This is a genomic window from Comamonas sp. lk, from assembly GCF_900564145.1.
In the GTDB taxonomy this organism is placed as follows: Bacteria; Pseudomonadota; Gammaproteobacteria; order Burkholderiales; family Burkholderiaceae_C; genus Comamonas.
Genome location: NZ_UOOB01000001.1, coordinates 794,514 through 1,025,199, shown reverse-complemented (window position 1 = coordinate 1,025,199; position 230,686 = coordinate 794,514). Strand labels below are relative to the sequence as shown.

General features: G+C 61.7%; 186 protein-coding genes, 1 pseudogene and 1 riboswitch (2 of these 188 only partly in view). Of the genes and pseudogenes, 70 read left to right on the top strand and 117 right to left on the bottom strand.

What is annotated here, in order from left to right; all coding sequences use genetic code 11:
- Window positions 1-1,307, top strand: the 3' portion of a protein-coding gene (gene pelG, locus EAO39_RS04545; RefSeq protein WP_120966358.1) for an exopolysaccharide Pel transporter PelG. It extends 67 nt beyond the left edge of the window; only the last 1,307 of its 1,374 coding nucleotides appear in the window; its start codon lies beyond the left edge, outside the window; its stop codon occupies window positions 1,305-1,307.
- 75 nt (window positions 1,308-1,382) lie between these two features.
- Here the strand turns inward: pelG and EAO39_RS04540 are convergent, their stop codons facing one another.
- The 23 genes from EAO39_RS04540 to EAO39_RS04430 form a co-directional block, all read right to left on the bottom strand.
- Window positions 1,383-2,246: a D-hexose-6-phosphate mutarotase gene (locus tag EAO39_RS04540; RefSeq protein ID WP_120966357.1), complete on the bottom strand. Its 864-nt coding sequence runs from the start codon at window positions 2,244-2,246 to the stop codon at window positions 1,383-1,385.
- A gap of 22 nt (window positions 2,247-2,268) precedes the next feature.
- The gene (hisA, locus tag EAO39_RS04535) at window positions 2,269-3,012 is read right to left on the bottom strand and encodes a 1-(5-phosphoribosyl)-5-[(5-phosphoribosylamino)methylideneamino]imidazole-4-carboxamide isomerase (protein ID WP_120966356.1); all 744 of its coding nucleotides are present in this window, start codon (window positions 3,010-3,012) and stop codon (window positions 2,269-2,271) included.
- Between the two features lie 59 nt (window positions 3,013-3,071).
- Window positions 3,072-3,740 (bottom strand): imidazole glycerol phosphate synthase subunit HisH, encoded by a 669-nt coding sequence (gene hisH, locus EAO39_RS04530; protein ID WP_120966355.1) that lies wholly within the window; start codon window positions 3,738-3,740, stop codon window positions 3,072-3,074.
- Between the two features lie 50 nt (window positions 3,741-3,790).
- On the bottom strand, window positions 3,791-4,414 hold the full coding sequence (gene hisB / locus EAO39_RS04525) for an imidazoleglycerol-phosphate dehydratase HisB (RefSeq protein WP_120966354.1): 624 nt from the start codon (window positions 4,412-4,414) through the stop codon (window positions 3,791-3,793).
- Window positions 4,411-5,529, bottom strand: coding sequence for a histidinol-phosphate transaminase (gene hisC, locus EAO39_RS04520; RefSeq protein WP_120966353.1), 1,119 nt, complete (start codon window positions 5,527-5,529; stop codon window positions 4,411-4,413). The genes hisB and hisC overlap by 4 nt, the downstream gene beginning before the upstream one ends.
- Before the next feature lie 47 nt (window positions 5,530-5,576).
- The gene (locus EAO39_RS04515; protein ID WP_240466895.1) at window positions 5,577-6,026 is read right to left on the bottom strand and encodes a PIN domain-containing protein; all 450 of its coding nucleotides are present in this window, start codon (window positions 6,024-6,026) and stop codon (window positions 5,577-5,579) included.
- Window positions 6,023-6,304, bottom strand: coding sequence for a hypothetical protein (locus EAO39_RS04510; protein WP_120966352.1), 282 nt, complete (start codon window positions 6,302-6,304; stop codon window positions 6,023-6,025). Before EAO39_RS04510 ends, EAO39_RS04515 begins: the two co-directional genes overlap by 4 nt.
- Window positions 6,305-6,450: 146 nt before the next feature.
- Window positions 6,451-7,326, bottom strand: a complete 876-nt coding sequence (locus EAO39_RS04505) for a hypothetical protein (RefSeq protein WP_120966351.1) — start codon at window positions 7,324-7,326, stop codon at window positions 6,451-6,453.
- A gap of 179 nt (window positions 7,327-7,505) precedes the next feature.
- Entirely contained in the window at window positions 7,506-8,822 is a 1,317-nt protein-coding gene (hisD, locus tag EAO39_RS04500; protein ID WP_120966350.1) for a histidinol dehydrogenase, read from the bottom strand.
- A 29-nt stretch (window positions 8,823-8,851) separates the two neighbouring features.
- Window positions 8,852-9,505: an ATP phosphoribosyltransferase gene (gene hisG / locus EAO39_RS04495; RefSeq protein ID WP_120966349.1), complete on the bottom strand. Its 654-nt coding sequence runs from the start codon at window positions 9,503-9,505 to the stop codon at window positions 8,852-8,854.
- A complete protein-coding gene (murA, locus tag EAO39_RS04490; RefSeq protein WP_120966348.1) occupies window positions 9,502-10,773 on the bottom strand; it encodes a UDP-N-acetylglucosamine 1-carboxyvinyltransferase in 1,272 nt (423 codons plus the stop codon). The genes hisG and murA overlap by 4 nt, the downstream gene beginning before the upstream one ends.
- Window positions 10,774-10,868: 95 nt before the next feature.
- On the bottom strand, window positions 10,869-11,111 hold the full coding sequence (locus tag EAO39_RS04485) for a BolA family protein (protein ID WP_120966347.1): 243 nt from the start codon (window positions 11,109-11,111) through the stop codon (window positions 10,869-10,871).
- A 76-nt stretch (window positions 11,112-11,187) separates the two neighbouring features.
- The gene (locus EAO39_RS04480) at window positions 11,188-11,943 is read right to left on the bottom strand and encodes an ABC transporter permease (RefSeq protein ID WP_120966346.1); all 756 of its coding nucleotides are present in this window, start codon (window positions 11,941-11,943) and stop codon (window positions 11,188-11,190) included.
- Complete coding sequence (locus EAO39_RS04475) at window positions 11,940-12,863, bottom strand: ABC transporter ATP-binding protein (RefSeq protein WP_120966345.1); 924 nt, start codon at window positions 12,861-12,863, stop codon at window positions 11,940-11,942. The genes EAO39_RS04480 and EAO39_RS04475 overlap by 4 nt, the downstream gene beginning before the upstream one ends.
- Before the next feature lie 110 nt (window positions 12,864-12,973).
- Complete coding sequence (locus EAO39_RS04470; RefSeq protein ID WP_120966344.1) at window positions 12,974-13,303, bottom strand: STAS domain-containing protein; 330 nt, start codon at window positions 13,301-13,303, stop codon at window positions 12,974-12,976.
- Window positions 13,304-13,320: 17 nt separating this feature from the next.
- The gene (locus EAO39_RS04465) at window positions 13,321-13,950 is read right to left on the bottom strand and encodes an ABC transporter substrate-binding protein (protein ID WP_120966343.1); all 630 of its coding nucleotides are present in this window, start codon (window positions 13,948-13,950) and stop codon (window positions 13,321-13,323) included.
- A gap of 66 nt (window positions 13,951-14,016) precedes the next feature.
- Window positions 14,017-14,796, bottom strand: coding sequence for a VacJ family lipoprotein (locus EAO39_RS04460; protein WP_120966342.1), 780 nt, complete (start codon window positions 14,794-14,796; stop codon window positions 14,017-14,019).
- 26 nt (window positions 14,797-14,822) lie between these two features.
- Complete coding sequence (gene mlaD / locus EAO39_RS04455; RefSeq protein WP_120966341.1) at window positions 14,823-15,335, bottom strand: outer membrane lipid asymmetry maintenance protein MlaD; 513 nt, start codon at window positions 15,333-15,335, stop codon at window positions 14,823-14,825.
- Between the two features lie 28 nt (window positions 15,336-15,363).
- The gene (gene mlaE / locus EAO39_RS04450; RefSeq protein WP_120966340.1) at window positions 15,364-16,146 is read right to left on the bottom strand and encodes a lipid asymmetry maintenance ABC transporter permease subunit MlaE; all 783 of its coding nucleotides are present in this window, start codon (window positions 16,144-16,146) and stop codon (window positions 15,364-15,366) included.
- Window positions 16,143-16,967: an ABC transporter ATP-binding protein gene (locus EAO39_RS04445; protein WP_120966339.1), complete on the bottom strand. Its 825-nt coding sequence runs from the start codon at window positions 16,965-16,967 to the stop codon at window positions 16,143-16,145. The genes mlaE and EAO39_RS04445 overlap by 4 nt, the downstream gene beginning before the upstream one ends.
- 223 nt (window positions 16,968-17,190) lie before the next feature.
- Window positions 17,191-17,943 (bottom strand): amino acid ABC transporter ATP-binding protein, encoded by a 753-nt coding sequence (locus EAO39_RS04440; RefSeq protein ID WP_120966338.1) that lies wholly within the window; start codon window positions 17,941-17,943, stop codon window positions 17,191-17,193.
- Window positions 17,944-18,090: 147 nt separating this feature from the next.
- A complete protein-coding gene (locus tag EAO39_RS04435; protein ID WP_120966337.1) occupies window positions 18,091-18,744 on the bottom strand; it encodes an amino acid ABC transporter permease in 654 nt (217 codons plus the stop codon).
- A gap of 162 nt (window positions 18,745-18,906) precedes the next feature.
- Complete coding sequence (locus EAO39_RS04430; protein WP_120966336.1) at window positions 18,907-19,713, bottom strand: amino acid ABC transporter substrate-binding protein; 807 nt, start codon at window positions 19,711-19,713, stop codon at window positions 18,907-18,909.
- A 186-nt stretch (window positions 19,714-19,899) separates the two neighbouring features.
- Between EAO39_RS04430 and EAO39_RS04425 the strand changes: the two genes are divergently transcribed.
- Window positions 19,900-20,340, top strand: a complete 441-nt coding sequence (locus EAO39_RS04425; protein ID WP_120966335.1) for a DUF3293 domain-containing protein — start codon at window positions 19,900-19,902, stop codon at window positions 20,338-20,340.
- A 113-nt stretch (window positions 20,341-20,453) separates the two neighbouring features.
- On the opposite strand, the gene EAO39_RS04420 is transcribed toward EAO39_RS04425, so the two are convergent.
- The 4 genes from EAO39_RS04420 to EAO39_RS04405 form a co-directional block, all read right to left on the bottom strand.
- Window positions 20,454-21,929 (bottom strand): glutamate synthase subunit beta, encoded by a 1,476-nt coding sequence (locus EAO39_RS04420; protein WP_120966334.1) that lies wholly within the window; start codon window positions 21,927-21,929, stop codon window positions 20,454-20,456.
- Between the two features lie 73 nt (window positions 21,930-22,002).
- Window positions 22,003-26,739 carry a glutamate synthase-related protein gene (locus EAO39_RS04415; RefSeq protein WP_120966333.1) on the bottom strand — a complete coding sequence of 1,579 codons (4,737 nt, stop codon included), beginning with the start codon at window positions 26,737-26,739 and terminating at the stop codon, window positions 22,003-22,005.
- Window positions 26,740-26,929: 190 nt separating this feature from the next.
- The gene (locus EAO39_RS04410) at window positions 26,930-27,631 is read right to left on the bottom strand and encodes a transposase (RefSeq protein ID WP_120966332.1); all 702 of its coding nucleotides are present in this window, start codon (window positions 27,629-27,631) and stop codon (window positions 26,930-26,932) included.
- Between the two features lie 120 nt (window positions 27,632-27,751).
- A complete protein-coding gene (locus EAO39_RS04405; RefSeq protein WP_120966331.1) occupies window positions 27,752-28,648 on the bottom strand; it encodes an IclR family transcriptional regulator C-terminal domain-containing protein in 897 nt (298 codons plus the stop codon).
- A gap of 90 nt (window positions 28,649-28,738) precedes the next feature.
- Between EAO39_RS04405 and EAO39_RS04400 the strand changes: the two genes are divergently transcribed.
- From EAO39_RS04400 to EAO39_RS04355, 10 genes are all read left to right on the top strand, one after another.
- Complete coding sequence (locus tag EAO39_RS04400) at window positions 28,739-29,440, top strand: 3-oxoacid CoA-transferase subunit A (protein WP_120970680.1); 702 nt, start codon at window positions 28,739-28,741, stop codon at window positions 29,438-29,440.
- Window positions 29,437-30,120, top strand: a complete 684-nt coding sequence (locus EAO39_RS04395; RefSeq protein ID WP_120966330.1) for a 3-oxoacid CoA-transferase subunit B — start codon at window positions 29,437-29,439, stop codon at window positions 30,118-30,120. The genes EAO39_RS04400 and EAO39_RS04395 overlap by 4 nt, the downstream gene beginning before the upstream one ends.
- Window positions 30,121-30,216: 96 nt before the next feature.
- Entirely contained in the window at window positions 30,217-31,428 is a 1,212-nt protein-coding gene (pcaF, locus tag EAO39_RS04390) for a 3-oxoadipyl-CoA thiolase (RefSeq protein ID WP_120966329.1), read from the top strand.
- 20 nt (window positions 31,429-31,448) lie between these two features.
- Window positions 31,449-32,246 (top strand): 3-oxoadipate enol-lactonase, encoded by a 798-nt coding sequence (gene pcaD, locus EAO39_RS04385; protein ID WP_120966328.1) that lies wholly within the window; start codon window positions 31,449-31,451, stop codon window positions 32,244-32,246.
- Window positions 32,247-32,321: 75 nt separating this feature from the next.
- Window positions 32,322-33,383 (top strand): cyclase family protein, encoded by a 1,062-nt coding sequence (locus EAO39_RS04380; RefSeq protein WP_120966327.1) that lies wholly within the window; start codon window positions 32,322-32,324, stop codon window positions 33,381-33,383.
- Between the two features lie 38 nt (window positions 33,384-33,421).
- Window positions 33,422-33,718 (top strand): YciI family protein, encoded by a 297-nt coding sequence (locus tag EAO39_RS04375; protein WP_120966326.1) that lies wholly within the window; start codon window positions 33,422-33,424, stop codon window positions 33,716-33,718.
- Window positions 33,719-33,740: 22 nt separating this feature from the next.
- Entirely contained in the window at window positions 33,741-34,484 is a 744-nt protein-coding gene (locus tag EAO39_RS04370) for an SDR family oxidoreductase (protein ID WP_120966325.1), read from the top strand.
- 86 nt (window positions 34,485-34,570) lie between these two features.
- Window positions 34,571-35,911: a TIGR00366 family protein gene (locus tag EAO39_RS04365; protein ID WP_120966324.1), complete on the top strand. Its 1,341-nt coding sequence runs from the start codon at window positions 34,571-34,573 to the stop codon at window positions 35,909-35,911.
- A gap of 47 nt (window positions 35,912-35,958) precedes the next feature.
- On the top strand, window positions 35,959-36,243 hold the full coding sequence (gene catC / locus EAO39_RS04360) for a muconolactone Delta-isomerase (protein WP_120966323.1): 285 nt from the start codon (window positions 35,959-35,961) through the stop codon (window positions 36,241-36,243).
- A 164-nt stretch (window positions 36,244-36,407) separates the two neighbouring features.
- The gene (locus EAO39_RS04355) at window positions 36,408-37,409 is read left to right on the top strand and encodes a tripartite tricarboxylate transporter substrate binding protein (protein ID WP_120966322.1); all 1,002 of its coding nucleotides are present in this window, start codon (window positions 36,408-36,410) and stop codon (window positions 37,407-37,409) included.
- A 145-nt stretch (window positions 37,410-37,554) separates the two neighbouring features.
- Here the strand turns inward: EAO39_RS04355 and EAO39_RS04350 are convergent, their stop codons facing one another.
- The 10 genes from EAO39_RS04350 to EAO39_RS04305 all read right to left on the bottom strand — a co-directional run bounded on the left by EAO39_RS04350 (window position 37,555) and on the right by EAO39_RS04305 (window position 47,365).
- A complete protein-coding gene (locus tag EAO39_RS04350) occupies window positions 37,555-38,493 on the bottom strand; it encodes an SAM-dependent methyltransferase (protein ID WP_240467070.1) in 939 nt (312 codons plus the stop codon).
- Between the two features lie 8 nt (window positions 38,494-38,501).
- On the bottom strand, window positions 38,502-39,122 hold the full coding sequence (locus EAO39_RS04345) for a DUF1415 domain-containing protein (protein ID WP_120966320.1): 621 nt from the start codon (window positions 39,120-39,122) through the stop codon (window positions 38,502-38,504).
- A 152-nt stretch (window positions 39,123-39,274) separates the two neighbouring features.
- Window positions 39,275-40,450, bottom strand: coding sequence for a deoxyguanosinetriphosphate triphosphohydrolase (locus tag EAO39_RS04340; protein WP_120966319.1), 1,176 nt, complete (start codon window positions 40,448-40,450; stop codon window positions 39,275-39,277).
- Window positions 40,451-40,530: 80 nt separating this feature from the next.
- Window positions 40,531-41,628 (bottom strand): 3-dehydroquinate synthase, encoded by a 1,098-nt coding sequence (aroB, locus tag EAO39_RS04335; protein ID WP_120966318.1) that lies wholly within the window; start codon window positions 41,626-41,628, stop codon window positions 40,531-40,533.
- A gap of 73 nt (window positions 41,629-41,701) precedes the next feature.
- Window positions 41,702-42,238 (bottom strand): shikimate kinase, encoded by a 537-nt coding sequence (locus EAO39_RS04330; RefSeq protein ID WP_120966317.1) that lies wholly within the window; start codon window positions 42,236-42,238, stop codon window positions 41,702-41,704.
- Between the two features lie 124 nt (window positions 42,239-42,362).
- Window positions 42,363-44,465: a type IV pilus secretin PilQ gene (locus EAO39_RS04325; protein ID WP_120966316.1), complete on the bottom strand. Its 2,103-nt coding sequence runs from the start codon at window positions 44,463-44,465 to the stop codon at window positions 42,363-42,365.
- Window positions 44,462-45,001, bottom strand: coding sequence for a pilus assembly protein PilP (locus EAO39_RS04320; protein ID WP_120966315.1), 540 nt, complete (start codon window positions 44,999-45,001; stop codon window positions 44,462-44,464). Before EAO39_RS04320 ends, EAO39_RS04325 begins: the two co-directional genes overlap by 4 nt.
- Window positions 44,998-45,678 carry a type 4a pilus biogenesis protein PilO gene (locus tag EAO39_RS04315; RefSeq protein WP_120966314.1) on the bottom strand — a complete coding sequence of 227 codons (681 nt, stop codon included), beginning with the start codon at window positions 45,676-45,678 and terminating at the stop codon, window positions 44,998-45,000. The genes EAO39_RS04320 and EAO39_RS04315 overlap by 4 nt, the downstream gene beginning before the upstream one ends.
- Window positions 45,678-46,289, bottom strand: coding sequence for a PilN domain-containing protein (locus EAO39_RS04310; protein WP_120966313.1), 612 nt, complete (start codon window positions 46,287-46,289; stop codon window positions 45,678-45,680). The genes EAO39_RS04315 and EAO39_RS04310 overlap by 1 nt, the downstream gene beginning before the upstream one ends.
- A complete protein-coding gene (locus EAO39_RS04305) occupies window positions 46,286-47,365 on the bottom strand; it encodes a pilus assembly protein PilM (RefSeq protein ID WP_120970678.1) in 1,080 nt (359 codons plus the stop codon). The genes EAO39_RS04310 and EAO39_RS04305 overlap by 4 nt, the downstream gene beginning before the upstream one ends.
- Window positions 47,366-47,728: 363 nt before the next feature.
- Here EAO39_RS04305 and EAO39_RS04300 point away from each other — a divergent pair, with 363 nt between their 5' ends.
- Window positions 47,729-50,059 (top strand): penicillin-binding protein 1A, encoded by a 2,331-nt coding sequence (locus EAO39_RS04300; RefSeq protein ID WP_120966312.1) that lies wholly within the window; start codon window positions 47,729-47,731, stop codon window positions 50,057-50,059.
- 400 nt (window positions 50,060-50,459) lie between these two features.
- Here EAO39_RS04300 and groL read toward each other — a convergent pair whose 3' ends face one another.
- Both groL and groES read right to left on the bottom strand, forming a co-directional pair.
- Window positions 50,460-52,103 (bottom strand): chaperonin GroEL, encoded by a 1,644-nt coding sequence (gene groL / locus EAO39_RS04295; RefSeq protein WP_120966311.1) that lies wholly within the window; start codon window positions 52,101-52,103, stop codon window positions 50,460-50,462.
- Between the two features lie 94 nt (window positions 52,104-52,197).
- Window positions 52,198-52,488 (bottom strand): co-chaperone GroES, encoded by a 291-nt coding sequence (gene groES, locus EAO39_RS04290; protein ID WP_120966310.1) that lies wholly within the window; start codon window positions 52,486-52,488, stop codon window positions 52,198-52,200.
- Between the two features lie 393 nt (window positions 52,489-52,881).
- Between groES and EAO39_RS04285 the strand changes: the two genes are divergently transcribed.
- The gene (locus EAO39_RS04285) at window positions 52,882-53,814 is read left to right on the top strand and encodes a peptidylprolyl isomerase (RefSeq protein ID WP_240466894.1); all 933 of its coding nucleotides are present in this window, start codon (window positions 52,882-52,884) and stop codon (window positions 53,812-53,814) included.
- A 99-nt stretch (window positions 53,815-53,913) separates the two neighbouring features.
- On the opposite strand, the gene EAO39_RS04280 is transcribed toward EAO39_RS04285, so the two are convergent.
- The 6 genes from EAO39_RS04280 to EAO39_RS04255 all read right to left on the bottom strand — a co-directional run bounded on the left by EAO39_RS04280 (window position 53,914) and on the right by EAO39_RS04255 (window position 80,055).
- Window positions 53,914-54,675, bottom strand: a complete 762-nt coding sequence (locus EAO39_RS04280) for a SapC family protein (RefSeq protein ID WP_120966309.1) — start codon at window positions 54,673-54,675, stop codon at window positions 53,914-53,916.
- A gap of 83 nt (window positions 54,676-54,758) precedes the next feature.
- A complete protein-coding gene (locus EAO39_RS04275; protein WP_120966308.1) occupies window positions 54,759-57,347 on the bottom strand; it encodes a hypothetical protein in 2,589 nt (862 codons plus the stop codon).
- Window positions 57,348-57,542: 195 nt separating this feature from the next.
- A complete protein-coding gene (gene istB, locus EAO39_RS04270) occupies window positions 57,543-58,340 on the bottom strand; it encodes an IS21-like element helper ATPase IstB (RefSeq protein ID WP_120966137.1) in 798 nt (265 codons plus the stop codon).
- Entirely contained in the window at window positions 58,330-59,856 is a 1,527-nt protein-coding gene (gene istA, locus EAO39_RS04265; RefSeq protein ID WP_120966307.1) for an IS21 family transposase, read from the bottom strand. The genes istB and istA overlap by 11 nt, the downstream gene beginning before the upstream one ends.
- A gap of 102 nt (window positions 59,857-59,958) precedes the next feature.
- Window positions 59,959-78,375: a filamentous hemagglutinin N-terminal domain-containing protein gene (locus tag EAO39_RS04260; RefSeq protein ID WP_120966306.1), complete on the bottom strand. Its 18,417-nt coding sequence runs from the start codon at window positions 78,373-78,375 to the stop codon at window positions 59,959-59,961.
- A gap of 24 nt (window positions 78,376-78,399) precedes the next feature.
- Window positions 78,400-80,055, bottom strand: a complete 1,656-nt coding sequence (locus EAO39_RS04255) for a ShlB/FhaC/HecB family hemolysin secretion/activation protein (RefSeq protein WP_120970674.1) — start codon at window positions 80,053-80,055, stop codon at window positions 78,400-78,402.
- 397 nt (window positions 80,056-80,452) lie between these two features.
- On the opposite strand from EAO39_RS04255, the gene EAO39_RS04250 reads away from it, so the two are divergent.
- A complete protein-coding gene (locus EAO39_RS04250; protein WP_120970672.1) occupies window positions 80,453-83,032 on the top strand; it encodes a chemotaxis protein CheW in 2,580 nt (859 codons plus the stop codon).
- 52 nt (window positions 83,033-83,084) lie between these two features.
- Here the strand turns inward: EAO39_RS04250 and EAO39_RS04245 are convergent, their stop codons facing one another.
- From EAO39_RS04245 to EAO39_RS04220, 6 genes are all read right to left on the bottom strand, one after another.
- Window positions 83,085-83,372: an H-NS histone family protein gene (locus tag EAO39_RS04245; protein WP_120966305.1), complete on the bottom strand. Its 288-nt coding sequence runs from the start codon at window positions 83,370-83,372 to the stop codon at window positions 83,085-83,087.
- 174 nt (window positions 83,373-83,546) lie between these two features.
- Window positions 83,547-84,047, bottom strand: coding sequence for a GNAT family N-acetyltransferase (locus EAO39_RS04240; RefSeq protein ID WP_120966304.1), 501 nt, complete (start codon window positions 84,045-84,047; stop codon window positions 83,547-83,549).
- 65 nt (window positions 84,048-84,112) lie between these two features.
- Window positions 84,113-85,276 (bottom strand): bifunctional nicotinamide-nucleotide adenylyltransferase/Nudix hydroxylase, encoded by a 1,164-nt coding sequence (locus EAO39_RS04235; protein ID WP_120966303.1) that lies wholly within the window; start codon window positions 85,274-85,276, stop codon window positions 84,113-84,115.
- Between the two features lie 171 nt (window positions 85,277-85,447).
- The gene (locus EAO39_RS04230) at window positions 85,448-87,151 is read right to left on the bottom strand and encodes an NAD+ synthase (protein WP_120970670.1); all 1,704 of its coding nucleotides are present in this window, start codon (window positions 87,149-87,151) and stop codon (window positions 85,448-85,450) included.
- 17 nt (window positions 87,152-87,168) lie between these two features.
- Window positions 87,169-88,407, bottom strand: a complete 1,239-nt coding sequence (pncB, locus tag EAO39_RS04225; RefSeq protein WP_120966302.1) for a nicotinate phosphoribosyltransferase — start codon at window positions 88,405-88,407, stop codon at window positions 87,169-87,171.
- 66 nt (window positions 88,408-88,473) lie between these two features.
- Window positions 88,474-89,328 (bottom strand): cysteine hydrolase, encoded by an 855-nt coding sequence (locus tag EAO39_RS04220; RefSeq protein ID WP_120966301.1) that lies wholly within the window; start codon window positions 89,326-89,328, stop codon window positions 88,474-88,476.
- 123 nt (window positions 89,329-89,451) lie between these two features.
- Here EAO39_RS04220 and EAO39_RS04215 point away from each other — a divergent pair, with 123 nt between their 5' ends.
- A complete protein-coding gene (locus EAO39_RS04215) occupies window positions 89,452-90,135 on the top strand; it encodes an NUDIX domain-containing protein (protein ID WP_120966300.1) in 684 nt (227 codons plus the stop codon).
- 53 nt (window positions 90,136-90,188) lie between these two features.
- Here EAO39_RS04215 and EAO39_RS04210 read toward each other — a convergent pair whose 3' ends face one another.
- Together EAO39_RS04210 and metK are read right to left on the bottom strand one after the other, a co-directional pair.
- Window positions 90,189-90,362 carry a DUF1328 family protein gene (locus EAO39_RS04210; protein ID WP_120966299.1) on the bottom strand — a complete coding sequence of 58 codons (174 nt, stop codon included), beginning with the start codon at window positions 90,360-90,362 and terminating at the stop codon, window positions 90,189-90,191.
- Window positions 90,363-90,634: 272 nt separating this feature from the next.
- On the bottom strand, window positions 90,635-91,822 hold the full coding sequence (metK, locus tag EAO39_RS04205; protein WP_120966298.1) for a methionine adenosyltransferase: 1,188 nt from the start codon (window positions 91,820-91,822) through the stop codon (window positions 90,635-90,637).
- 126 nt (window positions 91,823-91,948) lie between these two features.
- Between metK and EAO39_RS04200 the strand changes: the two genes are divergently transcribed.
- On the top strand, window positions 91,949-92,806 hold the full coding sequence (locus EAO39_RS04200) for a lysophospholipid acyltransferase family protein (RefSeq protein WP_120966297.1): 858 nt from the start codon (window positions 91,949-91,951) through the stop codon (window positions 92,804-92,806).
- Window positions 92,803-93,681: a lipid A biosynthesis acyltransferase gene (locus EAO39_RS04195; protein WP_120966296.1), complete on the top strand. Its 879-nt coding sequence runs from the start codon at window positions 92,803-92,805 to the stop codon at window positions 93,679-93,681. Before EAO39_RS04200 ends, EAO39_RS04195 begins: the two co-directional genes overlap by 4 nt.
- Before the next feature lie 44 nt (window positions 93,682-93,725).
- Here EAO39_RS04195 and EAO39_RS04190 read toward each other — a convergent pair whose 3' ends face one another.
- A complete protein-coding gene (locus EAO39_RS04190) occupies window positions 93,726-94,643 on the bottom strand; it encodes an alpha/beta fold hydrolase (protein ID WP_120966295.1) in 918 nt (305 codons plus the stop codon).
- A 50-nt stretch (window positions 94,644-94,693) separates the two neighbouring features.
- A complete protein-coding gene (gene yihA / locus EAO39_RS04185) occupies window positions 94,694-95,440 on the bottom strand; it encodes a ribosome biogenesis GTP-binding protein YihA/YsxC (protein WP_162989480.1) in 747 nt (248 codons plus the stop codon).
- 77 nt (window positions 95,441-95,517) lie between these two features.
- Here yihA and EAO39_RS04180 point away from each other — a divergent pair, with 77 nt between their 5' ends.
- The 5 genes from EAO39_RS04180 to EAO39_RS04160 all read left to right on the top strand — a co-directional run bounded on the left by EAO39_RS04180 (window position 95,518) and on the right by EAO39_RS04160 (window position 101,675).
- Window positions 95,518-96,147 carry a c-type cytochrome gene (locus EAO39_RS04180; RefSeq protein WP_120966294.1) on the top strand — a complete coding sequence of 210 codons (630 nt, stop codon included), beginning with the start codon at window positions 95,518-95,520 and terminating at the stop codon, window positions 96,145-96,147.
- A gap of 135 nt (window positions 96,148-96,282) precedes the next feature.
- Entirely contained in the window at window positions 96,283-98,457 is a 2,175-nt protein-coding gene (locus EAO39_RS04175) for a cytochrome c biogenesis protein ResB (RefSeq protein WP_120966293.1), read from the top strand.
- Window positions 98,454-99,788 (top strand): c-type cytochrome biogenesis protein CcsB, encoded by a 1,335-nt coding sequence (gene ccsB / locus EAO39_RS04170; RefSeq protein ID WP_120966292.1) that lies wholly within the window; start codon window positions 98,454-98,456, stop codon window positions 99,786-99,788. The genes EAO39_RS04175 and ccsB overlap by 4 nt, the downstream gene beginning before the upstream one ends.
- Before the next feature lie 211 nt (window positions 99,789-99,999).
- Window positions 100,000-100,995, top strand: coding sequence for a protein-methionine-sulfoxide reductase catalytic subunit MsrP (gene msrP, locus EAO39_RS04165; RefSeq protein WP_120966291.1), 996 nt, complete (start codon window positions 100,000-100,002; stop codon window positions 100,993-100,995).
- Window positions 100,996-101,078: 83 nt separating this feature from the next.
- Complete coding sequence (locus tag EAO39_RS04160; RefSeq protein ID WP_120970666.1) at window positions 101,079-101,675, top strand: protein-methionine-sulfoxide reductase heme-binding subunit MsrQ; 597 nt, start codon at window positions 101,079-101,081, stop codon at window positions 101,673-101,675.
- 6 nt (window positions 101,676-101,681) lie between these two features.
- Here EAO39_RS04160 and EAO39_RS04155 read toward each other — a convergent pair whose 3' ends face one another.
- Both EAO39_RS04155 and EAO39_RS04150 read right to left on the bottom strand, forming a co-directional pair.
- A complete protein-coding gene (locus EAO39_RS04155) occupies window positions 101,682-102,512 on the bottom strand; it encodes an MBL fold metallo-hydrolase (protein ID WP_120970664.1) in 831 nt (276 codons plus the stop codon).
- A 68-nt stretch (window positions 102,513-102,580) separates the two neighbouring features.
- Window positions 102,581-102,859, bottom strand: coding sequence for a lipoprotein (locus EAO39_RS04150; RefSeq protein WP_120966290.1), 279 nt, complete (start codon window positions 102,857-102,859; stop codon window positions 102,581-102,583).
- Window positions 102,860-102,871: 12 nt separating this feature from the next.
- Here EAO39_RS04150 and cyaY point away from each other — a divergent pair, with 12 nt between their 5' ends.
- Complete coding sequence (gene cyaY / locus EAO39_RS04145) at window positions 102,872-103,210, top strand: iron donor protein CyaY (protein ID WP_120966289.1); 339 nt, start codon at window positions 102,872-102,874, stop codon at window positions 103,208-103,210.
- 22 nt (window positions 103,211-103,232) lie between these two features.
- Here cyaY and pgi read toward each other — a convergent pair whose 3' ends face one another.
- Window positions 103,233-104,840 carry a glucose-6-phosphate isomerase gene (pgi, locus tag EAO39_RS04140; RefSeq protein ID WP_120966288.1) on the bottom strand — a complete coding sequence of 536 codons (1,608 nt, stop codon included), beginning with the start codon at window positions 104,838-104,840 and terminating at the stop codon, window positions 103,233-103,235.
- Window positions 104,841-104,851: 11 nt separating this feature from the next.
- Window positions 104,852-105,814, bottom strand: a complete 963-nt coding sequence (tal, locus tag EAO39_RS04135; RefSeq protein WP_120966287.1) for a transaldolase — start codon at window positions 105,812-105,814, stop codon at window positions 104,852-104,854.
- A 276-nt stretch (window positions 105,815-106,090) separates the two neighbouring features.
- On the opposite strand from tal, the gene EAO39_RS04130 reads away from it, so the two are divergent.
- Complete coding sequence (locus tag EAO39_RS04130; RefSeq protein ID WP_120966286.1) at window positions 106,091-106,936, top strand: SIS domain-containing protein; 846 nt, start codon at window positions 106,091-106,093, stop codon at window positions 106,934-106,936.
- A gap of 56 nt (window positions 106,937-106,992) precedes the next feature.
- Here EAO39_RS04130 and EAO39_RS04125 read toward each other — a convergent pair whose 3' ends face one another.
- Together EAO39_RS04125 and EAO39_RS04120 are read right to left on the bottom strand one after the other, a co-directional pair.
- Complete coding sequence (locus EAO39_RS04125) at window positions 106,993-108,144, bottom strand: porin (protein ID WP_120970662.1); 1,152 nt, start codon at window positions 108,142-108,144, stop codon at window positions 106,993-106,995.
- Between the two features lie 221 nt (window positions 108,145-108,365).
- Window positions 108,366-109,445 carry a porin gene (locus EAO39_RS04120; protein WP_120966285.1) on the bottom strand — a complete coding sequence of 360 codons (1,080 nt, stop codon included), beginning with the start codon at window positions 109,443-109,445 and terminating at the stop codon, window positions 108,366-108,368.
- Between the two features lie 343 nt (window positions 109,446-109,788).
- On the opposite strand from EAO39_RS04120, the gene coq7 reads away from it, so the two are divergent.
- Complete coding sequence (coq7, locus tag EAO39_RS04115) at window positions 109,789-110,406, top strand: 2-polyprenyl-3-methyl-6-methoxy-1,4-benzoquinone monooxygenase (RefSeq protein ID WP_120970660.1); 618 nt, start codon at window positions 109,789-109,791, stop codon at window positions 110,404-110,406.
- Between the two features lie 68 nt (window positions 110,407-110,474).
- Here the strand turns inward: coq7 and EAO39_RS04110 are convergent, their stop codons facing one another.
- The gene (locus EAO39_RS04110; protein WP_120966284.1) at window positions 110,475-110,927 is read right to left on the bottom strand and encodes an OsmC family protein; all 453 of its coding nucleotides are present in this window, start codon (window positions 110,925-110,927) and stop codon (window positions 110,475-110,477) included.
- Window positions 110,928-111,304: 377 nt separating this feature from the next.
- Here EAO39_RS04110 and ilvA point away from each other — a divergent pair, with 377 nt between their 5' ends.
- From ilvA to EAO39_RS04095, 3 genes are all read left to right on the top strand, one after another.
- Window positions 111,305-112,858 carry a threonine ammonia-lyase, biosynthetic gene (gene ilvA / locus EAO39_RS04105; RefSeq protein ID WP_120966283.1) on the top strand — a complete coding sequence of 518 codons (1,554 nt, stop codon included), beginning with the start codon at window positions 111,305-111,307 and terminating at the stop codon, window positions 112,856-112,858.
- A gap of 67 nt (window positions 112,859-112,925) precedes the next feature.
- Window positions 112,926-113,753 (top strand): adenosylcobinamide-GDP ribazoletransferase, encoded by an 828-nt coding sequence (locus EAO39_RS04100; protein WP_120966282.1) that lies wholly within the window; start codon window positions 112,926-112,928, stop codon window positions 113,751-113,753.
- Window positions 113,750-114,310 carry a histidine phosphatase family protein gene (locus EAO39_RS04095; RefSeq protein WP_120970658.1) on the top strand — a complete coding sequence of 187 codons (561 nt, stop codon included), beginning with the start codon at window positions 113,750-113,752 and terminating at the stop codon, window positions 114,308-114,310. The genes EAO39_RS04100 and EAO39_RS04095 overlap by 4 nt, the downstream gene beginning before the upstream one ends.
- A gap of 7 nt (window positions 114,311-114,317) precedes the next feature.
- On the opposite strand, the gene EAO39_RS04090 is transcribed toward EAO39_RS04095, so the two are convergent.
- Window positions 114,318-114,788 carry a general secretion pathway protein C gene (locus tag EAO39_RS04090; RefSeq protein ID WP_120966281.1) on the bottom strand — a complete coding sequence of 157 codons (471 nt, stop codon included), beginning with the start codon at window positions 114,786-114,788 and terminating at the stop codon, window positions 114,318-114,320.
- A gap of 46 nt (window positions 114,789-114,834) precedes the next feature.
- Between EAO39_RS04090 and gspG the strand changes: the two genes are divergently transcribed.
- The 10 genes from gspG to EAO39_RS04040 are packed head-to-tail and all read left to right on the top strand — an operon-like array spanning window position 114,835 to window position 124,239.
- Entirely contained in the window at window positions 114,835-115,287 is a 453-nt protein-coding gene (gspG, locus tag EAO39_RS04085; RefSeq protein WP_120966280.1) for a type II secretion system major pseudopilin GspG, read from the top strand.
- 56 nt (window positions 115,288-115,343) lie between these two features.
- On the top strand, window positions 115,344-115,784 hold the full coding sequence (locus EAO39_RS04080; RefSeq protein WP_120966279.1) for a prepilin-type N-terminal cleavage/methylation domain-containing protein: 441 nt from the start codon (window positions 115,344-115,346) through the stop codon (window positions 115,782-115,784).
- Entirely contained in the window at window positions 115,781-116,164 is a 384-nt protein-coding gene (gspI, locus tag EAO39_RS04075; protein ID WP_120966278.1) for a type II secretion system minor pseudopilin GspI, read from the top strand. The genes EAO39_RS04080 and gspI overlap by 4 nt, the downstream gene beginning before the upstream one ends.
- Window positions 116,165-116,185: 21 nt before the next feature.
- Window positions 116,186-116,857: a prepilin-type N-terminal cleavage/methylation domain-containing protein gene (locus tag EAO39_RS04070; RefSeq protein WP_120970656.1), complete on the top strand. Its 672-nt coding sequence runs from the start codon at window positions 116,186-116,188 to the stop codon at window positions 116,855-116,857.
- Complete coding sequence (gspK, locus tag EAO39_RS04065; RefSeq protein ID WP_120966277.1) at window positions 116,854-117,858, top strand: type II secretion system minor pseudopilin GspK; 1,005 nt, start codon at window positions 116,854-116,856, stop codon at window positions 117,856-117,858. The genes EAO39_RS04070 and gspK overlap by 4 nt, the downstream gene beginning before the upstream one ends.
- 43 nt (window positions 117,859-117,901) lie before the next feature.
- On the top strand, window positions 117,902-119,131 hold the full coding sequence (gene gspL, locus EAO39_RS04060) for a type II secretion system protein GspL (RefSeq protein ID WP_120966276.1): 1,230 nt from the start codon (window positions 117,902-117,904) through the stop codon (window positions 119,129-119,131).
- Window positions 119,128-119,673 (top strand): type II secretion system protein GspM, encoded by a 546-nt coding sequence (gene gspM / locus EAO39_RS04055; RefSeq protein ID WP_120966275.1) that lies wholly within the window; start codon window positions 119,128-119,130, stop codon window positions 119,671-119,673. Before gspL ends, gspM begins: the two co-directional genes overlap by 4 nt.
- Window positions 119,674-119,688: 15 nt before the next feature.
- The gene (gene gspN / locus EAO39_RS04050; protein ID WP_120970654.1) at window positions 119,689-120,513 is read left to right on the top strand and encodes a type II secretion system protein N; all 825 of its coding nucleotides are present in this window, start codon (window positions 119,689-119,691) and stop codon (window positions 120,511-120,513) included.
- 3 nt (window positions 120,514-120,516) lie between these two features.
- On the top strand, window positions 120,517-122,865 hold the full coding sequence (gspD, locus tag EAO39_RS04045; protein WP_120966274.1) for a type II secretion system secretin GspD: 2,349 nt from the start codon (window positions 120,517-120,519) through the stop codon (window positions 122,863-122,865).
- A gap of 12 nt (window positions 122,866-122,877) precedes the next feature.
- Window positions 122,878-124,239 carry an ATPase, T2SS/T4P/T4SS family gene (locus tag EAO39_RS04040; RefSeq protein ID WP_120966273.1) on the top strand — a complete coding sequence of 454 codons (1,362 nt, stop codon included), beginning with the start codon at window positions 122,878-122,880 and terminating at the stop codon, window positions 124,237-124,239.
- Here EAO39_RS04040 and EAO39_RS04035 read toward each other — a convergent pair.
- Window positions 124,226-125,434 (bottom strand): helix-turn-helix transcriptional regulator, encoded by a 1,209-nt coding sequence (locus tag EAO39_RS04035; RefSeq protein WP_120966272.1) that lies wholly within the window; start codon window positions 125,432-125,434, stop codon window positions 124,226-124,228. The two genes, EAO39_RS04040 and EAO39_RS04035, sit on opposite strands and share 14 nt — an antisense overlap.
- 206 nt (window positions 125,435-125,640) lie before the next feature.
- Between EAO39_RS04035 and EAO39_RS04030 the strand changes: the two genes are divergently transcribed.
- From EAO39_RS04030 to EAO39_RS03990, 9 genes are all read left to right on the top strand, one after another.
- Window positions 125,641-127,626, top strand: coding sequence for a hypothetical protein (locus EAO39_RS04030; protein WP_240467122.1), 1,986 nt, complete (start codon window positions 125,641-125,643; stop codon window positions 127,624-127,626).
- Between the two features lie 105 nt (window positions 127,627-127,731).
- Entirely contained in the window at window positions 127,732-128,016 is a 285-nt protein-coding gene (locus EAO39_RS04025; protein WP_120966270.1) for a hypothetical protein, read from the top strand.
- Between the two features lie 45 nt (window positions 128,017-128,061).
- Window positions 128,062-129,060 (top strand): LLM class flavin-dependent oxidoreductase, encoded by a 999-nt coding sequence (locus EAO39_RS04020; RefSeq protein ID WP_120966269.1) that lies wholly within the window; start codon window positions 128,062-128,064, stop codon window positions 129,058-129,060.
- 10 nt (window positions 129,061-129,070) lie between these two features.
- A complete protein-coding gene (locus EAO39_RS04015; RefSeq protein WP_120966268.1) occupies window positions 129,071-129,760 on the top strand; it encodes a YafY family protein in 690 nt (229 codons plus the stop codon).
- Between the two features lie 87 nt (window positions 129,761-129,847).
- On the top strand, window positions 129,848-130,489 hold the full coding sequence (locus tag EAO39_RS04010) for a glutathione S-transferase family protein (RefSeq protein ID WP_120966267.1): 642 nt from the start codon (window positions 129,848-129,850) through the stop codon (window positions 130,487-130,489).
- 67 nt (window positions 130,490-130,556) lie between these two features.
- A complete protein-coding gene (gspF, locus tag EAO39_RS04005) occupies window positions 130,557-131,777 on the top strand; it encodes a type II secretion system inner membrane protein GspF (RefSeq protein WP_120966266.1) in 1,221 nt (406 codons plus the stop codon).
- Between the two features lie 137 nt (window positions 131,778-131,914).
- Window positions 131,915-133,117 carry an ammonium transporter gene (locus EAO39_RS04000; RefSeq protein WP_120966265.1) on the top strand — a complete coding sequence of 401 codons (1,203 nt, stop codon included), beginning with the start codon at window positions 131,915-131,917 and terminating at the stop codon, window positions 133,115-133,117.
- A 76-nt stretch (window positions 133,118-133,193) separates the two neighbouring features.
- Window positions 133,194-134,099 (top strand): 5'-nucleotidase, encoded by a 906-nt coding sequence (locus EAO39_RS03995; RefSeq protein ID WP_120966264.1) that lies wholly within the window; start codon window positions 133,194-133,196, stop codon window positions 134,097-134,099.
- Window positions 134,100-134,203: 104 nt separating this feature from the next.
- The gene (locus EAO39_RS03990; RefSeq protein ID WP_120966263.1) at window positions 134,204-134,686 is read left to right on the top strand and encodes an EF-hand domain-containing protein; all 483 of its coding nucleotides are present in this window, start codon (window positions 134,204-134,206) and stop codon (window positions 134,684-134,686) included.
- A 70-nt stretch (window positions 134,687-134,756) separates the two neighbouring features.
- Here EAO39_RS03990 and EAO39_RS03985 read toward each other — a convergent pair whose 3' ends face one another.
- From EAO39_RS03985 to EAO39_RS03975, 3 genes are all read right to left on the bottom strand, one after another.
- Window positions 134,757-135,197 carry a hypothetical protein gene (locus EAO39_RS03985; protein WP_120966262.1) on the bottom strand — a complete coding sequence of 147 codons (441 nt, stop codon included), beginning with the start codon at window positions 135,195-135,197 and terminating at the stop codon, window positions 134,757-134,759.
- 216 nt (window positions 135,198-135,413) lie between these two features.
- Window positions 135,414-135,905 (bottom strand): DUF1854 domain-containing protein, encoded by a 492-nt coding sequence (locus EAO39_RS03980; protein WP_120966261.1) that lies wholly within the window; start codon window positions 135,903-135,905, stop codon window positions 135,414-135,416.
- A gap of 3 nt (window positions 135,906-135,908) precedes the next feature.
- Window positions 135,909-138,212 carry an ABC transporter ATP-binding protein gene (locus EAO39_RS03975; RefSeq protein WP_120966260.1) on the bottom strand — a complete coding sequence of 768 codons (2,304 nt, stop codon included), beginning with the start codon at window positions 138,210-138,212 and terminating at the stop codon, window positions 135,909-135,911.
- Window positions 138,213-138,433: 221 nt separating this feature from the next.
- Between EAO39_RS03975 and cphA (EAO39_RS03970) the strand changes: the two genes are divergently transcribed.
- Window positions 138,434-140,614: a cyanophycin synthetase gene (gene cphA / locus EAO39_RS03970; RefSeq protein ID WP_120966259.1), complete on the top strand. Its 2,181-nt coding sequence runs from the start codon at window positions 138,434-138,436 to the stop codon at window positions 140,612-140,614.
- Window positions 140,615-140,695: 81 nt separating this feature from the next.
- Window positions 140,696-143,281: a cyanophycin synthetase gene (gene cphA / locus EAO39_RS03965; RefSeq protein WP_120966258.1), complete on the top strand. Its 2,586-nt coding sequence runs from the start codon at window positions 140,696-140,698 to the stop codon at window positions 143,279-143,281.
- Between the two features lie 116 nt (window positions 143,282-143,397).
- Here cphA (EAO39_RS03965) and EAO39_RS03960 read toward each other — a convergent pair whose 3' ends face one another.
- Window positions 143,398-144,606, bottom strand: a complete 1,209-nt coding sequence (locus EAO39_RS03960) for an MFS transporter (protein WP_120966257.1) — start codon at window positions 144,604-144,606, stop codon at window positions 143,398-143,400.
- Between the two features lie 345 nt (window positions 144,607-144,951).
- Between EAO39_RS03960 and EAO39_RS03955 the strand changes: the two genes are divergently transcribed.
- The gene (locus EAO39_RS03955) at window positions 144,952-145,455 is read left to right on the top strand and encodes a CreA family protein (protein WP_120966256.1); all 504 of its coding nucleotides are present in this window, start codon (window positions 144,952-144,954) and stop codon (window positions 145,453-145,455) included.
- 101 nt (window positions 145,456-145,556) lie between these two features.
- Here the strand turns inward: EAO39_RS03955 and EAO39_RS03950 are convergent, their stop codons facing one another.
- Both EAO39_RS03950 and EAO39_RS03945 read right to left on the bottom strand, forming a co-directional pair.
- The gene (locus EAO39_RS03950) at window positions 145,557-145,778 is read right to left on the bottom strand and encodes a hypothetical protein (RefSeq protein WP_120966255.1); all 222 of its coding nucleotides are present in this window, start codon (window positions 145,776-145,778) and stop codon (window positions 145,557-145,559) included.
- A gap of 158 nt (window positions 145,779-145,936) precedes the next feature.
- Window positions 145,937-146,851, bottom strand: coding sequence for a LysR family transcriptional regulator (locus EAO39_RS03945; protein WP_120966254.1), 915 nt, complete (start codon window positions 146,849-146,851; stop codon window positions 145,937-145,939).
- Between the two features lie 237 nt (window positions 146,852-147,088).
- Here EAO39_RS03945 and EAO39_RS03940 point away from each other — a divergent pair, with 237 nt between their 5' ends.
- The 3 genes from EAO39_RS03940 (at window position 147,089) to EAO39_RS03930 (ending at window position 150,826) form a co-directional block, all read left to right on the top strand.
- Complete coding sequence (locus EAO39_RS03940; protein WP_205589343.1) at window positions 147,089-148,180, top strand: YeiH family protein; 1,092 nt, start codon at window positions 147,089-147,091, stop codon at window positions 148,178-148,180.
- Window positions 148,181-148,337: 157 nt separating this feature from the next.
- The gene (locus EAO39_RS03935) at window positions 148,338-148,835 is read left to right on the top strand and encodes a MarR family transcriptional regulator (RefSeq protein WP_120966253.1); all 498 of its coding nucleotides are present in this window, start codon (window positions 148,338-148,340) and stop codon (window positions 148,833-148,835) included.
- The gene (locus EAO39_RS03930) at window positions 148,832-150,826 is read left to right on the top strand and encodes an FUSC family protein (RefSeq protein WP_120966252.1); all 1,995 of its coding nucleotides are present in this window, start codon (window positions 148,832-148,834) and stop codon (window positions 150,824-150,826) included. Before EAO39_RS03935 ends, EAO39_RS03930 begins: the two co-directional genes overlap by 4 nt.
- A 179-nt stretch (window positions 150,827-151,005) precedes the next feature.
- Here EAO39_RS03930 and EAO39_RS03925 read toward each other — a convergent pair whose 3' ends face one another.
- The 9 genes and pseudogenes from EAO39_RS03925 to EAO39_RS03885 form a co-directional block, all read right to left on the bottom strand.
- Window positions 151,006-152,448, bottom strand: a complete 1,443-nt coding sequence (locus EAO39_RS03925) for an NAD-dependent succinate-semialdehyde dehydrogenase (protein WP_120966251.1) — start codon at window positions 152,446-152,448, stop codon at window positions 151,006-151,008.
- 261 nt (window positions 152,449-152,709) lie between these two features.
- Window positions 152,710-153,180, bottom strand: a pseudogene (locus tag EAO39_RS03920) (SAM-dependent methyltransferase); the annotation flags it as partial.
- 23 nt (window positions 153,181-153,203) lie between these two features.
- Window positions 153,204-156,041 (bottom strand): nitrate reductase, encoded by a 2,838-nt coding sequence (locus EAO39_RS03915; protein ID WP_120966249.1) that lies wholly within the window; start codon window positions 156,039-156,041, stop codon window positions 153,204-153,206.
- A gap of 79 nt (window positions 156,042-156,120) precedes the next feature.
- Window positions 156,121-156,519 carry a nitrite reductase small subunit NirD gene (gene nirD / locus EAO39_RS03910; RefSeq protein ID WP_120966248.1) on the bottom strand — a complete coding sequence of 133 codons (399 nt, stop codon included), beginning with the start codon at window positions 156,517-156,519 and terminating at the stop codon, window positions 156,121-156,123.
- A 23-nt stretch (window positions 156,520-156,542) separates the two neighbouring features.
- Window positions 156,543-159,017 (bottom strand): nitrite reductase large subunit NirB, encoded by a 2,475-nt coding sequence (gene nirB / locus EAO39_RS03905; RefSeq protein WP_120966247.1) that lies wholly within the window; start codon window positions 159,015-159,017, stop codon window positions 156,543-156,545.
- A 349-nt stretch (window positions 159,018-159,366) separates the two neighbouring features.
- Window positions 159,367-160,191 (bottom strand): ABC transporter ATP-binding protein, encoded by an 825-nt coding sequence (locus tag EAO39_RS03900; RefSeq protein ID WP_120966246.1) that lies wholly within the window; start codon window positions 160,189-160,191, stop codon window positions 159,367-159,369.
- Complete coding sequence (gene ntrB / locus EAO39_RS03895; RefSeq protein WP_120966245.1) at window positions 160,188-161,144, bottom strand: nitrate ABC transporter permease; 957 nt, start codon at window positions 161,142-161,144, stop codon at window positions 160,188-160,190. Before ntrB ends, EAO39_RS03900 begins: the two co-directional genes overlap by 4 nt.
- Before the next feature lie 32 nt (window positions 161,145-161,176).
- Complete coding sequence (locus EAO39_RS03890; protein WP_120966244.1) at window positions 161,177-162,460, bottom strand: CmpA/NrtA family ABC transporter substrate-binding protein; 1,284 nt, start codon at window positions 162,458-162,460, stop codon at window positions 161,177-161,179.
- Window positions 162,461-162,730: 270 nt separating this feature from the next.
- Window positions 162,731-164,023: a nitrate regulatory protein gene (locus tag EAO39_RS03885; protein ID WP_120966243.1), complete on the bottom strand. Its 1,293-nt coding sequence runs from the start codon at window positions 164,021-164,023 to the stop codon at window positions 162,731-162,733.
- Between the two features lie 205 nt (window positions 164,024-164,228).
- On the opposite strand from EAO39_RS03885, the gene EAO39_RS03880 reads away from it, so the two are divergent.
- A complete protein-coding gene (locus EAO39_RS03880) occupies window positions 164,229-164,846 on the top strand; it encodes a glutathione S-transferase family protein (RefSeq protein WP_205589342.1) in 618 nt (205 codons plus the stop codon).
- A gap of 164 nt (window positions 164,847-165,010) precedes the next feature.
- Here the strand turns inward: EAO39_RS03880 and EAO39_RS03875 are convergent, their stop codons facing one another.
- From EAO39_RS03875 to EAO39_RS03850, 6 genes are all read right to left on the bottom strand, one after another.
- Window positions 165,011-165,388 carry a PH domain-containing protein gene (locus tag EAO39_RS03875; protein WP_120966241.1) on the bottom strand — a complete coding sequence of 126 codons (378 nt, stop codon included), beginning with the start codon at window positions 165,386-165,388 and terminating at the stop codon, window positions 165,011-165,013.
- Between the two features lie 87 nt (window positions 165,389-165,475).
- The gene (locus tag EAO39_RS03870) at window positions 165,476-165,850 is read right to left on the bottom strand and encodes a DUF2809 domain-containing protein (RefSeq protein WP_240466893.1); all 375 of its coding nucleotides are present in this window, start codon (window positions 165,848-165,850) and stop codon (window positions 165,476-165,478) included.
- Window positions 165,851-165,897: 47 nt separating this feature from the next.
- The gene (locus tag EAO39_RS22445) at window positions 165,898-166,779 is read right to left on the bottom strand and encodes a DUF5677 domain-containing protein (protein WP_162989479.1); all 882 of its coding nucleotides are present in this window, start codon (window positions 166,777-166,779) and stop codon (window positions 165,898-165,900) included.
- A gap of 15 nt (window positions 166,780-166,794) precedes the next feature.
- Entirely contained in the window at window positions 166,795-169,698 is a 2,904-nt protein-coding gene (locus EAO39_RS03860; RefSeq protein WP_120966238.1) for an Hsp70 family protein, read from the bottom strand.
- A 367-nt stretch (window positions 169,699-170,065) separates the two neighbouring features.
- On the bottom strand, window positions 170,066-172,048 hold the full coding sequence (locus tag EAO39_RS03855; RefSeq protein ID WP_120966237.1) for an Hsp70 family protein: 1,983 nt from the start codon (window positions 172,046-172,048) through the stop codon (window positions 170,066-170,068).
- A 2-nt stretch (window positions 172,049-172,050) separates the two neighbouring features.
- A complete protein-coding gene (locus tag EAO39_RS03850; protein ID WP_120966236.1) occupies window positions 172,051-172,716 on the bottom strand; it encodes a DUF2760 domain-containing protein in 666 nt (221 codons plus the stop codon).
- A gap of 474 nt (window positions 172,717-173,190) precedes the next feature.
- Between EAO39_RS03850 and EAO39_RS03845 the strand changes: the two genes are divergently transcribed.
- On the top strand, window positions 173,191-174,093 hold the full coding sequence (locus EAO39_RS03845; RefSeq protein ID WP_120966235.1) for a transporter substrate-binding domain-containing protein: 903 nt from the start codon (window positions 173,191-173,193) through the stop codon (window positions 174,091-174,093).
- A 176-nt stretch (window positions 174,094-174,269) separates the two neighbouring features.
- Complete coding sequence (locus EAO39_RS03840) at window positions 174,270-175,235, top strand: tripartite tricarboxylate transporter substrate binding protein (protein WP_120966234.1); 966 nt, start codon at window positions 174,270-174,272, stop codon at window positions 175,233-175,235.
- An 88-nt stretch (window positions 175,236-175,323) separates the two neighbouring features.
- Here the strand turns inward: EAO39_RS03840 and EAO39_RS03835 are convergent, their stop codons facing one another.
- Window positions 175,324-176,244: a LysR family transcriptional regulator gene (locus EAO39_RS03835; protein ID WP_120966233.1), complete on the bottom strand. Its 921-nt coding sequence runs from the start codon at window positions 176,242-176,244 to the stop codon at window positions 175,324-175,326.
- Between the two features lie 169 nt (window positions 176,245-176,413).
- Here EAO39_RS03835 and EAO39_RS03830 point away from each other — a divergent pair, with 169 nt between their 5' ends.
- The 5 genes from EAO39_RS03830 (at window position 176,414) to EAO39_RS03810 (ending at window position 181,168) form a co-directional block, all read left to right on the top strand.
- A complete protein-coding gene (locus EAO39_RS03830) occupies window positions 176,414-177,823 on the top strand; it encodes a VOC family protein (protein WP_120966232.1) in 1,410 nt (469 codons plus the stop codon).
- On the top strand, window positions 177,820-179,058 hold the full coding sequence (locus EAO39_RS03825) for a PLP-dependent aminotransferase family protein (protein ID WP_120966231.1): 1,239 nt from the start codon (window positions 177,820-177,822) through the stop codon (window positions 179,056-179,058). The genes EAO39_RS03830 and EAO39_RS03825 overlap by 4 nt, the downstream gene beginning before the upstream one ends.
- 80 nt (window positions 179,059-179,138) lie before the next feature.
- Window positions 179,139-179,360, top strand: coding sequence for a hypothetical protein (locus EAO39_RS03820; protein WP_240466892.1), 222 nt, complete (start codon window positions 179,139-179,141; stop codon window positions 179,358-179,360).
- Window positions 179,361-179,498: 138 nt separating this feature from the next.
- Window positions 179,499-180,368, top strand: coding sequence for a hypothetical protein (locus EAO39_RS03815; RefSeq protein ID WP_240466891.1), 870 nt, complete (start codon window positions 179,499-179,501; stop codon window positions 180,366-180,368).
- A gap of 95 nt (window positions 180,369-180,463) precedes the next feature.
- Entirely contained in the window at window positions 180,464-181,168 is a 705-nt protein-coding gene (locus tag EAO39_RS03810; protein WP_120966228.1) for a riboflavin synthase subunit alpha, read from the top strand.
- A gap of 146 nt (window positions 181,169-181,314) precedes the next feature.
- Here the strand turns inward: EAO39_RS03810 and EAO39_RS03805 are convergent, their stop codons facing one another.
- The 4 genes from EAO39_RS03805 to EAO39_RS03790 all read right to left on the bottom strand — a co-directional run bounded on the left by EAO39_RS03805 (window position 181,315) and on the right by EAO39_RS03790 (window position 186,567).
- A complete protein-coding gene (locus EAO39_RS03805; RefSeq protein WP_120966227.1) occupies window positions 181,315-183,798 on the bottom strand; it encodes a heavy metal translocating P-type ATPase in 2,484 nt (827 codons plus the stop codon).
- A 104-nt stretch (window positions 183,799-183,902) separates the two neighbouring features.
- The gene (locus EAO39_RS03800; RefSeq protein ID WP_120966226.1) at window positions 183,903-184,841 is read right to left on the bottom strand and encodes a 2-hydroxyacid dehydrogenase; all 939 of its coding nucleotides are present in this window, start codon (window positions 184,839-184,841) and stop codon (window positions 183,903-183,905) included.
- Window positions 184,842-184,933: 92 nt separating this feature from the next.
- Complete coding sequence (locus EAO39_RS03795) at window positions 184,934-185,704, bottom strand: class II aldolase/adducin family protein (protein ID WP_120966225.1); 771 nt, start codon at window positions 185,702-185,704, stop codon at window positions 184,934-184,936.
- A complete protein-coding gene (locus EAO39_RS03790) occupies window positions 185,686-186,567 on the bottom strand; it encodes a TauD/TfdA family dioxygenase (protein WP_120966224.1) in 882 nt (293 codons plus the stop codon). The genes EAO39_RS03795 and EAO39_RS03790 overlap by 19 nt, the downstream gene beginning before the upstream one ends.
- A 241-nt stretch (window positions 186,568-186,808) precedes the next feature.
- On the opposite strand from EAO39_RS03790, the gene EAO39_RS03785 reads away from it, so the two are divergent.
- Window positions 186,809-187,480 carry a TetR/AcrR family transcriptional regulator gene (locus EAO39_RS03785; RefSeq protein ID WP_120970649.1) on the top strand — a complete coding sequence of 224 codons (672 nt, stop codon included), beginning with the start codon at window positions 186,809-186,811 and terminating at the stop codon, window positions 187,478-187,480.
- 18 nt (window positions 187,481-187,498) lie between these two features.
- On the opposite strand, the gene EAO39_RS03780 is transcribed toward EAO39_RS03785, so the two are convergent.
- The 6 genes from EAO39_RS03780 to EAO39_RS03755 are packed head-to-tail and all read right to left on the bottom strand — an operon-like array spanning window position 187,499 to window position 193,985.
- Window positions 187,499-189,226 carry a biotin carboxylase N-terminal domain-containing protein gene (locus EAO39_RS03780; protein WP_120966223.1) on the bottom strand — a complete coding sequence of 576 codons (1,728 nt, stop codon included), beginning with the start codon at window positions 189,224-189,226 and terminating at the stop codon, window positions 187,499-187,501.
- Between the two features lie 10 nt (window positions 189,227-189,236).
- Window positions 189,237-190,856, bottom strand: coding sequence for an urea amidolyase family protein (locus EAO39_RS03775; protein WP_120970647.1), 1,620 nt, complete (start codon window positions 190,854-190,856; stop codon window positions 189,237-189,239).
- A gap of 5 nt (window positions 190,857-190,861) precedes the next feature.
- A complete protein-coding gene (locus EAO39_RS03770; protein ID WP_120966222.1) occupies window positions 190,862-191,620 on the bottom strand; it encodes a 5-oxoprolinase subunit PxpA in 759 nt (252 codons plus the stop codon).
- 19 nt (window positions 191,621-191,639) lie between these two features.
- The gene (gene pcp / locus EAO39_RS03765) at window positions 191,640-192,305 is read right to left on the bottom strand and encodes a pyroglutamyl-peptidase I (protein ID WP_120966221.1); all 666 of its coding nucleotides are present in this window, start codon (window positions 192,303-192,305) and stop codon (window positions 191,640-191,642) included.
- 10 nt (window positions 192,306-192,315) lie between these two features.
- The gene (locus tag EAO39_RS03760; protein ID WP_120966220.1) at window positions 192,316-193,269 is read right to left on the bottom strand and encodes a DUF979 domain-containing protein; all 954 of its coding nucleotides are present in this window, start codon (window positions 193,267-193,269) and stop codon (window positions 192,316-192,318) included.
- Window positions 193,266-193,985 (bottom strand): DUF969 domain-containing protein, encoded by a 720-nt coding sequence (locus tag EAO39_RS03755; protein ID WP_120966219.1) that lies wholly within the window; start codon window positions 193,983-193,985, stop codon window positions 193,266-193,268. Before EAO39_RS03755 ends, EAO39_RS03760 begins: the two co-directional genes overlap by 4 nt.
- Before the next feature lie 304 nt (window positions 193,986-194,289).
- Here EAO39_RS03755 and EAO39_RS03750 point away from each other — a divergent pair, with 304 nt between their 5' ends.
- Window positions 194,290-194,967, top strand: coding sequence for a GntR family transcriptional regulator (locus EAO39_RS03750; RefSeq protein WP_120966218.1), 678 nt, complete (start codon window positions 194,290-194,292; stop codon window positions 194,965-194,967).
- Between the two features lie 334 nt (window positions 194,968-195,301).
- Here the strand turns inward: EAO39_RS03750 and glmS are convergent, their stop codons facing one another.
- On the bottom strand, window positions 195,302-197,218 hold the full coding sequence (glmS, locus tag EAO39_RS03745) for a glutamine--fructose-6-phosphate transaminase (isomerizing) (protein WP_120966217.1): 1,917 nt from the start codon (window positions 197,216-197,218) through the stop codon (window positions 195,302-195,304).
- A gap of 135 nt (window positions 197,219-197,353) precedes the next feature.
- Between glmS and EAO39_RS03740 the strand changes: the two genes are divergently transcribed.
- The gene (locus EAO39_RS03740; protein ID WP_120966216.1) at window positions 197,354-197,845 is read left to right on the top strand and encodes an Lrp/AsnC family transcriptional regulator; all 492 of its coding nucleotides are present in this window, start codon (window positions 197,354-197,356) and stop codon (window positions 197,843-197,845) included.
- 161 nt (window positions 197,846-198,006) lie between these two features.
- Entirely contained in the window at window positions 198,007-199,170 is a 1,164-nt protein-coding gene (locus tag EAO39_RS03735; protein ID WP_120966215.1) for a sensor domain-containing diguanylate cyclase, read from the top strand.
- Here the strand turns inward: EAO39_RS03735 and EAO39_RS03730 are convergent.
- Complete coding sequence (locus tag EAO39_RS03730; RefSeq protein ID WP_240466890.1) at window positions 199,167-199,922, bottom strand: ATP-binding protein; 756 nt, start codon at window positions 199,920-199,922, stop codon at window positions 199,167-199,169. The genes EAO39_RS03735 and EAO39_RS03730 overlap by 4 nt on opposite strands.
- 89 nt (window positions 199,923-200,011) lie before the next feature.
- A complete protein-coding gene (glmU, locus tag EAO39_RS03725) occupies window positions 200,012-201,442 on the bottom strand; it encodes a bifunctional UDP-N-acetylglucosamine diphosphorylase/glucosamine-1-phosphate N-acetyltransferase GlmU (RefSeq protein WP_120966213.1) in 1,431 nt (476 codons plus the stop codon).
- A gap of 107 nt (window positions 201,443-201,549) precedes the next feature.
- On the opposite strand from glmU, the gene EAO39_RS03720 reads away from it, so the two are divergent.
- Window positions 201,550-202,524, top strand: coding sequence for a LysR substrate-binding domain-containing protein (locus tag EAO39_RS03720; RefSeq protein ID WP_120970645.1), 975 nt, complete (start codon window positions 201,550-201,552; stop codon window positions 202,522-202,524).
- Between the two features lie 56 nt (window positions 202,525-202,580).
- Here the strand turns inward: EAO39_RS03720 and tyrS are convergent, their stop codons facing one another.
- Window positions 202,581-203,813, bottom strand: a complete 1,233-nt coding sequence (gene tyrS, locus EAO39_RS03715; protein ID WP_120966212.1) for a tyrosine--tRNA ligase — start codon at window positions 203,811-203,813, stop codon at window positions 202,581-202,583.
- A 196-nt stretch (window positions 203,814-204,009) separates the two neighbouring features.
- On the opposite strand from tyrS, the gene EAO39_RS03710 reads away from it, so the two are divergent.
- Together EAO39_RS03710 and EAO39_RS03705 are read left to right on the top strand one after the other, a co-directional pair.
- Window positions 204,010-205,368, top strand: coding sequence for a M23 family metallopeptidase (locus EAO39_RS03710; RefSeq protein WP_120970643.1), 1,359 nt, complete (start codon window positions 204,010-204,012; stop codon window positions 205,366-205,368).
- Between the two features lie 137 nt (window positions 205,369-205,505).
- The gene (locus tag EAO39_RS03705) at window positions 205,506-206,645 is read left to right on the top strand and encodes an anhydro-N-acetylmuramic acid kinase (protein ID WP_120966211.1); all 1,140 of its coding nucleotides are present in this window, start codon (window positions 205,506-205,508) and stop codon (window positions 206,643-206,645) included.
- A gap of 67 nt (window positions 206,646-206,712) precedes the next feature.
- Here the strand turns inward: EAO39_RS03705 and EAO39_RS03700 are convergent, their stop codons facing one another.
- The 7 genes from EAO39_RS03700 to rplM all read right to left on the bottom strand — a co-directional run bounded on the left by EAO39_RS03700 (window position 206,713) and on the right by rplM (window position 215,563).
- Complete coding sequence (locus EAO39_RS03700) at window positions 206,713-208,014, bottom strand: NCS2 family permease (RefSeq protein ID WP_120966210.1); 1,302 nt, start codon at window positions 208,012-208,014, stop codon at window positions 206,713-206,715.
- 162 nt (window positions 208,015-208,176) lie between these two features.
- Window positions 208,177-210,612 (bottom strand): xanthine dehydrogenase molybdopterin binding subunit, encoded by a 2,436-nt coding sequence (gene xdhB / locus EAO39_RS03695; RefSeq protein WP_120966209.1) that lies wholly within the window; start codon window positions 210,610-210,612, stop codon window positions 208,177-208,179.
- Window position 210,613: 1 nt separating this feature from the next.
- Window positions 210,614-212,239, bottom strand: a complete 1,626-nt coding sequence (gene xdhA, locus EAO39_RS03690; protein WP_120966208.1) for a xanthine dehydrogenase small subunit — start codon at window positions 212,237-212,239, stop codon at window positions 210,614-210,616.
- A 364-nt stretch (window positions 212,240-212,603) separates the two neighbouring features.
- Window positions 212,604-214,025, bottom strand: coding sequence for a multidrug transporter subunit MdtD (gene mdtD, locus EAO39_RS03685; protein WP_120966207.1), 1,422 nt, complete (start codon window positions 214,023-214,025; stop codon window positions 212,604-212,606).
- Window positions 214,026-214,140: 115 nt separating this feature from the next.
- The gene (gene erpA / locus EAO39_RS03680; protein ID WP_120966206.1) at window positions 214,141-214,506 is read right to left on the bottom strand and encodes an iron-sulfur cluster insertion protein ErpA; all 366 of its coding nucleotides are present in this window, start codon (window positions 214,504-214,506) and stop codon (window positions 214,141-214,143) included.
- A 224-nt stretch (window positions 214,507-214,730) separates the two neighbouring features.
- The gene (rpsI, locus tag EAO39_RS03675; protein ID WP_120966205.1) at window positions 214,731-215,123 is read right to left on the bottom strand and encodes a 30S ribosomal protein S9; all 393 of its coding nucleotides are present in this window, start codon (window positions 215,121-215,123) and stop codon (window positions 214,731-214,733) included.
- A gap of 11 nt (window positions 215,124-215,134) precedes the next feature.
- Entirely contained in the window at window positions 215,135-215,563 is a 429-nt protein-coding gene (rplM, locus tag EAO39_RS03670; RefSeq protein WP_120966204.1) for a 50S ribosomal protein L13, read from the bottom strand.
- 353 nt (window positions 215,564-215,916) lie between these two features.
- Here rplM and rlmJ point away from each other — a divergent pair, with 353 nt between their 5' ends.
- Window positions 215,917-216,783, top strand: a complete 867-nt coding sequence (gene rlmJ / locus EAO39_RS03665; protein WP_120966203.1) for a 23S rRNA (adenine(2030)-N(6))-methyltransferase RlmJ — start codon at window positions 215,917-215,919, stop codon at window positions 216,781-216,783.
- An 89-nt stretch (window positions 216,784-216,872) separates the two neighbouring features.
- On the opposite strand, the gene EAO39_RS03660 is transcribed toward rlmJ, so the two are convergent.
- From EAO39_RS03660 to kdpA, 10 genes are all read right to left on the bottom strand, one after another.
- Window positions 216,873-217,658, bottom strand: coding sequence for a septal ring lytic transglycosylase RlpA family protein (locus tag EAO39_RS03660; RefSeq protein ID WP_240466889.1), 786 nt, complete (start codon window positions 217,656-217,658; stop codon window positions 216,873-216,875).
- 73 nt (window positions 217,659-217,731) lie between these two features.
- A complete protein-coding gene (gene metF / locus EAO39_RS03655) occupies window positions 217,732-218,559 on the bottom strand; it encodes a methylenetetrahydrofolate reductase [NAD(P)H] (protein ID WP_120966202.1) in 828 nt (275 codons plus the stop codon).
- Window positions 218,560-218,627: 68 nt separating this feature from the next.
- Entirely contained in the window at window positions 218,628-219,812 is a 1,185-nt protein-coding gene (locus EAO39_RS03650; protein WP_120966201.1) for a TlyA family RNA methyltransferase, read from the bottom strand.
- A gap of 212 nt (window positions 219,813-220,024) precedes the next feature.
- Window positions 220,025-221,455: an adenosylhomocysteinase gene (gene ahcY, locus EAO39_RS03645; protein ID WP_120966200.1), complete on the bottom strand. Its 1,431-nt coding sequence runs from the start codon at window positions 221,453-221,455 to the stop codon at window positions 220,025-220,027.
- Between the two features lie 75 nt (window positions 221,456-221,530).
- Window positions 221,531-221,639: riboswitch (S-adenosyl-L-homocysteine riboswitch) on the bottom strand.
- Between the two features lie 308 nt (window positions 221,640-221,947).
- The gene (locus tag EAO39_RS03640) at window positions 221,948-222,649 is read right to left on the bottom strand and encodes a response regulator (RefSeq protein ID WP_120966199.1); all 702 of its coding nucleotides are present in this window, start codon (window positions 222,647-222,649) and stop codon (window positions 221,948-221,950) included.
- A gap of 35 nt (window positions 222,650-222,684) precedes the next feature.
- On the bottom strand, window positions 222,685-225,375 hold the full coding sequence (locus EAO39_RS03635; protein ID WP_120966198.1) for a sensor histidine kinase KdpD: 2,691 nt from the start codon (window positions 225,373-225,375) through the stop codon (window positions 222,685-222,687).
- 30 nt (window positions 225,376-225,405) lie between these two features.
- Complete coding sequence (locus tag EAO39_RS03630) at window positions 225,406-226,200, bottom strand: TorF family putative porin (RefSeq protein ID WP_240466888.1); 795 nt, start codon at window positions 226,198-226,200, stop codon at window positions 225,406-225,408.
- Between the two features lie 203 nt (window positions 226,201-226,403).
- Complete coding sequence (gene kdpB, locus EAO39_RS03625) at window positions 226,404-228,494, bottom strand: potassium-transporting ATPase subunit KdpB (RefSeq protein WP_120966196.1); 2,091 nt, start codon at window positions 228,492-228,494, stop codon at window positions 226,404-226,406.
- 3 nt (window positions 228,495-228,497) lie between these two features.
- Window positions 228,498-229,214, bottom strand: a complete 717-nt coding sequence (kdpC, locus tag EAO39_RS03620) for a K(+)-transporting ATPase subunit C (protein WP_120966195.1) — start codon at window positions 229,212-229,214, stop codon at window positions 228,498-228,500.
- 51 nt (window positions 229,215-229,265) lie between these two features.
- Window positions 229,266-230,686 carry the 3' portion of a potassium-transporting ATPase subunit KdpA gene (gene kdpA, locus EAO39_RS03615; protein WP_120966194.1) on the bottom strand. It continues 286 nt past the right edge of the window, so the window shows 1,421 of its 1,707 coding nt (coding positions 287-1,707); its start codon lies beyond the right edge, outside the window — the gene reads right to left on this strand; its stop codon occupies window positions 229,266-229,268.

The following is a 230,686-nucleotide window of genomic DNA, read 5'->3' as shown; positions in this document are numbered from 1 at the left end:
CATACGCTTATGCTGGCGTCATTGGCTCTGGTCCCTGGGTTTTCTCCATCATCGGCATCTTGCTGGTCGGTGTTTTCAGCATAGGCGTGGTAAATCCACCGTTGCTGATCACGCAATTCCAGACATCGGTCACCTATCTGGTTGCCTTCAGCCTGATTTTGACGGGTACCGCCCAGTTGGCCTTCACACGCTTTGTCTCGGACCGTATCTTTCTCAAACAGCACGACGTCGTACTACCCAACCTCCACGGCTTGCTACTGATCATGGTGGCTTTGGCATCCGTACTCGGGTGCATCACTTTGTTCGCCATGCTGCCCGGTCAAAGCCTGATCTACCGCATCCTGATGCTGGCAGGTTTTGTACTCATGTGTATTGTTTGGATCATGGCCGTGCTGCTGTCCGGCCTCAAGCAGTACCGCGCCATCACCGCGCTGTTTGGTATCAGCTATGCCTTGATCGTGGTTCTGGCCCTGCCCCTACGCCACTGGGGTCTGGAAGGTTTGCTCGCCAGCTTTGTGACCGGACACATCCTGCTGGTCGCGGGCATGTGGTCGCTGGTACTGAACAGCTTTCCTCTGGGTGAACGCTGGATCGCTTTTGACTTCACCAAACGCTCCATGATTTTCTCTTCACTGATTGCCGTAGGCTTGTTCTACAACATGGCAATCTGGGCCGACAAGATCATGTTCTGGTACTTCATACCCACCTCCCAGCAAATCATTGGCGGCTTGCGTGCCTCGCTGATTTACGACATCCCTGTGTTCCTTTCCTACCTGTCGATCATTCCGGGAATGGCCGTATTTCTGGTGCGTATCGAAACCGACTTTGTCGAGTACTACGATAAGTTCTTCAATGCCGTACGCGGAGGCGGCTCCCTGGAATACATAGAATCCATGCGCGACGAAATGGTCTACGCCATCCAAGCAGGCCTGGGCGAAATTGCCAAGGTGCAGACCATTGCCATCCTGATCACCTTTGTGGCCGGACCTTTGGTGCTGCAACTGCTGGGTATTTCTCAGCTCTATCTGCCGCTGCTGCATGTGCAAGTGGTTGGAGCAGGTCTGCAAGTGGCAGTGATGGCAGTACTCAACATCTTTTTCTACCTCAATGAGCGCCGCATCGTGCTCATGCTGTGCACCCTGATGCTGGTGCTCAACATCACCTTTACCGCCCTATCTCTGGCACTGGGCGCTGCCTTCTATGGCTACGGTTTCTGTATCGCCATGCTGGTCACCCTCTGCGTAGGTCTGGTGTGCCTGACACGCTCCATGGACCGGCTGGAATACAAGACCTTCATGCTGCAGTAATCCCAGCCGGCTCATGTCGACTGGCACAAACAACAAAGCACCAGAGATGGTGCTTTGTTGTTATGGATAGTAGTGTCAAAGGCAACTGAGTCTCTGCGCAGCCTGCCAGCGCTGGCCCGGTGCCAGCACCACGGGCGCATCAATGGCCGCAGCCTCTACGCACAACATCTGCCGGTAGCCCTCGGGCTCCATATCGGCCAGCTGGGCACACAAGTCGGGGCCTGGGTTCCAAACCACGGTTTCGCTCCAGTCGGCCTCCTGACCTATCTCCAGCCAGGGCGCCCCCGCCGTGCTCTGCAATTGCAGAGTCTGTGCCGGGCGTGAGTAGACTCGGTCGGTTTCCACGCCAAAGCCCAGTGGGCCTTGCTGCACAGGATGGGTGTCTGCCACCGCATCCCAGAATTTCAGTCCGTCCAGCCCTTTCAGCTGCATCTGCTCCACCGGCAAAGGCATTTGCAGATAGCTGTGCAAGGCGGCCGTGAACGGCAACTCCTGCCGGCCCAGGTTGTGCACCTTCAGCTGCACCGTCAACGCAGCGGGACGCAGTTGCACGCACAGCTGCGCTTCAAACGCATGGGGCCAGACGGCGCGGGTGGCTTCGCTGTCCTGCAGCGTCAGCACCAGCTCCATTGCGCCATCGGCCAGCACCTTGGCGTTCTGTGCATCCGCGCTCCAGGCCATGCTGCGCGCAAAGCCATGCTTGACCAGCGGGCCGCGCTGGTTGAACTGGGGAAAGCAGACCGGAATGCCGCCGCGAATAGGCGTGTGCCCATCGTGCGCGGCCAGGGGGCTCAAAAACAGGCGCTGCTGGCCAGAGGCGACCCAGGACAGCACTTGCGCGCCCTGCAGCGCAATCAATGCGCTGTCGCCACCCGGCAATTGCAGCGCAATCGCGGGCAGCCCCTGCCAGGTGGTTGCAGTCGCAGTGGCGGCAGCCATTGCCACCGCCTGAACAGCCGAATCAGACACCGGAGAGCTCGTCCGCGCGCTCCTGGCCTGTCGCAAAGTCCAGATCGCCGGTATAGATGGCACGACCGCAGATCACGCCTTCAACGCCTTCGTCTTCCACCTTGCACAGCGCTTCGATGTCGGCGATGCCGGCCAGACCACCGGAGGCGATGACGGGAATCTTCAGCGCCTGGGCCAGCTTGACGGTGGCATCCACATTGATGCCGGTCAGCATGCCATCACGGCCGATGTCGGTGTAGATGATGGATTCCACGCCCCAGCCTTCAAAGCGCTTGGCGGTCTCGATCACGTCCTGGCCGGTGAGCTTGCTCCAGCCGTCGATGGCGACCTTGCCGTCCTTGGCATCCAGGCCCACGATGATGTGGCCGGGAAAGGCGCTGCAGGCGTCCTGCAGAAAGCCGGGGTTCTTCACCGCCGCCGTGCCGATGATCAGGTATTCGATACCCAGATCGATGTAGCGCTCAATGGTGTCCAGATCACGGATGCCTCCGCCCAGTTGCACGGGGATTTCGCCGTTCACTGCCTTGAGGATGCTCTTGATGGCGCCCAGATTCTTGGGCTGGCCCGCAAAAGCGCCGTTGAGATCCACCAGGTGCAATCGGCGTGCACCAGCATCCAGCCACTTGGTGGCCATGGCTGCGGGGTCTTCCCCGAAAGTGGTGGACTGATCCATATCACCCTGGATGAGGCGTACGCAGTGGCCGTCCTTGAGGTCGATGGCGGGAATAAGCAACATGATGGTGATGGGCTAGCAAAAAAGGCCTGGATAAACGGCCCGTGCACTGAGAAAAAACTTCAGGGCTTCCAGCCCAGGAAGTTGCGGAACAACGCCAGTCCCTGGTCCGAGCTTTTCTCGGGGTGGAACTGGGTTGCGAAAATATTATCGCGTGCGACGGCACATGCAAACAGGCCGCCGTAGTCAGTCTGCGCCGCGCAATGCTGTGGCTGTTGCACCTGCGCATAAAAGCTGTGCACGAAATAGTAGAAGCTGTTGTCGGGAATCCCGCTCCACAACGCATGGGGCTTGCCGCCCTGGGGCGTCTGCAGTACCTGATTCCAGCCCATTTGCGGTACTTTGAAGCGGCTGCCGTCGGCCTGGATGCGGCCTTGCAGATCGAATTTGCGCACCCGGCCGGGGATCAGGCCCAGGCCCGGTACATCGCCTTCGTCGCTGTGATCGAGCAGCATCTGCATGCCCACGCAGACACCGAACAGCGGCTTGTTGGCCGCCGCATCCAGCACCGCTTCCTGCAGCCCGGATTCGCGCAGCTCGCGCATGCAATCGGGCATCGCGCCCTGTCCCGGCAGCACCACGCGATTGGCGGCAAACACGACTTCGGGATCGGCGGTGACCACCACCTCCCAGCCCGACGCGGCAGCGGCCGTGCGCACGGCCTGGGAGACGGAACGCAGATTGCCCATGCCGTAATCGACCACGGCCACGGTGTTGTTCTTCAAACTCATAGCAGCTACCGCTTATGGATGTTGGACTTGAAGGCTAAAACACTCAAAAATCAAAGCGCACCCTTGGTGGAGGGAATCACGCCGGCCATGCGCTCGTCACGCTCCAGCGCAAAGCGCAGAGCACGGGCAAAAGCCTTGAAGATGGTCTCGCACTGGTGGTGGGCGTTGAAGCCTTTGAGATTATCGATATGCAGCGTGACACCCGCATGGTTCGAAAAGCCCTGGAAGAACTCGTACACCAGCTGCGTATCGAGCTGACCCAAGCGGCCCGAGGTGAACTTCACATCCATATGCAGGCCGGGGCGACCCGAAAAATCAATCACCACCCGGCTCAAGGCTTCGTCCAGCGGCACATAGGCGTGGCCGTAGCGGCGAATGCCTTTTTTATCGCCCACGGCCTTGGCAAAGGCCTGGCCCAGTGTGATACCGATGTCTTCCACCGTGTGGTGGCCGTCGATGTGCAGATCGCCCGCACATTCGATGTCCATGTCGATCAGGCCGTGCCGGGCAATCTGATCGAGCATGTGATCCAGAAAGCCAATGCCCGAGTTCAGCTGTGCCTTGCCGCTGCCGTCAAGGTTGATGCGCACGGCCACGCGGGTTTCGGCCGTGTTGCGCGTCACTTCTGCGGTGCGCGGCAAGTCATGCGGGATCGAGGGGACGATGTTATTCATAGGGATTCCTTCAACGCCGCCAGCATCTGGGCGTTTTCTTCGCGAGTGCCCACGGTCAGGCGCAGGCAGTTGACCAGCAGCGGATGCATGGCCGAGACATTCTTCACCAGCACGCCGCGCGCCTTCATGGCGACCTGGGCCTGGCCTGCATCTTTGACGCGCAGCAACACCATATTGGCTTCGGAGGGCCAGACTTTTTCCACACCATTAATGGCCTTCAAGGCATCCACCAGAGGCTGACGCTCGGCACGGATGGCAGCTGCCTGCTCGGCATAAAGCGACTCATGCTCGAGCGCAAAAATCGCAGTCTCGCAGTTGAGCACGCTGATGTTGTAAGGCGGGCGCACCTTGTCGATTTCGTTGACGATGGCGGCCGGGCCGATCAGATAGCCCAGGCGTGCACCGGCCAGACCGAACTTACTCAGGGTGCGCATCAGCAGCACATGGGCATTGCGCGCCGGCTCGGCCTGCATGCGGGTGATCCAGCTGCGGCTGGCAAAAGGCTGGTAGGCCTCATCCATCACCACCAGACCGCCCACATCGGCCACGGCGTCAATGATGGCCTGCACCTTGTCCTCGGCCCACAGCGTAGCCGTCGGATTGTTGGGATAGGCGATATAGGTGATGGCCGGCTTTTGCGCGGCGATGGCGGCCTTCATGGCCGGCACGTCGAGGTCGAAGTCGGCCGTCAGATTGACGCCCACAAAGTCCAGCCCCTGTAGCTTGGCGCTCAAGGGATACATCACAAAGCCCGGCATGGGCGCCAGCATCTTGGCGCGGCCACCTTCCGTGGGCTGGGCCGTGGCCAGCGCCAGCAAGGTGATGATTTCGTCCGAGCCATTGCCCAGCAGCACGGCCGTGCCCGCCGGTGCGCCGGCATAGTTGGCCAGCATCTGCTTGAGCACTTCCAGGCGTTCGCCGGGGTAGCGGTTGATCTCCAGACCGCCCAGATGCGCACCCAGCTTTTGCTGCAGCGCCACGGGCAGACGGTAGGGGTTCTCCATGGTGTCCATCTTGAGCAGGCCTTGAGAAGCCTGCACATGGTAGGCCTGCATGGCGCGCACATCGGCGCGAATGCGTTGCAGAGCCTTGGATTGGGGGTCTTGAGAAGTCATGGATTTCACTCTTTCACGCGGGGCGGGAGTCGGCCTTTGTCGGTCACTCAGGTCTCATTGTCTGCGGAAGCTGCCTGCTGCAGCGGATGCACCATCGTCACGCCGCCAAACTCGGCCCCATGGGGCAGATGCAGACTCAGCATATGGCTGCAGCCGCTGTGCTGGGCACAGGCCACGGCCAGGCAATCGCCAAAAGCCAGCTGGTGGCGGGCCTGCACGGCCCAGGCGGTCTCCAGCGTGGCGGCATCGGTCTTCCACGGCGTCCAGGTCTGGTAGCGGCGGATGGCGGCGCGCGCATCGCCCTGAGGCATGGGGGCAGTGGCGGTAGTCACCTGGTCGTAGAACTCCACCAACGCCTGGTTGCCGGTGCGGCCGCTGCGCGTGCGCCACAGCGCATCCAGCCAGCCCAGGCTGGCCTCATACAGCGCACCTGCAGCCACGTCCTCGGCGGCGATCAGCACCGAGGTATCGACAAACACCATGCTCATGGCCGTCATGCCAACACTCCAGACTTTGGCTGCTTCGGGTCTGCAGCCCTTTGAACACTTGCGCTACGCGCTACGGAACTGGGAGCAGCAGCTGGTGCTGCCGACGCCTTCCAGCTGCGCTCATCCGTGCGCCAGGCCAGATAGGCGCGCTCGTAGGAATCCTCGCGGCGCTGCATCTCGGCCATGAAGTCACCCAGCATGCGCGAAACACTGGTGCCGCGCCGCGCCGCTTCGACCCGTGCCCATTCGAGCACGCTGTCTTCCACAGTGATGGTGACGTTTTTCATGTCTTGCATGGTACACGAAATTCGTGTAACACGAAATTCGTGTCGCTTGATAAATCACCAAAATCTGCGTCAGATTCCGGACTTTGCCGCCAACAAACCCATGCAAAAAGGCCCGGATGTTCCGGGCCTTGGGTCGTCTTGACGGTTTAGCGACGGTATTGCGGCGCAGGGGCAAAAGAGCCGGAATCGGCCGGGAAAGCCCGCGGGTCACGCGACTCCACCTCGGGCGCACGGCGGCGCGGCGGCAGATCGGGGTCGCGTTCATCCAGGCGTACCTCGAACAGTGCCGTGCCGATCACCCCCACATTGCGGGCATCGCCAGCCGGCGTGTTGTTGGCATAGGCCCGGCCCTTGGCCGAGAAGCGAAAGGCCGCCACTTCCCTGTCGTTCTTGCGAAAACCGTCGATCACCAGCCTCTCGCCGGGGCGCAGCAGATAGCCGTCATTTTTCACGCTACCCGGCTTGCCGGAGAGCACGTCCAGGCCATCAACCGTGGCCACCACCTCGTAATAGCGCGTGCTGCGGTTGTGATAGACCAGCTCATAGCGCTCGCCGCTGCGCCCGGCCACCTGGTAATTGCTGCCGCCACGTGTGCTGAAAATCGGCAGGGCCGGACCGCTGCCGCTGGAGACCATCCACTCCACATCGCCATCGGCCAGCAGCACATTGGTCTGGCGATCGGCTGTACGCCCCAGCGCCCGGCGGATGCTGTCTTCATCGCTGTAGCGCATCTGGGCCACGGCCCGCGCATGGTCGGGTGTGAGCCGCGATGCCTGCACAACCTTGGTGGCGGATTCGCGCCCCTCGCCCCATTGCGTACCCAGCGTGGATTGCGCTTTGGCAGCCGGTGGAACGACCATGCCCGCCGCCACGGGTGGAGCCGGAGCCGCATCCATGACTGCCGCCGCCGGCGAAGCTGCCATGGGCGGCTGCGTGGTACAGGCGGCCAGGCCGGCCGCCACCAGCAAGCCCAGCAAAAAAGACCCGTAACGCGTGCGCCAGTATGCAGCCGCAAAATTCATGGATTGACTCCTCAAAACAGGGGATGGCTGCCAGTGTGTCGAAAAACATGCGGACACACGAGCACAAAAACATCTTGAAAGCATTCTTTGCAGTCACGCCCGGCAAGACAAGAAAAAAGCCGCGCTTGAATGGCGCGGCTTTTTTTGAGGGGCGGGGTGAGCAAAGTGCTTTTGCAGCTTTACTTCAAACGCATCTCTGCTGCACGGGCGTGGCCCTGCAAACCTTCGCCATGGGCCAGCACCGAAGCGATCTGCCCCAGTGTCTGGGCACCGGCTTCGCTGACTTCGATCAGGCTGGAGCGCTTCTGGAAGTCATAGACACCCAGCGGCGAGGAAAAGCGCGCCGTGCCGCTGGTGGGCAGCACGTGGTTGGGGCCGGCGCAGTAGTCGCCCAGGCTTTCCGATGTGTACGCACCCAGGAAGATGGCGCCAGCGTGCTTGAGCAGCGGCTCCCAGCGGTGCGGGTCGCGGCTTGAGACTTCCAGGTGCTCGGGCGCAATGCGGTTGCTGATGGCACAGGCTTCTTCCATATCGCGCGTCAGAATCAGCGCACCGCGGTCGGACAGGCTTTTGGCGATGATGGCCTTGCGCGGCATCTCGGGCAGCAGACGGTCGATTTCGCGCTGCACGGCAGCGATGTAGTCGGCATCGGGGCACAACAAGATGGACTGGGCCAGCTCGTCGTGCTCGGCCTGGCTGAACAGGTCCATGGCCACCCAGTCGGGCGGCGTCGTACCGTCGGCCAGCACCAGAATTTCGCTGGGGCCGGCAATCATGTCGATGCCCACGAGACCAAACACGCGCTTTTTGGCGCTGGCCACATAGGCATTGCCGGGGCCGGTGATCTTGTCCACTTTGGGCACGGTGGCCGTGCCGTAGGCCAGAGCCGCCACGGCCTGGGCGCCGCCAATGGTGAAAGCACGTGTCACGCCGGCCACATAGGCCGCAGCCAGCACCAGCGCGTTCTTCTCGCCCTTGGGCGTGGGCACGACCATGATGATCTCGGGCACGCCGGCCACATGGGCGGGAATGGCGTTCATCAGCACGCTACTGGGATAGGCGGCCTTGCCGCCGGGCACGTAAATGCCCACGCGGTCCAGCGGCGTGACCTTCTGGCCCAGCAAGCTGCCGTCTTCGTCACGGTAGCTCCAGCTTTCGCCATTGGCCTTCTTCTGGGCTTCGTGGTAGCTCTTGACGCGGCGGGCCGCCGATTCCAGCGCCTGGCGCTGTTCGTCGGGCAGGCTGTCGAAAGCGGCTTTGAGTTCGGCCTGGGTCAGTTCCAGCGCCGCCATGCTCTCGGCGCTCAAGCCGTCAAAGCGGGCCGTGTATTCGAGCACTGCCGCATCGCCACGCGCCTGTACGTCGGCCAGGATGTCGGCCACGCGCTGCTCGATGGCGGCGTCCGTGTCGGCCGACCAATGCAGACGCTGCGCAAAATCATGCTCGAATGTAGCATCAGCGGTTGACAGACGGGCGGGAGCAGCTACGAATTCCATAGTAATTACCGGCAGAGAGATCAGAGGGTTTAACTTTGATTCTTGGCAGCAACAGCCGCCGCAAACGAGTCAATGATGTGGCGCAGCGGCTCTTGCTTGAGCTTGAGCGAAGCCTGGTTGACGACCAGGCGCGAGCTGATGTCCATGATGGGCTCGACCTCGACCAGATCATTGGCCTTGAGCGTGTTGCCCGTGGAGACCAGATCGACGATGGCGTCGGCCATGCCGGTCAGCGGCGCCAGCTCCATGGAGCCGTAAAGCTTGACCATGTCCACGTGCACGCCCTTGCGCGCGAAGAAATCGCGGGCAATTTCAGGGTACTTGGTGGCAATGCGCAGACGCGCGCCCTGCTTGACCGCATGTGCATAGTCGAAGCCGTTGCGCACCGCCACGCTGACGCGGCACTTGGCGATCTGCAGATCCAGCGGCTGGTACAGGCCCTGGCCGCCATGCTCGATCAACGAATCCAGGCCGGATACGCCCAGATCGGCGCCGCCGTACTGCACGTACACCGGCACATCGGAGGCGCGCACCAGCACCACGCGCACATGGCTTTGGGTGGTTTCGAAAATCAGCTTGCGCGATTTTTCTATGTCTTCCGTCACCTCGATGCCGGCAGCGGCCAGCAGGGGCACGGTTTCTTCGTAGATGCGGCCCTTGGAGAGGGCGATAGTGATGCTCATGCCGAAACTCTCTCGATATCTGCACCCAGGGTGCGCAGCTTTTCTTCCATGCGATCGTAGCCACGGTCCAGGTGATAAATGCGATCCACCAGGGTTTCGCCTTCGGCCACCAGACCGGCGATGACCAGACTGGCCGAAGCGCGCAGATCGGTGGCCATCACGGTAGCGCCCGTCAGACGCTTGCCGCCCTCGATGCTGGCCACGCGGCCGTCGGTGGTGATGGCCGCGCCCAGACGCAGCATCTCGTTGACGTGCATGAAGCGGTTTTCAAAAATCGTCTCGGTCACCACGCTGGTGCCTTCGGCCACCAGATTCAGCGCCATGAACTGGGCCTGCATATCGGTGGGGAAGCCGGGGTACTCGGTGGTTCTGAAGCTTTGGGCCTTGAGCTTGCCAGCCGAGCGCACGCGGATGCCACCGGCCGAGCTTTCGCACACCACACCTGCGTCCTTGAGCTTGTCCAGCACGGCGCCCAGATGCTCGGCACGTGCATGGTGCAGCATGGCCTCGCCGCCGGTGGCTGCCACGGCGCACAAAAAGGTGCCGGCTTCGATACGATCGGCCACCACCTGGTGTTCACAGCCGTGCAGCTTGTCCACACCCTGGATCACGATGCGGCTGGTGCCGTGACCGCTAATCTTGGCGCCCATCTTGATCAGCATTTCGGCCAGATCGGGAATCTCGGGCTCCATGGCGGCGTTTTCCAGCACGGTCTCGCCATCCGCCAGAGCCGCAGCCATGAGGAAGTTCTCCGTGCCGGTCACCGTCACCATGTCGGTGGTGATGCGGGCGCCCTTCAGGCGCGTCCAGCCTTCGGGCAGGCTGGCATGCATATAACCGTTTGCCACGGTGATGATGGCACCCATGGCCTGCAGGCCCTTGATGTGCTGATCCACCGGGCGCGAGCCAATCGCGCAGCCGCCGGGCAGAGAGACCTTGGCGCGGCCGAAGCGGGCCAGCAGCGGGCCCAGGGCCAGCACCGAGGCGCGCATGGTCTTGACCAGCTCGTAAGGCGCTTCGGGCGTCAGACTGTCGGGAGCGACAAAGCTGATGCCGCCACGCTCGCCATGGCTTTCGGTGACAACACCCATGTTGTCCAGCAGGCGGCGCATGGTGGCCACGTCGTGCAGACGGGGCATGTTGTGCAGATGCACGGGCTCATTGGTGAGCAGGGCGGCGCACATCTCGGGCAAAGCGGCATTTTTGGCGCCAGAGATGATCACTTCGCCATGCAGGCTGCGTCCACCGCGAATCAGGAGTTTGTCCATGGCATCAAGCCTTGAATCCGTTATATAGATAAAACTGGCCGCCAGCCCTTTTACATAAAGCGCTGGCAGCTATGAAATTTGCTGCGAGCAGGCCCTCAGGCCTGCGCGGCTGCCCATTCTGCTGGCGTATAGGTTTTCATGGACAGCGCATGGACTTCATCGGTGGCCATGCGGTTGCCCAGCGTGGCATACACCAGACGCTGGCGACCCAGCAGGCGCTGGCCGTCGAACTGGGCCGACACAATGGTGGCATACCAATGCCGGCCATCGCCTTCCAGCGCAATGTGCTCGCACGGCAGGCCGGCGGTGATCAGGTCTTTGAGTTGGTCTGCAGTCATGGGTCAAAATGCCTAAAACGCAAAAGCTTGCGAAACCGTCCATTGTCTCGCAAGCCGTGGTGTATGAGTATTGAAATCAGTTACGGATCTTGTAGCCGGTGCGCAGCAGGTGCACGGCCAGCGCACTGACCAGCAACCACGCCAGGCCCACGATGCCCAAGCTTACCCAGGGGGACACATCGCTTTGGCCGAAGAATCCGTAGCGAAAACCGTCAATCATGTAGAAAAACGGGTTGATATGGCTGACAGCCTGCCAAAAAGAGGGCAAGGAGTTCACGGAATAGAACACGCCGGACAGAAAGGTCAGCGGCATGATCAAAAAGTTCTGAAATGCGGCCATCTGGTCGAACTTTTCGGCCCACAGCCCGGCAATCACGCCCAGCGTGCCCATCAAGGCACAGCCCAGGAAGGCAAACACCACAATCCACAGCGGCGCGGAGAAATCGGGCACGGCAAAGAACAGGGTAACGATGAACACCCCCGCGCCCACCAGCAGGCCGCGCAGCACCGAGGCTCCGACATAGGCCGTGAACCAAGCCCAGTGCGACAGCGGTGTCAGCAGCACAAAAATCATATTGCCCATGATCTTGCTCTGCACCAGGCTGGAGGAGCTGTTGGCAAAGGCGTTCTGCAACATGCTCATCATCACCAGACCGGGAATCAGAAACGCGGTATAGGGAATGCTGTCGTAGACCTTGACCCGGCCTTCGAGCACATGGCCGAAAACCAGCAGATAGAGCACGGCCGTAAGCACGGGTGCGGCAATGGTCTGAAAGCTCACCTTCCAGAAGCGCAGAACTTCCTTCTTGAGCAGGGTTTGCCAGCCGTTCATGCCGCACCTCCTGCGCCTTGGGCTTGATTCATGACGCTGATGAACACATCTTCCAGATCGGCACGGCGGATCTCCACGTCTTCGGGCGTCACGCCGGCTTCGCGCAGCGTGGCCAGCAGTTGTTCCACATCGGTGGCGTTCTGGGCGGGAATCTGCACGATGCGGCCGGTAATACGGGCACGTTCGGCCACAGACAAGGGCAAGGCGCTATCTGTTTTGAATTGCAGCACATTGCTGGAAGCGGATTTGAGCAGCTCGCTCATGGACGAGAGCTTGATGATCTCGCCGTGCTTGAGCATGGCTACGCGGCTGCACAAAGCCTCGGCCTCTTCCAGGTAGTGGGTGGTCAGCAAGACGGTATGGCCTTGCTTGTTGAGCTTGGCGATGAAATGCCACAGCGTCTGGCGCAGCTCCACATCCACACCGGCGGTGGGTTCGTCGAGCACGATGATGGGTGGTTTGTGCACCAGGGCCTGAGCCACCAGCACGCGGCGCTTCATGCCGCCCGAGAGCTGGCGCATATTGTGGTGGGCCTTGTCGCTCAGGCCCAGGCTCTCCAGCAGCTCGTCGATCCAGTCGTCGTTGTTCTTGACGCCGAAATAGCCCGATTGAAAGCGCAGCGCTTCGCGCACATTGAAGAAGGGGTCGAACACCAGCTCCTGGGGCACGATACCCAGCTTGCGGCGTGCGTCGGCATAGTTGGCCTGCACATCGCTGCCCTGAACCAGCACGCGGCCGCTGCTCGCCCTGGACAGGCCGGCCAGAATGCTGATGAGCGTGGTCTTGCCTGCGCCATTGGGGCCGAGCAAACCAAAGAATTCGCCTTCCTCAATATCCAGGCTGACCGATTGAAGGGCCTGAAACTCCCCCTTGGGGGTGCGGTAGGTCTTGGAGACGGATTGGAATGAGACTGCTGACATGCGAGGCAGATTCTAGGCCCACGGCGCCAAACTTGCTGTCGACCCGGGAACTGCACGACCGCAGCCGCCCAGACAGGGCCAAAAGCCCCCGTGCCCGGACTTAAGCGGTCTTAGTCCGCATTGCTGCTGCGCTTGAGGTCGCTGTCGTCCTCTACCGGCAGCAGCAGTTCCTGCACACCATAGAGCGCGGCCATGGAGCGCAATCCCTTGGGCAGACCTGTGATTTGCAGCTGCTTGCCCGCCGCCAGTGCGGCGCGGCGGCAGGCCAGCAGCACGGCCAGCGCCGAAGAATCGAACACCTTGACCGCGCTGGCATCCACAGGCACCTGCTGGCCGGCGTACTCGACCACCAGCGGGCGCAGGCTCAGCAGGCACTCACGCGCCTGGCGGTAGGTAAGCTCCCGAGGCAGCTGCAGTGTGGATGACTTGGCTTTTGGCATGACAGGCGCGACGGGGTTTACTGCGCCTTGGCAGGCATGGAGCTGCGCGAAGCCAGGGTCTTGATCAGACCGTCAATGCCGTTGGCATTGATTTCCTGTGCAAACTGGTTGCGGTAGGTTTCCACCAGCCACACGCCCAGCACGTTGAAGTTGTAGAGCTTCCAGCCATCGGCCTGCTTTTCCAGACGGAAATCCAGCTGCACGGGCTCGCCACGGCCGTTGACCTGGGTGCGCACCAGCACATCGGTATCGCCCGCCGCCATGCGCAAGGGCTTGACGGAAATGGTCTGATCGCCCACTTGCGACAGAGCGCCCGCATAGGTGCGGATCAACAAGGACTTGAACTCGTCTTGCAGACGCTGACGCTGGTCGGGCGTGGCCTTGCGCCAGGCCGGGCCGACGGCGGCCGAGGTCATGCGGCGAAAGTCCACATAAGGCATGACCTTGTCGTTGACCAGCGCATTGAGCCTGGTAGTGTCGCCTGTGCGCAGCGTGGCGTCTTTCTTGATGGTTTCCAGCACGTCCGTGGATACGCGCTTGACCAGGACATCCGGGCCCTCGTCAGCGGCATGTACGGCGGCGGGCAGGCCCAGATTCAAAGCCAGCAAGGCGCCAGCTGCCATGCTCCACATCCTACGATTCATCATAAATTTCTCCATTCACCGGCCGGTATCAGGTCCCGACCTTGCTGATTGACTGTTGGCGGTTGCGGCTTACTTGCCGCCATCGGGGGGCAGCTTACCAGCGTCGTCGTCATCATAGTTTTCCAGCTTGCCATCCCCGCCGGACACCGCGCCACCGATGCGTGAGCGCAGATACACATCGCGCGTCAGGCTGTATTTGTCCAGGGCCACGGAATCGAGCAGCTCGCCGGCCTGCAGATAGTTGGCACGGGTGTTGACCATGCGCAGCCCGAACAGGCTGTTGCGCAGGCGCACGTCGTCAATCGTGTTGGGCGGATAACCATAGGCATCCACCACCAGGCCTGCCGCATCACGCACCGTGGAAGGCCCCCACAAAGGGATCATCACGTAAGGGCCGGTGGGCACGCCCCAGCGCCCCAGGGTCTGGCCGAAATCCTGCTTGTAGCGCTCGATGCCGGCTTCGCTGGCCACGTCGAACAGGCCGCCAATGCCAAACACGCTGTTGACGGTAAAGCGCACCATGGAGTTGTAAGCCCCCTGGCCCTGACCTTGCAGCACATTGTTCACAAATGACCAGACGTCGCCCAGGTTGTCGAAGACATTGGTCACACCCTGGCGCGCCACACGCGGAGTCACGTTCTGGTAGGCCGTGGCCACGGGCTTGAAGACGGCGTCGTCCACGCTTTCGTTGAAAGAGTAGATGCTGCGGTTCAGAGACTCCAGCGGATCGGCCGGATTGGCCGCACCTGTCGTGGTTGCGCAGCCCGTGAGCAAGGCCGCTACCGAAATGCTAGCTACCAGCGCAACACGTTGAATGGCTTGGGCTTTGTTTTGCTTGAATTCTTGCATTGCTACAGTCTGTGGGCGTGTCGTCATCATTGCTTGCCTCCGGCATTTGCCGCGCCATTGCCTGCGCCCGCATCGCTGCTGCCGCCCTGCTCTGCCTTGCTGTAGAGGAACTGACCAATCAGGTTCTCCAGCACCACGGCAGACTGGGTGGCCGTCACGCGATCACCGGCCTTGAGGTTGTCCTCGCTGGCGCCCGCTTCAATTCCAATGTACTGGTCGCCCAGCAGGCCGCTTGTCAGAATTTTGAGCGAACTGTCCTTGGGAAAGGCATAGCGGGTATCCATGCTCATGGCCACATCGGCCTGGAAGGTCTGGTCGTTGAAGCCAATGGACTCCACACGCCCCACCACCACACCGGCGCTCTTGACGGCCGCCTTGGGCTTGAGTCCGCCAATATTGTCAAACCGGGCCGTCACGGCATAAGTCTTGTTGAAATTGAGACTCAGCAGATTGGCGGACTGCAAGGCCAGGAACACCAGAGCCAGCGCGCCGATCAGCACAAACAGACCTACCCAGACATCACTTTTGTTTTGCTGCATGATTTTTTCCTCTTGTACTTCTCTGGGCTCAGATGCTGAACATGGTTGCCGTCAGCAGGAAATCCAGCCCCAGCACGGTGAGCGAAGCCACCACCACGGTACGTGTCGTGGCACGCGAAACCCCTTCGGGCGTGGGTTTGGCCGTATAGCCTTCCAGCAGGGCAATGAAGGTGACGGCAATGCCGAACACCATGCTCTTGAGCACGCCATTGCCCAGGTCGTTGAGCCAGTCCACGCCTTGCTGCATCTGGCCCCAGAAGGCACCGCCATCCACCCCGATCATCACCACACCCACCAGCCAGCCGCCCATCACGCCCACGGCGCTGAACACGGCGGTCAGCAGCGGCAACGTGATCAGACCGGCCCAGAAACGCGGCACCAGAATGCGTTTGACGGGGTCAACCGCCATCATTTCCATGGCCGACAGCTGTTCACCGGCCTTCATCAGCCCGATTTCTGCCGTCAAAGCCGTACCGGCACGGCCGGCAAACAGCAAAGCCGTGACCACGGGACCGAGTTCGCGCAACAGGCTCAGGGCCACCATCAGGCCCACGGCCTCGGCCGAGCCATAGCGCTGCAAGATGTAATAGCCCTGCAGGCCCAGCACAAAGCCCACGAAAAGCCCGGAGACGCCAATGATGGCCAGCGAGTAATTACCCAGAAAGTGAATCTGGTCGCCAATCAGCCGCGGGCGTTTGAGCGCCGGCCCCATCAGGGCCAGCAGGCGCAAGAACAGCCGCACGCCCATGCCGATATTGCTCAACTGCTTGCGCAAGGCCGCGCCTATGCACGCGGGATGCAGGGGATTCATGCGCGGCGGCGGCTTTCTGATGCAGCGCCAAAATCTTCTTGGGCGCTGACACCGGGATAGTGAAACGGCACGGGGCCTGTAGGTCGGGCATTGATGAACTGCTGCACCAGCGGATCGCTGCTGGCACGCACCTCTTCGGGCGTACCCTGGGCGGCCACACCGCCACTGCCCAGAATCACCACATGATCGGCAACGCGAAAGGTTTCCTCCAGATCGTGGGAAACCAAAATCGATGTCAGCCCCATGGCGTCATTGAGCTGGCGAATCAGCTGGGCCGAGGTGCCCAGGGAAATCGGGTCCAGCCCGGCGAAAGGTTCGTCATACATGATGAGTTCGGGGTCCAGCACAATGGCCCGCGCCAGTGCCACGCGCCGGGCCATGCCGCCGGAAATCTCGCTGGGCATGAGCTTGCGCGCACCGCGCAGGCCCACCGCATGCAGTTTCATGAGCACGATGTCGCGAATCAGCTCTTCGGGCAGATCGGTGTGCTCGCGCAAGGGGAAAGCCACGTTGTCGAACACGTTCATGTCGGTGAACAAGGCACCGAACTGGAACAGCATGCCCATGCGGCGACGCGCAGCATACAGATCGGCGGCGCCCATCTGAGTCACGTCCCGCCCGTCAAATAGCACCTGGCCGGTTTGCGCATGGTTTTGCCCGCCGATCAGGCGCAGCACCGTGGTCTTGCCGCCGCCCGAAGCGCCCATCAGGGCCGTGACTTTGCCACGCGGCACCTGCAAAGACAGGTCGCGCAGGATGATGCGTTCACCATAGGCAAAGGTGACGTTGCGCAATTCCACAAAAGAGGCGTTGGATGACATGCGTTGAAAGCGGTACGAAAAACAGGCCGAAGGCGTATTGTGCCGAGAAGATGACCGCAAAGCTCGGGTTCACCCTAGATATACATACGCGAATGTATGTTTCTATAGCTTTTCCTATTGCAAGCAAAGGCAGAACTCCTGTTTCAGGAGCTTAAAATTTATACCTTGCCTGAAGATTCTGCAGATTTACTTCAAAGCAAGCAAATCTGCAGTACCTGCTTTTTTACAACATATTGTGCAAGAACGCCTTGGTGCGCTCGTGCCGGGGTGCGGCAAAAAACACTTCGGACGGGCCCTGCTCCACCACATGGCCGCCATCCATGAAGATCACACGGCTGGCAACTTCGCGCGCAAAGCCCATCTCATGGGTCACCACCAGCATGGTCATATGCTCTTCGGCCAGCTCGCGCATGGTGCGCAGCACTTCGCCGGTCAACTCGGGGTCCAGCGCCGAAGTCGGCTCGTCAAACAACAGGATGTCCGGCTCCATGGCCAGAGCACGGGCAATGGCCACGCGCTGCTTTTGCCCGCCCGAAAGATGGTTGGGATAGGCATCGCGCTTGGCAGACAGGCCGACCTTGGCCAGCAGCACCTCGGCCTTTGGGACGATATCCGAGCGCTTCAAGCCCTTGACGATCATGGGCGCCTCAATGATGTTCTCCAGCACCGTGAGGTGGGGAAACAGATTGAAGGACTGGAACACCATGCCCATCTTGCGACCGATCTTGCGGATTTCGGCATCGCCCACGTACTGGGCCTTGGCCTCGCCTTCGGAGCGCGCCAGCACCTCGCCTTCGATGACGATGGTGCCCCGGTCAATGGTCTCCAGGTGATTGAGACAGCGCAAGAACGTGCTCTTGCCCGAGCCCGAGGGGCCGATGATGGCCACCACCTCGCCGCGCGCCAGCTCCAGCGACACGCCACGCAACACGGACACGCTGCCAAAGCTCTTGTGGATGCTTTGGGCCGAAATCATTACGTCAGATGCAGACGTCATTACAAACTCTCCATCGCGCTCAGCGCTGAAAACTGGCACGCACCAAGACAGAGACGGCCAGCGAGGGCCGCCCCGACGCAAAGGCTGTCGTCCCCCTTGGGGGAAGCGGCAAAGCCGCTCAGGGGGTCACGCGTCATACTTCGCATGGCGGTTTTCAAGGTATTGGAAGATCCAGGTCAGCACCAACGTCATCACCAGATAGAAGCAGCCGGCCACGATGAACGGGGTGAAGGTGAAATCACGCTGCACCACGCCACGCGCCACGCGCAGCAAATCATTCAAGGCCAGCACATAGATCAGGGAGGTGTCCTTGACCAGGGTGATGGTCTCATTGCTGACAGGCGGCAAGATGCGTGCCCACATCTGGGGCAGCACGATGCGGCGCATGGTCTGGCCGTAGCTCATGCCCAGCACCTTGGCGCCTTCATACTGGCCGCGGTCTATGGACTTGATGCCGGCACGGAAGATTTCCGCAAAATAGGCCGCGTAATTGAGCGCAAAAGCCACCACGGCTGCCGGAAAGTCCGGCAGACGCACGCCGATCACCGGCACAAACGGCAAGGCGAAATACACGAACAGCAGCTGCAGCATCAGCGGCGTGCCGCGCATCAGCCAGATATAGGCGCCTACCGCCGAGCTCAGCGCCTTGATGCGGGAGATGCGCATCAGCGCCAGCGCTAGCCCCATGGGGATGGACAGCGCCAGGGTGATGAAAAACAGCTTGAGAGTTACAAGAGCCCCAGCTGACATGGGCCCCAAGAGCGAGATTACATATTCCATCGAATGGCCTTCAGTGTGGCACCACGGCTTTCAAAAGCCCGCCACAGGCTCGGGCGCGCAAAAGTGGGAAGTGTTTGCCAGCTTCCACCAGCACGCATTGTCGTTGCAAAGCAAAAAAAACCGGCAATGCCAGGCATTGCCGGTCAGCACTCATCCAGAAGATCAGTGCTTGATGACGTCGGCGCCAAACCACTTGTTGGCGATTTCAGCAGCCTTGCCGTCCTTCTTCATTTCGGCCAGCACGTCGTTGACCTTGTTGCGGGTGGCTTCGTCATCCTTGCGGAAGCCCACGCCATAGTCTTCGGTGCCGAAGTCGTCCGCCAGCACGGTGTAGTTCTCGGGCTTCTTGTTCACGTAGTAACGGCCCACCACTTCGTCGACCACCACGGTGTCCAGACGGCCGGCTTCCAGATCCATCAGCGCGGCGATGTTGTCACCATAGAGCTTGGTGGCCTTGAACTTGGCGTGCAGCTCGGCATCCTTTTCCATGGCCGTCACGGCGCTGGAGCCTTCCTGGGCACCCACGGTCTTGCCGGCCATGTCAGCCTTGGACTTGATGTCCGAACCGGCCTTCACGATGATGATCTGCTTGTTCACCATGTAGGGATCGGAGAACAGAATCTTTTCCTTGCGGGCTTCGAGGATGGTCAGGCCATTCCACAGCGCATCCACGCGCTTGCCCAGCAACTCGGCTTCCTTGGCATTCCAGTCGATTGGCTTGAATTCCACTTCGATGCCCGAGCGCTTGGACACTTCCTTGGCCATGTCGATGTCAAAACCCACCAACTCGTTCTTGTCGTCACGGAAACCCATGGGCGGGAAGTTGTCGTCCAGACCCACCACCAGCTTGGTGGCTGCAACCGCTGCGGGTGCAGGCGCTGCAGCAGTATTGGATGCAGGCTCGTTCTTGCCGCAGGCTGCCAGGATTGCAGTCAGGGCCACCGTGGCCAACAGGGTACGTTTTTTCATGGCGTCAAAGCTTGAAGTGGAAAAAAGCGAAAGGTCAGCCAGTGGGAACTGCCCGGCCGCAAAAGACCGAACGCCGCTGGCGCCGAATCCGCTATTGTCGCGCAGACAGAGGCCATCGTCACCCGCCCCGCTGCAAAACCATGCACCCGTTTAGAGCATGGCAGATAGCTCACCCCATGCACCGCCATGCCGCTCACCCCAACATCGCTACCTGCCGAACTTCAGCAAGCCTATGAAAATGCGCTTTATCGGGTGTTTGATCCCGCAGGAGCCCTCGTCCACACCTTGCGCGTGGGCCAGCGCGATGCATGGCTGCAGCAGGCCTATCTGGCACATCAAAGCACCAGCGCCTGCTACCTCACGGCCTGCAATCCGCTGGGTCAGCGCCTGAGCGATGCGGAGAACACACAGCGCATGCAGCAACTGCGTACCGCGCTACAGCGGCAAGGCTGGCGGTTTGAATCGGGCCAGGGGCAAGACCCCGCAGCCCTGTGGCCGGGCGAGGACAGCCTGCTGATCTGGGACATGGACCAGGCCACGGCCATGGCCTGGGGCCGGCAGTGGCAGCAGAACGCTCTGCTGTTTTGCGGTGCCGATGTGGTGCCAAGGCTGCTGTGGTTGCGTTAAAAACAGATGGAAAAGCCTTCAAGCCCATTATTTATAAGCACATAGAGCTATAAAAACAAAAGCACCCGGCCATGCGGGTGCTTTTGAGGCCGAAAGCCCGGAGCTTTTGAGAATCAGCGTGGCAGCTCGGAAGCGCCCATCAGGAACTCATCCACTGCGCGAGCAGCTTGACGACCTTCGCGGATTGCCCAGACCACCAGGGACTGGCCACGGCGAATGTCGCCGGCGGCAAACACCTTGCTCACATTGGTGGCATAGCCGCCAATGAATTCGGTGCCGGCCTTGGCATTGCCGCGAGCGTCCTTGTCCACGCCAAAAGCGTCGAGCACGGTAGCCACGGGATGCACAAAGCCCATGGCCAGCAGCACCATATCGGCTTCCCAGGTCTTTTCGGTACCGGGCACTTCGGTCAGCTTGCCGTTCTTGAACTCGACTTGCACCGTGGTCAGGCTCTTGACCTTGCCTTTTTCGCCGTTGAAGCTCTTGGTCGAGATGGCGAACTCGCGCACGCAACCTTCGTCATGGCTGGACGAGGTACGCAGCTTGATCGGCCAGTAAGGCCAGACCAGGGGCTTGTTCTCCTCTTCGGGCGGCATGGGCATGACTTCAAACTGGGTCACGCTCTTGGCGCCATGGCGGTTGGAGGTGCCCACGCAGTCGGAGCCGGTATCGCCGCCACCGATCACGATGACATGCTTGCCATCGGCGCGCAGTTGGTTCTTGAGCTTGTCGCCGGCATTGACCTTGTTTTGCTGGGGCAGAAACTCCATGGCGTAGTGCACGCCATCCAGCTCGCGGCCGGGCACGGGCAGATCACGCGACTGCTCGGATCCGCCGGTCAGCAGCACGGCGTCGAATTCGGCCTGCAACTGTTCGGGGCTGATGGTTTCCTTGGCCCAGTTGGTGACCTTGGAATCCTTGCCCAGACCATCCTTGCCGGCAATCAGCACGCCGGTGCGCACCTTCAGGCCCTCGGCCACCAGTTGCTCCATGCGGCGGTCGATCAGGCTCTTGTCCAGCTTGAAGTCGGGGATGCCGTAACGCAGCAGGCCACCCACGCGGTCGTTCTTTTCAAACAAGGTCACGTCGTGACCGGCGCGCACCAGTTGCTGAGCGGCGGCCATGCCGGCCGGGCCGGCGCCGACCACGGCCACTTTTTTGCCAGTCTGGTATTTGGCAGGCAGGGGCTTGACCCAGCCTTCGGCCCAGGCACGGTCGATGATGGAGTGCTCGATGGACTTGATGCCGATGGCATCGCCGTTGATGTTGGCCACGCAGGCGGCTTCGCAAGGCGCGGGGCAGATGCGGCCCGTGAACTCGGGGAAGTTGTTGGTGCTGTGCAGCGTGGCGATGGCGTTCTTCCAGTCGCCCTGGTACACCAAGTCGTTGAAGTCCGGAATGATGTTATTGACCGGGCAGCCGTTGTTGCAGAAAGGCGTGCCGCAATCCATGCAGCGTGCAGCCTGCACCTTGGCCTGGTCGGTCGTCAAACCGATGACGAATTCCTTGTAGTTCTTCAGACGTTCCGCAACCGGGGCATAGCCCTCTTCGATGCGTTCGTACTCCAAAAATCCGGTGGTCTTTCCCATGATGTCTATTCCTTGAAATCTGTGTTCGCTCGCAGTGAGGTGGCGCATACAGCACCACCTCTCTCAGGCCGTCTTACTTGGCCAGGGCTGCTTCTTTTTTGGGAGTGGCTTGCGCTTGCGCAGCTTGCTTTTCCTTTTGTTTGCGTTCATAGATCTCGCCGAGCGCACGCTGGTACTCGGTCGGGAACACCTTGACGAACTTAGCACGCGCAGCGGCCCAGTTGTCCAGCAGATCACGGGCACGGGTGGAGCCCGTCCAGCGGCTGTGCGCTTCAATCAGGGCGCGCAGTTGCTGGTCGTCGCTCTGGCCACGATGCCAGATACCGGGATCGACACGCGAGACAAACTCGTCATGCGGCAGCACTTTTTCCAGCTTGACCGAGGCCGTGTTGCAACGCTCGGCAAACTTGCCGTCTTCGTCGTACACATAGGCCACACCGCCGCTCATGCCGGCGGCAAAGTTGCGGCCGGTCTTGCCCAGCACCACGGCCGTACCGCCGGTCATGTATTCGCAGCCATGGTCGCCCACGCCTTCGACCACCGCCGTGGCGCCGGACAGGCGCACGGCAAAGCGCTCACCGGCCACACCGGAGAAGAAGGCCTCGCCGCTGGTGGCACCAAACATCACGGTATTGCCCACGATGGTGTTGTTCACGCTGTTGCCACGGAATTCATGGCTGGGGTGTACCACCACACGGCCGCCGGACAAGCCCTTGCCCGTGTAGTCATTGGCTTCGCCGGTCAGGTTCAGCGTGATGCCGTTGCACAGGAAGGCACCGAAGGACTGGCCGCCCGTACCTTCAAAGTGGATACGGATGGTGTCGTTGGGCAGACCTTCGGGGTGAGCCTTGGTCACGGCGCCGGAGAGCATGGCACCGACGGAACGGTTCACGTTGCGCGCCACTTCCATGATGCGCACTTTTTCGCCGTTCTCGATAGCGGGCTTGCAGCGCTCGATGAGCTTGACGTCCAGCGCCTTGTCCAGCAAGTGGTCTTGCGTGTCGACGTGGAAACGGGCCACATCGGCAGGCACTTCGGGCAGGGCAAACAGGCGGCTGAAGTCCAGGCCCTGTGCCTTCCAGTGGGCGATGCCCTTGCGGGTATCGAGCAGGTCGGAACGGCCGATCAGGTCGTCGAACTTGGCAATACCCAGCTGAGCCATGATCTGGCGCACTTCTTCAGCGATGAAGAAGAAGTAGTTCACCACATGCTCGGGCTTGCCGCTGAACTTGGCGCGCAGCACCGGGTCTTGCGTGGCCACGCCCACGGGGCAGGTGTTCAGATGGCATTTGCGCATCATGATGCAGCCTTCAACCACCAGAGGAGCCGTGGCAAAGCCGAATTCGTCGGCACCCAGCAGAGCGCCGATGATCACGTCACGGCCGGTCTTCATCTGGCCGTCGGCCTGCACGCGCACACGGCCGCGCAGACGGTTCAGCACCAGGGTTTGCTGGGTCTCGGCCAGGCCGATTTCCCAGGGACCGCCCGCATGCTTAATGGAAGACCAGGGCGAAGCGCCGGTACCACCGTCATGGCCGGCGATCACCAGGTGATCGCTCTTGCACTTGGTCACGCCTGCAGCAATCGTGCCCACACCGACTTCAGACACCAGCTTGGTGCTGATGCTGGCGTGAGGCGCCACGTTCTTCAGATCGTGAATCAGCTGAGCCAGATCTTCGATCGAGTAGATGTCGTGGTGAGGAGGAGGCGAAATCAGACCCACACCCGGCACGGAGTGACGCAGCGCACCGATGTACTCGCTCACCTTGCCGCCAGGCAGCTGACCGCCTTCACCGGGCTTGGCGCCCTGAGCCATCTTGATCTGGATCTGATCGGCAGAAGCCAGGTACTCGGCCGTCACGCCAAAACGGCCGGAAGCCACCTGCTTGATGCGTGAACGCAGCGAGTCGCCATCGAGCAGCTCGATATCGGACTCGACCTTGTCGCCGCCGATGATGGAAGCCAGGGTCTCGCCCTTGGTGATGGGGATGCCCTTGAGCTCATTGCGATAGCGCTTGGGATCCTCGCCACCTTCGCCGGTGTTGCTCTTGCCGCCGATGCGGTTCATGGCCACGGCCAGGGTAGCGTGGGCTTCGGTGGAGATGGAGCCCAGCGACATGGCACCCGTGGCAAAGCGCTTGACGATTTCCTTGGCCGATTCGACCTGGTCCACAGGAATGGCCTTGGCGGGATCGAACTTGAACTCAAACAGGCCGCGCAGCGTCATGTGGCGCTTGCTCTGGTCGTTGATCAGCTGGGCGAATTCCTTGTAGGTGCCGAAGTTGTTGGCGCGGGTGGAGTGCTGCAGCTTGGCAATCACTTCCGGCGTCCACATATGCTCCTCGCCACGGGCACGCCAGGCGTACTCGCCGCCGGCATCCAGCATGGTTTCCAGCACCGGGTCGTCGCTGAAAGCCGCGTTGTGGTTGCGAATGGTTTCTTCGGCGATCTCGAACACGCCTATGCCTTCCACGCGGCTGGCCGTGCCGGTGAAGTACTTGTCCACGGTTTCGCTGTTCAGACCCACGGCTTCGAACAGCTGGGCACCGCAGTACGACATATAGGTGGACACGCCCATCTTGGACATGATCTTGGACAGCCCCTTGCCGATGGCCTTCACATAGTGATAGATGGCCTTGTCGGCAGTGATGGGGGCATCCTGGCGGCTGAAGATATCTTGCAGCGTCTCGATCGCCAGATAGGGGTGAACCGCTTCCGCGCCGTAACCAGCCAGCACGGCAAAGTGGTGCACTTCGCGGGCGGTACCGGTTTCCACCACCAGACCAGCGGTAGTGCGCAGGCCTTCACGCACCAGATGCTGGTGGATTGCCGACAGCGCCAGCAGCGCAGGGATAGCCACCTGTGTGGCGCTCAGGTTGCGGTCGCTGATGATCAGGATGTTGGCGCCGCCCTTGATCTCGTCCACGGCATGGGCACACAGCGAAGCCAGCTTGGCCTCCACACCTTGCTTGCCCCAGGACAGCGGATAGGTGATGTCGATCGTGGAGCTCTTGAACTTGCCGTTGGTGTGCTTTTCGATTTCGCGCAGCTTGGTCATGCCCTCCACGTCGAGCACGGGCTGCTGCAGCTCCAGGCGCATGGGCGGGTTGACCTGGTTGATGTCCAGCAGGTTGGGCTTGGGGCCCACAAAGGACACCAGGGACATGACGATGGCCTCGCGGATCGGGTCGATCGGCGGGTTCGTCACCTGGGCGAACATCTGACGGAAGTAGTTGTACAGCGGCTTGTTCTTATCGGACAGAACGGCCAGCGGGCTGTCATTACCCATGGAGCCAATGCCCTCTTCGCCCTTCTCGGCCATGGGCGTCAGCAGGAACTTGATGTCTTCCTGGGTGAAGCCAAAGGCTTGCTGGCGGTCCAGCAGCGGCAGATCCGCGGCCTTGACGGGGGCCACAAAGTCGGCGGGCACTTGCACCTGGTCGAGCTTGATGCGCAGGTTCTCGATCCACTGCTTGTAGGGCTTGGTGTTGACGACGTTGGCCTTGAGCTCTTCGTCTTCGATCATGCGACCTTGTTCCAGGTCGATCAGCAGCATCTTTCCGGGCTGCAGACGCCATTTGCGCACGATCTTGCTGTCGGGCACGGGCAGCACGCCGGCTTCGGAAGCCAGGATGACCAGATCGTCATCGGTGATGCAGTAGCGCGAAGGACGCAGGCCGTTGCGATCCAGCGTGGCGCCGATCTGGCGGCCATCGGTGAACACGATGGAAGCTGGGCCGTCCCAGGGTTCGATCATGGCGGCGTGGTATTCATAGAAGGCGCGGCGGCGCTCGTCCATGGCCTCGTGCTGTTCCCAGGGCTCGGGAATCATCATCATCACGGCCTGGCTGATGGGATAGCCAGCCATGGTCAGCAGTTCCAGGCAGTTGTCGAAGGTGGCGGTATCGGACTGGCCGGCAAAGCTGATGGGATAGAGCTTTTGCAGGTCGTCGCCCAGCACGGGCGAGGCCATCACGCCTTCGCGAGCCAGCATCCAGTTGTAGTTGCCGCGCACGGTGTTGATTTCACCGTTGTGGGCCACATAGCGATAGGGGTGAGCCAGAGGCCACTCGGGGAAAGTGTTGGTGGAGAAACGCTGGTGCACCAGACCGATGGCGGAGATGCAACGCTCATCGGACAAGTCCTTGTAGTACACGCCGACCTGATCGGCCAGCAGCAGGCCCTTGTACACCACGGTACGGCTGCTCATGCTGGGAACGTAGTATTCCTTGCTGTGCTTGAGGCCCAGGTTCTGGATGGCGGCACTGGCCGTCTTGCGGATCACATACAGCTTGCGCTCCAGTGCGTCCTGCACGATTACGTCCGTGCCGCGGCCGATGAAAACCTGGCGCAGGATGGGTTCCTTTTCCTGCACGGTGGGCGACATGGGCATGTCGCGGTTGACCGGCACATCGCGCCAGCCCAGCAGCACCTGGCCTTCGGCCTTGATGGCGCGTTCCATCTCCTGCTGGCATGCGAGGCGGGATGCGTGCTCCTTGGGCAGGAAGATCATGCCCACGCCATACTCACCGGCGGGAGGCAGCGTCACGCCCTGCTTGACCATTTCTTCACGGTAGAGCTGGTCCGGAATCTGAATCAGGATGCCTGCGCCGTCGCCCATCAGAGGATCGGCTCCCACGGCGCCGCGGTGGTCGATATTCTCCAGAATCTTCAGCGCACCCAGAACGATGTCATGGCGCTTCTCGCCCTTGATATGAGCCACAAAGCCCAGACCACAGGCGTCGTGTTCGTTGCTCTTGGAGTACAGACCGTGGTCTTGGAGATGCTTGATCTCTGCAGCCGTCGTCATGGGGAATCCTCTAATTTATTTCGCAGGGAACGCAAGCGTACGACAGCACATAACCTTATGCAAACAATTTTAATTAGGGTCAGATTCTAATTAAATTCCGACATAAATCATTGGAATTTAATTAGGGACATATTTAACTAGAGAGAAAAATTTCAATTAAATCAAATACTTGATCAAAATAATGAAAGCGCTATGACAGCGTCTTGGGGGCTTTTGGCGGGCGTCCTGCGCGTTGGCGGCTTATCCGGCGCTCGGTTTTTTGTTGCAATTTTTCAATGAAATCGCTGTCGCCCAGCGCCCAACCGCGCATGGCGGCGTGGCTGATCTGCTCTTGCGCATCGCTGCTCAGGCCTGTATCAACCGCAGAAACATAGGCTGCATCGCGCGCAAACGGCGTATTGCCCAGCGTCCAGAACATGGCATGCGGGCTGACCAGCGCGTCGTTGCGCAGGCCCGCGCTGGCGCCATAGCTGGACCAGGGCCAGTCTCCGGCTTTAGGCACCAAGCCCGCACGGACGGGATTCAGATCCATGGAAACCATGGTCGGGATCAGCCAGTCCCTGGCCTGCAGCACCGTGCAGCGGTAGCGCCCTTCCCACAGCGTGCCGCTGCGGCCATGGCGATTATTGAAATAGCGCACATAGCTGCGCCCCACAGCCTGCATGAACTGGGGCAGGCCCAGCTCTGTTCTGGGCGTGAGCAGCAAATGAAAGTGGTTGGGCATGAGCACATAGGCATGCACATCCACATCAAAGCGCCGAGCCATCTCGCGCAGCAAATCCAGCATGGTCTGGCGATCCTGGGCATCCACAAAGATCTCGGCCCCGTTGTTGCCGCGTTGAATGATGTGGTGCGGCAAATCCGCAAGAGTGAGTCGTGGCAGGCGGGCCATGGAGCGAAGCTGGCGTTGCACGCAAGGCAAGCAAGGTGGAGGAGCTGTGGATTATGAAACCCCGGGCCGAACTCAGGGGACTAATCACACTTTCCTATGGAGCCCATAGGGTTCAAAGCATCAAAGATTCAGGCGCGACGATGCCCGCAGCAGTTGGCTGATGAGCTGTGTGGATGCCAGCAGGCGAGGAAGCAGCTGCTCGCGCATCATCTGGGCGCTGTTGCGGTTGGCCTGCCCGCTGATGTTGAGCGCTGCCACGGTGCGCCCGGCAGCATTCTTGATGGGCGCCGCAATCGAGATCAGCCCTTCCTCCAGCTCCTGATCCACCAAAGCCCAACCTTGTTCACGCACCTGCAGGATGCGCTGCAGCAATTGCTCGTCATCCTGCTCGGTCAAGGCGGTGAATCGCTGCCGCTCTCTGCCGGCCAGCAAAACCTGCAGCGATGCATCGCTTTCACCCGCCAGCAGCACGCGCCCCATCGACGTCCAGAAAGCCGGCAGGCGCGAGCCCACTCCCAGGTTGGTGCTCATGATCTTGTGGGTATGCACGCGCAGCACATAGACGATGTCGCTGCCATCGAGCACGGCTGCCGAGCAGGACTCCTTGGTTTCATCCACCAGCCGCTCCATCACGGGCTCGGCCAGATTCCATACCGGGGTCGAACTCAGATAGGCAAAGCCCAGCTCCATGATGCGCGGCGTCAGCTGAAACAGCTTGCCATCGCTTTTCACATAGCCAAGCGTCTGCAGCGTCAGCAAAATTCTTCGGGCGCCGGCGCGCGTCAAACCTGCTTTTGCCGCCACTTCGCTGAGCGTCTGTGCCGGGGCATCGGCGCTAAAGGAGCGAATCACCGCCAGACCCCGTGCAAATGACTGCACATAGCTATCGCCTGGGCGCGGCACATCGGCGACGGCGTTGGAATCTGCATCCGATGCAGCCAGCGTGGGGAGGCCCTCTTTAGCACCTGTTCCAGAAGCTGCACCTGTGGGTAATACGGAAGCGGGAAGTTTTTCCATAGCTCTATAATTCTTTATGCGAACTTTTGTTCTTTATACGAACATTTTAACGCAGTGCCAAAGGCCTGCGCATGCATGGAGACTATCAAAGTGATCAACAAAATCACCGACACCATCGCCCAGGCGCTGGCTAGCGTACAGGACGGAGCCACGGTACTGATCGGGGGCTTTGGCACCTCGGGCAATCCCAACGAGCTCATAGACGGACTGATTGCACAGGGCGCACGCGACCTGACCGTGGTCAACAACAATGCCGGCAACGGCGATCAAGGCCTGGCGGCGCTGCTCAAAAGCGGCCAGGTACGCAAGATCATTTGCAGCTTTCCCCGCCAGGTGGATAGCTGGGTCTTTGATGATCTCTACCGCAGCGGCAAGATCGAACTGGAACTGGTCCCTCAGGGCAATCTGGCCGAACGCCTGCGTGCGGCCAGTGCAGGTGTAGGCGCCTTCTTCTGCCCCACGGCCTACGGCACAGAACTGGCAGCCGGCAAAGAAACCCGCGAGATCAACGGCAAGCACTATGTGCTGGAGTACCCCATCCACGGCGATCTGGCCTTGATCAAGGCCGAAAAAGGCGACCGCTGGGGCAACCTCACCTACCGCATGTCGGCCCGCAACTTCGGACCGGTGATGGCATCAGCTGCCAAGCACACGATTGCCACGGTGCACGAACTGGTGGAGCTGGGCGCGCTGGACCCCGAAGCCGTGGTCACTCCCGGCATCTATGTCAGCCAGATCGTCAAGATCGACCGCGTGGCCACCCTGGCCGGTGGTTTCAAGAAATCGGCATGAGCGCCGCAACTGCCGAAAGAAGCACCATGAGCAGCTACCAAAAACGCAGCAAGCAAGAGCTGGCCCAGCGCGTGGCCGAAGATATTTTCGACGGGGCCTACGTCAACCTGGGCATTGGCATGCCGACCCAGGTGGCCAACCACATCCCAGCCGGCCGCGAAGTCATTTTGCAAAGCGAAAACGGCATTCTGGGCATGGGCCCGGCACCGGCCGAAGGCCAGGAAGACTATGACCTGACCAATGCCGGCAAGCAGCCCGTGACGCTGCTGCCTGGCGGCTGCTATTTCCACCATGCCGACAGCTTTGCCATGATGCGCGGCGGCCATCTGGATATCTGCGTGCTGGGCGCCTTCCAGGTCTCGGCCACCGGCGACCTGGCCAACTGGAGCACCGGCGAGCCCGGTGCCATTCCCGCCGTGGGCGGCGCCATGGATCTGGCCGTGGGCGCCAAATCCACCTGGGTGATGATGGATCTGCTCAGCAAGACGGGCGAATGCAAGGTCGTCTCGGCCTGTACCTACCCCCTCACCGGCCTGGCCTGCGTCAAACGCATCTACACCGATCTGTGCACGCTGGAATGCACGCCCCAGGGCCTGCGTCTGATCGATACCGTCGAGGGTCTGACGCACGAAGCACTGGAGCGCATTGTCGGCCTGCCCATCGCTGCCGCCAGCGCCTAAAGGCTTTTTACAAGCAAAAACGACCGCTAGCGCTTATGTATCAAGCGCTGGCAGCTCTCATTTTTAAAACCATGGGCCACGCCCGGAGACAACACCATGAGCACTGCATCCCAAGCCTTCATCTGCGACGCGATCCGCACCCCCTTTGGCCGTTACGGCGGCGCGCTCTCCAGCGTGCGCACCGACGATCTGGGCGCCGTGCCCATCAAGGCTCTGATGGAGCGCAACCCCGGCGTGGACTGGACGGCCGTGGCCGATGTGCTGTATGGCTGTGCCAACCAGGCCGGTGAAGACAACCGCAACGTGGCCCGCATGTCCAGTCTGCTGGCCGGCCTGCCGATTGATGTGCCCGGCGCCACCATCAACCGCCTGTGCGGCTCGGGTCTGGATGCCGTGGGTACAGCGGCGCGCGCCATCAAATCGGGTGAAGCCCGCCTGATGATTGCCGGCGGTGTGGAATCCATGAGCCGCGCGCCCTTCGTCATGCCCAAGGCCGAATCGGCCTTCAGCCGCAACAACGCCGTGTACGACACCACCATAGGCTGGCGCTTTGTGAACAAGCTGATGAAGGCCCAGTACGGCGTGGACTCCATGCCGGAAACCGCAGAGAACGTGGCCGACGACTTCAAGATTGAACGCGAAGCCCAGGACCGCATGGCCCTGGCTTCGCAGCAAAAGGCGGCAGCTGCCATTGCGGCAGGTTACCTGGCCAAGGAAATCGTCAACGTCTCCATCGCCCAGAAGAAGGGCGATGCCATCATCGTCAGCCAGGACGAACATCCCCGCGCCACCACACTGGAAGCGCTGGCCAAGCTCAAAGGCGTGGTCCGCCCTGACGGCACGGTGACCGCAGGCAATGCCTCGGGCGTGAACGACGGCGCCTGCGCCCTGCTGCTGGCCAATGAGGAAGCCGCCCAGCAATACAACTTGGTGCCCCGCGCCCGCGTGGTCGGCATGGCTACGGCCGGCGTTGCGCCCCGCATCATGGGTTTTGGCCCCGCGCCTGCCGTGCGCAAGGTCCTCGCCCAGACCGGTTTGACTCTTGACCAGATGGATGTGATTGAGCTCAACGAAGCCTTCGCCGCCCAGGGTCTGGCCGTGCTGCGCGATCTGGGCATTGCCGACGACGACGCCCGCGTCAACCAATGGGGCGGCGCGATTGCACTGGGCCACCCGCTGGGTGCATCGGGCGCCCGTCTGGCCACCACGGCCGTCAACCAGCTGCACACGCTGGGTGGTCGCTATGCCTTGTGCACCATGTGCATAGGCGTGGGTCAGGGCATAGCCGTGATTCTGGAAAAAGTTTAAGACGGCCGCGAGCGTTTGACATGAGCACCACCTCCCTGCCTACCGCCACCGGCACCTTCCGTATCGCCCTGCAAGGCCCGGCCGATGCGCCGGTTCTGCTGCTGTCCAACTCCCTGGGCACCACCCTGGAGATGTGGGACGCGCAGGCCGCCACCCTGTCTGCCGATTGGCGCGTGCTGCGTTACGACACCCGCGGCCACGGCGCCAGCGTGTGCAACCCTGGCCCTTACAGCTTTGCGCAGTTGGGCCAGGACGTGCTGGCCATTCTGGATGCACTGCATATAGTGCAGGCCCATTTTTGCGGCATCTCCATGGGTGGGCTGACCGGGCTGTGGTTGGGAGTGAATGCTTCTGCACGCCTGCGCAGCATCACGGTGGCCAATAGCGCGGCCAAGATCGGCGTGGAATCTGCCTGGCTGGAGCGCGCGGCCCTGGTGCGCGCCCAAGGTACGGCTGCCATGCAGGCGCTGGCCGCATCTTCGCCCAGCCGCTGGTTCACGGAAAGCTTTGCCGCTGTACAGCCTGAGGTGGTGCAAACCGCCCAAGACTGGATTGCCGGCATCAGCCCCGAAGGCTATGCCAGCTGCTGCGAAGCCCTGGCCAAAGAAGACCTGCGGAGCGCCATCTCTGGCATCCGCGTGCCCACCCTGCTGATCGCTGGTGAGCACGACCCCGTGACCACGGTCGCCGATGCGCAAGCCATGCACGCCGTAATTGCGGGGTCGGTACTGGCTACGGTGCCCGCCTCGCACCTGTCCAACCTGGAGGCTGCTGCGGCCTTCGAGCAGGCACTGGCTGACTTTTTGAAGCAGCACTGAACTTTTTGCACACACCGGTCCAGAACAAGACTCAGGCCACAGGCCAAAGAGCAGACCGCGGTATGGGAGACAAGCATGATTGCATCCAATCCACGCTGGCGACAGCGCCCCGAAGGCTCCACCTGGGGAGACTTTGGCGACCACGACCAACTGGGCCGTCTGAACCTGCTCACCCCTGAAAAAGTGCGCCAGGGCGTGGCCCAGGTGCGTGAAGGCCTGCGCTTTTCCCTGAGCCTGCCGCTGGACTACCCCGGCGGCAGTGCGCTCAACCCCAACCGCAAGCCCCCGGTGCTGCGTCCCTTGCAGCGCAAAGGCCTGGTCAATTTCAACTGCCTGCTGCAGACCCTGGAGCCCGGCCGCACCGACGTGCTCTCGGACGATATGGCCATTCTGTCGCTGCAGTACTCCACGCAATGGGACGGACTGGCCCATGTGGGTGCGCTGTTTGACGCCAATGGCGACGGCCTGCCCGAAGCGCTGTACTACAACGGCTTTGCGGCTGGCATAGACATCGTCGGCCCCGCCGATGTGAGCGGCACCGGCATCCCCGAGCGCCTAGACGAAGCCGCCAGCACCAGCTGCGCCAAGGCCTTGGGCATTGAAGGCATGGCCCGCAACGGCGTACAAGGCCGCGGCGTGATGCTGGACCTGCGTGCCCACTACGGCGATGCCCGCACGCTGATCGGCTATGACGAGTTGCAGCGCGTGATCGATGCCGACCGCGTCGAGATCGAGCCCGGCGACATGCTGTGCCTGCACACCGGTTTCGCCCAGCGCGTGCTGGAGATGCACAAACAACCCGACCCCGACGTACTCAACCACAGCTGCGCCGTCCTGAACGGGCGTGACGACAAGCTGCTGCAGTGGATCACCGACAGCCAGATTGCCGCGATTGCTGCCGACAACTATGCCGTAGAGGCCCACCCAGCCCAACCCGGCGCCGCCTGCTGCTCGGCCCTGCCTTTGCACGAGCACTGCTTGTTCAAGCTGGGCGTGCACCTCGGCGAGCTGTGGCATCTGACACCGCTGGCGCAATGGCTGCGTGCCCACCAGCGCCACCATTTTTTGCTGACGGCTCCTCCGCTGCACCTGCCTGGCGCCGTGGCCTCTCCGGTCACGCCCATCGCCACGGTGTAAGCCACACCGCGCCCGCCGTCACTTTCACAGCCGCCACCATGCCTTACATCATCGAAACCTTTGACAAGCCCGACCACCAGGCCGTGCGCCAGGCCCATCGCCCGGCACATCTGGACTTTTTAAGCGCCCACCAGCACCTGCTGCTGGCCTGCGGCGCCAAGCTGGACGACGAGGGCAAGGATCTGGGCGGCGGCCTGTATGTCGTGGACCTCGACACCCGACAAGCCGCACAGGACTTCATCGAGGCCGACCCTTTCTTCCAGGCAGGGCTGTTTGCCAACGTCTGCATCACCCGCTGGCGCAAGGCCTATCTGGCCGGTGAATGCTGCCTCTAAACATTTTATTCAAGCCCGCACCATGACTTCTACGCACACCTCCGCTTCCACCACCCCACGCCCCCGCGTTTTGATCACCGGCGGCGGTGCCGGCATCGGTGCCGCTGCGGCACAGCGTTGCCGCGAGGACGGCTATGAACCCGTCATCATCGACCGCATGGTGGACCACATCCCCGGTGCCATTCAGGCCGATTTGAGCGATCCGCAAGACACGGCCCGTGCGCTGAACGAGGCCTTGAAGGACGGGCCCATCACCCGCCTGATCAACAACGTGGGCGTGGTGGTGCCCAACGATGCGGCTTCGCAAACCCTGGCCGAATTCGATCTGGCCATGTCCCTGAATCTGCGCTGCGCCTTTCAATGCATGCAGGCCCTGCTGCCCGGCATGCAGGCCGCAGGCTTTGGCCGCATCGTGAACATGTCCTCGCGTGCCGCCCTGGGCAAGGACTTGCGCACGGCCTATGCCGCCAGCAAGGCCGGCCTGATCGGCATGACCCGGGTCTGGGCGCTGGAACTGGGGCAGTACGGCATCACGGCCAATGCCATCGGCCCAGGGCCCATACGTACCGCCTTGTTCGACAAGGCCAATCCGCCCGATGCGCCGCGCACGCAAAAAATCATTCAGTCGGTGCCCGTCAAACGCGTGGGCACGCCAGAAGACGTGGCCCATGCCGTGTCTTACATGCTCGATGACCGCAGCGGCTTCGTCACCGGACAGGTGCTTTACGTCTGCGGCGGCATGACGGTCGGCGTCGCCAGCATCTAAATCTTTCACGGCCTGCGCAGCCCCACTTCCGTGGGTCGATGCCAGCCCTTTCTCGCCAAACACCTCATACAACAAGGCCAAACGCCATGTCAAAAATCACCGCGTTCTTCACGGAGCTGATGCGCAAGTATCTGCCCGACCCGTTCGTCTTCGCCATCATGCTCACCCTGCTGACCATGGTGCTGGCCTTTGCCGTGGAAAGCCGCCCCGTGAACCTGGTGGTCGAGGACTGGGGCAAAGGCTTCTGGAGCTTGCTGGGCTTTACCACCCAGATGGCCGTGATTCTGGTCATGGGCTATGTGCTGGCTGCGGCCCCCGTGGTCAACCGCTTTCTGAACAAGATTGCCAACCATGTGCACACCCCAAGGCAAGCCATCATCGTGGCCACCATCGTGGGCTGCGTGGGCAGCTATCTGAACTGGGGCTTTGGTCTGGTGATCGGCGGCATCATGGCCCGCAAGCTGGCGCTGAAGGTCAAGGGCGTGCACTACCCCTTGATCATCGCCTCGGCCTATACCGGCTTCACAATGTACAGCCTGGGTTTCTCGGCCACCATCCCGGTGTTGATTTCCACCAAGGGCCATGCCTTCGAGAGCAGCATGGGGCTGATTCCCCTGACGCAAACCATCTTCTCGGCCCCCATCCTGATCACCAGCCTGGTGGTGTTGATTGCCCTGCCTTTGCTCAATGCGGCCATGCACCCCAAGCAAGGTGAAAAAGTGGTGGAACTGGACCCCGTGGTGGCGGCGCAAGACAGCAAGCCTGCGGCAGGTGCCGGTGAGCTGCTGGGTGACGAAAAAACCCTGGCCTCGCGCCTGAACAACAGCCGCGTGCTCAGCCTGTTGATCGGCCTGTGCGGCATGGGCTATGTGGGTCTGCACTTTTACAAGGGCGGCAACCTGGATCTGAACATGATCAACTTCTTCATCCTGTTCCTGGGTGTGCTGTTGCTCAAGACCCCTCTGCAGTACGTGGAAAAGGTCAATGAAGGCGTCAAGACCATAGGCGGCATCATTTTGCAGTTCCCGTTCTACGCAGGCATCATGGCCATCATGCATGGCTCCGGTCTGGTGGAGTCCATCGCCCATGTCTTCGTCAACATCTCCAGCGCAGACACCTTGCCGCTGTGGGGTCTGGTCAGCTCCTTCGTCATCAACTTCTTTGCCCCGTCCGGTGGCGGCCACTGGGTGCTGCAAGGCCCGTTCATGATCGACGCGGCCGTCAAGCTGGGCGCATCGCAGGCACAAACCGCCATGTCCGTCATGTTGGGCAACGGCTGGAATGACCTGGTGCAACCCTTCTGGATCCTGCCTGCCCTGGCGCTGTCCAAGCTCAAGCTCAAAGACATCATGGGCTACACCGTGGTCTCCATGCTGCTGGTCGGCGCCATCTACGCCAGCACCATGCTCATCTGGCCCCATCTTTGAAGCCCGGCTTTCCCTGCCCCATTCTGTCCCTACAGGAGTAACAAAACATGTTGTACATGGTTGAAATGATTGTCCAGATTCCCCAGTCGCTGGACCCCGAACTGGCAGCAAAAATCAAGCTGGAAGAAAAAGAGTATTCGCAAAAGCTGCAGCGCCAAGGCCAATGGCGCCACCTGTGGCGCGTGGTCGGCGAGTACGCCAACGTCAGCATTTTCGACGCCGCCAGCAACGACGAGCTGCACACCCTGCTCAGCGGCCTGCCTCTGTTCCCCTATATGCAGATCAAGGTCACGCCGCTGGCCAATCACCCTTCTTCCATCGTTCAGGAATAAGCGGTTCCTGTCTGCCGGCAGTCACTGATTGCCGGCAGACAGATCCCGGATGGACCTGTACGCCTTGTGGATGAGCAAGCCATGTATGCCTGCTCACCCAAGACCCGGGGCTCACAGCCGCAAGCCTTGCCCCTTTCGCGCAACTTATTATTCAGGAGACATTGATGTTCAAGCCTTCCCCAATCATTTCCCGCCGTGCCGGCCTGAAGTCCCTGGCCGCTGCCGCTTTGCTGGGCGCCGTCGGTATGGCCCCCGCGGCAGCTCAGGATGTATTCCCCAGCAAGCCTCTAACCATCGTCGTGCCCTTTGCCGCCGGTGGAACTACCGACATCCTGGCCCGCATCGTCAGCCAGGCGCTGCAGCAGGAGCTGGGCCAGACCGTGATCGTTGACAACAAGCCCGGCGCGGGCGGCAACATCGGTGCCGCAGCGGCAGCACGTGCTGCGGCCGACGGGTACACGCTGTTCATGGGAACGGTGGGAACGCATGCCATCAATGCCTCGCTCTACCAAAAACCCGGTTTCGATCCCATCAAGGACTTTGCGCCGCTGACGCGCGTGGCCACCGTGCCCAATCTGCTGGTTGCCAACCCCAAGCAGCCCTTCAAGACAGTCAAGGAAATGATCGCCTACGCCAAGGCCAACCCCGGCAAGCTCAACTACGGTTCCTCGGGCAGCGGCAGCTCGATTCACCTGTCGGGCGAGCTGTTTCGCTCTATGACAGGCCTGGATATGGTGCATGTGCCTTACAAGGGCAGCGCCCCGGCCATCACCGACTTGCTGGGCAACCAGATCGCCGTGATGTTCGACAACATGCCTTCGGCCATCCAGCATGTGCGCTCCGGCAAGCTGCGCCCGATTGCCGTGACCACGGCCAAGCGCTCGCCCGAACTGCCTGACGTGCCCACCGTCGCCGAAGCCGGCGTACCCGGCTACGAAGCCACGTCGTGGTTCGGTCTGTGGACGCAAGCCAAAACTCCAGCGGCCGTGCAGCAGCGCCTGCATGCCGCGATTGCCAAAGTGCTCAAGGACCCGGCCGTGATCAAGAAGATCAATGACCAGGGCGGCGACATCATGATCGATACGCCAGCCGAATTTGCCGCCTACATCAAGGCCGAATCGGCCAAGTGGGGCAAGGTGGTCAAGGACTCCGGCGCCCAGGTGTAAACACTTTTTTTGATAGCATTCAGCGCTGACTATTAAACAACTTCAATTGGTTTAATGCCAAAGAAAAAGGAGCTGCCAGCGCTGGCAGCTCCTTTTTTCATATCAACCCGCTGCGCCCGGCCTTTCAGAGCGCGCCGTTTTTACCTCAGGCTCCCAGTACGGCGGCTTCAGCGCCTTGCTCGGTGGGCTGCGTTTCAGCAGGCAGATGTGGATAACGCAAGGCGGCCAGACCCGAGAGACCAAATTCCGCCAGCAATTGGTGCAGACGCTCTGCCGAGGCACGTTTTTTGTGACCGGTATAACGGGCCACGATCAGCTCGTTCTTCATGCTGTGCTCCCAGCCCACCAGCTCCGTCACCGTGACCTGATAGCCGCAGGCTTCCAGATACAGGCAGCGCAGCACATTGGTGATCTGGCTGCCCATCTCGCGGGTATGAATGGGGTGGCGCCACAGCTCGGCCAGAGGTGTGCGCGTCAGCGACAAGGCCTTGGTCTGGCGCAGACAGGCGGCCACTTCGGCCTGGCAGCAGGGCACCAGCACCATGGCCTTGGCCTTCTTTTCAATACCGAAGGCAATCGCGTCATCGGTTGCCGTGTCGCAGGCATGCAAGGCCGTGACCACATCGAAGCGCTCGGGCATGAAGTCGGCACGGGTGGACTCGGCCACCGACATGTTGAGAAACTCCATGCGATCGAAGTTGAGCTCGGCAGCCAGCTTCTGCGAAGTCTCGACCAGGGGCGCACGCGTTTCGATACCGTAGATCTTGCCGCGACCCAGGACCTTGAAATACAGATCGTAGAGGATGAAGCCCAGATAGGACTTGCCCGCGCCGTGATCGGCCAGCGTGACGGCCTGCTCGTTCTTGGACAGCTCGCCCAGCAGCGGCTCTATGAACTGATAAAGGTGATAGACCTGCTTGAGCTTGCGGCGCGAGTCCTGGTTGAGCTTGCCTTCGCGCGTGAGTATGTGCAGCGCCTTGAGCAGCTCAATGCTCTGACCGGGCTTGAGTTCCAGCTGCGCCGCCACGTCCTGCGCCGCAGGCTTTTTGTTCGCTGGCTTGCCTTCCTGGGGCTTTTTATCCATCTTGGCCATTATTCGTCTGCCTTCGCTGCGCCATGACCGGTGACGGGGCAACGTGCGCCCACGCCCATGTCCAGCCAGCCTTCAAGGCCGATTTTCTCCAGCGTTTCCATATTGCGTTCGTAAATCGACTCGGCCTCGGGAAAGACTTCCACGGCCTTGTCTATGCTGTCTTCGCGCAGCAGATGCAGGATGGGATAGGGCGCGCGGTTGGTGCAGTTGGTCACGTCATCCACTTCCGTGCCTTCGAACTGGAATTGGGGGTGGAAGGAAGCCACCTGCAAAATGCCGCCCAGATCCAGCTCGTCGACCATGGAGTCGGCCACTTCGAGGAAATCGTTGAAGTCCAGAAAATCCTGCAGCGCCAGCGGCAGGATCAGCAGCGTGGTGTCGCGCTTTTCGGCATTGGCCTCGGCCAGCGCCTCCAGCTCCAGATACAGATCCCCGGCAACGCCTTCTGCATCGGTGGCATTGCTGACCACATAGTGAATCTGTCCCTTGACATGCACCCCCTTGGCAAACGGGCAGAGGTTCAGGCCGATGACGGCTTTCTCCAGCCAGCGCACCGTGTCCTCGATCACGACATCGGGCGGAAAGCCCTGGTCAGCAGCAGTCATCACGGGTTCAGTCATGGCAAGGCCCTCCAAAATGCAAATGGGGGCTCAGCCCCCAGAGACAGCGCACTGGGCGGGAGATATTCCGGCTCTGGCACACAGGGCACATATTTTAGCGATCCGGCAGCCGCACTGCTTGCGCCGCTAGGCTAAACCCCGAAGGCCGCCAGCTACGCTCCCAGCAGTTTGAGTCCGGTAATGCGTTCATGTTCGCGCGCCGCATAGCGGTCCGTCATGCCGGCGATGAAGTCAGATACCACACGGGCGCGACCGCCCAGCGAATCCTCCCCCAGCGAACGCTGCACAAAGCGCGGCTTCATGCGCTCAGGCTCCACCATATAGGCGGCGAACAGATCGCGCACCACTTGCTGGGCACTGTCCATGGTCTGCATGACCTGGGGGTGACGGTATAGCTGGCGCAGCAAGAACTGCTTGAGCTGCTGAGACTCGGCCTTCATGGCATCGCTGAAGCTGATCAGCAAGCGGCCTGCAGCCCTCACCTCCTGCACCGATTGCACGCCAGACTGCGCCAGGCACAGGCGTGAGGTATCGATGACGTCATACACCTGATCACTGAGCATGCGCCGAATGCTCTCGTAAAGCAGACGCCTATCCGCCAGGGGCAGGCCCAGCTCGGGATGCTGAGCCAGTGTCGCCTCGTGGTAGCGCGCAAACAAAGGCACGGCATCGCATAGCTGGCTCATGGTGATCAGACCGGAGCGCACGCCGTCATCCACATCATGGGCGTTGTAGGCAATCGCATCGGCCAGATTGCATAGCTGGGCTTCCAGCGAAGGCTGGGTTCCCGCCAGAAAACGCTGTGCCACACCGCCGGGCTCGCGCGCTTCGATCAGCTCGGCGTTGCTGCGCGAGCAGTGCTTCAAAATGCCTTCGCGCGTCTCGAAGCTCAGATTCAGGCCATCGAACTGCGGGTAACGCTCTTCCAGACGGTCCACCACGCGCAGGCTTTGCAGATTGTGTTCAAAGCCGCCATGCGTGCGCATGCATTCGTTGAGCGCATCCTGCCCGGCATGGCCGAACGGAGTGTGTCCCAGGTCGTGAGCCAGGCAGATGGCCTCCACCAGGTCTTCATCCAGCCCCAGGGAGCGGGCAATCGAGCGCCCCAGCTGCGCCACCTCCAGCGAATGGGTGAGCCGCGTGCGAAACAGATCGCCCTCGTGATTCACAAACACCTGGGTCTTGTAGACCAGGCGCCTGAAAGCCGAAGAATGGACGATGCGATCGCGATCACGCTGAAATTCGCTGCGCGTAGGCGCTGCAGGTTCTGTGAAGCGGCGGCCCCGGCTTTGCGCCGGGTCGCAGGCATAAGCGGCCAAGGTCTGCATGGTTCACCCCATCTTCCGATGGAGTCACTCTAGCAGCTTGAATTGAACTTCAGCAAAACCCGGCCGCAGCCCGCCCACGATCAGGCGCAGCAGGCATCAATGACTTCGCGCACCAGCGCATCTGGCGCCGAACGCATCACCGCCTTGCCCGGGCCATCAATCAGCACAAAGCGGATCTCGCCCGCCTCGGACTTCTTGTCCACACGCATCAGCTCCAGATAGCGGCACGCATTGTCTTGCGCATCGATCACCGCGCCGCGCACGGGCAAACCAGCTCGCTCTATCAAGCTGCGCAGACGCTGCACAAAGGCCTCGTCCACCAGACCCAGTCGCCTGGAGAGTTCGGCAGCCATCACCATGCCTGCGGCCACGCCCTCGCCATGCAGCCAGTTGCCATAGCCCATGCCGGCTTCCATGGCATGGCCGAAGGTATGACCGAAATTGAGAATGGCGCGCAGACCGGCCTCCTTCTCGTCCTGCCCCACCACCCAGGCCTTGATCTCCACGCTGCGCCTGACGGCATGAACCAGCGCCGCAGGCTCTTGTGCACGCAGAGCATCCACATGCTCCTCCAGCCAGCTGAAAAATTCCATATCGGCAATCGGGCCGTACTTGATGACTTCCGCCAGTCCGGCACTCAGCTCGCGCGCAGGCAAAGTTGCCAGCGTTGCCAGATCGCAAACCACCAGCTGCGGCTGGTAGAACGCACCGATCATGTTCTTGCCCTGCGGGTGGTTGATGGCCGTCTTGCCCCCTACCGAAGAATCGACTTGCGACAGCAGCGTGGTCGGCACCTGCACAAAAGGCACGCCTCGCATATAGCTGGCCGCAGCAAAACCCGTCATATCGCCAACCACGCCACCACCCAGGGCAAACAGCACGGTCTTGCGATCGCAGCCGTTCGACAACAGGCCATCAAAGATCAGGTTCAGCGTCTGCCAGTCCTTATGCTCCTCGCCATCGGGCAGTATGACTTCGTGCACCTGTGGGTACTGGGTTTGCAGCGCCGCCTTGAGCGATACCAGATACAGCGGGGCCACCACCTCATTGGTCACGATCAGGGCCGCAGCCGCCTTGGGCAGCTTTTGCCAGGTGGCGCTTTGCGGTACCACGCCCTGATCAATCACGATGGAGTAGCTGCGTTCGCCCAAATCAATCTGCACGGTTTCCACTTCGATTTCCTATCTGCATTTCTTGCCGAGGCTGCGTGCCTCCGAATATTCAAGCCGGCGCCTAGTGCGCCTAAAGCGTTCAGCCCACAGTCCCCAACTCGACCTGCATGGCTACGCGTTGCGCCACCTGTGTTGCCGACAGGCCGCTGCCTGCCACCACGAAATCAGCCACTTCCTTGTACAAAGGGTCACGCACCGCCAGCAAGTCCATCAGCCGCTGCAGCGGGTTATCCACCTGCAACAGCGGGCGCTGGGTATCGCGCTGCAAGCGGCGAGCGATCTCATGGGGTGAGGCACTCAGATACACCACCTTGGAATGCGCTTTCAGCTGCATGCGATTTTCAGGCCTCAGCACGGCGCCGCCACCGGTCGCGATCACCATGGGTGCGGATTGGGACAGCAGCTGCGCCAGCACATCGCGCTCCACGTCGCGAAAGCGGGCTTCTCCCTCTTTCGCAAAGAAGTCGCGAATCGAGCATTGAATCTGCTCCTCGATTGCCACGTCCACATCCACAAAAGGCATGGACCAGCGCTTGGACAAATAACGGCCAATAGTGGATTTGCCACTCCCGGGCAAACCCACCAAAGCAATATGTGATGCTGTCAACAAACTCATTGAATCCGCCAGACTGTCCGTGCAATTGAGAGGAGTCCGATTGTCGCAGCGTCCAGGCTTTCGCCCATAAAAAAGGCCTGCAGTCTCGCGATGCAGGCCTTGGCACAGTAAGAAACGCCGCCAGTTATTTGTTGGAGTTACGCACCTGGCTGAGCATTTTGGGAGTGATGAAGACCAGCATTTCACGCTTGGTCGAAGCCTTGGTTCTGCTCTTGAACAGATTGCCAAGCCCCGGGATGTCGCCCAGCAAAGGCACTTTGGTGACCTGATTGGTTTCTTCCATCTCGAAGATGCCACCGATCACCACCGTGCCGCCGTTCTCCACCAGCACCTGCGTCTTGATGTGCTTGGTATCAATGGCCACGCCCTGGGTCGTGGTCTCACCACGGCTGTCCTTGTTCACGTCCAGATCCAGGATGATGTCACCTTCCGGCGTAATCTGGGGCGTGACCTCCAATTTCAGCACCGCTTTCTTGAACGAGATGGTGGTGGCGCCATTGGGAGCCGTCACCGAATACGGGTACTCGGTACCTTGCTCGATCAAGGCCTTGTTCTGATCGGCCGTCACCAATCGGGGGTTGGAGATGATCTTGCCATCGCCCTCGGCCTCCAGCGCGGACAATTCCAGCGACAGAAAGCGCGACATGGAGCTGTTGAACACCGAAAATGCAATCTGCCCAACGGTGTTGATGCCCGAAATACTGGCGGGAAGATTCACGAAATTCCCACTGGGAAATGTCGCTGCCGCTCCTCCAGAGGTATTTGGCAGAAATTGGGAGGACGTCATGGAAGCATTGCTTCCCACCGCTCCGCCACCAAACCTCACCCCCAAAGAGCGCCCGAAGGTATCACGGGCCTCCACGATGCGCGCTTCGATCATGACCTGGCGCACGGGCACATCCAGGGTGGCCAAAAGCGTTTTGAACTCTTCCAGCTTGGAAGGGGTATCGGTCACAAACAGCTGATTGGTACGAGGCTCAGAGATTGCCGAACCCCGGGTCGACAAAAAGCGCGTGCTTTGGCCCACGCCAGCACCACCGCCCCCTGTCGAGGTGGTGATCTGCTGCAAGATATCGGCAGCCTTGGCGTAATTGAGCTGGAAGCCCTGCGTGCGCAACGGCTCTAGCTTCTGGATTTCCATCGCCGCTTCATAGTCGCGCTTGGTGCGGGCATCGATTTCATCTTTGGGCGCAATCCACAGCACCGAACCGGACTTGCGCATGCCAAGACCCTTGGCATCCATGATGATCTGCAAAGCCTGATCCCAGGGAACATCCTTGAGCCGCAAGGTCAGTGCACCGGTGACCGTGTCCGAAGTGACGATATTAAAGTTGGTGAAATCAGCGATCACCTGCAGCAGCGAACGCACTTCGATATTCTGGAAATTCAGCGACAGCTTTTCTCCGCTGTAACCCGGACCCTGGGTCAGCTTGCTGGTATCGATCTTCTTTTGGCGAATCTCCAGCACAAACTGGTTGTCGCTTTGGTAGGCGCTGTGTTCCCATTCGCCCAAGGCATCTACACGCATGCGCACACGATCGCCCTGTGCCACCGTCGAAATGGTTTGCACCGGCGTACCAAAATCACCCACGTCAAGTTTGCGGCGCAAGTTCTCTGGCAAGGAAGTACGCAGGAAGTCAATGACCAAGCCCTTGCCCTCCTGACGCAAGTCCACCCCAACTTGGTTGCTGCCCAGTCCCACCACAATGCGGCCGGAGCCATCGGCGCCACGGCGGAAATCCACATCGCGAATCGGGGGCACATCGCTGACGGCGGTCTTGCTCTCGAACACACGCGATACGGCAGGCGCCGCGGCTTGGGCCGCGCTGGCAGGATCAAGCACGATCAGCAAGGCCTTGCCCTGGCGTTGCAGCTTATAGGTGGTTGCGGCCTTCAGATTCAGCACCAGACGAGAGCGCCCGGAAGCCTCCACGATATTGGCCGAACGCAAATTGCCTTGGTTGAAATCCACCAGAGACTTGCCCGTGGCGTTGGTCACGCCGGGAAAGTCCAGGGCAATGCGCGCGGGCGACTGGATAACAAAACCTGTGGGGTCGGCCACGAGAGGCTCGGACATCTCCACACGAATCACCTCCGTGCCGGACTGTATTACGCCTGTGACGGATTCAATACGTGCCTGTGCCCATGCCAAGGAGCTGACCAGCAATCCGCCGAGAGTCAATCCCCAACGGGCTTTTGCCAAAACGCTGTGGTGCTTGCCCATCATTTTCTCCCCTCCTGCAACTCCAAAGTACTCGTCTTCTCAATCCAGTCCCCGCCACCGTCTTGGACGATTTCACGCAGTTGAATGGAGTTCTCCGTTATTTGGGTAATTTTTCCGTAGTTCTGACCCAGATAGTTCCCGACCCGTACCTGGTACAGCAGGCTGCCCACCTTGACCAAGGCCGTAGGCACGTTTTTCTTGTCCAGGCTGCCGACCATGGTCATGGTGTCCAGCGGCTCCGACTCCAACGGTTCCTTGCGGCGATTGAGCTCTGGCGCAATCAGGCTGGCGTTGGCATTGGACTGAGCCGATTCCCGGCGCAGCACCTGAATCAGCTTCATGGGATTGAATGGCTCCATGCCCTGCCCGGCGTCATAGGCCTGGGGTTTGAACGGCTTGGGTTCTTCCAGTGGCGTGATTCTGGGCTTGGCATTCGCCCTCTCCTGCGTCATCCACTCGCGCAACTGGTCTTCATCCGAGGACATGCAGCCCGAAAGTGCAAGTGCCGAGACAAATATGCCGGCTAAGGCCTTGTTCATTTCTTCCCCTTGGATGCATCGCGCTGAGCCTTGACCTCTTCCGAATCGAGATAACGGAAGGTACGGGCTGTCGCATCCATGACCAATATGTCCGAGCCCTTATCCGGGCTCGCAGGCGCAATGGACAGGTTGTTCAAGGTCACGATGCGGGACAGAAATGCAATATCGGAAGCAAAAGAGCCTATGTCATGGTAACGGCCCACCACCTTCAAGCTAATGGGCAGCTCTGCGTAATACTCCTTGGTCACCATCGCGCCGGGTCTGAACATTTCAAACTCCAGGCTTCGACCCAGGCCGGCCTGATTGATATCCGAGAGCAAGGCCGCCATTTCGGCTTTGCTGGGCAACTGCTTTTCCAGCTGCGTCACATACTGTTCCACCTGTTCGCGCTGCTTTTTCAAGGCATCCAGGCTCACGGCCTTGCTGAGCTTGCTCTGATAATCCTGACGCAAGGTCTGCTCGGTCGTGCGCTCCTGCTCCAGTTCTGCCTCGTAGTCCTTGAGCAGCACAAACCAAAGCAAAGCGGTGACAGCGACCGCAACCGCCGCATAAAGCAGAGCTTTTGGCAATACCGGCCACACCGAAGGATCGTTGGGATCCAGATTGCGAAACTGACGCTGAACCCTCTCCTGCAGCGCAGCAAAATCGATGTCCAGCGATTTTTTCTTCTTGGCCATCACTTTGCCCCCACCGGTTGATTGGCCGCCGCCATGCTTTTTTCTGCATCGCTCACACGCGTCAGATTGAAGCGCAAAGTGAATGCAGCGGCCCGGCGCTTCTCCTTGGGAGTCACATCCACAGTCTTGGCCACGATTTCCTGTAGTTCAGGCTTGGAGAACCAGGGTGTCCCCTCGGACAAATTGCGCAGCATCTCCGAAATACGCTCGTTGGACTGGGCCGTCCCCTGCATGGTGACAATCAGCCCTTCTTGCTTGATGCTGGTGATGTACACACCGTCAGGCAGCTGCCTGACCAGTTCATTGAGCATGTGCACGGGAAGATTTCGGTCCGACTGCAGATCTTCCACCGCCTTCTGGCGCGCACGCAAAGCGGTAATTTCACCCTCCAGGCCGGCAATCTCCTTGATCTGCGCCTCAAGCGTCGTGATCTCCGAGCGCAGCAGATTGTTCTTGTTCTGCTGGTTCTCTATCATCGCCTGGAAGGTCCAGTAAATAAGCCCTGCGACCAGCAAGCCTGCCAGTGCAGCCAGCACCATATTGACCTGAAAAGCTTCTTTGCGACGCTTTTTGGCCGCCTCACGATGCGGCAGTAAATTGATCAAGATCACGCGACAAACCTCCGCAAGGCCAGACCGCAGGAGGTGAGATACGAGGGTGCCTCTCTGGCCATGCGCTTGAGACGCACACCGCTGCCAATCTCCATGCCGTCAAATGGATTGACCAGACCACAGGCAAAGCCGGTCTGCTGGCTTACCGCCTCGGCAAGACCTGGCAGCGAAGCTGAACCGCCAGCCAACAAGATGTGATCCACGCGGTTGTAAGGCGTGCTGGTAAAGAAGAACTGCAAGGCACGCGCCACCTCTTGCGTCAGGCTTTGCACAAAAGGCTTGAGCACTGCAGTGTTGTAATCGTCAGGCAGATCACCGCTGCGTTTTTTCGCTTCGGCTTCTTCGGGGGAAAAGCCATACTGGCGCGCAAGCAGCTGGGTCAGTTGGGCACCGCCAAACGCCTGATCGCGCTCATACAGCACGTCCTCGTCGCGCAGCACCTGCATGCTGGTCGTCATGGCGCCCACTTCAAACAATGCGACCACCGCTCCGCCCCCTTCATTGGGCAAGAGGGACATCAAGCGTGCTGCTGCCATGCGAGCCGCGTTCGATTCAATATCGATGATCACGGGCTTGAGCCCTGCGGCTTCTGCCAGACCTTGGCGATCCTGGACTTTTTCCTTGCGCGAAGCGGCAATCAGCACATCCACATCACCGTGCGATACGGCAGACGGCCCCATCACACAAAAGTCCAGGCTCACCTCATCCAGGGAAAAAGGGATGTACTGGTTGGCTTCAGACTCTACTTGCAGCTCCAGTTCCTGCTCGCTCATGCCCGCAGGAAGCGTGATTTTCTTGGTGATGACGGCAGAGGCGGGCAAAGCCATGGCCACGTTTTTGGTTCGTGTGCCGCTTTTTTTGACCAGACGACGCAAGGCATCTGCAACTTCTTCGAATTTTTCGATGTTGCCGTCCGTGATCCAGCCCTTTTCCAGCGGCTCGATGGCGCAGCGCTCCAGCTGCAACTCACCCGACTTGCTTTGGGACAGCTCCACCAGCTTCACACTGGATGAGCTGATATCAATGCCAAGCAGAGGTGCAGGCTGACGACTGAATAAGGAACTCAGAGCAATCAACATGTCCCCTTTAATATGTAATAACCGAAACAAATGCCCAGACTAATGCTGGATGCTATCAGCATGCAAGCAGCGGAAAGCGCTAGTCATACAAGGTTCTCCCTTATATCGTGGCCAAAAAAATACATTTTTTGTGCCCCATCAAATGCAACAGCACAATCTCCACGCAAACACTACGCTCAGGCAGCTGGCATAGGATGCTCGTTTGCCTGACGGCCAAACGCCTCGCATTCCCAAGAGCGTCAAGCCGACAGAGGGCATTTCTATAATGCCTCGATCCATTGGACATACAGCGAAATGCCGCCATCAGATAACTCTGCTTCACAGACTCCCCGGTCTGCACCCAACTCTCCCAAGCCCCGCATGCACTGGCTCCCTCGTTCCATCCTCTGGCTGTTCGGCCTGGCGGTGGCCGGCGTGCTGGGCGTGGCCCTGGCCGTCGCCGTCGCCTTGGCCATGGCCTACCCTAACCTGCCCGACGTCTCTGAACTGGCGGACTACCGACCCAAGCTGCCGCTGCGCGTGTATTCCAGCGAAGGCGCCTTGCTGGGCGAGTTCGGCGAGGAACGCCGCACCCTGACGCCCATCCAGGAAATTCCCAAGGTCATGACCAATGCGGTGCTGGCCATCGAAGACACCCGCTTCTTCGAGCATGGCGGCGTGGACTACAAGGGCATGCTGCGCGCAGCGCTGGCCAACCTGGGCAAGGTCAAGAGCCAGGGCGCATCCACCATCACCATGCAGGTGGCGCGCAATGTCTATCTTTCTTCCGAGAAGACCTTTACCCGCAAGATCTACGAAATCCTGCTCACCTTCAAGCTTGAGCATCTGCTGACCAAGAACCAGATCCTCGAGATCTACATGAACCAGATTTATCTGGGCAACCGCGCTTACGGCTTTGCAGCTGCCAGCGAGGCCTATTTCGGCAAGCCGCTCAAGGACATCACGGTCGCAGAGGCTGCGATGCTGGCGGGCCTGCCCAAGGCGCCTTCGGCCTACAACCCCATCAGCAACCCCAAGCGCGCCAAGATCCGCCAGCAGTACATCATTGACCGCATGGAGGAAAACGGCTTCATCACTGCCGACCAAGCCAAAGAGGCCCGCGAAGAGCAGCTCAAGATTCGCACGGCCAGCAACTCCACCCGTATTCATGCCGAATATGTGGCGGAAATGGCCAGACAGCTCATCTTTGCCCAGTACGGCAGCGAAGCCTACACCCGCGGCCTCAATGTCTACACCACGCTGAATGCCGGCGAGCAGGAAGCCGCTTACAAGGCGCTGCGTGAAGGCATCATGAACTACGAGCGCCGCCAGAAGTACCGCGGCCCGGAGAAATTCATCGCCATGCCAGGCAATGCCCAGGAGCTGGAAGATGCCATTGACGATGCCCTGGCCAACCACCCCGACAACGGCGACGTGATTGCCGCCGTGGTGCTGGAAGCCGGCCCGCGCAAGATTGTGGCGGCCCGTGCAGACGGCGAGCATTTCGAAATCACCGGCGACGGCTTGAAGCCTGTGGAATCGGGATTGAGCCCCAAGGCGCCACCCAATATCAAAATCCGTCCCGGCGCCGTGATTCGTGCCGTCAAGACACCCAAGGGCAGCTGGGAAGCGACGCAGTTGCCTGAGGTGGAAGGCGCTTTTGTTGCCGTGGTGCCCCAGACCGGTGCCATCCGCGCCCTGGTCGGCGGTTTTGACTTCGAAAAGAATAAGTTCAACCACGTGACACAGGCCTGGCGCCAGCCCGGCTCCAGCTTCAAGCCGGTGATCTACTCGGCAGCGCTGGAAAAAGGCTTTTCGCCTGCCACCATGATCAATGATGCGCCGATTTTCTTCGGCTCTTCCGTCACCGGCGGCCAGCCTTGGGAACCCAAGAACTACGACGGCCGCTATGACGGACCCATGACCATGCGCACGGGCTTGAACAAGTCCAAGAACATGATCTCCATCCGCCTGCTGCAGGCCGTGGGCCCCAAGCAAGGCCAGGAATGGGCGACCCGCTTTGGCTTCGAAGCCGCCAAACAACCCGCATATCTGACGCTAGCTCTAGGCGCAGGCTCGGTGACGCCTTTGCAGATGGCTGCGGCCTATTCCGTCTTTGCCAACGGCGGCCACCGCGCCAATCCCTGGCTGATTGCCAAGGTGACGGATCACAAGGGCCGCGTGCTGTCCGAGTTCACGCCGCCCCCGGTCACGGATCTGCCCCAGGCCATTCCCGCCCGCAACGCCTTTGTGATGAGCACCATGCTCAACGACGTGGCCCGCGTGGGTACGGCTGCCCGGGCCCAGGCCACGCTCAAGCGCCCTGACCTGTACGGCAAGACCGGCACCACCAATGACTCGGTGGACGCCTGGTTCTCCGGCTTTCAGCCCACCATGGCAGCGGTCTCGTGGATTGGCTATGACACGCCCCGCAATCTGGGCTCGCGCGAAACCGGTGGCGGTCTGAGCCTGCCCATCTGGATCAGCTTCATGCAGCACGCGCTCAAGGGTGTGCCCGTGGCCGAAATGCCCGTACCTCCAGGCGTTGTCAACATGGGTGGCGACTGGTACTACGAAGAAAACGTCCGTGGCGGCGGCGTGAGCAACCTGGGCATGGACGGCAGCGACTCCAACACAGGCTCGGCTGGCGGCTCCACGCCTGCGCCTGCAACCGAAGAGCGCAGCCGCATTCTGGACTTGTTCCGCAACTGATCAGAATCAAGCCAAGCATCGGCGAATGAACTTCATTCGCTGAAAGCCAAGGCCACAACCCAAACGCCCGGCGCGCAAGCTCCGGGCGTTTTTTATGGCGGTCGGCCGTTACTCACATTGCTCATCTAGGTGGGGGCACATGCCGGCAGATGCGCAGCCGATTTCAGCCTGGCACACCACAGAATCAGGAGCCGCAATGCAGCCAGGCACAAGCCTCTTGCAAGAGGCCGGGGCAATGCCGCTTCATCATGAACTCAAAAAACATGAGCAGCTAGCGCACCAAGGCAAAGAGCTAGATGCTTGTTTGATTCCTAAAGGGCAATAAAAAAGGCCGCAATGAATGCGGCCTTTTAGGGGCTGGTTGAATGGCCTTGCGGCCATTCGGTCAGCGGCTTGGCAATTACATGCCCATGCCGCCCATGCCACCCATGCCACCCATGTCGGGCATGGCAGGGCCGCCGTCAGCCTTGGGGGCTTCAGCGATCATGCACTCGGTGGTCAGCAGCAGCGAAGCCACGGAAGCAGCGTTTTGCAGTGCAGTGCGAGTCACCTTGGTGGGATCCAGAATACCCATTTCCAGCATGTCGCCGTAGGTGTCGTTGGCAGCGTTGAAGCCGAAGTTGCCTTGGCCCTTCAACACAGCGTCCACCACAACCGAAGGCTCGCCACCGGCGTTGGCCACGATTTCGCGCAGAGGAGCTTCCACAGCCTTGAGCACCAGCTTGATACCGGCGTCTTGCTCGGCATTGCCAGTGGACAGAGTGCCCACAGCTTGCTTGGCGCGCAGCAGAGCCACGCCGCCGCCGGCCACGATGCCTTCTTCCACAGCAGCGCGGGTAGCGTGCAGGGCGTCTTCAACGCGGGCCTTCTTTTCCTTCATTTCGACTTCGGTGGCAGCGCCAACCTTGATCACGGCAACACCGCCGGCCAGCTTGGCCACGCGTTCTTGCAGCTTTTCACGGTCGTAGTCGCTGGACGCTTCTTCGATCTGAGCGCGGATTTGCTTGACGCGGGCTTCGATTTCAACAGCTTGGCCAGCACCGTCGATGATGGTGGTGTTTTCCTTGCCGATTTCGACGCGTTGAGCTTGACCCAGGTCTTCCAGAGTCACCTTGTCCAGGGTCAGGCCCACTTCTTCAGCGATGACCTTGCCGCCAGTCAGGATGGCGATGTCTTCCAGCATGGCCTTGCGGCGGTCGCCGAAGCCAGGAGCCTTCACAGCCACAACCTTCAGGATGCCGCGGATGGTGTTCACCACCAGAGTTGCCAGGGCTTCGCCTTCGACATCTTCAGCAATGATCAGCAGGGGACGGCCAGCCTTGGCAACTTGCTCCAGTGTGGGCAGCAGGTCGCGGATGTTGCTGATCTTCTTGTCGAACAGCAGCACGAAGGGGTTGTCCAGAATCGCGGCTTGCTTTTCGGGGTTGTTGATGAAGTAGGGCGACAGGTAGCCGCGGTCGAATTGCATGCCTTCCACGACATCCAGTTCGTTGGCCAGGGACTTGCCTTCTTCAACAGTGATCACGCCTTCCTTGCCGACCTTGTCCATGGCTTCAGCAATGATGCTGCCCACGGATTCGTCGGAGTTGGCGGAGATGGAACCGACTTGAGCGATTTCCTTGGAAGTGGTCGTGGCCTTGGATTGCTTCTTCAGCTCTTCCACCAGGGCGATCACAGCCTTGTCGATACCGCGCTTCAGGTCCATGGGGTTCAGACCAGCGGCCACGTACTTGGAGCCTTCGCGCACGATGGCTTGGGCCAGCACGGTAGCCGTCGTGGTGCCGTCACCGGCGATGTCGTTGGTCTTGGAGGCCACTTCCTTCACGAGCTGGGCGCCCATGTTCTGCAGCTTGTCCTTGAGTTCGATTTCCTTGGCCACGGACACACCGTCCTTGGTCACGGTGGGGGCGCCGAACGAGCGCTCCAGCACCACATTGCGGCCCTTGGGGCCCAGGGTCACTTTGACTGCGTTAGCCAGAATGTTCACGCCTTCAACCATGCGTGCACGTGCTTCACCGCCGAAAACTACGTCTTTTGCTGCCATTTTTGGCTCCTACAAAATTTGGATCAATTTGGCTGCTAACGCTTATCAATGAAGCGCCAACAGCTATGAATTTATGAGTTTCTTGGAGAAGAGCTTACTTCTCGACGACTGCGAACAGATCGTCTTCCTTCATCACCAGCAGCTCGTCGCCGTCGACCTTCACGGTCTGGCCCGAGTACTTGCCGAACAGAACGCGGTCACCGACCTTGACGTTCAGGGCCACTTGTTCGCCCTTGTCGTTGCGCTTGCCGGGACCCACTGCCAGCACTTCACCTTGGTCAGGCTTCTCAGCGGCGTTGTCGGGGATAAAGATGCCCGAAGCCGTCTTGGTTTCGTTTTCGAGGCGCTTGACGATCACGCGATCGTGCAGGGGACGCAGGTTCATACCAACTCGTAAATACATCAACAAAGTTGAAACAAGACTTGCTGGCAACAGCTGCCAACATTCGGAAAAGTGTGAGGTCCAGAGCTTGTTAGCACTCGACCCCATTGAGTGCTAATAATAAGGCAATTTTTCTGAGTTTCAAGAGCTGGTACAAATCCGTACTCAGTCATAGGCCCACTTTCAGCAACTGCACTGCGCATCCACCAACAGAGCTGCACCACCACCCCAGCACGGCCTTTCGCTACGGTCAGATGTTTTTCGCAGACATCCATCGGCGCATGACCTGGCTCCGTTAGAGTTTGAGACGCTCCATTCCGTGAGGCTTGCCGCCAGCGAGAAAAAGCTGGTCGATTCCGTCGGCGCCTTCAGCGCGCAACAAGAAAGTGATAATCAATGAAATTTCTGTCCCGCCGTAACGTACCCAGTGCAATGAGCTTGGCTCTGATCATGCTCATGAGCAACAGCGCCATGGCGCAGACCCCGACAAAGACATCAGACACTGCGGTTGCCAAGCTGGGTACCCTTCAAATTTCCTCGGCAGAAGTCCAGCAGCTATTGCGCGCCATGCCCGAGAGCGAGCGTGCCAAAGTCAAGAGCAACCGCGAAGGTCTGGATAACTGGCTGCGCCAACGCTTGGCGAGCGAGGCTCTGCTGCGCGAAGCTCAGCAAAAAAAGTGGGCAGAGCGCCCAGAGGTCAAGACTCGCATCGACGCGGCCATCAAGGATGTCACGGCCCGTATCGTCAGCAACAGCTATCTGGAGTCGATTGCACGCCTGCCTGCGGACTTTCCAAACGATGCTGACATCAGTACTGCCTACGAACGAGCCAAGCCCCAGCTCAATATTGCGGCGACCTATCGAGTGGCGCAGATTTTCCTGCCTATTGCCCCCGATGCAGATGCCGCAACCATTGCCGCCGTACGCAAAAAAGCCGCCGAGTTGGCCAAGCAAGCACGCGAAGGAGACTTTGCAGCGCTGGCCAAAGCCCACTCGCAAGACACTCTTAGTGCAGCGAAAGGCGGAGAAGTCGGAAATTTACCTCTGGCGCAGTTATTGCCAGAGACCCGCGATGTCGTCGCAGGCATGCAGCTCAACCAAGTCAGTGAGCCTGTGCGGTCCGCTTCTGGATTCCATGTGCTCAAGCTTCTGGCCAGTCAAGCCTCGCGTCCGGCAACGCTTGAAGAGGTCAAGCCCACGCTCCAAACCGCTTTGCGTGAGCAACGTCAGCGGGAGCTTGCCAATGAGTATCTAGGCAAGCTTGCACCGGCCTCCGACGTGAAAATCGACAACGCGGCCCTGGATGCCGCGCTGCAAAAAATCAACTGATAGCTCAGCGGTGGAGAAGGAAAGCAGAAACGCCTCACTTCTCCACAACTTCAGGGCAATGCGCAACAGCGCAACTGCAAACAGCTGCGGCGAAAGAGCTTAGGCCTCGGCTGCTTCGGTTTCGGCTTCAGCAGGAGCCGGCGATTGCACTTGGTTGACCAAGCTGGGCCAGGTATTAATCGACAACAGGTGGCAATAGACCAAGGCCAGCCAGCCATTCGCGCGCCAGCGCAGAAATTCTGCGTCCGGCAGCTTGTTGAAGCGCGCTTCGTCTATCACCTTGAAGCCGGACATCGCCAAGCGCTGGCCGTCAGCCAAAGTGATATCGGCACGGTTCTCTACCAGCAGATCGGCCTCGACCACTGCACGCGCAAACTCCATCGTGTAGGAATGCTGATTTTGGTAATCGCGGCAGAACGCAAGCGCGCTGCGCGCCAGATCCGTAGGTTCGCCCGCTTCATCGAAGAGCGGATTGTCACGACCATCGACCACCGAAGCAGCCTTCTCGTCGACACAAAGTGTGAATTGGCTGCGCTCTTCATTCTCCATGAAGATGAAGGGATAGCGGCGCACATAGGCCGGCACATAGGTGTCAGCACGCCATTGGCCGTCCGCATCGACGAACAGGTTTTCCTCGCCACGCACGCCCAGTACTGCTACCGGTGCGGGCTGATCGCCTGAAAAGACGATGGGGAAATGGCGGCATGCGGTTGGCAGCTCGGTTGCCACCAGCGGCACGGCATTGGTCTTGGCAGCGTAGGCATAGCCCGTGTTGCCGGTGAACGACAGGTTCGCGTGCTCACCAGAAGACAGAGGGCGAGGTTGCTCGTAAAACAAAGGAAACAAGGTCTGTGAAGTCATGGTATCGAAGCAGAGTGTGCGAGTTGAGGTATCTGTCTCTAGTGGCAGGTCGTTGGAAAAATGGATGTTTCTATCGTGGAAAGTTAAGGTTGCGTAACGCTTTCATCACCGGGCAGGCCTAACAGCAAACCACTGGAGGCCACTTTCAGCACCTCCGGCGCGGCGTAAGTTCCAAGTACGTCAGGACCGAAGCCTTCTGGCCGAACCGTACCACGGAACAGGGAGTCGGCAGCCGGGGTTGTGGGGATTACGGCGGGCGGCACCACAACAGATGTCAGGCGGCTGACCATCTCTGTCGGTCCCCACGGAGTCTCGTTCAGGTAATACGGCGAGGCTACCAGCGGGCTATGAATCATGGCAGCCGGCAGCACGCCAGTTTTACCGCCAATTGCACCCCACATCTTGGCCGAACCGGCGCTCGGCACAATAAGGTTGGCCACATCCAACTTGTTGACTGGGTTACCATCGTTTAGACCAATGCTCAGCGCGCCCGTCGGACCTGCGGCCAGAGTCAGCGAAGTCTGCGGCCCGCTCAGGCCGATGGCCGTGATGTCACCATTGGTCTGAATGAATGCGTTCACTCCCTGCAGCTTGGCCGGTGCACCCAGCTTGATGGGACCCTGGGTCACCAGCATTTGCGCCGGCAGCGTCAGCTCGGCGCCGCCTGTCTGAGTGAAGCCGGTGGCAGCCTTGACCGTGCTGCCTGCAGCAAAGGATGTCGTACCGGCCGTCGCGGTGTTGGCAATGCGTATCGCGCCGGTGTCGGCCGTGACGTTCTGGCCAAACGACACGCTGCCGCCGGAGATGTCAATGCCACCTGCCCCCGAAGCACGAACTGCACCGTTGTAGCTAGCGGACTTGGCCTCCAGCTGCTGTACGCGGTAGGCGCTGACATCGCCGTTGAGCACGATGGTGTCGACGGCGTGCAGCGTCAGCACGCCCAGGCCGGAGGCGTCGCCCGCGATCTGGATGTTCTTGCTGGCGTTGACGACAAGGTTATTGCCATTGCCGCCATCCAACTTGCTGCCCAGCACAACCGAGCCGGTATTGCTGCTCAGTTCGCGATCACCCTGCAGGGTCACAGAACCGGTATAGACCTGATCGCCTGCGGTGATGACCTTGCCGGAGCCCATGGCTGTGGTGCCCGTGACGGTCAGACCGCGCAGCAACGCGGAGGCGCCAACGTCACCCTGGATATCGGTATTGCCGGCAATGACCAGGCCTTGCTTGCCCGGTTCCGCGCCGTCCATACCAGCGTTGAACTGAACGCTGGTACCAGTCAGCGTGGTGTCCACACCGCTCAGAATGACATGCTGGCCATACTGTTGCAAACCCGTGGTGTGGATCGCCCCCCCGTTGATCAGCAGATCACCGTTGCCGCCGGTCTGCACCGATACGGCACGCACCGGGGCGTCCAGGACGATGTCTCGGGCGGCGTCGATTTTCAGATCGCCCAGGCTCGAACCCTGACCGACGGGACCGGCAAACGTCACTTCGCCCTGGTTCGCAACGACTGTCAGCCCATATGCGCCGTCCACCGAGTTGTTGAAGCGGATGTCACCCTCTTGGCTGACCACCGTCAGTCTGCCGCCCAGTGAGATCGAATCCTTGTACGACTGATCGCCCGTGGTGACTATGCGGCCTTCGCCCAGTGTGGATTTGCCGTTCACCGTCAGACCGGCCAGTGCGTCTTGCCCGCCAAACACACCCTTCAGTACGGCGTCGCCATTGATGCTCAGCTCGTGCGCGCCGTCGCCGCCGCCCAAGAGGCTGACGATGCTGCCCTTCAAGTTGGTGTTAGCACCCAGCACGGCCAGCTCGCCATAGGACTGCGTGCCCGTAGTGTCGACCAGAGCGCCATTGAGGGCCAGCGTGCCGCCGACATCGGTGGTGAGCGAAGCTGCGTACACCGCACCGCCCAGCGTGGTGGCGCCGTTGCTGGCGATGGAGATCTCGCCCAGGCGGCCGCCGGTGCCGTCCCCAACCGCGTCCGAAAAGGTGACACTGCCCGCGCCAGAGGCGAGCGACAGGCCATACCCGTCGCCCTGACTGCTGGCGACCTTGTCGCTGAACGTAATGTTGCCGTCTTGCGCGGCAAGTTTCACGTCGCCATCCAGCACGACCGCGCCTTTGTACAACTGGTTGCCCGTGGTCGTGACGCGGCCATCCAGGCTGGACGCGCCCTTGATCGTCAGGCTGGACAGCGCACCCTGCGCGCCAAACACTCCCTTCAGCACGGCATCACCATCGATGCTCAGCTCATGCGCGCCATCACCGCCACCCAAGAGGCTGACGGTACTGCCCTTCAATGTGGTGTTGGCGCCCAGTACGGCCAGCTCGCCATAGGACTGCGTGCCCGTTGTGTCGACCAGAGCACCATTGAGGGCCAGCGTGCCGCCGGCATCGGTGGAGAGCGAAGCGGCGTACACCGCACCGCCCAGCGTGGTGGCGCCGTTGCTGGCGATGGAGATCTCGCCCAGGCGGCCGCCGGTGCCGTCCCCAACCGCGTCCGAGAAAGTGACATTGCCCGCCCCGCTGGCGAGCGACAGTCCATGGCCTTGGCCCTGCCTGCTGACCACCTTGTCGCTGAACATAATGTTGCCGTCTTGCGCGGCAAACTTCATGTCGCCATCCAGCACAACCGTGCCTTTGTACTGTTGATTTCCACGCAAGACTGACCCGCTATTTCCATCTCAAACTGACCCACCCTTTGGCTTGAGCCGTAGGCTCAAGATGTGGATAAGGTTTTGCTTCTCTCCCTCTTGATGAGCGGTTGTTGGATTGCACAACTGTNTGTTGATTTCCACGCAAGACTGACCCGCTATTTCCATCTCAAACTGACCCACCCTTTGGCTTGAGCCGTAGGCTCAAGATGTGGATAAGGTTTTGCTTCTCTCCCTCTTGATGAGCGGTTGTTGGATTGCACAACTGTGCTTGAAGCGGTAGCTGTCGTTGCCTGTTTCCAGAATATGGCAGTGGTGGGTCAGACGGTCCAGAAGGGCCGTAGTCATCTTTGCATCGCCAAACACGCTGGCCCATTCGCTAAAGCTCAGGTTGGTGGTGATCACCACACTCGTGCGCTCGTAAAGCGTCGAGAGCAGATGGAACAGTAGCGATCCGCCAGATGAGCTGAAGGGCAGATAGCCCAGCTCATCGAGTATCACCAGATCCGTATGCACCAGCCTGTGGGCGAGCTGTCCGGCTTTGCCTTGGGACTTCTCTTGCTCCAAGGCGTTGACCAATTCCACGGTAGAGAAGAAGCGCACCCTTTGGCGGTGGTGCTCGATGGCCTGGATACCCAGCGCCGTAGCAATGTGGGTCTTGCCAGTACCGGGTCCGCCGACAAGCACCACATTGTTGGCCTTCTCGATGAATTCACAGCGATGAAGGCTGCGTACCAAGGCTTCATTGACCTCGCTGTGGGCAAAGTCAAATCCCGCCAGATCTCTGTAGATAGGGAACTTGGCAGCCTTGAGTTGATAGGCAATGGAGCGAACTTCTCGCTCTGCGCTCTCGGCCTTCAGCAGTTGAGCCAGCATGGGATGTGCCGCTTCAAAGGCTGGAGAGCCTTGCTCGGCAAGCTCAGTGATGGCCTGGGCCATGCCAAACATCTTGAGTTGCCTGAGCATGATGATGATCGCTGCAATGGCTGGGTCATGGCGCATGGTGCCTCCGCCTGAGTTGGTCGTAGCGCACAACGTTGGCTTGGGGCTCGACGAGCAAGGTCAAGGCTTGTGGTGAATAGATGGGTTCAGGCTCCGGTGTTCCGTCAAGCAGGCGATGCAAGACATTGATGATGTGGGTCTTGCGGGGAACGCCTGCTTCCAAGGCCAACTCCACTGCCGCCAGAACCGCCTGCTCATCGTGCTGCAACACCAAGGCTAGGACCTCCACCATCTCACGGTCGCCGCCAGGCTGCTTGAGCAGCAGAGCTTGCAGCCGTTTGAAAGCCTCTGGCAGCTCTGCAAACGGAGCACCGTTGCGCAATGCACCGGGCTTGCGCTGCAACACGGCCAGGTAGTGACGCCAGTCATAAACCGTACGACCAGAACCTTGGTGATTGCGCTCAATGATGCGCTGGTGTTCGCAGACGACCTGGCCTTCGGCCACGACAACTAAGCGGTCGGCGTAGACCTGCAAGCTCACGGGCCGGTTGGCGTAAGAGGCCGGTACGCTGTAACGGTTGCGCTCAAAGTGCACCAGGCAGGTGGGCGAGACCCGCTTAGCGTGTTCGACAAACCCATCAAATGGTCGAGGCATGGGCATTAATGCCGAGCGCTCTAGCGCCCAGACATCTGCGACTGAGCCAGGCAACTGGCCATGCGTAATCCCTTGCCATAGCGCCTGACATCGCTGCTCCAGCCAAACGTTGAGGGCACTGAGCGTAGGAAAGGCCGGTACAGATTGCCAGATGCGATGACGGGCATCTCGTACATTCTTCTCAACCTGTCCCTTCTCCCATCCCGAGGCGGGATTGCAAAACTGTGCCTCGAACAGGAAGTGGCTGGCCATCGCGCTGAAGCGGGCGTTGATCTCTCTGAGCTTGCCACGGCCGACACGATCGACGGCTGTGCGCATGTTGTCGTAGATGCCCCGCCTGGGGATACCTCCAAACACCGCAAATGCCCGGTTGTGGGCATCAAAAAGCATCTCATGGGTTTGAAGCGGATAGGCCCGTAGATAAAACGCACGGCTGTGACTGAGCTTGAAGTGAGCCACTTGCAGCTTGGTACGCACACCCGCAATGACAGCCCAATCCTCACTCCAGTCAAACTGAAAGGCTTCGCCAGCAGCAAAGATCAGTGGAACAAATACGCCTCGGCCCGCTGTTTGTTCAGCTGCATGGAGCTGAACCTTCCATGCTCTGGCAAAAGCGGCTACCCGACCATAGGATCCCGCATAACCCAGAGCCTGCAAGTCTTCGTACATCTGCTTGATCGTGCGCCGCTGCTTGCGAGAGCGATTCGCTTCAGTACGAAGCCAGCCCGAGAGTTTGCTGGCGAATGGGTCTAGCTTGGTGACGATGGTGCGCTGCGCAGGGCGAGGCTGCACAACATCGGAGCGCAAATACTTGCGGATGGTATTGCGAGAAAGCCCGGTTCTGCGGGCGATCTCTCGGATGGACAGGTGCTCACGCAGAGCCCAGCGTCTGATGACACTCAAAGTGGCCACGTCAATCACTCCTGGTCTCCTGCTGCACAAGAAAGCAGCAGGCTAGGGTTAATGCGTGGGTCAGGTTGAGATGGAAAAGCCAGGGGCTAGTGGGTCACTTGTGGGTGGAAATCAACATTTGTACAACTGGTTGCCCGTGGTCGTGACGCGGCCATCCAGGCTGGACGCTCCATTGATCGCCAGGCTGGCCAGCGCGTCCTGCCTGCCAAACACGCCCTTCAGCACGGCATCGCCGTCAATGGTCAGCTCGTGCGCGCCGTCGCCGCCGCTCAAGAGACTGACCGTGCTGCCCTTCAAGACAGTGTTGGCGCCCAGCACGGCCAGCTCACCATAGGACTGCGTGCCCGTGGTGTCGACCAGAGCGCCATTGAGGGCCAGCGTGCCGCCGGCATCGGTGGCAAGCGAAGCCGCGTACACCGCACCGCCCAGCGTGGTGGCACCGCTGCTGGCGATGGAGATCTCGCCCAGGCGGCCGGTAGTGGCGTTGCCCACGGCACCCACCAGGTTCACGTTGCCGCTGCCGGCAGCGATCGTCAAAGCGTTGGCCTGGCCGGTGGCGCTGGCAACGGTGCTGTTGAACGTAACGCCGCCATTGGCGGTGTGGATGTCCAGATCCTTGGACAGCGTGACCTGGCCTTGGTAGGTCTGTGCACCCACGGTCTGGATGCTGCCGCCATTCAGCGTGGACATGCCAGTGATGGCCAGCGAAGCCAGGCGGGCATGGCTGCCCGCACCCAGTGCACCGTTGACCACAGCGTCGCCGGTGATGGTCAGGCCCTGGGTTTCGTTGACCGAGTCTGCGCCCTGGGCCAGGGTGACAGTGCTGCCCTTCAAGACAGTGTTGGCGCCCAGCACGGCCAGCTCGCCATAGGACTGCGTGCCCGTGGTGTCGACCAGAGCGCCGTTGAGGGCCAGCGTGCCGCCGGCATCGGTGGCAAGCGAAGCCGCGTACACCGCACCGCCCAGTGTGGTGGCACCGCTGCTGTTGACCTGCACATCGCCCAGGCGGCCGGTGGTGGCGTTGCCCACGGCACCCACCAGGTTCACGTTGCCGCTGCCGGCAGCGATCGTCAAAGCGTTGGCCTGGCCGGTGGCGCTGGCAACGGTGCTGTTGAACGTAACGCCGCCATTGGCGGTGTGGATGTCCAGATCCTTGGACAGCGTGACCTGGCCTTGGTAGGTCTGTGCCCCCACAGTCTGGACGCTGCCGCCATTCAGCGTGGACATGCCAGTGATGGCCAGCGAAGCCAGGCGGGCATGGCTGCCCGCACCCAGTGCACCGTTGACCACAGCGTCGCCGGTGATGGTCAGGCCCTGGGTTTCGTTGACCGAGTCTGCCCCCTGGGCCAGGGTGACGGTACTGCCCTTCAAGACAGTGTTGGCGCCCAGCACGGCCAGTTCGCCATAGGACTGCGTGCCCGTGGTGTCGACCAGAGCGCCATTGAGGGCCAGCGTGCCGCCGGCATCGGTGGCAAGCGAAGCCGCGTACACCGCACCGCCCAGCGTGGTGGCGCCGTTGCTGGCGATGGAGATCTCGCCCAGGCGGCCGGTAGTGGCGTTGCCCACGGCGCCCACCAGGTTCACATTGCCGTTGCCGGCAGCGATCGTCAAAGCGTTGGCCTGGCCGGTGGCGCTGGCAACGGTGCTGTTGAACGTAACGCTGCCATTGGCGGTGTGGATGTCCAGATCCTTGGACAGCGTGACCTGGCCTTGGTAGGTCTGTGCCCCCACAGTCTGGACGCTGCCGCCATTCAGCGTGGACATGCCAGTGATGGCCAGCGAAGCCAGGCGGGCATGGCTGCCCGCACCCAGTGCACCGTTGACCACAGCGTCGCCGGTGATGGTCAGGCCCTGGGTTTCGTTGACCGAGTCTGCCCCCTGGGCCAGGGTGACGGTACTGCCCTTCAAGACAGTGTTGGCGCCCAGCACGGCCAGTTCGCCATAGGACTGCGTGCCCGTGGTGTCGACCAGAGCGCCATTGAGGGCCAGCGTGCCGCCGGCATCGGTGGCAAGCGAAGCCGCGTACACCGCACCGCCCAGCGTGGTGGCGCCGTTGCTGGCGATGGAGATCTCGCCCAGGCGGCCGGTAGTGGCGTTGCCCACGGCGCCCACCAGGTTCACATTGCCGTTGCCGGCAGCGATCGTCAAAGCGTTGGCCTGGCCGGTGGCGCTGGCAACGGTGCTGTTGAACGTAACGCCGCCATTGGCGGTGTGGATGTCCAGATCCTTGGACAGCGTGACCTGGCCTTGGTAGGTCTGTGCACCCACAGTCTGGACGCTGCCGCCATTCAGCGTGGACATGCCAGTGATGGCCAGCGAAGCCAGGCGGGCATGGCTGCCCGCACCCAGTGCACCGTTGACCACAGCGTCGCCGGTGATGGTCAGGCCCTGGGTTTCGTTGACCGAGTCTGCGCCCTGGGCCAGGGTGACAGTACTGCCCTTCAAGACAGTGTTGGCGCCCAGCACGGCCAGCTCGCCATAGGACTGCGTGCCCGTGGTGTCGACCAGAGCGCCGTTGAGGGCCAGCGTGCCGCCGGCATCGGTGGCAAGCGAAGCCGCGTACACCGCACCGCCCAGCGTGGTGGCGCCGTTGCTGGCGATGGAGATCTCGCCCAGGCGGCCGGTAGTGGCGTTGCCCACGGCGCCCACCAGGTTCACATTGCCGTTGCCGGCAGCGATCGTCAAAGCGTTGGCCTGGCCGGTGGCGCTGGCAACGGTGCTGTTGAACGTAACGCCGCCATTGGCGGTGTGGATGTCCAGATCCTTGGACAGCGTGACCTGGCCTTGGTAGGTCTGTGCACCCACAGTCTGGACGCTGCCGCCATTCAGCGTGGACATGCCAGTGATGGCCAGCGAAGCCAGGCGGGCATGGCTGCCCGCACCCAGTGCACCGTTGACCACAGCGTCGCCGGTGATGGTCAGGCCCTGGGTTTCGTTGACCGAGTCTGCGCCCTGGGCCAGGGTGACAGTGCTGCCCTTCAAGACAGTGTTGGCGCCCAGCACGGCCAGCTCGCCATAGGACTGCGTGCCCGTGGTGTCGACCAGAGCGCCGTTGAGGGCCAGCGTGCCGCCGGCATCGGTGGCAAGCGAAGCCGCGTACACCGCACCGCCCAGTGTGGTGGCACCGCTGCTGTTGACCTGCACATCGCCCAGGCGGCCGGTGGTGGCGTTGCCCACGGCACCCACCAGGTTCACGTTGCCGCTGCCGGCAGCGATCGTCAAAGCGTTGGCCTGGCCGGTGGCGCTGGCAACGGTGCTGTTGAACGTAACGCTGCCATTGGCGGTGTGGATGTCCAGATCCTTGGACAGCGTGACCTGGCCTTGGTAGGTCTGTGCACCCACAGTCTGGACGCTGCCGCCATTCAGCGTGGACATGCCAGTGATGGCCAGCGAAGCCAGGCGGGCATGGCTGCCCGCACCCAGTGCACCGTTGACCACAGCGTCGCCGGTGATGGTCAGGCCCTGGGTTTCGTTGACCGAGTCTGCGCCCTGGGCCAGGGTGACGGTACTGCCCTTCAAGACAGTGTTGGCGCCCAGCACGGCCAGTTCGCCATAGGACTGCGTGCCCGTGGTGTCGACCAGAGCGCCATTGAGGGCCAGCGTGCCGCCGGCATCGGTGGTCAGCGAAGCGGCGTACACCGCACCGCCCAGCGTGGTGGCGCCGTTGCTGGCGATGGAGATCTCGCCCAGGCGGCCGGTAGTGGCGTTGCCCACGGCGCCCACCAGGTTCACATTGCCGTTGCCGGCAGCGATCGTCAAAGCGTTGGCCTGGCCGGTGGCGCTGGCAACGGTGCTGTTGAACGTAACGCTGCCATTGGCGGTGTGGATGTCCAGATCCTTGGACAGCGTGACCTGGCCTTGGTAGGTCTGTGCACCCACAGTCTGGACGCTGCCGCCATTCAGCGTGGACATGCCAGTGATGGCCAGCGAAGCCAGGCGGGCATGGCTGCCCGCACCCAGTGCACCGTTGACCACAGCGTCGCCGGTGATGGTCAGGCCCTGGGTTTCGTTGACCGAGTCTGCGCCCTGGGCCAGGGTGACGGTACTGCCCTTCAAGACAGTGTTGGCGCCCAGCACGGCCAGTTCGCCATAGGACTGCGTGCCCGTGGTGTCGACCAGAGCGCCATTGAGGGCCAGCGTGCCGCCGGCATCGGCGGTCAGCGAAGCGGCGTACACCGCACCGCCCAGCGTGGTGGCGCCGTTGCTGGCGATGGAGATCTCGCCCAGGCGGCCGGTAGTGGCGTTGCCCACGGCGCCCACCAGGTTCACATTGCCGTTGCCGGCAGCGATCGTCAAAGCGTTGGCCTGGCCGGTGGCGCTGGCAACGGTGCTGTTGAACGTAACGCCGCCATTGGCGGTGTGGATGTCCAGATCCTTGGACAGCGTGACCTGGCCTTGGTAGGTCTGTGCACCCACAGTCTGGACGCTGCCGCCATTCAGCGTGGACATGCCAGTGATGGCCAGCGAAGCCAGGCGGGCATGGCTGCCCGCACCCAGTGCACCGTTGACCACGGCGTCGCCGGTGATGGTCAGGCCCTGGGTTTCGTTGACCGAGTCAGCGCCCTGGGCCGGGGTGACAGTGCTGCCCTTCAAGACAGTGTTGGCGCCCAGCACGGCCAGCTCGCCATAGGACTGCGTGCCCGTGGTGTCGACCAGAGCGCCGTTGAGGGCCAGCGTGCCGCCGGCATCGGTGGCAAGCGAAGCCGCGTACACCGCACCGCCCAGCGTGGTGGCGCCGTTGCTGGCGATGGAGATCTCGCCCAGGCGGCCGGTAGTGGCGTTGCCCACGGCGCCCACCAGGTTCACATTGCCGTTGCCGGCAGCGATCGTCAAAGCGTTGGCCTGGCCGGTGGCGCTGGCAACGGTGCTGTTGAACGTAACGCCGCCATTGGCGGTGTGGATGTCCAGATCCTTGGACAGCGTGACCTGGCCTTGGTAGGTCTGTGCACCCACAGTCTGGACGCTGCCGCCATTCAGCGTGGACATGCCAGTGATGGCCAGCGAAGCCAGGCGGGCATGGCTGCCCGCACCCAGTGCACCGTTGACCACAGCGTCGCCGGTGATGGTCAGGCCCTGGGTTTCGTTGACCGAGTCTGCGCCCTGGGCCAGGGTGACAGTGCTGCCCTTCAAGACAGTGTTGGCGCCCAGCACGGCCAGCTCGCCATAGGACTGCGTGCCCGTGGTGTCGACCAGAGCGCCGTTGAGGGCCAGCGTGCCGCCGGCATCGGTGGCAAGCGAAGCCGCGTACACCGCACCGCCCAGCGTGGTGGCGCCGTTGCTGGCGATGGAGATCTCGCCCAGGCGGCCGGTAGTGGCGTTGCCCACGGCGCCCACCAGGTTCACATTGCCGTTGCCGGCAGCGATCGTCAAAGCGTTGGCCTGGCCGGTGGCGCTGGCAACGGTGCTGTTGAACGTAACGCCGCCATTGGCGGTGTGGATGTCCAGATCCTTGGACAGCGTGACCTGGCCTTGGTAGGTCTGTGCACCCACAGTCTGGACGCTGCCGCCATTCAGCGTGGACATGCCAGTGATGGCCAGCGAAGCCAGGCGGGCATGGCTGCCCGCACCCAGTGCACCGTTGACCACAGCGTCGCCGGTGATGGTCAGGCCCTGGGTTTCGTTGACCGAGTCTGCGCCCTGGGCCAGGGTGACAGTGCTGCCCTTCAAGACAGTGTTGGCGCCCAGCACGGCCAGCTCGCCATAGGACTGCGTGCCCGTGGTGTCGACCAGAGCGCCGTTGAGGGCCAGCGTGCCGCCGGCATCGGTGGCAAGCGAAGCCGCGTACACCGCACCGCCCAGTGTGGTGGCACCGCTGCTGTTGACCTGCACATCGCCCAGGCGGCCGGTGGTGGCGTTGCCCACGGCACCCACCAGGTTCACGTTGCCGCTGCCGGCAGCGATCGTCAAAGCGTTGGCCTGGCCGGTGGCGCTGGCAACGGTGCTGTTGAACGTAACGCCGCCATTGGCGGTGTGGATGTCCAGATCCTTGGACAGCGTGACCTGGCCTTGGTAGGTCTGTGCCCCCACGGTCTGGATGCTGCCGCCACTCAGCGTGGACATGCCAGTGATGGCCAGTGAAGCCAGGCGGGCATGGCTGCCCGCACCCAGTGCACCGTTGACCACAGCGTCGCCGGTGATGGTCAGGCCCTGGGTTTCGTTGACCGAGTCTGCGCCCTGGGCCAGGGTGACAGTGCTGCCCTTCAAGACAGTGTTGGCGCCCAGCACGGCCAGCTCGCCATAGGACTGCGTGCCCGTGGTGTCGACCAGAGCGCCGTTGAGGGCCAGCGTGCCGGGGGCGTCGGTCTGCACCGATGCGGCGTAAACCGCGTCCTTGAAGACGGTGGCTCCGGCGGTGTTGATCGTCACGCTGCCCAAGCGTTGGCCAGACCGGCCTACAGCATTCAAGCTCACATCACCGCCCGCTGTCGAAGTGATGAGCAGATTGCGTGCACCATCCAGCGCACCGTCGAACGTGACGTTACCGGTAGTGGTGGACAGCGATTGGTTGCTACTCAGCAGGACATCACCCTTGTAATGCTGATTGCCGGTCGTGGCGATGCTGCTCGCATTCAGCGTGGAGGGGCCGTTCAGGGTCAGGCTGGTCAGCTGGGTGTTTGCGCCGACGGCACCTGCCAGTGAGGCCGTGCCATCGATCTCCAGCTTGTGGGCACCGTCTGCTCCGTTGTGCAGGCTAACGCTGGTTCCGGCCAGTGTCGTGTCGTCACCCAGCAGCACTCGGCCGCCGTATGTCTGCGTGCCCGTGGTGACGACGCTGCCGCCATTGAGGATGGTGAGGCCATTGCCCGACTGGTTCAGCTCGGCCACGTTGATAGTGCCGTCATACGTCGTGGTGCCCGTCGTGGTGACGGTCAACGCATGGGTGCCGGACACATTGTCCTTGAAGCTCACCGCACCGGAGCCGGTGGCAACGCTGACAGCGTTGCCCAAAATGGCGGCGCCATCGATGCCGAAGGCACCGTTGCTTGCAATGTATTGACCACGCAGCGTTGTGTCGCCGTTGTACTGCTGCGCGCCCGTCGTAGTGACGCTTTGCAAGCCAATGTTGGCGCCGTGGATGGTCAAGCTGGCCAGATTCGTGGCATTGCCGCCCAGAGAGACATCGCCGTCAGTGGCGGTGATCACCGCCTGTTGGGCTCCGCCATTCAGTACGCCCGTGATGCTGACATCAGCATTGGCTCCGCTGGCAGTCAGGGTCCGCTTTCCGCCGGCCAATGTGGCGCTGCCATGGATATCGATTGCCGCACCGCTCAGGTCGCCGTTCAGCGTGACATTGCCGTTGTAGGTTTGCTCTCCAGCGGTGCTGGCTGCTGCCACCCCGATCTGCGCGCCGCTTACCGTCAGCTTGTTAACCTCGGTCTTGGCAATGGCGTGGTTGATACTGACATTGCCCGCAGTGGAAGCCAGCGTGAGATTGCCATTGACACCGCTGTTGCCGGCGGACAGACCAACGGCACTGATCAAATTCCCCGTGGAGGTGATGCCGACGTTGCCATCAACCGTGGCCACGCGGCCCAGCGTCAGCGGGCCGCTGGCGTCCACATAGATATCGCCGGCGCCGAGAACGTTGGCCTTGAGGTTGCGGGCCGTCGTAGTGAAGTGAGCGCCTTGGGCGCCAATGCCGGTCTTGCTGGTCAGATCCAGGCTGTTGGCCGTGAGCTTGGTGCTCGCGCCCAGCAGCGAACCCTCGGCGGCCGCCAGGATGATGGTGCCGCTAGCATCGCCGGCATTGATGGAGCCGAATGCCACGTTGCCGTGCTGCGAACTCAGGTCGATGGTACGACTGTTGCCGCTGGCCACAGCCGACGCGTTCAGCGTGTCGGTAGCGGTGGCCTTGATGTTGCCGTTGGCCGTGTTCAGCGACGCGGTGAGCACGCCGGTGTTGTTCAGTGTCAGATTGGCAGGTGTCGTGCTGCCGATCAGACTGACGTTGGCGTTGGCGACATCCGTCGTCAACACGGTGCTGCCGCCCGCAGCACCGCTCGTGAAATTCAGCCTATCGCCCTTGATGGTGATGTTGCGCGGTGTCGTGCCCGCAGCAACCACATCGCCGGCTCCCACCAGGGTGACCGTGTCATTGGCCTGAACGCCGGCGCTGGCGACGGTCAGCGTGCCGCCCGAGGACAACAGCAGGTTGTCAGCGGTGCTGGACAGGCCCGAGCGGGCATCCAGATCACTGGACGAGCGGATGTAGACTGAGCTGTTATCGCCCGTCTGGGTGATGTTGCCGGTGATCGTCAGGGCGCGAGTGCCCACGTTGTTCAGCACGATGACCGCAGCATCGGCGCCTGTAGACAGGTCGCCCAGCGATGCAAGGTCGGTGCGCAAGGCCGTGCCGCCCAGGCCATCGCCCAGACTGCTGGCAGAGCCTATGCTGCCGCCGGCCGTGGCCGTCAAGCGGTTGCCGGAAATTTTACTAGCGCTCCCCGTTGCCAGGATGGAGCCAGCTGCCTTGAGTGTGACGTCGCCCAGTTGCTTGGCGTCGATCGTATTGATCAACAACTCACCATTGGACGCGGCAATCGAGATATCGTTCGCCGCAGAGTTGGTCCCGGTAATAACGCTGTTGACCAGGGTGTTTCCGGCCGTGGTAATACCGATGGCGCCGTTCTGCGTAAAGACCGAATTCAGCGTCGTGCCGGCCGTGCGATTGTCATCCAGGTAGATCGAGCCGTTGCCGGTAACTTCTGCCGTGAGGTTGGCAGCAGTCGTCTGCATGTTGTCGGCCGAGCCCGAGGCGCCACCGATGCCTGCAGCGGCTTTGAGCGTGACCGAGTTGCCGATGATGCGCGTGGATGCCTCGCGGTCATCAACAATGGTACTACCGGCCTTGCTGTAGTCGATATTGACGCTGCCGATACCCGCGTTGATATTGCCGGCCACCAATTGGCTGTTCGTGCCATTGCCGACGATCTTGATCGTACCGTTGCTGGCGAGGGCGTTGGCAATCTGCAGATTGCCCGCAGCCGCGATATCGATGACATTGCCCGACAGGTACGAGTAGACGGAGTTGTTGTCCGCCGCCAAGTACATGGCGCCGTTGGTGGTGGCCTCCACGCGCTGGCCGGTGGCGTTGATGCGGGCAGTATTGGAGCCGATACCACTGCCGGCGTTCAGCGAAACGCCGTACGCCTTGATGGAGGCTCCGGCCGCATCAGCCAGAATGGAGCCATTCTCGGCATTCAGTGTGATCTGGCCCTGAGTCGTGCCCGCCTGTACGTTCTTGACGGTGATATTGCCCACAGTGGTCTTGACCGAGATGCTGTTGCTGGCCACGTCAGTGCCCGAGCTCATGCTGGTCAGCACAAGGCTACCACTGCCCGTGACGCGGGTCTCACCATTGGCGACGGACGTCGTCAGGCCGCCTAACAAGCTGCTGGTGCTTTCCAGGTAGAGCGAGCCATTGCCGGTGACGGTGGCCGACACCGGGCTGTTCGGTGCGGCAATCTTGATGGCTGCATCGTTGGTGCCAATGCCATTCTGTGCCCGCAGGGTGATGCCACCATAGCCCGATCCCGAGAGCGTACCGCCGCCGTACAGGATGCTGCCGGTCTGGGCGTTCAGGTTCAGCGTGTTGTTAGTGCCATTGGTGCCATATTGGACGGCCCCCACCAGGATGTCGCCGGTGGTCGTGGTGACCGACAGGTCACCGCCCGCACTCAGGTTGCCCAGATTGATCGAGCCAGTCTGCTTGAGCCAGATGCCACCAGTGGCGGTCGCAGAGATATTCTTGACCTGCGTGTTCAGCGCTCGGCTGGCAGAGCCGATGGCGTTGGGCGTGCTACCCAATGCCGTAGACAGCGTCAGGTCACCCGCCGTGATCTTCGAGCTGTCGGTCATGCCCTGGATGGAGCCGCCGGTGGTGTAGTACGGATTGGTCGACAGGTTGACCGAACCGTTCTGAGTGACGTCGATGTCGTGCACGTTGATCGCGCCGACCGCCTGGTAAGTGAAGTTCAGGCCGGTCGTGTCGCGCACGATGGTCAGCGCGGTGGCATTGCTGCTGTCGGCGCCGCTGAACGTCAGGTTCTTGGCGTCGATGGTCAGGAAGCCGGCGCTGCCCAGGTTCGAGCCCTGCGCGTTATTGCGGATGATGGTCAGGTCGGACAGATCGGCCAGGTTGTCGACATAGATGCTGCCGGGCGTGGCCATCGCCAGCTTCTCGGTGTTCAGGTGCAGACGAGCGGCGTTCGACGCGCCAATCATGCTGGACGTGCCATAGTTGGCCGTCAGGCTGACGCTCTTGCCGGTGATCAGGTTGCTGTTGTTGATACCGACGATGCTGCCGCGCGACGTCGACAGCGCGACGTCGCCGCCAGTCGACGTAATGGTGCCCACAGTCAAGTTACGGCCGCTGCTGCTGGTGTCGGCGGACAGCGTGATGTTGCCGTCGGCAGTGACCGAGGCTGCTTGCAGGCCATAAGTCTCGGTCAACGCAATGCTGCCGTCGGCTCGATCCGTCTTGTGAGCGCTCAGCGTGACGACAGTCGTGCCGCCTGAGACGTTGGTGGTCCGGATGGCGCTCTTGTTGCCTATCGAGCCGTTGGCCGTCAGATTGACGGTGGTGGCATTGCTGATCGTTCCACTAAGGATGGAGCCGCCGGTATTGTTGACGGTGAACGCGTTGCCGTTGGTATTGACGCTACCAAGTTCGATGTCACCCACGGTGTTGCTGACGGAGCTTGCGCCCGTGGACGTCAGGCTCGGCAGGCTGGTGTTGCCTTCCACCGTGATAAATGCGCCGCCATTGGCGGCGTTCCCAGTCAGCGTGCTGACGCGGGTGTCGATGGCGTTGCCAGTGCCCGCGGCACCAATCGCATTGTTGGCGTACAGCGTCAGCGATGCGGCGTCAATCTTGGTATTGCTGTTGCCATCGCCCAGCAGGGAGCCGCCGCGCGAGGTCAGCGAGACGTTGTCATAGCCGACGTTGATGGTGCCGACGGTGATGCTTCGGTCGCTGCTGACGGACAGGTTCAGGCCGCCCGCGTCGGTGATATTGCCCAGCACCAGACCAGCAGCACTGGCGCTGCCTCCGTCGGTAGCCGTGAAGTTGCTGCTTGTGCCCTCGCGCGTCGGCGAGCTGATGCTGTAGCTGCGTGCGGCGTTGCCCGTCGAGTACAGCGTCAGCGCATCGATGTGCCTGTCGGAATCGATATAGACATCGCCGGAGTTCTGGAGGTTGACGATAGGCGCGGACAGATTGATCTCGCGCCCAACGGCGCCAATAGCGCCCGAACCCCAGGTCGTGAACGACGCCTGTCCGGTGGTGATACGCTGGCTGTCATCGACGCTACCCAGGATGCTGCCGCTGTAAGAGGTCAGGCGAACGGTACCGGCGGAGGTCGTGTCGATGATGCCTATGTCCTGGCCGACGCTGCTGGACAGTGCCAGGTTCAGGCCGGTGTTGTCGCGGACCTCGTTGACTTTCAGACGGCCGTTGTGAACCACATCGAACGTCAATGCATTCGATGTGATGTCGTAGGTGGACGGTGCGACGCCGGTCGCGTACAGCGACAGGCTGGCCAGGTCGCGGTCATTGTCCACGAACATGTGGCTGCCGCCGGTCAGGTTGAGTTCGGTGGTCGTGGTGTGGATTTTGTCGGACACATCCGCACCGATCTGGCCGGTGGCGGACAACGAGACCGAGTCGCCCGTCACATGCGACGTCGGCGACAGATTCAGCAGCTTACTGCCCGCGCCGGTGGCCGCCAGGCTGACGCTATGGGCCGGGCCTGTGTCGATATTGCCGATGTTGACCGTACGGTCACCGGAGAACGAGAAGTTCAGACCGGTGGTGTCGCGCACGTCGAACAGGTTGTAGGCGCCCGTATCCGTGACGTCGAACGTCAGGCCCTGGGCCGCGACCTGCACCACGTTGTCCAGCGCCTGGTTCGCATGATTGGCCGTGACGTTCAAGCTGAACAGGTTCGATGCGTTGTTCAGGTACAGGTCCTTGCCCGTCCGCGTGGTCAGATTCCGCGTATCGGCTTGCACCGCGTTGCCTGCCGCGCCGATGGACTGCGCGGCCATCAGCGTCAACGAGGGGGTCACAAAGCTGCCCCCCGCACCTTGCAAGAGGGAACCGTTGGTGACTTCCACCCGCGCAGAGTAGGTGGCGCTGTTATTTCGCAGCGTCAAGTCCTTGTTATTCGAAACCCACAGGCTGCTGCGAATGTTCGATGACAGCGTGTTTGCACTGGTATACAGCGGCTGATTGCTGCCATAAGTGCCCGTCACCGTGGAAGCGTTTAGCGTCAAATCGCCCGTGGTGATATTGGGGCTGCTCGCGCTGAAGCTATTGCCGTAGATGTTGTCGCTGCTGGCCAGCGTGACCGAGCCGCCGGTACCCGTGCTGACGTTGTTGACGGTCAGCGTGCGGTCCGACGCAATGGACAGCGCCAGATTGCCGAGGGTAGAAACGTTGTTGAGCGTCAGGCCGTTGACGCCGTTCGAATCGGTCAGCGAGAACGTCAGGCCGTTGGCCGCGATGCTGTACGAGTTGGTGCTCGCGCCGGTACTGTTGTTGTGGTTCGCCGTCAGTGATAGCGATGCAAGCTGCTTGTTGTTACTGACAGAAACATTGCCCGCCGAGGCAATCGACAGGTTGTTGGTGCTGGTGTTCGCCGTCACGCGGCCATTCATGCCCAACGCATTCAGGCTGACGTTATTGCCGGTAATCAGGCCGCTGCCGCCAATGGTCGGTGCCAGATCGAAGTTGGCATAGCGCGAAGTCAACGTGACCGACCCGGTCGTACCGGTATTGATCGTACCTGCCGTGATCGCGGAGTCGGCATTGACGGCCAGCGAAGCGCCTACCATGTTGGCGGCGATAGTCAGGTTCGTGCCACCGGAGATAGTCAACGACTGGCTGCCCAGTCCGCCGAAGGAATAGGCGTTGGTGTCGAAGTTGACGCTGTCGTTCGCGTTGCGGCGCGTCAGGGTCAGATCAGCGCTACTCAGCGCCAGGCCGCCATTGTTCAGGTAGATGTCGCCGTTGTTGGCGATCTTCAGGTTGCTCGTCGACGTGCGCAGGGCACGGGAGCTGCTGCCGATGGCGCCGGTATTGGCATCGCGCGCAAAGTAACTGTCGCTACCGGTGGCCGACAGCGTGACCGTGCCGGCCGTAATGCGACCGCTGCCGGAATCGCTGGTAATGCTGGAATTGACGCCGCCGTTGGCCGTGGTCAGGCTGACCGAGCTGGAGGCGGTAATGGCGCCCACCTGAATGTTCTTTTGACCGGTAAAGCCAAAGTCCGTCAGTCCGCCAGTGATCTGCTCCAGGTACTGCGTGTTGCCGTTGTCGCTGATGCGAATGATCTGGCCGGGCCCGCCACTGATGTCGAAGCTGGCTGCGCTGCCGGCGGCCTTCAGGCTGTTGATGGCCAGGCTGCTCAGCACAGTGTCGCTGCCGACATAGATGTTGTTACCTGCGGTCAGGCTGAGCGCCGAGGTGCCGGTCAGAGCCAGCTTGCCGCCGGTGACCGACGAGCCTATGGAGCCGCCCGAGCCCGCCGTCAGCGCCACCGTCGCGGCACGGATGGCGCCGGGGCTGGCCAGATCATCGTTGGCGATATTGCCGGCCGAAACCAGACTGACCTTGCCGCCTGCGCCCGTGTCGATATTACCGACCAGCAGGTTCTTGCTGTTGGCGGTGAAGCCAAAGTCCAGGTGGGTCGAGCTGGCGATATCCTTCAGGTGGATGCCGCTGGCGTCATCCGTCAACGTGAAGGCCGAAAGATTGGGCGCCGTGATCGCATAGGTACCGTAGGACGAACCGTTGCGCGTGATCGCCAGCTTTTCCAGGCCCGCCAGATTGTCGACAACGATATTGCTGCCGCTGGTCAGGCTGACATTGGGGGCTTGCAGCGTGAGCGCCGCGCCGGCTGCGCCCAACGCTCCGCTCGCCGACAAGACAATGCTGCTGGCCTGGATCTTGGTGGCGGCATCGCCGTCGTCAAGAATCGAGCCCGAGCTATTGACCAAGCTGGCCGGCCCTGCAGCCTGCACGCTGCCCACCGTGGTGGAGCCGCTTGACTGGGTGTAGCCGATCTGGCCACCCGCCGTCAGCGAGGCCAGCTTAATGTTGCCGGAGGTGCCGTTCAGGTAGATATCGCCACCCGCGTTGGCCACGACATTGACGAGATTGGAGCCGCTCACACCCACATAGCGCAGGCTGCCTCCGTACAGGCCGCCGATGGCGCCCGTGGCCGTCAGCGCTATATCTCCGCCACCGGCGTACACGCTGCCTGAACCGTTGCTCAGGATGGAACCGCTGGCTGCGTTCAGCGTGACATCGCCACTCCAGCTGTAAATCCCGCTGGCCACCATCAGGTCGCCCTGGCGTGCGTCGATCTGCACGGCATCGCTGGCCGAGATGCTGCTCAGCCAAATGACACCGGTAGTGTTGCCGGAGCCGCTAGGGTTGGGCAGCTGCACATAGAAACCGCCATTGCCAGCCGAACCACCCAGATAGCCGGTCAGTATGTCCAGGTGGCCCGCGCCACTGGCGCCTACCGCCTTGCCGGCATAAAGATACACAGAATTGGCCAGCAGCCGGGTCTGCTTGTTGCCGTCATCACGGATGTTGCCCGCGGCGTTCAGTGTGATGCTGCCGCTGTAGCCGACATCGATGCTGCCGACCGTGATGTCGCGGTCGCCGGTAAAGTTAAAGTTCGCCGAATTGCTGTCACGCACCTCGTGGAGGGTGTGGCCGCCGGCATCATCGGTGATGTTGAGCAGCAGCGACGGTGCACGCACGTCAAGCACATAGCGGTCGTCGAGCCCCTTGTGGCGCGCGTTCACCGTCAGCGAAGAAAGATCAGCGATGTCCGTGAGGTAGAGGTTGCCGCGCGTGGTCAGCGACAGGTTGGGTGCATTGACTTCGACGCGGTCAGTGCTGGTGCCGATGAAATCGTTGGCAGTCAGGGAGACGCTGTTGGCGGTGACACGCGTATCGGCAATGCCGTCGTCCAGGATGCTGCTCGTTGTCGACTGCAACGTGACGGAACTGTTTGTACGGATATTGCCCAGCTTCAGATTCTGATCGCCGGTAAAGGAGAACTGGCTCAGCAGCGAGCTATAGACTTGCTTGAGCTCGTAGGCATTGCCCAGGTCGTCGTTGATATCGAAGTTCAGGAACGGCGCAGCCACCTGCAGCGTGTTGCGCCGGGCGGGGTCGGCATGCCAATTGCTGATCGTCAGGTTGGTCAGCGTCTTGCCGGGGTTATCAACATAGATGTCGCCGCCGCTGGCCAGCGTCAGATTGGCCGTATTGGTCTTGAGGTGCTCGCTGCCCGTGCCAAGATGCTGTTGGGCCCGCAGGTCAATGCTGCTGCCCGTCAGTTCGCTGTTGGCATTGGCGCGCAATATGCTGCCGCCCTGGGCATTGAGCGTGAGTGTGCCGCTGCCCGCATCCAGCTTGTTTGCGATCAGATTCCCCAGACCGGCAATGTTGATACCGTTGACGGCCTTCAGATCGCCCAGCAGCACCGAACCCTGGGCCTGGTTGATGTAGATGCTGCCGCCCGTAGCGCGCAGCTCACTGGCAGCCGTGCGCAGAGAGTTGCCCGCAGCACCCACCGTGTAGGAGCTATTGATCGCCGGAGCCAGCAGCGTGACGATGTTGCCGGAGACCAGAGATGCCGAGTTGCCGGTAATGCTGCCGGCGCGCGCGGTCAACGTGACGTTGCCCGAGCCCGCATTGACCTGGCCCGCGAAGATGCTGTTGCCGGTAAGGTTGATGGCACCGTTGCCGGAGCCGACATTGTTGGCCCATAGGCCGCCTGCGCCGGTGATCGTGATCGGGCCATTGCTGGCCTGTGCCTGCGTGATGCTCAGGTTGGCGTTGCTGCTGTCCAGATAGACACCGCCCACGCCCGCGTTGGCGGACAGGGTGCTGGCGTTGGTCTTCAGGGCGCGGACAGCGCCACCGATGCTGCCGTTCTGCGCCGACAGCGTCAGCGACGGCGTGGAGACGATGGTGGCGTCGCTACCATCGTCAACAATGCTGCCGGAGAGCGAGATCAGGGAGGCGGATGCGCCCGCTTTGATAGCGCCCAGCGTCAGATCGCCGGTGGTCTGCGCAAGCAGATTGCCGGTGGTCTCGATGGAACGCAGAGCAAGGCTACCCATGTTGCTCACGTAAACACCACCGCTGCCGCTGGTTGCGGTCAGGACGGTGGTTTGCGTATTCAGCGCCTGGGCCGAAGAGCCAATGGCACCGTTGTAGCCGTTGCTACCCGCAGCGCTCAAAGTGATCTGGCTGGCATTCAGCAACCCGCTAGGGCCACCAAGGATGTTGCCAGCTGTAGAGGTCAGCACCAAGGTGCCACTGCCCAAACCGATGCCGCCCACATTGATCGTGCGGTCACCAGTGAACGAGAAATTCAAGCCGTTTTGATTGACCGTGCTCAGCTGGTAGCTGCCGTTATCGGTCAGGAAAAAATCCATGCCGCCAGCCGACGTGAGCTGATAGCTGTTGTTCACGCCCGACTGCGCATGGCGGCTGGTAATGTCAAGCGAAGTCAGCGTCTGGCGGTTGGCTACGGCCAGATTGCCGCCGGTGGCCAGAGACAGCTGAGCCGTTTCGGTACTGACCGCCGCTGCCAGATCACCGATGTTGCCGCCGCTGGCATCCAGCTTGACGGTGTTGCCCGCCACAACCTGATTGGCGCCACCGGTGTTGTGGATGGATCCCGCGCTGGTGCGCACCAGCGCCGCGCCGCTGCCGGCGTCAATGAGGTTGGCCAGGTTGATATCACCAGTGGCATTCAACGTGATCGCGCCGCCACGGCTCGTCAGCTTGCCGATGTTGTCCAGCGTGCTGCCCACGCCCAGCGCTTCCAGCGTGATGGCACCGCCCTGGGTGCTGATCTCGGTGTTCGAGTTTTCGAAACGGATGCCACCCGTCTGGGTCGACCGCATCGTGAAACTGTGGCCAGCAGTGGTCTTCAGATTGATGGCCGCCATGTCTGCGACCGTGATCTGACCCGTGGCTTCCAGCTTGATGTTGGTGGTGCCGGCCAGGCTTTCCAGCAAGCCGCGCGACACGGTGTTGTTGGCCGCGTTGGCATCGCCGCTGTTGATGGTTCCGTCGCCGCCGTTACCGTCCTGCGAGCCACCGCTGCCCGAGTCGACGATGCGCAGATCGGTGGGGTCGATCAGCAGCAGACCGGTCTTGCCCTTGGGCGCCCGCAGATCGGCCGAACCGGTCAGGCCGATGTTCTTGTTGCTGGAGACTTCGGCGAAGCCACCGTCGCCGCCTTCGGCACCGCCACGGGCCGACAGGCTGCCGGCGAACGCGGTGGCATCATTGGACCACATCGTGACGTTGCCGCCCTTGCCGTTGACCAGCGCATCTGCCTTGAGCGTGGCACCTGCCGCCACCTTGACGGTGGACGACTTGCCGCTGAACGCAGCCGAGCCATCGTCGGGCGCAACGCCCAGGCTGCCGAGTGCGATTTCGCCGCCGCCGGAAGTGCCGGACACATCGATGACGGCGCCGCGCGCCACATCCACATGCTCGCCGGTGACCACCAACTTGCCGCCGCGCTCGCCAGCGCCGGTACCAGTAGCGTCCACCGTGCCGGCCACCGTGACGGTGCCGGCATCACCGCCGGACAACACGATCTTGCCGTTCTGCATGCCCACCGTCTTGGCGCTGATGATGCCGTCGGTGTTGACGATGTTGTCAACCACGCCCTTGACGGCTCGTGCCGTCATCAGGACCGTGCCACCATCGGCGCGAATCACGCCATGATTGGCGACCAGAGCCGAGACCGGCTTGCCGTCGGCGTCCTTGGGCAAGGCGCTGACGGTCGAGGTGGCGTCGAAGCTCAGCAGGCCGTCGCCATGGAAGTCCACCGCAAAGGTCTTGGCGCCGGCCAGCGCCACGCCGCCCAGCTTGGCTTCAATCACGCCCGAATTACGGACTGCGGGTGCTACCAGCACGGCCAGGCCGCTGTCCTTGATGCTGATCGCGCCTTCGTTGACGATCATGGCATTCGCCTTGGACGAAGCCTCGCTGAACTGGTACTTGCCCGCCAGGAAATCCTTGTCGCTGATGTTTGCAGTGGAGGCAAGCAGTCCACCCACATCGATGCGTGCATCCTTGCCAAATATCACCCCGTTCGGGTTCACCAGCATGACTGTGCCGTTGGCATTGAGTCGGCCGAAGATAGCCGATGGATCATTGCCGACCACGCGGTTCAGTGTGACGCTGTTGCTGCCGGGCTGACGGAAGTTGACCGTCTCGTTGACCCCGATGCTGAAATCTCTCCAGTTGATGATCGCTTTATTGGTCGACTGGTTGATGTCCAGCGTGCCGTTACCCCGATCGATGAGGTTGGCCGATCCCGCCACCACATTGCCGCCGCTGGGATTGGCGTGCACCCCGCCTGAGGCCAGCGAGCCGATCACCATGGCCAGCGTGCTGAGCGCAGGCAGATTATTGGGTTGCTTGCGGCGCAGACGGTTGGCGAGCTTGAGGAGGCGGCGGGAATTGCGATTCATGGTTGATCTCTTCTATGTCGCGGCTTAGTACTGTGCCGAGAGGCTGAAGAACACGCGCGGATTTTTGTTGCCTTGGGTCAGGACATTCGCGCTCATGGGTTTTGCAACTTCGAGAGTTGCATAGAGGTTCTTGCTCAGGTTGGCACGCAATCCCACCCCCAAAGAAGAGAGCGTTGCCCGCGTAAGCGGTGCGCTCACGCTGCGTGACCAGATACGGCCACCGTCCACAAAGGAATAGACATGTGCACCGCGCGAGAGAAACTGATCTGAAGAGATTGCATAGCGCAGCTCCAACGAACCCGCAAGGCCCGAGTCGGCCGACATTTCGCCTTCGTCATAGCCACGCCCGAAGTTGCGACCGCCCAAAGCGAATTCTTCGCTGGCCAACAATGGACTCGCGCTGTACTGTCCCGCGAAGGTGGCCATCAGACTGACACGTTCCGAGAGCTGTTGCAGACGGGTGAGTTCAACAGAGAACTTCAGAAAATCCGGGCGCCCCTTGGCGCGCGAAGCCAGCTCCGCGCCCTCCTTCGTGGCACCCATCCCATTCAAGCCCTGATGCAAAGTACCGCGCATGGCGGTGATGCCATTCCAGCTGTCCGTGCGCTCATAGCTCATGCCAAGACGCAGCACACGCAGACGGTCGCGCGTGAAAGGCATGTCGGAGATATCAGATTTCACATTGCGAATATCCAAGGTGCCGAAAGCGCGCAAATTCTGCAGACGCGAACGGATCAGCGGATAGGTCAGTGTGGCTGCATAGGCCTGCACTTCGCTGGCAATGTTCAGGCGCGCTAAGTCGCGCCCTGGCTCGCTTTTGACGAAATTGGCCGCAAGGCCGAGGGTCATGCCGCTGTCGGAGAGCAGCATGTCGTAATTGGCGCCCACCGCCTTGCTGCGGTAGACAGGAAGGCCCAGGCGAGCAGTCAAGTTCAGGCTGTCGGCTCGCGCGCCAAATGAGTTCAGCGCGATCTGGCCATTCAATTCGCTCCAGCCCAGGTAGGGCGAAGCACGATTGTCAATACCCAGCCGCGCGTCCACCGGTTTGCGCTCGCTTTGCACTTTCAAGACCGATCCCCCGACCTCCTTGGATGAGGCTTCCAGCAAAGCGCGCACCTTGAGGCCGTTCAGGTCATTGGCCAAAAGCAGTTGGCGCTCGACCTGGTCTATGTTGACTGGGCGGACGCCGACCAGCCTCTGCACCAGTTTCTCGACCGCCGCCCGGGCAGGACCGATATCGCCGTCGTATTGCACTTCGGAGATATAGCCCTCGACGACCCTGATATGAAAACGGCCATCTGCAACGGTTTGCTCGGGCACGATGACCCGCGTGGTGACGTAGCCGTCATTGCGATAGAGCAGCTCGATGTCGCTGGCCACTTTGAAGGCGTCGGCCACGCTGATCGTCTTGCCAATCAGGTTCGCGTAGAACGAGCGCAAGACGTCGACGGGATAGTGGGCAACTCCCTCCACTTGCATCTCCGTCAATGTGAACTGTAGTTTTTCCGCACCCGCTGGAGCTTCCGCTGCGTTGCCCTGCTGTACCTGCACCGGCGCTTTGCCAAGCGTAGGTTCTGGCACAACGGGTTGAGGCAATTGACGTCCCGGTTCTGCGGCGGGCGGCAACCTGGGAACTTGACTTTGCGCAGCCACCGGACCTGCAGTCAATGTCAAAGCCATGACGGCGAAACCAGCACGCAACTGCAAGGAAGACGGGGAAAAGACTGCGACACGGCAGAGGTTTGATAGACGCGACATGGCCAATGGATTTAGATCGAATCGGCCAAATGATACTTAAATGTATTTTGTGTAAGCAAATCTTTACATTGATTTTTGCGAATTTCCAACTTTTTCTTGAATACATACTTTCACGCGCCTGAGCCCAAGCGACGCCCAGGAGGCAGATCACTTTTTGAGCGAAATTTCAATGACCCATCCTGGGTAAGTACTTATGCCAAGCGATGACCTGACGTCAGCAAGAAGCAAAGATCAGCGACGCTCTACAGTCGCCCAGCAAAGTTCAACTGTTGCTTACAAGTAGGCCTGACTCTTGCTGTGCATGCGCATGCACCCTGAGATGACAACGCCCCCGAACGCGAACCTTGACCACTCGCTGCAGATCAACGCTTTCATTCCCTATATGCGCCATGTCACCCAGTGCGAAAGCTCGCTGCGTGAACTGAATCTGATGTGGCGGCTGATTGAAGCCAGCGCCAAGATGAACTGCCCGCAGGAGGCCCGCGCCCTGCTGCCCATGATGGCCGCCACGCGGCAGGGCTTCGAAAAGCTGGAGCTCGATCTTGTGCAGTCCATGGTGGAGCAATCGGTCGCAGGCGTCATGGCTGGCTTGGCCACTCGCGCTCGCCATGTGATTGATACGCTGGTGCGTAATCTCTACGAGCGCACCGCCGATGTAGGCTTTCTGGCCACCGATGAAGAATTGTGCCGCTTTGTGGCCGGGCTCGCCGGTCCGGATGCAGATTCTGTACGCGCAAGACTGCAGGCCTATCGCAGCAAATACACGGTGTATGACGCAATTTTGCTGCTCGACCCGCAGGGCCGGGTGCTGGCGCAAACCGATGCAGACAGCTCCATCACCCGCAGCCGCAACCCGCTGATTGCCCGCACGCTGCAAAGCAAATCTCATGTGGAAAGCTTTGGCGTCACCGACCTGCGCCCCGGCCATGGGCAGACGTTGATCTACTCCCACCGCATGTTTCACCCGGTCACCGGTGAAGTGACCGCTGTGCTGTGCCTGGTGTTTGACTTTGAGGGCGAGATGCGAGGCATTTTCCAGCCCCGCAGCGCGCAGGCCGCCGCCCAGATTGCCTTGCTGACGGATGCTGATGGAATAGTACTGGCCAGCAGCGATACGCACTGGATTGGCCTGGGGCAGCATTTGCCGCTGCACCAGGGTGGCGCGTTCAGCACCTTTCTTCACGCAGGATGCACCTATCTGGTGCAGACCGCAGCATCCCAAGGCTACCAAGGCTATCCGGGGCCTGAAGGCTGGAAGGCCCTTGTCATGACGCCAGTGGAGCAGGCTTTTTCCGGCCGTGATGCCTTGCAACACCACACCTCACCGCAGGTGGCACATGGGCTGCTGACGCACGCCCGCCGCTTCTGCCCCCCGCTGCATGCCATCGTCACAGCGGCAGACACGATTCGCCGCGTGGTCTGGAATGGCCAGGTCATGACGGCGGGCAAGCAAAAAGACAGCGACCGTTTGCAAGCCGTGCTGGAGCAGATTGGCGAAACCGGCACCCGCACCAACGAAGTATTTTCCCAATCCATCAGCACGCTGTACGACACGGTGATCGCCACGGCCTTGCATGACAACATGCTGCTGAGCCAGTTGCTGGTGGACTTGCTGGATCGCAATCTTTATGAACGCGCCAATGACTGCCGCTGGTGGGCGCTGTCCCCGCAGTGGCCGCAGTTGCTGGCAGCCGCCAGCACCGGTACGGAAACAGCCCAGCAGGTGCAGCGGGCCAACCGCACGCTGACGCATATCCATCAGCTCTACACCGTTTACAGCCAGATTTTTGTGTACGACGCCTCGGGCCGCATCTTGGCCTGCAGCCAATGGGGAGCGAATATTGAGGAAAGCGAGCATCCATTGCTTGGCATGCAGATCGAGGCCCAAACACTGGCCCAGGTGCAGTTGCTCCCCAGCCCTCAGGCTTATTACGTGACGCCCTGGGCCTGCTGCGCACAGGATCTGAACAACGATGGCCTGCCCAGCTACGCCTATCATGCAGCCATACGCAGTCCCCAGGGGCAGGTGCTGGGCGGTATAGGCCTGGTGTTTCATGCCCAGCGCGAACTGCACGCCATGCTTCATGGTGCGGCGCCAGTGCAGCAAAGCCTACCCACCCGCGTGCTGTACCTGAACCGCTTCGGCCGGGTCATGGCCTCCACCGATCCAACCCATGCCGTGAACAGCCACATGGACTTGCCTCCGGAGCTTTTGAAGCTGGCCTGCGGCCAAAGCTGGGCCGGCGCCACGGAGCATGGTGGCCAGTACTGCATCGTGGCCGCCACCGCGGGCACGGGTTACCGGGAGTTCAAGCGCAGCGACGGTTACCGCGAGGACATTCTCGCCGTCGCCATACAGTCTTTTGGGGCCGTGCAGCCAGACGCGTCGGCTGCCGTACTGCGGCGCACGCTGACGCTGGCATCCTCAGAGCACAAGCAGGGCGCGCAGGAAATGGCTACCTTCTTTGTCGAGGCGGATCTGATGGCACTGGACGCCGCTTGCGTACTCGAAGCCCTGCCGGCTTCCACCATCGCTCCGGTTTCTGCCAATCGTCTGCCGTTTTGCGTGGGCACATTGGCGCGGCACAGCCAGGGGGCGGTGGCCGGCTATGTCTGGGTGTTCGATCTTTGCGCACTGCTCAAAGCGCGGCCCAGCCGCATCACCGCGCAAAGCCAGGTGATCGTGATTCAGCATTCCGGGCGCAAGCTGGGTTTGCTGGTGGGCGACCTGCAAGGCGTGGCCTGTTTTGCTCCCGAGCAAATCATCGACCCACCCGCCATGGCAGGCGCTGGCATGCTGGTAGACAAGCTGGTGAAGGCCAACCAGGGTCAGTTGCTGGTGCAGCGCCTCAATGCCGCTAACTTGCTGCAGGTTTTGCAGAAAACCGTCAGCGCCTAAAACAAAAAGGACGGGAGTCACCCTTCCTTTTTTTGCATGTACGCCACTGAAATCAAGCCATAGCCTGGATTTCGTACTCGCTGCGGTCCTTGCCGTCTATCCACTTGGGCGCCTTGCCGCGACCTGTCCAGACGGCACCGCTTTCAGGGTCGTAGTACTTGGCCTGAACCTTTTTCTTTTCCTCAGGCTTCCAGGGAAATACCTGCTGAGCCGTGAAACCAAAGGTGTCGATCAGTTGCTTGATCGTGGCCAGGGCTTCTTTGGATTCGCTGTTGCGCGCCTGCTCGATGCGCTTGTCCAGTTCGTTCTTTTGAGCAATCAGCTCTTGATAGCTTGGCATCCGGTCTATCCTCAAGGAGTCAGTTTTGTAACAGCCACCTCGGGGTGACGGTTAATTTGTGTCAAAACCCATCATTGTGGCCCACGCAGACCCAAGCTCCACTGTTGAAGCTGCGTATTTACATTTTGGCCGCAATGTATACAAGCACGAACGAGCCTATCGCACCCTGCCGGGTCAGGCCGGCAGCTTCTGTGCGCCAGCGGCCAGGGCCTGCAGCGCGTCACCTGTCATGCGATAGCGTATCCACTCGTTCTGCGGCAATGCACCCAGGCTGTCGTAGAACTCGATGGACGGCGTATTCCAGTCCAACACGCTCCACTCAAAGCGACCGCAATCCTTGTCCACGGCAATCTGCGCCAGATGTTGCAGCAGCGCCTTGCCGGCCCCATGGCCGCGGGCGTCCGGCGTGACATACAGGTCTTCCAGATACAGGCCATGGCGCCCCTGCCAGGTCGAGTAGTTGAAGAAGTACACGGCAAAGCCAATCGCCTTGGCATCCACCTCGCAGATCAGGCCAAAGACGGCAGGGTTCGCGCCAAACAGGGTATTGCGCACATGGTCGGGCGTCGCCAGCACCTCATGCTCGGCTTTTTCGTAAATGGCCAGCTCCCGCACAAACTGCAGGATGAGGTCTATGTCCTGCTCGGCGGCGGGGCGAATCTTCAAAGCACTCATTATTTCAATAAAAAAGGCTTCAAGCCCATATTCTTCATGCGCTTGAAGCTATGTTTTCAGGAGTTTCAGGCCACCCGTTGGGCCGGAGAATCCGTGTTCGCCAGCGTGATGGGCAGAAACTGGCACAGGATCTGGAAGTGGTCCTCGAAGAACTCGCCCTCCATCTGGGCCAGATCGGCCACCGGCACCCAGCGGGCCTGGGCGGCGTCATCCGCACCCTGCACCGGCGGCAGGCTGGGCTGCATGCCCAGGTCCAGGTAGTGCACATGGGTGATGGTACGCCCGCGCAGGCTGCGATCAGGATGGTCAAACACTTGCACGGCTTGCAGCGCGGCCAGCAGGTCAGCTTCGCTCACGGTGGCACAGGTTTCCTCACGCAGCTCGCGCACGCAGGATTGCCAGAGGCTGTCGCGCTGCTCCAGAAAACCGCCGGGCAGCGCCCAGAGACCCAGGCCGGGCGCATGGCCGCGCTGAATCAGCAGCACCTGATCCTGGCCCCTGGCATGGCAGCGCAGCAAGGCGTCCACGGTCACAAACACCGGCGCATAAGGCGCCTTGGACCAAGCCTCTTTATAGGCCTGCAACATCTGCCACTCTTTTTGCATGCGTGCATACAGCGGCGTGTGGGCCCAGCGGCGCAAAAAGGCCAGCGTGCTTTCGGGTATCTGGTCAGCAAGCTTGGCCAGGGCCGCGTCCATGGTCTGAGGCGACGAACCGCCTTCACCCAGATAAATCTCACGCAGCGGCGTGGCATCAAACTGACCCAGGCGAGGCAGGCTGATCAGCTCCCAGCCCGGAAAGCGGGCCAGATAACTGCTGCTGGCATCCTTGAAGTGACCCACCAGCGCCACGCTGGCGCCTTCGGGCACCAGCGCCCCCACCGCATCACGCACGGCATGCACCCATAGTGGCTCGTTGTAATAGTCACGCACGGGCACGCAGTGCACGCGATCGGCCTGCTCTTTGGATAGCGAAGCACACAGCATCTGCGCGCGCTCCTGCCAACTGAAAGGGTTCTTGGGGCTGGGGGCCTGCCAGGCACTGCCCAACACTACCACCACCTGGCGCGCGCGCTCGAGCGCCGCATGCAGCAGCGCCATATGGCCGTTGTGCAGAGGCTGAAAGCGACCAATCAGCACGGCGGTGTGCAGCGGCAGCGAGATGGGCAATGTCTCGGGAGCAGCCGAGAGAACGCGCTTGCTGGAAATGTGAGAACTGGCTTGAGGCATGAGAGCGAAACCCGTACAGAAATCAGCGCCCGTGAGGGCATATCAGAAAGTGAGGTATTGAGTGGTGCAGAAAGCTCGGCGTAGCGGCCTTGGCTGGGCGCTCCATCGCAGGCAGCGCCTCAAGGACGACTAGATGGGGCCACAACGCCAGCAGAGCTCTATCCACCACTCTTATTCGTAGTGTGCAGCAATTGGCATTTGCCGGCCCGTACCAAATGCCCTCGGCCGCACACGCAGCATGGGCGGAGCCTGGCGGCGCTTGTATTCGCTGCGAAACACCATCTTTTGCACGCGTGCAATCAGTTCAGGGCCGCCGGCCTGAGTTTTGAGCTGAGCCACAAATTGCGCAGCATGTTCATATTCGCTGCTGGACAGGTGATGACCCTCTATCTGCCACTTGAGGATTTCATCCAGCACCGCATAAGGCGGCAAGCTGTCCTCGTCTTTCTGTCCCGGCGCCAGTTCGGCCGATGGTGGCTTGTCAATGATGGCCTGCGGAATCAGCTCGCGTCCGGCATGCGCATTGATATGGCGCGACAGCTCGAACACCTCGGTCTTGTACAGATCGCCCAGCAAACCCAGTCCACCATTGGTGTCGCCGTACAGCGTGCAATAGCCCACCGAGACTTCGGATTTGTTGCCCGTGGTCAGCAGCAAATGGCCAAAGGCGTTGGAAAACTCCATCAGCGTAGTGCCGCGCGCACGCGCCTGCAAATTCTCCAGCGCCAGCCCCTTGAGCGGCTCGCCAAAACTGGCCTCGAACTGGCGCGCATAGGTATCGACCAGATCCTTGATCGGATGTTCATAAAGTTGGATGCCCAGATTGCGGCACAGCTCCACCGAGTCATCGACCGAACCCGCCGAGGAATAGCGCGACGGCATGGTGATGCCCACCACGTTCTCAGCCCCCAGCGCATCGACGGCCAGCGCCAGCGTGAGTGCGGAATCAATACCGCCCGAGCTGCCCACCACCACCTGCTTGAAGCCGCAGCGACGCGCGTAATCGCGCAGGCCCAGCACGATTTGCTGGCGGTAGAACTCCATGGTGGGCAGACCCTGCACGGGCACGGCCTCCAATGGCTGGCCGCCGGCCTGCACAAAGCGGCCGTCGTCACGCAGCTCCAGCGTGCACAGGTCCTCGGCAAAGCGCTTGGCCTCGAACACCACGCCACGCCCGGGCTCCACCACAAACGAGGCGCCGTCGAAGACGATCTGATCCTGCCCGCCCACCTGGTTCACGTACAGGATGGAAAGCTTGTGACGCTCGGCCGCCTGCTTGAACACCTCATGGCGCTGCTCGCGCTTGCCCAGATGGCTGGGGCTGGCGTTGATGCTGACCACCATGTCGGGTGCAGCATCGCCCATGCGCGAAAAAGGATTGGTGGCGTAGTCCGCGCCCTGGTCGTTCCAGCCGTCTTCACAGACCAGAAAGCCCACCTGGCAGTTGCCCACTCGCAGCACCTTGGCCGTATCGGCACCGGGCTCGAAGTGGCGGCGTTCGTCAAAGATGTTGTAGGTTGGCAGCAGCTGCTTGTCGTAGCGCAGGCGCACTGCGCCATCCTTCAAGACCAGCAGGCTGTTGTGCAGCGGCTTGCCCGGCCCTTGCGAGCGAGTAGGTGCACCTACCACCCAGTGCAGATCGGGAAACTGGCGCGTGGCCGTCAGCAGCTGCTGCAACCCCTCATCGAGCCGCTGCAAAAAGCTGGGTTCATCGAGCATGTCACCGGGGTAGTAGCCGCACAGCGACAGCTCGGAGAACACCAGCAGATCCGCCTGCGCCTTGGCCGCCTGCTGGGCCGCCTCGGTCATGCGCAGGATATTGCCGGCAATGTCTCCCACCATATAGTTCAGTTGGGCAAGGGTGATGCGCAGCATGGTGTGCTCCTGATCCATTAAAAGACGCCGCTGGCGGCCAGCTTGAGCGCAACCGCAGGTAGGGGTACCGGGTCGGCAATGCTGAAGACCTGACGCAGATAGGCCAGATAAGTTTCGTCAGTGCACAGCGTCTTGCCCGGCGAGTCCGAAATCTTGGCCACGGGCTGGCCGTTGGCATGGGTGAGCTTCATCACGATGTTGATGGTGGTCAGGCCCATGTCATTGGTCAGGCGCGTGCCTATGCCAAAGCCGCACTGGATGCGATCGGCAAAGCGGTGGTACAGGGCCAGGGCCATGTCCAGATCCAGTCCGTCCGAGAACACTAGGCGCTTGTTCTGCGGGTCTATGCGCAACTTGGCGTAGTGGGCCAGCGCTTTTTCACCCCACTCGAAGGGATCGCCCGAGTCGTGGCGCAGCCCGTCGAACAGCTTGGCGAAGTACATGTCGAAATCGGCCAGAAAAGCATTCATGCCCACGGTATCGGTCAGGGCGATGCCCAGATCGCCCCGGTATTCCTGCACCCAGTCTTCCAGCGCCGCAATCTGGAAATCGCGCAGGCGCACGCCCAGCGCCTGATAACTTTGCATGTACTCATGGGCCATGGTGCCAATCGGCACGATGTTGAGATCGCGTGCCAGCAGCACATTGGAAGTGCCTTTGAACCATTGCGCCGTCTCGGTGGCAAAAGCCTGCACAACCTCGCGCTGCCATGGGCCAGAGAAACGCCGGCGCACGCCGAAGTCAAACAACTCGAAAGGGTTGTGCAGCTTGGCTTCCACCGCCAGGTGTTTGAGCTGATCGAGCTTGTGTGCCAGGCGCTTGCGGCCTTCGACGATGGCGGAATCGGCATCGAAACGACGGAAATACAGTTCGTTGACGATGGCCAGCACATAGATCTCGAAACCCATCACATGCACTTGCGGGCCGCGCGCCACGATGTGCAGCCTGTCGCCCTCGGCCCAGGCACTGATGAAGGCGCGCTGGAACTGGAAGATCCGCAAAAAATCGATGAAATCGCTCTTCATGAAGCGCAGGCCCGCCAGATAGGCCAATTCATCGGATGCAAAACGCAGCGAGCACAAGGCATCCAGTTCGCGATTCACCTCGGGCAGCAACTCGGCCAAAGGAAATGCCGTGGGCGTGCGGCAGACGAATTCGTACTCGGCCTCGGTCTGAGGGTGGCGGTGCAGCATGGCCTGCCACATGGTGAACTTATACAGGTCCGTATCCAGCAGGCTGGTGATGATGGGTGTCATACCGTTTTCTTTGCAAAAATGTGAGCTACTAGCGCAATATCAGAAAGGGCTATCACTCAATTTATCTCATATATTGAAGCTGGCGCTGGTTTCGCAGCGTACTCCGCTGGCACGCATGCGCTGCACAAAGTCCGCATGGGCTTGCTCAAAGCCGCTGACCGGGCTCATGCAGTCGGTCAGCAGCACCAGGCACGACAAATCACCCTGCCAGTGTTCCACCAGATGCTCGGTGGTGGCACGCACGCAGTGGCTGCTGGCCTCGCCGGCAATCACCACCAGCTCGCTGGCGCGCAAACAGGCCAGCAAGCCCTCATTCACATTGGTTGCGGGGTCTTGCACATCCGGCACCTCGGCGCGGATGGCGCTGTAGTGTTCCGTCCAGGGATTCATGCCCTTGAACACCGTGCGCACCGCCCGGTGCTGCTGCTCCTGCCACTGGCGGCAGGCGGCCAGTACATCGGCATGCACGCCATGACCCCAGCTGCCGATCTCGCAGTGCATGGGCCAGACCATGAGCTTGTAACGCCCTTGGGCCTCCAGCGCATCCAGGTACTGCAAGCTGGGCTGCAGCTGCTGCGCATCACGCGGCGCATATTCGCCGGCGCGCAGCTGTGCCGCCGTGATCTGGGTAAAGGGTGCCACCGCCCCGCCATCGGCCTGTTGCCAGAACGCCGGATGGGCAATGTCATAGGCCTGGTGAGAGTCCAGGGTAACGGTGATCTGCTCCAGGCTCTGTCCCTGGGCAGCCATCCACAGCGCCAGCCGCTGCATGTCGGCGTGGGCTCCCGGCACGGGCAGCGCCGGCGCGGTCACTAAACCATCGAGGGGCGACAACGGCCACCATTGCCTGGGCAGATCACAAAAGTCGTTTTGCGGGTCAATGATGAGCAGCTGCGCGAGCGGTCTGGAGTTGCGTGTCATATCGTTCACCTTCCATGCATTGTGCGTTGGAAGGCAGCTTAAGCTAGTTAATTCATTTTTGCAACTAAGTAGATTGCAAAGCCTATGAAATAATTGAACAAACAAAAGCCACTTGGTTAAAAAATGAATCAAAGCCCCGAATCCCGGATGTCACCCATCGTCAGCGTGGACGTGGTGCTGCTCACTCTGGTAGAGCAGGTGCTGCACGCCGTGCTGCTGCGCCGTGCCCAAGCACCGTTCGCCGGAGTCTGGGCCTTGCCGGGCGGCTATATCCATACCGATGAAGACGCCGATGCACAGGCCAGCGCGGCCCGCGTGCTGCGCGAGAAAGTCGGTATCACAGGCGCCTATCTGGAGCAGCTGGCCAGCTTTACCGGACCGGCCCGCGACCCCCGCGGCTGGTCGGTGGCCATTGCCTATTGCGCGCTGCTGCCGGTGCAGCAATTGCCCGCTGAGCACGCGGATATCAGCGTCATCCCCGTCACCGCCCTACCCCAGCTGCCGTTTGATCACCGCGCCATCGTGGATGCGGCACTGGAGCGCGTGCGCAACAAAAGCCTTTATTCCTCATTACCCGTGCATCTGTGCGGCGAGAGCTTTACCCTGCCCCAGTTGCAGCAGGTGTACGAAAGCATTCTGGGCGAGCCCCTCAACAAGGTCAGTTTCAGGCGCAAGATGGATGAAATGGAGCTGCTGCAAGCCGTGCCCGGCGCCATGCACAGCGGCGGCGCCCACAGGCCGGCGCAGCTGTACCGCGTCAAACCGGCGTTTCGCCAGACGCTGGCCCTCGCTCCGCGTGGGCTGTAAACAAAAAAGCCTGCACACGCCAGGCATGCAGGCTGTTGAGGCGATGAAAAGCGTTAGCTGACGGCGCCAATCCCCAGCAGGGCCAGCACCACAAAAATGACGGCAATGGCGATGAAGATAAAGAAAAATATCTTGGCAATTCCTGCAGCGCCCGCAGCCACACCGGTAAAGCCGAACACCCCTGCGACCAGCGAGATGACGGCAAAAATAATGGCCCACTTGAGCATGAGAACTCCTGTTCAGTGATGGAGAGTTCAAGCCTAGCGGCCTCCATAGATGACGGCAAAAATAATGGCCCACTTGAGCATGAGAACTCCTGTTCAGTGATGGAGAGTTCAAGCCTAGCGGCCTCCATCACTGACCCAGGTGGGCACGCGCAACCTATCCGGGTAGGTCTGTGCCGGCAATGCAGCGCCGCCATGCCTGCGTAAAAAAGCCGCCAGGCCTTGCGGTTGGCGGCTTTCAGACCGGCAGGATCAGCAGGGCCAAAGCCCTGGCTTCAGCCCTTGAGGCCAGCGGCAGCGCGCAATTCGGCAGCCTTGTCGGTGCGTTCCCAGGTGAACTCGGGCTCTTCGCGACCAAAGTGACCATAGGCGGCGGTCTTGCTGTAGATAGGACGCAGCAGGTCCAGCATCTGGATGATGCCCTTGGGGCGCAGGTCAAATTGCGCAGCCACCAGCTTGGCGATCTCGCTGTCAGGAATCACGCCAGTACCTTCGGTGTACACGGTGATGTTCATGGGACGAGCCACGCCAATCGCATAAGCCACCTGCACCTGGCACTGGCGCGCCAGACCGGCGGCCACCACGTTCTTGGCCACATAGCGGGCGGCGTAAGCTGCCGAGCGATCCACCTTGGTTGGATCTTTGCCGGAGAAAGCACCGCCGCCATGGGGGCAAGCGCCACCATAGGTGTCCACAATGATCTTGCGGCCAGTCAGGCCACAGTCGCCTTGCGGGCCACCGACCACAAAGCGGCCGGTGGGGTTGATCAGGTACTTGGTGTCCTGCAGCCACTCGCTGGGCAGCACGGGCTTGATGATTTCCTCAATGATGGCTTCGGTGAACGAGGCCTTCATCTTGGTAGCTGTCTCCGACTGGTCGGGGCTGTGCTGGGTGGACAACACCACGGTGTCGATGCTGTGGGGCTTGCCGTCCACATAGCGCAGAGTCACCTGGCTCTTGGCATCGGGGCGCAGGAAAGGCAGACGGCCGTCCTTGCGCAACTGTGCCTGACGCTCCATCAGACGATGGGCGTAGTAGATGGGCGCGGGCATCAGCTCCGGCGTCTCATCGCAGGCGTAACCAAACATCAGGCCCTGATCGCCAGCGCCGGTGTTCAGCTCGTCATCGCTGGCCTTGTCCACGCCCTGGGCAATGTCCTGGCTTTGCTTGTCATAAGCCACGAGCACGGCACAACCCTTGTAGTCGATGCCGTAATCGGTGTTGTCGTAGCCAATGCGCTTGATGGTGTCGCGGGCCACCTGGATGTAATCCACGTTGGCACCGGTGGTGATCTCGCCAGCCAATACCACCAGACCGGTGTTGGTCAGTGTCTCGGCCGCCACGCGGGAATGCGGGTCTTGGGTGAAAATAGCGTCCAGAATCGCGTCAGAGATCTGGTCAGCCACCTTGTCGGGGTGACCTTCAGAAACCGATTCCGAGGTGAACAGAAAATCGCTCGCCATTGATTTAACTCCTTCTAACTTGGGCAATTGCGTTGCACTAGCCCGGGAGCTTGGCGAACGCTTTAGCAGTTTTGTTTTAACGTCGCCCTGCAAGTTGCTCTTTAACTCAGCGACCTATCTATTCTAATGCCTTCCCTGTTTCGACTGTTTGCAGCACTGCCTTTGTGGCTATTGCATGGCGTGGGCGCAGCCATGGGTTGGCTGACCTGGGCGCTATCTCCTACCTATCGGCGGCGATTTGCAGCCAATGCGGCCCAGGCGGGTTATGGCTTCGCCCAGGTGCGCGCCGCCGTGGGCCATGCCGGCCGCATGGTGTTCGAGATGCCGCGCATCTGGCTGGGCCAGCTGCCTGAATGCCGCATCGTCAACGGAGAAAGTGCCGAGAAGGCCTATGCACAGGGCAAGGGCATTGTGTTTCTCACCCCGCATCTGGGCTGCTTTGAAATGTCGGTGCAGGCCGCAGCACGCCGCTGGTCGGCTCAGCATGGCGACATCACCGTGCTCTACCGCCCGGCACGCCAGGGCTGGCTGGCAGAAATTCTGGAAACCGCCCGCAACCGCCCCGGCGTGCAGGCCGTTCCCACCAATCTGTCGGGCGTACGCCAGATGATCAAGGCCTTGCGCAAAGGCGAGGCCGTGGGCCTGCTGCCGGATCAGGTTCCTCCCGAAGGGCAAGGCATCTGGTCGCCATTTTTCGGCCGCGATGCCTATACCATGACGCTGGCAGCCCGCCTGGTGCTGCAAACCGGCGCGGCCGTCGTCGTAGCCCGGTGCGAGCGCCTGTCCTGGGGGCGAGGCTATGCGCTGTATCTGGAGGAATTGCCCGTGCCTGCATCTCAAAGCCTGGAAGCCACCGTGCAGCAAATCAATGCTGCCATGGAAGCTACCATCCGCCAATGCCCTCAGCAGTATCTCTGGGGCTATGGCCGCTACAAACAGCCACGCACTGAAAACATGAACCCCTCTCAGGAACACAAGGCATGAGCGCCAGCAAGATCGCCATAGGCTGCATGCATGTGCTGGCCAAGCTTCCCCTGCCCGTGTTGCGCGGCCTGGGCAAGTGCATTGGCCGGGTCCTCTATGTGGTGGCCGGTCAGCGCCGCCGCGTTGCACTGCGCAATCTGGAGCTGTGTTTCCCCGAAGTCCCTGAAGCCCAGCGCAAAGCCTGGGCCAAGGAGACTTTTGAAGTCTTTTGCCAGACTTTTCTCGACAGAAGCTGGCTTTGGTTCGGCTCCGAAGCGCTGGTGCGCAGCCGCGTCAAGCTGGTGGGCGCCACGCATGAGCTGGAAGGCGATCAATCCACCATTGTTTTCGCGCCCCACTTCTACAGCATGGATGCCGGCGGCCTGGCCCTGCCGCTGAACACCGAGCGCGAGTTCACCTCGATTTACGCCACCAACCCCGACCCGGCACTGGATGACTGGTTCATGGCCGGCCGCCAGCGCTTTGGCCGCGTGAAGATGCTCAACCGCGCCGATGGGGTCAAGCCCATCATTCAGTGTCTGCGCAAGGGCGGCCTTCTGTATTTGCTGCCCGATATGGATTACGGCAAGAACGACTCGGAGTTCGTGCCCTTTTTTGCGGTGCAGAACACGGCCACCATCCCGTCGCTATCGCGCTTTGCGCGTCTGGGCAAGTCCAAGGTGGTCGCTCTGTACAACCGCATGACGCCCGAAGGCTATGTGGCGGAGTTGACCCCCGCCTGGGAGAACTTTCCCACCGACGATCATGTGGCCGACACCGCCCGCATGAACCGCGAACTGGAAGCCGCGATACGCACCATGGTGCCGCAGTATTACTGGGTGCACAAACGCTTCAAGACCCGTCCCGACGGCGAAGAGTCACTGTACAAAAAATAGCAATAAAAATGAGCTCTAGCCTTTATGAATAAAGCGCCAGCAGCTCACTTTTTCAAATTTTCTTGCAGAAACTCTGCCAGGCTGGCACGCACCGCTTCGGCCGCCTCATGCACCACCCAGTGGCTGACTCCCGGCAGTTTTTGCACCTGCAACTGAGGAACCCAGGCCTGCAATCCCTCAAGCAAGGACGGCTGCAACGCCGGGTCGCTCTCTCCCCAAAGCACGCGCGTGGGCACGGAAATACTCAGCATCTCCGCAGGCAAGCTGATGCCGCGAATATCGTGTAAATCATCGGCAGATGCGCCGGGCTTTGGCGGCGCCAGCGGGCTGGCCGCATAAAACAGACAGGCGCCGTGCACGCCCAGATTCCAGTGATCACGATACTGCTGTTGTTTGGCCTCGGTCAGCCAGGGCGGCAGCTGGCCATCGGCCTTGGCAAAAAAGCCCAACATGCGCGCCCAGTTGTTCTCGGCCAGACGCTCGGGGGCATCGGGTCTGCGCAGAAAGTGCATGTACTGACTGGCCGCCTGCTGAACGGGATTGGACTGCAATTCACGCAAGAACGCGCCAGGATGGGGCGCGTTGAGAATCATCAAGCGCTGCATCAGATCGGGATGCCGATTGGCCAGTCCCCAGGCCAGCGCACCGCCCCAGTCATGGGCGAGTACGCAAGCCGCCGGCTGACCCGGACTTTCCAGCGCAATCAGCGCTGCCAGATCATCGACCAGCAACTTGGCGCGATAGTCGCCCACCTCGGCAGGCTGGCTGGAGCGGCCGTAGCCGCGCAGATTGGGCGCCACGCAGCGATAGTGCTGGCCAAAGTGGATCAGCAATTCATCCCAGATGAAATTGCCTTCGGGGAAGCCGTGCAGAAACAGCAGCAGCGGCTGCCCTGGTTGACCGCTGACGCGGCACTCTAACTGAATGCCCTGGGGCAGCTCGTGCATGCAGGTGCTCACCATTACGCTCTCCTTTCGGTAGCTTATGGCGCTTGCAACACGGGCGCCTGTGGCTATTCTTGTTCCGAATCCGGTTCGGCAGGTGTCGCGGGCGCGGCAGACTCCACAGCGCCGGCTGCGGGCTGCAGACCTTCGGGGTGGCACCAGTGCCACAGCAGTTGAGCCACATCATCCACGCCCTGCTTTTTGAGGGCAGAGAACATGCGCACCTCGCCGCCACCCGCGTTGAGCTTGGTGATGGAGAGCACCTTGGCCTGTTCGGCGCGGGTCAGCTTGTCGGCCTTGGTCAGCAGCACCAGGAACTTCAGACCTTGCTCCACGCGGGGGCGCAAGGCCTCCAGCAGAGCTTCGTCCAGTTCGGTCAGGCCCAGGCGCGGATCGCACAGCAACACCACGGCCGTGAGGCTTTCGCGGCTCATCAGATAGTTGAGCATCACGCGCTGCCAGCGCTGCTTGTCATCGCGCGAGACGGCTGCATAGCCGTAGCCAGGCAAGTCGGCCAGCACGGCATCCATCACACCCTGTCTGCCCAGGGCAAACAAGTTGATGTGCTGGGTGCGGCCGGGCTTCTTGGAAGCAAAGGCCAGCTGCTTTTGCTGCGTCAGCGTATTGATGGACGTGGACTTGCCCGCATTGGAGCGGCCCACGAAGGCGATCTCGGGCACATCCACGACGGGAAGCTGGTGCAACTGGGCGGCGGTGGTAAAAAACCGCGCCGTGTGCATCCAGCCCATCGCGAGCTTGCTGTCGATCAAAGAATCTGTTTTTCCGGGGGCTGTATCCGGGGAAGCATGGGTCATGACGGTCACTATTTCAAGGAGGCCCATTGTAGAATCGGCCGGATTCGCGCTCTCAACATAAGACTTAGCCCTCCGATATGAAGTTGCTTGCCTCTTTGCTGACGGCTGCCATTTTCGCAGCACCTGCCTTCCCTGTTCTTGCAGCAGGAGAAACGCCCCCAACCGCCAAGGTCGATGCAACCAAAGGACAAGCCAGCTATGGTGCTATTTGCGCATCCTGCCACGCGGCCGACGGAAACTCCACCGTGGCCCTGCAACCCAAACTGGCCGGCCAGCATCCAGAGTACCTCGTCAAGCAATTGCGTGAGTTCAAGGACGGCAAGCGCAACGATCCGGTCATGAAAGGTTTTGCCGCCTCGCTCAGCGAAGGCGATATGCAAAACATCTCGGCCTGGTTGCACACGCAAAAGCCCAAGGATGGCTTTGCCAAGGAAAAAGACCTGATCGCCCTGGGTGAGCGCATTTACCGCGGCGGCATTCAGGACCGCAGCATTGCGGCCTGCGCCAGCTGCCACAGCCCCAATGGCGCCGGTTTGCCGGCCCAGTACCCGCGCCTGGCAGGCCAGCATGCGGACTACACGGTGAAAACGCTGACTGCCTTCCGCGACGGTGTACGCGGCAATAGCATTCCCATGACTCAGGTTGCTGCCAAGCTCAACGATCGTGAAATCAAGGCCGTGGCAGACTATATAGCTGGCTTGCGTTAAGCAAAAAAGCATTCCGCTGCGCCGCTCAAGGGTAATCCCCGGGAACTTTTCAGCACCGCACACCCCAAATGTCAGGCGGGCCCATCGTTATCTGGTGGTCCCGCCTTTTTTCGTCCGGGTATTTTTCCGTCATCCATGTCAGACCTTCCAACTAGCGACCGCGACTCCTCCCGCTCGACTGCCTTGCGCTCGAGCCTGGAGTTGCTGGCGTCCATGCGCTTTGCCATCTCCCTGCTGACGGTGATTTGCATTGCTTCGGTGATTGGCACAGTCCTCAAGCAGCACGAGCCCCTGGTCAACTACGTCAACCAGTTCGGCCCCTTCTGGTCACAGCTGTTTCTGGCGCTCAAGCTCAATGCGGTCTATAGCGCCTGGTGGTTTTTGCTAATTTTGGCGTTTCTGGTCGTCAGCACCTCGCTGTGCGTGGCCCGCCATGCGCCCAAGAATCTGGCCGATATCCGCAATTTCAAGGAAAACATCCGCGAGCAAAGCCTCAAGGCCTTTGGCCACCGGGCCGAAGGCTATGTGCCGGGCTCCACCGAGGAAGCCGCCAAACGCATGGGCCAGCAACTGGTTGCGGCCGGCTGGAAAGTCAAGCTGCAGCAGCGCGATACCGCTGCCGGCCCCGGCACGGGCTGGATGCTGGCGGCCAAGGCCGGCGCGGCCAACAAGCTGGGCTATATCGCCGCCCATAGCGCCATCGTGCTGATCTGCCTGGGCGGACTGTTTGACGGCGATCTGGTGGTGCGCGCCCAGATGCTGCTGGGCGGCAAAACACCTTATACCGGCGGCGGCCTAATCTCCGAAGTGGCGCCCGAGCACAGGCTCTCGCCCAAAAATCCCACTTTCCGCGGCAATCTGATGGTGTCTGAAGGCACGCAATCGGGCACCGCCATCCTGAACCAATCGGACGGCATCCTGCTGCAAGAGCTGCCGTTTTCGGTCGAGCTCAAGAAATTCATCGTGGAGTACTACTCCACCGGCATGCCCAAGCTGTTTGCCAGCGAGATCGTGATTCACGACCGTGCCACTGGCGAAAAGCTGGAAAAACGGGTGGAAGTCAACCATCCGGCCAGCTACAAAGGCATAGAGATTTACCAATCGAGCTTTGATGACGGTGGCTCCAGCGTCAAGCTGCATGCCGTGCCCATGGACGGCAGCACCCAGCCCTTCGACGTGGAAGGCGTGATCGGCAATTCCACCGAATTCGCGCGCAAGACAGCCGACGGCAAGGAAGAAAAAGTGGTGCTGGAGTACACGGCGCTGCGCACCATCAATGTGGAGAACTTCGGCGGCCAGAACAAGGCTGCAGGCACCGATGTGCGCAAGGTGGACTTGAAGCAGGCCATTGACGAGCGCCTGGGTGCTGCCCACAAGACCACGGACAAAAAGGATTTGCGCAACATCGGCCCCAGTGTGGGCTACAAGCTGCGCGATGCCTCGGGCCAGGCGCGCGAGTTCCAGAACTACATGCTGCCGGTGGATACCGGTGACGGCCAGCCGGTATTCCTGCTGGGCGTGCGCGAGAACCAGGCCGATCAGCTGCGCTATCTGCGCATTCCCGCCGATCCCGAAGGCTCGATGGACACCTTCATCCGCCTGCGCCAGGCCATGCAAAATCCCGTGCTGGGCGAGAAAGCTGCCCGCGCCTATGTGCAAAAAGCCGTGGATGTGTCCAGACCCGAGCTGGCCCAACCCCTGACCCAGTCCGCCATGAAGGCGCTGGATCTGTTTGCCGGCAAGTCCGACAAGCTGGGCCCGAACGGCAAGCCTCTGGGCGGCCTGCAGGCCATCTCCGACTTCATGGACAGCAATGTGCCCGAGGCCGAGCGCGAACGCGCTGGCGAGGTGCTGGTGCGTATTCTGAACGGCGTGCTGTTCGAGCTGGCACAGCAAGTGCGCCAGCAGGCCGGCCAAAAGCCGCTGGAAGCCAATGAAAAAACCCAGGCCTTCATGACCCAGGCGGTTTTCTCGCTCAGCGATGCACAGTTCTATCCGGCCCCCATGATCTTCATGCTGCAGGATTTCAAGCAGGTGCAGGCCAGCGTTTTCCAGGTCGCTAGTGCGCCAGGCAAAAAAGTGGTTTACCTGGGATGCGCCTTGTTGATCCTCGGCGTTTTTGCCATGCTCTATGTGCGTGACCGCCGCATCTGGATCTGGCTGACGCCAGGCAATGGCAGCAGCCATGCCAATATGGCCCTGTCCACCAACCGCAAGACCATGGACGGAGACCGCGAATTTGCCGTGCTGGCCCGAAAGCTGATTGCGGCCGACCCCATACAAAAGAAGACTTCCGGAGGTTCACGATGAACACCGCAACGACGACACTGAGTTTGAACGAAAGCTACTTCGCCCGCCGCAACTGGTTTGACTGGTTGTTTGCCGCCCTGGTGGTGGTCGGCTTGGGCTTTGCCCTGCAGCGCTACGCCGCCTATATGGATGTGTACGAAAAAGGCATTTTGCTGGGCACCATTCCCGCCATGATCTGGCTGGGCTGGTTCTGGCGCCCCTTGAGCGTGCTGATGCTGACCGTCGCCGCAGCCGCCCTCATGGCCATAGGCCTGTACCAAGGGGTGGATGGAGGCGATCTGGCGCGTTCCGAGACCGTCTTTGGCCTCAAGTACTTTCTCTCCAGCCAGTCCGCCATCCTGTGGATGAGCATGGTGTTCTTCATCAGCACCGCGTTCTACTGGCTAGGCATGTTCGCCCGAAGCGAGCGCTCGGCCCTGTCCCTGCTGGGCTCGCGACTGGCCTGGCTGGCCGTCGCCATGGCGCTGATAGGCACCATGGTGCGCTGGTACGAAAGCTATCTGCTGGGCACGGATATCGGCCACATCCCGGTCAGCAATCTCTACGAAGTGTTCGTGATGTTCTGCTGGATGACGGCGCTGTTCTATCTGTACTACGAAAAGCACTACGACACCCGCGCCCTGGGCGGCTTTGTGATGCTGGTGGTCAGCGCTGCCGTGGGCTTTTTGCTCTGGTACACCCTGGTGCGCCAGGCCCATGAGATTCAGCCTCTGGTGCCGGCCCTCAAGAGCTGGTGGATGAAGCTGCACGTGCCGGCCAACTTCATTGGCTACGGCACGTTTGCGCTGTCGGCCATGGTGGCATTTGCCTATCTGATCAAGCAGCAGGCCACCGAAACCAAGTGGTACAAGCTGGCTCCGCTGTGGCTGCTGGGTATCGTGCTGTGCTTTGAGCCCATCGTCTTTCGCAAAGGTGCCACCGACAACGGCGGCGCTTACTGGATGGTGTACTTCGGCATCTCCGCCCTGATCGTGGCCGGCATCCTGCTGGGCCGCAAACGCATTGCCCAGCGCCTGCCCTCGTTTGAAGTGCTGGACGATGTGATGTACAAGGCCATCGCCGTGGGCTTTGCCTTCTTCACCATCGCCACGGTGCTGGGCGCCCTGTGGGCGGCCGAGGCCTGGGGCGGCTACTGGAGCTGGGACCCCAAGGAAACCTGGGCGCTGATCGTCTGGCTCAACTACGCCGCCTGGTTGCACATGCGATTGATGAAGGGCCTGCGCGGCACCGTCTCCGCCTGGTGGGCGCTGGTGGGCCTGGCCGTCACCACCTTCGCCTTCCTGGGTGTGAACATGTTCCTCTCGGGTCTGCACAGCTACGGCGAGCTGTAAAAGCACTCACCTCAAGCGGCAGAGTACTCCTGTAAAAGGAGCTGCTTGCGTAGTCATCGATTGAGTCTTAGGCCAGATACGACCTGAGACCAAGATATGACAGTCGCAAGCAGCTCCTTTTTTATGCTGTGTGGCCTCAACCAGGAACTTCGCTGACGGCGCTCACTCTGATTACAAAGTACCTTCCAGTCAGGTTACCGGAGACACCGCCATGCTGATACGCCATCCACAACAAGGCTTCGAGCCGCCGAAAAGCAGCGAGATCACACCGCAAGCGGCCTATATGCAACGCCGTGCGCTCATGCAGACGCTGGCCGGTGGCGTCGCCGGCGCGGCCATGGCCAGCTGGGCCGGACGCGAGGCACTTGCGGCCACGGAACGCCCGGGCAAGCTGGCCGCCCTGCCCGCCAGCCCCAGCAAGCTGGCTGGCGCCGTGAGTGTGGAGCGCAACACCAGCTATGCCGATGCCAGCAGCTACAACAACTTCTACGAGTTCGGGCTGGAGAAAAGCGACCCGGCCCGCAACGCCCATACCTTGAAGACCCGGCCCTGGACGGTACGCATCGAAGGCCTGGTGCAAAACCCGCAGACGCTGGATCTGGATAGCTTGCTCAAGCTCGCCCCCATGGAAGAACGCATTTACCGCCTGCGCTGCGTGGAAGGCTGGTCCATGGTGATTCCCTGGGTGGGCTATTCCCTGGCCGAACTGCTTAAGAAAGCCCAGCCGCTGAGTAGCGCCAAGTACGTGGAATTCATCACGCTGGCCGACAAAAAACAGATGCCCGGGCTGGATAGCCGCGTACTGGACTGGCCTTACACCGAAGGCCTGCGCCTGGACGAAGCCATGCACCCGCTGACGCTTTTGGCCTTTGGCATGTATGGCGAGGTGCTGCCCAACCAGAATGGCGCGCCGCTACGCCTGGTCGTGCCCTGGAAATACGGTTTCAAAAGCGCCAAGAGCATTGTCGCCATCCGCTTGAGCGACAAGGAGCCGGGCACGGCCTGGAACAAGGCTGCGCGTAATGAATATGGCTTTTATTCCAATGTGAACCCCGACGTTCCCCACCCGCGCTGGAGCCAGGCCAGCGAGCGGCGCATTGGCGAGGACGGTCTGTTTGCCAAGAAACGCAAGACGCTGCTGTTCAACGGCTATGCCGATCAGGTCGCCTCGCTCTACGCAGGCATGGATCTGAAGAAGTTTTACTGATGGTCAAGGCCAGCGTTTCTGCGGTCACCGCCACAGCCGCGGCTGCGGCTCATGCGTCAACGCCGCCCTCATGGCGCGCTGCGGTGCAGCGCAACTTGCTTCGCAGCTGGGTAAAGCCGCTGCTGTTTGCACTGTGTCTGCTGCCGTTTGCCTGGCTGCTGTATGGCGCCATCGCCAATACTCTGGGCGCCAATCCTGCAGAAGCGCTGCTGCGCTCCACCGGCAGCTGGACGCTGCGCTTTCTGTGCATCGTGCTGGCCGTCACGCCTGTGCGCCAATCGCTGAAGCTGCCGATTCTCTCCCGCTTCAGGCGCATGCTGGGTCTGTATGTGTTCTTCTACGCCTGCTTGCACCTGCTGTGCTACGCCTGGTTTGACATGGGGCTGGACTGGAGCGACATCGTGGCCGACATTCCCAAACGCCCGTTCATCCTCGTGGGCTTTACGAGCTGGCTGCTGCTTACCTTGCTGGCTGCCACCTCTCCCAAGTTCGCACTCAAGGCCCTGGGCGGCAAGCGATGGCAGTGGCTGCATCGCACCATTTATCTGATCGCCCCCCTGGTCTTGCTGCATTTTTTCTGGATGCGCGCCGGCAAGAACAATTTTGCCGATGTGGCAGTCTATGCTGCCATTCTCGGTTTTCTCCTGCTTTACCGGGTGTTTAAAGCTATCAAAAAATGATGAGGCTCAGGCCCCGGCCACGGCGCGCAGCGGCGGACGCACCTGGCGGCTGACGGGATCGATTTCAGCCGTTGGCAACTGGTAGGCGCGCTGATCGAACAGGTCGATACCGCACTGCAGCCCCTCCAGCCAGTTGAACAGATCGCCAATCGCCTGTTTGCCCATGATGGGGGCGCCATGCTGGGGCACGATCATGTCGATCTGCAGCTGACGCGCCATCTGCACCCACAGGCGCAAGATCTTATTGGAGACCATGTAGCGGCGGTGGAAACCCTCCATGCGCGCTATATGCGGCAGCAGATCGGTAACCGGCCGCTGCGCCTCGGCCCCCGTGGTCAGCGACACTCCCAGATCACCGGTAAACAGGATCTTACTCACCGGATCGTAAAAGTGGAAGTTGCCTTCGGCATGCAGAAAGTGAGCCGGGAGCAAAATCAATTCGCTATTGCCCAGGGGCAGATGCCCTCCGCCATCGGGCACGCCGATCACGCGGTTCTCCGTCTTGCCCACCTTGGTGAAGTGCGGTGCAAAACGTTCCCAGATGCGGGAGATGACCAGCTGGGCGCGCGTGGAGGTCATCCAGCGGTCCAGCGAGGCAATGATGTCCGGATCCGCATGTGAGGCAATCAGGTAAGCCAGCTTTTGCGGTGGGAAATAGCGCGACATGCCCATGAAAAGCTCATTGAACGCCAGATTGCCGCCGGGATCGAGAATGGCGCCGGTGCCGCTGTCCACAATCAGAAACTGATTGGCCTGTATGGCCTGACCGTCCTCCTCGATGAGGTCGGTGAACATCAGGCAGGCGTGGTTTTTGTCGCGATAAAGCTCTATGGGCATGGCAAATTTGTCAGAAGACAAGATGCCGCCACTTTAGGCATCAAGTCATTTCGCCATGTTGAGATACATCAAGGCTGACTGGGCTTGCCGGCAGGGGCTTCCATATCGTCTGTCGCTTGCGAATCCACATCGGCGGGCTGCTTCACGGCTGGCGCCTGCACAGCCGAGCTGCCGGCGGGTCGACTAGAGATGCCCAGCGTCTGCGGCAAGGTGGCACGACCTTGGGCTGCAGCTTCCGTAGGCAGGAACAACGGACCTCTCTGTCCGCAGGCAGTCAACGATGCCAGGGACGCCGCACAAGCCACAAGGGCAATGCTCCTGACTAAAATTTGAGGTGCTTTCAACATGGGCAAATTGTAATGACTGACATTGAATATCTGGACCGCGCCGACCAACTGCTTTTGGCCGTGGAGCAATGCTGCGACCGAATCAACGACGAGACCGATGCCGATATCGACGCCCAGCGCACAGGCGGTCTGGTGACCCTGGTCTTCGCCAACCGCAGCCAGATTGTGATCAATCAGCAAAAGCCTTTGCATGAAATCTGGCTGGCTGCCAAAGCCGGTGGTTTTCACTACCGCTTTGACGAAGCCCAGAATGCCTGGATGGACACCAAGGGCGCTGGCGAGTTCTTCGCCAACCTCAGCGCCTACGCCTGTGAGCAATCGGGGCTGAAGCTGGCATTCAAGGCCTTGTAAAGCCTTCTACCTGGCACTCAGACTAGCCCACCGCTTGTGCCAGGCGCTGCATCAGACTGAGGGTGGAAGCATCCACCCCCTCCCAGTCATTGCTTTGCTGGCGCGCATGCAACTGCGTGGCCAGCTTCTTGCCCAGCTCCACACCCCATTGGTCAAAGCTGTTGATACCCCAGACAGCGCCCGAGACAAAGATGCGATGCTCATACAGCGCGATCAAGGCACCCAACGAGGCGGGATCGAGTTGCTGCAATAGCAAAAATGTGCTAGGGCGATTGCCCGGGCAGTCTTTGGCTGCACCTTCACCACTGCGCCCCAACATCAAGGCCTGAGCCTGGGCAATGGCGTTGATCACCAGGCTCTGATGGTGTGCTCCCAGATACTTGCCGCCGTCGCGCAGAGCGATGAACTCCACAGGAATCACATCCGGGCCCTGGTGCAACATCTGAAAAAAAGCATGCTGACCATTGGTTCCTGGCTCACCCCAGATCACGGGAGCAGTTCGCACGGCAAGCGCCTGCCCATCACGGGTCACGCTTTTGCCATTGCTCTCCATCTCCAGTTGCTGCAAATAAGCCGTCAAGCGCCGCAGACCATGGCTGTAAGGCGCGATACAGCGGCTGGAAAAATGGCAGAAGTCCCGGTACCAGACATCCAGCAAGCCAAGACGCATGGGCAGATTCTGCGCCGCAGGCGCTGTAAAAAAGTGAGCATCCATGGCATGTGCGCCATCGAGCATGCTGCGAAACTGCTGGGCACCAATGGCTATGGCAATCGGCAGGCCAATCGCCGACCACAGCGAGAAGCGACCGCCGACCCAGTCCCAAAAGCCCAGGGTGCGCCCAATGCCGAAATCCGCAGCCGCCTTCACATTGGTGGTAAGCGCCACAAAGTGCTTATCAATGGAGAGTTCGTCCTGCGGATTCTCACTTCCGCCTTGCGCCAGAAACCACTGCCGTGCAGAACGCGCATTCAGCATGGTTTCTGCCGTGGTGAACGATTTCGATGCAATCAGGAACAAGGTACTTTGCGGCCTGACCTTGCGCAGCACATGCCCCAATTCATGGCCATCCACATTGGAGATGAAGTGGAAATTCTTTCCCGTATCCACCCAGTCTTCCAAAGCGTTGACTACCACCTCGGGCCCCAGATGCGAGCCACCAATACCGATATTCACGATATCAGTGATGCCCTCGTCCTGGCGCACCTGCTCGGCCAGCTCCAGCATGGCATCCAGGGTCTCATGAACCTGAGCCAGAGCCTCTCGCGTCGCCCCGTTCCAGCACTGCACGACTGGGCTCTGTTGCAATGCCCCTCCTTGCGCCGGAGTTCTGAGCAGCCAATGCATGACCGCCCGATCTTCGGTGCAATTGATGGCCTCGCCGGCTAGCATGGCATTGCGCTGGGCAACAACATGGTTTTGCTTGGCCAGTTCCTGCAGCAAGCCCTCTGTCTCGGTGCTCAGCAGATTCTTGGATAAATCGGCAAAGACATGAGGCGCATTGATGCTCAACGCTTGCAGGCGGGCCGGATCATTCTTGAAAGTCTGGCGCAAATCCATGGTGCGGATCTGCGCATCATGGTGTGCTTGCAAGGCCTGCCATGCAGGCAATTGGTGGCACAGAGAATTCAAAATTATCCCAATCAATCAGCGGTTTGCTGCATCAGCACTTCAAGCTTGCGCGTGTCCACCGTGAAGGCACGAATACCTTCCGCCAGCTTTTCGGTCGCCATGGCATCCTCATTGAATGCAAAACGGAAGCTGGCTTCATCCAGGTTCCAGCGCGTCAGCGCCATGGCCTTGGCCTGCTGCGCATCCAGCACTCTGCCAAGCGGTGAAAGCGCATCGTCTGCTTCCTCCAGCTGCGCAAGCAACTCCGGAGCAATCGTCAACAAGTCACAGCCCGCCAGAGCCAGGATCTGGCCCGTGTTGCGAAAGCTGGCCCCCATCACTTCGGTGCCAATACCAAAGTGCTTGTAATACTCATAAATTTTGCGCACCGACTGTACGCCCGGGTCATTGCTGCCGCTCATGGCCGCTTCATCCCAGCTGGCGCCGGCCTGCTTTTTGTACCAATCGTAAATTCGGCCCACAAAAGGCGAGATCAGCTGCACCTTGGCCTGACCACAGGCTACCGCCTGACTGAACGAGAACAGCAGGGTCAGATTCGTATGAATACCTCGCAGCTCCAGCAGGCGAGCGGCTTCAATACCTTCCCAAGTTGCAGCAATCTTGATCAACACTCGGGCAGTATGAACACCTGCGGCCTGATACAGCTCGATCAGGCGTTCTGCACGTGTCACCGTGGCCTGGGTGTCAAACGACAGGCGTGCGTCAACCTCTGTGGACACGCGACCAGGAATTGTCTCCAGAATTTCGCAGCCAAAACGCACCAGCATGCGATCCATGACTTCATCCAGTCCACGCCCTTTCCATTGCGCCACCGTCGCACGCATCAACGGTGCATACTGCGGCTTCTGTACCGCCTTCAAAATCAGCGAAGGGTTGGTTGTTGCATCCTGAGGCTGAAACTGTGCCAGTTGGTGAAAATCACCGGTATCTGCCACCACGGTTGTGAACTGTCTTAGCGCATCCAACTGATTCATACACATTCCTCAATCAAGAAACTCAGGGTAGATCATCCAAAATCTTTGCAAAGCTTCCGAGTGTATGGCGATAGCTGCTCCATAAGGCCAAGACTGCGCAACTCATTGCAAACCACGTCACACAATTGGAGTCACGACCGGCTTGGCACATGCAAAATGCAAGCTTGAATCCGGCAGTGCGAAATATGCCCCGTCGCAGCTGCGCAACCATCCAGGCCATCCTTGCCCGATTAGCAGCTTGATTTTCACCTCACGACCTGAACCCCACAGCACCACATGCTCGACCGCATTACCGCCTCACTCCCATCGCTTGCCCCCGCCGAACAACGGGTCGCGCGCCTGGTACTGGCGGATGCCAGGGCTTTTGCCCACCTCCCCGTCAGAGAGCTGGCCGCAAGAGCCCATGTCAGCAAACCGACGGTGGTGCGCTTTTGCCGCAGCATGGGCTATGACGGTCTGGCCGACTTCAAGCTCAAACTGGCAGGCAGTGTCAGCGAAGGCGTGCCGTTCATTCACCGCAGCGTGGATAGCGATGACAAGACCAGTGACGTCATGGTCAAGGTCGTTGACAACGCAGTGGCCGCGTTCCTGCAATACCGCAACGCTGCCACCACCAGCGCCATCGAACAAGCCGCCGGAGCCATTGCCGCCACCTGGCAAACCGGCAAACGCATTGAGTTCTATGGTGCGGGGAATTCGGGCATTGTGGCTCTGGATGCACAACACAAGTTTTTTCGGCTGGGCATTACCAGCCTGGCCACCAGCGACGGCCATATGCAGGTCATGAGTGCCACCTTGCTGGGTAAAGGCGACTGCATCGTCATTATCTCCAACTCCGGCCGCACCCGCGACTTGATGGATGCCGCAGATATCGCCCGAAAAAATGGAGCCACCACGATTGCCATTACCGCCAGCGGCTCACCTCTGGCATCGGCCTGTCAAATCCATTTGGCCGCAGATCACCCGGAGGGATATGATCGCTACAGCCCAATGGTGTCGCGTCTTTTGCATTTGTTGATTATCGATGTACTGGCTACCTGTGTGGCTTTACGCATTGGCCCAGCGCTGCAGCCGGCGCTGGAACAGATGAAAAACAATTTGAGAGCCAAACGTTATACCTGATATTGAAACCTTTACAAAAAGAGCCTCCAAATGGAGGCTCTTTTAAATTCAACAAATCAGAAACGATGGCGCAAGCCAATGGTAATACCTGTTCGCTTTGTTGCCCCATTGGAGTCAAGCACCACATTAGCTCCACCGCTTACCTTGGTATGGTCCACGCCAAAATAGGCATCTGTTCTCTTAGAGAAGGCATAGTCCACCACCGCCACCATAAAATCAGCTTTTCCATTAAAAGCACCCCCTGCAGATCCGGATTGCTTGGCATGGAAATAGTGCATTCCAGCATTAATCTGTGGAGTTATTTGGTAGCCAAATCCAATTTTATACATTTGTCGCTTATCAGCATTACCTGCCATAAAACCACCATTGGATGATCCTTGCCAATAGAGACTGAGCAATGTCGAGTCAACAGCGGCATTGAATGGATTGGCCGAATAAGCATCCTTGCGTTTGTTGAGTCCATATCCCACATTGAAATACAAGGGCCCTGTGCGATAAGAACCACCCAATGTCCATGCATCGACATCCGTTCCCGCAGGCAGCGTTGTTCTCAGAAAGCCACCGCCAACTGAAAGTCCCTTATCCGAGTAGCGCAAATAACCCCCAGCTGTTTTGGTAGCACCGCCGACAGCGGCAGGGACCTGGGCTGCAGAGGTAAATGGACCTTTATTCCCTTCATCAAAAGAATACTGCAATGCGCCACGCACAGGTCCAAACTCGGCCACATACTTCAGCATATTATTGGCACGGGCACCCATAGACATCCCGATTTCAGGCTTGTATGCCTCCATATAGGGAGAATATGGAAAAGATGAGTAGGTACTCGTTACAACATCAAAAAGCATGTTGTATTGACGACCCATGGTGATTTGCCCAAAGCTCTTGCTGCGCAGACCTACCCAGGATTGCTGAAAGAAGTTGGTACTGGCAGAGACACCAGAGTCTGTCAAAAAACGGGCTTCCAAATTCGCAATGGCTGACAATCCGCCACCCAAATCCTCTGTCACATTAATGCCCCAACGGCTTTGAGACATGCCTCCACCAATCATCTCCGTGAGGCCACTTTTGTTCGCACCTTGGTTGGTCGTATGACGAACAGCGGCATCCACAATACCGTAGAGTTGCACGCTGCTTTGCGCAAACGCCAAAGGAGCGGTAACACCCAGAACAGCCAATGCAACAGCCTTTTTCACGAATGAAGAATTCATTGTTTTGTCTCTCTCGTAACAATCAGTTGGTGGAAAATTCATTCTAGAAATGCTTTTCCATCGCAAGCAATCGTTTGCGCAAGTGCAACACAGGCCTTTCCCGCTCAGATTCAACCCGGCCAGCAATTACCCTATAGAAACAAACCCGATAAATAAAAAAGGCCTGTCTTTCGACAGGCCTTTTGGCTTTTAAGCAGTTACTGGCTTACACCAGCAATTGATTAGAAAGCGTGGCGGATACCAACTTGCACGCCAGTTTGGTTGCGTGCATCGCCATTGGCCTTGAAGCCAACTGCGTTGCTCACGCCCTTGGCGTTCAGAGCCAAAGCGGAATCATCTTGGTTCTTCAGGTAAGCAACAGTACCGTACACAGCAGTGCGCTTGGACAGGTTGTGCACATAACCCAGGGACAGCTGGTGAGCCTTCGAGTTAATAGCCTTCTGATCGTACAGAGCGTATTGCAGCTTCACTTCGCCAACGCCACCCACGGGAGCGGACACGCCCAACAGGTAGTTGTTGAACTTTTCGTTAGCAGCGCCGTTAGGCTTGTACTTGATTTGTTGAACGTTACCTGCAACCTTGGCCACGCCAAAGTTGTAAGAAGCGCCGATGGACATTTCGTCACGGTCACCAGCTGGGCCGTAGCTCAGAGTGCCGTAAGCAGCAGTCACGCTCAGAGGACCGTTGTCATAGCCAACGTTACCACCGGCGTAGCGGCCAGCCTTGCTACCCACGCCAAAGCCGGGGATAGTGTTAGCCTTTTCGTCGAAAGCGTAGCTGATGTTAGCAGTCACGCCGCCGAAGTTAGGCGAGGAGTACGACACCATGTTGTTCTTACGAATGGTGTTGCCGTCAGCAATGCCGGAACCAGCCCAGTCGCTGTAACCCATGTTCTGGCCGATACCAGTGGCGCCGAACAGGTCATACTTCAGACCAGCACGGAAAGTGGGAGTTGTTTCACGACCCAGACGAACTTCACCGAAGTTGCCCGACAGGCGCACAGTGGATTCACGTGTGAAATTGAAACCGGTAGCGTTGCCGTTGTCGCCGAAGATTTCGCCTTCCAGCCAGAAACCAGCCTTCAGACCGCCACCCAGGTCTTCAGTGCCGCGCAGGCCCAGACGGCTGGTAGCGTTGCCGCTGGTGTTCACGCCGTACTTAGAGCTGTCACCGTTAGCACCGCCAGCGTTGTTCACGTAAGACACGCCAGTGTCAACGATACCAAACAGGGTCACGGAAGATTGAGCCATTGCGGCGCCGGAAGCGGCCAGCACTGCCAGGGCAATCAGGGATTTTTTCATTACGAGTTACTCCAAGGTTTAGAAGGGCGCCGGTCTATGGGAGAGAGACTTGAGCCTCGAGCTCCACCGGTTTCCCGCGCCAACCTCCTGGTGGGGAAGTTGGGTCCTATTGCACCAGACCCCCGGCAGCAGCGCAAAGCAATTCACCCAAAAACGGCTGTTTTGGCCGGTTTTCGTTGCACTGCCGCAACAAAAACACTGCCCTGCAGCATGGGGTGCTCCCCTAGGGGTTGAGACCTATCTTTCAACCCCGGCATTGCCCTGGCTCAAGCCATGGCTGCAGGAGCTTGGTGTACCTTACGCGCCATTGCGCCACTGTGTGCGCCAGACCACATTCAACGCCATGGACTCTTTTTTGACGGCTGCCGATGCAGCGCTTCGCACCTTGTTTGCCGACCCTGTTTCGGCAGAACGCTCGCCTGCCGCAGGCATACCGGAAGCAGCTATGTCGCCAGAGGAGCGCAAGCTCTCTGGCGCCTTGATGCGCGTCAACCATGTGGGCGAGGTCTGCGCCCAGGCTCTCTATAACGCTCAAGCCATGGTGACCCAGGACATGGTGTTGCGCGAGCATCTGCTGCTGGCGGCGCGCGAGGAAATGGACCACCTGGCCTGGACACGTGAGCGCCTGCACGCCTTGGGCGATCGCCCTTCCCTGCTGAATCCGCTGTGGTTCGCTGGCGCGTTTGCCATCGGCACCGTGGCAGCCAAGTTCAGCGATGCAGTCAGCCTGGGCTTTGTAGTGGAGACGGAAAATCAGGTGGCCGCCCACCTGGAAAACCATCTGGGACGCCTGCCCGAGCAGGATGAGGCCTCTCTGGCCGTGGTTGCCCGCATGAAGGATGACGAGGCGCGCCACGCAGCAGCCGCCATTGACGAAGGCGCCATGCAGTTGCCGCCAGCAGCTCAGGGGCTGATGCGCCTGGCCGCCAAGGTGATGACGACCGTCGCACACAAGATCTGAGACCTGTGCGCGCTCAATAGAAAAAGCGGACATCTGTCCGCTTTTTCATTGGGGAGGCTCAATCCGACTCAGGCTTCGACGATATCAAAGCCCGTAGTGATCTCGGCCGTCTTGCCCAGCATGATGGTGGCGGAGCAGTATTTGTCATGGCTCATGGCAATGGCGCGCTCCACAGCGCCGGCAGGCAGGTTCTTGCCGCTGACGGTGAACTGCATATGAATCTTGGTGAAGACCTTGGGCTCGGCCTCTGCGCGCTCCGACGTGAGTTGCACGCTGCAGCCCTTCACATCGTGGCGACCTCGCTTGAGGATGAGCACCACGTCATAGGCGGTACAGCCGCCGGCACCTGCCAGCAGCAATTCCATGGGGCGGGGTGCCTGATTGCGACCGCCATTGGCCGACGTCTTCTCATCAGGAGCGCCATCCATGGTGACGACATGACCGCTGCCGGTCTCCGCCACAAAGCCCATGCCAGAGCGCGTACCCGTGGTCGCGCCAGTCCAACTTACCGTGCATTCCATTACTGCATCCTCTCAAAAGCTGTTGCAATTTTGCATCAAATACATGGAAACCCGAATTTTGTTGCATTGCAAAAAACAAAGTCGCTACAATACAACCCAAGCGTTACCTGCTGGGTTTAACCCGCAGATGGACCACAGATTTTTCTGTATCGCACCCTTTGTCTCCTCCACCTCCTCTAATGGTGGATTCAGCCCCTAGCCTCACAGCTGGGGGCTTTTTTTTGCCCATGCGATTCCTGGTTCGCAAGCCAACAGGGCTGCCCTCTTGAGCGGCTACTGCAGCGCAACAAGCAAGCGCCTATGATGGCCGGATTGATCCGCGCCAGGAAGCCATGCCACTGTGCCACGCCTGAGCGCCTCTGCTGTTGCTTTGCACAATGACCCAAGCCCTGACCCCATTTGATTATCTGACCCGTATTCTCAACGCCCGTGTCTATGACGTGGCTGTGGAATCAGACCTTGAACCCGCCAAGAACCTCAGCCGCCGCCTGCACAACAAGGTGTTGTTGAAGCGCGAGGACCAGCAGCCCGTATTCAGCTTCAAGCTGCGCGGCGCCTACAACAAGATGGCCCATCTCTCGGCCGAGCAGCTGCAAAAAGGCGTGATCTGCGCCTCGGCCGGCAATCATGCCCAGGGTGTAGCCATGAGCGCCAAGAAGCTGGGTTGCCGCTCGGTCATCGTGATGCCGACCACCACCCCCCAGGTGAAGGTGGATGCCGTCGCCGCCTTGGGCGGCGAGGTGGTACTGGCCGGCGACAGCTATTCCGACGCCTACAAGCACGCCATCAAGCTGCAAAAGACCGAGGGACTGACCTTTGTCCACCCCTTTGACGATCCGGACGTCATCGCCGGTCAGGGCACGATTGCCATGGAAATGCTGCGCCAGCTGCAAAAGCTGGGCAGCCAGCGCCTGGATGCCGTGTTTGTCGCCATTGGCGGCGGCGGACTGATCAGCGGCGTGGCCAATTACATCAAGGCCGTGCGTCCGGACATCAAGGTGATCGGCGTGCACACCAAGGACTCCAACGCCATGCTGCAGTCCGTGCAGGCCGGCGAGCGCGTGGAGCTTCCCGATGTAGGCCTGTTTGCTGACGGCACGGCCGTCAAGCTGGTGGGCGAGGAGACCTTCCGCATCGCCAGAAATCTGGTGGACGACTACGTGGTGGTCGATACCGACGCCGTCTGCGCCGCCATCAAGGACATTTTTGTGGATACGCGCTCCATCGTTGAGCCGTCCGGTGCGCTGGCCGTGGCCGCCATCAAACAATATGTGGCCACGCACAAGACTAAGGGCGAGACCTACGCCGCCATTCTGTGCGGCGCCAACATGAACTTCGACCGCCTGCGCTTTGTGGCCGAACGAGCCGAAGTGGGCGAGGAGCGTGAAGCCTTGTTTGCCGTCACCATTCCCGAAGAGCGCGGCAGCTTCAAGCACTTTTGCGAGGTCGTGGGCAAGTTGCCCGGCGGCCCGCGCAATGTGACCGAATTCAACTACCGCATCAGCCACGAAAACAAGGCCCATGTGTTTGTGGGCCTGACGACCCCCACCAAGGGCGAGAGCGAGAAGATCTGCAAGAACTTCCAGAAAAACGGCTTTGACGCCATTGATCTGACCTTTGACGAGATGGCCAAGGAGCATTTGCGTCATATGGTGGGCGGCCATTCGCCTTTGGCCCAGGAAGAACGCTTGCTGCGCTTCGTCTTCCCCGAACGCCCCGGTGCCCTCTTCAAGTTTTTGAGCCTGATGGCCCCCACCTGGAACATCTCGCTATTCCACTACCGCAACCAGGGCGCGGACTATGGCCGCATTCTGGTCGGCATGCAGGTGCCGGCCAAGGACAGCAAGAAGTTCGACGCCTTCCTCAAGAACCTGGGCTACCCCTGGGTGGAAGAAACCAGCAACCCTGCTTACCAACTCTTCCTGAAGTAATAAAGAGGCCTTTGGGCCTCTTTCCCATATTGCTCATGCGCAAGCAGCTCTCTTTTTAGGACTATCCATGCAAGCTCTGCGCCACTTTTTGCTGGCTCTGCAGTTCTTCAGCCGGATACCTGTGACGGGACGCCTGGCCGCCTGGGTGGGCTGGAGCCCGCAGATGCAGCGCGCCAGCGCCGCGCATCTGCCGGGCGTGGGCTGGCTGGTGGGGCTGTGGGCTGCGTTGCTGCTGGGCCTGATGAGCTGGCTGCTACCCGACACCAGCTGGACGCCCTTGCTGGCCGCCATCATCAGCACCGCAGGCACACTATGGCTCACCGGCGGCTTTCACGAAGACGGCCTGACCGACGTGGCCGATGGCCTGGGCGGGTTTGTGCCGCCCGAGCGGGCGCTGGAGATCATGAAGGACTCGCGCATAGGCGCTTATGGCGTGATGGCGCTGGTCATGGCCTTGCTGACCAAGGTGGTGCTGATTGCCGTGCTGCTGACCGCCATGCAGCAATTCTGGGGGCCGGCCCCCATCATGGTGCTGATCTGCTGCATTCACGTGCTTTCGCGCTTTGCGCCCCTGGTGCTGATGCACACCCTGCCCCATGTGGGCCTGGCCGCCACCAGCAAGACCTTGCATGTTGCAGGCCGGCTGTTGGGCTGGAAGGGCCTGCTGACCGCTGCACTCTGGTGCCTGCCCTGCTTTGGCCTGCTGCTGTGGCTGGGCATTTACAGCTTTGTGCTTTGCCTGCTAGGCGCAATGTGGCTCACCACCGGGTTGCTGCAGCGCTGGTTTCGCCAGCGCCTGGGCGGCATGACAGGCGACTGCCTGGGTGCCTGCCAGCAACTCAATGAGCTGGCCATGCTGCTGGTCAGCGCCATCTATCTGGGGCATTGGCTGTGACGACACTGTGGCTGGTGCGCCATGCACGCCCTTTGATCGATACCGAGCGCTGCTACGGCCGCCTCGATATCCAGGCCGATGACGAGGCCACGCAAAGCGCTGCTCTGAGACTGCAACAGGCTTTGCGGCCCCACCTGGGTCAATGCCGCATCTTTCACTCACCGCTTCAAAGAAGTGAGCAGTTGGCACAAGCATTGATTGAACTACAACCTGATTTCACCTCGGATGCCGACAAGCGCCTGCTGGAGGTGGACTTTGGTCACTGGGAAGGCCAGCGCTGGGATGCGATTGGCGAGGCCGCTATTTCGGCCTGGGCCCGGAATCTGGCAGAGCATGCGCCGGGCGACGGAGAAAGCCTGGTCCAGATGCTGGGCCGCGTCGGCACCGCACTGCAAGACGCCAAAGCGCTGGATTCCGAGCATGTGGTCTGGATCAGCCACGCGGGCGTTGCGCGCTGCGCTCAGTGGCTGCTGCAACATGGCTCGCGCCTGCCGCAAAGCCACGAGTGGACGCTGCCTGCTCCGGCTTACGGGCAGTTCATGCAACTGAGTCTTTGAACACCCGTTAATTGAAAGCCGCAATCGCAGGCTTTGGCAGCGCCAGCACCGCCGTGGCCGGGCCACCCATGCTGCTGCCCAGGCGGGCTTCGCGGGTGCTCAGCGACTGCAGCAGCACACCGTCTTCCAGTGCATCCCCTACCTTGAAGGCCTTGGCCGGATTGCTGCCCACGGCAATCACCGCAGCACCGGCGCCCGAGTCATGGCCTGCCAGCACCCCTGTCAGCACGTAGCGCTGGACCACCGGAGCGGCTGCAGGCGCCGCAGCAGCGACCGCCCCCAGCGCCTTGGCCATGGCCTGGGCATTGGCTTGCACGGCCGCCACCGGTGCAGGCACGGGCTCCTGTCCTGCGGGTCCGCCCAGCCAGCGCAGCCACCAGAACACCACCACGCCGGCAGCCAGGGCCGACAGCAACAAGGTGGTGAGCTTTACCGACAGAGGAATACCATGGCCGGAGTTGAAAGAAATTGTTCGCATTGAGAGATTATCATCGTGACTTTCAGTGCTATTTAAACAGGGCCTCATGACGCTTCAACGCCGCCACCCGTTTTCCGCCATCCGCCACGGTTTTGCGCGTGGCTTCACGCTGATCGAATTGATGGTGGTTCTGGTCATCATTGGCGTGCTGGCCGCCCTTATCGTTCCCAATGTGCTGGACCGCGCCGATGACGCCCGCGTCACCGCCGCCAAGACCGATATTGCCAACCTCAACCAGGCTTTGAAGCTCTACCGTCTGGACAACCAGCGCTACCCCACCTCCGAGCAAGGCCTGCAGGCCCTGGTCACCAAGCCCACATCCGGCCCCGCGCCCACCAACTGGAAGCCCTATCTGGAAAAGCTGCCCAATGACCCCTGGAGCAACCCCTACCAGTACCTGAACCCCGGCGTGAAGGGCCCCATCGACATCATGTCGTTCGGTGCAGACGGCAAGGCCGGCGGCGAAGGCAAGGATGCAGATATCGGCAGCTGGCAGTGAGCACTGCACTACAGGGGCAGCCCGTCGGCAAGCCCTGCCGCCAATAAGCGCCACTTATGGCACGACCCCAACACGCCGGCTTCACCTTGCTTGAATTGCTGGTGGTGATCTCCATCATGGCGCTGGCGACGGCAGGCGTGAGCCTGGCCATGCGCGATAGCGGCGAACAACAGCTGGAGCGCGAAGCCCAGCGTCTGGTCACCTTGCTGGAATCGGCCCGTGCCCAGGCGCGCACCAATGGCACGCTGGTCACCTGGCAGCCCATGCCCCAAGGCTTCAGATTTGACGGACTGGCACCGGGCGTGAAAATGCCCGGCAACTGGCTGCAAGCCGGTGTGCAAGTCCAGCAACCCACGCCCATCATCCTCGGCCCCGAGCCTCTGATTCCGCGCCAGAGCATCACGCTGACCTTGCCGCAGACCTCGGCTGCGCCGCTGCGCCTGGTGACCGACGGGCTGCGCCCATTCAGCGTGCAAAACATCCCAACCCCGCCATGAAGCCACTGCAGCCACGGCCCCGCCCGCGCCTGCAAGCCGGCTTTACCTTGATCGAGGTGCTGGTGGCCGTCGGCATTGTGGGCGTGGCGCTGTTGGCCGGGCTGCAGGCCAGCAGCGCCCTGACGCGCAATGCCCAGCGCCAGCAAGACGTGATCCTCGCCCAGCAATGCGCGCAAAACGAGCTGGTGCGCATGCGCCTGATCAACCAGATGCCGGCCGTGGGCGACTTCACCGTGAACTGCGATCAGCTCAACCGCCAGTTGCAGGTGCGGCTGACCGTGAGCCCCACGCCCAACCCCAGCTTCAGGCGGGTCGACGCCCAGGTTTTCTCCGACAACCTGCCGGTGCTGCGCGTTTCAACCATTGTGGGTCGCTACTAGATGAATAGCTTCAAGCGCAATATGCGCAAGCGCTACAGCGGTTTTACGCTGGTGGAACTGCTGGTCGCACTGGCCGCCATGGCCTTGCTGTCCATCATGAGCTGGCGCGGCATCGACGGCATGCTGCGCGCCCAGGAAAGCACGCGCGAGCAAGGCGAGCAGGCCGCCGTGCTGCAAACCGTGCTGGCCCAGTGGAATGCCGACCTGGCCGCCCTGATGCCGCTGGAGAAAATGCAGACCCTGGACTGGGACGGGCAGGTGCTGCGCATGACCCGCAAAAGCAGCGCGCCCGTGGATCTGGGAGCCATCGTCGTGGCCTGGAGCCGCCGCAGCGTGCAAGGCCAGATGCAGTGGTTGCGCTGGCAGTCCCCGCCCGTGCGCACGGCCATGGAATGGAACGAAGCCTGGAACCAGGCAAGCCTCTGGGGTCGCAACCCCTCCACCGCGCAAATGGCCAGCGAAACCGTGCTGCTGCCGCTGGATCAATGGCGGGTGTACTACTACCGGGGCAATGCCTGGACCAACCCCCAGTCCAGCGAGCAGAGCAACTCAGGCAATGCGGCCGCCACCACCGGCCTGCCCGCACTGCCCGATGGCGTGCGCATAGAGCTGAGCCTGCCGCAAGGCCGTTCCATGAATGGTCGCCTCACGGTGGACTGGGTCAACCCCTTGCGCTCCAACTCCCGTTCATGATGCTGCAGCGCAACCCCTTCCCAACGAAACATCAGCGCGGCGCGGCCCTGCTGGCGGCCATGCTGACCGTCACCCTGGTCGCTAGCCTGGCGGCGGCGGCTCTGTGGCAGCAGTGGCGCGATGTGGAAATTGAAACCGCCGAGCGCAACCGCGTACAGGCCAGCTGGCTGCTGCTGGGCGCTCTGGACTGGTCGCGCGTCGTGATTCAGGAAGACTCCCGGGCCAACCGCAAATCGCCGGTAGACCATCTGGGCGAGCCCTGGGCCGTGCCTTTGCAGGAAGCGCGCCTGTCCACTTTTCTCAATGCCAAGAACAACGTCAGCAATGTGGATGACGACCAGGCGGACGTGCAGGCGGCGTTTCTCTCGGGCGAAATCATCGACCTGCAATCGCGGCTGAATCTGCGCAGCCTGATGATCGACCCGGACAAGCCGCTGGACGCGGACAGACTTAAGCCTTTTGTGCGCCTGTTCGAACGCCTGGGCCTGCCCAGCAGCCAGGTGCTGCAGATGGCCAACGCCTTGCGCAACGCTGCCGGCACGAGCGCTGGCAAAAGCGCGGCCAGCAATACCCCGCTGATGCCGCGCACCTTGCGCCAGCTGGGCTGGCTGGGCCTGGACCCGCGCCTGATCGCCCGCATGGAGCCTTTTCTCGTCCTGCTGCCCGAAGTCACCAAGATCAATCTCAACACCGCCAGCCCCGAGGTGATCTGGGCCGTCGAAGAAAACCTGGACTGGTCTGCCGCCAATCAGCTGGTGCAGCTGCGCTCCAGCAATCCATTCAAATCCACCAGCGACGCTGCCAAAGCCCTGGGCCGCAGCAATCTCTTTGCCAGCGGCTTTGGCACGACCACCGAATATTTCGAAGCTCGGGGCCGTCTGCGCATGGGCGACAACATGCTCAGCCAGCGCTCCATTCTTCAACGCAAGGACATGACGGTCACTACGCTGTGGCAGGAACGAGGCGACTGGGGTTTACCCGTGACCAACCCCATTCCGTAAACCTATCGTCATATTGCTTACCTAGAATGCCCCAAACTCTCTCATGAGCACCTTGCTTCTTCTCCTGCCTGCGGACCATGCCAGCGCAGCCAGTGAATACCAATTCGTCAAAAGCAGAGATGGCCGGGAAGCCCAGAGCACCGGCCAGTCTGTGGCATCGCTTTTGCCTGCTACCAGCCGGGTAGAGCAGGTCACGGCCGTTATCAGCCACCAGCAGCTGTCCTGGCATCAAATCACACTCCCACCCGGGCTGAACCTGGGCAGCAGCCGCCAGCAGACACGGGTGCGGGCGGTGCTCGAAGGCTTGCTGGAAGAAAAGTTGCTGACCGACCCGGGCCAGACCCATCTGGCCCTGCCTGCCAAAGCGGTCTCCGGCGCAGCCTGCTGGGTTGCGGTCTGCGACAAGCCCTGGCTACAAGCCCATCTGAAAGCACTGGAGGCTGCAGGCTATGCCGTCAGCCGCATTCTTCCCGAACTGGCACCCTCCACCACCGCCGGGCTCTGGGCCGTGGGCGAGGCCGACCGCCCCTGGCTTGTCGCCACCGGGCTGAACGACAACACCCAACTGGCCCGTCTTCCGCTGCAGGCAGACGCCAGCCTGGTGCAATCGCTGCTGGGCCGCTTGCCCGCCGATCTCCCCGTGCTAGCCGAGCCGCAGCTGGCCCGCATGGCCGAGAACCTGCAGCACCCGGTCCAGCTGCAGACCCAGACCCAGCGTTTGCTCGAGGCCCATGCCGGCAGCTGGGATATGGCGCAGTTCGATCTGGACCTGGGCAGCAGCACCCGCATGCGCCGCCGTCTGCTCGACGCTTGGCAAAGCCTGGCCAAAAGCCCGCAATGGCGTGCCGCCCGCTGGGCTGCAGCCGTGGCCGTGGTGGCCCAGCTCATAGGCCTCAACGCCTGGGCGTTCAAGGAAAACCAGGCCATTGCCCAGCGCCAGCAGCAAGCCAAGCAGGTGCTGCAGACCACCTTTCCGCGCGTGCCGGTGATTGTGGATGCGCCCGTGCAAATGCAGCGCGAGCTGGATTTGCTGCGCAGCCAGACCGGCGCGCTCTCGTCCAGCGATATGGAAGCGCTGCTGGCCGCCAGCAGCCAGATCAAGGGCATTGAAACCGCCACCACCCTGCACTACCAGGACAAGCAATTGCGCATACAGGGGCTGAAGCTGGATGCCGAAACCCTGAGCGATGCCCAGCAAAGCCTGGCCGGCAGCAGCTACCGCCTGCAACGCGAAGGCGCTGAGTTGATACTGACGGCAGAAACACAACCATGAAGCGCAGCGTCAAAACACTCCATCTGAGCCAGACCCTGGCTCCACTGCGACAACGCTGGCAGGGCCTGGCCGCCCGTGAACAAAACCTGCTGCTGCTGGCTGGCAGCCTGGTGCTGCTGGCTCTCGTCTGGTGGCTGGCACTGGCCCCGGCGCTGAGCAGTCTGCGCACGGCCCCCGCCCGCCATGCCCAGGCAGATCGCGAGCTGCAGCTCATGCTGCGCCTGCAGGCCCAGGCCGAGCAACTGCGCCAGCAGCCGGCCGGCGTGATGGGCGATGCGCCAGCGCTGCTGCAGCAATCGCTGACGGCCGAGCTGGGCACTGCAGCCCAGTTGCAATGGCTGGGCCAGCGGGCGCAAATCACGCTGACCGGCGCGCCCGCTCCCGCTCTGGCCCGCTGGCTGTCCAAGGTGCGTGACGACACCCGAGCCACCACTGCCGAAATGAAGCTCAGCCGCGCTCCCGCCAGCCAGAACGTCGATGCCGCAGTACGCTGGAATGGCAGCCTGCTGCTGGACTTTCCCGACAGCCAGGGCGAGCGGTAAGCAGCGATGCCCTTGATGCGCAAGAACCGCTCCCCTGCCGCGGCACGCCCGCGCCAGGCTGACGTCAAAAACTGGCGTTCGCCGCGCGCCTGGGCGTTTTCCGGTGTTCTGCTGGGCCTGCTCATCAGCGCAGCCCTGTTCGCGCCTGCCAGCTGGCTTGCCCGTCTGGTACATCAGGCCAGCAACGGACAGGTCCAGTTGCAGCAAGCCCGCGGCACGCTATGGAATGGCTCGGCCCAGCTGGTATTGACCGGCGGCTCGGACAGCCACGACGTGACCAGCCTGCCCACCCGCCTGAACTGGACGCTGCGCCCCGACTGGCTTGGCGCGCAGCTGGCCATGCAAAGCGATTGCTGTACCGCCGCCCCGGTTCTGGCACGGCTGACGCTGGGCTTGAACAGAGCCAGCCTGCAGGTCAGCGACAGCCAGATCGATCTGCCGGCCAATCTGCTGAGCGGGCTGGGCACGCCATGGAATACCGTGGCCCTGCAAGGACAGCTGCGCATGAGCACCGTCGGGCTCAAGCTGCAATACCGGGCCGGGCGCATGCTCAACCAGGGCCTCACACGGCTGGAGGCACTTGCCGTGTCCTCGCGGCTGTCCCCGCTCAAACCGCTGGGCAGCTACCGGCTGGACATCGACGGCGGCGAAAGCACCCGCCTGACCCTGTCCACACTTCAGGGCGATCTGCAACTCAGCGGCCAGGGCCAATGGGTGGGCTCGCGTCTGCACTTCAGCGGCGAAGCCTGGTCCAGCCCGGAGCGCGAAGCCGCTCTTTCCAATTTGCTCAATATTTTGGGGCGCCGCCAGGGTGCGCGTTCCATCATCACCTTCGGTTGATCCATGACTCAGCACACGCACTCCGTCTGGCGAGATACTCTCACTTCCATAGCAGCTGCCGCAATGCTGTTGTGCGCCAGCAGCTCAATTCATGCTCAAACTGCCGGCAACACGCCCAGTCTGCGCCCCGGCGAACCGGTGACGCTGAACTTCACCAATGCCGATATCGAAGCCGTCTCGCGTGCCATGGCGGCCATCACCAACCGCAACGTGGTGGTGGACCCGCGCGTCAAAGGCCAGATCACGCTGCTGACCGACAAGGCCGTCTCGCCGGCCACGGCCTACCAGCAATACCTGGCCGCGCTGCGCATGCAGGGCTTTACCGTCGCCGAGTCTGCCGGTCTGTTCAAGGTCATCCCCGAAGCCGATGCCAAGCTGCAGGCCAATGAAGTGGCCGTGGGCCGGGGCGGCCAGCACGGCGGCGGGCAGGTCGTCACGCAGATCTTCAAGCTCAACTTCGAGAACGCGGCCAATATGGTGCCGGTGCTGCGTCCCTTGATCAGCCCCAACAACACCATCAACGTCAACCCGGGCAACAACTCGCTGGTCATCACCGACTATGCGGACAATCTGCAGCGCATCTCGCGCATCATCGCCAGCACCGACGTCTCCAACGCCACCGAGGTGGAAGTGATTGCGCTGCGCCACGCGCTGGCCGCCGATATGGTGGCCCTGGTCAACCGGCTGGTGGAAGGCGGCTCCGGCGGTCCAGGCGGAGCGGCAGCCATGGGCGCCGCCAATACCGCCGGCCAGGCCGACAACAGTTTCCGCAGCTCCATCCTGGCCGAGCCCCGCAGCAATTCCGTGCTGGTGCGCGCAGCCAATCCGGCACGCCTGTCGCAGATTCGCTCGCTGATTGCCAGGCTGGATCAGCCCGCCATGAGCGGCGGCAGCGACGAGGGCAATATCCAGGTGGTCTACCTCAAGCATGCGGAGGCCGCCTCCCTGGCCGCCACGCTGCGCGCAGCCATCAGCGCCCAGGCCACAGCAGCCAGCAACCAGGCAGGTGTGGCAGGTGCCGTCTCCACAACGGCTAGCGCCGGTGCCGGCAGCCAGCAGGCAATGATCTCCCGCGGCACGGATGGCAGCGCCACCATGGGTCTGGGTGCGGGCAATACCGGCCCCAGCTCCCGCTTCGGCACGGCGCAACAGCCTTCGACCGGCGGCATGATCCAGGCCGACCCCAGCACCAACTCCCTGATCATCACCGCGCCGCCGCCGCTGTATCGCCAGTTGCGCGCCGTGATCGACAAGCTCGACAGCCGCCGCGCCCAGGTGATGATCGAAGCACTGATCGTGGAAGTGGCCACCGACAAGCTGGCCCAGTTCGGCGTGCAGTGGAACTCCATCATCCGCGACGGAGGCCAGGTGGCCGGCGTCATAGGCAACGCCTCTTCCGTGGCCGGCGGCAGCATTCTGAGCCTGATGGGAGCCTTCAATTCGCTGGCCAACGGCACCGACCTCAGCGATACCGATGCCAAGGCGGCCGCAGGCCTCAAGGGCATGAACCTCGGGCTGACCCAGCGCGTCAACGGCAAGACCTCGCTGGGCGTTCTGGCCAACTTCCTGCAGGGCAATGGCGACACCAATGTGCTGTCCACGCCCAATCTGATGACCCTGGACAACGAGGAAGCCAGCATCATGGTGGGCGAAAACGTTCCCTTCCCGACCACCACCACCCAGGGCAACACCATCAGCGGCCCGTTCACCACCTATGAACGCAAGGACGTGGGCACCTTGCTGCGCATACGCCCGCAGATCAACGAGAACGGCACCATCAAGCTGGCCGTCTACCAGGAAAACTCTGCGGTCAAGGTCGGCACGGGCACCAGCGCCAGCGGTGCCACCACCACCAAGCGCTCCATAGAATCCAATGTACTGGTCGAGGACGGCGGCGTGGTGGTGCTGGGCGGCCTGATTGGCGACGAATACTCGCAAAGCGAAGAGCGCGTGCCGCTGCTGGGCGACATCCCGGTACTGGGCAATCTGTTTCGCAACACCAATCGCACGCGCAAGAAAACCAATCTCATGGTCTTTCTGCGCCCCGTGGTGCTGCGCGATGCCAACGCCACCATGCAGTTCTCTCAGGATCGCTACGAGGCCATTCGCGCCACGCAGCAGCAAATCCAGCCGGATAGCGCTCTGATGCTGCGCAACGTCAACGGTGCAGCCCTGCTGCCCGCCAACCCTGAAGCCGCTCCTGCGCGATCGCCCCTGGTCAGCCCCGGCGCCATGATGAACACGCCGGCCCGTCAGCCCCAGCTGGTGGACTTCACCCAGACTGGCCAGCCCGCGACCGGCACCCAAGCCACGCCCGCCGAGCCCCTCCGTCTGTCGCCCGGCAGCATGTAAGCAGAGCACCCCATGCGTTACCCACTGCCCTATGCTTTTGCGCGCAGCAGCCAGTTGCTGATCGAAGACGACGGCCAGACGCCCATGCTCTGGCACGGCCCGGCGCCGGACTGGTCGGCCATCAGCGAAGTCCAGCGCCTGCACGGCGTGCAGCGCTGGCAGATGCTGGACGCCACGGCGCTGTCGCATCGCATCAGCAGCGCCTATGCGCAAAGCGACTCCAGCGCGGCCATGGTGGTCAGCGAAGTCGAATCCGACGCCGACCTCTCGCGCATGATGCAGGATCTGCCCGCCGTCGAAGATCTGCTGGAGACCGCCGACGATGCGCCCATCATCCGCATGCTCAACGCCCTGCTCACGCAGGCCGCGCGCGACGGTGCGTCGGACATTCATATCGAGCCCTATGAGCGCCACTCCAGCGTGCGCTTCCGGGTCGACGGCGATCTGCGCGAAGTGGTGCAGCCCAACCGCGCCCTGCACGCGGCGTTGATCAGTCGCCTGAAGATCATGGCGGATCTGGATATTGCCGAAAAACGCCTGCCCCAGGACGGCCGCATCAGCCTGCGTCTGGGCACGCGCGCCATCGACGTACGTGTTTCCACCCTGCCCAGCGCCCATGGCGAGCGCGCCGTGCTGCGTCTGCTGGACAAGAGCGAGAGCAAGCTCAGCCTGGAAGCCGTGGGCATGCAGGGCGAGACGCTCAGGCGCTTTACCCATATGACGGCCCAGCCCCACGGCATCGTGCTGGTCACCGGACCCACGGGCTCGGGCAAGACCACCACGCTGTATGCGGCCCTGCAGCGCATGGACGCCAGCCACAACAACATCATGACGGTGGAAGACCCCATCGAATACGAGCTGGGCGGCGTGGGCCAGACCCAGGTCAACAGCAAGATCGATCTGACCTTTGCCAAAGCCTTGCGCGCCATACTGCGCCAGGACCCGGACGTGATCATGATTGGCGAAATCCGCGACTTCGAAACCGCGCAGATCGCCATTCAGGCTTCGCTGACCGGCCACCTGGTGCTGGCCACGCTGCACACCAACGATGCACCCAGCGCCGTCACCCGCCTGATCGACATGGGCGTGGAGCCGTTTTTGCTGTCCTCCTCGCTGCTGGGCGTGCTGGCACAGCGGCTGGTCAGAAAAATCGATAGCACTGAGCCCAGTGGCTACAAGGGCCGAACCGGTATTTTCGAGATGCTGGTGGTGGACGACACCATTCGCGCCCAGATTCACCGTGGCGCCAGCGAAGCCGAAATCCGCACCACCGCACAGGCCGCAGGCATGCAGCTCATGCGCGATGACGGCGAGCGCCTGGTGCGCGAAGGCATCACCACGCCCGAGGAAGTACTGCGCGTCACGCGTGACTGATTGCGGTCGAATCGGCTTGATGCCCCCAGCGCATCAAGGCCGGCCCCGTGAGCAGCACGCGCACAAAATCGGCCTGCCTCCCCACGCCCACCTTGCTGGCAGCCGCCTTGTACTGCGAGCGCACGGTGTGAATCGACAGCCCCTGGCGCTCGGCAAACTCCTGCAGCGTCCAGCCGTTGACCAGGGCCTGCGCCAGCTGGGCTTCGGCCAGCGTCAACCGGTACAGCCCCTGCAGCAGCGCCTGCAGCGAAGGAATGGTGAGCGCCGGATCGCTGAGCAACACCATGGCTGCGCAGTGCACGCCATAGGGGCTGACCTGGCGCGGCAGCGGCGACACCATGACCTGCAGCTGCTGACCCGCCAGCCCTCTGAAACGGCTGGCTCGCCCCACATGCGCGGCCTTGCCCAGACCGGTGGCCAAGCATTCGTGCATGGCTTTTTGCAGCCAGCGGTCATCTGCCGCATTGCTGGCGCGCAGCCTCTCGCCACCGGCGCGCATCAGCAGCTGGCTGCGCTCCATCAGCCCGGTAGCACGGCTATTGCCATGCAGCAGCCTGGCATGTTCATCCACCAGCAACACGCCCAGCGGCAAATCCTCGAGCACGGCCAGCGAGGCATGCACCAGCGCCTGTGATTTGTAGAGGCGACGGTGAATCGCAAACGCTGTCTGCAGATGCGGCATCAGCTGCTGCATCAGCTGCAGCTCCTGCGGCTCGTAAGCGCCGGCAGCGCGCGGGCGCACCATGGTCACATTGAAGGAGCGCTCGTGCTGGTTCTCCACCACCGCGGCGCAGGAATAAAACAGGCCCTGAGGCTGCAACCAGTCGCCAAACCATTCGGTGGACGTCAGTCGCTGATCGGGGAAAAGCTGGGATGAATTGACCACGGTTCCCGGGCTGTGCAGGCTGGGGTCCTGCAGCCAGACATTGCACTGGCAGTAGTGCTGGGCAAAGCTCGTCAGCTCGGCCGCGTCAAACCCGCAACTGGCGCCAAAGCTGCCGAAGCCCCCCTCCATATCCACGGTTTTCTGGGCGAAGTCATTGGCCCAGATCACGCTGGCGGGCGAACGCAGCGCCGTGCCGAGTTTCTGCAGCACGCTCTGCCATCGCGCCGGCTCCAGCGCAGCCTCGTAAATCGAGGCAATCAGATCGGGCACCAGCTCTTGCAAAGCCATAGGAATATGAGCAGCAGCCATATGCGCACCTGAACGGTTGGTTTGATTTTGAAGGTCAGCGCGTCTTGCAAGGTTACATGGAACACGGTTTGCAATATATGAAAAACAAGCAAATACATGGCCATGGGAAAACCCTTCACCTATTTTGGGGATGAATTTCCTCCAACAAATACTTACAAACCTCAGAGAAATTCCCACACCAAAAAGCCCTGTTTTGAAAGGCTTTCATGACGCAGCACCCTGTCCATTCATCCATGCAACCCAGCATTCCTGCTCCAGCCCCTTTTCTGCGCCCCACCCGGGCGCTGGCCACCGTCGCTCTGATGGCCGGTCTGACCGCCTGTGGCGGAGGTGGCGGCGGCGACAGTGCCGTCCCTGCGCCACCGCCTCCCGCCCCTGCCACCACGGCGCTGAAAACCACCGTAGTCGATGGAGCCTTGGAAAAAGCCGTGGTCTGCCTGGACAAGAATAGCAACGGCTTGTGCGATGCAGGCGAGCCTACGGCGACCACCGATGCTGGCGGCAATGCCACCCTCAACGTAGCCAATGAGGATCTGGGCAAATACGCTGTTCTGGCCATGGTGGGCACCGATGCCATCGATGCGGACACCGGCCCCGTCAAGACGGCCTTCACCCTCAAGGCTCCGGCCGATACCACGGCCCTGGTCAGCCCTCTGACCACGCTGGTCGAGACCCAGAGAGCCAGCACCAGCAGCAGTACGACCGATGCTGCAGCAGCCGTGCAGGCCCAGTTGGGTCTCAGTGGTTCGCCCATGGCCGATTTCACCCAGGACAGCTCGGCCGACGGCAAGCTGGCGGCCACGCTGGCCCGCCTGATTGTGGTGACCACCCAGGTCCAGCGCAACGACACCAGCGGCGCCCTGGGCGTGGATGGCAAGCCGCTGACTACGGGCCAGATCGACAGCGTCATCAACATCCGTCTACTCCAGCAGTTGCAGACCCTGGCCACAGCGGTGCAGGACAATCCCAGCCTGGCCGACCCCAACACCTCCATGGCGGACAAACAGGCCTCCATGGAAACTACCGCACGCCAGGTGGCCGATGCCTCGGGGCTGACCGCCGCCAATGTGGGCGTGATCGCCGCCGCGCAAGCCCAGACCACCACCCCTGAAGCCACAACCCCCACCGAAACCAGCAGCCTGCGCTGGTTCAGCTTCACCAACGCCAGCAATTTCTATATCCGCGCCTTTGAGGCCAGTGCCGCACAGAACACGCCAGATGCCAACGGCAAGCGGCACTTCACCGAGTACCGCGAACGCGTGGTCAATGGCGTGGAGTCTCCCTGGGCGCGCCCTCAGGTGTACTGGACCGGCAGTTCCTGGTTCAGCTGCCCTACCGACTATGTGCACGAGGTCGGCAATATCGGCAGCTCGGGCGAAACCGAATCCCTGTATTGCAACGCCATGCGCAGCCGCGCCAAGCAAAGCGTGCGTGATATCTCGGGTCTGAAGATGGCCGATATCGTGAGCGAAATCCGCTCCAGCCCGCTGCTGGATTCGGCGGACGGCTCTTTTGCGGACTGGGGCCCCAAGCCCTCGCAACTGCCCGCCAACGCCACCTGGCCCAGCGGCTCCACGCTGGCCTATCGCACGGTGACGGATCTGGGCGGCACCGAGTACTACCTGGGCAATAACACCAATCGCGCCACCATTCCACCCGCCAACGACCCCAACAACCCCGACAGCAATGTCTGGCACAGCGCCAGCCTGGCGGAGTTTGTGGCCTGGAATGCCGGCGACTTTGCCAGCAACGTCAGCACGGCCCAGGTACACGGCAACAACGCCCGCGTGCTGGTTTCGCGCCGTGACTATCTCAAGCCCGACGGCAGCAGTGCCTACAAGCGCTATATGGTGGGCTTTGAGCCCGGTGGCGAGCTGCGGGCACGCTTTTACGAATGCGAAGGTGATACCTCGCAAAACCGCAACGCCACCTTGTTCATCAACGGCGTCTCCACCTGCAAGGTGATCCTGGTGAGCAACTACAGCATCAGCAATCTGGGCGATGCCAAGGTGCTGCGTTTCAGCACCGAGCCCACCCAGTTGAACGTCAGCAACTTCCAGAATTACCGTTTGTTTGTGGAGCGCGGCGGCGTCACCTATCTGGGCTATCGCGACAAGCAGATGGTCAGCTACCAGCAACGCCTGAACAAGGTCGCGGCTGAGGCACTGCTGGCCTCTCTGGGTCTGAACTGATACCTTTTTGTTTCGTGCGCTTGGCCCGCCGTTTGGCGGGCCTTTTTTTGCGCATCCAAGGCCCCACCGTACCCCGGAAATGCCTGCTTTGCCACAATCATCGGCATGCTTGAAAACCTTCGTTCTTTCGCCCAGCCCTATGGCGGCGACCTCGTTTTGCCGCTGATCCTGCTGGCCGTCGTCAGCCTGGCGGTACTGTGGCAATTCAAGAGCCGCATGGATGTGGCGCAGCTGCGCCGCATGATCCGCGTCGCAGCGCTGGTGGCGCTGCTGGGCTCGGTTTTTGCCATGCAACTGGGCGCTGCCTATTACGCACTGGCCATCGTTCTGCTGGTCTGGGGTGTGGTGGTCGGCATTGTTTTTGGCAGAGAAATAGGCCGAAAGCGCTGATCGATAAAGCGCATACAGCTATCAAAAACATTTGTTAGAGGCCCTATGAAATCACTAGACAAGATCAAGCTCTCCATGCTGGATCTGGTGGCTGTGCGCGAAGGCGGCACGGTTGCCGATGCGCTCAAGATTGCCGTACGCACCGCCCAGCAGGCGGAAAAACTGGGCTTTAGCCGCTACTGGCTGGCCGAGCACCACAACATGCCAGGCATTGCCAGCTCGGCCACGGCCGTGCTGATAGGCCATATTGCAGGCGCCACGCAAAAAATTCGCGTGGGCTCGGGCGGCATCATGCTGCCCAACCACGCACCGCTGGTAGTGGCCGAGGCTTTCGGCACCCTGGCCGAGCTCTATCCCGACCGCATCGATCTGGGCCTGGGCCGTGCGCCCGGCACGGACGGCCCCACCATGCGTGCCCTGCGCCGCGACCGCGTGGAGACCGAGGAAGACTTTCCGCGCGATGTCCAGGAGCTGCAGCGTCTGCTGGGCCCTGCGCAAGAGGGTCAACGCATCATCGCCATGCCCGGTGCCGGCACCCAGGTGCCGATCTGGCTGCTGGGCTCCAGCCTGTTCTCGGCCCAGTTGGCCGCGCATATGGGTCTGCCCTACGCCTTTGCCTCGCACTTCGCGCCGCGCATGCTGCACCAGGCGCTGGCTGTCTACCGCCAGATGTTCAAGCCCTCGGCTACGCTGGCCAAGCCTTACGCCATCGTCGGCGTGCCTGTGATTGCCGCCCCCACGGACGAAGAAGCGCAGTTTCTGGCCAGCAGCACCTACCAGCGGGTTCTGGGCATTTTGACGGGCAACCGCTCGCGCCTGCAGCCTCCGGTGCCGGGTTTCTGGGAACAGCTCGATGCCCGCGCCCAGGCCGCCATCTCCGACTTTCTGGCCGTGGGTGTGGTCGGCGGGCCGGACACCGTGCGCCAGGGCCTGCAAAAGCTGGCCGAGGAAACCCAGGCCGATGAGTTCATGCTGGTCAGCGACGTGTTCGATGCCGAGCTGCGCCTGCGCAGCCTGGAGATCACCGCCCAGGCCATACAGTGACCGTTCTGCCATGAGCCGCTCGGCCCGTCTGCTGCAGCTGCTGGACAGCCTGCGCCGCGCCCGCCAGCCGCAAACCGGGCCGCAACTGGCCCGGACACTGGGCATCAGCCTGCGCACGCTGTACCGCGACATCGCCACCTTGCGCACCCAGGGTGCAGACATCTTGGGCGACCCCGGCATAGGTTTCGAGATGCGGCCCGGCTTTCTGCTGCCGCCCCTGATGTTCAATGCCGACGAGCTGGAAGCCCTGCTGCTGGGCGCCCGCTGGGCTAGCTTGCAGGCCGACCCGCAACTGGCACAGGCCGCCACGGCCGCCATGGACCGCATTCGCGCGGCACTGCCACTGGATCTGCGCATTGCCGTCGATACCAGCGGCCTGCTGGTTCCCAATATGCAAGACGATCCTCCCGCCGAGCCCTGGCAGGCCGCACTGCGCCGCGCCATCCGGGCCGAACACAAGGTGATGCTGCACTACCGGGACCAGCATGGCGTGCTGAGCCAGCGCAAGATCTGGCCATTTGCCATGGCCTACTTCGAGCGCAGCCGCGTGGTCTCGGCCTGGTGCGAACTCCGTCAGGCCTTTCGCCACTTTCGTGCAGACCGCGTGGACGCGCTGGAGGATCTGGGAGAGCGTTACCCGCAACGACGTCAGGCCTTGATACAGCGCTGGCTGGACGAGACCGGCTGCACCCTGGACTGAGTGCGGTGCTCTGCTGACAGAAACTGTCAGCCTCTCTTCCTACATTGCACCCATGGCGCGTTTGCCATGCCAACAGGAAGAACTGCAATGTCCCCAACCTCTGCCCCCAAGCTGCGCTTCTACAGCAATCCCATGTCCCGCGCTCGCATGGTGCACTGGATGCTGCAGGAGTGCGATGCCGAGTACGAAACCATCACGCTGGACTACGGCCCGCCTATGAAGTCTGCGCAGTATCTGGCCATCAACCCCATGGGCAAGGTTCCGGCGCTGCAGCATGGCGACACCGTCATCACCGAAACCGGGGCCATACTCGCCTATCTGGCCGAGCTTTATCCCGAAAAACAGCTGGCTCCGGCCATGGGCAGCCCCGAGCGCGGCAGCTATTTGCGCTGGCTGTTTTTCGTCGCCGGGCCGGTGGAGGCGGTCTCCACCGCCAAGACCGAAGGCTGGCTGAACGGGCAAACGCCACAGCAGGCGGTGGCTGCAGGTTTTGGGCGCTTTGACGACGTAGTCGCCACCTTGCTGCACGCCGTGCGCGGCAAGCAATATGTCTGCGGCACGCACTTCACGGCGGCAGACCTCTACCTTGCCAGCTATCTGGGCTGGAGCATGCAGCAGGGCACGCTGCCCACGCTGCCGGAGTTCAGCGCCTATGCGCTGCCACTGCTGGCACGCCCGGCCTCCGCCCGCGCCGATGCACTCGACGGCCCGCTGGAGCAACTGGCCTGAGTGTCACAGGCTTCGGGCACAATCATCGGCAGGTGGCCGACGGTCACTGTTTTCATGCCTTTGACTGATGCCCGCCTTCACCTTTGAAGCCCTGGATGCCCAGGGCCAGACCCGCAAGGGCACTCTGGAAGCCGACAATACCCGCGCAGCGCGCAACCAGTTGCGTACCCAAGCACTGATTCCGCTGCTGGTGGAGCCCGTGGGTTCGGGCAATGCACAAGGCCCATCGACATCGAACTGGTTCAGCCGTCCCGTGCTCAACTCCACCTCGCTGGCGGTCTGGACTCGGCAGCTCTCGGGTCTGGTCAGCTCCGGCCTGCCCATAGAGCGTGCGCTGGCGGCCTTGACGGAAGAGGCAGACGACAAACGGCTGCACCAGTTGATGGCCTCGCTGCGGGCCGAAGTCAATGCAGGCTCCACTTTTGCGCGGGCGCTGGGTCAGCATCCGCGCGAGTTCTCCGATATTTTCTGCGCCGTGATTGGTGCGGGCGAGGCCAGTGGCAGCCTGGGTGCGGTGCTGGAGAGCCTGGCCGACGATCTGGAGTCGCGCCAGGCGCTGCAATCGAAGCTGATTGGCGCATCGCTGTATCCGGCCATCGTCACCCTGGTGGCCATCGTCATCGTGCTGTTTCTGGTCAGCTATGTGGTGCCCCAGGTGGCCAGCGTGTTTGCCGGCACCAAGCGTGCACTGCCGTTTCTCACCGTGGTCATGCTTTCCTTGAGCAGCTTTGTGCGCAGCTATGGCTGGGCCATGCTGGCGCTGCTGGTGCTGGCAGGCATAGGCTTTCGCATCGCGCTCAGGAACGAAGCGTTTCGCGAACGCTTTGATGCCCAGTGGCTGCATATCCCGCTGATAGGCCGCCTTGCACGCAGCTACAACGCCGCCCGCTTTGCCGGCACGCTGGCCATGCTGGCCAAGGCGGGCGTGCCGATTCTCAAGGCCTTGCAGGCCGCCGCCGAAACCCTGAACAACCGCGCCCTGCGCGCCGATGCGCTCGATGCGCTGGCCATGGTGCGCGAAGGTGCACCCCTGGCCTCGGCCCTGGCGCAGAAAAAACGCTTTCCCGGGCTGGTGGCCATGTTTGCACGTCTGGGCGAGCAGACCGGCCAGCTGCCGCTGATGCTGCAGCGCGCGGCCACCCAGCTCTCCACCGAAGTACAGCGCCGGGCCATGCATCTGGCCACCATTCTGGAGCCCCTGCTCATCGTGGCCATGGGCCTGATCGTCATGCTCATCGTTCTGGCCGTGCTGATGCCCATCATCCAGCTCAACCAGTTTGTGAAATAGCGCACCAGACGGGGGCGCGCACCATCCAGAGCCACCACTCACTTCAGAATGGCGCGATTTTTGCTTTTTTTGGTGCATTGCGTTTTTTCCACGCAATGCTGCACCAATAACTAGCAAACTTCAGCTGGAGCGTTTTCATGGAAGCACTAAAACAGGGCGCTGATGCCCTGTTCATTTTGATGGGCGCAGTCATGGTCCTGGCCATGCACGCAGGTTTCGCATTTCTGGAGCTCGGCACCGTGCGGCGCAAGAACCAGGTCAATGCACTGGTCAAGATCCTGGTGGACTTCTCGGTCTCTACCGTGGTCTATTTCATGGTCGGCTACGGCGTGGCTTACGGCACGCACTTTTTCGTGGGTGCCGAGCAACTGGCCGCGTTCAACGGCTATGCACTGGTCAAGTTCTTCTTTCTGCTGACTTTCGCCGCCGCCATCCCGGCCATCATCTCGGGCGGCATCGCCGAGCGTGCCAAGTTCTGGCCGCAGCTGATCGCCACCGCCGTCATCGTCGGCCTGATCTACCCCTTCTTCGAAGGCATTGTCTGGAACCAGCATTTCGGCGTGCAGGCCTGGATCAAGGCGCTGACCGGTGCCGAGTTTCACGATTTCGCCGGCAGCGTGGTCGTCCATGCCGTGGGCGGCTGGATTGCCCTGGGCGCCGTGCTGCTGCTAGGCCCACGCAGCAACCGCTACCGCCGCGATGGGGCCATTGCCGCCACCCCGCCATCGAGCATTCCGTTTCTGGCGCTGGGCGCCTGGATTCTGACCGTGGGCTGGTTCGGCTTCAATGTCATGAGCGCCCAGACCCTGGACAAGATTTCGGGCCTGGTCGCCGTCAATTCGCTGATGGCCATGGTCGGCGGCACGCTGGCGGCCTTGGCCGTGGGCAAGAACGACCCGGGCTTTGTGCACAACGGCCCGCTGGCCGGCCTGGTCGCCGTCTGCGCTGGCTCGGATCTGATGCACCCGCTGGGCGCACTGACTGTGGGCGCGGCGGCCGGCGCCATCTTCGTGATCATGTTCACGCTGACGCAAAACCGCTGGAAGATCGACGACGTGCTGGGCGTGTGGCCGCTGCACGGCCTGTGCGGCGCCTGGGGCGGCATTGCGGCCGGCATCTTCGGCAGCAAGGCCCTGGGCGGACTGGGCGGCGTGCACCTGGGCGCCCAGCTGATCGGCACGCTGATGGGCGTGGCCTGGGCCACGGCCGGTGGCTTTCTGGTCTACGGCCTGCTCAAGACCACTTTGGGCCTGCGCCTGAACCAGGAGCAGGAATTCGACGGCGCCGACCTCTCCATACACCGCATCAGCGCCACGCCGGAGCGCGAAGCCAACTGGTAAGGCAGCGGAGGCGGAGGATGAGGCAGGCTGCGTATCATCTGAAGCTGTCTGCCCACCTACCGGAAGCTGTACCACCATGGCCCTGACCCTGGACGAGAAAATCGTCGTCGCCATCTCCTCGCGCGCGCTGTTTGACTTCGAGGAAGAAAACCGCCTGTTCGAGAACAGCAACCCCGCCACCTACCTGAAGCTGCAGCGCGAGCGCCTCGATGTACCTGCCGCGCCCGGCGTGGCCTTCTCCCTGGTCAAGAAACTGCTGGCCTTCAATACCGAGGCCCAGCAGCGCGTGGAAGTGGTGCTGCTGTCGCGCAACGATCCCATCAGCGGCATGCGGGTGTTTCGCTCGGCCAAGGCCCACGGCCTGCACTCCATTCAGCGCGGCGTATTCACCCAGGGGCGCGACCCCTTCAGCTATCTGCGCCCGCTGGGCGCGCAGCTGTTTCTGTCGGCCAATGCCGAAGACGTGACCCAGGCCCTGCAACTGGGCTACCCGGCTGCCCATGTCTACACCGACTCCAGGCGCGCCAGCGGCAGCCACCCGCAGGAATTGCGCATCGCTTTTGACGGCGACGCCGTGCTGTTTTCCGACGAGGCCGAGCGCATCTACCAAAGCCAGGGTCTGGCGGCTTTTCAAAAACACGAGGCAGAAAAAGCCAGCCAGCCGCTGCCCGAAGGCCCGTTCAAGCCCTTGCTGGCAGCCCTGCACCGACTGCAGCAGGTGGATGCACCCGGCATGCAGATCCGCACGGCCCTGGTCACCGCCCGCAGCGCCCCGGCCCATGAACGGGCACTGAACACGCTGATGGACTGGAAAATCGATGTGGACGAGGCCATGTTTCTGGGCGGCCTGCCCAAGGGCGGTTTTTTGCGTGAGTTTGAACCTGACTTCTTTTTTGACGACCAGACCGGCCATGTGCGCAACGCGGCCAGCCATGTGCCATCAGGCCATGTGCGCAGCGGCGTGGCGCACGAGAAGGCGTAGATACATCCGTAAAGTTGCGCAAAGCCTGGCAAGCGATTGCAAAAGCCTGACCGCTGGCGCGGACTGCAGTTGAGAATCAGGCTATCGCCCCCAACTGGAGTTCCATGTCGAAAGTTTTCCCTCACTCTGCCGCCCCGATTTCCCGCACCGCTTCCACCCGTCTTGCCGCCCGCTCATCGACCATGATGAAAGCCGCCATGACGGTGCTGCTGACCAGCGCCTTTGTGCTGCTGCCCACGGCGCGCGCCGATGATGCGGATGCCGACAAGGCCCAGGGCGCGCAGCTGTCCAAGGGCGAGATCAAGGCCCAGCAGCAATTCAAGATGCTGGACTTCAACCATGACGGCAAGCTGAGTCGCAAGGAAGTGGCCATCATTCCCAAGCTGGCAGCGGCCTTTGATGAGACCGACACCAACAAGGATGGTTTCGTGACCTATGAGGAAGTGCGCGCCTTTGCCGTCAAGTACCGCGCTGCACGGGAATCGGCCAAGGCTGCCGAAGTGGCCAAGAGCGCCAAGACCCAGCCGGAGCACCACGCACCCGCTCCTGATTCAGAAGCAGATAGCACTGACGCTGCAAAAAACTAAGCGGTTTTGAGCTTCAAACTGCCTGAAAAGCCTACGCATGCCGCTCTGAAAAGCAGAGCAGCATCGGCTTTCAGCTCTTGTCGCCGCCCGTGCGCTTGACCTTGGGTTCCGAGTAGGTCAGCGGTTCGTTGCGGGCCGACAGCTTGTTGTTCAACACATCCTCGGCCTTGCTGCTGTCCTGCGCCTGCTCCACGGCCTGGGCGCTGGCCCGCCACATGGACTGAATGAACTCGATCAGCTGCTTGGAAATCGGCTCCTTGGGCGGCTCCTCCACCTCCTGCTTTTGCTTGACCTCCTCGGCCAACGTCCAGTCGCGGTTTTCCGCATCGGGAGCGGATGGTTTCTCGGGCTCGCGCAGCGTGCGGCCCTCGCCCAACTTGTCCACAGACTCGATCGCATTCACCGCATTGACGGGCCGCACCGGCACGGCGCCGGAAGCACCGGTGGAATACAAATCGGCACCCTGAGTTCGCCACGGGGTGCTGGAGCGGTCAACAGGTGGTATTTGCATGACGAGCCTCTCTTGGGGTTGGCGGGATTGCAGGCGAAAAAACAGCTTTCTCGCCGTGTTATCGACCCATCTTGAGAAAACTAAAGCACTTTTTCATTCTTTATTTGATAGCACGCAGCGATTACCCAATAAGGGCTTGAGTCTGTTTTTATTCAAAAACCATGAAAAAAGGCCTTGCTGCGGCGCAGCAAGGCCTTTGTACGGTGTGGGGCGCGATTACAGAAAGCGCTCCAGCAGCTTGCGCGAAGCTCTGTCGAGCTGGTGGGTATCGGGAATGCGGAACTGCACGCCATCCTGGCCGGTGATCTGCAGCTTGGTACGGCCCGCCAGCTTGCGTATGTCTTCCTCGGCCTTGAGCACCATTTGCGTGACACCGCGGTCGGTCTGCAAGTCCCAGGTGCTGGGAGTGGAGAAGCTGGAGACCTTGAGAATGCGCTCGATCGTGGGCACAAATTCGCGCGCGGCCAGGTCTTCCTCGATCAGTTGGCGATGGGCAGGCTGCAGATCGTCCATGCGGGCCACCCACAGCGCTTCCTTGCCGTCGGCGGCGATCAGCGACAGCCCTTCGGTAGGCGCGGCAATCGGAAAGGCCCGCACGGGCACCACGGCCGTGTACACCGTGCCGTCGCCCAGCGTGAGCACCAGGCGGCCATGGGGATTACGCACCAGCTGCATGCCGGCCAGATCGGAGTGGGGAGTGTTGATCATCACTTATTCCTTTGTCGCCAGGGCCGGGGTCTGCAGCGTCAGGCCTGCGGCTTGCGCATCTTCTTCGGCGCGGCGGGCCTGGGCTTCGTACAGACGCCAGTAAGCGCCCTTTTTTCCCATCAGCTCGTCGTGCGGGCCGACTTCCACAATCTCGCCGCGGTCCATGACCACCAGACGGTCGGCCTTGCGCAGCGTGGACAGGCGGTGGGCAATGGCAATCGTGGTGCGGCCTTGCACCAGATTGTCCAGCGCCTTCTGGATTTCCTTTTCGGTCTCGGTGTCCACGGCCGAAGTGGCTTCGTCCAGGATCAGGATGCGCGGATCGATCAGCAATGCGCGGGCAATCGAGATGCGCTGGCGCTCGCCGCCCGACAGGCCCTGGCCGCGCTCGCCCACCAGCGAGTCATAGCCATGGGGCAGGCGCAGAATGAACTCGTGCGCATGGGCGGCACGGGCAGCGGCCACGATTTCCTCGCGGCTGGCACCGGGCTTGCCATAGGCAATGTTCTCGGCAATCGTGCCGAAGAACAGGAAGGGCTCCTGCAGCACCAGGCCGATATTGCTGCGGTAATCCGACACCGACATGCGGCGCACATCCACGCCATCGAGCTGGATCGAGCCTTCGGACACGTCGTAGAAGCGGCAGATCAGGTTGACCAAGGTACTCTTGCCCGAACCGCTGTGACCCACCAGACCAATCATCTCGCCGGGCTGAATCTGCAGATCCAGATTCTTGATGACGGAGCGGCTGCCATAGCGAAAGCCCAGGTTTTCCATGGTGATGGCGCCCTTGACCTTGGGCAACTTCACGGGATTAGTGGGCTCGGGCACGTTGCTGACATGGTCCAGGATGTCGAAAATGCGCTTGGCCCCGGCCGCTGCCTTCTGGGTGACAGAGACGATGCGGCTCATGGAATCCAGACGGGTGTAGAAACGGCCGATATAGGCAATAAAGGCCGTCAGCACACCGACGGTGATGGAGCCGCCAGCGACCAGATAGATGCCAAAGCCCCAGACAATCAGGATGCCGATCTCGGTCAGCAGCGTGACGGTGGGCGTGAACAGCGACCAGGTCTTGTTGACCTTGTCATTGGCTTCCAGATTGACCTGATTGGCATCGGCAAAGCGGTCGGCTTCGCGCTTTTCCTGGGCAAAAGCCTTGACCACGCGGATGCCGGGAATGGTATCGGCCAGCACATTGGTCACTTCGGACCAGACGCGGTCAATCTTTTCGAAGCCGGTACGCAGGCGATCGCGCACGGTGTGGATCATCCAGGCGATGAAGGGCAAGGGCACCAGAGTGACCAGGGCCAGCCAGGGATTGATGGAGAACAAGATGGCCGAAGTCATCACGATCATCAGCACATCGGTGGCGAAATCCAGAGCGTTGAGCGACAGGAACAGGTTGATGCGGTCGGTTTCGGCCCCGATACGCGCCATCAGATCGCCCGTACGCTTGCTGCCGTAAAAATCCACCGACAGATTCAGCAAGTGCTTGTAGGTGGTGGTGCGCAGATTGGAGCCTATGCGCTCGGACACCTTGGCCAGCACAAAGGTACGCGCCCAGCCCAGCGCCCAGGCCAGCAAGGCAGAAACCAGCAAGGCGCCCAGATAGAAGCTGACCAGGCTGGGATCAATCTTCTCGCCGTTCTGGAACGGGATCAGTATCTTGTCCATCAGCGGAATGGTCAGATACGGCGCCACCAGCTGGGCCGCCGTGGTGCCAAGCGTCAGCAAAAAGCCCAGCAGTAACTGCCCCTGGTAAGGCTTGGCAAAGCGCCACAGGCGCAGCAGCACCCAGGTCGAGGTCTGCGGAGCTTGCTGGCGTGCGCAGGCCGGGCATTCGTCGGTATCGGGCGGCAGGGCCGCGTGGCAGACCGGGCAGCGGGCCGCCTCCTCGTCGGTCACGGCGCTATAGCTTTCCTGGCGCGCAATGCGCTCGCGCTGGCGGTCGAACTGCTGCATCAGCAGCAAGATGGCCGTCTGGTGCTTGAGGGTGATGTACCACCTGGACAGGCGCGCATCATGGTCGTGCAGCTCCAGATTGCCCACGCCGCCATGATCCTGCAGACGCAAACTTTGACCCACAGTGAGTTTCCACTCACTCCACTGCTGAGTCTTGGGATCACAGGCCAGCAGCCTGTCCGGCGTCAAGGCCAGCAGGCCGTTGCCAAACTGCAAATCTGCGCTCAGGTCAACCGGGACGATGGCCAGCACGTTTTCATGAGGAGCGAGCTTGGCTCGCAATTCGTCCCCCAAGGGTCCGGCAAAGACTGCCGAGGCGTCCACAGTATGGTGATGTTGCATCTTGAATTATTTTTCTCCGCCCCTGGCGGCTCCGATATTCGTGCGGGAAACCGCATTGGCAGGCTAAACGCGGCAGAGCCGGGCGCTCAATACCCCTCTATCAACGCGCGAACCTGCAATTAGGCTGACATCCCGCTATACGTCTATTCTGGGCGCACAATGCCAACCCATATTTGGCAGAGTTTACAAATCCTGTTCCTCCTTATTACTGCTGACAGAACATGGCGAAATTCAACGACATCCAACTCTTGCGCACAACTTTTCTGCGTGGCCCCAGTGTCTGGACCTACCGCCCGGTTCTGGAGGTGTGGCTGGATTTGGGAGAGCTGGAAGACTATCCGTCCAACAAGATTCCCGGCCTCAACGAGCGTCTGACCGCCTGGTTGCCCGATCTGATCGAGCACACCTGCGGCGTAGGCGAGCGCGGCGGCTTCATCCAGCGCCTGGAAGGCGGCACCTGGATGGGCCATGTGCTGGAGCACGTGATCATCGAGCTGCTGAACCTGGCCGGCATGCCGGCCGAATTCGGCCAGACGCGCGAGATCTCCAAGCGCGGCGTGTACCGCATGGTGTTCCGTTGCCCCGAAGAGGCCGTGGCCCGCGTGGCGCTCGAAAACGGTCACCAACTGCTGATGGCAGCCATCAACGACGAAGCGTTTGAGCTCAAGCCCGCCATTCACGCCATCAAGACGGCCATCAACGACCGCTATCTCGGCCCCTCCACCGGCTGCATCGTCGATGCCGCCGGCGAGCGCCGCATTCCACATATCCGCCTGAACGACGGCAATCTGGTGCAGCTGGGCTATGGCGCTGCGCAACGCCGCATCTGGACGGCCGAATCCGACCAGACCAGCGCCATTGCCGAAGGCATTGCGCAAGACAAGGATTTCACCAAGCGCCTGCTGACCGCCTGCGGCGTGCCCGTGCCCGAAGGCCAGATCGTGGCCAGCCCTGAAGAGGCCTGGGAAGTGGCGCAGGACATCGGTTTCCCCGTCACCGTCAAGCCCTCGGACGGCAACCATGCCCGTGGCGTGACGCTGGAGCTGTCCAAGGAAGCCGACATCAAGGCCGCCTTCGCCCTGGCCCAGCCCGAAGGCTCGGACGTGATCGTTGAAAAATTCATCGACGGCGTGGAGCACCGCCTGCTGGTGGTGGGCGGCAAGGTTGTCGCCGCCACCAAGGGCGAGACCGTCAGCGTGCACGGCAACGGCATCGCCACACTGGCCGAGCTGGTGGCCGTGCTCAACCAGGATCCCCGCCGCGGCCCCGAGCAGGAGTACCCGCTGGACTGGATCAAGCTGGAAGCCGGCGCCGTCAAGCTCGAACTCAACCGCCAGCACCTGACGCCCGACAGCGTCATTCCTCAAGGACAGGCCGTGCTGCTGCAGCGCAACGGCAATATGGCCATTGACTGCACCGATGACGTGCACCCCGACGTGGCCTATTACGCCACGCTGGCAGCCAAGATCGTGGGTCTGGATATCGCCGGCATGGACATGATCCTCAAGGATGTCTCCCAGCCCCTGAAGGGCCAGGGCGCCATCCTGGAAGTCAATGCCGGCCCCGGCCTGCTGATGCACCTCAAGCCCACCAGCGGCGCGCCCCGCCCCGTGGGCATGGCGATTGCCGATCACCTCTTCCCCCGCGAAGATGGCGCCGGCGCCGGCCGCATCCCCGTGGTGGGCATTGTGGGCACGCGCAACAACGCGTTTATCGCCCGCCTGGTGGGCTGGCTGCTACAGCTGTCCGGCAAGCTCACGGGCGTGGCCAGCAGCGAGGGCATGTTCCTGGCCAACCGCCAGACGCAAAAGACCAATACGGCCAACTGGGCTGGTGCGCACCGCCTGCTGACCAACCGCCTGGCCGAAGCGGCCGTGATTCAAACCACCTCGCGTTCGATTCTGGAAGAAGGCCTGTCCTACGACCGCTGCCTGGTCGGCGTGGTCACCGATATGGACGGCTTTGAGACTCTGGCCGACCACGACGTGCAGGAAGCGGCCAATATGCGCCGCGTCATGCGCACCCAGATCGATGTGGTGCTGGACGAAGGCGCAGGCGTGCTCAATGCCGACCTGCCCGAGGTGGCGGATCTGGCCGAACTCTGCGATGGCGAAGTGATTCTGTACAGCGCCGATGCCGGCAATGCCGTGGTGGCGGCCCACCGCGCCAACACCGAGCAGCAGCATGAAGGCGGCCGCGCCGTGCTGATCAAGGGCAACACCGTGGTGCTGGCCACAGGCACCCAAGAGCGCCTGCTGGGCACACTCGAAGCCCTGTCCCTGCCCGGCGGCAAACGCCCCGACACGCCAGCCCTGCTGGCAGCGATCGCCACGGCCTGGGCTCTGGATATCACGCCCGAGCTGATCGGTGCCGGTATCAAGACCTTCGAATACTCCGCCTGATTTCACGCAACCAAAGAAGAAATGCAAACAGCCCGGCGGCATACAGATGCTGACCGGTCTGCCATCTGAAAGAACCCACTTATGCAGATCACCCGCATCCGAGCCTTGCGTGGCCCCAATCTCTGGACTCGCAGCACCGCCATCGAGTCCATCGTGCAGTGCGAAGACAACGAGCAGCGCTACACCGCCATTACCGGCTTCGAAGAAAAGCTGCGCGCGCGCTTTCCCACCATAGGCACGCTGCAACCGCATGGCGCCAACCAGCATCTGTCGCTGGCCCATGTGCTGGAAGTCGCGGCCCTGTCGCTGCAGGCCCAGGCGGGCTGCCCCGTCACCTTCAGCCGTACGCACGAGACCGTGGAACACGGCACCTACCAGGTCATCGTCGAGTACTCCGAGGAATCCGTGGGCAAGCTGGCCATGGAACAGGCCGAAGCCCTGATCCAGGCAGCACTCAACGACACGCCTTTTGACAGCGAAAAAGTCATTGCCCAGTTGCGCGATCTGGACGAAGACGACCGTATCGGCCCTTCGACCGGCGCCATTCTGGATGCGGCCATCGCCCGTGGCATTCCCTATCGTCGCCTGACAACCGGCTCTCTGGTGCAGCTGGGCTGGGGCTCCAAGGCCCGCCGCTTTCAGGCAGCAGAGCTGGATTCCACCAGCGCCGTGGCCGAATCGATTGCCCAGGACAAGGACCTGACCAAACGCCTGCTGCATGCTGCCGGCGTGCCCGTGCCGCTGGGCCGCCCCGTGGCGGACGTGGAAGACGCCTGGGTCGTGGCCCAGGAAGTGGGCCTGCCCGTGGTGGTCAAACCCCAGGACGGCAACCAGGGCAAGGGCGTGGTGGTCAACATCACCACCCGCGAAGGGCTGGAAGCAGCCTTCAAGGTTGCCAGCGAGTTCGGCGACGAAATCATGGTCGAGCGCTTCCTGCCAGGCCACGACTTCCGCCTGCTGGTGGTTGGCGGCCAACTGGTGGCTGCCGCCCGCCGCGAGCCACCCCAGGTGCTGGGCGACGGCTCGCACACCATTGCCGAGCTGGTAAACATAGTCAACCAGGACCCGCGCCGCGGCTCGGGTCACGGCACGGCCCTGACCAAGATTCGCCTGGACGATATCGCCATTGCCCGCATTGCCTCCGAAGGTCTGACTCCCGACTCCGTGCCCGCCCAGGGCCAGCGCGTGGTGCTGCGCAACAACGCCAATCTATCCACCGGCGGCAGTGCCACCGATGTGACCGATGACGTGCACCCCGAAATCGCGGCCCGCGCCATTGAAGCCGCCCAGACCATTGGCCTGCACATCTGCGGCGTGGACGTGGTCTGCGAGACCATGCTCAAGCCCCTGGAAGAGCAAAGCGGCGGCGTGGTCGAAGTCAATGCCGCCCCCGGCCTGCGCATGCACCTGGCCCCCTCCTTCGGCAAGCCCCGCAACGTGGGCGTGCCCATGGTGGACGAGCTGTTTGCCGCCGGCAATGACGGCCGCATTCCGCTGGTGGCCGTCACCGGCACCAATGGCAAGACCACGACCACCCGCGTACTTGCACATTTGTTCACCTCCCACGGCTGGCGCACCGCCATGACCAACACCGATGGCGTGTATGTGAACGGCCGCCAGATCGACAGCGGCGATTGCTCCGGTCCCAAGAGTGCCCGCAATGCCCTGGCCCACCCCGAGACCGATGCGGCCGTGCTCGAATGCGCACGCGGCGGCATCTTGCGCGAAGGCCTGGGCTTCGACCGCTGCCAGGTGGCCGTGGTCACCAATGTGGGCGAAGGCGATCACCTGGGTCTGAACTTCATCACCACCAAGGAAGATGTGGGCGTCTTGAAGCGCGTCATCGTGCAGAACGTGGCCACCGACGGCTACGCCGTGCTGAACGCTGCCGATCCGCTGGTCGCCAATATGGCGACAACCTGCCCCGGCAAGGTCATCTTCTTTGCCGCCGACCGTCACCACCCCGTCATGGCCACGCACCGTGCCCAGGGCAGCCGCGTGGTCTATGTGGATGGCGATGCCATCGTGGCCGCCGAAGGCTCGTGGCGCGAATCCATCCTGCTGCGCGAGATTCCCCTGACCCGCAACGGCACCATCACCTTCCAGGTGGAAAACGTCATGGCCTCGATTGGCGCTGCCTGGGCTGTCGGCCTGCCCTGGCAAACCATTCGCCGCGGTCTGGCAGGCTTTTTGAACGACAGCGACAACGCACCCGCACGCTTTAACGTGATGGATTACAAGGGCGCGACCGTGATTGCCGACTACGGCCACAATCCCGATGCCATCCGCGCCCTGTCGCAAGCCGTGGGCGCCATGCCAGCCAACAAGCGCAGCGTGGTGATCAGCGGCGCCGGCGACCGCCGCGACCAGGACATCGTCGAGCAGACGCAAATCCTGGGCAAGGTGTTCGACGACGTGATCCTCTACCAGGACGCCTGCCAGCGCGGCCGCGCCGACGGCGAGGTACTAGGCCTGCTCAAGCAAGGCCTGGAAGGCGCTCCGCGCACCAGCTACAGCACCGAGATCCATGGTGAATTCCTGGCCATCGACCACGCTCTGGAACGCCTGCAGCCTGGCGATCTGTGCCTGGTACTGGTCGATCAGGTGGAGGAAGCCCTGGAACATTTGCGCAAGCATGTAGCCGGTCAGTCCCAGCCTGCAGCCTGATCAAGCTGCCCAGCCAACCAAAAAGCCCGAGACGCCTATCTCGGGCTTTTTTCATAGCAGCTAACGCTTTGATTGAATGGGCTTGATCCCATTTTCACTGAAACTCTTGAAGCACTTTACGCAGCTGCAGCCAGCGCTGCATGGCTGCGCCGCATGCTGAACGTACCCATAGCCGCCAGCACGGCCAGCAGCAGACCCAGCGTGCAAGCACCCTGCCAGCCATTGATGCGCCAGGCCAGCGTCCCCAGGGCCGAGCCCAGTGCTGCGCCCAGAAAGTAGCCTGTCATGTACACGGCATTCATGCGCCCGCGCGCTGCGGGCAGCAGCTGGGCCACCGTGGCCTGATTGGTGATGTTCAGGCACTGCAGACCCAGATCGATCACGATCAGGCCCAGCACAAACCACCCCAGATGCGCACCGCCCCACCACAACATGGGCCAGGACAGCAGCAGCGCCAGCGCGCCAATCGCGCAGCTCACGCGGCCCAGGCCTTTGTCCACCAGCCGTCCGGCCTGGGTCGCCACCAGGGCACCGGCGGCACCGGCCAGACCGATCATGCCGATCTGCCCATCCCCCAGACCCAAGGGCCCGCTGGATAGCTGCAGCGCCATGGTGGAGAACAGCACGCTGACTGAAGCAAAGGCCAGCGCGCTTACCAGGGTGCGCTGGCGCAGCGCCTGCTGGCCGCGCAGCAGCTGCCACATGCTGGCCAGCACCTGGCCGTAGCTCACCGGCACGCTGCTGCGTGATGCAGGCAGCATCTTCCACAACCACAGCGCCACCACGGCCATCACCACGGCGGCGCCCTGGTAGACCGCCTGCCAGCCCCAGGCTTCAGACACCATGCCCGCCACGCTGCGCGCCAGCAAAATGCCCAGCAGCAAGCCACTCATCACCCAGCCCACGGCGCGCCCGCTCTGGCCTGGCATGGCCAGGGCGGCAGCCATGGGCACCAGCACCTGAGCTGCCACGGAAAACAGGCCGGCCACCACGGTGCCGGCCATGAAGGCCTGAACGCTGGGCGCAAAACCGCAGATCGCCTGGCCCACGGCCGCCAACAGCATCAAACTCACGGCCAAGCCCCGGCGCTGCAGCTTGTCGGCCAGCGGGGCCAGCAGCAGCAAGCCGCTGGCATAGGCCATCTGGGCCAGCGTCACGCTGGCCGCGGCGGTCGCTTGCGCCACCTCGAAATGCTCGGCGATCGAGTGCAGCAGCGGCTGATTGAAGTAATTGCCGCCGGCACACAAGCCACAGGCCAGAGCCATCAGCAGCAAAGAAGAAGCACCCAGACCTTGCGGTGCGGGCGCGGCAGAGTTCACAGACATGCCTATCGCTTTTCCGAAAATGCGGCCTGCGCAGCAGGCCCTGGGCGTGGAGCAAGCCAACGCCATCCGGCAGCCGTTCGCCAAAACCGGCTTGCAGCTGCCAAAGAAAGGATTCTTGAAATCGGTCGACAAGCCATACAGGCTTGCAGGTGGACGGGCTACAGAGAGCCCGTCGGGAGGCGCTGTGCTGCAGCAGCAACACAGGCGGGGAACAAGAGGCGTCCATTGTCGCCACCGACCTGCCAGCCGGCTTGGGCACCAGGCAATGCCCCGGGCGATATCAAGGGTTAACCCTTGATTCAATGCAAACCGCAGAGCCTGCTGCGGCCGTCATCAAACGGCCTTATGCTCTGGCGAATGAAACGTCTTTCAGTTTTTCTGGCCGCTGTTGCTGCCGTCGCAGCCAGCCTCTCCTTCATGGGCCTGGGCCATGCCGAGCAGATTGGCGCGGTGGATACCGTGTTCAAGCTCATAGGGCCGGACCACAAAATCGTGGTCGATGCCTATGACGATCCCAAGGTGCAGGGCGTGACCTGTTATGTCTCGCGTGCCAAGACGGGCGGCATCAAGGGCGGGCTGGGCTTGGCCGAAGACCGGTCCGAAGCCTCCATCGTCTGCCAGGCCACGGCGGCCATCCAGATTCCTGCGCCCATCAAGCAGCAGGAAGAAGTGTTCACCGAGCGCACCTCGCTGCTCTTCAAACGCCTGCGCGTGGTGCGCATGGTCGATGAAAAGCGCAACTCTCTGGTCTATATGACGTATTCGGACCGCGTCATCGAAGGCTCGCCCCAAAACAGCGTGACGGCCGTGGCCGTGCCGGCCAGCACGCCGATTCCGCTGAAAAAGTAATAACCAGAGCAGGCTGCGCAATTGCAGCCTGCCTTTGATCTGGTTTTTATGGGGATTTTCTAGCCACGCAAGGCCAGGCTTTCATCGGTGCCTTGCGCTTCTTATGGACTGAACGTCATGCCGCCCGCATCCAGTGCCGGCGGCCGCTGCAAATCCTCGTTCACGCCCATAGCCTGGCTGGCGCGTTCCACGGCCTGCCACAGCGGAGCGGGCATTTGCAAAATGGCTTCGGGGCTGATCGCATCGTCGATCCAGTTGCTGATCTGCAGATGCTGTTCTTGGGTGAGCAGGTCCAGGTGCAGCATTTCGTCTATGGTTTTCATGGTGTTCCTCCCTGCTTGTGGTGCCCGGCGCTGCACTGACTGCGCCGGTCTTGTCTATCCAATATAGGGGCAAAAACAGCAGCTACAAGCAAAGTGGCTAATGAATAAAACCATAGCTGGCTGCGCTTACCCATCAAGCACCAAAGCCTCTTCAAGCCTCAATCCGCCAGCGGCTGCTCGCTGGCCAGACAGGCTTGGACAAAGGCCTCCAGTGCCGGCGAGCGGCGCTTGCCCGCGCGTTGCACCAGGGAGAAATGCCGCCACATGCGCGGCAGCGTGGTGGGCAGCACCTGCAGCGCATGGGACTGCACCAGCGCCTGCACCAGCACGCGCGACAGGCAGCTGATGCCCAGCCCCTGGGCCACGCAGCGCGCAATGGCCTCCGAGCTGCCCAGCGTGGCAGACGCGGGCAACTGGTGCAGATGGGGCAAGAGCGCATGCTCCACCATTTCACGGGTGCCCGAGCCCGCCTCGCGCAACAACCAGGCGGCCTGCCTCAGCGCGGCCACGCCCAGCGGCTTGTGCCTGGCCTGCTCGCACAGCGCATCTTCCGGCGAGGCAACGATGACCAGCTCGTCGCGCAGCCAGGGCTGCACCTCCAGCCCCGGCCAATGGCTGGTGCCTTCGATCAGCCCCAGATCCACTTCCAGCGCCTGCACGGCCTCGCCCACTTCGAGCGTGTTGGCAATCTGCAGATCCACGCGCACCAGCGGATGGGTTTGCGCCAGCCGCGCCAGCACCTGGGGCAAGGCGTAAGTGCCTATCGTGGTGCTGGCCGCCACCCGCAACCGAACCGGCATGTGGGCGGCCTTGGCCGAGAAAGCCATCTCCATGCCGCGAGCCAGCTCCAGCAGGCTCAGGGCCTGGGGCAGCATGGCCCGGCCGGCATCGTTGAGCACCAAGCGCTTGCCCACGCGCTCAAACAGCTGCACGCTCAAACCCTGCTCCAGCTGCTGCAGGGCCGCGCTGGTGGCGGACTGGGACAGCGCTATGGCATCGGCCGCAGCCACGGTGGTGCCGGCTTGCGCCACGGCACAGAAAATCTCGAGTTGGCGCAAGGTGAGATGCAGCATGGCTTACCTGTTTTTCCCATCAATCGCGGCCTGAATACCGCGCCTGGCGACTATAAGCGCGGCCCGGTCTGATCTCGGACTTGCCGGATCTTTGAGGCCATCAGAGAGCAATCTACCAGTTTTATCGATTGATCTTACAAAAACTATTCGTTATACAAATATAACGAACAAATCTAAAGTGAACCCAACGCTGAAGCCAGCTCACGTCCGATGCAGCGCTTCGGCAGGAGATTCACCTTGAACACCACGACTTTGTCCCACTCAAGCCAGCCCCAGGGCTGGATGCAGAAAACCACTGCCCTGCTGCCTGGCCTGTTGCTGGCGGGCGTCATTGCCGCCGTGGCCACCTGGGCCGCCCAATTCCCCGTCATCAAGAGCAACGGCCTGAGCGCACTGACGCTGGCCATCATCATCGGCCTGGTCATAGGCAACACCGTCTATCCTGCCATGGCCAGTCAGTGCCACAGCGGCATCGCCTTCACCAAGGCACGCCTGCTGCGCGCCGGCATCGTGCTGTACGGCCTGCGCCTGACATTTCAGGACATCGGCCATGTCGGCATGGCCGGCGTGGTGATTGACGCCCTGGTGCTTTCCAGCACCTTCCTGCTGGCGCAATGGATTGGTCAGAAGCTGCTGGGCATGGACAAGCGCACCACCTTGCTGGTGGGCGCCGGTGCCTCCATCTGCGGTGCCGCTGCCGTGCTGGCCACCGAGCCCGTGGCCAAGGGCCGCGCCGAAGATGTGGCCGTGGCCGTGGCCACCGTGGTGGTGTTCGGCACCATAGGCACCTTCCTCTACCCTGCCCTGTTCCACTGGAATGCCGAGTACGGCTGGCTCAATGTGGATGCGCAGCAATACGGCATCTTCGTCGGCTCCACCGTGCACGAAGTAGCCCAGGTCGTTGCCGCTGGCGAAGCCATCGGCAGCCAGGCCGCCGACACCGCCGTGATCGCCAAGATGGTGCGCGTGATGATGCTGGCCCCCTTCCTGCTGATTCTGTCCATGTGGCTGTCGCGCAGCGAGCGCAAGCAAGGTGTGAGCAACGGCAGCCCCACTAGCAACAAGATCACCATTCCCTGGTTTGCTCTGGGCTTTGTGGTGATGGCGGGTATCAATTCCCTGGGCGTGCTGCCCAAGGAACTGGTCAGCGTCGGTGTGCAGCTCGATAACGCCTTGCTGGCCATTGCCATGGCAGCCCTGGGCCTGACCACCCATATCCGCGCCGTGCGCGCTGCAGGCACCAAGCCGCTGATCCTGGCCGCCCTGCTGTTTGCATGGTTGCTGGTGGCCGGTCTGCTGCTGAACCTATGGATTCCCACCCTGTTCTAAAAACCAGTCCAACAAGCTTCAACCCCTTTCAAAGAGAGCGCCATGCGCTCTCTTTTTTTATTTCCACTATCAAAAATCAAGGAATTACCCACAACATCAATGCTTATTCAACTAATTTGAATTACAAATTAATTGAACAACAAATAAAATCGGCAGCATGTCTTTTGCTGATGCACCTTCCCGCGACCGTCTGGGCTTTCTGATGGTCACCCTCACCCGCCAATGGCGCCGCCTGGTGGAAGATCAGCTGGCCGCCAGCGGCCTGACCGATGCCACCTGGACGCCACTGATCCATTTGCGCGCCTGGGGCGATGGCGTGACCCAGAAGGAACTGGCCGAGCGTGTGGGCCTGGACGGCTCCAGTCTGGTGCGTCTGCTGGACATTCTGGAAGGCCATGCCTGGGTGGAGCGCCGCGCCGATGCTGCCGACCGCCGCAGCAAACGCATTTTTCTCACCGCCGAAGGCCATGTCGCCGTGGATCGCATACGCGCCACCATGCTGCAGGCAGAGCTGGCCATGCTGCAAGACCTGAGCGAGACAGAAGTCGAAGCCATGCTGGGCGGGGTCAACAAGATCCGTGCACGCATAGAGCAGATGCATGTCGAGCGTTGCAACACGCCACAACCCGAGGATGCACCCGAGGTGAGAGCATGAGCCTGGCCAGCTACGACCGCTTTCTGGAGCGCGCCGCCGGTTGGGGCTTTGACAGCCCGCGCCTGCGCCAGCATCTGCGCACCGCGTTTGCAGCCTGTCTGGCCGTATTCGCTGCCTGGGCTCTGGGGCTACAACACCCGCAATGGGCAGGCATGACGGTCTGGGCCGCTTCTCAGCCTCTGCGCGGCCAAATGCTGGAGAAAAGCTTTTTCCGTATCACCGGCACCATCATCGGCATCGCGGGCGGCGTGGGCCTGGTGCTGCTGGCACAAGGCCATCTGCTGTATCTGGTCACGGGCCTGGCCCTCTGGATGGGGCTGTGCGCAGGCCTGGGCAATCTGCAGCGCGGCTTTGCGTCTTACGGCACCATGCTGGCCGGCTACTCTGCAGCCATGGTGGCCCTGCTCGATTCCGGCCATCCCGCCCATGTGTACGCACTGGGCTGGGACCGACTGCTGACCGCACTCACCGGCGTGGTGGCAGCGCTCATCGTGGGCTGGCTGTTCATTCCTGCGGACGCAGAGATTCCGGGCAACGGCCAGGTGCGCCGCCTGTGCGCCCGTTTGCTGCGCGATATGGCTGCGGCAGCCCGACAGGTAAAGCCGGGCCAGAGCGCCTTGAGCCCCAAAGAACTGGCCGAGCGACTTTCGGCCCTGGCCTTGATCGAGGAAGGGCTGGAGCCGCATGCGGCCGGCTCGCAGCGCTCACGCCGCGCCGTGCGTGCTCTGCGCCGGCTGATGAACACGCAAATCTCTGCGCTGCTGTGGCTGCGTGACAGCACGGGCAAGACCATCACCGCCGATTTCAGCAGCGCCCATGCACTGACCATGGCCGAAGCGCTGGAGCAGGCCGCCAAGCTGCTGGAAACCCAGCCCGCTCCGCATGCCGCCATAGATGCCATCGCCAGGGCTCGCGATGCCGCTGCCGGCTGGGGCCATGCCCAGGAAATCATTGGCAACATCGGCCTGGCCCTGCAGGCCCATCTGGTGGCCGCCAGCGATCTGCCCCTGCCCAGCCAGCATCGCGCCCGCCAGCTGCCCGTGGTGCTGCACAGCGACTGGGTCAGCGCCCGCCGCGCCATGCTGCGCGCTTTCAGCTCCATCTTTCTGGTGGGCCTGATCTGGGTCATCACCGGCTGGAGCGGCGGCGCCTATATGCTGCTGGGTCTGTCGGTGATGATCACCGTGTTCTCCTCCTTCGAGAACCCGGCCTTCACCATGCGCTATGTGATCCTGGGCCAGGCCATGGGAGCCGCCGTGGCCCTGGCCTGCCAGTGGCTGGTCTGGCCGCTGGCCGGCAGCCAGCTGCAGATGGTGCTGTGGATGATGCCCTTCATCTTCATAGGCGCCCTGCTGTTCAGCCACCGCCGCACCATGCTCTCGGGCTATGACTGCAATATGGTGCTGCTGCTGGCGCTGTCGCCGCAGTTTCCCTACACCCTGGATTACGGCCATTCGCTGGCCATGGCCGTGGCCATCATCACCGGCCCCCTGGCCGGCTGGCTGGCTTACCGCTTCATACTGCCGATCACGGTGCAAGGCAGGCTGCAAGGCCTGCGCGCCATGATGGTCCATGAGCTGCAGGACATGGCCGCAGCCCCCATGCACACCAAGGATGTGCGCATCTGGCGCGCTCGCCTGTTCCACCGCCTGCTGCGTCTGGTGCGTGCCAGCGAGAAAGCCGGCCCCGCCGAAGTACAGCAAGCCGCCAGTTGCGGACTGGCCGCTCTGCGCGTGGGCAAGGCCGTCCACGTGCTGCACGGCTTGAGCGACGATGTGCTGCAGTCCGAAAGCACGGCACGCAGCGTGCGCAGCGCACTGCTGCGCCTGCAAAACCTGCAGGCGGCACCTGCCAAGGCCGTGCCCTTGCTGCGCGCGGTTGCCAAACGAATCCAACACCGGCAGCCCGAGCAGGCCTTGCAGCTGCAACTGGCAGCCCAGGACATTGGAGCGCATCCAACCTTTTTTGCCAGCACCGCCAAGATTGCCTGAGCACCATCACCCATAAAAGCAAAAAGCCGCTGCAAAACACAGCGGCTTTTTTATAGCCTGCGCCTTAAAAACCGGCGCCCTCCAACAAAGGGGCAGCAAGCAAGGGCCGCCCCGCAGCGATGCTGTCGTCCCCCTTCCGCGAAGCGAGAAAGGGGGAAGGCGCGCAGCGCCTCAGGGGGTTACACACAGGTAATAGCCACGGCCTTGGATACCAGATACGACTCCAGCGCCTCGGGGCCGCCTTCGGAACCGTAGCCGGAATCCTTGACACCGCCAAACGGCAGCTCGGCCGAGGGCAGCGCAGGCTGGTTCACCCACAGCATGCCCGTCTCCACATCCTGCGACAGCTGATGCGCCGTCTTGAGCGAGCGGGTGAAGGCATAGGCCGCCAGACCGTATGAGAGGCGGTTGGCCTCTTGAATAGCATCTTCCAGCTTGTCGAAGCCGCGAATGGCGGCCACGGGGCCGAAAGGCTCGTTGTTGAAGATGTCTGCCGACAGCGGCACATCGGCCAGCACCGTGGGCGCAAAGAAGTTGCCTGCATCGCCAAAAGCGTTGCCGCCGGCCAGCAGCTTGGCACCGTGCTTTTCGGCGTCCTGCACCATTTGCGTCAGCGCGGTCACGCGGCGCGGATTGGCCAGCGGGCCCATCTGCACGCCTTTTTCCAGGCCGTTGCCCACGCTCAGCGCCTGGGCATGAGCCACCATGGCGCGGGTGAAATCCTCACGCACGCTGTTGTGCACCAGAAAGCGCGTGGGCGAGATGCAGACCTGGCCCGCGTTGCGGAACTTGGCCGCACCGGCCGCCTTCACAGCCAGCTCCACATCGGCATCCTCGGCCACGATCACGGGAGCGTGACCGCCCAGCTCCATGGTGGAACGCTTCATGTGCTGACCGGCCAGCGCCGCCAGCTGCTTGCCTACGGCGGTGGAGCCGGTGAAGGTGACCTTGCGGATCACGGGGCTGGCAATCAGGTAGGAAGAAATCTGGGCCGGATCGCCATAGACCAGACCCACCACGCCGGCGGGAATGCCGGCATCCACAAAACATTTGAGCAGCGCGGCAGGCGAAGCGGGAGTTTCTTCAGGTGCTTTGCACAGGAAGGAGCAACCCGAAGCTAGCGCCGCACCAATCTTGCGCACGATCTGGTTGACGGGGAAGTTCCAGGGCGTGAAAGCCGCCACCGGGCCCACGGGCTCCTTGATGACCAGTTGCTGGATCTCGGGCTTGCGCGAAGGCACGATGCGGCCGTAAATGCGCAGCGACTCGTCGGCAAACCATTCAATGATGCCGGCACCGGCAATGATTTCCACCTTGGCTTCGGCCAACGGCTTGCCTTGCTCCTGGGTCAGCAGCGCAGCAATCTCGTCGGCACGCTCCTTGAGCAAGGCGGCTGCACGGCGCATGATGGCGCCGCGCTCGTGTGCCGAGACCTTGCGCCAGACTTGGAAACCTTTGTCTGCCGCGGCCAGAGCGCGGTCCAGATCAGTGATATCGGCATGGGCCACGCGGCCAATCACCTCGCCCGTGGCGGGGTTGCGCACATCAATCTTCTTGCCACTGGCGGCGTCCTGCCACTGGCCTTCAATCAAAAGCTGGGTATCTGGGTATGCAATGCTCATCACGGCTCTCGGATGTGCCAGCCCTCATCCCCCTTGCGATGTACAAGGTCTGGCATGGTGAATGACCAAGGGGAAGCCCGAAAGCCAAGGTTCCGGGCCCAGCCAAATTCTAGTCATGCTTTGCATCACCCTGAGACCATTGGGTGACAAATCAGCGTTTGAGCCGGGGTGCCGTCAGGCAAACCCGGCACAGCGCGTTTCAATTTCACACGGCGCGCCTCTATAGGCCACCAGGCCCGGCCTCGTCCGGCCGGGCGTCGCATCGTCTGGCCGTACCTTGCCAGCTATGAAAATCGCACCATGCGCGTGATGGCTGTGCATGAGCGGCGCGGCGCTCACCCGCTCCGATGTGATACCGCTGACCACGTGTACCGGCACGCCAGCCGCCTTCAAACGCTCTGCCTCTTCACCATCGCGGTCAAAGGTAACGGGTTCGCCGCCGCCCTTGAGCCACACCACCACTTCGCCCTGGCCTGCGGCCATGACCATCAGCTTTTCGATGAAGGCCTGCGAGCTGCTCTCGCGCCCGCCGCGCTTGCCCACCTGGATGACACGCGCCGCCGGGCTGGCCAGGGCCACGATTTCGGGCGAGACCAGATCGTCCACCAGCAGCAAGGTGGCCGCCTGTATGAGCTTCAAGGCTTTGACAGTCAGCAGCTCGGGGCCGCCGGGCCCGGCACCGACCAGATAGCAGCAGCCTGGCGATGGCAGAGGTGTCTCGGGAGAGTTCATACCGACCTTTCGCTTTAAAAAGCTTATGCAACGACAGCAACGCTTTGCACCAGCTGCTTGATCTGCGGAATGCAGGAGCCGCAGCGCGTGCCGCAACCCAGCTGGCTTTTCAAACTCTCCAGACGCTCCTGCGCCGTGCCGCTGCATTGCTGCAGCTGCTGGGTAATGCCGGCCTCATCTACATTCATGCAGGCACAGACCTGACGGGATCTGGCCGGCATGGCCGTTGGCGGCATTTTTCCGGAGGCCAGCAACAGGCGACCGAAGCTCTGGGTTGATTGCTCATCACGCAAGATCGGTGCCAGCCATTGGCCGGCACTGGCATCGCCGCAGAGCAGAAAGCTGTCGAGCAAGGTCTGCCCCTCATGCTTGCGCAGCGCCATGGCACGGCTGCACTGGCGACGCGCATCCACATAGCGCAGAGCATCGGTCCCGCCCAGCTGCAGCAGCTCATGCAGCCGCGCCAGCACGGCGGCAGAAGGCGCCTCATAGGCGGCGGCGCGAAACTGCACGCCGCTGCGCCCCTGCGCGGCCTGCTCCAGCGGCACGGCACGGCCAAACAGCACGCTGCTGGCAAAGTCGAATTCCTGCATCAAAGCGGCCAAGGCCTGGCGCACCCGCTGCACCTGGGATTCATCCAGCCATGCCATACCCAGGCAGGTCCAGGGCATCTCGGCCTTGAGCACCTTGACCGCCACATGTTTGAGCTCGGGCTGGCGCGAACGCGGGCAGCGCTGGTCCGTGGTCAACGCATTCACGCCGGCAAGTCGCAGCCCCTTGGAGCTTTTGCCACTCAGAAACATGCTGCCCCAGTGCATGGGCAGATACACCTGGGCCGGCTGCAAGCCCGCATCGGCAACCACCGGCAAAGCAATCGCGCCCAAGGGGTTGGAGACATGAACCAGATCGCCAGACTGCAGCTGCAGGCGCTGCATGTCCTGCGCATGCATTTGCAGCTGCGGCTCGCTGACATGGGAGAAGAGCCGGCCCAGCTGCCCGGTGCGCGTCATGCCATGCCACTGGTCTCTGAGCCTGCCGGTATTGAGGCTGAAGGGATGGCGGGCGTCGCGCGGCACGGCCACGGCTTTCCAGGGCTGAACATCGAAAGTGGCGCGGCCGTCGGCCGTGGCAAAGCGCCCGTCGGCATACAGGCGTTTGACTCCGGTGTCTGCGCCGCTGGGCATGGGCCATTGCTGCGGACCTTGTGCCTCCAGCACGCTCCAGCTCAGGCCGGTGATATCCAGATCGCGTCCTCGCGTGCTTTCGCGGTGCTCGTTCCAGATGGCCTCGGCACCGGCCTCGGCCTGAGCCGTGTCATAGGCAAACAGGCTGGGCAGCCCGGGGCGCAACCGCCGTTCCAGCCGCTGTGCCAGTTGCACGCCGATCTGCCAGTCATGCTGCGCCAGCCCCGGGGCGGCCACGGCAGAGCGTACGCGGGAGATGCGCCGCTCGCTGTTGGTGACCGTGCCCAGCTTCTCGCCCCAGGTAGTGGCCGGCAGCAGCACATCGGCATAGGCCGTGGTTTCGGTGGCGGCAAACGCTTCCTGCACCACGACCAGCTCGGCACGTTCCAACGCCCTGCGCACCATGGCCTGATTGGGCATGCTCTGCGCCGGATTGGTGCAGGCAATCCACAAGGCCTTGATCTGCCCGTCGGCGGCGGCCTCGAACATCTCCAGTGCCGCCTTGCCCGGTTGCGCGGGAACAGCGTCCACACCCCACAGGCTAGCGACTTCGGCACGGTGCTCGGGGTTGGCCAGATCGCGGTGGGCGCTAAGCAGATTGGACAGACCGCCCACCTCGCGCCCGCCCATGGCATTGGGTTGGCCGGTCAGCGACAGCGGCCCTGCGCCCGGCCTGCCGATCTGGCCGGTGGCCAGATGCAGATTGATCAGCGCCGCGTTATTGGCCGTGCCGCTGCGGCTCTGATTCAGGCCCTGGCAATACAGGCTGAGCGTGGGCTGGCGCTGGCCGTCCAGAGCTTCGGCTCCGCCCAATGCCATCCAGCGCGCGGCCTGGTAAAGATCAGCCACGGGCAGACCGCAGACGCGGGACACCTGCTCCGGCGTCGCCTCGCGCACCAACTGCTTGAGTTCGGCAAAGCCGCTGGTATGCCGCGCGATATAGGCGCTGTCCGTCCAGCCCTCCCACAGCATGATGTGCAACAGGCCGTGAAACAGCATCACATCGCTGCCCGGCTGCAGTGGAAGATACAGATCCGCCAGCTCCGCAGTCTCCGTCTTGCGCGGATCGGCCACGATGATCTTTAGCTGAGGGTTGCGCGCCTTGGCCTCTTCCACCCGTCTGAACAGAATCGGGTGGGCCCAGGCCATATTGCTGCCGGTGATGAACAGGCAGCCGGCCAGGTCGATATCTTCGTAGCAGGCCGGCGGCGCATCGGCACCCAGCGTGGCCTTGTAGCCGGCCACAGCACTGCTCATGCACAGGCGCGAATTGGTATCGAGGTTGTTGGTACCCAGCAGCCCTTTGACCAGTTTGTTGAAGACGTAATAGTCCTCGGTCAGCAACTGACCGCTGAGGTAAAAACCCAGGGCATCGGGCCCGTGATCGGCATGGATGTTGGCAATGCGCGCGGCCACCTCGTCCAGGGCAGCATCCCAGCTCACCGCCTCCGGTGCAGCGCTGCGCTCCAGCCTGCGCATGGGCTGCAGCAAGCGGGCCTGCTGCGCCAGCTCCGGTGCAGCGGTCAGATGCAGGCTGCTGCCTTTGCTGCACAAACGCCCCTGGTTGGCAGGATGGTCCGGGTCGCCGCGCACGCCGACAATGCTGCGCCCCTCGGACTCGATAACCACGCCACAGCCGACGCCGCAGTAGGGACAGGTGGACTTGGTCTCACGCATGGCAGACTTTCAGTGAAATCGTGCTGTAGCGCTTTCCAAAAAAGCGCATACAGCTATTCAATTCATAGCAATCAAAACACTAGGCCGTGGCGCAGCCAGACTTGCCAGCGCAATGTGCGGGCCCTGCATGCGGTCGCGTCTGCTCCAGCGCACGGCTGGCCAGTTCTTCTGCGCACAGCTGCACCTCGCCGTCCTGCACACGCACGCTGAAATAAGGCGTGCAGCCTTCATCGGGCGCCGCTGCCTGGCCGGTGCTCAAGGCAATCGTCCAGTTGTGCAGCGGGCAGGCCACGCTGCGGCCGAACACAATGCCTTGCGACAAAGGCCCGCCCTTGTGCGGACAGCTGTCCAGCAGCGCAAACACTTCGTCTTCGCTATTGCGAAACACGGCCACATCCAGGCCTTTGGCCCGCGCCACACGGCGTGCGCCCAGCACGGGGATGTCGTCAATCGTGCAGATAGAAATCCATTCACTCATTTCTGGCTCCTCGGTGCTTTTGATCAGGCGCTGACGCCAGTGCTTTGGGTTGGCATCACAGGCAGGGCCTGGAACTGGCGCGTATCCACAGCCGCCTTGTCGGTTTCGAACCAGGGGTCGGGCTCGCCTTCCAGCGCAAACTGCAGCTGCTCCCACAGTGCCTTGCGGCCTGGTTCATCTTCAAGAATGCGGCGCTTCACATGGTCTAGCCCGACGCGGTTGACGTAATGCACGGTGCGCTCCAGATACCAGCCTTCCAGGCGGTACAGCTGCATGAAGGCGCCCGTGTACTCCAGCACTTCCTCGGCGGTCTTGAGCTTGGTGAAAAAATGCGCCACCTCGGTCTTGATGCCGCCGTTGCCGGCGATATACATCTCCCAACCCGAGTCCACGCCTATGATTCCCACGTCCTTGATGCCGGACTCCGCACAGTTGCGCGGACAGCCGCTGACGGCGAACTTCACCTTGTGCGGCGCATACATGCGCCACATGGCCCGCTCCAGATCCTTGCCCATCTGCGTGCTGTCCTGCGTGCCCATGCGGCACCATTCGCTGCCCACACAGGTCTTGACCGTGCGCAAGGCCTTGGCGTAGGCGTGGCCGCAGGGCATGCCTATGTCATTCCACACGCCTTGCAGGTCTTCCTTCTTCACGCCCAGCAGGTCGATGCGCTGGCCGCCCGTCACCTTGACAGTAGGAATCTGGTACTTGTCCACCACATCGGCAATGCGGCGCAGCTCGGAGGCCGTGGTCTCTCCGCCCCACATGCGCGGGATCACGCTGTAGGTACCGTCTTTCTGGATGTTGGCGTGGCTGCGCTCGTTGATGAAGCGGCTTTGCGGATCGTCCTTGGCCTCCTTGGGCCAGGTGCTGACCAGGTAGTAGTTGACGGCCGGACGGCAGGAAGCGCAGCCATTGGGCGTGCGCCACTCCATGAAGTGGAACACGGCATCGGTGCTCAACAGCTTGTGCTCGCGGATCGCATCGCGCACGGCCTGATGACCGTGGTCGGTGCAGCCGCACATGGCCTTGGTCTTGGGCGATGCGGAATAGTCGCCGCCGGCCGTGAACATGATGATCTGCTCCACCAGCCCGGTGCAGGAGCCGCAGCTGGCGCTGGCCTTGGTGTGCTTGCGCACATCGTCGAGCGTGAACAAGCCCTTGTCCTTGATGGCCTTGCAGATGGCGCCCTTGGTCACGCCGTTGCAGCCGCAGACCTCGTCGCCATCGGCCAGGGCCGCCGCCTTGTTCTGACCCTGGTGGCCGGCGTCGCCCAGATTGGATTCGCCAAACATCAGCTTGTCGCGAATATCGGCCACGCTGCGGCCCTCGCGCAGCAGCTTGAAATACCAGCTGCCGTCCACCGTGTCGCCGTAGAGGCAGGCGCCGACCAGCTTGTCGTCCTTGATGACCAGCTTTTTGTAGACCCCGGCATAGGGGTCGCTCATCAGAATCTCTTCGGTATCGCCGCCGCCCTGGAAGTCGCCGGCCGAGAACAGATCGATGCCGGTGACCTTGAGCTTGGTCGAGGTCAGCGAGCCCAGATAGCGGCCGATGCCGAATTCGGCCAGATGGTTGGCCAGCACCTTGCCCTGCTCGAACAGCGGCGCCACCAGCCCGTAGGCAACACCACGGTGCGCCGCACATTCGCCCACGGCGTAGATGCGCGGATCGGTCACGGTCTGCAAGGTGTCGCTGACCACGATGCCGCGATTCACATGCAGATGCATGGACTCGGCCAGGCCGGTATTGGGGCGTATGCCCACGGCCATGACCACCAGCTCGGCCGGAATCTCGCTGCCGTCCTTGAAGCGCACGGCGCTCACGCGGCCGCTGGCGTCACCCAGCAGCTCCTGCGTTTGCGCCTGCATGCAAAACTGCATGCCGCGCTCGGCCAGAGAAGTCTGCAGCATGCGGCCTGCCTGCTCGTCGAGCTGGCGCTCCATCAGCCAGTCGCCCACATGCACCACCGTCACCTGCATGCCGCGCTTCATCAGGCCGTTGGCCGCCTCCAGCCCCAGCAGGCCGCCGCCGATCACCACCGCATGTTTGAGCGTCTTGGCCGCTTCGATCATGGCCTCGGTATCGGCAATATCGCGATAGGCCAGCACCCCCTGCAAGTCCTTGCCGGGAATGGGCAGGATGAAGGGATTGGAGCCCGTGGCCATGATCAGGCGGTCGTACTCGGCACTGACCGTCTCGCCGCCGGCATTGACCGCGTGCACCACGCGGCGGGCTCTGTCCACGGCCGTCACCGTGTAGCCGGCGTGCAGCAGGATATGGTTGTCCTGATACCAGGCCCAGTCGTTGAGCACGATATCGCTGAGCGTCTGCTCCCCGGCCAGTACCGGCGACAGCAGGATGCGGTTGTAGTTGGGGTGCGGCTCGGCGCCGAACACCGTGATGTCGTACAAATCGGGGGCGATGGTCAGCAGCTCTTCCAGAGCGCGAACGCCTGCCATTCCGTTGCCAATCATGACCAATTTGGATTTTTTCATCTGAGTCCTCGTGGGTTTGCGAGAAAGGGCCCCCCACGCCTGCCCACTGCGTGTGGCAACAGCCCCCAAGAGGGCGCTGGCCCGGCAACAAAAAAAGACGTCTGCGCGTTGCATGACTTGCATGAACGCGTAGACGTCTTTGTCTTTGGACTCTGGCACAGCCTTGCACCTTCGCCCTGTGGCCCACTTTGGCCACGCTGAACAATATGCAATTGCCATGCCAGCTTTTTGCAGCCTGCAGGCCGCACCCCTCTCGCCCTGCATGCACTGCTTTTGTGCAAGCCCGCTTTATTGCTGTGCAAAAAAACATGGCGCCATCAGGCGCCATGCAACGTGAGAAGCCGAGGGTTCAAGCCGCTTTTTCCACATGCCCTTGGCGGGTGTAGAGAAAGTCGATCACGGCCTTGCGGTATAGCTGATAGTTCGCGTCTTCGGCCAGCTCCACCCGGTTTCGGGGGCGCGGCAGCGCCACCTGCAGCACTTCGCCAATCGTGGCGGCGGGCCCGTTGGTCAGCATCACGATCTTGTCGGACAGCAGCACCGCCTCATCCACATCGTGAGTGACCATGACCACGGTGCTGTGCGTGCGGGCCACGATCTCCAGCAACTCGTCCTGGAGCTTGGCACGGGTCAGCGCATCGAGCGCCCCAAACGGTTCGTCCATCAGCAAGACCTGGGGCTCCATGGACAGCGCCCGGGCAATGCCCACGCGCTGCTTCATGCCGCCTGAGATTTCTCCGGGCCGTTTCTGGGCTGCATGGCTGAGCCCCACCAGCGCCAGCGCGGCGGCCGTACGCTCGGCCAGCTGGGCCTTGTTCTCGCTCTTGCCAAACACCCGCTCCACCGCCAGATACACATTGCCGTAGCAGGTGAGCCATGGCAGCAGCGAATGGTTTTGAAACACCACGGCACGCTCCGGCCCCGGGCCTTTGATCTCCTTGTTGGCGCACAGCAGCACGCCTTGCGTGGGGGTGGTCAATCCGGCAATCAAATTGAGCAAGGTGGACTTGCCGCAGCCCGAGTGACCGATCAGGCTCACGAACTCACCCTGGGCAATGCTCAGATTGACGTTCTGCAAGGCCAGAAACACTCCTTTGGCGGTCTTGAAGCTTTGCTCCACGTTCTGCACATCGATGAAGCGGGCCGCAGTCTGTTTGGATGGATGGGAATTCATGCCTTGACCTCCTCGAATGTGAATGCCGAAGCCAGCTTGACCAGTGCCCACTCCAGCACCAGGCCCACCAGGCCGATCACGAAAATCGCAATGATGATGTTCTTGACGTTGAGGTTGTTCCACTCGTCCCAGACCCAGAAGCCAATGCCCACGCCGCCGGTCAGCATTTCGGCCGCCACGATCACCAGCCAGGCCGTGCCCACGGCCAGGCGCACGCCGGTCAGCATATAAGGCAGCACGGCCGGAAACAGAATGGTGGTCGCTATCTTCCATTCGCTGAGCTTGAGTACCCGCGCCACGTTCATATAGTCCTGGGGCACGCGCTGCACGCCTACCGCGGTGTTGATGACCATGGGCCAGATGGAGCAGATGAAGATGGTCCAGATGGCTGCCGGGTTGGCACCCTTGAACAGCAGCAAGCCAATCGGCAGCCAGGCCAGGGGCGATACCGGGCGCAGCAGGCTGATCAGCGGGTTGAACATGCGCGAGAGAAAGTCGAAGCGGCCGATGGCAAAACCCAGCGGAATGCCGACCAGCGCCGCCAGACCAAAGCCCACGCTCACGCGCTGCAGCGAGGCCAGAATGTTCCAGCCCACGCCCTGGTCGTTGGGGCCGTTGCGATAAAAGGGATCGCTGAACACCTCCAGCGCCTGCTTCCAGGTATCGACGGGCGTGGGAATGCTGCCGCCGCTGCTGCTGGCGGCGATAGACCACAGCACCACCAGCAGCCCCAGACCCATGGCCGGTGGCAGCAGCCAGTTGAGCGCCGCGCTCAAATACTGGTTCAAGGACATCCTGGCCTTGGCCGCTTGTGCCGCAGGCGGCGGTGCTGGCGTGGATGGTGGCACTTGCACGGCAGTGGCGGACACAGCGGCCGCTGCCGTCGCTGCATTGGCTGGTTCGGGCTGGTCGGCGCTGCGGGCCGGGGTCGATTTGATCAGTGCGCTCATCATGGCTCACTCCTTTCAGAACAGGGGTCGGTGCATCAGGCCTTGACGGCAAAGCTGTCGGCGTAGCGCGCAGGATCGGCACCGGTCCAGCTGCTGCCGTCGATCAGCTTGCTGGTGCGCAGATCCGATTTGGGCAGGCTGACCTTCAGCTGCGAGGCCGCTTGCTTGTACAGCTCGGTCTTGTTGATCTTCTTGGCCACGGCCAGGTAGTCCGGATGGCTTTTGAGCAAACCCCAGCGCTTGTGCTGGGTGAGAAACCACATGCCATCCGACAGATAGGGATAGTTCACATCGCCATCGGCAAAGAACTTCATGTGGTTGGGATCGTCCCAGGTCTTGCCCAGACCGTTTTGATAGCGCCCCAGAATGCGCTGGTTGATCGCATCCACGCTGGTGTTCACATAGGACTTGGCGGCAATGGTCTCCGCCATCTTGAGCTTGTTTTGCATGCTGGCATCAATCCAGCGCCCGGCCTCCATCACGGCCATCATCACGGCGCGTGCGGTATTGGGGTTCTTGTTGGCAAAGTCGCCGGTACAGCCCAGCACTTTTTCGGGGTGATCGCGCCAGATGTCCTGCGAGGTGACGGCCGTGATACCTATGCCATCCATGATTGCGCGGTGGCCCCAGGGCTCGCCCACGCAATAGCCGTCCATAGTGCCCACGCGCATATTGGCCACCATCTGCGGCGGCGGCACGGTGATGACCTTGGCATCCTTGATTGGGTTGATACCGGCACTGGCCAGCCAGTAGTACAACCACATGGCGTGGGTGCCCGTAGGAAAGGTCTGGGCAAAAGTGTATTCGCGCTTTTCTGTGGCCATCAGCTTGGCCAGGGAAGCTGCATCCACCGCACCTTTTTCCGCCAGTTTCTTGGACAGGGTGATGGCCTGCCCGTTGCGGTTGAGCGTCATCAGCACGGCCATGTCTTTTTGCGGGCCGCCTACGCCCATATGCATGCCGTAAACCATGCCGTAGAGCACATGGGCAAAGTCCAGATCGCCGTTGACCAGCTTGTCGCGCACACCGGCCCAGCTGGCCTCCTTGGTGGGCGTGATCTTGACGCCGTATTTCTGATCCAGCCCCAGCACCGAGGCCATGACCACGCTGGCGCAATCGGTCAGCGGGATAAAGCCTATTTTCACCTCCTTGATTTCGGGCGCATCCGAGCCGGCCGCCCAGGCGCCATGGTGGCCCAGAGCGCCATAGAGAAAAGCGCCCGATGCCGCGCCGGCACTGCGACGCAAGAATTCGCGTCGCCCGCTGGCCGTGGGTATCTCGAAGTGGGTAAAAGCGGGTGACGATTGGCGCTTGCTCATGAGAAAACTCCATCAAAAATCGTGGTGAAAGCCAAACCGCAAAACAAAACGGCGTCCTTGCCTCCCCGGTTCGGAGAAGAAAGGGACGCCGTTGTCCTGAGCTACTTGTAATAACGCTAAAGCCCGACCGCCTTTGGCCTGCTTGATGCAGAAGACAAAGCAGGTTCCATGCCAGCTTCTTTTCCATCGCAGCTCAGAGGGAGAGCCCTGGGCCGACCTCATTGCCAGCCCTTCTTTGGTGCGGTGCAGCAGAAAATTCACACCATCGAGCTACGCTTTGGTGCCAGCTCCCGCAGGCAGCAAATCCACCGTCGCCAACACGGCCTCGGCCACGTCCAGCATGCGTCGGTTCTGGTTCATGGCGGTCTGGCGTATGAGCTTGTAGGCATCGCTCTCGCTCATCTGCCGGTAGCTCATCAACACGCCCTTGGCCTGCTCAATCGTCTTGCGTTCCTTCAAGGAGGTTCTCGCCTTGTCGATTTCCGTCTGCATCAGCTGCAGGCGCTGCGCCTGCTCCTGCACCAGAGACAAAATGGAGCGCCCCAGCTGCGGCCCGCAGCCCAGGTCCATGGGCCAGGGCATGCCGGGCGCAGGCCCGTTGAAGAACTGCATGCCGTCCGCCAACTGGCCTGGAGCCGGGTCTGGCATGCCGTCCGGCAGATGCAAGCGCTGCAACTGCTGAGACAGGCTGGTGCGGGCAAGCGCCAGCTTTTGCCCGCACAGGCTCTCCAGCTCCTGCGCCAGCAGGGCTTCAATTTGGTGCATGGCATCCAGCCTCAGCGAGCAGGCTTCAAACCAGACGCTGTTGAGCGCCCAGTCCAGCGTGCTGCCCGGCGGGCTGGTGCAGGCAATACGGCGCAAACGTTCGATCACCGCCATATCCGCGCAGGACTGGTTTTGCGTTTGCCAGCAGGCCGCCACCGCCGGCGATGCGAAATCCGCAAATACCTGAAAGCACTTGTCCTGAGACTCGATCAGATGCAGCCAGTGGTGCTGGCGTGCCGCGTTGCAAACCCCGCTGGCAAATGCGGCCGCGCCTGCGGCCCGCTCCTGGCCTGTCAGCTCCTTGCCCTGCATGAAGTGAAACATGGCCACCAGTGTGCGGGAGATATCGGGATCACAGGCGCTGTCGGCGGCCTCGAAGACCACGGTCAAACAGCCGGCGACCAGACGCATATAGGCCTGCGTGCTTTCCTCGGGCGTCAGCCGCTGTCCATCCCGGTGCGCCCGCAGCAGCGGCAAGGCCTCGATTCCTTGCAGCGCATAGGCAATCGCACTGAAAAGCCGCGCCCCATGCGCGCCGGACAGGCCCAGGCTGAAGGCCTCCAGCGTTGCACTGAGCTCGGCGATCGCCTGCTGCACCCAAGGCTGGTGCTGATCCAGCGCCTCCCGGCCCTGCGCGCCCTCGCTGGCCAGAAAGATATTGGACAGGCCCCGCTCTTTTTGCAGAGCATGGATCAGCTGCGACATGCGACTGACCAGGGCGCAAGCGCTGCCGAGCTGCTCCAGCTCGGCAATTTCGTTTTGCCTTGCCGCAACCAGGTAGTGCAGAGGGGTTTTCATGGGGTAATGCTTGTTGTCATGCTGATACCTGAAACGAGCAGCACATTTCATGCCACCTCAGGCCAGCGAACGACCTTGTTACACCAATGCAGGGCGACTGCCAGTCGGCAAGCAGGATGAACGCTCACCTTCAGGGAATTCAGGCCGCGGCTGCAGACCGGCGCGCGCCCTACACTGGCAGACACCTCATTTCTGGAGACCGACCTTGGCAACCCCACTCACGCTGTACTACGCTGCCGGCACCTGCGCTCAGGCCGTACTAATTGCGCTCTACGAAGCCGACGCGCAGTTCACGCTCAATACGCTGAACTTTGCCGACCATGAGCAGCGCAGCCCCGAATACCTGGCCCTCAACCCCAAGGCCCGCGTGCCTGCGCTGGTCACCGAAAGGGGCGTGCTGACCGAAGTGCCTGCGCTGCTTCTGTACGTGGCGCAGACCTATCCGCAAGCCGCTCTGGCGCCGCTGGACGATGCATTCGCGTTGGCTCAGATGCAGGATTTCAATGCCTATCTGGCCTCCACAGTGCATGTTGCCCACGCCCACCGCATGCGGGCCTCGCGCTGGGCCGACGATGAAGCCGCACAGGCCGCCATGCGCGCCAAGGTGCAGCAGAATATGTACGAATGCTTTTCCGTCATCGAGAAGCACTACCTGGGCGACAAACCATGGGTGATGGGCGAGCAATTCACCGTGGCCGATGGCTATCTGTACATCTTGGCCAGTTGGCTCAAAGGTGATGGCGTGGACATTGCCGACTTCCCCCGCGTGGCAGCCCATTCCGAGCGTATGCGGGCCAGGGCTTCGGTGAAGAAGCTGCCGTGAAAAGGCGTGGCGCTCTCCATCAGCGCTGAACCGGACTTCCCCTGACCCCAGACGGGGCGGGGTGCGGTAACGGGGTTTGAACTGCCGGGCTGACTCATCACCCTAAGCCAACCAGCGGCAAAGGCTTGTTGCCCCAGACATGCACGGCAATCAACTCTGTCAACTCACTTCAGCACATAGCTGGCCAGAACCGACTGCACTTCGTAAATGCTCAGTTTCTTGTTGAATTGCTTTTGCACAGGCGTCGCCATGCCGGAAATCCAGATCTTCAGCTCGGCATCCAGATCGAAGGTTCCGCCGGTCTCCACGCTGAAGTGGGTAATGCTTTTGTAGGGCACGGAGTGGTAATCCACCTTGCTGCCGGTGATGCCCTGCTTGTCCACCAGCACCAGGCGCTTGTCGGTAAAGACGAAGTAGTCGCGGATCAGTTGGTACGCATGCTCCACCCTCTCGCCTGGCGCCAGAATCTGCGCAAACTCCGCTTGAATCTTGCCCGCATCCATCTTGGATGCGTTACCCAACATACCGTCCAGCAATCCCATGGCAGTTACCTCAATCCCTGTGTTGTATGACAGGCCGATTCTAGACAGCGTACGCAGCAGCCCCACAGCGCATCACGCCCACGCGGCTCAAGCGTTCAAGTCTTGCGCTTGTGCCACACGGCGCCAGGGCCAGCAGGCATCCACCAGCGCGCCCCAGCCTATGCCGACCACATAGGCCGCCAAGTCCAGCGGATCAAAGCCATTGCCCAGCACCAGATACGCCAGCTTGTTAGCTCGCAGCGCCTGCATCCAGGGCGCCTGATAGAGCTGCAGAAACTCGATGGCAAAAGCGATCAGCAGAGAGAGGCCGACCAAACGCCACCGCGTCATGGATGGCTTGGCCCAAGCCACGCACAGGAACACGACCCAGGCCCACAGCGCATCGCCCGGGTAGTTGCCCAACACGGCAGGAAACGGTACATAACCCTGGCGCGATGCCAGGCCGGCAACGATGATGAGCAAGATGTAGACGAGGGCAAAAAAAATACTATGAAAAATAAAACTCTCAATCAGAGAGTTTTATTTTTCATAAGAGCTTCGTGAGCATATATTTCATCAACTTCATGAATCAACAAAATCTCATTCAAAACTTTTTTAGCTTCTTCTATTTTATTTATCCTATTTTTATCAAACGACATCCTCACCATAACTTTACACACGCCTTCAAATTGAAAAACCAAACAATAAGTTAAAAAATATATAACAGAGCTTATTTTTTCGTTCAATATGTTTTTTATAACACCTTTCTGCTCATCTTGAGGAATAAAGTTACACAGCACCACATTCAAAACATCATCTCCTAAAAGATGAACAGCATCCGAAGCTGTTGAATACAAAGTTCTATATGCTTCCTTATGCCCAATTTTTTCAAATTTTTCAAAAATAGATTTAGGCCACTCCTCAAAAGGCGCATCCGTTAGCCCATAAAAAACATCTTCTATATCTTGAAATTGTTTAATTTTTTCTTTAATTTTTTGCGAAATATATTCGTTATTATTTTCATTCGAAAAATTATCCCATTTATGAAAATTTTTCTTTTTATGATCTAAATGATACTTTAAATACCCTTTAGACCTGCCATGCTTATCCCCACCTAATATATATAACAAATTAGCAGACATCTCCAATGAGACTCGAGACAATGACTCAGCAGCTGTATATTTTCCTGTTATTATTGAATTGTAAATTGCAGAGTTCATTTCATGAATCACACACAAAAAATGATTTACCTGAAGCCTCTGCACCAATGCAGTAAAACCGGGAGATTTATCAATAACATCTATAAAAGAATTAATTTCTTTAGCAAGAAAATCAATTGATTTTTTTATTTCCGGAAGATGCTCTATGTGAAATTTATAATTCTCACTAATTTCTTCATCTATTTTTCTCATATAAATCCTATTTATTTACAGCAGCACCAGCCCCGGCGGCAGGCTGTCGCCCAGGCTGCGTTTGTGATCCTCGGCTTCCATCTGCACCACCTGCTCCACCAGCTCTATCCAGCGCTGCGGCGCGCCGCTGGAGCGCATTTTTTCCAGCACCTGCTCCCGCACGGCATCGGGCAGATCGCGGGCGCGGTCGCCGGTCATGCGGGCCATTTGCACGGCGGCGAACATGGCGGTTTCGTTTTTGCGCCAGTCCTGGGCCAGCGTGGCGTCCAGAAACTCCTGCGCGGCTTCGGGCGGCATCACCAGATGCGCATTGGCAGCCAGCGACTGGCGCGCGGCCAGACGGCCGATCGCCCACCAGGTCTGCACGGTTTCGCCTTCGCGCTCGAGGCGCTGCAGCATCCACCGCCCCATTTCCTGGCGGTACTGCCAGGGCACGGCTTCCATGGCAGCAAACAGGCGCAGCATGTCGTCATAGCTGCCGTGACTGGATTTGCCACCGGATCGGGCGGTTTGCTGCACGGCTTTCTGCATCTGGCCGGCCACATCTTCCAGCAGCTCCATCTGCTGCGCCTCATCAAGCCCTGCCGCCACACGGCGCCAGAACACCCACCACTCGGTCCAGTTGGCCGCTTCCTTGCCGTAACCCAGGCCCTGGGGATACAAGGCCCAGACCTGGGCCATGCGCCAGCCATCCAGCTGCGCACCCACACCCGGGCGCAGGCACCAGCCTGCCAGATTGAGCCATACCCGCTCATGGTCTGCCGTGCGACGGCGGCGTTTGGCACGGGCCAGCAAGGCATCGAACATGGCCCGTAGCAGCGATACATCCCAGGCCTCGCGCGGGCCCAAGATTTTCTCCAGCGACTGGCGCAACTGGCGTACCTGCTTGGGCGTCACGTCCTGCGCCTGCGTGCCGAAGATGCGCTCTATCAAGGCCAGCGCCTGCGGCAACCGGGCGTCTTGAGAGTTGGAGTCTTTGAGACCTGCAGCGCTTGATTCATCTGCGCCAACAGCTATCAAATTTGAATCATCACCAGTCGCCGCTCCGCGTACCGAAAAAGACAGCAACCAGGATTGCGCAGCATCCTGCACGGCCACACAACGCACTTCCAGCGTACCCACCTCGGTCATGCTGGCCTGCAGCTGCACTTCCACCTGTGCCTTGTCCCTGCCGCCCTCCGCTGAAGGCGGCGCGGGCAATACCATGGACAGCGGCGGCAACTCCACCCAGCCCTCGCCATCCAGCTCGGCAATCTGCCCGGCTTGCGCTGGTGTGTGGCTGCGACTGTTGGCCAGCAAATTAAAGCGCACGGCCTGGCCCAACTTGAGGGCAAAGCGGCGGCCCGTCAGCACTATGCGCACGCCCTCTTGCGTGCCGCGCGGCAGCAGGCAAAGGCCTTGCGGTCTGGCGCCGGTTTTGCCGGGCAGCAGCAGCCAATAGCTGCGCGCCGAGCCGCCGCCAATCTGCGGCAGGCGTGCCACAGACACAGCCGATTTAATAGCATCCTGCGCTTGACCGGTTTGGGTTGCAGGCAGATTTTTGATCGAATCTGCTTGAGCCCGCGCCAGCCCATAGGCCGCAGCACCGCGTGCCACGGCCCAGTCCGGGTGCGGGTTGTGCAGCACCCGTACAGGGCTGCCGCGCCAGGCGGACAGCTGCTGCGTGAGCCGCTCGGCCAGGGCATGCGCATGGAACACGCCGCCGTTGAGCAGCACGGTATCGGGCAAGTCGCGGGAATCAGCGCCAACCGCATGCTGGGCCAGAAACTGCGCCAGATGCCGGGTGATGGCCGCATCGGCCGGATACGGCAGACCAAAGCCGCGCAGAGCGCCCTGGCGCTTGCCGGGCACATCGCCAATCTGGGCGACAGGCAAAAATCCTTCCTCCACCTGTTGCTGCACTTGCTCCCTGGCCAGCGTGACGGACTGGGTCTTGGCCAGCAGGCGGCTGCCGCCGCCCAGCAAGGTGACGGTAACGCTGGCCGGCGCATTGGCAGCCAGCAATTGCTCCTTGGCCATACGGCAGCGCTGAACCAGTTGGGCAAAGCGCTGTGCAGGCAGCTTCTGACCCTCACCCGCAAAAGCGGATTCAAGCTGATGCGCCAGCGCCAGATCCATGTTGTCACCGCCCAGCATCAAATGCTCGCCCACGGCGGTGCGGGTCAGCGTGGGCAGGCCCCCTTCGGGGTCGGCCTCCACGCGGATCAGCGTCAAATCGGTGGTGCCTCCGCCCACGTCTACCACCAGCACCAGACGGCTGTCGGCCAGTTGGGCCGCCAGCTGCTCGCCTTGCAGCAGCAGCCAGTCGTGAAACGCGGCCTTGGGCTCTTCCAGCAGTTGCACACCGGGCAAGCCGGCCAGTTGCGCCGCCTCCAGCGTCAACGCGCGCGCGCCTTCGTCAAACGAGGCGGGCACGGTCAGCACCACGGTTTGCGCCTGCAGCGGCGCTTCAGGGTGAACCTTATCCCAGGCCGCTTTGACATGAGCCAGATACGCGCTTGACGCAGCCAGCGGCGAGACCTTGGTCACCTCTTCGCCAGCGCCCCAGGGCAGTATGGGCGCAGTGCGATCCACGCCGGTATGCGAGAGCCAGCTTTTGGCACTGGCCACCAGACGGCCAGGCACGGTCGTGCCCAAATCTCGCGCCCAGCGGCCGATGACGGCGGGCGCGGCCTCATCTGCGCCCTGCGGCGGCCAGGGCTGCTGCCAGCTATCACCCAGCTCGCCAGGTGCCGCCTGATAGCGCACCGAAGGCAGCAGGGGCTGGGCCACGACTTCGCCTGCGGCGCTGCGCTGGGGAATGTCGAGTAACACAATATCGCCCGCCGCACCGGTCAGCGAAACGCTGGCGACGACCGTGTGGCTGGTGCCGAGATCGATGCCGACTATATAAGCGGGCTGAGTGGAAGTGACAGTCATGAAGCCAGGGACGATACGCTACGGAGGTGGCTGATCGTAACAATTGGCAGCAAGGACTGCGGAGTGCAGTTCTTTCCGCCTGTGGCCGTGTTTAAGGGATTCACAGGGGATAGAGCTCCATCGACTGAGGTTTGAGACAGAGGGCGGGTCTCGGCCCGCCTGCCGACCTACTTTCTGGAACCAGAAAGTGAGTCGCCCGCCGGGGCGAAGTCCCGGCCTCAGGCAACATCGCCACAGCAGAATCCAATCAAGACTCATAGCTCCTAGCGCTTTCTGCATCAGCGCTAGAGGCATAAAACAGCCAAAAACAACAAAGCCCGCCAACCATCCGGTCAGCGGGCTTTTGCAATCAAACGGCTAAGCGGCTTTACTCGGCAGCTTCCGCCGAAGTCTCGGCCCGCACATCAAACTCCACCTTCCAGCGGTCGGTTCCACCCACGGGCACGGCATTGAGTTCCAGCGTGCCGATATCGGTGACGCGGGCTTCCAGGGTCACGGGCACGACTTCACCGGCCGCACGGCCAGCCGCAGGCAGGTTCAGCTCGATCTCTTGCAACTCCACCAGTTCCTCGGGCCCCCAGAAATCCAGCATGGTGCCGACCTGATCGGCGCGGCGCACGCTGGAGCCAAAGAAGCGCAGGCGCACGGGCTCGCCCACGACCAGGCCCAGCTCCAGATCGGTCAAGGCCACTTCCGTGCCCTCTTCCATGCCGAACGGTGCCAGGCACAGGGCGGACAGGGGCGGCTCCATGCCGGGGATGGCCGGCATATTGCTCTCCACGCCCACGTAATAGGACTGTGCGGTGCCGCCACGGATGCGCACGCCACGGCCGCTGGTGGCGATGTGGCCGTAATAGGCCGCGCCACGGGCAACGGCCAGATCGAGGTTGGCGCCGTCCAGCAGGCGGGCCGGCTCGCAAGCTTCTTCGTCCAGCCAGCCATTGATGACTTCCAGAATGCGCTGTTCGATCTGCGCGGCCTTGAGCACGCCGCCATTGAACAGAATGGCCGTGGGGTGCAGGAAGGTGGAGCCATCCACCTGCCCGGCGTTCAGGCCGTCGATCTCGGCCAGTGCGTTGACCTGGCGGCTCAGAAAGGCGGCCAGATGGCGGGTAACGGCTGCGTCTTGCGCATAAGGCAAGCCCAGCTGTGTCAGAGCTGCGCGGGCGCGGGTCTGGGGCTTGGCGCTGACGGCGACCTTGGGGAAGAAACCTTCAACCAGCATGGCCAGCACTTCGCTGCGCGTGACTTCGGTGCGAATGCTGCCACCGATGAGCTTGCTGCCACGGCTGGGCACGACCACGGGCACGGCTTGCAGGTTTTCGTCGGCCAGCAGCTGCTCCTTAGCAGCGCGGCAGCCGTGGGCCAGGGCGCGCGTTTGCCAGGCGTCCAGCTGCTTGCCCTCGGCCGCCAGCTTGCGGGCCACGCCATAGGCAAGGGCCAGGTCCATATTGTCGCCGCCGAGCAAGATGTGCTCGCCCACGGCAATGCGTTGCAGCTCCAGATTGCCTTCGCGTTCGCGCACGGCGATCAGCGACAAATCGGTGGTGCCGCCGCCCACGTCGACGACCAGAATCACGTCGCCGTTGTTGACCTGCTTGCGCCAGTCGCCGCCGCTGGCCTGAATCCAGCTGTAAAGCGCGGCCTGGGGTTCTTCCAGCAAGGTGAGATTGTGGAAACCGGCAGCCTTGCAGGCCTCGGCCGTCAGCTCGCGCGCCGCCGGGTCGAAGGAGGCAGGAATGGTGACGGTGATGTCTTGCTGGGCAAACGGAGCCTCGGGGTGGGCTTGTTCCCAGGCCCAGCGCAGATGCTCGAGATAACGGATAGAGGCCGTTAGCGGCGAGATGCGGCTGACTTCCTCGGGCGCATCGGCTGGCAGCAAGGGCGAGCGGCGATCGACGCCGGGGTGGCAAAGCCAGCTTTTGGCGCTGCTGACCAGACGAATCGGTGTGGCTGCGCCACGGCTGCGGGCGAATTCACCGACGATGAAATCCTGCGCTGCCGCACCGGGCAAGTTGCGCTCGGCCTCGCTCAGCTCGCTTTCATGCGGCAGGTAGAGAAAGGACGGCAACAGAGGCTGGGCCTCGACGCTGGCCGGAGCCGAGAGCTGGGGAATGTCCAGCACGCCTTGGACGATTTTCTCGCCGTCGCTGGCAGTCTTGTCCACATAGGACAGCGCGCAATGCGTGGTGCCCAGGTCGATGCCGATGCTGAACTGCGCCGCAGATTCAGAGCGGTTTTGGCCTGTAGTGCTTGCTGCTTGTGCGCTCGCAGCTACGGTATTTGCAGCATCCACGGCGGGAGTCTGCGCAGCATTGCCGGAGGCAGCAATCGAAGAGAACATATTCATGCTTACAGCTCCACTTCGGCTTGGGCGATGACCTTGGCGGCCTGGATGTCGGTCAGCTGGGGCAGCTTGACGTCGGTGACTTGCCAGCCACGGTGGGACAGCGTGCCGGTGAACGGGGCCTGGCCGACCACATTGCCGGTCAGGCGCACGGCGGAAGCGTCAAAGCCGGCCTGCAGCGTGAGGCGGGAGCCTTCGGCCTCGGAGCGCACGGGAGCAATGGTGAAATGCTCGCGCAGCACCTTGCGGCAGCCTTCATGCACCACACGGGCGGCGGCGCCGATTTCGGCATCGGTATAGGGCGCCACGTCTTCCTGGACGAAATCCACAAAGCGTGCTTCGCGCTGCATCAGGCCCAGCAACTGCAGGGCTGCGGTATCGGTGGACACTTCCACGGTCTTTTCAACCAGTCGCTCCACCGGCACTTCGACGCGCTTTTCCACTGTTTTTTCCACGATCTTCTCGACCGGGACTTCCACGCGGACTTCGACGATTTTCTCTACGGGAACTTCGACACGCACTTCCTTGGGCGCCACGTCGGCGGCAAAGGCTTCGCCCGCGCGTACGCGGTTCACATCGGCGGCCAGGCGGCCGTTGCCGAGGATGGCAAAAAAGCTGCCGATCGCGATGGCGATGCGGCTGAGGAATGAGGGGGGTGTGTTGGCAGTCATGGAATCTGTCTCAAAACAGGTTCACGCATGCCAGGATTCTTCCGTGGCGCCCTTGCGGGCCTGCGCTGCGCGAACCGAAAATAGAGCCCGGACCCGGCAGCTTCTGCACGGCCCGGCCCTGGCGGCACCAGGCAGGACACGCCGGACATATGTGCGCGCGGGCCTGTGCAATAGGCGCAGATGTTACCCAAAAGCACAATCTGCCGCCTCGTGACGGCCTTGCGGCCTGCAGGTCATACGCCGCAAGCATGACCTTCTTCCGTTTCATCGTTATGACGGCAGCCGCAATTGCCGGATAGTTGATGCAGGCACTTGACGGATGCATGAAGGCTGCTCAGAGAAGGCTCTGACCCGCTACGCAGCCGTTGGTTGATGCCTGTTTCATGGGCTGCAGGCAATGCGCAGCACCATGGAGGACTGAAAAATAACCGCATTGCGCTTTTGCTTTCACCTATATCCCGAGGAGACACCCCCATGCGCTTGATGACCGCGAACATAACGCTGGCATGTACCGCCCTTCTGGCCGCTTTTGGCGCCCAAGCACAGACTGCGCCCGGCGGAACGCTGGACAAGGTTCAGAAATCCGGCAAGGTCGTCATCGGCGTGCGCGAAAGCTCGGCACCCATGGCTTACGCCATAGGCGCCAATCACCGCTTCGCCGGCTACCACGTGGAGCTGTGCGAGAAGGTGCTGGCCCAGATCGCCCCCAGCGCCAAGATTGAGTACATGGCCATCACGGCCCAGAACACCATGCCCCTGGTGCAGAACGGCACGGTAGACCTGGGCTGCGGCCCCACGACCAACAACCTGAGCCGCCAGAAGCTGGTGTCCTTTGCCGTCACCACCTATGTCAGCCAGGTGCGCATGGCCGTGCGTGCGGACTCACCCGTCACCTCGTTCAAACAGCTGGACGGCAAGACCGTGGCGGCATCGACCGGCACCACCGCCGTGCAGCTGCTGCGCAAGTTCGGCCACGAGAACAATGTGAAGCTGCCGACCCAGCTGGGCAAGGACCACTTCGAGAGCTTTTTGATGCTGGAGTCCGGCCGCGCCGATGCCTTTGTGCTGGACGACAACCTGCTGGCCGGCGTGCTGGCCAACTCCAAGGACCCCAAGGGCTACAAGATCGTGGGCGAGGTGCTGGGGTCCGAACCCATCGCCCTGCTGATGCGCAAGGACGACCCCACATTCAAGAAAGCCGTGGACGACGCGCTGATGCGCATGATGAAGAGCGGCGAAGTGGCCAAGGTCTACGACAAGTGGTTTATGCAGCCCATTCCGCCCAAGGAAATGCCGCTGAACCTGCCCATGAGCGACACCCTCAAGCAACTGCTGCAAAACCCCAACGACAAGCCGCTGGAAGCCTACGCATCGTAAGCGGCCTGCAGATGAGCTGCCACAGCACATTGGTGCAAGCCCATCTGCCATCTCCAGACACAAGGGCATAAAAATTGCAGCGCTTGCCTTGAGCGCCCAGGATGCCGTTACATGAATCGCATGCACCCAGGCATCAGCTCAGCAACACTGCAAGCACAGAGAGGAACTGCACCATCATGCAACGTCGTCATTTCATGCTCACAAGCGCCATGGCGCTGGGCCTGCCTTCCGTCCAGGCACAAAGCCCTTGGCCCCAGAAACCCGTGCGGGTCGTGATTCCGTATGCCGCAGGCGGTGTGACGGACAGTGTCGGCCGCAAGCTCGTGGACAAGATGGGCCAAGTCCTGGGACACAACTTTGTTGTCGAAAACAAAGGCGGAGCAGGCGGCACGCTTGGCATGGCAGAAATGGCCAAGGCTGCGCCCGATGGCTACACGCTGGCGCTCAGCGCCATCAGTCCGTTGACGCTGTCACCGCACCTGATGAAGCTGCCTTACGATCCGTTCAAAGACATTACGGCGGTCGTCCCCATGATGTACTCGCCCGTCTATGTGCTGGCCACCACCGCGTTCAAGGGCAGCAGCTGGCAAGACCTGATTGCGCAAGCCAAGGCCAACCCGGGCAGTGTTCGGATTGCCACTTCGGGGATTGGCTCGGTCGGTCACATCATGGTGGAGCAGATTCAGGCCAAGACCGGCGCGCAGTTCATCCATGTGCCCTACAAAGGCGTGGGGCAGACCGTCACCGATGCAGTAGGTGCACATTTCGAAATCATGATGGGCAACCCGTTTTCGACCGTCAACAGCCTGATCGAACAAGGCAAGCTGCGTGTGCTGGCAACCACGGGCCCTCAACGTGCGCCCAACCAGCCCAAAGTGGCGACCCTGGCAGAGTTGGGCGTGCCAGAGGCCAACCTCACCTCTCTCTTCGGCTTCATGGCCCCGGCAGGCACGCCAGCGAGCATTGTGGAAAAGCTTAATGCCCTGGTGCAGCAGCAGGTGCAAACCAAGGAAATTCAAGACCTGCTGAACGCCACGGACAACATCGCCTTGCGGCAAAGCGCTGCCACATTCACGGACTTGCTGCGCAAGGAAAGTGACAACAACGCGGCCATCATCAAAAAGGCCGGCATCCGGATCTGAGCGTCTGGCGTGCAAGCGTTGACGGCCCTCACCTCAATGCAAAACACGCTCTGAAGCCTATGGGAGCTGCGCAAGCAGCTCTTGTTTTTTATGGCTTTGAGGCACCATCCTTGAAACCTTGGCTGGCCTCTTGCAGCCATCCGCGAAAAGCCAGCAGCGGCGGATAGCTGGAGCGGCTGGTGGGCCAGGCCAGGTAATAGCGCTCGGCGCTTTCGACCTCGGGCAGCTGAGGCAAGGCCTGGACCAGGTCGCCGCTCTGCAGCTCGCGCTGGATCAGAAACTTGGGCAGCAAGGCCACGCCCACACCGGCAATCGCCGCCTGAGCCGCCGTGGCGAACTGGTCGAACAACATGCCTTGCATATCGCGGACCTGACAGGCCTGGCTGCCGAACCAGCGCCGCCAGGCATCGGGGCGCGAGGCCAGGTGCAGCAGCGGCGCACGCAGCAAGTCCTGCGGCTGGGCAAACCGGTGCCGCTCCATCACGTCCGGGCTGCAGGCCGGCACCACGGTCTCGCTCATCAAGAACTCCAGCTCGGCACCCGGCCAGTGGGGCAGGCCGAAATGGATGGCCGCATCCACGGCTTCCAGCTGAAAGTCGAACTGCGACAACCGCGTGGTCAGATTGATGGTGATGCCAGGATGGGCGCTGAAGAACTGCGGCAGCCTGGGCGCCAGCCAGCGCGTGCCAAACGTGGGCAGGATGGCCAGGTTCAGGCTGCCGCCTTGCGGATTGGTGCGAAAGCCCAGCGTGGCATTGGAGATGCGCACCAGGGCCGCACGAATCTCCTGCGCATAGGCCTGGCCTGCGGCACTGAGCCGCACGGTCTGGCGCTCGCGCACGAAAAGCGCCGTGCCCAGGCGTTCCTCCAGCGCACGGATCTGGCGGCTGACGGCGCTTTGCGTCAGATGCAACTCGGACGCCGCCGCAGTAAAGCTCTGCAGCCGCGCCGAAGCCTCGAAAGCGCACAACAGAGACATGGGAGGCAGAAAACGACGGGAAAGCTGCATGGTGGGGGCGAGGGAGAAAGAGAGCTGCTGGCGATCATTCCGTTTGGGTATGACCTACAGGCGGGATTATCGTTTGACCAAAATCAGGCAGCCGCCCAACATCTTGCATATCTCTGCGGCAAAACCCTTGGTTCAGCCGCCCCACGACCCCCAGCCCTTTAGTTCTGTCATGAGCGCCACGCATACCAACTCCAGCCGCTTTGTTTCCAGCAACGACATCCGCACGCGCTTCTCGCGCGCCATGTCCGAGATGTACCGCAAGGAAGTTCCGCAATACGGCACGCTGATCGAGCTGGTAGCCGATGTCAACGCCCTGAGCCTGCAAGCCGACCCAGAGCTGCGCCAGCGCATGAGCAGGAGCGGCGAGCTGGAACGCCTGGACGTGGAGCGCCACGGCGCCATCCGCGTGGGCAGCTCACAGGAACTGGCCACGCTGCGCCGCCTGTTTGCCGTGATGGGCATGGAGCCCGTGGGCTATTACGACCTCTCGGTGGCCGGCGTGCCCGTGCATTCCACGGCCTTCCGCCCTGTGGATGACGACGCTCTGCGGGCCAATCCCTTCCGGGTCTTTACCTCGCTGCTGCGCCTGGAGCTGATTGCCGATGCGGCGCTGCGCGCCCAGGCCGCCGAAATCCTGGACCGCCGCCAGATCTTCACACCCCGCGCCCTGGCGCTGATAGAGCAGGCCGAGCGCAGCGGCGGTCTGGACAGCCAGGATGCCGACGCTTTTGTGCAGGAGGCGCTGGAGACTTTCCGCTGGCACAGCGATGCCACCGTGGACGCAGCCACCTACGATGCACTGCAAAAATCGCACCGCCTGGTGGCCGATGTGGTCTGTTTCAAAGGCCCGCACATCAACCATCTGACGCCGCGCACGCTGGACATTGATACCGCCCAGGCCGGCATGCCGGAGCGCGGCATGGATGCCAAGGACGTGGTGGAAGGCCCGCCCCAGCGCGCCTGCCCTATTTTGCTGCGCCAGACCAGCTTCAAGGCGCTCAAGGAAGCCATACGCTTTACCGATGACTCTGTCGATGACGCCCGTGCCGGCGCCCACACCGCCCGCTTCGGCGAGATCGAGCAGCGCGGCGTGGCGCTGACGCGCCAGGGACGCGCCCTGTACGACGAGCTGCTGGCCCAGGTGCGCAGCATGGACAATGCCGGCAGCGCCTCGGCCGACTATGCGAGCCGCCTGCAGCAGGTCTTCACGCAGTTTCCCGACACGCACGAGGCGCTGCGCCAGCAGGGCCTGGCCTTTTACCGCTACAGCCTGACCGAGCAAGGCCTGGCCCAAGCCGGCCAGGCGGCTGACCATGAAGAGCTGGAAGCGCTGATCGCCCAGGGCCTGGTGCAGGCCGAGCCCATCACCTATGAAGACTTTCTGCCCGTGAGCGCGGCCGGCATCTTCCAGTCCAACCTGGGCGGCGAGGAGCAAAAACAATACCAGGCCCATGCTGCGCAGCAGGTCTTCGAAAGCGCCCTGGGCGCCCGCGTGCATGACGAGATCGCCTTGTACGAACGCGCCCAGCAGCAGTCCATGGCGCAGGTGCGCGACAGCCTGAGCGGAGCCCTGGCATGAAGCAGAACGCATCGCTGGCCGCTTTTGCCGCACCGTTTGCCGAACCTGCCGGTTCGCCCATACGCGAGCTGTTTCCTTATCTGTCCCGCCCCGGCATGATCTCGCTGGCTGGCGGCTACCCCTCACCCAGCCTGTTTGATGCCGAAGGCCTGGCCCAGGCAGCCCAGCAGGCCATGACGCAGGGTTGGTCCACGCTGCAATACAGCGCCACCGAAGGCCTGCCCGAGCTGCGTGAGGCTTTGGCACTGCAGGCGCAGGAGCGCGGCATGCAGGCCACGGCCGCCGACATTCTGGTGACCACGGGCTCGCAGCAAGCTTTCGACCTGCTGGTGCGCGTGCTGGTGGAGCCCGGCGATACGGTGCTGGTCGAGGTTCCGGCCTACCCCGCCACGCTGCAGGCCCTGCGCCTGGCCCAGGCCCGCATCCTACCCATTCCCATGGACGAGCACGGACTGCAGACCGACGCCCTGGCCGAGCTGCTGGCGGCCCTGCCCGCAGCACAACGCCCCAAGCTGCTGTACAGCGTGCCCAACTTCTCCAACCCGCGCGGCACGCTGCTGACGGGCGAGCGCCGCGAAGCCCTGGTGCAGTTGGCCTTGCAATACGGCTTCTGGGTGGTGGAAGACGATCCCTATGGCGAGCTGCGCTTTGACGATCCTTGCGGCCTGCCAGAAACCATGCCAGCCACCGTACGCGGCACAGGCCAGCGGCTGGCGGAGGCCGGCCACAACCCGGTCGTCTATCTGTCCAGCCTGTCCAAAACCGTGGCGCCTGCGCTGCGCGTGGGCTGGATGCTGGCCGACGCCCCGCTGCTGCGCCGCTGCACCGTGGCCAAGCAGACCGCCGATCTGTGCACCTCTGCGCTGACGCAGATGGTGGCGGCCTGCTATCTGCAAAGCGGCCGCTACCCGGCCACGGTGCAACGCGCCCGCCAGGAATACCAGCGCCGCATGCAGACCCTGGTTCAAGGCCTGAGCACAGGGCCGGACAGCGGCATACGTTGCTCGCGCCCTGCGGGCGGCATGTTTGTCTGGGCCGAGCTGGACCGCAGCATCCATCCGCAAAAGCTTTTCGACGCCGCCGTGGCCCAGGGCGTGATCTATGTGCCGGGCAAGGCCTTCTATCCGGCCGACCCCGATCTGCACACGCTGCGCATGTCGTTTGCCGCGCCCGAGGTGGCGCAGATTGAGCAAGCCGTGGAGCGGCTGCGCACCGCCGTGCAGCAAAGCCGGTAACAAGGTCTAAGCTCGGCCAGAGCGGCCTTGACATCGGCACCCGCGTCAGGGGGCTCTGGCGCTGGCGGCTGCGCCCGGCCATGTCACGCGGCATAATTCGGGCTCAAGAACCCCCTCCCTCCATGGCCTGCATCACCCAGTCACCCGCTGCCCGCTTGCTCCGCACCTCGCTTGCGACGGTGCAGGCTGCGCGTGCCTGCGTGCTGCGCACCCAGCAAGCACTGCGCCATGGAGTTCCCACCGCCTTCGTGAGCCTCAGTGGCGTCACGGCCATGCTTTCCGCCGCCGTGCGGAAGGTCTAAGGCACACCAACCTCCCTCCGCACGGCCCCAAGCACTTGCAAACTGCAGGCGCAAGGGAAAGGCCTATCCACGTCTGCTCAGACAGCCTAGCCACGCGCCCGCTTTCCCGAACCCTATCTCGGAGGCTTGGCCATGGACATGGAACTCTCACAAACTTTTCTGCGCGGCAAAAACCCTTGCGCCATGGGTTACCGCTGGTTTGTTCGCAACAACCTGAGCGGCGGTGATTACCAGGCCGCCATGGACACGCAAGTGGCCGCCGGCCGTGTCGATGATGCACGCTGGCTGCTGGAGAATTTCGGCAGCACCAACACCGTGCTGGAAGTGGAGCACCTGGAGGCCGACAACTTTGTCTATGCCGGCACCTTGATCGTGCGCGGCGATGTGCGCGTCAGCGGCCAGTTGCTGGTGGGGCGCAGCCTGCAAGTGGGTGGCGGCATTCGCGCCGGCAAGCTTGAAGCGGGTGAAGACCTGCAGTGCGAAGGCGCCATTTTTTGCGATGAACTGCTGCAGGCAGGGGGCCATATCAAGGCCGCGTGGAGCGTGGAAGTCCAGGGCAAGATTCGTGCTGCCGATTTGCGTGCAGGCTGGGAGCTGCGCTGCGGCGACGATGTGACGCTCAAAGGCGGCCTGCAAGTCGGTCAGGAGATTGAGGTCCAAGGCCGTCTGACCTGCGCCAAAGGCCTGCGCGCCGGTGGCCGCGTGGCCGTGCAGGGCCTGCTGGAAGCGGGTGACGGCATTGCATCGAATGACAGCATCGACTGCGGCAACCACATACAGGCGGGCTGGGGCATCAAGGCCCTGGGCGATATCCGCGCGGCCTGCAGCATTCGCGCAGGCGAGACGCTGCAGGCCGACGGCGAAATAGCCGCCGGCTCCGGCTATGGCGTGTTTGCCGGCATGAATGTGCAGATGCAAGCCTGGCCTGACTGCGCCTGGGTACGGGCCCTCAAAAAGCCGCAAGGCCTGATCAGCGGATTTTGGGAAGGCCAGCCCTCCTTGGCCTGAGCGCTGCGGGGCGAAGCCACAAGCAGGCAAAATAAGGACTTTGAACCGTGGCTGCGGCGTCTTGCGCCCGGCCTGTTGAAAAGAGAGACCCATCCGTGTTTACCGGCATCATTCAGGCCGTGGCAAAGATTGCCGCGCTGCGCGACCAGGACGGTCTGCGCACTTTCACCATGGAGTTCCCCGAGGGCTTTTGCCAGGAGCTGGCCATTGGCGCCAGCGTCTCCCACGACGGCGTTTGCCTGACGGTGACGGAAAACCTATCGCCCACCACGGCCAGCTTTGATGTGATGCTGCAAAGCCTGAACATCACCACCCTGGGCAGCTACCAGGTGGGCGATGCCATCAATGTGGAGCGCGCGGCCAGGGACGGCGCCGAGATTGGCGGCCATCCGCTGTCCGGCCATGTGGACTTCACCGCGCCGCTGCTGGAAGTTCTGAGCACCGACACCAATCACAAGATCCGCTTCGGCATTCCCGAAGCCTTTCGCGCCTATGTGTTTGCCAAGGGCTATATCGCCGTCAACGGCGCCAGCCTGACCGTCTCCGAAGTCAACCGCAAGGAGGGCTGGTTCGAGGTCTGGCTGATTCCCGAAACCCTGCGCATGACGGTGTTCGGCAACAAGCGCGTGGGCGATCTGGTCAACATCGAGATCGAACGCAGCACCCAGGTGGTGGTGGATACGGTGCGCGAAACCGTGGAAGCCAGCCTGGGCCGACTCAAGCCCGTGCTTGAAGCCCTGCTCAAGGAAAAAGGCCTGAGCCTGGATGATTTTGTGGACGTGCCGCAGATACCCCGCTAAGCCCTCCCCCATCAAAAAAGCGCTGAATTCAGCGCTTTTTTGCATTGAATCGGCATCAACCCCTTTATTCATAAGCGCTTACAGCTATGAATAAAGGAATACAACAAGCCGCCTGACGGTGCGCCACCACCGCCAGGCACAAACCATCAGAGCGCAGGCTTGAAACGCTTGAGCCGCAGCGCATTGCTCAGCACGAACACGCTGGACAACGCCATGGCACCTGCGGCAAAAACCGGCGACAGCAGCATGCCGTTGAAGGGGTAGAGCAGGCCGGCAGCCACCGGAATCAAAGCCACGTTATAGGCAAAGGCCCAGAACAGGTTTTGGCCGATATTCTTCATCGTGGCCTTGGACAGCGCAATCGCATTGGGCACGCCGGCAAGATCGCCGGACATCAGCACCACGTCGGCCGCTTCGATGGCGATATCGGTGCCCGTGCCGATGGCAATGCCCACATCGGCCTCGGCCAGCGCGGGGGCATCGTTGATGCCGTCGCCCACATAGGCCAGCGTGCCATGCTCCTGCTTCAGGCGCTGCACGGCCTCGACCTTGCCGCCCGGCAACACCTCGGCCACCACTTCATCAATGCCCAGCTGGCGCGCAATGGCGCGGGCCGTGTACTGGTTGTCACCTGTGATCATCGCCACCTTCAGGCCCAGCGCATGCAGGGCATCAATGGCCGGTTTGGTGCTGGCTTTGATAGGGTCGGCCACGGCAATCATGGCGGCCAACCGACCGCCAATGGCGGCATACAGCGGCGTCTTGCCTTCATCGCCCAGGCGGGCGGCTTCGCTGGCAAAGTGGGCCACATCCAGACCCAGCTCGCGCATGAAACGGTCGGCACCGATTTCCACCTTCACGCCGCCGGCCACAGCACGCACGCCAAAGCCGGTGACGGATTCAAAAGCATCGATACCGGGAATCGTCAGTCGCTGTGCCTTGGCCGCATCCACAATGGCACGTGCAATCGGGTGCTCGGAGCGATCTTCCACCGCCGCGACCTGGGCCAGCACGGCGCTGTATTCAAAACCATCGGCCAGCACCAGATCCGTCAGCTCGGGGCGGCCCTTGGTCAGGGTGCCGGTCTTGTCCACCGCCACCACCTTGGCATCCTTGAGCTGCTGCAAGGCCTCTCCCTTGCGCAGCAGCACGCCCATTTGCGCAGCCCGGCCCGTGCCCACCATGATGGAAGTCGGCGTGGCCAGACCCATGGCGCAAGGGCAGGCGATGATGAGCACGGCCACGGCATTGACCAGGGCAAAGCTCAGCGCGGGCGACGGACCCCAGATCAGCCAGACCACAAAGGTCAGCAGGGCAGCGGCCATGACGGCCGGCACAAACCACATGGTGATCTTGTCCACCAGGGCCTGAATCGGCAGCTTGCTGCCCTGGGCCTGCTCCACCATGCGGATGATCTGCGCCAGCAGCGTATCGGCACCCACCTTGGTGGCCTTGAACACCAGGGCACCGTTCTGGTTGATCGTGCCGCCCACGACTTCAGCGCCTGCGGTTTTCTCCACCGGCACGGGCTCGCCGCTGATCATGGATTCGTCGACAAAGCTCTGGCCTTCGATGACTTCGCCATCGACGGGAATGCGCTCGCCAGGGCGGACCTCGATCACATCGCCGGCGTGTACCAGGGCGATATCCAGCTCTTCGACGGCACCGTTGCGGCGCACGCGGGCGGTCTTGGCCTGCAATTGCACCAGACGGCGAATGGCTTCGGAGGTATTGCCCTTGGCACGCGCCTCCAGAAAGCGGCCCAGCAGGATCAGCGCCACGATGACGGCCGCGGCTTCGTAGTACACATTCACCGTGCCGGCGGGCAACAGCTGCGCGGCAAAGGTCGCCACCACCGAGTAGGCAAAGGCCGCCGCCGTGCCCACCGCCACCAACGAATTCATGTCGGGCGCGCCGCGCAACAGGGCGGGCACGCCTTTTTCAAAAAAGCGCCGACCGGGGCCGATCAGCACCAGCGCCGTCAGCACAAACTGAATCAGCCAACTGGTCTGCGTACCTATGGTGCCCGCAATCCAGTGGTGGAAGGCCGGCACCATATGGCCGCCCATTTCCAGAATGAACACGGGCAGCGCCAGCACCGTGGCAATCGTCAGCGCCCGCTTGAGCGAGGCACGCTCGGCCGCCTGACGCTGGGCAGCGGCGTCTTCGCCTGCGGTTCCGGCGTTCTGCGCCACGGGCTGGGCTTCATAGCCGGCCTTGGCAATGGCTGCAATCAAGGCGCTGACCTCGGTATCGCCCTGCAGCTGCACGCTGGCACGCTCGGTGGCCAAGTTGACGGTGGCGCTTTGCACACCAGGCACTTTCTTCAAGGCCCGCTCCACCCGGCCCACGCAGGAGGCGCAGGTCATGCCATTGACCTGCAAGTCCACGTTCTGCGTTGGCACGGCATAGCCGGCCTTTTCAATAGCCGCCACAACCTGCGGCAAGATGGCCGAAGCCTGGGCAGGGTCGTCAATGGTCAGGCTGGCTTTTTCAGTGGCCAGATTGACCACGGCCTGCTGCACGCCCGGCACTTTCTTGAGTGCGCGCTCGACACGGCCCACGCAGGATGCGCAAGTCATGCCTTCGACCTGCAACTCCACAACGCCATTTTTCGCCAATGCATTCATAGTCTTCTCCATTCACGTTGGATGTGACTTTAAAGATTGACATGATGTGAATGTCAAGCCCTGCGATCTATCCGCATGCGAATGGCAGAAAAACTTGATCTGACTCAGCCCGCAGTTTCAAGCAAACCGAAATGCTCCAGCAGCTGCGCCTCGGCCTGCACCAGCATGGCCTGCTGGCCCTGAACGGTTGAGCTGGCCATATGCGGCGTGAGCACAATATTGGGCAGATTCCGCAAGGCTTCGGGCACTTGCGGCTCATGGGCAAACACATCAAGGGCCGCAGCAGCAATCGTGCGGCTTTGCAGCGCCTGCAGCAACGCGGCCTCGTCCACGATGGAGCCTCGGCCGATATTGACCAGCACGCCTTGCGGGCCCAGAGCCTGCAGCACCTGTGCATCGATCAGCCCCTGCGTCTCGGGGCCGCCGCTGGCACAGACCACCAGAAAATCCACGGCGGCGGCCAACTCCGGCACGCTGTCATACCAGCGATAAGCCACATTGCTCTTGAGCGCGCGCCCGGTATAGGCAATCGATATATCAAAGGCCTGCGCCCGTATGGCTACAGCGCTGCCAATACGCCCCAGGCCGACGATGCCCATGCGTCGGCCTGAAAAGCGCATGCTGGGCGGATGGCGGCCCTGCAGCCACAGGCCCTGCTGTACAAAGCGGTGGGCTTGCACAATCTGCCTCGTGGCCGCCAGCAGCAAGGCCAGCGTGTGATCCGCAATGTCTTCGGTGGACACTTCAGGCGTGTTGCGCACCGCAATGCCTTGCGCCGCAGCGGCATCCAGATCGATGCCGTCCATGCCCACGCCGATGACGGAAATCATCTCCAGCGCAGGCCATCGCTGCATCTGCTCCCGGCTCACCACCGATTGCGCGTTGCACAACATGGCACGCACCTGTGCAGCAAGCGCCATGCGCTGAACATGATCCAGCCCAGCATCGCCGTGCAGTACAAAGTGTCTATGCAAGCGCTCGCGCAAGCTGGGCGGAACAGGCGTCACCAGCAGCAGATGGGGACGCGAATCTGGGGCAGTCATGAGAGAAACTTTCAGAGAAGCGAAGGCATTCCTCGCTTCCCGCGAGCCAAGCCGTGGGAAGCGACGGAAAGCAAGGAGTGCGAGGAAAGGGCTTACTCAAGCACCGAGGGGTCGTGACGGATTTCCTCGCGGCACATGGCCTCCCAAAGGAAAGGAAAACCATTGAGATCGGTGCGCCCCCCCGTAGCCTGTACCACGGCCTGGCTCAAGGGGTTGCCGCCACCTAGCGCCTGCACCCGCCAGGCCAGGCGGCAGCGCCACTCCAGCGTGATGGCGCGCAGATGGGCCTGGCGAATGCTGCCGCCCACCACCAACGCGCCATGGTTGGCCAGCAGCGCCCATTTGTTCTGCCCCAGCGCGTTGGCGACGGCATTGCCCAGTGCACGCTGCTCCACCGTGCCACGGTATTCGTCATAGACCACCGGGTCGGTATCCACCAGCGCCGAGGTCTGGTCATAGACCGGCGGCACCTTGCCCGTAGCCGACCAGACCGAACTCCACTCGGGGTGGTTGTGAATCACCACCCGCACATCGTGGCGCAAGTTGTGCACATCGATATGCAGCTGAATGGCGGGCGTGATATTCCACTCACCCTCCACCACATTGCCTTGCGCATCGAGCCGCAGGATGTCGGAAGCGGTCAGCTCGCTCCAGGTCAGCTCCCAGGGGTTGGCCAGATAGCTGCCGTCATCGAGGCGCAGGGTGATATGGCCGGCAATATGGTCGTTATAGCCTTCACGGGACAGCACGCGGCATAGCAGCGCGACTTGCTGGCGCTCGTTCAAAACAGGCAGCAAGGGCTTGCGCCCCGGGCGCGGCGCGTATTTGGCAAGCAGTTCCTGATTCAAACCGTCGTGGCGCATACGGCCTCCTTATTGTGTTGCTGGATAGGGGCTGCGCTCTGGCGTGCGAACACCGAGGCACGGTGCATGCGGCGCTGATGCGGGGCGTAGTCGAGGATGGCGTTGTGCACCACGCTGCGGTTGTCCCAGATCACCATGTCGCCCAGCGTCCAGCGGTGCTTGAACATGAACTCCACCTGCATGTAATGCGCATGCAGATAGGCCAGGATGGCGCGGCTTTCGGCCGGCGGCAGACCGTCGATATGCGTGACATAGGTGGGGCTGATGTACAGCGCCTTGCGCCCTGTCACGGGATGGACGCGCACCATGGGATGCAGGTGACGACGGTTTTGCGTCACCACTTGCACATAGCGCTCATGGCTGACCACACCCTGCTGCAGCGCGGCCGTCATGGGTGCGTTCATGTCATGCCAGGCATGCAGACCTTCGAGATACTGCTTCATGCGCGCCGACAGCGCGTCGTAAGCGCTGGTCATGCTGATCCAGCAGGTATCCCCACCCGTGGGCGGCAGAATGCGCGCATGGGTCATGGTGACCATGGGAGGACTGGGCAGAAAGCTCTCGTCGTGGTGCCACATATCGGCACGGTCGCCCAGCTTGGAATCAATCACCGTGATCTGCTCATAGTCCTGCCCCAGATTGGGATAGAAGGTGTGCACCTCGGGCTCGCCAAAATGCAGGGCTATCGCCAGCTGCTGCTCGGGCGTCATCTCGGGCACATGCAACACCAGGGTTTCATGTTGGACCAGGGCCGCTTCCAACTGCTGCAAGGTCTGTGCCGACAGCTTGCCTGCCAGATCCAGCCTCAGCACTTCGGCACCAATGCGCGGGCCAAGGGCCCGTACCGTCAAGGGGGGTGACATGTTTTTCTCCTCTATGCAATGTCTTGCCTGAGTGCAGCGCTTGGCTCTCCTCCTGCGCGTGACTCAAACGCTTCAGGTCGCTCTTTACCGCTAGGATGTAGAGCTTCCTGGCTGCAAAGTCTAGAGAGCGAAGCGAGGCTTTTCCACTCGCATTCAGCTACCCACAGAGAAGCCGCAAGCCATTGATACAACAGGAAAAAACACGCACAAACCCAGCCACCGAAAACGGCACTTGCATTTCATGGACGCCACATCGCCACCTCTTCCCAAAGATCAGCTGCCCCAGCCGCGCAAGCTACCCATGCAGGCACGCTCCAGGGCGCTGGTCGATGCGGTTGCCGAGGCCTGCCTGCGCATTCTGGAAAAGGAAGGCGAGGATGCGCTGACCGTGAACCGGATTGCCGAGGTATCGGGAGCCACCGTGGGCTCGATCTACCAGTACTTCCCGAACAAGGAATCCATGATTGCGGCGGTCTATGAGCGCCTGCTTGATCAGGAATCCCAGCAGCTTTTTCAGATGCGCGAGCAGCTGCACGGGCTGCCGCTGCAAGCCGTGCTGCGCCAGGTGTTTGCCAACATGATCCGGGTGGAGCTGCGCCTGAACCGACTCAGTCATGGGTTTCATGCGCGCTATCGCAACGCCCTGCATCTGGGGCTGTGGCACGCGCCGCAAGCCAGCCGGCAGGAGTTCATCAACACCACCTGGCTGCCGCTGCTGCAAATGCATGCGAGCGAGGTACAGACCGACAATCTGCAGCTGGCGGCCTATCTCATGGGCCAGGGCCTGCGCGAAATCATTCACAGCGCCGTGCAGGACATGCCAGAGCAAGCGCAATCCAGCGACTTTCTCGATGCCCTGGTGGCCATGGCCCTGAGCTGCATAAAAAAACGCGGCCCTGAGGCCGCGCTTTGAGAGACTGAGCTTAGGACTTCAGCGGATGTGCGCCAGCACGGCGCCCAGCACCTGTGCGGTTCCGGCTTGCGCAGCAAGCGTGATGCGGCCGCTTTGGTGTGCCGCCACCTGCATCTCCATCTTCATGGCTTCCATCACGGCAATCACATCGCCTTCCTTGACTTCATCGCCATCGGCCACTTTCCAGGCGTGCAGATTGCCGGCAATCGGCGAGGCAACAGCGGACGGGTCCAGCGCTTCCTGCGCAGGAGCCGAGGCGGCCGCGCCGCCCGAACCCGTGGCCAGGCCTTGCAGCAGCATGGCTGGCAAGCCCAGTTGTACACGACGGCCGTCGATTTCGATCGCGGTACGCACCAGGCTGGTATCAACCATGGGCTCGGCACGCACGGCGGCAGCCAGAGGTTCGGCAAAGTCGGACTCGATCCAGCGGGTGTGGACCTTGAAGCCGTCTGCGCCCAGAAAGTCCGCATGCTCGATCACGGCCTTGTGGAAAGGCAGTACCGAAGCCACGCCCTCGATCTTGAACTCGCGCAGCGCACGGCGGGCGCGGGCCAGAGCCTGCTCGCGTGTGGCACCGGTCACGATGAGCTTGGCCATCATGGAGTCGAAACTGCCGGGAATCACCGAACCCGATTCCACACCCGTATCCAGGCGCACGCCAGGGCCCGAGGGCGGTGCAAAACGCAGGATGGGACCGGGTGTGGGCAGGAAGCCGCGACCCACGTCCTCGGCATTGATACGGAACTCAATGGAGTGAGCCCTGGGCTTGGGGGTCTCGGTGACGGACAGCGGCAGGCCGTCGGCTACGCGCAGTTGCTCTATCACCAGATCCACGCCCGTGGTTTCCTCGGTCACCGTGTGTTCCACCTGCAGGCGGGTGTTGACCTCCAGGAAGGAAATCGCGCCATTGCCGCTCAGCAAAAACTCCACCGTGCCGGCGCTGACATAGCCGGCTTCGGCACAGATGGCCTTGGCCGCATCGTGAATGCGGGCGCGCTGCTCTTCGGTGATGAAAGGCGCGGGAGCCTCTTCCAGCAGCTTCTGGTTGCGGCGCTGCAGCGAGCAGTCACGCGTGCCCATCACCACCACATTGCCATGCGTATCGGCCAGCACCTGGGCTTCGATATGGCGGGGCTTGTCGAGGAACTGCTCCACAAAGCATTCGCCGCGGCCGAAAGCCGTCACCGCTTCGCGCACGGCGGATTCGTACAGCTCGGCCACCTCATCCATGCGCCACGCGATCTTCATGCCGCGACCGCCGCCGCCAAACGCAGCCTTGATGATGATGGGCAGACCATGCTGCTGTGCAAACGCCAGCACTTCATCGGCGCTTTGCACCGGATCTGGCGTTCCAGCCACCAGCGGAGCACCGACCTTGAGGGCAATCTTGCGCGCTTCCACCTTGTCGCCCAGCTTGGCGATGGTGTCGGGGCGCGGTCCGATCCAAGCCAGACCGGCATCGGTCACCGCTTGTGCAAAGGCTTCGCTTTCCGACAGAAAGCCATAGCCGGGGTGCACGGCATCGGCACCCGACTTCTTGGCAATCGCCATCAGCTTGGCGATGTTCAGATAGGTCTCGGCGGGCTTGTCGCCGTCCAGACCAAAAGCCTCATCGGCCATGCGAGCGTGCAGGGCATCGATATCGGCATTGGCATACACGGCCACGGATTTCACGCCGTAGTCGGCACAGGCGCGGGCAATGCGGACGGCGATCTCGCCACGGTTGGCAATCAATACTTTTTTCATAAAACGCTCCTCATTTCGTAGCCGCAGGCGTCATCTCTGCAAAGGCTAGAACGGGGTTGAAACGAATCCAGGCGCCGACAGGAATCTGTCCCGCCAGATCAAGGTGATACGGCGCCACACAGCCGATGACGGGGTAGCCCCCGGTCAAGGGATGGTCGGCCAGAAACAAGACGGGCTGACCGCTGGCGGGCACCTGTATGGCCCCCAGAGGCGTGCCTTCGCTGGGCAGCTCGCTGGCGATGGCACGGCTCAAGGCCTGCTCACCGGCCAGGCGCAAGCCCACGCGGTTGGACTGGGGTGTGACCTGCCAGCGCTGGCGGCTCAGCAATTCCACGGCCTCGGGGGTGAACCAGTCGGTGCGCGGGCCCAGCTCCACATCCAGCACCACCTCGCCATCCACCGCCGGCAGGTTGTCGGGCGGCAAGGCCTCCTCGCCCACCACGGCATGCTGCACGGCATGAACATTCAGCATCTGCCGGGCCTGCAAGGCCTTGGGGCCCACCTGGGCCAGCGTGTCGGTGGCAGCACTACCCAGCACGGGCGCGACCTGATAGCCCCCGCGCACCGCCACATAGCAACGTGCGCCGGCCGTGGGCTGGCCGATGCTCAGCGTATCGCCGTCGGCCAGGGCAATCGCGGCATAGCGCGCGGCATTCCAGCGACGGCCGTCGGCCGCGGCGATGCTGATCGGTGCATCGGCGCCGGTGACGGCCACCACGTTCTCGCCCACGCTTTGCAGCGACAGGCCTCCGCCCACGGTCTCCAGTGCTGGCAGATTGCTGGCATTGCCCACCAGGCGGTTGGCCGTCTTGAGCGCAGCCTGATCCATGGCTCCGGAGGCTGAAACGCCCTGCCCGGCCTGACCGTGGCGTCCCAGATCCTGGAACACGGTCAGCAGACCGGTGGCTTTCACCTTGAGAGCGCTTTGCCCTGCGCCGGCAGACACTACTTTTTCAATAGCATCTTGCGATTTACCTTCCTTGGCTTGAGGCTGATTTGAATCAGATTCATACCCTGCAGCGGCCGTATCGACAAAACGCACGCGATAGCCGGGCTGCAGCAGCGCCGGCAGATCGCGCGACAGGTCCCACATGGCGCTGTCGGTGACGCCGATGATTTGCCAGCCACCAGGGCTGGCCTGTGGATAGACGGCGCTGAAAGTGCCGGCCAGGGCCACGGCACCCGCAGGCACCTTGGTGCGCGGCGTAGCGCGACGCGGCACGTTGAAGATGGGATCGCCACCGGTCAGATAGGCAAAACCGGGAGCAAAGCCGGTAAAGGCCACTGACCACTCGCTTTGCGTGTGGCGGCGCACGACCTCTTCGGCGCTGATATTCAGGATCTGCGCCACTTCGGCCAGGTCTTCGCCGTCATAGCGCACGGGAATCTCCACCAGCACATCGGAACGCTGCACCGAACCCTGGAGATCATGGGCGGCAATCTCGCCAATCAACTGCGCCGCCGTGATGATGTGGGGAGCGAACTGCACGAGGATGGTGCGCGCCGCCGGCACCAGCTCCTGCACGCCGGCAATGGGCTTGGCTTGCAGCGCGCCCAGCAGCACCAGGGTCTGCTGAAGATCGGCCAGCTCCACCATGATAGAGTGGCGGTTGACGGGTAGAAAAAGCATAGTCATCACCCTGCGAAGGACGTGATCTGCACGCCCTCTTGTTCGAAGCGCTGGCGCAAGGCGCGGGCAATTGCCACGGCGCCAGGGCTGTCGCCGTGCACGCAGATGGAGTCGGCCTGCACATGCACCATGCTGCCGTCCACGGCCTCGATCCGGCCTTCACGCGCCAGAGTCAGCATGCGCTGGGCAATCAGGGCCTCATCATGGAGCACGGCACCGGGTTCGCGGCGCGAGACCAGGGCGCCCTGGGGCGTGTAGCCACGGTCGGCAAAGGCTTCGGCCACCACGGTCAAACCGGCATCGCGCGCCCAGTCGATCAGCGGGGCACCGGCCAGCGCCATCAGCACCAGCGAGGGGTCGATGGCCTTGATGGCATTGATCACATCGGTGGCCTGGCGCTTGTCCTGGGCAATGGTGTTGTACAGCGCGCCATGGGGCTTGACGTATTTCACGCTGGTGCCAGCAGCGGCGGCCAGACCTTGCAGTGCGCCGATCTGATAGATCACATCGGCCACCAGATCGCTGCTGGCCACATCCATGTTGCGGCGGCCGAAACCGGCCAGATCGCGGTAGGCCACATGGGCACCGACCACCACATTGCGCGCCTTGGCAGCCTTGAGGGTGGACAAAATACCGGCGGCATCGCCGGCATGAAAGCCGCAGGCCACGTTGGCGCTGCTGACGATGTCCAGCATGGCGGCATCGTCGCCCATGCTCCAGGCGCCAAAGCTCTCGCCCAGGTCGCTGTTCAAATCCATTTTCATCGCTCTCTCCTTGCTGCAATCAATGCAGCTGGCCTGCGTTTTCACGCAGGTCTTGTTGCACGGTCATGGCCGTGCGAATCGCTTCGCGGATGGCGCTGATCTGCGCCTCCAGCGCCATGCTGGCCATGCCCGGCTGCTTGGCAGCCTGCTGCGGCAGGGCCGGCACATGAATGAAACCGCCACGCACACCGGCTGCTGCGCGACGGGACAGGCGGTGCATCAAGGCATAGAACACATGGTTGCAGACAAAGGTGCCTGCGGTGTTGGATACCGAGGCCGGAATGCCGGCCTCGCGCAGATTGCGAACCATGGCCTTGATGGGCAGGGTGGAAAAATAGGCGGCCGGCGCATTGCTGACCACCGCCTCATCCACCGGTTGCTTGCCAGCGTTGTCCGGGATGCGGGCGTCATCGAGATTGATAGCCACCCGCTCGGGTGTGATGTCGCTGCGGCCACCGGCCAGGCCCAGGCTGATGACCAGTGCGGGCTGCAGGCCGGCCAGTGCCTCGTCCAGCACCTGCATGGCATTGCCGAACACACAGGGCAGTTGCACGGCATGCACGGTGCCGCCGGCGATGACTTCACCATCGAGCGCGCGCGCCACCTCCCACGAGGGGTTGATGCTGTCCTTGTCAAAAGGCTCGAAGCCGGTGAGCAGGATGCGGGAAGCGGCGGGCGCGGGCATAAACAGTCCTTCAACGGAACATCAGGAAATTGAGCAGGAACACGTTCACGATCAGCAGTGTGATCGCTGTGGGTACCTGTGCGCGGATCACGGCATTTTTGTCAATCTCCAACAGCGCCGCAGGCACCAGGTTGAAGTTGGCCGCCATGGGGGTCAGCAAGGTGCCGCAGTAGCCGGACAACATGCCTACCGCCGCCATCACGGCCGGATCGCCGTGGTACACGCCCACCAGCACGGGCACGCCTACACCGCCGGTCATGACGGGGAAGGCCGCGAAGCCATTGCCCATGATGATGGTGAACAGCGCCATGCCGATCACATACACGGCCACGGCCACAAAGCGCACGTCCATGTTGATATAGGTGGTGGTGACATAGGCCACGGCCTTGCCCACACCGGCGTCGGAGAACACCAGGCCCAACATGCCCAGCATCTGCGGCAGCACCAGGGCCCAGCCCAGCGCATCAATCAGGCGGTGCGATTCGCGCAGGCCTTGCATGGGCGTCTCGCGGGTCAGCTTGCAGGCCAGACCCAGGGCAACCACGCAACCAATGCCCAGGCTGACCAGCGTGGTGTTCTTGGGATCGATCAGCGGCACGCCGCCAAACACCAGATGCTTCGCAGACAGCGTGCCCACCATGGTGATCAAGGGAATGGCCAGTGCGGGAATGAACAGCTTGTTGCCCAGACGCTTGGCGCTTTCCATGTACTGCGCATCGGTGCGCGGCTGGTGCTTGCCGCCCAGCACGCCGCCAAAGCCGGCAATCAAAGCCATGAGCACGGCCACGACGCCCACCCAGACGGGCGGCAACTGCTCACCGATCAAGAAGACCACGGCATATAGGGCCCAGAAAATACCGGCGGAATAACGACGGGGGTTGCTGGCATCGCGCAGCGTCATCACGGCCGTGATGGCCAAGATGATGCCAACGAGGTAGTACAGATACTGGATGGGGATGATCATGCTTGCTCTCCCTTGGCGTTCTTTTTCTCTTCAGCGATTTCACGCGCCAGCGTCTTGTCCAGACGGTGCAGGCGGAAGGCATGAATCACAAAAGCGCTGATGGCCGTAGGAATGCCCCACAGTGCCACGTGGATAGGTTCGACTTCGATGCCCGCTTCCTTGAGGAAAGTGGTCATCAGCACGATGGCGCCGAAGGCCACAAAGATGTCTTCACCAAAGAACAGACCCACGTTGTCCGTGGCAGCCGACATGGCGCGCAGCTTTTCGCGCACTTTTTGCGACAGCTTGCCGTAGCGCGATTCGGTGGCACCTTCGGCCATGGGAGCCAGCAAGGGGCGAACCATTTGCGGGTGACCGCCCAGACTGGTCAGGCCGATGGCAGCGGTCAGCTGACGAGCGCCCAGATAGACGATCAGCAAACGGCCGGCCGTGGCCGATTTGATGGAGCTGATCCAGTTTTGCGCGTGTTGACGCAAACCGTGGCGCTCCAGCAAACCGATCACCGCCAGCGGCAGCAGGATGATCAACGGCAGATTGCGCGTCTTGATAAAGCCCGCGCCAATGGTGGCTAACACCTTGTCTATGGGAAAGCCCGCCGCCAGCGCCGTGCCTATGGCCGTCACGATCACGACCAGCATGGGGTTAAAGCGCAGCGCAAAGCCGGCAATGATGATGAGCACGCCAATCAGCGGCCACAAGTTGACTTCAGCAGGCATGTCGACCTCCGAGATCCCGGTTGGGCCCAGGCCCTCAAGTGACCTGGAAAACTACAAAAGCAGTCAACGCCACACCAGCCGCTGCCTGCACCTTGACCTGCTGAGCCCCAGGTCGGCCGTGTAAGCAGCCACTTGCGACACCTCAGATTGTTGAACAATCAAAATAAGATGAAAGTACAAATTAGATTTTTTGCAGAACAAGTTAAATTCTGTAATAGAGAAAACCCTAGGAAATCACCCCAAACGTCAGGAATTTTGCTCAACGCCAGCCGATACACTGGGCCGCATTGATTGCAGGTTGGATATGAAAGTAGTCGCAGACCCCCAGAATCTGACGGAGCGCATCGCCCACGAAATTCGCGGCAAGCTGGTGCACGGCGAGTTCGCGCCGGGACAGCGCCTATCCGAAGCCGCGCTCAGCGAAACGCTGGCCATCTCGCGCAATACCTTGCGCGAGGTGTTCCGCGTCCTGACCAAGGAAGGCTTGCTGGTCCATGAGCCCAACAAGGGCGTGTCGGTCGCCGTGCCCAGCATGGCGTCCATCATCGACATCTACCGCGTGCGCCGCATGATCGAGTGCCAGGCGCTGGCCCAGGCCTATCCCATGCACCCTGCGCGCGAATTGATGCGCAAGGCGGTGGACAGCGCCATGCTGCAGCGCGAAGCCGAGGACTGGCCGGGCGTGGGAACCTCCAATATGGAATTTCACAAGGCCGTGGTGGAGCTGGCCGACAGCGAGCGTCTGAATGAAATGTTCTCGCATCTGCTGGCCGAGCTGAGACTGGCGTTCGGCCTGCTGCGCGACCCGCATTTTCTGCATGCCCCTTATGTGGACATGAATCTGCACATCCTCAAGCTGTTTGACGATGGCAAGCCGGCCGAAGCAGCCACCGCGCTCAACAACTATCTGGTGCACTCGGAGCGCATCATCCTGGCGGCCTATGCCAGAAGACTGGTGGAAACCGGCAACAAGCTGGGCTGAGTAAATCCCGATCCGCTGCGCGTCCAGACTCTGAGTAGCAAAGGCGTTGTTGAGTTCGATGACGCCCATCTTCTCCCGCTAAAGGCCCTGCGGCACCTTGCTCGCCGACAGAGACCAGCCGTGCGAGACGCCACGCCGGCCTGACTGGTGCGGCCATACCCCGCATCCGCACGACCACCCAATCTCTCAGGATTGATCCCATCGATGCCTTGGCCAAAGAAAAAGCGCTTCGATGAAGCGCTTTTTCTTTTCTTAACGATGACCGTTATCTAGAAGCATGATCTGCCCTCGCGTCGACCAACTTGATTCGCCCTAGTCAATTCTCCAGGCAGACTTACTCCACCGTCACCGATTTGGCCAGATTGCGCGGCTTGTCCACATCTGTTCCGCGCGCCACGGCCGTGTGATAGGCCAGCAGCTGCAGCGGCACCACATGCAAAATGGGGCTCAAAGCGCCGTAGTTCTCCGGCATGCGGATCACATGCATACCTTCGCTGCTTTCGATATCGGTTTTTGCATCGGCCAGCACATACAACACGCCACCGCGCGCGCGTACTTCCTGCATATTGCTCTTGAGCTTTTCCAGCAACTCGTCGTTGGGAGCCACGGTCACCACGGGCATGGCACTGTCTACCAGCGCCAGCGGGCCGTGCTTGAGTTCACCCGCCGGATAGGCCTCGGCGTGGATGTAGCTGATTTCCTTGAGCTTGAGTGCACCTTCCAGAGCAATCGGATAGTGAATGCCGCGTCCCAGGAACAGCGCATTGTCCTTTTTCGCAAAGTCTTCGGCCCAGCTGATGATTTGCGGCTCCAGCGCCAGCACGGACTGCAGCGCCACCGGCAGATGGCGCATGGCCGTCAGATACTGCTGCTCTTTTTCTTCTGTCAGTCGGCCCTTGGACTGGGCAAGCGCCAGCGTCAACAGGAACAGGCCCGCCAGCTGGGTCGTAAACGCCTTGGTGGATGCCACACCGATTTCCACACCGGCCCGCGTGATGTAGGCCAACTCGCACTCGCGCACCATGGCGCTGGTGGAGACATTGCACACAGTCAGCGTGTGCTTCATACCCAGGCTTTGGGCATGGCGCAATGCCGCCAGCGTATCGGCCGTCTCGCCCGACTGGCTGATGGTGACGATCAGCGTTTTGGGATCTGGCACGCTGGTGCGATAGCGATATTCGCTGGCCACTTCCACGTTGCAGGGAATACCTGCCAGCGCTTCGAGCCAGTACTTGGCGGCGCAGCCACTGTAGTAGCTGGTGCCACAGGCCAGGATCAGAACCCGATCGATTTCCTTGAACACACGCCAGGCCGATGCGCCGGTCTTGCCTTCTGGCGTGACGCCATCGAACAGCTCGGGCACGATGCTCTGCAGACCTTCCAGCGTGTCTCCCAAAGCGCGCGGCTGCTCGAAGATTTCCTTTTGCATGTAGTGGCGATAAGGGCCCAGCTCGGCCGCACCGCTGTGCGCATGCACGGTCTTCACGGGGCGCTGATCGGCACTCATGCGTGCCCCACCCTTGGCAACCACCCAATAGCGGCCTGGCTGCAGGTCGATCAGATCGCCCTCTTCCAGATAGACGATCTGATTCGTCACACCAGCCAGAGCCATCGCATCGCTGGCCAGAAAATGTTCAGCGCCCTCCTGGCCCACGCCCAGGATCAGCGGCGATCCGGCGCGAGCGCCCACTACGCGATGAGGCTCGTCCTTGTGCATCACCGCAATGGCAAAAGCACCATGCAAACGGCTTGTGGCCGCTTGAACGGCTTCAAAGAGGTCGCCGCTGTAGAGGCTATCTACTAGGTGCGCTATGACTTCCGTATCTGTCTGGCTGGCAAACACATAGCCCTTGCCCTGCAGCTCGCGGCGCAGTGCTTCATAGTTTTCAATGATGCCGTTATGCACCAGCGCTATGCGGGCCGGAGCGTCCGTATCGGCCACGGCGCTGACGCCTGGTCCATGACTGAAATGAGGATGGGCATTGCGCACGGCAGGCTCGCCATGGGTCGCCCAGCGGGTGTGGGCAATACCGGTGAGACCGCCCACATGCTCGGTCTTAACCTGCTCCATCAACTCCGCCACACGCGCAGTCGAGCGGGCGCGTTGCAGGCCAACGCTGAGACCTTTGGTATCTAAAGCCTGCACGGCCACGCCGCAAGAGTCATAGCCCCGGTATTCCAGGCGCTGCAAGCCCTGGACCAGAACCGGAACGATATCGCGGTGAGAAACCGCTGCGACGATGCCACACATAGATTGCTGCCCTTCATTGAATTGCAGGCATGCTACGCGGATCACAATAATTTTTTATTCCATTTTTTAAAATCAAATGAAATAAAAAATCATTACATCACATAGTTGATTTTTTATTTCATTAAACTAAAAAATATGGATAAAAATTCAATTGCATTGGATGCCACGGATCTGGAGTTGCTGCAGGCATTGCAGCAAGATGCGGGCCGGAGCAATCAAGCGCTTGCACAGGCCTTGCATTTGACTCCACCCACCTGTTTGCGTCGGGTCAAACGACTGCAAAGTCTGGGCTTGATCGAACGCCAGGTCGCCATTCTGAACAGCGAACGCCTGGCCGTCGCCCTGGGACACGGTCTGCAGGCGGTGGTGGAAGTATCTCTGGACAGGCAAGATAGCGCTGCGCTGCTGCAATTTGAGACCAAGGCGATCGCCGAGAGTGCAGTACAGCAGTGCTGGCGTGTTTCCCCGGGGCCGGATTTCATCCTGATCGTGGCGACCCAGGACATGCCTGCCTATCTGAGCTTGAGTCAAAAATTATTCACTCAAGATTCCAATGTGAGAAACGTCAAAACGTTTTTTTGCGTCAAACGCGCAAAATTCACCACAGACATACCCATTTCTACGTAGGAACTGTAATAAATCTTGGCCTGTTCGCGGGTACAACCTTGGCTCATTTACTTTGAGTCAATTAATCCTGATGGGAGAGTTGCACTTTTGCATCACTAGCTGATACGAATTGATGCAATTCAATTATTCTTGACGGTTTCAAGCCCAACCCATCACTTCAGATGCCCGTGTCCAAGCGCATTCATCGCCGGACTTACCCTTTGCGCACCTCCAATATGGCGCTGGGAGGTCTGGTTGTGTCTGTCAGTCTGGCACAGCAGCCATCGCCCAGCATGGCGCTGTGGGCCTTTGTGTTTGTCAGCGCCCTGGTCTGGCCACATATCGCGTTTTTTCACGCCAATCGCAAGCGCGATCACTTCCAGGCCGAATACGTCAACCGCGTGATCGATGCCCTGATCCTGGGCTGCTGGATTCCCATCATGCAATGGAGCATTCTGCCCAGCCTCTGCATCGTGGCCATTTGCGCGGCAGACCGCCATTACATCGGGCTCAAGAAACGCTGGCTCCAATCTCTGATCGCCTTGCTGATAGGCATGATCGGCGCGCACTGGTGGGTACAACCGACATTGAACTGGGCTGCCAGCTTCTGGGTGCAGCTGAGTTTGCTACCGCTGATCCTCATGCACAGCGTGTATGCCAGCTGGTCCTCCAAACGCATGATTCGCACGCTGGCCAAGCAAAATCTACAGCTGCAGGTTCTGGGCAGAATTGACCCGCTGACCACGGTCTACAGCCGCGACTATTGGTGGCAAAAAGCCCGCACGGCCTTGCGCAACCACAGAGCCGGCCATGAGGCTACCAGTCTGCTGATCATCGACATCGATCACTTCAAGCAAATCAATGATTTCTACGGCCATATCGTCGGAGACTCCGTGTTGCAGGCCGTGGGCCTGAACATTCGCCAATGCCTGCGCAGCCACGATGCAGCCGGACGTTATGGCGGCGACGAATTCACGGTGCTGTGCAAGAACGCCGGTGTCGAGGTGGCTTATGCAGTGGCGCTTCGCATCCGTGATCAGGTGGCCCGCATCCGTATCCGCGAACATCCCGAGCTACGTGTCAGCGCCAGCATAGGCGTGGCTGCCGCCGAAGCGCGCTTTACCTCGGTCAAGGACTGGATCGAGGCTGCGGACGGCGCGCTGTACAAGGCCAAACAGGCTGGCCGCGATCAGGTAATCCATTCCAGAGACATGCACACGTCGGCATCTGCAACCATGCCCCAGCCACATGCGGCGGTAGAGCAGCGCACTTCGACTCCGGCCATACCCTTCATCTCCAAGAAGGAAGATGTCAACGATCTGTTCTCCCAAACCGAGATGCGCTAGGCTAGGCCACGCACCAGGCCGCCGGGCCAGTGCAGGCTCACGACACAGCCTTCACCCGGCCTGGCCTCAATGACGGCCTCGCCCCCATGGCGCCGGCAAATGGCTCGCACCAGCGCCAGCCCCGTCCCCACGCCCTCGAATTCGCTGTCCTTGTGCATGCGTTGAAAGATGCCAAACAGCTTGCCAGCCCGCAAAGAATCAAATCCGCTGCCGTTATCCGCGATGCTCAGCGTCCAGCCTTGATCGGCATGGAGTTCAACGGTCACGGCGATTCGGGCTGTCGCCACTTTGCGGGTGAATTTGACGGCATTGCAAAGCACGGCCTGCAAAGCCTGTTCCAGCAGCTGGGCATCCGCTCTGACAGGCGGATACTGCGCAGGCCATTGCCATTCGATGGCCCGGCCCTGCACATCGGCTCGGCGGCTCAAGTCGCTTTGAAGGCGCTGCAACATGCCGCCGATATCCACCGGCTGCCATTGCATGACATGGCGGTTGGCGCGCGATAGCTGCAGCAAGCCATCGAGCATGCCGCCCATGCGGCGGGCCGACTGGCTCATGATCTGCAGAAATTCCCGCGCATCCGCCAACTCCTCGGCAGCCACTGGCTGCGCCTGCAGCAGCTCGGCAATCATGGGGCCGAAAGAAAGCACATGCCGCAGCGGTGCACGCAAATCATGCGATATCGCATGCACCCATTCATCCTGGGCACAGCGCAAGGTCTGCAGTTCCTGCTCGCGCTGCTGCAGCAGCATGAGAGCCTGCTCCAGCGTTTGCGGCCGAGCACTGTCCTCCTGCTCCGTCTGGGCTCCCGACCGCTGTGTCGCGCGCTGCACCCCGGTCATCACAGCTTGGGTTGTTTGACGGGCCGCTTCCACGAGGCCAGGCTGACCTGCTTGCCACGTGCCACGGTCAGCGCATTTTCTGGCGTGCTCTTGGTTACCGTGGAGCCTCCACCCACCGTGCCGCCTGCGCCAATCGTCACCGGCGCCACCAGCACGCAATTGCTGCCTATGTGCACATCGGCTTCAATCACGGTGCGGTGCTTGTTCACGCCGTCATAGTTGGCGGTGATGGAACCTGCGCCGTAGTTCACACGCTCACCCACCGTGGCGTCGCCCAGATAGGCCAGGTGATTGGCCTTGGCCCCATCGGCCAGCGTGGAGTTCTTCACTTCCACAAAGTTGCCGATATGAACCTCCTTGCCCAGCGTGGCACCGGGACGCAGACGGGCAAAGGGGCCAATCAGCGCACCCTGCCCCACTTGCACACCGGCTTTCTCGCCATCGATATGGGTGAAGGGGTGAATGATGGCGTCCTCCGCAATCGTCACATTGCTGATGTGGCAGTTGGCACCAATTCTTGCGCCGGCCCCTATGCTCACCTTGCCAGTGAAGATGCAGTTCGCATCAATTTCCACATCCTGGCCGCAACTCAGGCTGGCCTTGGTGCCGCGCACATCATCCCTCAGGTCGAAACGTGCAGGATCTGCCAGACGCACACCTTGCTCCATCAGCACCTGGGCTTGACCCAACTGATGGGCCCGCTCCAGCTGCGCTAGCTGCAGCGGGCTGTTGATGCCCGCCACCTGCAGCACATCGCTGATACGGTGGCCTACCACCGGCACGCCATCGGCCACGGCCATGGCGACGATATCGGTCAGGTAGTACTCGCTCTGGGCATTGTGATTGTTGAGCTTGGCGAGCCAGGCCGTCAGATGTCTGGCTGGCACGGCCATGATGCCGCTGTAAATCTCGGTGATGGCGCGCTCGACCTCATTCGCATCCTTTTGCTCCACGATGCGCTGCACCGTACCGGCTTCGTTGCGCACAATGCGGCCGTAGCCTGTGGGGTCGGGCATGCTCACAGTGAGCAAAGCCATCTTGTCGCTGCCTGCGGCATCCAGCATTGCCTGCAGCGTGTCGGCCTGGGTCAGCGGCACATCGCCCGAAAGCACGACCACCATGCCATCGGTCTTTAGAACGGGCACGGCCTGCTGCACAGCATGGCCCGTGCCCAGCTGGGGCTCCTGGCGCACGAATAAGAGATCAAAACCGGCTTGCGCGCTGTTGGCGTCTGCGATGACTGCTTCCACTTCTGCAGCACCATGACCGGTGATCACCACGGCCGAACGCGCCTTCAGCGAGACAGCCGTATCCAGCACATGCTGCAGCAGGGCACGACCGGCCAGCTTTTGCAAGACCTTGGGATGGCGGCTTTTCATGCGGGTGCCTTTGCCGGCGGCCATGATGACGATGTCCAGAGGTGCAGTCATAGTTGTTTGCGAGATCAAAAAACTTTTCGATTATCGGCCCAGACACAGGCTGCACCGATGCAAGAGAGTGCAAACAGAGCATCAAAACCCGTATGCTTGCCCGCACCATGCCGCACGCCACTACCCGTTCCGCACCGCTGCTTCGCACCCGAGCCATTGGCGCCGGTCATTTGCGCGCCTTTCTGGCCGTGGCCAGGCACCTGAATTTTCGCGTTGCCGCCGATGAGCTGGCCCTGACGCAATCGGCCATGAGCCGCCAGATTCAGTCGCTGGAAGATGAGGTGGGCGTGCCGCTGTTCTTGCGCCATTCCCGCGCCGTGGAGCTCACGGGCGCGGGCGCTCAGCTGCTGCATGCCGTACAGCCTGCGCTGGACTCCATCGACGCCACCGTGCGCCAGATCCGTCAGACCGTAGGACGCAAAAGCGTGGCCATTACCACCTGGGCCAGTTTTGCCGCCATGTGGCTGATCCCGCGCCTGGAAGCCTTTCAGCGCGCCTGGCCCGACATCGATATCCGCATAGACACCGGCGACGCCGTGGTCGACCTGGAGACCACCGACGTGGATCTGGCCATACGCTACAGCCGCGATGTCACCGATGCGGCGGCCCAAGCCCTGTTTGGCGAAGAGCTGGTAGTGGTGGCCAGCCCGGCACTGTTGAAGAACGGCCCGCCGCTGCGCCAGCCCGCCGATGCCGCCCACTACACCTTGATAGAAACCGGCGATGTGCACCGCATGCCCCAGCTGGAGTGGCTGAGCTGGCAGCGCTGGTTTGCCGCCAAGGGCTGCGATCAGCTGCAGCCGCCGCGCTGGCTGTATTTCAATTACGCCCACCAGATTGTCCAGGCCGCCCTGGCCGGCCAGGAGCTGGCCATTGCCCGCTTGCCCTTGGTGGCCGATGCGCTGGCGGCCGGCCATCTGGTGCAGGTCTTGCCCGAGCACCGGCTGGCCTCTCCTCTGGCCTATTGGCTGCTGGTGGGCCCCCGCAGCCAGCAGCGCCCCGAGGTCCTGGCTTTTTGCCAGTGGCTGATGACCGAGGCCAAGAAGACCAGCGCCAGCATGATAGATCCCGAGAATCCATAAAAAAAGCTGCCTACCCAGTATTCACCTGGGTAGGCAGCTCTCAGATCAGGAGTCGATCAGGCCAGTGTCACCCGGGCGAACTTGCGCTTGCCCACTTGCAGCACAAAGCTGCCCGCGTCCAGCTTCAAGCCTTTGTCGCTGATCACCGCGCCATCAACGCGCACACCGCCGCCGTCAATCAGACGGTTGGCTTCGCCATTCGACGCGGCAAGGTTGGCTTGCTTGACCAACGCAGCAATGCCCATGGGCGCACCGCTCAGGCTGACTTCAGGAATATTGTCAGGAATGCCGCCCTTGGAGCGGTTGATGAAATCCTGCTCGGCCGCATCGGCGGCTTCGACGCTGTGGAAACGTGCCGTGATTTCCTTGGCCAGCGCCACCTTGGCGTGCTTGGGATTGCCACCGGCTTCGATTTCGGCCTTGAGCTGGGCAATATGTTCAAGGCTCTTGAAGGACAGCAGTGTGTACCAGTCCCACATCAGCGTGTCCGAAATCGACAGCACCTTGGCAAACATGGTGTTGGCGTCTTCGGTGATACCTATGTAGTTGTTCTTGGACTTGGACATCTTGTCCACGCCGTCCAGGCCCACCAGCAAAGGCATTGTGAGCACGCACTGCGCCTCTTGCCCGTATTCAACCTGAAGATGGCGCCCCATCAGCAGATTGAACTTCTGATCGGTTCCGCCCAGTTCCAGATCGGCCTTGAGCGCTACCGAATCGTAACCCTGCAGCAGCGGGTACAGGAACTCGTGCAGGCTGATGGAGCTGCCTTCGGTGAAGCGCGTGTGAAAGTCGTTGCGCTCCATCATGCGGGCCACGGTGTACTTGGCCGACAGCTGAATCATGCCGCGCGCGCCCAGCTGATCGCACCATTCGCTGTTGTAACGAACTTCGGTCCGAGCCGGGTCCAGCACCTTGGCGGCCTGGGTGTAATAGGTTTCGGCATTGAGCTTGATTTGCTCGGCCGTCAGTGGCGGGCGCGTGCTGTTGCGACCCGAGGGATCGCCGATCAGAGTCGTGAAGTCACCAATCAGGAAGATGACGGTGTGACCCAGATCCTGCAGCTGGCGCATCTTGTTGAGCACCACGGTGTGGCCCAGATGGATGTCAGGAGCCGTGGGGTCCAGACCCAGCTTGATGCGCAAAGGCACGCCGGTGGCTTCGGACTTGGCCAGTTTCTGGACCCATTCGTCCTTGGGCAGCAGTTCATCCACGCCGCGGAGAGTGACTTCCAGCGCCTGGTTCACTCTGTCGGTCACGGGGTAAGGTGTAACAGCAGATTGATTCATAAGGGTTTTTCGGCAGACGCGGTAGGACGCGCTCGATATACTTGGGGGTTTGGCGTTGCGGCCAATTCTAGACTGCTCCCTCATATAGACCTCTTTGGATGGACATATGGCACGGTTGAGCGTGCTGGAGCTCGTGTCAGTCGTAACAAAGCGCCAACTCACCAGACACGCCTATCCCCAAGGATCTGAAGTTTTGATTAATGGCCTGAAAAATGCCGGTAGTGCATTGATTGCGCGGCTGACCGTCGCCCTGCAAATGCACCCCAAGCGCGTCACCGCAGCCGTAGCGGCTCTGTTGTTAACCGGTGGCAGCGGCGCATTCGCAGTGGCCAGCCTGGGTCCAGATCCTGCCGACCTCCCGGTGCGCACACTGACCGAGTCCGTTGCCTCCCTGGCAGACGGCCATGAGCTGGCGGATCTGACCGATCTGCAGTCGTTCTCGCTCTACCGCTCGGAAACCACCCGCGCCAACGACACGGCAGAGTCCCTGCTGCAGCGCCTGGGCATTGCCGACCCGCAGGCCGCCGCCTATATGCGCGCCAGCGATGCCGTGCGCCAGAACGTGCTGGGGCCCGCAGGCCGCCTGGTTTCGGCCGAAACCACCAGCGATCATCAGCTGAGCAAGCTGATCGTGCGCTGGGCACCCGATGAGGACGGTACTTTCCGCCGCCTGACGCTGGAGCGTGTGGATGGCAAGCTGAGCACCAAGATCGATTCCGGCAAGTTGACGGCCTCTCCCCGTCTGGCGGGCGGCGTGATCCGCTCCTCCTTCTTTGCCGCGACGGACGCCGCCGACATCCCGGACAGCGTCTCCATGCAAATGGCCGACATCCTCCAGGGCGAGCTGGACTTTCGCCGTGGCCTGCGCAAGGGCGACCGCTTTGCCGTGGTCTATGAATCCCTGGAAGCCGATGGCGAGCCCCTGCGTGCCGGCCGTGTGCTGAGCACCGAATTCCACAACAGCGGCAAGGTGCACCAGGCCCTGTGGTTCCAGGACGAAGGCAAAAAAGGCGCTTACTACTCCCTGGACGGCAAAAGCAAGCGTCAGGCCTATCTGAACTACCCCGTGGAGTTCTCGCGCATCAGCAGCAACTTTGCCATGCGTCTGCACCCCATCCAGAAGACATGGCGCGCCCACCTAGGCACCGACTTTGCAGCACCTACCGGCACCAAGGTACGCACCGTGGGTGATGGCGTGGTGTCCTTTGCCGGCGTGCAAAACGGCTATGGCAACGTGATCTTTATCGAGCACGCCAACCAGCACACCACCGTCTACGCCCACCTGAGCCGCGTGGACGTCAGGCAAGGCCAGCGCGTGGATCAGGGCGATATCGTGGGCGCCGTGGGCTCCACCGGCTGGGCTACCGGCCCGCATCTGCACTTCGAATTCCGCGTCAAGGGCCAGCAGCAAGACCCGCTGAGCATTGCCCAGGCCGCCGATACCGCCAAGCCCATCTCCAAAGCCAGCCGCCCCACTTTCGAGAAGCTGGCCGCGCAGATGCGCGTGGAACTCAACGCTGGCACCCAGTCGTTTGCCATGGCCAGCACACGCTAAGCCGACGCGACTCCATCACCAAAGGGCTGCCTATGCAGCCCTTTGGTTTTATGTAGCGAAAATGGCTGCTGCGCTTACATGACATGCGCCATACGCTACAGCTATGATAGTGCTCACTCCGTCAGCACCCAAACACCATGAGCCACGTCATCGCCTCAGCCGCCCAGCGCACTATCTATATCGGCCTGATGTCCGGCACCTCGCTCGACGGCGTGGACGGCGTGCTGGTGGACTTTGCCCACGGCACCCAGGTACTGGCCCACGCCAGCAGCGGCTTTGACGAGGAGCTGCGTGCCGAGCTGCTGGCCCTGAACACCCCCGACGGCCACAACGAGTTGCACCGCGCCTTGCTGGCCGCCAATGCCCTGGTTCGCTGCTATGCCCGGGTCGTCCGTCAGCTGTTGCAGCAAAGCGGCCTGCCGGCCTCCAGGATCGCCGCCATCGGCGCCCACGGCCAGACAGTGCGCCACCGTCCCCAGCTGTTTGACGGCACAGGCTATACGCTGCAGCTCAATGCTCCGGCCTTGCTGGCCGAGCTGACCGGCATCACCGTGGTGGCCGATTTGCGCAGCCGCGATGTAGCCGCTGGCGGCCAGGGTGCGCCCCTGGTACCCGCTTTTCACCAGGGCGTGTTCGGCAGAGCCGAGCAAACCACGCTGGTGCTCAATATCGGCGGCATTGCCAATCTCAGCGTGCTGGGCGCGGACGGCAGCGTGCTCGGTTTTGACAGCGGCCCTGGCAATGCGCTCATGGATGGCTGGTGTCTGGAGCACACCCGCAAGCCCTATGACGAAGGCGGGCGCTGGGCCGCCTACGGCCAGCTCATTCCTGAGTTGCTGGACAGCATGCTGGCCGAGCCCTTTCTGAGCCTGCCTCCCCCCAAGAGCACGGGACGCGATCTGTTTCACGCCCAATGGCTGGCACAGCAGTTGCAGGCGCTGCACAACACTCCGGCCCCGGCCGATGTGCAAACCACGCTGACCGAATTCACGGCGGCTAGCTGCGCCGATGCCGTCAAGCGCTTTGGTCGCGACGGCAAGCAGTTGCTGGTTTGCGGCGGCGGCGCGCTCAACAGCTATCTGATGCAACGCCTGGCCGCCTTGCTGCCGGGCGTACATGTCACCACCACGGCCGCACGCGGCCTGCCGCCGCTGGAGGTGGAGGCCGCCGCCTTTGCCTGGCTGGCACGCCAGTGCCTGCTGGGCCTGCCCGGCAATCTGGCCAGCGTGACGGGTGCCAGCGGGCCGCGCATTCTGGGTGCAATCTACCCGGCATAACCATGGACCTCACCGACATGAAAAAGGCGGCTTGAAAGCCGCCTTTTTTGCTGGAATCAGCGATTGATCAATGTCCGCCCAAGTAAATGAACTTGAACAGGAACACCACGGCGATCAGCCACACAATCCAGTGCACCTCTTTGACCTTGCCGGTAAACAGCTTGAGCACGGCATAGGTGATGAAACCAAACGCCAGACCGTTGGCGATGGAGTAGGTGAAAGGCATCATCAGCGCGGTGATGACGGCAGGCACGGCCTCCGTGGTTTCTTCCCACTGCACTTCCGTCAGATCCTTGAGCATCAGGCAGGCCACGAACAGCAGCGCCGGTGCCGTCGCATAACCGGGCACCACGCTGGCCAGCGGAGCGATGAACAGGCAGGCCAGGAACAGTACCGCCACCGTGAGTGCCGTCAGTCCGGTGCGGCCGCCGGCTTGCACGCCGGCCGCGCTTTCCACATAAGCCGTGGTGCTGGAGGTACCCAGCAGCGAACCCACAAAAATCGCACCGGAATCGGCCAGCAGCGAGCGGTTGAAACGCCCCATGCGCTCAGGCACCAGCAGGCCGGCACGGCGGGCCACGCCCATCAGCGTGCCGGTGGCGTCAAACAACTCCACCAGGAAGAACACCAGCACCACGTTTAGGATGCCGCTGGTCAACGCAGTCTTGATATCGAGCTTGAGGAAGGTGGGCTCAATCGATGGCGGAGCCGAGAAAATGCCGTTGAACTGGTTGCCGCCAAAGAAGAAGGAGGCCACGGTCACCGCCAGAATGCCGATCAGCAAGGCACCGGGCACCTTGAGCCTGTCCAGCACCACGATGAGCAAAAAGCCCAGGGCCGCCATGATAAGTTCGGGCTTGTGCAGATCGCCCAGAGTGACCAGGGTGGCCTTGTCACCGACCACGACACCTGCCGATTTCAAGGCAATCAAGGCCAGGAACAGGCCAATACCCACGGTAATCGCCACGCGAATCGAATGCGGAATGCCCTTGATGATCAGCTCGCGCAGGCCGAACAAGGTGGCCAGCAGAAACAGACAGCCCGACACAAACACGGCGCCCAGCGCGGCCTCCCAGGTGTAGCCCATCTTGAGCACCACCACATAGGCAAAGTAGGCGTTCAGCCCCATGCCAGGCGCCAGCGCAATCGGGTAATTGGCGTACAGCGCCATGATGGTGGAGCCCAGGGCCGCAATCAGGCAGGTGGCCACAAAGACCGAGTCCTTGGGCATGCCCGCATCCCCCAAGATGGTGGGATTGACGAACATGATGTAGGCCATGGTGAGAAAGGTCGTGAGGCCCGCCACCAATTCGGTGCGCACGTTGGTGCCGTGCTCGTTGAGTTTAAATATTCGCTCTGTCCAGTTCATTACTAAGTCTCCGTGTTGTTTTTGCATGCATGGCGCAACGATGAGGAACGCGCCTTCCTGCACACCGGCCCCGAGGACGGCGCGCAACATAGCCTCCGCCTCTTTGGGCGAACAGCAATGACTTTTTTCGATAGCTGCAGGCCCTAGGGCCTACAACACCCTTCAGGAAAACCCGGCAGTGTGCGCCTGAACGGCTTCCAGTGCACGAAGGATGGCTTCTGGCGTGGCCGGCGCACGCAGCGCCGGGTTGCAACCCGCAGCGCCGGTGGCGGCAATCGCATCGCGTATGGCGAAGAAGACGGAGAACGGCAGCAGCAGCGGCGGCTCGCCCACAGCCTTGCTGCGGTGGATGGAATCCTCGTGGTTCTCGCCCTCGAACAACCTCACGTTGAACACGGGCGGGCAGTCATTGGCCGTGGGAATCTTGTAAGTGCTGGGAGCATGGGTGGTGAGCTTGCCGCTTTGCGGATGCCAGACCAGCTCCTCCGATGTCAGCCAGCCCATGCCCTGAACAAAAGCACCTTCCACCTGGCCCACATCGACTGCGGGGTTCAGCGAGCGCCCCACGTCATGCAGCACATCGGCCCGCAGCAGCTTGTGCTCACCGGTCAGCGTGTCGATCACCACCTCGCTCACGGCCGCGCCGTAGGCAAAGTAATAGAACGGATGGCCTTTCATGGCTTTGCCATCCCAGTGCAGGCCGGGCGTGGCGTAGAAGCCGTCAGACCACAGCTGCACGCGCTGCAGATAGGCGCTGCGCACCAGCTCCGCAAACGGCAGGCTGCGGCCGTTCACCTGCACGCAGTCATTGGCAAAGCGCACGCTGGCAGCATCGCCGCCATGCAGCTTTGCCGCGCATTCGGCCAGACGCTCGCGCAGCTGGCGCGCTGCATCCTGTGCCGCCTTGCCGTTCAGATCGGCACCGGTCGACGCCGCCGTGGCCGAGGTATTGGCCACCTTGCTGGTATCCGTGGCCGTGACGCGCACGCTGTCAAAGGCCACGCCCAGTTCGTGGGCCACCACCTGCGCCACCTTGGTGTTCAGGCCTTGGCCCATCTCGGTGCCGCCGTGGTTCACCAGGATGGAGCCATCGGTGTAGATATGCACCAGTGCCCCGGCCTGATTGAAGTGGGCCACGTTGAAGGAGATGCCGAACTTCAGCGGCGTCAGCGACAAGCCTCGCTTGAGCACGGGACTGCTGGCGTTGAATGCATCCACGGCCGCACGGCGGGCACGATAGTCGCTGGACGCCTCCAGCTGCTGCACCAGCTCATGGATGACGTTGTCCGCCACGGGCTGCTCATACGGAGTGACGTTGTTGCCGTCCTTGCCGTAGAAGTTGACGCGGCGCACGTCCAGGGCATCGCGCCCCAGCTTGCAGGCAATGGCCTCCATGATGTTCTCGATGGCAATTGCGCCTTGCGGGCCGCCAAAGCCACGGAAAGCCGTGTTGCTCTGCGTATTGGTCTTGCCCGTGAAGCCATGCATGCTCACATCGGGCAACCAGTAGGTGTTGTCGAAATGGCATAGCGCCCGCGTCATCACCGGGCCGGACAGATCGGCCGAGTGGCCAGCGCGCGAGACCATGGTGATTTCCACGCCCAGAATCCGGCCCTCGTCGTCGTGGCCGACCTCGTACTCATACCAGAAGCAGTGGCGACGGCCCGTGATCATGAAGTCGTCATCCCGGTCCAGGCGCAGCTTGACCGGCTTTTTCAGGCGCGTGGCCGCCACCGCTGCCACGCAGGCAAACAGGCCGGACTGCGACTCCTTGCCGCCAAAACCGCCACCCATGCGACGGCACTCCACCTGCACGGCGTGCGAGGCAATGCCCAGCGCATGGGCCACCAGATGCTGCATCTCGCTGGGGTGCTGGGTGGAGCAGTGCAGATGCACGGCCCCGTCTTCCTTGGGAATGGCGTAGCTGATCTGTCCTTCCAGATAGAACTGCTCCTGACCGCCCACATCCAGCGAGCCTTTGAGCTGATGCGCAGCGCCGTCGATGGCGGCACGCGCACCGCCGTCACGGGTGCTGCGGTTCAGGTGCATGGGCGGCAGCACATACTGGCCCAGCTCATGGGCTTTTTGCGGCGTCAGCACCGGCGCTTCTTCGGTGATGCTGGCCACGCTCTTGGCCATGGCTGCTGCGCGTCGTGCCGCATCGCGGCTGCGGGCAATCACGGCAAACAGGGGCTGGCCCACGTAGCGGATCTGACCGTCGCACAGAATGGGATCGTCGTGAATGATGGAGCCGCAATCGTTGACGCCGGGGATATCGGCCGCCGTGATCACATCCACTACGCCGGGCATGGCGCGCACGGATTCCAGCGCCAGCGCCGTGAGTCTGCCGTTGGCCACGGGCGACAGGCCGAGTGCGCAATGCAGCGTGCCTTCCAGCTCGGGCAGGTCGTCGATATAGGCGGCTTCACCCGCCACATGCAGATGGGCCGATTCATGTTTACGGCTGATGCCCACACGGGCGCCGCCGTTCAAGGCCTGGGCTTCGGTAGGTTCGTCGAGGCGATAGGCCGTGTTCTTGCGGTAGTCGGCAAAAACTTCGGCAATCTGGGCCTTGCTCAGTTCACGTGGATTGTTCATTTCAGTCTCCTTGCTCCACGGCGGCAGTCATGGCGGCATGCGGCATCACGCTCCACACGCTGGTGGCTTGCGTATTCATGGGCTGGTCGGCACGCGTTTCCAGCCACAGGCGTTGAATCAGGTTTTGCGCGACCTTCAGGCGATAGTCGGCACTGGCACGCATATCGCTCATGGGTTTGAAGTCCTGGGCCAGAGCCAGCTGGGCGGCTTTGGCATTCTCCTGAGTCCAGGGCTTTCCAAGCAGCATGGACTCTGCGTTAGCAGCTCTTCTTACCGTAGCAGCCATGCCGCCGAAAGCCAGGCGCACGGTCTTGACCACATCGCCATCGAGTTCGATGGAAAAGCCTGCGCACAGGGCCGAGATATCGCAGTCAAAGCGCTTGCTGATCTTGTAGGCACGCACCTGACGGCTGCTGACATGCAGGGGAATGGCCAGGCCCTGCACAAACTCGCCGGACTCGAGCTGGCTCTTCATATAGTCCAGATAAAAGTCCTGCAGCGGCATGCGGCGCACGCGTTCGCCCTTGCGCAGTTCAATCTGTGCATCCAGCGACATCAGCACCGGCGGCGAATCCCCGATGGGCGAGCCGTTGGCCACATTGCCGCCCATGGTGCCGGCGTGGCGTATGGGAGTGGAGGCAAAACGCAGCCAGACATCGGTCAGGCTTTCAAAGCGCTGGGCCAGCGCGCCCCAGGCCGCTTCCAGCGAGGCTGCGGCACCGATATAGAGTTCCCCCCCTTCGGCATCCTCACGCACCTCGATGCGCTTCATCTCGCTCACATCGCCCACGTAGAGGATGTCGCCCAGATCGCGGAACTGCTTGTTCACCCACAGTCCCACATCGGTGCAACCGGCCACGATGCGCGCCTGGGGCTTGGCTTCGCACAAGCTGGCCAGCGCATCCAGCGTGCGCGGTGCGTGAAAGTGGTCGGTGCGCAAGCCGCTGGCAACGGCATAGTCGAAACCGGCATCGCCATGTTGCAGGCCTTGCAAGGCGGCCACGACTGGCGCGGCATCCAGGCGCACGGCCGGCAGATCGAACATGCGCTGGCCGGCATCCAGAATCGGGCGGTAGCCTGTACAGCGGCACAGATTGCCCGACAGCTCGTCGGCCAGTTGCTGGCGCGTGGGCTGGCTGCCCTGCTGCTGGTGGTGCTCATAGCTGGACCACAGCGACATGGCAAAGCCGGGGGTACAAAAGCCGCATTGCGAGCCATGGCAGTCCACCAGCGCCTGCTGCACCGGGTGCAGGCTTTGCGCTTCTGAATGGCCGGACTTTCCCGCGCAACCCTGGGCGCCAGCTGCGGAGCACTGGGCCATGGGCTTGAGGTCTTCAACCGTGAACAAGGCCTTGCCATTGAGGCTGGGCAGGAACTGAATGCAGGCATTCACCGTCTGCAGGCGCAGACCGCCGATGGCATCCTTGGCGCCGTCTTCGGCCAGCTCGGCAATCACCACGGTGCAGGCACCGCAATCGCCTTCGTTGCAGCCTTCCTTGGTGCCGGTGCAGTGCGCGTCTTCGCGCAACCATTCCAGCACCGAACGGGTGGGATGCGGGCCTTGGATCTGAACCACCTCGCCTCTATGGAAAAAGCGGATGGGCTGTGGACTGTTGCTGGTGCTCATATTCGTGGGGGCAAGGGCTTTGCCAGGTATTTGCGGGCCTGCACGCAAGCGGCGTGCCACTTGGAACGCGGGCAGTGCAGGCTATGGTGCATAGACTACGGCCTGCGCTGCCACCTTCACATATTGCAGCCCCCATATTGCCTATGTGGGGCGACTTATATCCCTGGCAAAAACTGGTGAGAACCCGCACAAAACACGGCACACCAAGGGTAAACACTGGAGTTCCGCAAAGCTGATCCGTACCCACGTTTTGCTTGACGCCTATTTTTGATAGCAGCTGGCGCTTGGCATATCCGAACTTCCTGCCTGGTCAAGCATGAAGTCCTTCAATCGCAAACGCTAGTCGCTATGAAGTTGATAAGACTCAAGCATCGCCGCCATCGGGCGCGGGCCGCACGGGCTCATCCGTTTCCAGCTGACTGAACACCAGCGTGGCGGCCAGCGTCATCAGCGCCACCGTGGCAAAAGTGGCGCGAATGGCCAGCATGCGGTCGTCCACATCACCGGGCCACATCTCGGCATAGCCCGTCAGCAGCGCGCCGGCGATGGCCACCCCCATGCTCATGGCCAGCATCTGCACCATGGACAGCAGGCTGTTGCCGCTGCTGGCAAACTCGCCCTCCATGTCCTTGAGCGTGACGGAATTCATGGCGGAAAACTGCATGGAGTTGAAGCCGCCAAAGATGAACAGCTGCAGCAGAATCAGCCAGGTCGGCGTACCCACCGTCACCAGACTGAACGAGCCCAGCATCACCGCCAACATCACGGAGTTGACCTGCAGCACCCGTTTGTAACCAAAACGCTGCACGGTGCGCACCGCCACCCGTTTGACCAGCATGCTGCCGGTCACGGTGGCCAGCATCATCATGCCGGCGTTCATGGGCGACATCTTCAGACCGATCTGCAGCAGCAGCGGAATCAGAAACGGCGCAGCACCGCTGCCAAAGCGGGTAAACAGATTGCCCAGCAGGCCCACGCGCAGCGAACGCACGCTGAACAGCGCCGGAGGGAACAAGGGCGTTTCGGTACGCAGGGCGTGCATCCAGTAACTGGCCAGGCTGGCCAGACCAAACACCATGAGCACGACCACCAAGGCCATGCCCAGCCCCATGCCGGACATGCCATCCAACGCAATCGAAATCGCCACCATGCCAAAAGCCAGCAAGGCATAGCCCGCACCGTCAAACTTGCGCACCTGCACCGGCGGGGACTTGGGAAACCAGCGCCAGGTGGCCCACAGGCCGAGCATGCCCACCGGCACGTTGATCCAGAAGATCCAGTGCCAGGAGGCGTACTCCACCATCCAGCCCCCTAGCGTAGGGCCTAGCAAGGGCCCGACCTGACCCGGGATGGCAATGAAACTCATGGCCCGGATGAACTCGCCGCGCGGATAAGTGCGCAGCACGGCCAGCCGCCCCACGGGCAGCATCATGGCTCCGCCCACGCCCTGCACCACCCGGGCCGCGATCAGAAACGGCAGGCTGGGCGAGAGCGCGCACAGCACCGAGCCGATGACAAACAAGGCAATCGCCCAACCGTATATGCGGCGCGTGCCAAAGCGATCCGCCACCCAGCCCGTGGCCGGAATCAGCATGGCCGTGGTCAGCGCATAAGCCACGATGACGGACTGCATCTTCAACGGGCTCTCGCCCAGCGCCTCGGCCATGGACGGCAGGGCTGTGTTGAGAATGGTCGCATCCAGCGACTGCATGAAAAAGCCTATGGCGACCAGCCACAGCAAACGTTCTTTATGCGGCGCACTGCCGGGCGCAGTCATCTCTCCCATCAGCCTTCTCCAGAAAATTCCTATGCATCAGACGCAAAAAAGCCGCTGTCAGGCAGCGGCTTTCAAGTGTGCGTTCACCAGCGCAGCAGCAGCTGGTGCGCCGGCCTCCATGCGCTTAAACCGAGAAGCTGGAACCGCAGCCACAGGTAGTGGTGGCATTCGGGTTCTTGATCACGAACTGGGCACCTTGCAGGTCTTCCTTGTAATCGATCTCGGCGCCCAGCAGGTACTGGTAGCTCATGGCATCGATCAGCAGGGACACACCGTTCTTGGTCATGGTGGTGTCGTCTTCGTTGGTGATTTCATCAAAAGTGAAACCATATTGAAAACCCGAGCAGCCGCCACCCTGCACAAACACGCGCAGTTTCAGATCGGGGTTGCCCTCTTCGGCGATCAGATCGGCCACCTTGGCGGCAGCGCTGTCCGTAAAGACGATGGGGGCGGGCATTTCTGTGGTGGGGGATTCAGCAACGGCGCTCATGGCAACACTCCGTAGTTTTCTTGATTAGTCGAAATGGTACAGCAACAGGCTCGGGAATTCAGACCCTGCCACTTTGTCGACAGGCCCTGTAAGGGCATTTGCAGCCGCCACCAAGAGCGTTGAGACGCCCACAAAAAAGCCGCCGAAAACTTGCGTTCGAGGCGGCTTTTTTGTGGGAAGGCCCAGCTGGCAAGCCAGACAGACCTTCCTGCAGTGGAAGCGAATTAACGCTTCGAGAACTGCTTGGCGCGGCGTGCGGAGCGCAGACCGACCTTCTTACGTTCGACTTCACGAGCATCGCGAGTCACAAAGCCGGCTTGGCTCAGGACGGGCTTCAGAGCTGCGTCATAGTCGATCAGGGCACGGGTGATGCCGTGGCGGGCTGCGCCAGCCTGACCAGATTCACCGCCACCGTGGACGTTGATCTGGATGTCGAAAGTTTCCAGGTTCTCGGTCAGAGCCAGAGGCTGCTTCGCGATCATGATGGAAGTTTCGCGGCCGAAGTACTGTTGAATGTCTTTGCCATTCACAGAGATCTTGCCGGAGCCCTTCTTCAGAAATACACGTGCGACGCTGGACTTGCGACGGCCGGTACCATTGTTCCAATCACCAATCATCTCTAGTCTCCTTAGATTTCCAGAGCCTTGGGCTGCTGAGCGGTATGGGGGTGTTCAGCACCGCCGTACACCTTCAGCTTCTTGATCATGGCGTAGCCCAGAGGACCCTTGGGCAGCATGCCCTTGACGGCCTTTTCCAGAGCACGGCCAGGGAACTTCGTCTGCAGATCGCGGAAGTTGGTGGCAGTGATGCCGCCTGGGTAACCGGAGTGACGGTAGTACACCTTGTCCAGATTCTTGGTACCAGTGACCTTGATCTTGGATGCATTGATGATGACGATGTAGTCACCGGTATCAACGTGAGGTGTGTAAATGGCTTTGTGCTTGCCGCGCAGACGGAGTGCCACTTCGCTGGCGACACGTCCGAGCACCTTATCGGTGGCGTCAATCACAAACCACTCGTGTTGCACCTCAGCGGGCTTTGCGCTGAATGTAGACATGAGTTTTCTCTTTCAAGAGGGTTTGGCGAGTCCTTTTCCGCGGTCGGTGCTTCTTCTCAAAAAGGAAAACCTTTAAAGGAAGCCTCTTAGGCGGTATTTCTAGGGCTATAGCAAGTACAGCCAAAGACTTCGCCGCGGGACTCATAAAATCGCTGCGAAGCCCGCAATTATACAAAAACACCGCAGCACGTGTCGTTTCCGTCCAAAGGCTGTGGCAAATAAGGCCATTTGCCTCTTCACAGCAACGGTTTGACCGCGGTTTTTCGGCCCCCATACAACTTTCAGCCGCCAAGGGCATCGCCCTTCACCACACGCCTTCACGAGCGTCGCGCGGCTGGTTACCATCAGCACCTATGTTCAGTTATCGCCACGCCTTCCATGCCGGCAACCATGCCGATGTGCTCAAGCACACCGTCCTGATTGCCACCGTGCAATACCTCACGCAAAAGGAGGCTGCGCTGACGGTGCTCGACACCCACGCCGGCGCCGGCCTGTACCGCCTGGACGGCGACTACGCCAACAAAAGCGGCGAGGCCGAAGAAGGCGTGCTGCGCATGGCCGCAGCCAATCAGGCCGAGCTGGCCCCTGTGCTGCAGGACTATATGCAGATGGTGCGCTCCTTCAACCAGGGCGAAAAACTGCGCAACTACCCTGGCTCGCCCTTCATCGCCCAGGCGCTGCTGCGCCCGCACGACCGCCTGAAGGCCTTTGAGCTGCACCCTACCGACATGCGCTCCCTGGCGGGCAATCTGGGCCAGCTGGAAAGACACCGACAAGTGACCGTGCTGCCCGAGGACGGATTTGAGGGCGTGAAGAAATTCCTGCCCCCGCCATCGCGCCGCGCACTGCTGCTGTGCGACCCAAGCTATGAAATGAAGAGCGACTACGGCCGGGTGCTGGACATGGTGACGGACAGCATGAAGCGCTTTCCCACCGGCACCTACGCCATCTGGTATCCCATCATTCCGCGCCCCGACGCCCATGATCTGCCCAAGCGCCTCAAAACCATGGCCACCAAGGCCGGCAAGAGCTGGCTGCACGCCACGCTCACGGTCAAGAGCAACAAGACTTCCGAACGTGGCGGTCTGCCCGCCAGCGGCATGTTCCTGATCAACCCGCCCTTCAATCTGAAGGAGCAGCTCAAGCCCGCCATGCCGCAGCTGGTCAAGCTGCTGGGCCAGGACGGCAATGCGGCCTTCACGCTGGAGTCCGGCGGCTAAAACCGAGCGGCCTCTGACCGGAGGTCAAAAACAGAAAAAGGGGCTGCAAGCCCCTTTTTTGATGCTGTCTCAATGGCGCGGCGGCCGGCTTATTTGCGTCGCGTATTGCCCGCCACCACCTTGGACGCTGTGGCCTTGGTCGTGATTTTCTGGCGTGCAACGGCTCGTGGCTTGCTTTTGGCCACACTGCTCGCCTTGGCACTGGCGGTGCTGCTGCGCGGCTTCTTCTTTGCCGATGCATTGAGCTGAGCCGGACACTCGTCCTCATCCGCATCGAGCTGCCACAGCTCCACGGGTTTGATGCCCAGACCCAGCATGCCAAGCTCCTGCGCCGCAGCCTTGCTCAAATCGATAACGCGCCCGGGCGCAAACGGCCCGCGATCGTTGATGCGAACCACCACGCTTTTGCCGGTCACCGCGCTGCGCACGCACACACGGGTACCGAATGGCAGCGTCTTGTGGGCTGCCGTCAATTCGTTGAGATCGAAGCGCTCGCCGCTGGCGGTTTTGCGGCCATGGAACTGCTCGCCATACCAGGAGGCCTGGCCTTGCTGATCGCTCTCGCGCGGAGGGTTCAGCTCATATTTGTTGACGTCTTCCGGCGTTTCGGCCCGGTCCGCATCGGCAGGCTTGTTGGCACGCATGCCCAAGCCTTTGTCGCGGTACTGGCTGCGCGCATAAGCGTCGGGCAGGGACTCGGAGACTCCGGGAGAACCTGTGCGCTTGCCACCCTTGATCGCGGCACGCGCGGAGGTTTGAGTCTGGCCGCTATCGGCACCGGACTCGGGTGTGGGCGCGCAACCGGCCAGAATGGCCGTGGCAGCACCCAAAACCCACCACTGACAACAACGCCATCGCGACAACAGAATGTGCATGGACGGGATCTCCTTGACTAGCTCAAGTGAGTGCCGCCCAAGACTGCACCGCCGGGCGTGTTGCGTTGTGCGCTTACAGCCCCAGTCGGTCGCAGATCTCCAGAGTGGCGACGCTCTGGTTCATCGTATAAAAGTGCAGCCCGGGAGCTCCCTGGCTGCGCAGTTGTTCGCAGAGATGGGTCACCACGTCCAGTCCGAAGGAACGGATGGAGGCAGTGTCATCTCCGAAGGCCTGCAGACGCAGGCGTATCCAGCGCGGGATCTCGGCGCCGCAGGCGTCCGAGAAGCGCATCAGCTGTGTGGAGCTGGTGATAGGCATGATGCCGGGTACGACCGGAACATCGACTCCCATGCCACTCACGGACTCTACAAACCGGAAATATGCGTCGGCATTGTAGAAGTATTGCGTGATGGCGGAATCTGAGCCAGCCCGTACTTTAGCGACAAATGCGTCCAGATCGGCGCGTGGGGACTTTGATTGCGGGTGAAACTCAGGGTAAGCGGCCACTTCTATATGAAACCAGTCACCGAATTCCTGTCGCACGAAAGCCACAAGATCGCTGGCGTAGTGGAACTCGCCACCCAGGCCATAACCGCTGGGCAGATCGCCGCGCAAGGCCACGATGCGCTTGACGCCCATGGCCTTGAGAGCGCTCAACTCATTGCGCACCGACTCATGCGTGGCTCCGATACAGGAAAAGTGCGAAGCCGCGCTCACGCCCTCGTTCTGGATATCCCCCACCATGGTGAAAGTGCCGGACTGGGTAGAGCCGCCGGCACCGTAGGTGACGGAGCAAAACTGCGGCTTGCGCGCATACAGCGCCTGGCGCACGCCCACATGCTTGGCCGCGCCCTCGGGCGTCTTGGTGGGGAAAAACTCGAAGCTGATCGGAAAACTCATGGCGGTCTTGGTCTCTGAATCAAATCACGGGGTCAAATCACGAGTGCAATGCGCTGGGCTAAGAACGTTCAGCGTTCGTTGCGCTTTTTTTGCTTGGGGCGTGCAGGTCCGGGCTGGCCGAAGCTGTCGGCTTCAGGGTCTAGATTGATCACACGCTCATTGCGCTGCTCGCGCAGCGTGGTACGCGATACGCGCTTGACCGCCGGCTTGGCGGGCGCCGCATCGGCAGGCACTTCAGGCAACGCTTGCACCTGGGCACCTTGCTGGGCATGGACAAAGAACTCATGGTTGCCGTCTCCGCCTTCGATGGGCGAATCCAGCCACTTGAGCACCTTCAGGCCCAGGCCGTCCAGGCATTCGCGAATGCGCTGCTCGACTTCGGCGAACAGGGCCGCATCGCGCACAATGCCGCCCTTGCCCACCTGGCCTGGCTGCAGCTCGAACTGGGGCTTGACCAGCATCAGCAGATGGCCGTTGGGCTTGAGCAGACGTACGACGGCTGGCAGCACCAGGGTCAGCGAGATGAAGGAGACATCGCCGGTCACGAAATCGAATTCTGGCGTCACGTTCACATCGGCAAACTCGGCCTTGCGGCGGCGCTCGGTAGCAATCGTGCCTTCTTCGCGGGCCTTGGTCTTGCTGGCGCGTTCGAGCTTGAACTTTTCAATGTCCTGCTCTTTGGCGTCTTCGCTGTCGTCGTACTCTTCGTCGATCAGACCGCCGTTGCGCATCCAGGCATAGGGCGCCACGGGCTGGGTGTCGTTGTCGTCGGCGTCTTCTTCCCAACGCTCGGACAGCACTTCCTCGCAGGCATCGATCAGGCTCTCGGCCGTCATGGCGCGGGCGTTCAGCCCTTCCACGCAGATCACGCGCTCGTCGGCGCGCAGGCGATCATGCAACTGGCCGTGCCCCACATCCACGCCTATGACCTGGCTTGCGCCTTGCTGCAGCAGGCAGTCGGTAAAACCGCCCGTGCTCTGGCCCACATCCAGGCAGCGCAGACCGGCCACCTTCAGGCCCGTGGCCAGCAAAGCGCCTTCCAGCTTCAGGCCGCCGCGCGAGATGTATTTGGCCTCGGCCGCGTCCAGCAGCTGCAACTCGGCACCCGCAGGAATCTCGTCACCGTTCTTGGCAACCTTCTTCCACGGCGCCAGAGGCGTCAAGCGCCACTCCACACCCGAAGCAATCAGGCGCTGGGCCTGGGAGCGTGTGGAGGCATGACCGGCTTCCACCAAAAAAACATCTGCGCGCATAGCGTCGCTTCCTTTGAAACATCCAGCGCCGGGCACTGCGCAACAACACGCAGCGGGGCTTTGAGTACTGTATTTTTTGCAGCGGCTAACGCTTGACTGCATTGACTATCGGCATTGAATTCATCTGAAATTTAGAAAAATCCAGCGCTGACAGCTATCAAATAAATGAGCCTGCACCGGCCTTCAACAGCCGGTGCAGCAGCTACCGCAAATTAATAGCGGTAGGTTTCAGGCTTGTAAGGGCCTTCCTTCTTCACACCGATGTAGGCAGCTTGGGCATCGGTCAGTTCGGTCAGCATGGCGCCGACCTTCTTCAGGTGCAGACGGGCCACCTTTTCGTCCAGCAGCTTGGGCAGCACATAGACCTTACCTACTTCGTAGGCATCAGGGCGTGTGAACAGCTCGATCTGGGCGATGGTCTGGTTGGCAAACGAAGCGCTCATCACAAAGCTGGGGTGGCCGGTGGCGCAACCCAGGTTCACCAGACGGCCCTTGGCCAGCAGGGTGATCTTCTTGCCGTCGGGGAACTTGATCTGATCCACCTGGGGCTTGACTTCTTCCCACTCGTACTTCTCGATCGAAGCCACGTCGATTTCATTGTCGAAGTGACCGATGTTGCAGACGATGGCCTGGTCCTTCATGGCCACCATGTGCTCGTGGCGAATGATGTCCTTGTTGCCGGTGGTGGTCACGAAGATGTCGCACTTGTCGGCGGCATATTCCATGGTCACGACCTTGTAGCCTTCCATGGCGGCTTGCAGGGCGTTGATGGGATCGACTTCTGTCACCCACACCTGGGCGCTCAAGGCGCGCAGAGCCTGGGCGCAGCCCTTGCCCACGTCGCCGTAACCGGCCACGCAAGCGACCTTGCCGGCGATCATCACGTCGGTGGCGCGCTTGATGCCATCCACCAGCGATTCGCGGCAGCCGTACAGGTTGTCGAACTTGGACTTGGTCACCGAGTCGTTCACGTTGATGGCGCGGAACAGCAGGCTGCCGTTGGCCGACATATCGTTGAGGCGGTGCACGCCGGTGGTGGTCTCTTCGGTCACGCCCAGGATCTGGGCCGACTTGCGGGTGTACCAGGTGGCATCAACAGCCAGCTTGGCCTTGATGGCGGCAAAGACGATTTTTTCTTCTTCGCTGCCGGGGTTGGCCAGCACGGACAGATCCTTCTCGGCCTTCTGACCCAGGTGCAACAGCATGGTGGCATCGCCGCCGTCGTCCAGAATCATGTTGGGGCCTTCGTTTTCGGTGCCGGCGGCGCCGAATTCAAAGATGCTGTGGGTGTAGTTCCAGTAGTCTTCCAGCGACTCGCCCTTGATGGCGTACACGGGAGTGCCGGTGGCAGCGATGGCGGCGGCAGCGTGGTCCTGGGTGGAGAAAATGTTGCACGAAGCCCAGCGCACGTCGGCACCCAGGTCCTTCAGGGTCTCGATCAGCACGGCCGTTTGAATGGTCATGTGCAGCGAGCCGGTGATGCGCGCGCCCTTCAGAGGCTGGGCAGCAGCGAATTCTTCGCGGATGGCCATCAGGCCGGGCATTTCGGTTTCCGCGATGCGGATTTCCTTGCGACCCCAGTCGGCCAGGGTGATGTCGGTGATGGCCGAATCGGCAGGGTTGAAGCGAACAGCAGCGTTCATGGTTTTCTCCAAAAAATGAATGAAAAACCACGTTCAGCGGAAGAAGAGGGATAAGCCATCTCACCGCACAGAAAGCGTGGGTGAGCGTCGTTGCGGAATCGATAAATCGAAGGATCCGAGCCTCACGCCCCGCTGGTGCCTAGCTCTTGGCCGGCTGGGGAACGCTGCAACGCTCCTCGGATGGACGGCAATTATAAGGGTATAGGCACAGAGAGTGTGTTGACGATCTCTACGCAGCCGCGTTGAGGCGCAATCGGGATGAGTTCGAAGCGATGTGGAGCCACTTGCACCGGGGTGCAAGCCAGCCGCAGCGCGAAGAAATCGCCCGATTGCGCCTCAACCCTTGGGGCCCGTGCCTTTGCGGGCGCCCGGCCAGGGGCGGTCTGCGGTGTTGCGGTCGCTTGCAAGGCAACAGCCTTGCTGCGCACCCGCGCCTAGCATCTCATCCCGCAAAGACACTGGCGCGGCGCCGAGGAGACCGTCAACACACTCTCATAACCCCACAATCCGGTAGCCCACTTGCAGTTCGGTCAACAGATGGCGGGGCTGGGCCGCGTCCACTTCCAGCTTCTGGCGCAGATTGGCCATGTGAACGCGCAGATAGTGGGGCCTGTCCAGGTATTCAGGCCCCCAGACCTGCAGCAGCAATTGCCTATGGGTCAGCACCCGGCCGTGCCCGGCGATCAAGGCCGCCAGCAGGCGAAATTCAATCGGCGTCAGGTGAATGAAGGCATCGCCGCGCCGCACTTCATGACTTGCCAGATCCACCGTCACATCGCCAAAACGGGCCAGGCTGCCGCTCCTGTCGCCGGCCGTGGATTGCTGGCGGCGACGCAGCATCACGCGCAGACGAGCCAGCAGCTCGGGAATGCCAAAGGGCTTGCTCAGATAGTCGTCGGCCCCGGCATCAAGGGCCGCCACTTTTTCTTCCTCACGCTCGCGCGCCGAAAGCACCAGGATAGGTAGCTGGCTCCAGCCGCGCAGCTCGCTGATCACGCTTTTGCCATCGGCATCGGGCAGTCCCAGATCCAGCACCACGGCATCGGGCTGGCGGCTGGCAGCTTCGATCAGGCCGCGCTTGGCGGTGTCGGCCTCGAACACCTGCCAGCCTTCGTCTTCCAATGCCAGGCGCACAAAGCGGCGGATGCTGGCATCGTCTTCAATCAGCAAAATGCGGGGGGCTGCGTGGTTCATGTCTCAAAGCTCAATCTGGCAAAGCATTGTCGGCGCTATTCATCAATGGCCGGCTGATCCGGCACGGGCATGCGGATGGTGAACACGGTTCCCGGCCCCGGCTCCAGCGTTTCGGCCTGCAGGCTGCCGCCATGCACTTTCACAATGCGCTGCGCCAGCGTCAGCCCCAGCCCCATGCCGGAGACGGCAGATTCGGTTTCGCCGCGTGTAAACGGCTCGAACAGCTGCACCGGCTCCACATGGGCGGGCAAGCCGGGGCCGGCATCCTGCACGGTGACCAGGCAGTCCGCTCCATCCAGCCGCGCAGCCACGGTAATCGGCGTGCCCGGCGGCGTGTACTTGGCCGCGTTGTCCAGCAGATTCACCAGCACGCGCTCCATCAGCACGGCATCGATATGCAGCAGCGGCAAATCCACAGGCACATCGGTGCGCAGCACATGGGCCGCCAGGCGCTCGCGCATCTGCTGCAGGGCGCTGCCCACCAACTCGTCCACCGGCAACCATTCGCGCTTCAGATGCACGCCGCCTTGCTGCAGGCGTGCCATGGCCAGCAGGTTGTCCACCAACTGCTGCATGGCCTGGGCCTGATTGCGTATCTGCACCAGCATATCCGCCGCAGGGCCGGCAGGCGCATGCGGCAAGGCAGCCTGCGCCGCCCCCAGAATGCCGGTCAGCGGGGTGCGCAAATCGTGCGACACGGCAGACAGCAAGGTGTTGCGCATGCGCTCGCCTTCCATGGCCACCTGGGTCTGCTGCGCCACCTGCACAAAGTGCACGCGCTCCAGCGCCAGGGAGATCTGGCTGGCACAGGCGTCCAGCAGGCGCCGTTCCTCGGGTACACGCAGGCGCTCGGGCTGACGCAGCTGCAGCGCCAGCACGCCGCGGGAGCGCACAGGCGCCATCAGCGGCACATACAGCGCCGCAGTGGCGGCCAAGGTGTCGGTGCCGTGGCCGGCCATCTGGCCATGCTCCATGCTCCAGCGGGCCACGCTGGTGTCGATCACGCCTTCGCTGCCGCTGACAATATGCAGCTGCTCTTCACTGTCCGGCAGCAGCAGACCGGCTTGGGCATCGAACACGCCGGCGATGGTGGTCAGAGCAATCTGCGTGACCTGCTCCTGCGTGAGCGCACCCGACAGATCCCGCGCCAGCCGCGCCAGCGCACCGGCGCGCCGCTCGCGCTCGGCCGCCACCCTGGCCTCGCGGCGCAGCCGCGCCATCAGCTGACCGCAGACCAGGGCCACGCCCAGCATCAGACAGAAAGTGAAGATGTACTGCGTGTCATTGACGCTGAAGGAGTTGCGCGGCGGCACAAAGTAAAAATCGAAGAGCAGCACCGACAGCAGTGCCGCCCAGGCGCCCGGCCCGCGCCCCCAGCGCAGGGACGAGAGCACCACTACCAAAAGGAACAACATGACCACATTGGCCGGGTCAAACACCTCCAGCAATAGTTCTGCCAGACCGGCTGCAGCAAAACAGGCCAGCGTGACGCCCAGATATCCCTTCCAGGAAAAACCACGGTTTGCGCTGACCGGCTCAGGAGGAACGCTCTCGTTTCTGGAGCTATTGACCGACAGCACCAGCACGTCCAAACCCGGGTTGAGCAAAGCGATCTGCTCAGGCAGGCTGGGCCTCCGCCATGGCAGCCAGCGATTGAGGCGCTGCTGCACCCGCGCCAGCACCAGATGGCTGGCGTTGCGCTCACGCGCAAAGTCCACCAGCGCCTGCGCCACATCGGCACCGGGAATGGTGGCGGTATCCGCGCCCAGGCGCGCCGCCAGCGCCAGCGTCTTGAGCACGGCTTCCTGCGCGGGGCGCGGGCGGTGCTGGCGCTCGGGCGCGTCCACATAGACCACCACCCACTCGGCCTCCAGCCGACGCGCCAGCCGCGCCACCTGGCGCACCAGCGCACCATCGCCGGCACGGCCGCCAATGCCGACCAGCAGCCGCTCGCGTGCGGGCCAGACTTCGCCAATCGCGCGCTCGCGCCGGTAGTCGCGCATGTCTTCGTCCACGCGATCAGCCGTGCGGCGCAGCGCCAGCTCGCGCAAGGCCAGCAGATTTCCCAGGCGAAAGAAGTTGCGCGAGGCACGCTCGGCCTGCTCCAACGGATAGACCTTGCCGGACTTGAGCCGCTTGAGCAGCTCTTCCGGCGGGATATCGACGACGATGACCTCATCGGCTTCATCAAAGATCTGGTCGGGCACGGTCTCGTGCACCTGTATGCCCACGATGCCGCCAACCACATCGTTAAGACTCTCCAGATGCTGGACGTTCAGCGTGGTCCAGACGTCGATGCCCGCGTCCAGCAGCTCCTGCACATCCTGCCAACGCTTGGGGTGGCGCGAACCGGCCACATTGCTATGGGCCAGCTCGTCCAGCAGCAACACGCCGGGGCGGCGCAGCAGTGCGGCATCCAGATCAAACTCCGGCAACTGCTTGCCCTGGTAGTTGAGCATGCGACGCGGCAGCAGCTCCAGCGCGTGCAGCTGCTGCTCGGTCTCGGCCCGGCCATGGGTTTCGACCAGGCCTACCAGTACCTCCCGGCCCGCCTGGCGCTCGCGCTGCGCGGTCGCCAACATGGCATAAGTTTTGCCCACACCGGCGTTGGAGCCAAAGTAAATACGCAGCTTGCCCCGTTGCGCCTGCTGCTGCTCGGCTTGCAACTGAGCGACCAGCGCATCGGGATCGGGGCGCAGGGCCATGGAGATGTTGTTGCTTGGCATGGGGATATCAGCGTATCACTCTCGCCCGCATCAGAATGCGGCACTCAGACCCAGAACCAGACCGCTGCGACCCAGGCTGCGCATGCGCCCCTGGCTGTTGACCGCGCTGTAATAGCGGGCATCGGCCGAAGTTCCCACCCAGGCGGCAGAGGCCGTCCAGGCGCCCCAGGTTTTGGCCAGCGAAACCCGCCAGTCCGCATACGAGACCTCGCTGTAATTGCGCACATGGGTGTAGCCCGCATGCAAGCCCAGCGTGGCCCAGTCGCCCAGCGGATGCTGGTAGTTCAGATCCAGATACTGGCTGCCACGGCTGCTGCCCGCAGGCGTGAGCGCCGTCGCAAAAGCGGAGGCTGCCGTGTTTTCACGCAGGCCGAAGTATGGCGTCAGCGCCACCGACCATTTGACCTGGAGGCCCCCATGCGTGGCGCCCAGATAGGCCTCGGTGGTATCAAAGCGCTGGCTGCTGCCATCGGCGGCATTCAGGCGCGCACCGGGGTAGCGGTAGTGCAGCAGGCCGGCATCCAGTTTCCAGTCTGGCAGCACGTCACCGCGCCAGCCGCCATAGAGATCGTGCTCCAGGCCCTGGCCTTGACCATAGCTGTGGGTGGAGACATTGGACAGCCAGGTTCCCAGATACCAGCCCCGGGGCAAGGCCAGCTCCACGCCGCCTTGCACGGCAGCGCCGCGCCAGGTCTGCGAAATGCCGCGAAAGCGGTAGTCGGACTGCAAGCCCAGGCTGCCGCTGATCACAGGCTGGGATTGCGGCGCATCTTGCGCTACAGAAGACGTAGCTGCTTGCGTAGTCAATTCCTGGGCTTGAGCCATATTTGGCATTGAAAACACACAGGCTAACGCGCCAAAAACCGCAGTCACGGAACGCAGCAACACCAGAGATTTTTTAAAAGAGGGGCACATGATGGAGGAATAACAGAGCCAGCCGCCTCCAGCCCCGGCGCATGGGCGACGGGCATGGAAGGCAGGCAAGGCAACAGACAGAGAAAGCGAGAAGAGAAGACCCAGGCCGACGCTTAGACCAGACCCAGCGCGGCCAGCAGCATGTCGATGAGCTTGATACCGACAAAGGGCACGACCAGCCCGCCCAGGCCATAGATCAGCAGATTGCGGCGCAGCAGCACGGCGGCACCCACGGCGCGGTAGGACACGCCGCGCAAGGCCAGCGGCACCAGGGCGATGATGATCAGTGCATTGAAGATCACCGCACTCAGAATGGCCGAGTCCGCGCTGTGCAGCTGCATCACGTTGAGCGAGGCCAGCTGTGGATAAGTGCCCACGAAGACAGCAGGAATGATGGCGAAATACTTGGCCACATCGTTGGCAATGCTGAAAGTGGTCAGCGCGCCGCGCGTCATCAGCATCTGCTTGCCGGTTTCCACCACCTCGATCAGTTTGGTGGGGTTGCTGTCCAGATCCACCATATTGCCGGCCTCTTTGGCGGCCTGGGTGCCGCTGTTCATGGCCACGGCCACATCGGCCTGGGCCAGGGCCGGTGCGTCATTGGTACCGTCGCCGGTCATGGCCACCAGGCGGCCTGCAGCCTGGTGGCTGCGGATCAGCTGCAGCTTGTCTTCGGGCCTGGCCTCTGCCAGGTAGTCGTCCACCCCGGCTTCGGCGGCAATGGCGGCGGCGGTAAGCGGGTTGTCCCCCGTCACCATCACCGTCTGAATGCCCATGCGGCGCAGCTCGGCAAAGCGCTCGCGCATGCCAGGTTTGACGATGTCCTTGAGCTCGATCACCCCCAGCACCTTGGCCCCATCGGCCACCACAAGCGGCGTGCTGCCCTTGCGCGAGACATTGTCCACCGCCTGCTGCACGGCGGCAGACAAGCTGCCGCCCAGGGCTTCGACATGGCGGCGCACGGCATCGGCCGCGCCTTTGCGCAAGCTGCGCAGGCCCTGGGGTGTGGACAGGTCCACGCCACTCATGCGCGTCTGGGCGGTAAACGGCACGAATTCAGCCTGCAGATCCGCCGTGCTGCGTTCGGGCAGGCCGTGGCGTTCTCTGGCCAGAGCCACCACGCTGCGGCCTTCAGGGGTTTCATCTGCCAGGGATGACAGCTGGGCCGCCTCGGCCAATTGCTGGGCACTCACGCCGGGGGCGGGAAAGAACTCGCTGGCCTGGCGATTGCCCAGGGTGATGGTGCCGGTCTTGTCCAGCAGCAACACATCCACATCGCCGGCCGCCTCCACGGCTCGGCCCGACGTGGCAATCACATTGGCCTGCATCATGCGGCTCATGCCTGCCACGCCAATCGCCGACAGCAAGCCGCCAATCGTGGTCGGAATCAGGCACACCAGCAGCGCCACCAGCACCGCAATGCCGACCACCGAGCCGCTACCGGCCTGCGCCACGGCAAAGACCGAGAAGGGCCACAGCGTGACGATGACCAACAAGAACACCAGAGTCAGACCCACCAGCAGGATGGACAGCGCCAGCTCGTTGGGCGTTTTCTGGCGCTTAGCCGATTCGACCATGGAGATCATGCGATCCAGAAACGACTCGCCAGGGTTGACGGTGACTTCCATCACCAGCCAGTCGGACAGCACGCGTGTACCGCCGGTGACAGATGAAAAATCACCACCGGCCTCCCGGATCACCGGAGCCGACTCGCCGGTAATCGCGCTTTCGTCCACCGAGGCCACGCCTGCGATGACCGTGCCGTCCAGCGCAATCACATCGCCGGCTTCCACCAGCAAGGTCACGCCCTTGCGCAGCTCGCTGGCACGCATGGGAATCCAGGAGCTTTCATAGCGCGGCTGCTGCAGCACCTTGGCCACGGTGTCGCGCTTCATGCCGCGCAGGCTGGCGGCCTGGGCGCGGCTGCGGCCCTCGGCCAGCGCTTCAGCAAAGTTGGCAAACAGCACGGTAAACCACAGCCACAGCGCAATCGCCAGCGTAAAGCCCAGGTTCTCGCTGCCCGGCTCCATCAAGCCCTGCACCCACAGCAAACTGGTCAGCATGGCGCCCAGATAGACCACGAACATCACCGGGTTGGCCCACTGCGTGCGTGGGGACAGCTTGCACACCGCACCCCACAAGGCAGAGCGCACCAGCTTGGCATCGAACAGGCTGCTGCCTGCCTTCATATTCTTGTTGCTCATGGCTTACTCCTTGGCCGCAGCGGCGGTGACGGCAGGTTTGCCCAAGGCATCCAGCGCCAGATTCAGCTGCAGCACATTCACCCGTGGCTCGCCCAGAAAAAACAGGCTGCGTTGCTCGGTGCTCTGGCTCACCAGTTGCTGCAGCTGCGCCAGCGTCAAGCCGCGTTCGCTGGCTACGCGCGGCAGCTGCAACGCGGCATTGGCCGGCGAGATATGGGGATCGAGGCCCGAGGCCGAAGCCGTCACCGCATCCACAGGCACGGCGGCCCCGGCGGCCAGACCGTTGTCGGCGCGGTACTGCGCCACGCGAGCGGCCACGGTCTCGGCCAGATCCTTGTGGGTTACGCCCTGATTGCTGGCACCCGATGCACCGGCGTTGTAGGGCGTGGCGATGCTGGCGCCCTCCTTGACGGGATCAGGCCCCAGGGTGGCACTGGGTCGACCGTGGAAATAGGCCGCAGCATCGAATTGCTGGCCAATCAGGGCCGAGCCCACGATCTGGCCGTCACGCATCACCAGGCTGCCATTGGCTGCCTGCGGAAACACGGCCTGGGCCACGCCCGTGGTCAGCAGCGGGTAGGCAATGCCGGTGACCAGCATCACCAGCACTGCGGCGCGCACGCTGCTGCCCAGGAGTTGTCCCCAGGAACTGGGCTGCGACTCAACATCTGCCACCACAGCAAGCGGTGCGGACAGGGAAAAAGAAGAAGAGGATTTCATAGCTTGCTCCTTGGCGCGAGGCGGGCCCCGCTCCTTTGGCAAAAGTTCTCGTTACGCGTACAACTGAGCGACCAGCATCTGCAGATGCTCAATCACCGGGCCCAGCGCCAAGCTGGGCAGGAAGGTGAGCCCACCGACCACCAGCACCACGAACACCAGCAGCCCCATGAACAGCGGCGTGGCCGTGGGAAACGTGCCAGGGCCGGCTGGTACCGTGGCTTTGGCAGCCATGCTGCCGGCCACGGCCAGCAGGGGCAGCAGCGTCAGAAAGCGTCCGGCGATCATGGCCAGGCCAATCGTGGTGTTAAAGAATGGCGTGTTGGCGTTCAGCCCCGCAAAAGCCGAACCGTTATTGGCCGTGGCCGAGGCATAGGCGTACAGAATTTCAGAAAAGCCATGCGGGCCGCGGTTGTTCAGACTGGCGGCCGCATCGGGCCACAGCGCGGCCAGCGCGGTGAAGCCCAGGATGGCCGCCGGATGGGCCAGCACCGAGAGCATGACGAGCTTGATCTCGCGTACCTCGATCTTCTTGCCCAGGAATTCGGGCGTGCGGCCAATCATCATGCCGGCCAGAAACACCGTGAGGATGGCGTACTGAATCAGGTTGATCAGTCCCACGCCGTCGCCGCCGAACACACAGTTGAGCATCATCAGCGCCAGCGGCGTGATGCTGCCCAGCGGCGTCAGCGAATCGTGCATGGCATTGACCGAGCCCGTGGTCGCGGCCGTGGTGGTGGTCACAAACAAGGCGGTGTCGGCAATGCCGAAACGCAGCTCCTTGCCTTCCATATTGCCGCCGGACTGGGTCTGACTCCATTGCTGGTCGGCCCCTGCACGTGCCAGCAAATCGCTGCCACCCTGCTCTGCCACAAACACCAGGCTCAAGAAGCCGATGAAGATCACCATGCAGGCACCGAACAGCACCCAGCCTTGGCGGCGGCGCAGCAGCATGGAGCCGAAGGCATAGGTCATGGCGGCAGGAATCAGCAGCATCGAGAGGATGTGCAGCACATTGGTCAGCGGCGTGGGGTTTTCAAACGGGTGCGCCGCGTTCATGCTGAAGAAGCCGCCACCGTTGGTGCCCAAGTGCTTGATGCTCTCCAGGCTGGCCACGGGGCCCATCAACAGCTGCTGACGTGCGCCTTCCAGCGTGGTGGCCACGGCCTCGGTACCCAGGGTTTGCGGAATGCCCTGCCATACATAGACCAGAGCCATCACCAGGGACAGGGGCAGCAGCACGCGCCACAGCACGCGCACATAGTCCACCCAGTAATTGCCCACGTCCTTGCTGCTAGAGCGGGCCAGACCGCGCACAAAGCCGGCGCCCGCTGCGACACCGGTAGTCGCACCGGCAAACATCAGAAAGGTGATCGCCGCCATCTGCGTGGCATTGCTGAGGCTGCTCTCGCCTGCGTAGGCCTGCCAGTTGGTGTTGGTGATGAAGGACGCTGCCGTGTTGAAAGCCAGGTGCG

Excerpts from the sequence above, each read along its gene's own strand:
- EAO39_RS04010 (WP_120966267.1), top strand. The coding sequence starts at position 129,848 with ATGTCCCCAACCTCTGCCCCCAAGCTGCGCTTCTACAGCAATCCCATG.
- metK (WP_120966298.1), bottom strand. The coding sequence starts at position 91,822 with ATGGCGAGCGATTTTCTGTTCACCTCGGAATCGGTTTCTGAAGGTCAC.
- EAO39_RS03640 (WP_120966199.1), bottom strand. The coding sequence starts at position 222,649 with ATGAACCACGCAGCCCCCCGCATTTTGCTGATTGAAGACGATGCCAGC.
- erpA (WP_120966206.1), bottom strand. The coding sequence starts at position 214,506 with ATGAGCGCCGTTGCTGAATCCCCCACCACAGAAATGCCCGCCCCCATC.
- tyrS (WP_120966212.1), bottom strand. The coding sequence starts at position 203,813 with ATGAATCAATCTGCTGTTACACCTTACCCCGTGACCGACAGAGTGAAC.
- EAO39_RS04190 (WP_120966295.1), bottom strand. The coding sequence starts at position 94,643 with ATGGTGAGCACCTGCATGCACGAGCTGCCCCAGGGCATTCAGTTAGAG.
- EAO39_RS03820 (WP_240466892.1), top strand. The coding sequence starts at position 179,139 with ATGTCACGCGGCATAATTCGGGCTCAAGAACCCCCTCCCTCCATGGCC.
- EAO39_RS04255 (WP_120970674.1), bottom strand. The coding sequence starts at position 80,055 with ATGGCTTTGACATTGACTGCAGGTCCGGTGGCTGCGCAAAGTCAAGTT.
- EAO39_RS04465 (WP_120966343.1), bottom strand. The coding sequence starts at position 13,950 with ATGATGAATCGTAGGATGTGGAGCATGGCAGCTGGCGCCTTGCTGGCT.
- EAO39_RS04070 (WP_120970656.1), top strand. The coding sequence starts at position 116,186 with ATGCGCAAGCGCTACAGCGGTTTTACGCTGGTGGAACTGCTGGTCGCA.
- EAO39_RS03705 (WP_120966211.1), top strand. The coding sequence starts at position 205,506 with ATGAGCCACGTCATCGCCTCAGCCGCCCAGCGCACTATCTATATCGGC.
- EAO39_RS03805 (WP_120966227.1), bottom strand. The coding sequence starts at position 183,798 with ATGAATGCATTGGCGAAAAATGGCGTTGTGGAGTTGCAGGTCGAAGGC.
- groES (WP_120966310.1), bottom strand. The coding sequence starts at position 52,488 with ATGAACCTGCGTCCCCTGCACGATCGCGTGATCGTCAAGCGCCTCGAA.
- EAO39_RS04505 (WP_120966351.1), bottom strand. The coding sequence starts at position 7,326 with ATGAATTTTGCGGCTGCATACTGGCGCACGCGTTACGGGTCTTTTTTG.
- ntrB (WP_120966245.1), bottom strand. The coding sequence starts at position 161,144 with ATGATGAGCGCACTGATCAAATCGACCCCGGCCCGCAGCGCCGACCAG.
- EAO39_RS04020 (WP_120966269.1), top strand. The coding sequence starts at position 128,062 with ATGAAATCACTAGACAAGATCAAGCTCTCCATGCTGGATCTGGTGGCT.
- gspN (WP_120970654.1), top strand. The coding sequence starts at position 119,689 with ATGCGCAAGAACCGCTCCCCTGCCGCGGCACGCCCGCGCCAGGCTGAC.
- EAO39_RS03860 (WP_120966238.1), bottom strand. The coding sequence starts at position 169,698 with ATGACTGTCACTTCCACTCAGCCCGCTTATATAGTCGGCATCGATCTC.
- cphA (WP_120966258.1), top strand. The coding sequence starts at position 140,696 with ATGCAGATCACCCGCATCCGAGCCTTGCGTGGCCCCAATCTCTGGACT.
- EAO39_RS04540 (WP_120966357.1), bottom strand. The coding sequence starts at position 2,246 with ATGGCTGCCGCCACTGCGACTGCAACCACCTGGCAGGGGCTGCCCGCG.
- EAO39_RS04345 (WP_120966320.1), bottom strand. The coding sequence starts at position 39,122 with ATGACTGAACCCGTGATGACTGCTGCTGACCAGGGCTTTCCGCCCGAT.
- EAO39_RS04415 (WP_120966333.1), bottom strand. The coding sequence starts at position 26,739 with ATGACGACGGCTGCAGAGATCAAGCATCTCCAAGACCACGGTCTGTAC.
- glmS (WP_120966217.1), bottom strand. The coding sequence starts at position 197,218 with ATGTGTGGCATCGTCGCAGCGGTTTCTCACCGCGATATCGTTCCGGTT.
- EAO39_RS03960 (WP_120966257.1), bottom strand. The coding sequence starts at position 144,606 with ATGTCTGTGAACTCTGCCGCGCCCGCACCGCAAGGTCTGGGTGCTTCT.
- EAO39_RS04315 (WP_120966314.1), bottom strand. The coding sequence starts at position 45,678 with ATGGCCAAGAAGAAAAAATCGCTGGACATCGATTTTGCTGCGCTGCAG.
- EAO39_RS04240 (WP_120966304.1), bottom strand. The coding sequence starts at position 84,047 with ATGAGTGCTTTGAAGATTCGCCCCGCCGCCGAGCAGGACATAGACCTC.
- gspF (WP_120966266.1), top strand. The coding sequence starts at position 130,557 with ATGCCCGCCTTCACCTTTGAAGCCCTGGATGCCCAGGGCCAGACCCGC.
- ilvA (WP_120966283.1), top strand. The coding sequence starts at position 111,305 with ATGACCCAAGCCCTGACCCCATTTGATTATCTGACCCGTATTCTCAAC.
- EAO39_RS03930 (WP_120966252.1), top strand. The coding sequence starts at position 148,832 with ATGAGCCTGGCCAGCTACGACCGCTTTCTGGAGCGCGCCGCCGGTTGG.
- EAO39_RS03830 (WP_120966232.1), top strand. The coding sequence starts at position 176,414 with ATGAGCGCCACGCATACCAACTCCAGCCGCTTTGTTTCCAGCAACGAC.
- EAO39_RS04215 (WP_120966300.1), top strand. The coding sequence starts at position 89,452 with ATGAATCAAAGCCCCGAATCCCGGATGTCACCCATCGTCAGCGTGGAC.
- EAO39_RS04325 (WP_120966316.1), bottom strand. The coding sequence starts at position 44,465 with ATGATGGGCAAGCACCACAGCGTTTTGGCAAAAGCCCGTTGGGGATTG.
- EAO39_RS04120 (WP_120966285.1), bottom strand. The coding sequence starts at position 109,445 with ATGAAAAAATCCCTGATTGCCCTGGCAGTGCTGGCCGCTTCCGGCGCC.
- EAO39_RS04090 (WP_120966281.1), bottom strand. The coding sequence starts at position 114,788 with ATGCGAACAATTTCTTTCAACTCCGGCCATGGTATTCCTCTGTCGGTA.
- catC (WP_120966323.1), top strand. The coding sequence starts at position 35,959 with ATGTTGTACATGGTTGAAATGATTGTCCAGATTCCCCAGTCGCTGGAC.
- EAO39_RS03750 (WP_120966218.1), top strand. The coding sequence starts at position 194,290 with ATGAAAGTAGTCGCAGACCCCCAGAATCTGACGGAGCGCATCGCCCAC.
- EAO39_RS04220 (WP_120966301.1), bottom strand. The coding sequence starts at position 89,328 with ATGACACGCAACTCCAGACCGCTCGCGCAGCTGCTCATCATTGACCCG.
- EAO39_RS04245 (WP_120966305.1), bottom strand. The coding sequence starts at position 83,372 with ATGCCAAGCTATCAAGAGCTGATTGCTCAAAAGAACGAACTGGACAAG.
- EAO39_RS03720 (WP_120970645.1), top strand. The coding sequence starts at position 201,550 with ATGCCGCACGCCACTACCCGTTCCGCACCGCTGCTTCGCACCCGAGCC.
- EAO39_RS03755 (WP_120966219.1), bottom strand. The coding sequence starts at position 193,985 with ATGCCTGCTGAAGTCAACTTGTGGCCGCTGATTGGCGTGCTCATCATC.
- EAO39_RS03845 (WP_120966235.1), top strand. The coding sequence starts at position 173,191 with ATGCGCTTGATGACCGCGAACATAACGCTGGCATGTACCGCCCTTCTG.
- EAO39_RS04480 (WP_120966346.1), bottom strand. The coding sequence starts at position 11,943 with ATGAACGGCTGGCAAACCCTGCTCAAGAAGGAAGTTCTGCGCTTCTGG.
- kdpB (WP_120966196.1), bottom strand. The coding sequence starts at position 228,494 with ATGAGCAACAAGAATATGAAGGCAGGCAGCAGCCTGTTCGATGCCAAG.
- istB (WP_120966137.1), bottom strand. The coding sequence starts at position 58,340 with ATGCGCCATGACCCAGCCATTGCAGCGATCATCATCATGCTCAGGCAA.
- EAO39_RS03740 (WP_120966216.1), top strand. The coding sequence starts at position 197,354 with ATGGATAAAAATTCAATTGCATTGGATGCCACGGATCTGGAGTTGCTG.
- EAO39_RS03850 (WP_120966236.1), bottom strand. The coding sequence starts at position 172,716 with ATGACTGCCAACACACCCCCCTCATTCCTCAGCCGCATCGCCATCGCG.
- EAO39_RS04420 (WP_120966334.1), bottom strand. The coding sequence starts at position 21,929 with ATGGGAAAGACCACCGGATTTTTGGAGTACGAACGCATCGAAGAGGGC.
- EAO39_RS03700 (WP_120966210.1), bottom strand. The coding sequence starts at position 208,014 with ATGAACTGGACAGAGCGAATATTTAAACTCAACGAGCACGGCACCAAC.
- kdpC (WP_120966195.1), bottom strand. The coding sequence starts at position 229,214 with ATGAAATCCTCTTCTTCTTTTTCCCTGTCCGCACCGCTTGCTGTGGTG.
- rpsI (WP_120966205.1), bottom strand. The coding sequence starts at position 215,123 with ATGATTGGTGATTGGAACAATGGTACCGGCCGTCGCAAGTCCAGCGTC.
- EAO39_RS03775 (WP_120970647.1), bottom strand. The coding sequence starts at position 190,856 with ATGCTTTTTCTACCCGTCAACCGCCACTCTATCATGGTGGAGCTGGCC.
- EAO39_RS04000 (WP_120966265.1), top strand. The coding sequence starts at position 131,915 with ATGGAAGCACTAAAACAGGGCGCTGATGCCCTGTTCATTTTGATGGGC.
- EAO39_RS04330 (WP_120966317.1), bottom strand. The coding sequence starts at position 42,238 with ATGAGTTTGTTGACAGCATCACATATTGCTTTGGTGGGTTTGCCCGGG.
- EAO39_RS04375 (WP_120966326.1), top strand. The coding sequence starts at position 33,422 with ATGCCTTACATCATCGAAACCTTTGACAAGCCCGACCACCAGGCCGTG.
- EAO39_RS04100 (WP_120966282.1), top strand. The coding sequence starts at position 112,926 with ATGCAAGCTCTGCGCCACTTTTTGCTGGCTCTGCAGTTCTTCAGCCGG.
- EAO39_RS04080 (WP_120966279.1), top strand. The coding sequence starts at position 115,344 with ATGGCACGACCCCAACACGCCGGCTTCACCTTGCTTGAATTGCTGGTG.
- EAO39_RS04405 (WP_120966331.1), bottom strand. The coding sequence starts at position 28,648 with ATGGAAAAACTTCCCGCTTCCGTATTACCCACAGGTGCAGCTTCTGGA.
- EAO39_RS04425 (WP_120966335.1), top strand. The coding sequence starts at position 19,900 with ATGCCGCTCACCCCAACATCGCTACCTGCCGAACTTCAGCAAGCCTAT.
- EAO39_RS03915 (WP_120966249.1), bottom strand. The coding sequence starts at position 156,041 with ATGCGTGAGACCAAGTCCACCTGTCCCTACTGCGGCGTCGGCTGTGGC.
- EAO39_RS04340 (WP_120966319.1), bottom strand. The coding sequence starts at position 40,450 with ATGCAGACCTTGGCCGCTTATGCCTGCGACCCGGCGCAAAGCCGGGGC.
- EAO39_RS04180 (WP_120966294.1), top strand. The coding sequence starts at position 95,518 with ATGAAGTTGCTTGCCTCTTTGCTGACGGCTGCCATTTTCGCAGCACCT.
- EAO39_RS04355 (WP_120966322.1), top strand. The coding sequence starts at position 36,408 with ATGTTCAAGCCTTCCCCAATCATTTCCCGCCGTGCCGGCCTGAAGTCC.
- murA (WP_120966348.1), bottom strand. The coding sequence starts at position 10,773 with ATGGACAAACTCCTGATTCGCGGTGGACGCAGCCTGCATGGCGAAGTG.
- EAO39_RS04445 (WP_120966339.1), bottom strand. The coding sequence starts at position 16,967 with ATGTCATCCAACGCCTCTTTTGTGGAATTGCGCAACGTCACCTTTGCC.
- pcaF (WP_120966329.1), top strand. The coding sequence starts at position 30,217 with ATGAGCACTGCATCCCAAGCCTTCATCTGCGACGCGATCCGCACCCCC.
- nirB (WP_120966247.1), bottom strand. The coding sequence starts at position 159,017 with ATGAAAAAATCCAAATTGGTCATGATTGGCAACGGAATGGCAGGCGTT.
- xdhB (WP_120966209.1), bottom strand. The coding sequence starts at position 210,612 with ATGAACAATCCACGTGAACTGAGCAAGGCCCAGATTGCCGAAGTTTTT.
- EAO39_RS03785 (WP_120970649.1), top strand. The coding sequence starts at position 186,809 with ATGGACGCCACATCGCCACCTCTTCCCAAAGATCAGCTGCCCCAGCCG.
- EAO39_RS04510 (WP_120966352.1), bottom strand. The coding sequence starts at position 6,304 with ATGAAAAACGTCACCATCACTGTGGAAGACAGCGTGCTCGAATGGGCA.
- gspL (WP_120966276.1), top strand. The coding sequence starts at position 117,902 with ATGAGCACCTTGCTTCTTCTCCTGCCTGCGGACCATGCCAGCGCAGCC.
- EAO39_RS04280 (WP_120966309.1), bottom strand. The coding sequence starts at position 54,675 with ATGACTTCACAGACCTTGTTTCCTTTGTTTTACGAGCAACCTCGCCCT.
- EAO39_RS04030 (WP_240467122.1), top strand. The coding sequence starts at position 125,641 with ATGACGCAGCACCCTGTCCATTCATCCATGCAACCCAGCATTCCTGCT.
- hisD (WP_120966350.1), bottom strand. The coding sequence starts at position 8,822 with ATGGAATTCGTAGCTGCTCCCGCCCGTCTGTCAACCGCTGATGCTACA.
- EAO39_RS03650 (WP_120966201.1), bottom strand. The coding sequence starts at position 219,812 with ATGCGCGCAGATGTTTTTTTGGTGGAAGCCGGTCATGCCTCCACACGC.
- EAO39_RS04460 (WP_120966342.1), bottom strand. The coding sequence starts at position 14,796 with ATGCAAGAATTCAAGCAAAACAAAGCCCAAGCCATTCAACGTGTTGCG.
- EAO39_RS04125 (WP_120970662.1), bottom strand. The coding sequence starts at position 108,144 with ATGAATTCTTCATTCGTGAAAAAGGCTGTTGCATTGGCTGTTCTGGGT.
- rlmJ (WP_120966203.1), top strand. The coding sequence starts at position 215,917 with ATGTTCAGTTATCGCCACGCCTTCCATGCCGGCAACCATGCCGATGTG.
- hisC (WP_120966353.1), bottom strand. The coding sequence starts at position 5,529 with ATGACTTCTCAAGACCCCCAATCCAAGGCTCTGCAACGCATTCGCGCC.
- xdhA (WP_120966208.1), bottom strand. The coding sequence starts at position 212,239 with ATGAGCACCAGCAACAGTCCACAGCCCATCCGCTTTTTCCATAGAGGC.
- tal (WP_120966287.1), bottom strand. The coding sequence starts at position 105,814 with ATGAATCAGTTGGATGCGCTAAGACAGTTCACAACCGTGGTGGCAGAT.
- EAO39_RS04110 (WP_120966284.1), bottom strand. The coding sequence starts at position 110,927 with ATGGAATGCACGGTAAGTTGGACTGGCGCGACCACGGGTACGCGCTCT.
- EAO39_RS03875 (WP_120966241.1), bottom strand. The coding sequence starts at position 165,388 with ATGGGATTGCTGGACGGTATGTTGGGTAACGCATCCAAGATGGATGCG.
- EAO39_RS04250 (WP_120970672.1), top strand. The coding sequence starts at position 80,453 with ATGACAACGCCCCCGAACGCGAACCTTGACCACTCGCTGCAGATCAAC.
- EAO39_RS04175 (WP_120966293.1), top strand. The coding sequence starts at position 96,283 with ATGTCAGACCTTCCAACTAGCGACCGCGACTCCTCCCGCTCGACTGCC.
- EAO39_RS04130 (WP_120966286.1), top strand. The coding sequence starts at position 106,091 with ATGCTCGACCGCATTACCGCCTCACTCCCATCGCTTGCCCCCGCCGAA.
- EAO39_RS04015 (WP_120966268.1), top strand. The coding sequence starts at position 129,071 with ATGAGCCGCTCGGCCCGTCTGCTGCAGCTGCTGGACAGCCTGCGCCGC.
- EAO39_RS04395 (WP_120966330.1), top strand. The coding sequence starts at position 29,437 with ATGAGCGCCGCAACTGCCGAAAGAAGCACCATGAGCAGCTACCAAAAA.
- EAO39_RS03800 (WP_120966226.1), bottom strand. The coding sequence starts at position 184,841 with ATGACTGCCCCAGATTCGCGTCCCCATCTGCTGCTGGTGACGCCTGTT.
- groL (WP_120966311.1), bottom strand. The coding sequence starts at position 52,103 with ATGGCAGCAAAAGACGTAGTTTTCGGCGGTGAAGCACGTGCACGCATG.
- EAO39_RS04470 (WP_120966344.1), bottom strand. The coding sequence starts at position 13,303 with ATGCCAAAAGCCAAGTCATCCACACTGCAGCTGCCTCGGGAGCTTACC.
- EAO39_RS03980 (WP_120966261.1), bottom strand. The coding sequence starts at position 135,905 with ATGATCAACACTCCCCACTCCGATCTGGCCGGCATGCAGCTGGTGCGT.
- EAO39_RS04155 (WP_120970664.1), bottom strand. The coding sequence starts at position 102,512 with ATGCCCATAGAGCTTTATCGCGACAAAAACCACGCCTGCCTGATGTTC.
- EAO39_RS03760 (WP_120966220.1), bottom strand. The coding sequence starts at position 193,269 with ATGATCATCCCCATCCAGTATCTGTACTACCTCGTTGGCATCATCTTG.
- pcaD (WP_120966328.1), top strand. The coding sequence starts at position 31,449 with ATGAGCACCACCTCCCTGCCTACCGCCACCGGCACCTTCCGTATCGCC.
- EAO39_RS04515 (WP_240466895.1), bottom strand. The coding sequence starts at position 6,026 with ATGACGGCCATGAGCATGGTGTTTGTCGATACCTCGGTGCTGATCGCC.
- EAO39_RS04195 (WP_120966296.1), top strand. The coding sequence starts at position 92,803 with ATGAGCGCCAGCAAGATCGCCATAGGCTGCATGCATGTGCTGGCCAAG.
- EAO39_RS03890 (WP_120966244.1), bottom strand. The coding sequence starts at position 162,460 with ATGAGCAAGCGCCAATCGTCACCCGCTTTTACCCACTTCGAGATACCC.
- EAO39_RS03990 (WP_120966263.1), top strand. The coding sequence starts at position 134,204 with ATGTCGAAAGTTTTCCCTCACTCTGCCGCCCCGATTTCCCGCACCGCT.
- gspD (WP_120966274.1), top strand. The coding sequence starts at position 120,517 with ATGACTCAGCACACGCACTCCGTCTGGCGAGATACTCTCACTTCCATA.
- mdtD (WP_120966207.1), bottom strand. The coding sequence starts at position 214,025 with ATGGGAGAGATGACTGCGCCCGGCAGTGCGCCGCATAAAGAACGTTTG.
- hisH (WP_120966355.1), bottom strand. The coding sequence starts at position 3,740 with ATGAGTTTGAAGAACAACACCGTGGCCGTGGTCGATTACGGCATGGGC.
- EAO39_RS03635 (WP_120966198.1), bottom strand. The coding sequence starts at position 225,375 with ATGCCAAGCAACAACATCTCCATGGCCCTGCGCCCCGATCCCGATGCG.
- cyaY (WP_120966289.1), top strand. The coding sequence starts at position 102,872 with ATGACTGACATTGAATATCTGGACCGCGCCGACCAACTGCTTTTGGCC.
- EAO39_RS04370 (WP_120966325.1), top strand. The coding sequence starts at position 33,741 with ATGACTTCTACGCACACCTCCGCTTCCACCACCCCACGCCCCCGCGTT.
- EAO39_RS03795 (WP_120966225.1), bottom strand. The coding sequence starts at position 185,704 with ATGCGCCACGACGGTTTGAATCAGGAACTGCTTGCCAAATACGCGCCG.
- EAO39_RS04430 (WP_120966336.1), bottom strand. The coding sequence starts at position 19,713 with ATGAAAAAACGTACCCTGTTGGCCACGGTGGCCCTGACTGCAATCCTG.
- gspM (WP_120966275.1), top strand. The coding sequence starts at position 119,128 with ATGAAGCGCAGCGTCAAAACACTCCATCTGAGCCAGACCCTGGCTCCA.
- EAO39_RS03985 (WP_120966262.1), bottom strand. The coding sequence starts at position 135,197 with ATGCAAATACCACCTGTTGACCGCTCCAGCACCCCGTGGCGAACTCAG.
- msrP (WP_120966291.1), top strand. The coding sequence starts at position 100,000 with ATGCTGATACGCCATCCACAACAAGGCTTCGAGCCGCCGAAAAGCAGC.
- rplM (WP_120966204.1), bottom strand. The coding sequence starts at position 215,563 with ATGTCTACATTCAGCGCAAAGCCCGCTGAGGTGCAACACGAGTGGTTT.
- EAO39_RS03900 (WP_120966246.1), bottom strand. The coding sequence starts at position 160,191 with ATGAATTCCCATCCATCCAAACAGACTGCGGCCCGCTTCATCGATGTG.
- EAO39_RS03925 (WP_120966251.1), bottom strand. The coding sequence starts at position 152,448 with ATGAGCATTGCATACCCAGATACCCAGCTTTTGATTGAAGGCCAGTGG.
- EAO39_RS03855 (WP_120966237.1), bottom strand. The coding sequence starts at position 172,048 with ATGAATATGTTCTCTTCGATTGCTGCCTCCGGCAATGCTGCGCAGACT.
- cphA (WP_120966259.1), top strand. The coding sequence starts at position 138,434 with ATGGCGAAATTCAACGACATCCAACTCTTGCGCACAACTTTTCTGCGT.
- EAO39_RS04410 (WP_120966332.1), bottom strand. The coding sequence starts at position 27,631 with ATGGCCCGCCTGCCACGACTCACTCTTGCGGATTTGCCGCACCACATC.
- EAO39_RS04150 (WP_120966290.1), bottom strand. The coding sequence starts at position 102,859 with ATGTTGAAAGCACCTCAAATTTTAGTCAGGAGCATTGCCCTTGTGGCT.
- EAO39_RS04475 (WP_120966345.1), bottom strand. The coding sequence starts at position 12,863 with ATGTCAGCAGTCTCATTCCAATCCGTCTCCAAGACCTACCGCACCCCC.
- EAO39_RS04200 (WP_120966297.1), top strand. The coding sequence starts at position 91,949 with ATGCCTTCCCTGTTTCGACTGTTTGCAGCACTGCCTTTGTGGCTATTG.
- gspK (WP_120966277.1), top strand. The coding sequence starts at position 116,854 with ATGATGCTGCAGCGCAACCCCTTCCCAACGAAACATCAGCGCGGCGCG.
- EAO39_RS04235 (WP_120966303.1), bottom strand. The coding sequence starts at position 85,276 with ATGCCTCAAGCCAGTTCTCACATTTCCAGCAAGCGCGTTCTCTCGGCT.
- EAO39_RS03950 (WP_120966255.1), bottom strand. The coding sequence starts at position 145,778 with ATGAAAACCATAGACGAAATGCTGCACCTGGACCTGCTCACCCAAGAA.
- EAO39_RS04035 (WP_120966272.1), bottom strand. The coding sequence starts at position 125,434 with ATGGCTGCTGCTCATATTCCTATGGCTTTGCAAGAGCTGGTGCCCGAT.
- EAO39_RS04285 (WP_240466894.1), top strand. The coding sequence starts at position 52,882 with ATGAAATTTCTGTCCCGCCGTAACGTACCCAGTGCAATGAGCTTGGCT.
- mlaD (WP_120966341.1), bottom strand. The coding sequence starts at position 15,335 with ATGCAGCAAAACAAAAGTGATGTCTGGGTAGGTCTGTTTGTGCTGATC.
- EAO39_RS04230 (WP_120970670.1), bottom strand. The coding sequence starts at position 87,151 with ATGCTGCGCATCACCCTTGCCCAACTGAACTATATGGTGGGAGACATT.
- nirD (WP_120966248.1), bottom strand. The coding sequence starts at position 156,519 with ATGAGTGAATGGATTTCTATCTGCACGATTGACGACATCCCCGTGCTG.
- yihA (WP_162989480.1), bottom strand. The coding sequence starts at position 95,440 with ATGACCCATGCTTCCCCGGATACAGCCCCCGGAAAAACAGATTCTTTG.
- EAO39_RS04040 (WP_120966273.1), top strand. The coding sequence starts at position 122,878 with ATGCGTTACCCACTGCCCTATGCTTTTGCGCGCAGCAGCCAGTTGCTG.
- EAO39_RS04440 (WP_120966338.1), bottom strand. The coding sequence starts at position 17,943 with ATGATTTCGGCCCAAAGCATCCACAAGAGCTTTGGCAGCGTGTCCGTG.
- EAO39_RS04025 (WP_120966270.1), top strand. The coding sequence starts at position 127,732 with ATGCTTGAAAACCTTCGTTCTTTCGCCCAGCCCTATGGCGGCGACCTC.
- EAO39_RS03975 (WP_120966260.1), bottom strand. The coding sequence starts at position 138,212 with ATGCAACATCACCATACTGTGGACGCCTCGGCAGTCTTTGCCGGACCC.
- EAO39_RS03840 (WP_120966234.1), top strand. The coding sequence starts at position 174,270 with ATGCAACGTCGTCATTTCATGCTCACAAGCGCCATGGCGCTGGGCCTG.
- EAO39_RS04210 (WP_120966299.1), bottom strand. The coding sequence starts at position 90,362 with ATGCTCAAGTGGGCCATTATTTTTGCCGTCATCTCGCTGGTCGCAGGG.
- EAO39_RS03660 (WP_240466889.1), bottom strand. The coding sequence starts at position 217,658 with ATGCACATTCTGTTGTCGCGATGGCGTTGTTGTCAGTGGTGGGTTTTG.
- EAO39_RS04350 (WP_240467070.1), bottom strand. The coding sequence starts at position 38,493 with ATGGATAAAAAGCCCCAGGAAGGCAAGCCAGCGAACAAAAAGCCTGCG.
- ccsB (WP_120966292.1), top strand. The coding sequence starts at position 98,454 with ATGAACACCGCAACGACGACACTGAGTTTGAACGAAAGCTACTTCGCC.
- mlaE (WP_120966340.1), bottom strand. The coding sequence starts at position 16,146 with ATGAATCCCCTGCATCCCGCGTGCATAGGCGCGGCCTTGCGCAAGCAG.
- EAO39_RS03825 (WP_120966231.1), top strand. The coding sequence starts at position 177,820 with ATGAAGCAGAACGCATCGCTGGCCGCTTTTGCCGCACCGTTTGCCGAA.
- EAO39_RS03630 (WP_240466888.1), bottom strand. The coding sequence starts at position 226,200 with ATGGCTCAAGCCCAGGAATTGACTACGCAAGCAGCTACGTCTTCTGTA.
- gspI (WP_120966278.1), top strand. The coding sequence starts at position 115,781 with ATGAAGCCACTGCAGCCACGGCCCCGCCCGCGCCTGCAAGCCGGCTTT.
- EAO39_RS03735 (WP_120966215.1), top strand. The coding sequence starts at position 198,007 with ATGCCCGTGTCCAAGCGCATTCATCGCCGGACTTACCCTTTGCGCACC.
- EAO39_RS03770 (WP_120966222.1), bottom strand. The coding sequence starts at position 191,620 with ATGAAAATGGATTTGAACAGCGACCTGGGCGAGAGCTTTGGCGCCTGG.
- coq7 (WP_120970660.1), top strand. The coding sequence starts at position 109,789 with ATGGACTCTTTTTTGACGGCTGCCGATGCAGCGCTTCGCACCTTGTTT.
- EAO39_RS04485 (WP_120966347.1), bottom strand. The coding sequence starts at position 11,111 with ATGACTGCAGACCAACTCAAAGACCTGATCACCGCCGGCCTGCCGTGC.
- pcp (WP_120966221.1), bottom strand. The coding sequence starts at position 192,305 with ATGCCCGCGCCCGCCGCTTCCCGCATCCTGCTCACCGGCTTCGAGCCT.
- hisB (WP_120966354.1), bottom strand. The coding sequence starts at position 4,414 with ATGAATAACATCGTCCCCTCGATCCCGCATGACTTGCCGCGCACCGCA.
- hisA (WP_120966356.1), bottom strand. The coding sequence starts at position 3,012 with ATGTTGCTTATTCCCGCCATCGACCTCAAGGACGGCCACTGCGTACGC.
- EAO39_RS03730 (WP_240466890.1), bottom strand. The coding sequence starts at position 199,922 with ATGCTGCTGCAGCAGCGCGAGCAGGAACTGCAGACCTTGCGCTGTGCC.
- hisG (WP_120966349.1), bottom strand. The coding sequence starts at position 9,505 with ATGAGCATCACTATCGCCCTCTCCAAGGGCCGCATCTACGAAGAAACC.
- EAO39_RS03885 (WP_120966243.1), bottom strand. The coding sequence starts at position 164,023 with ATGAAAACCCCTCTGCACTACCTGGTTGCGGCAAGGCAAAACGAAATT.
- EAO39_RS03790 (WP_120966224.1), bottom strand. The coding sequence starts at position 186,567 with ATGTCACCCCCCTTGACGGTACGGGCCCTTGGCCCGCGCATTGGTGCC.
- EAO39_RS04380 (WP_120966327.1), top strand. The coding sequence starts at position 32,322 with ATGATTGCATCCAATCCACGCTGGCGACAGCGCCCCGAAGGCTCCACC.
- gspG (WP_120966280.1), top strand. The coding sequence starts at position 114,835 with ATGACGCTTCAACGCCGCCACCCGTTTTCCGCCATCCGCCACGGTTTT.
- EAO39_RS04365 (WP_120966324.1), top strand. The coding sequence starts at position 34,571 with ATGTCAAAAATCACCGCGTTCTTCACGGAGCTGATGCGCAAGTATCTG.
- ahcY (WP_120966200.1), bottom strand. The coding sequence starts at position 221,455 with ATGAACGCTGCTGTTCGCTTCAACCCTGCCGATTCGGCCATCACCGAC.
- EAO39_RS03955 (WP_120966256.1), top strand. The coding sequence starts at position 144,952 with ATGCTCTGGCGAATGAAACGTCTTTCAGTTTTTCTGGCCGCTGTTGCT.
- EAO39_RS03835 (WP_120966233.1), bottom strand. The coding sequence starts at position 176,244 with ATGCAGCTTTCCCGTCGTTTTCTGCCTCCCATGTCTCTGTTGTGCGCT.
- pncB (WP_120966302.1), bottom strand. The coding sequence starts at position 88,407 with ATGACACCCATCATCACCAGCCTGCTGGATACGGACCTGTATAAGTTC.
- EAO39_RS03815 (WP_240466891.1), top strand. The coding sequence starts at position 179,499 with ATGGAACTCTCACAAACTTTTCTGCGCGGCAAAAACCCTTGCGCCATG.
- EAO39_RS04320 (WP_120966315.1), bottom strand. The coding sequence starts at position 45,001 with ATGAACAAGGCCTTAGCCGGCATATTTGTCTCGGCACTTGCACTTTCG.
- EAO39_RS04300 (WP_120966312.1), top strand. The coding sequence starts at position 47,729 with ATGCACTGGCTCCCTCGTTCCATCCTCTGGCTGTTCGGCCTGGCGGTG.
- EAO39_RS03995 (WP_120966264.1), top strand. The coding sequence starts at position 133,194 with ATGGCCCTGACCCTGGACGAGAAAATCGTCGTCGCCATCTCCTCGCGC.
- EAO39_RS04435 (WP_120966337.1), bottom strand. The coding sequence starts at position 18,744 with ATGGAATATGTAATCTCGCTCTTGGGGCCCATGTCAGCTGGGGCTCTT.
- EAO39_RS22445 (WP_162989479.1), bottom strand. The coding sequence starts at position 166,779 with ATGAGAAAAATAGATGAAGAAATTAGTGAGAATTATAAATTTCACATA.
- glmU (WP_120966213.1), bottom strand. The coding sequence starts at position 201,442 with ATGACTGCACCTCTGGACATCGTCATCATGGCCGCCGGCAAAGGCACC.
- EAO39_RS04260 (WP_120966306.1), bottom strand. The coding sequence starts at position 78,375 with ATGAATCGCAATTCCCGCCGCCTCCTCAAGCTCGCCAACCGTCTGCGC.
- EAO39_RS03945 (WP_120966254.1), bottom strand. The coding sequence starts at position 146,851 with ATGCTGCATCTCACCTTGCGCCAACTCGAGATTTTCTGTGCCGTGGCG.
- EAO39_RS03780 (WP_120966223.1), bottom strand. The coding sequence starts at position 189,226 with ATGAAAAAAGTATTGATTGCCAACCGTGGCGAGATCGCCGTCCGCATT.
- metF (WP_120966202.1), bottom strand. The coding sequence starts at position 218,559 with ATGAGTTTTCCGATCAGCTTCGAGTTTTTCCCCACCAAGACGCCCGAG.
- EAO39_RS03935 (WP_120966253.1), top strand. The coding sequence starts at position 148,338 with ATGTCTTTTGCTGATGCACCTTCCCGCGACCGTCTGGGCTTTCTGATG.